The organism is Sorangium aterium, assembly GCF_028368935.1.
Lineage (GTDB): Bacteria > Myxococcota_A > Polyangia > Polyangiales > Polyangiaceae > Sorangium > Sorangium atrum.
This window is the reverse complement of the sequence record NZ_JAQNDK010000006.1, coordinates 842,844-1,072,799: the sequence shown is the minus strand read 5'-3', so window position 1 is coordinate 1,072,799 and position 229,956 is coordinate 842,844. Positions and strand designations below refer to the sequence as shown.

The window sequence follows — 229,956 nt, the reverse complement described above, 5'->3', positions numbered from 1 at the left end:
ACCGCGCGGCCATCAAGGACGACCCGGGCGACGACGCGGCGTACGAGGCGCTGCTCGAGACGTACGCGGCGGGCGGCGCGTGGGGCGCGCTCTACGGCGCGCTGGCCGAGCGGCTCCCGGGCGTGGCGCCCGACGCGCGCGTCGCGCACGAGCTGCGCATGGCGGACGCTGCGGCGAGGGGCGGGGAGGTCCCGAGCGCTGTCGCGCACTACCGCGCGATCCTCGCGAGCGGCGCGGCGATCGAGGGCGCCGCGCTCTCCGCGATGGAGGCGCTCGCGCTGTCCGCCGGCGACGCGGCGCTGCTCCGCGAGGTGCTCGAGCGGCGCGTCGCCGCCGCGGGCGATCCGCAGGACGAGGCGCTCTGGCTGGAGCGCCTCGGCGAGCTCGCGGCGTTCGGCATCCGCGCGCCCGACGCGCCCGACGCGCCCGATACCCGGGCGGCGCAGGCCGCTCCGGGCGACCTCGACGCCTCGGTGACGGCCTGGCAGCGCGCCGCCGGGCTCGCGGAGGGGCCGCTCGCGGATCCGGAGCGGGCGCAGAAGCTCTACGAGCGCGTGCTCTCCGTCGCGCCGAAGCACCGCGACGCCGCCGCTCGCCTCGCGGCGCTCTACCGCGGTCAGGGAGCCTGGGCACGGCTCGCGGCCGTCTGCGAGGTCCTGATCGAGACGGCGGCGTCCGACGACGAGGCGCTCGCAGCGCTCGCCGCGCTCGAGGACGCGGCGATCCGGGCGCGCGCGACGTCGCGCTTCGTCGACGCCGCGCTCGATCTCCGTGATCGCATGAGGGCCGAGGGGGAGGGGAGCGCGCCCGCCGGCAAGGCGGCGGCGCGGGTCCGGGCGATCGAGGCGGCGCTCGCGCGCGTGCTCGCCGCCGATCCCGAGCGGCAGGACGACGCCGCGTCCGTCTACCGGCGCCTGCTCTCGCCGCAGGACGACGGCGACGCCGCGCCGGGCGCGCTCGACGCCGCCGCGCTCGAGGCGTTCCGCGCGTTCCTCGCGCAGAGCCCCGACACGCTCGCGCGCCGCGTGGACCGGCGCTGGCTCTTCACGCTCCTCGTGGAGCGCGGGCGCGAGGGCGAGCGCCCGCGGGCGCTCTCCGCGTGGGCCGCGTGGGAAGAGGAGATCGGCAACCGCGCGGCGGCCGCGGCGCTCTACGCCCGGCTGCTCGAGGCGGATCCCGAGAACGACGACGCGCTGGCGGCGCGGGGGCGCCTCCTCGCCGAGGTGGGCGATCACGAGGGCGCGGCGGAGGTGCTCGCGGTGCGCCGCGACCGGAGCCAGGGCGGCGCGCGGGTCGCGCTCGACGTCGAGCTCGCGACGCTCCTCTTCGATCGGCTGGATCGGCCGGCGGACGCGCTCGACGCGGTCGCGCCCGCGATCGAGGCCGGGACGATCGAGCCCGCGGTGCTCGAGATCGTGCAGCGCGCGCTCGGGCGCCCCGAGACGCAGGCGCGTGCGGCGCTCCTCCTCGAGCGCGCGTGCGACGCGGTCGACGACCCCGAGGCGCGCGTGGCGCTGCTGGAGGCGCTCCTCGCGAGCTCGCCGGCGGACGCCGCGCCGGGCGCCGCGCTCGACGCGGGCAGCCTCGCGGCCGCGCAGCGCGCCGCCGTCCGCCGCGGCTGGTTCGAGCGCCTGCTCGAGCACCACGACCACGACGCGCCGCGCGGCCTCGACGTCGCCCTGCGCGCGGTCTCCGAGCTGCCGGGCGAGCTCGACCTCTGGGATCGGCTCGAGGAGCTCGGCCGCAGGGCGAAGCAGCCCGAGCGCGTCGCGGCCGCGCACGCCGCGGCGCTCGACGCGGGCGCCGCGCTCCCGCCCGACATCGTCGAGGAGATCGGCCGGCGGGCCGTCGAGCACCACGAGGAGTGGTTCGACGCGCCGGAGGCCGCCCTCGCGCTGCTCCGCCGGCTCGTCGAGCTCGTGCCTGGCTCGCTCTGGGGCTTCGAGCGGCTGAAGCTCGCCTACAACGCGGCCGAGCGCTGGGAGGACCTGTTCGCGCTCTACGACGCGATGCTCGAGCGCACCTCGGCGGCCGACGAGCGCGTCTTCCTCCTGGAGGACGCCGCGGCCGTCGCGCGCGACCTCGCCGGCGACGGCGAGCGCACGATGCGCTACCTCGAGCAGCTCCTCCCGCTCCAGGACGACGCGCGCACCCGCGCCGCGCTCGAGCGGCTCTACGAGCGGCACGGCAGGCACCGCCCGCTCATCGATCTCCTGTCGGCCGAGCTGCCGAGGCTCTCCGGCGACGCCGCGGATCGGCTCCGCGAGCGCGTCGCGCTCCTCTGGATCGAGGGGGTCGGCGACGCCGCGTCGGCGCTCCCCGTGGTCGAGGAGCTCCTCGACGCGCCCCCGGAGCCGCGCGCCGTCCGCGCGGCGCCGCGCTCCGTCGGCGCCTTCGCGCTGCTCGAGCGGATCCTCGGGGCGCTGCCGCCTGAGCAGGCGCCCGCCGGCGAGGCCGGCGCGCTCGATACCCGCGCGGCGAGGCAGCGGTCGGCCGCGCTGCTCGCGAAGCACTACCGCGAGGAGAAGAGGCCAACGGACCTCGTGCGCGTGCTCGAGATCCAGCTCGAGGGCGCCGACGTCGGCGATCGCCCGGCGCTGCTGCGCGAGATCGTGCGGCTCCGCCGCGACGCCCTCGGCGACGAGCCGGGCGCGTTCGCGCGGCTCGCCGAGCTCGTCGAGCTCAGGCCGTCGGAGGCCGGCGATCGCGCGGAGCTCGCCGAGCTCGCCGAGCGCCTCGGCCGGCACGACCGCCTCGCCGAGGTCCTCGCCGCGGCCGAGCCGCGCGCCGGCGACGCGCGGCAGGCGCTCTCGCTCGTGCGCGACGCCGCGCTCCTGCGCCGCGACCGGCTCGGCGACGCCGACGGGGCGATCGCGCTCTTCCGCCGGCTCTTCTCGCTCGCCGAGGCGAGCGGCGACGCGGAGGCCGCGCGGGACGCCGCCCGCGCGCTCGATCGGCTCTTCGCGGAGGGCGACCGCGTCGCCGAGCGGTGCGACGTGCTCGACACGCTCGCCGCGATCGAGACGGACCCGGCGGCGCGGCGCGAGGCCCTCGGGGAGCTCGCGCGGCTCGCCTCCTCGCGGCTCGGCGACGAGGCGCGGGCGATCGCGGCGTACTCGGCGCGCCTCGTCGACGACCGCCAGGATCTCGCGGCGCTCGACGGCCTGGCGGCGCTCCTCGAGGAGGGCGGGAGGTACCGCGAGCTCGCGGCCGTGCTGGAGCGCCGCGCGGCCGTGCGCGGCGGCGCGGGCGGCCGGCGCGATCTCGGGCGCGTCGCGCGGCTCTTCGAGCGCGAGCTCGGCGACGCCGACGAGGCCATCGCCACCTGGCGCCGCATCCGCGAGGAGCTCGCGCCCGACCCGGAGAGCGGGGACGCGCTGGCCGCGCTCTACACGCGCGCGGAGCGCTGGGGCGACCTCGTCGCGCTGCTCGAGGTCGAGGCGTCCGCGGCCGGCGCGCTCCCCGGCGGGGCGGGCGCGGCGCGCAGCGTGGAGCTCTTCCAGCGCCTCGGCGACACGCACCGCGATCGCACGCTCGCGTGGGAGCTCGCGGTGAAGGGCTACCGCCGCGCGCACGAGGCCGAGCGGGACGCGCGCCGCGCGGGCGGCGAGGGCGGCGGCGGTGCGGCCGACGGCGTGGGCGAGCGCGCCGCGCGCCCGCCCGCGCCGCGCGCGGGGCTCGAGGAGCTGCTCCGCCGCATCGACCCGGCGTCGGCCGAGCACCGCGGCGCGCTGGTCGCCGCCGTCGGCGCGTTGCTCGAGATCTGCGCCGACGCGGACGACTGGCGCGGCCAGATCGCGCTGCTCGAACCGCGGCTCGCCGCGGCCGGGACGGACGCCGAGCGGGTCGCCATCCTGAAGGCCTCCGCGGCGCTCCTCGAGGAGCGAGGCGACGACCGGGAGGGCGCCTTCGATCTCGCCTTCCGCGCGTTCCTCCTGTCGCCCGGCGCCGAGCCGCCCGAGGGCCTCCTGCGGCTCACGGACCTCGCGGGCCGCTGGCACACGATCGCCGACGCGCTGCCCGAGCTCGAGCGCCGCGGCGACGTCCCTGCCGCCACGCTCCGCGACCTCACGGCCCGCGTGGGCCGCTGGCACCGCGACGCGCGCGCCGACGAGGACGCCGCCGAGCGCGCCTTCGAGCGCGCGCTCCTCCACGACCCGGCGAACCGCGCGATCCTGCTCGATCTCGCGGAGCTCCTGCGGCGGCGGCGCGGGCCATCGCTCGTCCCGACGCTGCTCCGGCTCGCCGCGGCGACCGGGCACGATCTCGCCCTCTACCGCGAGGCCGTGGAGGCGGCGCGCGACGCGGGCGACGCTGTGCGGGCCCGCGAGATCGCGGCGGAGCTCCTCGAGATCGCCGTGCAGCGCCTCGGCGACGAGGCGGGGCAGCCCCCTGGGCCCGGCGCGTGGCCGGCCTCGCGCGCCGCCCTCTGGGCGATCGACGCGCTCGTCGGCATGCTCGCGGGCGCGGGCGACGGGCCGCAGATCGTCGCGCTGTGCCGGCGCGGCGCCGCGCTCCCGTTCGCGCCGAGCGAGCGGCGCCGGCTGCTGCGCGTCGCGGCCGAGGCGGCGGAGCCCGGCGAGGCGATCGCCCTCTACGGCGGGCTGTTCGCGGACGATCCGACGGACGAGCCGATCGGCGAGAGCCTCGCCGCGCTGCTCCGTGCGGCCGGTCGTCGCGAGGAGCTCGTGCGCCTGCGCGAGTTGCAGATCGAGGTCTCTGGTGATCTCGAGCGCCGCGTCGCCCTCCGCTACGACGCCGCGGAGCTCCTCGCGGACGCCACGCGCGCGTCCGAGGCGATCGCGCTGCTCCGCCTGAACCTCGCCGAGAGCCCGGGGCACGGCCCGTCGGTCGACAGGCTCGCCTCGCTCCTCGAGGCGGGCGGGCTGCACCGCGAGCTCATGCTGCTCCGCGAGGAGCAGGCGGCCGCGCGCGGGTCGGCGGACGCCGGCGGGGCGGCCGCCGAGCTCTGGCTCCAGGCGGCGTCCCTCGCCGAGCACGAGCTCAACGAGCCCGAGCGCGCGATCGCGAGCTACCGCCGCGCCGCGGACATCGGGTCCGTCGAGGCGCTCGACGCGCTCGCCCGGCTGCTCGCGCGCCGCGGTGAGCACGCGGCCGCCGCCGAGGCGCTCGAGCGGCTCTGCGCCGGCGCAGGGCCCGAGGAGCTGCACCAGGCGGCGCTCCGCCTCGCGGACGCGTACCTCGCCGCCGGCGAGCCCGATCGCGCCCGCGCCGCCCTCGAGCGAGCGCTGCCCCGCGCCGCGCAGCCCGCGCCGCTGCGCGAGCGGCTCGCATACCTCTACCGCGCGTCGGGCGCGTGGAGCGCCCTGGCCGCGCTCATCGCGGGCGACGCCGCGCGCGCCGACGAGGCGCCGGCCCGGCTCTCGCTCCTCCGCGAGGCCGCGGACCTCTACCTCACGCGCGGCGGCTCGCCCGCCGCCGCGATCCCGCTGTTCGACGAGGCCATCGCGCTCGCGCCGGACGACCTCTCGCTGCGCCTCGCGCGGAGCCGCGCCCTCTCCGCCGCCGGCCGGACCGACGACGCGACCGCGGCCCTGCGCGGGATCATCGCCGACTTCGGCGCCCGCCGCCCCAAGGAGCGCGCGCTCGTCCACTACGAGCTCGCCCGGGTCGCGCTCGCCACGGGCGATCGCGCCCGCGCGATGGCGGAGTTCGACCTCGCGCTGCGCGTCGACCCCGCGCACCCCGACGCGCTCCACGGCCTCGCCGGCCTCGCCCTCGAGGACGGCCAGCTCGAGCGCGCGCACCGCGCCTACCGCGCGCTGCTGCTCGTCGCGCGCCGGCCCCGCGACGAGGGCGAGGGGCTCGTCGGCGCGCGGCGCAGCACGATGCCGCCGACGCGCTCCAGCGTGGGCCTCCCGTCGGCCACCTCGTTCAGCCGGGCCGAGGTCCTGCTCGCGCTCGGGGAGATCGCGCGCCGGCAGGGGGCGCCCGACCGCGAGGCGGAGTACGTCGAGTCCGCCTTCGAGGCGGCGCGCGAGAGCGACGCCGAGCACGAGAAGCTCCTCGCCGCGCTGCGCTCCCGCGGGCGCCACGACCTGCTCGCGCGCGCCCTCGAGGCGCGGCTCGCCGGCCCTGCGCTCGAGCCCACCGAGGACGCCGCCGCGGCGCTCGGCGAGCTCGCGTCGCTCTACGAAGGCCCGCTCGATCGCCCGGAGCTCGCGCTCTCGGCCCGCTTGCGCGTCCTCGATCTCACGCCGGGCGCGGGCGCCGCGCACGACGCCGCCCTCGATCTCGCGCGCCGCTCGGGCCAGGCGCAGCGGTACGTCGACGTCGTCGAGCGGCTCGTCGCCCGGGCGGCCTCCGAGCCGTACGAGGTCGCGCTCCTGCTCCGCTTCGGCCGCGCCCTCGAGCTCTCGCCGGCCGATCAGGAGCGCGCCGCGGCCGTCTACCGCCGCGCGGAGGCGAAGATCGCGGCCGGCGCGCCCTTCCACGACCGCGCGGGCCGCGACGCCGGCGCCGACATCGAGCAGCTGTGGCGCTCGCTGGAGGCCATCTACGAGCGCCTCGGCGACCGCGCCGCGCAGGCGGACGTCCTCCGCAAGCGCATCGGCCTCGCCGACGCGCCGGCCGCCCCCGCGGGCGGCGCGGATCGCGCCGGGCCGCGGTACCGCCTGGCCGCGCTGCTCGCGGCGGACGCGGCGGACGTCGATCAGGCGATCTCGCTCCTCGAAGAGGCGCTCGAGCTCCACGCCGATCCGGACCGGGCCGAGGCGATCCTGCGCGACGCGCTCCGCACCGATCCGAGGAACCCGCGGGCGATCCGCCTCTTCGAGCGCCTCGCCCGGCAGAGCGGGCGGCCGCGCGCACTCGTGGACGCGCTGCTGCTCCTCGCCGAGGTCGAGGGCCCCGGGGTCCTCGAGGAGGCCGTCCGCACCGCGCGCGCGCTCGGCGATCGCGAGCTGGCCGAGTCGATCCTGCAGCGCATCGTCGGCTCGGGCGCGCGGTCTTCGTCCGATTCGTCGGATCCGTCCGGCTCCGCGTGGGCGCTCGTCGCGCTGGCGGAGCTCCGCGAGGAGGCCGGCGATCTCGCGGCCGCCGCGTGGCTCTCCGAGCGCGCCGCGCGCGCCTCGGCGCCCGAGGAGGAGCGCGCGCTGCTCCTGCACGCCGCGGAGCTGGCCGCCGGCCCGCTCGCCGACCTCGTCCGCGCGGCGCGCCTCTACGAGGAGCTCCGCGCCCGCGAGCCCGCCGAGCGCGAGATCTGGACGCCCCTCGCCGGCGTGTACCGGCGGAGCGGCGACGCCGCGCGCCTCTCCGCGCTGCTCGAGGAGACGGCGCCCCTCGTCGACGATCTCTCCGAGCGCTGCGCGCTGCGCCTCGAGCGCGCGCGCCTCCTCGCGCAGGGGTCGCCGGAGAAGGCGGCGGCCCTGCTCCGCGACATCCTCGACGAGGATCCGACCCAGGTGGAGGCCGCCATCCTCCTCGCCACGATGCTCGAGGAGGCCGGCCGCACCGACGAGCTCGGCGAGCTCTTCGCGCTGCAGCTCGACGCCGCCAAGGATCGCGCGGACGTCGCCTCGATCGCGTCGCTCTCGATGCGCCTCGGCGCCCTCCTCGAGCAGCGCGGCGACGATCGCGGCGCGCGTGACGTCTACCTCGGGGCCGCGGACTGGGACGGCGCGAACCGCGACGTGCTCCGCGCGCTCGTGCGCCTCAGCCGGAAGCGCGACAACGCGGACGACCTCACCGACGCGCTCGAGAAGCTCCTGCGCACCGAGCAGGGCGGCGAGGCGGCCCAGCTCGCCCTGGAGCTCTCCGAGCTGCACGGCGCGCGCGGCGACGACGCCGCGGCGGAGGCCGCCCTCAAGGCCGGGTACGCCGTCTGCCCCACGAACGACCGGCTCCGCGAGGAGCTCGCGTCGCGCTACGCGGCCCGCGAGGCCTGGCACGCCCTCGCCGAGCTCCACGTGCTCACGGCGCACGTCGCCGACGCCGACGAGGCGCGCGTCGAGTCGCTCTGCCGCGCCGCCGAGATCCTCCGCGATCGCGCGGGCGACGCCGCGGCGGCGGCCGAGCTCCTCGAGCGCGCCCTCCGCGTCGCGCCCGGGGATCGCGACGTCTTGATCGCGCTCATCGACGCGTGCGGCGCGGTCTCCGACCACGCCCGCGCGGCCCGCGCGCTCACGGCGACGCTCGAGGCGAGCCCGGACGACCCGTGGCTCCACCGCGCGCGGGCCGAGGTCCACGGCGCGCTCGGCCAGGGCGATCGCGCCCTCGCCGATCTCGAGCGCGCCTACGCGCTCGGCGGCGCCGAGTACGCCGCCGAGCTCGTCGCCGAGCTCGAGCGGGCGCTCGCGCGCGCGGCGGCGCGGTCCGCCGAGGCCGAGGCCGCGGGCGCGCCCAGCGAGGCCGCGGCGGAGGGGGCGGGCGCCGCCTCGCCGCGCGCGCTCCGGCTGCGCCTCGCCGAGATCCTCGCGCGCTCGGGCGACGTCGAGCGCGCGCGCGCCCACCTCGGCGATCTGCTCCACGCCGACTCCAAGGACCGCGCTGCGCTCAAGGCGCTCGCCGGCCTCGAGGAGTCCGCCGCGCGGTGGGACGCCGCGAGCGCCGTCTACCGCAGGCTCATCGCGCTCGAGGAGGGCGACGCCCTCGTCGCGACGGCGCTCCTCCTGGCCGGCGCGTGCGCGCGCGCGGGCCACCTGGGCGACGCCCGCGGCGGGCTCGAGCGCGCGCTCCGCGCCGCGCCGGGCAACGCCGAGATCCGCGACCGCCTGCGCGCGCTCTACGCCGAGATCGGCGCGAACCGCGAGCTCGCCGCCATCACGCTCGAGGACGCCGCCGCGGCCTCCGACGTGGCCGGCCGCTTCACGCTCCTCGTCGCCTCCGGCCGCCTGCTGCTCGACGTCGGCGACGCCGCGCAGGCGGCCGCGGCGCTCCGGGAGGCGCGCTCCCTGCGCCCGGAAGATAACGAGGTCGCCCTGCTGCTCGTCGACGCGCTGATCGCCGCGGGCGACTCGAGGGAGGCGCGCGCGGTCACCGCCGAGCTCATCGTGGCTGCCAAGGGGCGCCGCTCGCGGCACCTCGGCGCCGTCTACCACCGCGTCGCGCGCATCGAGGACGCCGAGGGGAATCTGCACGAGTCGCTCACGGCGCTCACGAGGGCGCTCGAAAACGATCCTCAGAACGGCGAGCTCGCCATGGAGCTCGGCGAGAGCGCGCTCGGGCTGGGGGAAGAGGACATCGCCGCGCGCGCTTACCGCGCGGTCACCCTGATGAAGATTTCCCCCGAGCCCGGCGAGGGAGGCACGACGCCCGCCGCGCGGGCGCTCGCCTATTACCACCTCGGGGCGATGGCGCTCGCGGCCGGTGACCGCCGGAAAGCGCGCTTGATGCTCGACAAGTCCGTCTCGGAGGACGGCTCGCTCGAGGCAGCCCGGGCGCTCCTCGACGAGCTGCGCGCCGGCTGAGGGCTTGTCCCGCGCGTCTCCGCGGGTATGCCCAGGTCGCGGCGGCCGCCTGCGCGGCCGCCCCAGGCGGCGCGCGCATGACGTGGAGCGTGCAAAACCGCGCCACTCCAGGCGTTTTTTGACGCTCTCCGGCCCGCGATGGCGCCGCGCCGCCGCCCTTCCCGGCGGCTGGTTCCCCCTCTGGCGCACCGCTCCGGCGCGGTCTTTCAGGGGTCCGCGCGATGCCCCGTCTCAGAAATCGCTATTTCTCCCCGCATTTTTGTCTTTTTTTGTCCTGTGTCGTGTGTAAGGTTCACTGAGGCTGTGCGCGGCGAGGTGTCGCGCGCGAGCTCATGTCCGAGGAGAGTGCCATGGCAAGTAAGAAGACGGCCGGGGGCGGCGCGAAGAAGACGTTGAGCAAGAGCGGCCTGATCCAGGCCATCACCGAAGCTGCCGGTGATGAGCTGAGCCGCAAGCAGGTGAAGAACGTTCTCGAGTCCCTCATCACGATCGGTCATCGCGAGCTCAAGAAGTCGGGCGTGTTCACGCTGCCCGGCTTCGCGAAGTTCCGGGTGGTCAAGCGCCCTGCGACGAAGGCGCGCCAGGGGATCAACCCGTTTACCAAGCAGCCGATGACCTTTGCCGCGAAGCCGGCGAGCAAGTCGGTCCGCGCTCGGCCGATCAAGGCCATCAAGGACGCGCTCCTGTAGTCTTACGGGATCTCCCAGCGGAGCGCAGGGCGGCCACGGCGACGTGGCCGTTCTTGCTCCATGGCCTCGGCGCACCATCGCCGGGGCGGCGGAAGGGCGTCCAGCGCGCAGCGGGGCGGCCCGCGTCGCGTGCCGGCAACGCGCGCCGCCGCCGGGGGGCCGGGCGGATTGATGCCGCCGCCGCCCCCGCGGCGAGGTCAGCTCACTTCTTGCGGCTGTAGGCCTGCGCCGCCACCGGTCCCGAGCCGGTGCGCGCCTTGACAACCAGCTTGGCCGTCGCCGCGATGGGGAACGGCCATTGGTAGCAGCTCTGCTTGGCTCCGATGGCGGCTGTCGGGCCGGTGTCCGAGTCGACGGCGAGCACCGGTTTCAGGTTGAACGCAGCGAGCCCTGGCTGCCCTCCGGCGTTCAGATCGAGCTCCAGCTGGATGTCCACCTCGGTGACGGTGGGGAGCGCCTGCGCCAGGAACGTATAGCAATAGCCGGGCTGGAGCATGAAGGTCTGCCCCGAGGCCGTCTGTCCCTCGGGCACCACGCTGCAGACGGGCGCCCCTTCCGGCTGCATCTTCGGCGCCTCGCCGGCGGCGCGGCCCTGGAACATGGTGGTCATCGCGAGCGACTGGACTCCATCGCAGGGTGCCACCGTGGGCGCCGCGACCGGGGGCAGGCCGGCGTCCGGGGGCGGCACGGACGCTGTCGGCTGCGGGGGCGGCGGCGTCCCCGCGTCCGGGGCGTCGTCCGCGAACTCCGACTCCTTGCTGCTGCCGCCGCAGCCCAGCGCTGCCGCCCAGAGAGCCAGGAGCACTGCTGAACCCAACGACCTACCCGTCACCGTCATCTGCGGCCTCCTCGCGCACAGCCCTGCCGCACGCCGCGGACCCCTCGTTGGGACAGCTGTGCTCGCGGCGCTCATACACCCGCCAGAGGGCGGGGGCTATGTGCGAGGCGTCTTGCGCGGCTGCGCCGGCGGCGCAAGCCCGCAGGCAAGCCGGCGCGGGCGTTCGCCCCCTCGCGCCGCCGCGCCGCTCAGCCGCCGGGCTCGCCCACGAACTCCCGCAGGATGCACATGCGCGCAATGAGCAGCGCCTCGGGTCGGATCGCCTGATCGAGGTACGCGGCCGAGTTCGCCTCCACCAGCGACTCGCGCAGCATCCCCTGCTCCAGGAACGTGACCGCGCGTCCGAGGTGCAGCCGCGCCCTGTCGGCCGCGATCCCCATGCCGGCGCTCGCCAGCATCTCTCGTTCCAGGAACCACTGAGCAAACTCTCCGGGACGATCGAGCTTCGCTCGGGAGCCGTGGTCGGTCATGCCGTAGGCTACCTCACTTTTTGGCCCCGGCCAGCCGCGCCTGGCCGCAATAACCCGGGAAATCATGGCAGAAACAGCATCAATCCGTCGGATGGGCGCGATGAAAGCGAGGGCGTGCCACGTCCAAAGCGACATCCGGCGGACGGACCTGGAGCTCGGTTGAGCGGGCTTCGGGGGGCGCGCCGGGGAGCTCCCCGCGAGCCACCCGTTGCGTCGCGAGCCCGTCAGTGAGATTGAACGCGGCGTTCTGCCGGAAATTCGAGGAGGTTCTTTTGCTCCGTACGATTGGCGTCCTGCCCGCCCTGGTCCTCACCGTCGCCCTCGCTGCTGGTTGTCAACAGCGGGAGGCGTCCACGCCGCCGAGCTACGCGAACCAGCCCCCGCCCGGCTACTACCAGCAGCCCGGGTATCAGCAGCCCGGGTATCAGCAGCCCGGGTACCAGCAGCCTGGATATCAGCAGCCCGGGTACCAGCAGCCGGGGTATCAGCAGCCCGGGTACCAGCAGCCGGGGTATCAGCAGCCCGGGTACCAGCAGCCCGCCCCGACGCAGCCTGCCCCCACGCAGCCCGCCCCGACGCAGCCTGCCCCGACGACGACGCAGCCCGCTCCGACGGCGCAGCCTGGCGGCTTTCCCTGGCCGTTCCCGATCCCTGGCCAGCAGACCGGCGGGCAGCAGCCGGCCCCGAGCGGCGGGAGCAGCTCCGGCAGCGCGTCGGCGATCGATCCCAACCTCGCCTCCGCCGCGACGATCCCGCTGAACAACCTCGCTGCGACCGAGGCGCCCGGCATGACGAAGGAGGGAGGGCCGATCGCGGGGCAGTTCAGCGCCGGACAGACCCTCGAGCAGCAGATCCAGCTGATGCCCGGCAAGTGCTACACGATCGTCGGCGTCGGCGCGGGGATCACCGAGCTCGACATCAGCCTCGTCGCGCTGACCCCGATCCCGATGGGCTCCTCGGTGCTGGCGCAGGACAACTCGAGCGGCTCGAACGCCGTGCTCGGCGGTCGAGGCAACTGCTACCGCTGGTCGCTCCCCGTCGGCATCAACGCCAAGTACATCGTGAAGGCCACCGCCGGTTCGGGCGTCGCCGCCGCGCAGCTCTACGTGAAGTGACGCTGGCAGGGCGCCGAGGACGCCGGGAGATCGCTCTCCGTGGCGTCCTCGGGATCGGCCACAAAAACGCCGAGGACGCCAGGAGATCGCTCTCCATGGCGTCCTCGGTGGCGGCGCCGTGGCTCGCCGCAGCGCCGGCCAGCTAAAGCCGGATGCCGGGCGCCGGGAAGCCGCGGCAGAGCTCCGCGACCTCGGCGGCGATGCGCGCGATGCGCGCCTCGTCGTTCACGTTCTGCGCCACCTCATCCATCCATGCCGCGAGGCGCTCCATCTCGGCGACGCCCATCCCGCGCGACGTCACCGCCGGCGTGCCGATGCGGAGCCCCGACGGGTCGAACGGCTTGCGCGGATCGAACGGGATCGAGTTGTAGTTCGCCACGATGCCCGCGCGATCGAGCGCCTGCGCGTACGGCTTGCCCGCGATCCCCTTCGGCGTCATGTCGATGAGGAGCAGGTGGTTGTCGGTCCCGCCGGTGATGAGCCGGAAGCCCCGCGACTCCAGCGCGCGCCCGAGCGCCTGCGCGTTCGCCACGATCTGCTTCGCGTAGGCCCGGAAACCTTCCTCCGAGGCCTCCTTCGCCGCGACCGCGATGGCCGCGGTCGTGTGGTTGTGCGGACCGCCCTGGAGGCCGGGGAACACCGCCTTGTCGATCGCGCTCGCGTGCTCCTTCTTGCAGAGGATCATCGCGCCGCGCGGGCCCCGGAAGGTCTTGTGCGTCGTCGACGTCACCACGTCGGCGATGCCCACCGGCGACGGGTGCACCCCCGCGGCCACGAGCCCCGCGATGTGCGCGATGTCCGCCGCCAGGATCGCCCCCACCTCGTCGGCGATCGACCGGAACGCGGCGAAGTCGAGCGTGCGCGGGTACGCCGTCGTCCCGCACCAGATGAGCTTCGGCCGGTTGGCGCGCGCCAGGTCGCGGACCTGATCCAGGTCGATGCGGTGATCGCTCTCGCGAACGCCGTACGGGACGCTCTTGAAGTACTTCCCGGTGATGCTCACCGACCAGCCGTGGGTCAGGTGCCCGCCCGCGGGCAGGCCGAGGCCCATGATCGTGTCGTTCGCCTGGGCGAACGCGAGGTAGACGGCCAGGTTGGCCGGGCTGCCGGAGTAGGGCTGCACGTTCACGTGGTCGGCCCCGAACAGCTTGGCCACCCGCGTCCGCGCGAGCTCCTCGACCACGTCGACCTGCTGCTGACCCTCGTAATACCGCTTCTGCGGGTACCCCTCGGAGTACTTGTTCGTCAGCACCGAGCCCGTCGCCTCGAGCACCGCCCGAGACACGTAGTTCTCGCTCGCGATGAGCCGGAGCGTGTCCGCCTCCCGCCGCTCTTCCAGGCGGATCAGCTCGGCGATCTCCGGATCGACCTCGCCGAGCGGCCGCAGGCCCTGAATTTCGCTTGTCGCGCTCATACCTCGAACTCCCCGCGTGTGAGGATGTCGGTGACGCGCCAGAGGAACGAGTTCGCCAGCACGCCGTCGATGATGCGGTGGTCGTACGAGAGCGCGAGGAACATGACCGGATGGATCGCGATCGAGTCCTCCTTGTCCTTCGTGACCACCACGACGCGCTTCTTGATCTCCCCCATCCGGAGGATGCCCACGTTCGGCTGCGAGATGATCGCGCCGCCGAAGAGGTTCCCCTTGAGGCCGGGGTTCGAGACCGTGAAGGTCGTGTTCGCGAGGTCGTCGGCCGTGATCTTGCCGGACTTCGCGCGCCCGGCCAGCTCGTCGATGCTCCTCGCGATGCCGCGCAGCGACAGCTCGTCCGCGTGCTTGATGCTCGGGACGATGAGGCCGCCGGGCGTGTCCACCGCCACGCCGAGGTTGACGTCGCGCAGCACCACGTACGAGTTCTCGAGCACTCGAGCGTTGAACTCCGGGTGCTCGCGCAGCGCGCGGACGGCCGCGGCGCAGATGAAGGACAGGAACGTGAGCGACACGCCCGCCTTCTTGAACTCGTCCTTGTGGAGGTCGCGCAGCTTCGACGTCTCGTGCAGGTCGACCTCGGCGACCGTCACCACGTGCGGCGACGTCACCTTGGAATAGACCATGTGGTCGGCGGTGATGCGGCGGCGCCGGCTGAAGGGCACCACCTTGTCGCCGGGCTTCGGGGAGTAGGGCGGCACCTTGTACGCGCCGTACCCGACGCCGGGCACCGGCGGCACGAACCCGCCGCTCGCCTGGATGAGCTGCGACAGCTCCGCGGCCGCGCTCGCCGGCTGGGCCGCCGCGCTCGGCTGAGGCGCCGGCTCGGCCGACGCGCCGTGCGCCGCGCGCATCACGTCGTCGCGCGTGATCCGGCCGTGATCGCCCGTCCCGTGCACGTCGCGCAGATCGACGCCCGACTCGCGCGCGAGCTTCTTCGTCGACGGGCTCGTCAGGGGGCGGGCGCTCTCGTCGTGCCCGTTGCTGCCGGGCGCCGGCGCGGCGGCCCGCGCTTCGGACGGCGCCGGCGCCGGCGGCGCGCTCGCGCGCTGGGCCGTCGCCTGGGCCTCGCCCTGCGCCGTCTCGTCGATCCGACAGAGCAGACCTTCCTTGGCGACGACGGTCCCCTCGGCCACCGCGATCTGCGAGACACGACCCGCGATAGGCGCCGGGATCTCCGTGTCTGCCTTGTCGGTCGCAACCTCGAGCAGCGGCTGCTCGCGCTTGACGAAATCGCCCTCGCGCACGAGCCACCGCGAGACGGTTCCTTCGACCACGCTCTCGCCGAGCTGTGGCATGCGAACTTCGACCATCGCTTCCCGCGCCTCCAACGCGCGCCGCCGTGAGCGCCCGTTTTCTCCTCTCCGGGCAAGGCGGCAGGGTCGTATACGCCGCCCGCCCTTCGAGAGCAACGACACAGTGTTCGTCCGGTGTGTATCCTTTGTGAAGGTCGCGTGCGCGTGGGCCATGGGGGGGGCGCGCCGGTCGCGCCGGTTGCGCCGGTTGCGTCGGTCTCGCCCACGGCGAGCCGCCTCCACCGAGGCGCGCCTCCACCCAGGCGCCCGGCGCAGGGCGGCTGGAATCGGATGTCGACGCACGTAGACGCTGGCGGGCCCCAGCCGGTACAAGGGCCCCGTGCGTGACGCCGCGCCGGATGCGACCGCAGCCCCCGTCCCCCTGGCCCCCTCGAGCGAGAGCGCGCGCGAGCGCCTCGCCGCCGGGCCGCCGCGCGTCGCGGGGGCGCGGGCGATCCGGGCGGCGTCGCTCGGCGTCATCGCGTTCCTGCTGCTGCAGGTGCTGACCTACGGCTACGGCCGCGATCAGGGCATCTACGCCATGGTCGCGCGCGCGGTGCTCGACGGCGGCATGCCTTACCGGGACGCGTTCGACTTCAAGCCGCCCGGCATCTTCCTCATCTACGCGCTCGCCCGCGCCCTCTTCGGGCCCGCGCAGTGGGGCATCCGCGTCCTCGAGGTCCTCGGCCTCGCCGGCATGTGCCTCGCGATGGCGTCGCTCGCCGCTCGCCTCTTCGGCGACCGGAGGATCGGGGTCGTCGCCGCCGCGCTCGCCGTGCTGGTGCACGCCCAGCTCGATTTCTGGCACACGGCGCAGCCCGAGTCGTTCGGGGGCATGCTCACCATCGCCGCGCTGCTCGTCGCCACGCCGCGCGGCCGCGACGGCGCGTCACGAGCCGCGCCGCGCGGCGCCGCGCTGGTCGTGTCGGGCGCGCTCTTCGGCGCCGCCGGCCTCCTCAAGCCGCCCCTCGCCGGGGGCGGCGTCGTGCTCGCCGTCGCGCTGGCCGCGCCCGCCCTCGCCGAGCTCGCGCGGCGCGGCTCGGAGCGGGCCGCCGTCCAGCGCCGGAGCGACGCGGGTCCGACCGCGATCCAGGGCGAGCCGGCGCGCTCTGCGACGCCTGCGTCCGGGCCGGTCCGATCGACGGCGGCCGCGCTCCTCTGGGCGGCGCTCCGGCCCGCCTTGCTCATCGCGCTGGGCGGCGTGCTCCCGGTGCTCGCCTGCGCCGCCTGGTTCGCCCTGAGGGGCGCGCTCGGCGATCTGCGGGAGGTCCTCTTCGTCTTCACGCCGCACTACACCGCGCTCGGGTGGCGCGGAGCGAGCGTGCTCGGCATGGCGTGGTACGGCGTCTGCGAGTGGCTCGTCCACTACTCCGGCCCGCTCGCGTTCGGCCTCGCCTGCCTGGTCGCGCTGCACCCCGAACGCCACGAGCGGGCGGGCGTGGCGCTGCTCGCGGGCGTGATCGCCATGCACCTCGTCGGCGTCGTGATGCAGGCGAAGTTCTTCCCCTACCATTACGGCGCGACGTGGCCGCTCACCGCGATGCTCGCCGCGCTCGGCCTCTGGAAGGCGTGGCAGCGGTGCACGCGGTCCGGCGTGAAGGTGGCCGCGGCGGCGCTCCTCGCGGCGCTCGTCGCGACCGCCTTCGCTCGCTCCGCGACCAAGGACGTCGCCGACGACTACATCGAGCGCTGCGCCAAGCGGCTCGCGGTGCTCGCCACGGGCGCGAGGGACCAGGCGCGCCTCGACCGCCTCGCGTCGGTCGCCGACGTCAACGCCGCGGCGAACCGGGAGGTCGCCGCGTGGCTGCGCGAGCGCGTCGCGCCGGGGCGCCCCGTGTTCGTGTGGGGCTTCGAGCCGGTGATCTACGATCTCGCCGATCGCCCGCCGGCGACGCGCTACCTCTACAACGTCCCGCAGCGCGCGGCGTGGGCCCGGCAGGAGGCGCGCGACGCGCTGATGCGCGACCTCGCCGCGAGCCCGCCGGCCGCGATCGTGGTCGAGCGCCACGACGTCTTCCCCTCGGTGACCGGCGACGCGATCGACTCGCGCGACACGCTGAACGGGTTCCCCGAGCTCGCGGGGCTCATCGAGGAGCGCTACGAGCTCGCCGTGAGCATCGAGGATTTCGACGTCCACCTCGAGCGCTGAGCTCCGGAGCCAGCGCCGGGCGGCGGCGCGGCGCGGCACGCCGGTGGCGCCGCGCCTTCAGGGGCAGGGGAGGGTGTTGGGCCTGCGAGGGGTCGGCGCCGCCGCCCCGAAGCGGCGGCCGTCGCGGAGGCCGTCGGCGCAGCGCTGGATCGACTGCGTCTGCGACAGCGCGGAGGTCGCGCCCTCGCTGACCTGAACGCGCCCCGGAGCGCTGGAGATCAGCGCGTTCAAGAGCTGCGTGTCCTCCTCGGCCGCCGGTCCGTAGACCACCGCGTCGATGAGGCGCGCCGCCGTGGCCGGCGTGGACGTGGGGAACTCCGCGGGCAGCGCCTGGTACAAGGCGACCGCGTCCGGGCCGTTCTGCAGGGTGTTGGTCGGGAAGACGAGGGCGGGCGCCGGTACGACGCCGCTGTTGCCGACGAGCAGGAGGCCGCCCACGTCCGTCGTCGCGTTGAGCTCGATCGCGCGGTAGGAGCCGTCCGTGGCCCCGTTGTAGAGCACGAGCGTGTAGCCGGCGAGGTTCACGTACCGCCAGCCCGCGCTGATCTCGATGAACTCGAGCACGTCGCTGCTGTCCGCCGTGTCGGCGTCGATCTCGTTGATCTGGAGCTGGATCACCGTCACCGGGAACGACGTCCACCGCGCCCCCGGCCGGTTCACGACGATGTCCCCCGGGCCGATCGGCGTCTCGTTCGAGAGCGCGGGGATCGTGATCTGCGTGTCGGAGTCGACCGTGAAGGGCTGCGGCGTGAAGCCAACGGTCACCCCCGTCGCCCCGGTGAAGCCGGAGCCGGTGAGCACGAGCGCGCCGCCGACCGCGATGACCGGATAGTCGACGGACGTCACCCTGGCCGGCGCTCCGCACGGAGGGCAGGAGCTGCCGCCGCAGTCGATGCCGCCCTCGTCGCCGTTGCGCAGGCCATCCTCGCACGAGGCGACCTGGCAGACGTAGTTGATGCACACCTCGGTCGGGCAGTCCGTGTCGACGAGGCACTGCACGCAGACCCCGGCGGGGTTGCACAGCCCGCCGTCGGCCCGGGAGCACCAGGTGCCGGTCTCGACCGGGGCGTTGATCGGCGAGCCGCCGCGGCAGGAGTCCACCGTGCACTCGCTGTGGTCGTCGCGCACGTCGCCGTCGTCGTCGACCTCCGTGACCGCGCCGTCACCGTCGCAGACGCGTTCGCGGCAGTCGCCGGCCACCTGCACCTTCACGGACGTCCCCGAGGCCACGGGCTCGGTCGTGCATCCACCGCCGGCGCACCTCGCGATCGCGCACTCGCTGTCGGGCGCGGGGCAATCGGTGTCGCCGGTGCACGGGACGCCGCCCCCGCCGCTGCCGCCGGAGCCGTCGCTGCCGCCCGCTCCGCCGCCCCCGCCGGGTCCCTCGCTGCCGCCTGCTCCGCCGCCGCCGCCTGCTCCTGCGTCGCCGCCGTTGCCACCGTTGCCATCGACTCCGCCGGCGCCACCGTCGCTTCCGCCGTTGCCACCCCCGGAGCCACCATCGCCACCGCCGGAGCCACCGTCGCCACCGCCGGAGCCACCGCCGCCGTCGCTGCTCCCCCCGCCGTCATTGCCGCCGGAGCCACCGATGCCGCCCCCTCCGCCCGTGCCTCCCTGTCCGCCGCCCCCTCCCGTGTCCTCATTGATGAGGCCGCGATCGGGCATCGTCGCCATCTGGCAGCCCGCGGTGGCCACCAGCGAAATGCTCAACGCGAGCGCGGATCCGTAACGATTCGATCTCGAAGTCATTGACCACCTGTGTGCAGATTGGCTGGGGCGCTCGGGCTCTCGACGGTCCCCGCGCTGCCCCGCGCGCAGGAGCGAGCGGGAGGGCGCATCCTAGACGCACGGGACGCCTGAAGAAAGCGCCGCACCGCCGCTCGTTGGTTCGGATCGCGCTGGCCTGGCGGGCGCCGCGCCGCGCTGCGCTGCGTCTGCTGCGCAGCAGCTGTCCTCGCGCGCTCCCTCGGCCGGGCAGGTGGAGAGCAGCCCGCTGGCATGCTCGTTGATGGGTCCCGGTTGCGGGTATGCGCTCCGCTGCGAGCGGGGGCGAGCGGCACGCACGCCATGTCGCCGGCGGCGTAGAGCCCGGGCACCGTGGTCTCGCCCTTCTCGTTGACCCAGACGCCCGACGCGCTGTGCCCGCTGCACAGGCCGATCTCGGAGATGTGCATCTCGACGAGATCGCTCGCGTAGCTGTGCCCCCTGCCCTCGTGGAAGCGCCCGCGGCTCGGGCGCTCCGTCTGGTGCAGGACCCGCTCGACCTCGGTGATCGTCTCCGGGGCGAGGTGGGTGAGCTTCAGGTACACGGGGCCGTTCGCGGAGTGGAGCTCCCGGTAGAACTCGAGCATCATCTGCCCGCTCCAGTAATCGCTCTCGATGAAGCGGTGCCCCTTCGCGTTGACCGTGTGCCCGCCGAGCGGGCCTGTCACGTACGCGCACGCCGGACCGTTGTAGTCCTTGATGAGCGGGTTCACCTGGAAGCACTCGATGCCCGAGAGCTCGGCGCCCGCGTGGTACGCCATCGAGTAGCCGTCTCCCGCGTTCGACGGGTTCTCGTACGTCCCGTGGAGGTAGCCAGACGCCGGCAGCCCGAGCCGCCCCGAGGCGCCGCAGCACAGGATGACCGCCCTCGCCTTGATGATCTCGATATGCCCTTCCCGGGTGTCGAAGCCGATCACCCCGGCGACGTGCCCGTCGGTCACGAGGATCCGCGTCGCCATCACGCGGTTGACGACCTTCACGCCGGCGCGCTTGACCATGCGCGTCAGGATCTTCTTGAGGTCGTAGCCCTCGGGCATCGGGAGCACGTAGCTCCCGTTGTGGTGGACCTTCTTGACGTCGAAATCGCCCGATCGTGTCTTCTGGAACTTCACGCCCCAGGAGTCGAGCTCCTGGATCATCGCGAAGCTGTTCCGCGCGTATTCATAGACGGCGCGCTGGTTCACGATGCCATCGTTGGCCACCGTGATCTCCTTCACGTACTGCTCCGGCGTCGCGTGCCCTGGTATGATGGCGTTGTTGAGACCATCCATGCCTATCGCGATGGCGCCGCTCCGCTTGATATGCGCCTTCTCGAGGAGGACCACCCTCCCCCGGGGCAACCGCTGTTGCGCCTCCACCGCTGCAGTGGAGCCTGCGCTGCCGCCGCCCACGACGACGACGTCCGCCTCTGTCACGCGAATGTCCATTACAAGCCCTCAAGGTTTCAGGCGCGCGCACACGACGACCCCACCGCCTCTCGGCCCAGTGGCCAACGGCCAGCGGCCGGGGTCGGACGCCCGGCGTCTCTCATCACAGACGCGGCATCCGTTTTAACAGACGGCCTATGCTTCGGCAACAGCTTTGTTGTTGCTGGCGCAGCAGCCGCCGGGTGTCGGGCGCCGTGGGAGGGTGCCTTGCACGAGACGTCAGGGCCGGGGTCGGGCGGCGCCGCTATCGCGGATGTGCGGCGCGCGGGCGGGCTCGCTCCCGGCGGGGATCCCCGAGCCACCCAGAAAGATTCGTCTTTCCACCCTGGTTGTCTCCCCGGAGACGCGGGCGGGACGCTACCATGCGGGTCAACCCGTCGTCCTTCCATGGATCGGGGGAACCGAGCGCGGACCTTGTTCATCACCGGTCACCCGATTCACCGCGCCCGGCGCCTCCCAGCCAGGGCGCCCGCGCGCCGCTTCGCTGCATGGCCAAGCACCCGTCCCAGCTCGCCGACCTAGAGATCCAGCGCCGCCTGGGCGCTGGCGGCATGGCGGAGGTCTTCCTCGCCAAGAAGCGGGGCGCCGAGGGGACGTACAAGCTCCTCGTCGTCAAGCGCATCCTCCCCGCGCACGGGGCCTCGCGGCGCTTCCGCGCGATGTTCGTGGAGGAGGCCCACCTCGCCACGCGCCTGAACCACCCGAACATCGTCCAGGTCTACGAGTTCTCCGACCACGGCGAGGACGGGCTGCTCCTCTCGATGGAGTACGTCGAGGGCTTCGACCTCGGCAAGCTGATGCGGGCCGCCCAGCAGAAGGAGTCGCGGATCCCGCCGCTCGTGTCGGCGTTCATCGTCTCCGAGGCGGCGAAGGGGCTGCACTACGCCCACGAGCGCAAGGACGAGGGCGGCATGCCGCTCGCCATCGTCCACCGCGACGTCTCGCCGCAGAACATCCTGCTCTCGCTCGAGGGCGTCGTGAAGATCGCCGACTTCGGCATCGCCAGCGCCAACCTCTTCCGCGAGGAGACCGGCGTGCTGAAGGGCAAGTTCGGGTACATGTCGCCCGAGCAGGCGCGCGGCGAGCGCGTCGACCGGCGCAGCGACATCTACGCCCTCGGCGTCGTGCTCTACGAGATGCTCGCCATGCGCTCGCCGTACGGCAAGCTCGACGACGAGGCGCTCCTCCAGGCCGTGAAGGAGGGCCGGTTCGACCCCCCTTCGGCGCACGCGCGCGACATCCCCGCGGAGCTCGAGGCGATCGTGATGCGCGCCATGGAGCGCGAGCCCGAGGCCCGCTTCCAGACCGCGCGCGACCTGGCCGGGGCGGTCGCGCGCGCGCTGCTCGCGAGGCAGGAGCTCGTCGACAACGCCTCGGTCGAGCAGACCGTGGCCCACCTGCTCGGCCGCGACCGCGTGGAGGAGGCGCGCGAGGGCGCCGCGCGCCGCGCGGAGGGCGCGGAGGAGCAGCCCGCGGACGACGGCTCCGTGGCGCAGCCGCAGACGCTCGCGGCGGTGCCGGCCGCGCGCACGGGCGGCGACGCCGAGGGCACCGGCGCGCCGCGCGCCGTGCGCGAGGTGCGCCACGTCGCCGTGGTCACGCTGCGCATCGAGGGCGTCGACGCGCTGCTCGGGGCGCAGGGCCGGCTCGCCGGCAAGCGCAGCGGGCGCTCGATCCGGACGACCCTCGACGCGATCGCCTTCAAGCACGGGGCGATCTGGTCGTGGGAGTCGCACGCGAGCGCGCGCGCGGTGGTCGGGCTGCTCGCGAACCCCTCGCGCGCCGCGGCCGACGCCGCCTCGCTCGCGGTCGACGTGCACGAGGCGCTCGCGGGCGCGTCGGAGGACCTGCCCGTCGAGCTCCGCGCCGCGATCGGCATCGTCCGCGGCATCGCGTACGGCGAGCGCGACGAGCAGGGGCACCTCATCAACCACGCGCTCAAGGAGCCCGCGAACTTCCTCGCCGAGCGCATCGGCATCCGCACCCCGTTCGGCAAGACGTGGGTCGCGGGCGGCGTCTACCGCCTCGTCCGCCGCGACTTCCGCTGGGGCGACGCGCCCTCGCTCGACCTCGACGACGCCCGCGGCTACCCGGTCCCGCACCAGATGCGGCTCTACGCGCTGCAGCGCCCGCTCACCCGCGAGGAGCGGATGGCGGAGATCGCGCTCTCGCCGAACGACCTCGTGGGGCGCGACGCGGAGCGGGCCGATCTGCACGCGGCCTACCACCGGGCGATCTCGCCGCCCGTGAAGGGCAACGTCGAGCCGCCCGCGCGCTTCGGCGAGAGCGAGCCGCCGGGGAGCCGGCAGAGCAAGCCCCCGAGCCGGCCGAGCAGGCCCTCGAGCCCGCCGGCCGGCGCGCTCCGCGGCCAGTCCGTGGCGCGCGTCATCGTCGGCGAGATGGGCATCGGCAAGAGCGCGCTCATCTCCACGTTCCTCTCGGAGCTCCCGGGCGACGCGCGCGTGCTCCACGTCGAGTGCTCGCCCGTGAAGAGCGAGCTGCCCCTCGCCACGGTCTGCGACGTGCTCCGCGACGTCACCGGGATGGGGCTCGACCACGCGATCGACGACGCGTCCCACGTGATCCGGGCCCTGCTCGGGCCCATCGCGCGCTCGCCGCTCGGCGCGCGCATCGTCACGCGGCTCGCCGAGCTCGTCACGGGCAAGCAGCTCGAGCACCCCGAGGAGGACGCGGCCGCCTACGGCCGCGACGTGGTGGTGCGGGGCGTGAAGTACCTGCTCGGCTCGCTGGCGCGGCACCAGCCGCTCGTCGTCGTCATCGACGGCCTCCAGTGGGCCGACCGGCCGAGCCTGGAGCTCCTCTCGGAGCTCCTGAAGCAGCGCGCGGAGCGGCTCCCGGTGCTCGTGCTGCTCCTCACGCGCCCTGAGGAGCGCGTGACCCCGTTCATCGAGGGGCTCGTGCGGATCGAGCTCCGCGGCCTCAGCGCCGAGGAGCAGATGCGCCTCGTGGAGGCGCGCCTCGGCGTGCGCGACGGGGTGGCGACCGTCTGCGGCGAGCTCGTGCCGCGCGTCGCCGGCAACCCGTTCTTCCTGCTCGAGATGATCGACGCGCTCCTCGAGCGGGGCACGCTGGAGATCGTCGAGCACCCGGGCGGGCGGCACGAGCTCGTGCGCCACGACCGGACGGGGGATCGCGGCGAGCCGCTGCCCTCGACGCTGGAGCAGCTCATCGGCGACCGCCTGCGCGAGCTGCCGCCGGCGGAGCACGACGTCGTGAACTGGCTGGCGGTCGCGGGGGGGCCGCTGCTCAAGGACGACATCCTGAACCTGACGCGGCTCGCCGACGACGAGGCGGTGACGCGCCTCTGCGCCCGCGGCCTGTGCGATCGCCGCGCCGGGGCGGTCGACTTCCGGCACCCGCTCGTGCGCGACGTGGCCTACCTCGCGCTCGACGGCGCGAGCCGCGTGCGCATGCACCGGCGGCTCGGCGAGCACCTCTCGACGACGCCGCTCGCGCAGGGGCTCTCGGCAGCGATCGTGGCGCAGCACCTCGCGCGGGGCGAGGCGCCCGTGCAGGCGGCGGAGCTCTACCTGGACGCGGCGCGGGCCGCGCGCGCGGGGCACCAGGCGCAGCTGTCGCGGCGGTACTACGAGCGGGCGCTGTCGCTCCTGCCGGCCGGCGACGCCCGCGTGATGATCGCGCACGAGGCGCTGGAGGCGATCTTCCGCCACCTCGGCCGCCGCCGCGATCGGCGGCGGCACCTCGCGGCGCTGCGCCAGCTCGCGAAGGAGAGCGGCCAGGCGCGCTGGGCGGCGCTCGCGCTCGTGCGCACCGCACGGTTCGACCTCGACGACGGCTACCTCGCCCGCGGCCTGCCGGTCGCGCAGCGCGCGGCCGAGATCGCGCGCATCGCGCGCCGCCCCGCGCTCGAGGTCGAGGCGCTCACGATCCTGTCGGAGGTGCTGCGCGAGCTCGGCGACATCCAGGGCGCGATCAACGCGGCGGATCGCGCGCTCCGGGTGACGCAGGCGGGCGGGCTGACGCCGCGGGCGCGCGCGGAGGTGCTGCGCACGAAGGGGGTGCTCCTGCGCCGGGTCGGCCGCGTGCAGGAGGCGGTGGAGGCCTACGCCGAGGCGATCGCGGTGTTCCGCGCGGTGGGGGCGCGCCGCAGCGAGGCGCGCGCGAAGAACTCGCTCGCGGTGGCGATGTTCGTGCTCGAGCGGTTCGAGGACGCGATCGCGGTCGGGCTCTCGTCGATCTCCATCGATCTCGCGATTGGCGGCCGGTTCCAGATCGCGAAGACGCTGAGCAACATCGGCCACGCGTACGCGAAGCTCGGGGACGTACCGCGGAGCCTGGCGTACATGAAGCGGGCGCGCGAGGCCCACGAGCGCTATGACGATCAGGACGCGCGGGCCGACACGCTCCTCTGCTCGGCGGGGATCCTCCTCGAGGCGGGCGACGTCGACGCCGCGCACACGCTCTGCGCCGATGCGGGCGCGCTCATCGCGGTGACCGGCAGCGTCTACGACATGATCCACGAGCGCAACGTCCGCGGCCTCCTGGCGAGGGCGCGAGGCGACATCCAGGGCGCGATCGCGAACGCCTCCGAGGCGCGGCAGCTCGCCGAGTCGCAGGGGCTGATGAGCTACCACGCCCACGCGACGGCGATCGAGGCGGCGTCTCGGGTGGACGCGGGCGAGGTCCACTCCGGGGTGCTGCTCGCGCGGACGGCGCTCGGCGCGGTCGAGGCGGGCAGCTCGGAGTACGGCATCGAGGTGCGCGACCTCTGCTGCGAGGCGCTGCAGAAGGGCGCGCCGGCGAGCTCGACGGACGCGTACTGCCGCGCGGCGGCGCACGTGCGGAGGGTGGCGGGCTACATCCGCGACGCGCGGCTCAGGGCGCTGTTCCTGGAGCGCACCGTGGTGCGGCGGGTCCTCGCCGCGGAGGCGGACGGTCCGGCGGCGGGGCACGACCCGCTCCGCCGCGGGGAGATGGCATGACGGGAACGGGCGCGAGGACCGGGGCGAAGCAGCGGCGCAAGGTGGCGGTGATCCTCTCGGGCGGCGGCGCTCGGGGGGCCTACGAGGTCGGGGTCCTGTCGTACGTGCTCGACGCGTTCGCCCGCCTGCGCGGGGCGCCGCCGCGCATCGACATCCTGTGCGGGACGTCGGTGGGCGCGGTGAACGCGTGTTACCTGGCGGCGCACCTCGACGATCCGACGCTGGGGGTGCGGCGCCTGGTCAACCTGTGGACGCAGCTGAAGCTGGAGACGGTGCTCGGCTTCGGGGTCCGGCAGGCGATCTCGATGCCGAAGCTGCTGTTCGGGGGCGGGGCGGAGGGGGTGGGCCTGTTCGACGTGTCGCCGATGCAGCGGCTCGTCGAGCGGGAGATCCCGTGGCGCGCGATCGCGCGGACGCTGCGCCACGGCTACCTCTCGGCGGTGAGCGTGTCGGCGACGGAGATCGGGACGGGCCGGACGGTGATCTTCATGCAGACGGGCCCGGACGGGGCGCTGCCGACGACGGCGCCGCCGCGGACGATCATCCGGGGGGCGCTGGTAGGCCCGCAGCACGCGCTCGCGTCGGCGGCGATCCCGATCCTGTTCCCGCCGGTGCGGATCGGCCGCGATCTGTACATGGACGGGGGCGTGCGGCAGAACACGCCGATCGCGCCTGCGCTGCGGCTGGGGGCGACGCACGTCCTGGCGATCGGGTTGTCGCGCGAGGTGCGGAGCATCGACGCGGGCGACAGCGGCAAGCCGCCGGGGATGGCGCTCGTGCTCGGCAAGGTGCTGAACGCGTTCCTGCTCGACCACATCCAGACCGATTTCGAGGTGCTGACGCGGGTGAACCACATGATCGAGGACGGGGAGCAGGCGTTCGGCCCGGATTTCCTGCAATCGATCAACGGGGCCGCGGCGCTGCGCGGGGCGCTTCCGTACCGGCGGGTGGAGACGCTGGTGGTGCGGCCGAGCGCGGATCTCGGGCGCCTGGCGGCGGAGCACGTGCGGGCGGGCAAGCTGCAAGGGGGGCCGGCGATGATGCGACGGCTGCTCTCGCTGGTGGACGTGGGCGCGGAGAACGACGCGGATCTCGCGAGCTACCTCCTCTTCGACGGCTCGTTCACGCGGAAGCTGATCGAGCTGGGGCGCGCGGACGCGGAGGCGAGGCGGCACGACGTCGCGGACTTCTTCGGGAGCGCGGCGGAGGAGGCGGAGCCCAGGCTGTCGGACAGCGCGGAGTGGTCGATCCCGCCGCCGGTGGGGCCGGGGAGATCCGTGTAGCGGGGCGAGAGGTGGTCGAATCGATGAACCTCGCAGAACTCCTCCGGAACCGCCTACGTGCCCAGGCGGATCTCTTCGCCGCGCTCACGAACCACCCCACGGTCGTCGGTTCCGGCAGGGAGCACGCGCTTGCCGAGCTGCTCCGCGAGGTCGTTCCGCGCCGCCTGGAGGTCCTCACCGGCGCGATCGCGCGCGTGGACGATCAGGGACAGCCCCAAATCGCGACTGCGCAGGCGGACATCATGCTCGTGGACACGATCGACTATCCGATGCTCCTCCGTGTCGGGACGACGGTCGTCGCGATCCCGCAGGCGGTGCGCGCAGTGGTGGAGGTGAAAAGCGGCCTCGCGCGCGGGGCGAAGTTCATCGATGCCGTGGATCAGCTTGGACGGCTCCAGCTCGACGCCGGAGCCGACAACCCGTTCGTGACCGCCCTCTTCTCCTTCGGAGCGCCGACGAAATCGGCCACGTTCCGCGGCTGGCTCGAAGACGTCCTCAAGGCGCGCGCCGAGCGCGGAAACGCCGTAACCGCTGCGTCCGACGCCGAGACGAAGCGGACCGCACGCGAGGCGCAGGCCGCGCTCGCCCCGCCCTTCCTTCCGGACCTCCTCTTCTCGGACGAGGGTGCCATCGCCATGAAGATCGACGATGCCGGCAAGCCGGCATACCGCTTCTACGAGTGCGAGGCCGGCGCCCCCACCGCCGTCGCGTTTCTCGACCAGATGATGATGTTGACCGCGCCGCGTGTGATCGAGACGGTCCCCGCGGACCCGGCGGTCGCCGGCCGCGTAACCAAGGCGTTCCGCCTTGTTTCGTCGTTCCTGAGGGCGCCGCTCGCGGAGGCCAAGAAATGTGCGATCCTACAGGTGGCGTAGCGAGAAAGAGCCGGGCGAGCCCATGTTCGTGACCCAGATCTACGATCGGAAGACATTCCTCGAAAAGGCGCGCGAGATGGGCGTCGAGGTACGGATCGTACGGTCGCCCACGGTCGTCCCGGTGACGGAAGGCAGCGCCGTGCTCATGCACCCGGCCATCCGAGTGCAGTACGCGATCGAGTTCCCGTTGGAGGACGGACCCGCGACCTGGATCTACCGAGAGACCCATCTCGCCGACGATCGCGGGAACATCAAGCTGGGCAGCGCGCTCCTCGCGGACGTTGAGGCGCAGAAACTGCCCCACGTCATCCTGAGCCGCAGCGGGTCGATCTAGCCGGTGCTCGCCAGACGGAGTGTGGCCGGGCGCAGCGCTTCGTGACGGCGCGCTCAGGCACCGGTTCGGCCACGGTCGCGTGAGCTGGAGCGCCCGCTCGGCTGCGAACCAGTCGTCGCCGTCGCGCTGCCCGCGCCCTTCCCCAGATCGAGCGCGCCGGGGCCTCGATCCGTGGCGACCCCCTGGCGACGCCCCTTCCCAACGGATCCGATCCGTTGCGACCCCCCCTCGCGAGGCCCCTCCGAGCAGACTCGATCCGTTGCGACCCCCCTCGCGAGGCCCCTCCGAGCAGACTCGATCCGTTGCGACCCCCCTCGCGAGGCCCCTCCGAGCAGACTCGATCCGTTGCGACCCCCCTCGCGAGGCCTCTCCGAGCAGACTCGATCCGTTGCGACCCCCCCTCGCGAGGCCCCTCCGAGCAGACTCGATCCGTTGCGACCCCCTGGCGGCGCCCCCTCGTCACGGATCCGATCCGTCACGAGCCGCCGGCCGATTCTCGGCCGAGCGCCCCTCAGTGCTCCTTGTCCTTCTTGCCGCTCCCCTTCTCGCTCTTCTTCTTGGCGCCGTCGGCCTTCTTCTTCTCGTGCTTCTCGTTCTTCTCGGGCTTCGACTTCGACGCCACCTTCTTCGACTCGCCGCGGCCGAGCGAGATCTCCAGGCGATCGCCGCGCGCCTTCGCCTTGTAGGCGGGCACGCCGTCCTTGAACTGCAGGGTGACCTCCGCGCCGTGCGCCGTGTTGACCACGCGCACCGACGCGATGCGCTTGTCCTTGCGGGCGAGGCCGCTGCCCGACGACAGCGCGCGCCGATCGGGCAGCGATACAGTGAAGCCCATCGCGCCGGCCGCGCCGTTCAGCTCCTCGATCGGGCCGTCCATCTTCAGCTTCAGCACGATGGGGTTCCTCACCGACCCCTGCCCCCACTCCCGCGACCCCTCCTTGTCGCCGTCGTCCGCCGATTCCGCCTCGTCTTCCTCGCCCGGGCCGCCCGGGACCGCCACGCCCGGCGCGAGCGCGTCGCCGGCGAGCGCGCTCGGCTCCGCCGGCGGCGTCGGCGGCACGGGCTCCGTCGTCGACAGCGGCGTCGCGCCGAACAGCGGGACGTTCGCGGTGAGCGCGCCGCCGGGCGCCGCAGCGCCGCCCGGCGCCGCAGCCGGCCCCGCGGCCGCCGCGAGGGCAGGCGCGCCGGAGGACGCCGACGCCGGCAGCGCCGGCACACCCGCGGCCGACTCGGCCCCGGCCGCGGGCGCGTCGCCGCCCCGCAGGCCGAAGAAGCGCGCCGCCCCGAACACCACGAGCACCGCCGCCAGCCCAAGGAAGCTGCCGACCGCGGCCGCCTTCTTGTTGAAGCGCGGCGGCTCGCTCCCCTCGCCCGCCGCCTCCTCGGGCTCCTCGCGCACCAGCCGGCGACCGCCGGACTTCAGCGCGCCAGCCGGCGGCGGCGCCGTCTTGCGGCGCGGACCGCCGTCCTTGCCCGACCCGTCGGCGTCGCCCGCGCGCTCGGCGCGCCGCGCCTTGATCCTCGCCACGATGCCCACCATCGCCGTGGCGGCGCGCGCCCCGGCGCCGGCGAGCGCGGGCGCGATCTTGCCCGCCACCGCCTTGCCCGCCATCGCGGCCTTCTCGCCGACCTCGCGCAGCCGGCCCGGCTGCGCGTCGGCGGCCGCCTCGGCGCCCTCCTCCTCGGCCTCGCTCCGCGCGGAGGACGGCGCCCCGCCGTCCACGGAGGGCGGGGCCGCCTCGGCCCCCGCGCGCGCCTCCCGGGCCGAGAGCGCCGGCGACACGTCGCTGTCGTGATCGTCGTCCGCGTGGGCGGCCGCGCCGCCGTTCGCGCCCGAGGAGGCGCGCTCGCCCCGTGGCTCGGCCGCCGGCGCCGAGGAAGGCCGCGCAGCCGCGCGCTCGCTTTGATGATCGCGCGCCGGAACCGTCGGCGCCGAGGAAGGCCGCGCAGCCGCGCGCTCGCTTTGATGATCGCGCACCGGAACGGTCGGCGCCGACGACGCCCGCGCAGCCGGGCGCTCGCCCTGCGGCGGCAACGACGGTGCCCGCGCCGGCGCGCCGGCGTCGTGGGAAGATCGCCCCGGGGGGAGCGCCTCGGGCGACGAGGGCCGCGGCCGCGGCGCCTTGGCCGCGCGAGGCGCCTCGTAGCACAGCGTGACCACGAGCTGCGGCACGCTCGTCGCGGGATCGACCTCGACCTTCACGTGGTCGATGTACGCCTCGCGGCGCGTTCCCTGATCGACCTCCTCTAGCTCGAGGGAGCGGCCCACCTTGAGGAACTCCAGGTTGGAGCCGACCTCCAGGTCGTCGAGCCCGCCGCCGCGCACGCGCGCCTTCATGGGCGAGCCCAGCCCGTCGATGTGGAGCCGCACGCGGGCGCCCCGCTGCGCCGCCCCGGGCGACGCGGCGCCGGCCTGTACGGCGAGCGCCGGCGCGGGGCCCGCTGCGCCTGCGTCGATCGACGAGCACATCGCGCGCACCGCCTCCTCCGACTCGGCGTCGAGGCCGGTGAAGCGCAGGCCGAACTCGCCGCCGCGCGCCTGCTCGGCGCGCCAGCAGACCTCGCCCTCGACGACCAGCTCCTTGCCGAGCCCGTCGAACCGGCAGATCAGGGCGTCGCCGACCCGCGGCAGGTACGCCGTGCGCAGGCGCATCCCGTCGGGGGACATGTCGATCGACTCGGCCTCGAAGCCGCCGCCCGACGTCTCGCCGACCGCGACGAGCGCCTCGATGCGGACCCGCTGCCCGGCGCCAGCGCGCCGCTCGCCGCCGCCCTCGCGCTCTCTGTCCAAGGATTCCGGCGCCTTGCGAACGCCCTCTCCCTCTGCGCCTCGACCGTTCATACGCCCATTCCTCCGCCGCGAAGCCGCGTCCGCCATCGCGAGCCCTCCGCGGTTGCAGAGGGCCCATTGGCCGGCAGTACGGCGTAAGCCCCGCGCTGGCCAAGTTTTGGAGGCTCCGGCCACGCGCCACGTGCGCCATGTCAAAGCGCGCCGCCGTGATGCGCAGCGTTGCGGCGCGGGAGGCGGGAGGCGGGAGGGCGGGAGGGCGGGAGGCGGGGACCGTGGGCGGAGGCGGTGTGCGATGGGCAGCAGGCGGCGATTGACCGCTCGCTCCACCTGGCGCTCCGGGGGGCAAACGTGGGAAACTCTCGCGATGGGCAAGGACGAGCCCCCGCAGAACCAGGACACGCCCGCGCCCGCGGCGAATCAGGATGTCGTCTTCATCCATAGCCCCGTAGAGCAGGGGGAGGGCTTCCGGGTGATCCGCAGCCGGGAGGACCGGCTCGAGATCGGCGAGCTGCGACCCACCGAGCACGGGCGCCCGCTGAACGGGGAGCTCGTGAAGCTGACGCAGCGGTCCGAGCACGCGCGGCTCTTCGACGTGGAGGTGCTCCTCCCGGGGCCGCGCGAGTCGTCCCGGTCCGGCCCCGCGCAGGTCGCGACCGACGCCTACCGCTCGAACTGGGAGGCGATCTTCGGCCCGCGAGAGCCGAACAAGCTCGCCAACTGAGCGCCTGCCTCGGTCCGCCCTGCCGGGGCAGGCTCCAGCGCTCATCGGTATCCTATCCTCCCCGCGCCACCGGCGGTTCCCGGCGCGGGACCGGCGCCCCGCACGAGCGTCGCGGCGACGCGGCTGTCCACGCCCTTCACGTCCGTGATGTCCAGGACGACGACCTGCGCCGACGTATCCGCCACGCCGCTCATCGCCGTCTCGATCGCCTCGCCCACCCCCTCCGCGTCCATGGGCCCGAGGTAGCGCCGCCCACCACGCGCCCCTCGTACCGAATCTTGAGCCGCGGAGGCCTCCCGGGGAACACTGCTGGGCGTGGTCCAACCCCGCCGGTCGACCGTCCCGCCCTTGACAGCGGTCGCGCCCTTCGCGCAAAGGCGGGGGGTGCAGGCGCTACCGCTGGCGGCGACCGACGACGAGGCGCTCGCGCGCGCCGCCGCGCAGGGGCACCCGGGCGCCGCGCCGATCCTGTGGCAGCGGTTCGCGCCGCTCGTGCGCCGGATCCTGACGCGCACCCTCGGGCCGGGCGACGAGGTCGACGATCATGTGCAGGACACGTTCCTGCGCTTCTTCCGCGTGGCCAAGGACCTCAGAGATCCTTCGCTGCTCTCGAGCTTCATCGTCGGCATCGCGGTGCGCGTGGCGCGCGCCGAGCTGCGGCGCAGGCGCGTACGGCGCTGGCTCCAGCTGTCGCCCTCGGGCGAGCTCCCGGACATGGGCGGCGCGCAGCAGGATCCGCAGGGGCGCGCGGCGCTCACGCGGCTCTACCGCATCCTCGACCAGGTCGACGACAGGTCGCGGACGCTCTTCGTGCTGCGGTTCATCGAGGGGCTCGAGCTCACCGAGATCGCCGCCGCGCTGGGCTGCTCCCTGGCCACGACGAAGCGCCACCTCGCGCGCGCGTCCCACCGGATCCTCACCGCCGCGGAGCGCGATCCCGCGCTCTCGGCCTACCTCACCAAGGCCCCGCAGGACCTCGATCGGCCCGGGACCCTCCCCGCCGACGGAGGAGAGCGCGATGAATGAAGCGGAGAAGCTGAGCCGGCTCGCGGATCTCGTGCGGAGCGGCGTCCCCGCGGACGTCGACGCGGCGCACGACGCCGCCGAGCGTGCCCGCTTCGTGGAGGCCGTGAGCCGGGGTACGGGCCGCGCAGGAGCCCTGGGCCGCGTGGGCGCGTGGCTGCGCGCCTCGCCCCTGTGGAGCGCGCTCTCGGGGCGGCCGCGGTGGAGCTTCGCGCTCGCCGGCGCGGCGGCGCTCGCGCTCGCGCTCGTCGCGCTCTGGCCGGCGCGGCCGCTCGACTACGCCGTCGAGGGCGCGCCTTCGACCGCAGGCCGGTACATCGCCGCGACGGCCGGCGGAGAGGCGCGGCTCCGCTTCACGGACGGCACCTCCGTCGCGCTCTCGCCGGGCAGCGCGATGCGCGTGGTGGACGTCGACGCGGCCGGGGCGCGCATGCTGCTCGAGGACGGCCGCGCGTCGCTGCGCGTCACGCGGCGGCCGAAGGCGCGCTGGTCGGTCGAGGCGGGGCCGTTCGCGGTGCTTGTCACAGGCACGGTGTTCGACGTGTCCTGGAGCCGCAGCGACGGCACCCTGCGCGTCGATCTGCACGAGGGGAGCGTGACCGTGCGTGGGCCGCTCGCTCCCGACGGGCTGCCGCTCCGCGCCGGCCAGCGGCTCGTGGCGCGGATGCGCGAGGGCGACGTGCAGATCTCGAGCAGCGACGCCGCGAGCGCGGCGGACCCGGCGCCGAAGGGGCTGCCGCCCGCGGGCACGGCGGCGCAGCCCCGGGAGGAGAAGATCATCGGACCTGGCGACGCCGCGGTCGGCGACGCCGGGGCCGTACGGCCGGAGGGCTCGCGGGCAGAGGGGGCGCCCGCGAGCCCTCCGACGGACGGTGCGGGGCCGGCGGCGCCGGCCGGCGCGGCGGCGGCGCCGAGCTGGGCCCAGCGCGTGGCGGCGGGGGATTTCCGGGCGGTCCTGGCCGAAGCCGAGCAGCGCGGCCTCGGGGGGGTGCTGGAGCGCGGCTCGCTGGACGACCTGGTCGCCCTCGGGGACGCGGCGCGGTACGCGCGGCGCGGCGACGTGGCGCAGCGCGCGCTCTCGGCGACGCGCAAGCGGTTCCCGGGGACGAGCCAGGGCAAGGCGGCGGCCTTCCTGCTCGGCCGCCTGATCGACGATGGCGGCTCGCCCGAGGCGGCCGTCGCCTGGTACGACACGTACGTCGCCGAGTCGCCGGGCGGCCCGTTCGCGGCCGAGGCGCTCGGCCGCAAGATGGTGGCGGTCGAGCGCACGGCCGGCCGGGCGGCGGCGCGCCCCATCGCGGAGCTCTACCTGAAGCGCCACCCGCGCGGCGCGCACGAGCCCGTGGCGCGCGATCTCCTCACGCCGTGAAGCCCGGCGGAAGACGAACGCCGGTCTGGCAGCCATCGTCTGATCTGATCGGGAGAACGTTCGCTGGTGGGAGCTTACCCCCATAAGCGTTACCCAGGCTTCGCGCCGCGTTCTCCTACATCCGAACGTTTACGTGGTCGTGGTCGTGGTCGTTTACGTGGTCGTGGTCGTTTACGTGGTCGTGGTCGTTTACGTGGTCGTGGTCGTGGTCGTTCACGGCATACCGTTGACGACCACGACCACGACCACGACCACGTAAACGTTCACGTTCACGTTCACGTTCACGTTGGTGACCAATGGTGTGGTGGAAGGCGGAGGCCCGAGGGAGGCACTTCGGCGCGCCCTCTCGCGCGCCGCGCTGCCCACCTCGGGCCGGTCAGCTCGCCGCGCCCTCTCGCGCGGCGAGCACCGATGAGCTCAGGAGTGGAGGCGCTAGCTAGTTCGAGCGGCTCAGCGGGTACTTGTAGAAGTTCTGCGCCCACTCGATGGTCCAGATCGTCGGCTCCACGTACACGTTCTTGTCCGCGCCGAGGGCCATCCCCCGCTTGATCTTCCCCATCGCCGTCAGGAAGACCTTGCGATCGTCCTCCATGCGCGGCCGCATCACGGTCGACGGCGGATAGAGCTCTTTGACCTGAGCCACCGTCGCCGCGTCGTTGATCCACCCGTCGACCCCGTGCTCGCCCTTCGGGAGGCGGGAGCCGCCGGCGTCGAGCCAGTCGCGCAGATCGTTGTTGCCTCGGTTCATGCCGTCGGCATGGCAACCGATGCAGGAGCTGCCGGTGTTCAGGCGGCGGTCCTGGGTGGCGAAGCCCACGTTGCTGTTGATCTGCGCGTCCGATGCAGTCTTCTGGAGGCGCGGATCACGCACGATGTTGACGAAGGCGTCGACGCGGCGCTGGTTGATGCCGCCCCAGAGGGAGTACCCCTGCAGGCCGTTCGGCAGATCCCAGATCACCTCCTCCGCCGACTGCTGGAGACCGTCGGTCCCGGTGTAGTAGCGGCAGTTCAGGTAACTGCCGCCGGCGTAGCTCGGCTGCCCTTCGCACCCCGCCGGCTCCGTGCCGTTCGGCTGAGCCAGCGTCGCGATGAAGCTGAAGTTGTTCGCCGAGCCGCCGGCGCCGCTGATGAACTTGGGGATCGGGTGCGCCCAGAAGGGGAACCGGATCTGGCCCACCTCGTACGCCTGCTCGATGGTGTTCACGCCGGCGTCGAGCTGCCCGCTGAAGACGTCCCACGTCTTCCAGTAGTACCCGCCGCTCTTCGTCTTGGCCCTGAAGTACATGCGGGAATCGACGGTGATGGCCTGCTTCGTGAGCATGTACTCGTACGACTTCACCCCCGCGTCGTGGTTGACGCCGAGCTCGGCCTCGAGATCCTGCGCGTACCAGGGGATCGCCATGATGGAGTTGTAGACGTCCGGGCGCGTCAGCGTGTAGACGAGCTGACTCGCCTCGATGTAATCGGTCTTGAAGCCGTTGACGTTGGGCGGGAGCACCTGGCTGTCCGTGGCGCCCTCCACATTGCCGGCGAGCACGCGCCCCCAGACGAGCCTGGCGAAGCTCGGATCCACCTGGACCGTCGAGGTGTACCTGTAGCGCTCCCTGAACGTGACGTCGGAGCCGACGGGCTCACCCAGGTAGTTGACGGAGGTCCTCCCGAAGAAGACGTCGTCGTCCGATCCGCCGAAGTGGAGCTTCGTGACCCCCTTGTTGTAGCCCCAGTAGTTGCGGGTATCGAAGCGGTAGACCATGCCCTTGCCGTTGATGTCCACCGGATTGACGATCGTGGGGGCCCAGCGCGCGGTCGAGTTCAGGGCCTTCGACAGACCCACGCGGGCCACGTTGAGCTCCTCTGCGCTGACTCCCGCGTTGTGGAGCTCGTGCAGCGAGGCGTACTTGATGAACTCCGCGTCCGCCGCGGCGACGGTGGCCTTGTCCGTCGCGATCCACGCCTTGACCTGGTCCTCGGTGACCTTCTCGCCGGCCGCGACGGGGCGCGGGGTGGCCGGCAGGGTCGGCGCGACGGCGTTCGCCCACGCCGTGACGGCGTTGAGCATCTGCGTGTTTGCGTCCTTGCAGCTCGTTCCGAAGCAGTTGTGCCGATCGATGCCCATCCGGACGACGAGCTTGGAGTCCGCCGGCTTCTTGAAGTTGACGCGCGTGAGCGCGTACTCGTGGGCCAGCGCCGGATCGACGTCGGAGTGCATGGGCGCCTGGGCCTTGCCGGTCGAGCTGTGGCAGCCGGAGCAGTTGGCGGTCAAGAGCGGGTAGACCGTCGTCTTGAAGGCCTCCAGCGACGCGGCCATGTTGAAGTTCATCTCCTTCGGAAGACAGACGGCCTCGACGTTCTTGCCGCCCTTCCCGTCCGGGATCTGGCTATAGCCGAGCGTGCAGCCCGACGCCGGGTTGACCCCCGTGTCGGCGTCGCCGCCGCCAGCGCCACCGGAGCCGCCCGAGCCGCCAGCACCGCCGGAGCCGCCCGCACCGCCCGAGCCACCGACGCCGGTGCTCGCGCTGCTTGAGCTGGTCGAGCTGCTTGAGCTGGTCGAGCTGCTTGAGCTGGTCGAGCCGCCAGCGCCACCAGCGCCGCCCGCGCCGCCCGAACCACGGACGCCGGTGCTCGCGCTGCTCGAGCTGCTGCTCGTGGTGCTGCTCGAGCTGCTTGAGCTGCCCCCCACGACCTTGAACGTGAACTTCTGGTTGTCGCCGTTCGCCCAGCTGTACTGCTGGAGGCCGGCGCCATCTGCGGTCGACCGCCCGACGACGTCGAGCGCCTTGTTGCTGTTTCGGGCCGTGATCCGCTGGGCGTTGTTGCCGACATCCACGAACGAGAATTGCTGGCTCGTGGCGTTGCCGCAGCTGGATTGGACGACGGTGGCACCGTTCGCCGTCGATCCACCGTTGATCCCGAGGCAGAGACCGCTGTTCACGTTCTTCAGCCGGAAGTATCCGCCCCCCGCGGACTCCGCCCGGAACTGCTGTCGCGTGGAGCCATTGCACGTCGCGATCTGCGCAGCTGCCGAGCTCGCCGTGCTGCCCCCGCGTATCTCGACGCACTTGTTGCTCTGCACGCCGACGAGCGTGTAGACCGCGTTCGGATCGATCGTAAGGCTCTCCCCGAGCGCGTCGCCTTCCTCGCTGCCGGTGTCGTCCAGACCAGCGATGCATGAGACGGCGAGAAGGCTCGTCGCGGAGGCAAGCAAGGCGCTCCTTGATGCGAATCTCATGTTGTTCTCCTCTGTCAAGTAAGAATACGGTCTATCTACAGCTCGACGCTGCCCTTGCGCTGGTCAGGGGCTCTCGACACGCGATGCGCGATGGAGGCTCCGGAGGGACGGCCGCGGTGGTCATCGGTCATCGTCCCGCCACGGGATCTCGATCACGAGGTGCGGAGCTGGAGGACTCGTTCGACAGGCGGTCAGGCACCGCTAAGAGGATTACTCTTGTCGCGTATCGGGTTGCGAGTCAAGCCAATCATGCGTCCCGCCGCGTCATTTGCACGTTCGTTTGCATGGTAGTTCGCGTGAACGTTCACATGATCGCTTGCGTGGTCGCTCGCATGAGCGTTCACACGATCGTTTGCGTGGTCGTTCACAAGTCCGCGCAAACACACACAAATCTGCGCCTCTCTGCGCCGGTCTCCCGCCGCCGACTCTCTTCACTTTGCCGCGCATCTGTCCATCTCGTCCAATTTGCCGGCATTTATGAACGACTATTTACGAAGCCACGACAACGGCAGTTGCTGGCCAATAGCCTGTGCCGCGATGTCCTACATCGACCGAGACATTTGGCTTCTCGCGCCCTTTTCGCCCGTGTCACTGAACGGGTCGAGTCTCGCCTGAACGAGAGTCGCCGCGGCTCCCTTGGATCAGCGGATGACCAGGGCTTCGCCGTGCGTCGATTCCTGCACAAATCCAGGCAGGCCGCTCCCCCGAGGCGGTACCCGGGAGGGGCACGGGGCGAATCGCCGCGGGGCCAGGGCGAGGAGAAGGTCTCGGGCGATGGTCAACATTGACAAGTTAAGAACAATTTGTCAAGTTCAGGCCTTGACGGTCTGCACGCCGATCGCAAAGCTCGTCCGGTGCGTGAGCGAGCCACCCTGGCCGAGCGCGCGCGCTGCCAGGCGGAGCCCACGCCTCCTCCGGCGACCGGGCCGCAGGATGGTCGCCTTCAAGGTCGTGTTCTGTCTCGCCAGGCACCGCGCCTGGCAGGAGGTCGTCCTCTCATGAACGATTCACGGCGTCGCAAAGGGCTGCGGCTCGAGCGGGCGCGCGCTTCAGCTCAGTTCAAGGACGGCAAGTTCGAGAACCCTTCGGGCGCCGGCCCCACCATGACCAAGGGCTCGACGCTTCCCGTGCTCGGCGAGTTCTTCTTCCGCCGCGGCCGGCGGGAGCCGCCCGCGCCGCTGCCCGTCGTGAGACCCCACGAGACCTGGGCCCGGCAGAGCGACACCGGCCTGCGGGTCACCTGGCTCGGCCACAGCACCGTCCTCCTCGAGCTCGATGGCCGCCGGGTCCTCACCGATCCGGTGTTCGGCGAGCGCGCCTCGCCGGTCTCCTTTGCCGGCCCGCTGCGCTTCCACCCGGTCCCGGCCGCGCTCGACGAGCTGCCGCCGCTCGACGCGGTCCTGCTCTCCCACGACCACTTCGATCACCTCTGCGCTCCGACGATCGAGGCGCTGGCCCGCACGCGCGTCCCCATCGTCACGCCCCTCGGCGTGGGCGCGCTCCTCGAGGCGCTCGGCGTCGACCCGGCGCGGATCACCGAGCTCGACTGGCACGAGCGCGCGGAGATCGGCGGCGTCCGCTTCACCGCGACGCCCTCTCAGCACTTCTCGGGCCGCGGGCCGACCAGCCGCAACGCGACGCTCTGGGCTTCATGGGTCATCGAGACGGAGCGGCGCAAGGTCTTCTTCTCCGGCGACACCGGGCTGTTCCCCGGGTTCGAGGACATCGGCAAGCAACACGGCCCCTTCGACCTGGTGATGCTCGAGGTCGGCGCGTATCACCCTGCGTGGGGGACCATCCACCTCGGCCCCGAGAACGCGCTGACCGCGCTCGAGATGCTCGGCGGCGGCACGCTCCTGCCCGTCCACTGGGGCACCTTCAACCTCGCCCTCCACGACTGGGACGAGCCGGCGGAGACGCTGCTCTCCCTGGCCACCGAGCGCGGCGCGCGCGTCGTGACCCCCCAGATCGGCGCGGCGTTCGAGCCCGAGCGCGTCGGCGCGCCGACCCCGTGGTGGCGATCGGTCGCCAGCCCGCGGTGACGGACGGCGGCCAACCCCGTTCACCCGGAAGGCCGCGTCGCGCCACGTCACGCGCAGTCACGCCGCCCGGGGCCTCGCCTCGAGCGAGGGCGGAGTGAGCTGCTCGACGGTGTACGCGTATTCGTAGGTCTTGCGGAACTCGCGCCAGCTCCGGAGCTGCGGCATCCACTCGTCGTCCCGCAGCGCGCTCAGCAGGAGCAGGATGCGCGACTCGGAGGACAGCCGTACCACGGCGTCGCGCGTCTCCTTCACGGCCATGCAGAGCTCGAGATCGGTCGCCGTGCGGATGCCATGCGCCTTGAGCCTCAAGAGGATGCTCGACGGCGCGTTCCGGGCCGGCTCGGCCTCGTCTCGCGCGTGGAGATACAGGATCGCCTGGTCCACGAGGTCGACAAGGCGCGGGGCCGGGATGCGCGTGCGCAGGATCAGCTCGATGAGGTTGTGGTGCGCGAGGTTCTCGATGTTCTCGATGCCCTCCTCGAGCAGGCGCGCCTTGTCGTAGAGCGTGATGCCCTCGAGGTGGGTCAGCGGGTCGCGGTCCTTCAGGGTAGGGACGAAGAAGGTGACCATGCGCGTCTTGAGCAGGTCATGGAGCACGGCGAGCCCCGTGTCCGGGACGATGCCAATGAAGAAGGCGAGCACGAGCAGATGCCAGGGCGCGTTGTCGATGGGCGCCGCGCCGCCCGAGGGCGAGGCGCCCTCGAACGTCTTGCTCATGACCCAGGCCAGGATCGTCGCGATGATGATGCGCACGGAGATGTGGCTGTACGCCTTGGGCCCGAGATCCGCCCGCACATAGCGGCGAAATACCATGTTGAGCGCGAAGAAATACGTACCGAGGAACGCGAATGTGAACGCGGTCCGGTTGGGGATGAACAGGGTATGGAGCTCGACCGGCTTGTCGCCCAGCGTCTCGGCCACGGACGCCACCGTCGGCAGCGCCGAGATCACCCAGCCGACCGAGAGGAGGAACGTGCTGAGGATGATCGGGACGAAGAACAGCGGACCGCGCCGGGTGTCCAGCGCGTCCTTCATCAGCGGCGAGTAGGCCCGCTCCGCCTCGTCGATCGTGCGGAGCGCGGGGTCGAGCCGCAGCACGTCGCGGTGGAACTGCTCCTTCACCACGTTCCGGCGCTGCTCGGCGAACAGGAAGAACAGGAGCGCGGGCAACGTCGCCGCGGTGCCGATGAACAGCGCGAAGAGGAGCAGCAATGCCATGCTGCGCATCGATTGCTTGAAGATCTCGTGAAGCTGCTTCTCGGCCTGCAAGAGGACCGTGGCGGCGGGGATGCCGAGCCCCATCAGGCACACCGCCAGCATGCCGATCGCGCGCCAGAACTGGTCGCGCAACATCAGCGCGGTGCTGCGGTGGCGATGCTGGGCCCAGCGCTCCAGCGACGGGAACACGGTGAACGCGATCATCCCGACGCCGACCGCGCCGAAGGTCAAGCGGGCCCAGCCGTCCAGGGTGACCATGAACAGCAACGTGAGCCCCCCGAGGAGCAGCACCCCCGCGATGGCCGCGGCGTCGAGGCTCGGCTCCTCGACATGGAGCGGGGCGCGCTTCTCCACATAACCACGCTCGAGCCAGACGCTGAGATCCAGCCCCTGCGCCGCCGCCTCGGTCGTGCGCACCACGTCGAAAGGCGCCACGACGAGGTCGCTGCCATCGCGCCTGATGCAGATCCGGCGGGCCGTCTTGTTGACGAGCTCGATCTCCTCGGCGGGCGGCGACCGCCGTAGGTCCCCTCGCCCGCAGGGCGGCGGCCGTGCCTTCTCTCGCCTGGAGGGCGGCTGCCCTGCCTCCGGCGAGGCCTCCGTGGGGCCTGACCGCGCCTGCCGCCCGCCGGCCGTCGGACTCACGAGCACCGGCGGAGCGTCGTCGCGCTTCGACTCCGAGCCGCTGTGTTGGCGCGACGGCAGCTGCTGCAGATCCTCGAGTTCCCCATCCGCCATGGCGTTTCCCCCTCGGTCCGCGCGGTCGCCCCTGATCCCTGCGGCGGCGTCTCGCCGGCAGGTTCGGGCCTATTCGAGCTCATCCACATGGAAGCCCATCTGCCATCGCGCGTCCAGGATCGCTGGCGTCGAGGCGAGCGCGCCGGAGCGAGCGCGAAGGCGCGCCGGCAGGGGTGCGCCGGCGCAGCCTCAGGGTGCCGCGCAGCCGCGCAGCCGCGGGGTCGTGGGGGCGGGGTGGATCGATCGGATCGGTCAGAAGGCGGCCGCCGCGCTCTGCCGGCGGCGGCCGCGAGGAGCGATCTCCGCTACGGCTTGTGCCAGATGGAGACGAACATCGTTCCGTTGTCGTAGCCCTGGACGCGGTGGAGACGCCAGCCATCCTCGCTGCGCGTCAGCTGCTCGGCCTTGAACGTCGACTCCGACTGAGCGAACTCGACCTCATACTCGCCGGGGAGCCAGCGCCAGACGCCGGAGAACCGGACGCCGCTCCCCGAGGTGCCCTCCTGGGCGCTGATCGAGTAGGGCTTCCACCCGAGGTCCTGGAGATCATCGTCCGTGTCGCGCAGCTGCGTGCCGGTCATGTCGTAATAGTCAACCATGTACGAGACGGCGCTCGTGAGCACGACGTTGTGGCGCCGCCCGCTCGACGAGGTGTGGGTGGAATGGTCCAGGACGTACAGGTTGCCGGGGACGACCTCGTCGTTCCAGAGCTGGGTGTACTGGGCGTCCGTGATGTCGAGATGAACCTCGGAGGTCTCGCCGGGCGCCTTCTTCTCCCAGATGGCGGTGTACCGGGGGGCGCCCGACTCGAGCCGCACCGAGATCTGCCGGACCTTCCACCCCAGGGGGTCGAGCTCGGCGATCTTGTTGTTCATGGAGGTCTTGCTGAGGTTGAACCACCGCGTCGACTGCGACGGCGCGTCGGGGCTGTACCCGAGCGCCACGAAGCGCGCACCATCCTTGTTGTAGATATTGAACGTCTGCGGATACCACCCGGCGTCCGGGTAGTACTTGTCGTGGTTGTTCGCGTACGCGACGGTATCCGGGAGATTGACCGTCTCGGGGTAGTGCGGCGCCATGATGCGCCGGAACGTGCTCGTGTTCGCGGGGTCGTAGCAGCCCTTGCCGTTGAGGGTTCCGCCCAGCTTGGAGTAGACGCCGAACGGATCGACGGCGACGATGTCGTGTCCCTGGGCACCATCCTGATCGGGGACACCGTCGTTGTTGCCGTCCGGGCGCTCCACCCAGGTCGCGAAGTGCAGGTGCGTGTTGCCGGTCGGATCATCCGGAATACCGTTGACGTCGATGTTGTCGCGAATGGTGCCCGTGTTGCCGGCATAGCCGAACGCCTCGCCGCGGGCCAGCACGGTCCCCACCGCCGGAAGCGAGTAGCCGGTGAGCCCCCAGAGGTGGTCGTATGTCGGGTTCGCCGCGTACTTGCAGATGGGCTCATTCTGCTGCTCCGTTGTGCAGCCGGCCAGCCGGTCCGCCGCCGTCGCGACGGCGGGATCGATGCAACTGCAGGCAGCCTTCTTGTCGTGGGCGACCCCGCCCCTCACGTGGCGGTACTCGGTGAAGTAGTTCTCTCCGTTCGGCGCCGTGTGGCGCAGCATGATCAGGTTGCCTCCGGTCGCTCCCCACCAGCCCGCAAACACGACCACGCTGGCGGCGGGAGCGACGAGCTGGAAGCTGGGCGACTCCCCGGGAGCGAGGTTCGACTTGTAGAAGTCGATAGCGCCGGCGTGATCTGCGTTGTTGTTTTTGTAGTACGCCGTGGAGATTTTGATCCTCTCGGCCTGGGTGATGTAGAACGGCAGCACGAGCGGCGTCCTGACGCGGAGATCGTTCAGAAAGGCCCTTGCGCTGTCGTCCTGGGCCGACTTGCAGTTCGAGTAGGGCGTCGTCCCTTGGTTGCTGGGGCAGCAGCTGGCATTGAAGAAGCCCGCCGTGGAGATCTGGCATGTGGGACCGGTGACACCGATGCTGAACAGGTCCATGCCATTGGGATACTCGGTCGAGCTATAGCGGGTCTTCTTCGTCGCGACGGTCCTGTCGACCAGGGCGTACGAGGGGACCGCGGTGCACACGTTGTCGATGGGCGTGGACAGGGCCGATCCGGCCTCGGCGATCGGCTCGTCCACGTCGATCGATCCACGCGTGTCGCCAGGATCTCCCGGCAGGTCATCGGGGACGCTGCAGCCTCCTGCGACATGGAGGAGCGCGGCGCCGGCGAAGAGAGGAACCAAGAAAGGTGTCTTCATCATAGGCTGTTGTCTCGGGGGCGTTCCCGTGGGTGATGCGGCGGTGAACAGGCACGCAGCGCGCGCGGCGAGCCTCGGGGCGCAGGTCACGCGCCGAGGACGAGCCGGAGCGGACGTCGAACCAGGCGACGGCAATGCAGCGCGCACGACCTCATGAGCCGCCGGCTCCCAGAGACGACCGATCCATGGCTAGGTGTGTCGATGCACGTCCACGACGATTGATAAGCAGGTCGCGTACCAGCCGACGCGGGCGCCAGCCCCGCCGTCGTTCCACGTCGCGGAGGGGTCTCGGCGGCGCACGCTCCGTGGGCCCAGCGGGGAAAAGGGCCCATTCTCAGCGCGTGGGCCCCATCCCGCCGTGGGCTCGTCGGCGGCGCGCGTCGCGCCTTTCACGCCAGGGCCGTGACATGTCGCGTGACATCGCGCTGCGAGGCCGTGACATGTCACATGACAACGCGCGGCGAGCGCGATCCGCCGTCATAGGGCCCTGCATCCGCGGAGAGCGCACAGGCTCGCGCCGGAGGACAGAGGTCCTCCGGAACGCGGCCAGCCCGGACGGTCGCCCCCGGCTCCGCAGGGTTCAGCGGCTCGGGCACGTCGCCGGGCCCCCTGCCTTCTCTCCCCTGCCCGCTCTCCGCTCGCTGGGATACGGCTCCACGCCCGCCCGCGATCTGATAGACCCCTGGCGCGTGCGCTCCCCCACTCTCCTGCTCTGGGTCCTCCTCGCGTCGGCGCCCGCCGCGGCGCGGGCCGACGCGGCGCCGCCTGGCGCGCCTTCGCAGAAGGCGGAGGCGGCCGCGTCGCGGGTGGTGATCGTCGAGGCCGGCGTGGACGATGCGCTCGTGCTCGAAGCAGCCACGCGGCTGCGGGCCGAGCTCGGCGCGGCGGGGTTCGAGGTGGTGCGCGTCGTGCGAGCGCCCGAGGGCGATCCGCGCGCAGGGCTGGAGCGCGCCGCGAAGGAGGCCGGCGCGTTCGCGGCCGCGACGATCGTCCGCTCGCGGACGGGCGCGACCGCCGACCTCTGGATCGTCGACCGGGTGACGCAGAAGACGGTGGTGCGCGCCGTGGAGGCGGCCGGCGCGTCGGCGCCCTCGGTGATGGCCGTGCGCGCGGTCGAGCTCCTGCAGGCGAGCCTGCTGGAGGCGAGCCTTCAGGAGCCGCCCCGGCGCGCCGCGGAGGGCGGCAGCGCCGCCGTTCCGGACGACGTGCAGCGGTGGATGGCGCCGGTCCGGAGGCGGGCCGCCGGGATGACCCCTGCGCCTGGGCGGGCCGGGGTGCTCGCGGGCGTCGGCGTCGAGGCCGGCTTCGCGGCGCTCCTGAGCGTGGATGGCATCGGGCCGGCGCTGGGGCCCGCGCTGCGGCTGTCGTACGGTGCCGGCGCGGACGGCCACGGCGGCGCGCTGCCCGCGGGGCTCGCGGCGCGGCTGACGTTCGCTGGGCCGACGCTGGGGCCCACGCTCGAGGGCGAGCTCGGCACGGTGTCCGTCCGTCAGGAGATGGCCTTTCTGGAGGCGGTATGGGCGCTGGACACGGGGGGCGCGCTCTCGCCTGTGCTCTCGGCCGGCGTGGGCGGAATTCACCTGTTCGTCAGCGGTGATCCCCTGCCGCCGCTGCGGAGCGCGACGGGCGATGTCTGGTCGGTCGCCGCGGCCCTGGGCGGGGGCGCCGGTCTGCGCCTGACCGACCGCGCGACCCTCCTGGTGGATGTACACGCGATCTTCGCCGAGCCCCGCGCCGTCGTGACGCTCGGCGGCGAGCGGCTCGGCACCGCGGGGAGACCGACATTCGCCGGGTTTCTTGGGCTGCTCGTGCGGCTCTGAGGCGGGGCCGCGCCCGGCTGGCCCGGCGCGGGAGGACGGCGGACGCCGGCACAAGGCGGTTTGCCGATGTTGGAGAGGCGCCGATTCCGGTACCGTCTGTGAATCAGTCGATGGCGCGCCCGATGGGGGCGCGGCCTCCTGGTTCGGGTGACAGCGATGAGAGTGCGAAGAATTGCGGCGGCTTTGCTCACCACGGTCGCCGTCTCGACGGGATTTCTCGGCTGCTCTGACGACTCCGACGCAGGCGCGGGAGGAACATCGACGAGCGACGGCGCGGGCGCGGGGAGCGACGGCGCGGGCTCGGCGGGCAATGGCGGCTCCGGCGACGGCGGCTCCGGCGACGGGGGCCCTGGCGACGGGGGCTCCGGCAGCGGCGACGGCGGCTCCAGCGCCCACAGCGGCGCCGGGGGCGGCGACGGCGGCTCCGGCGACGGCGGCTCCGGCGACGGCGGCTCCGGTGAAGCGCGCGGGCTCGGCGCCCGGTGCGCGAAGGACGCGGACTGCGGCCCGCGCGGCCACTGCTTCACGGAATCAGGCGACGACCTCTTCGGCGGAGGCCCGGCGGGCGGGTACTGCACGACCGCGTGCGAGCAAGACAGCGACTGCGAGGGCGAAGGCAGCGCGTGCTTCGGCGGCCTCTGCTTTCTGGGCTGCGCCGCGGGCGAGCCCCCGCTCATGAGCATCGTCGACAAGCTCGATCCGGCGAAGTGCCGCGGCCGCGAGGAGCTGCGCTGCGAGGACATCGATGACGTGTACGTGTGCCTGCCGAACTGCGGCTCCGACAGCCAGTGCGGCGGCGACCGGGTGTGCGACCCCCGGATGAACGTTTGCGTCGACGAGCCCACGCGAGGGCTGCCCACAGGGGCCCAGTGCGCGATCAAGGCCGACGGCACGGATCCCTGCGCGGGGTGGTGCATCGAAGTCGGCACCAACCTGGGCGTGTGCGCCGGCCTGTGCGGGCTCGGCGGGGACATCGCCAACGAGGACTGCGGAGGCCTGGAGAAGGGCCTCTGTGCGTATCCTTTCGCGGACGAGCCCGGGGTCGGCGACGTCGGTATGTGCACCAACGCGTGCACGAGCCACAGCGACTGCTTGCTGCCGACCTCCTCGTGCGTGTTCCTTGGCGTGGAGACCAATGGATTCTGTCTCTTCGGCGTGACGAAGTGCCCGAGAGGCCAGTCGTCCTGCGCGGACGGCGAGGTCTGCACCCTGACGCCCAAGGGCCGTCTGTGCCTCGACGAGAATTACCCCCTGGAGGACCCGGGCACAGGCGGTGCGGGTGGCGGCGGCGGCGCCGGTGGAATGGGCGGCGCGGATGCCGCGAGCAGCACGAGCGGCGCGGGCGGCGCGGGCGGCGCGGGTGCCGCGAGCGGCGCGGGCGGCGCGGATGCCGCGAGCAGCACGAGCGGCGCGGGCGGCGCGGATGCCGCGAGCAGCACGAGCGGCGCGGGCGGCGCGGATGCCGCGAGCAGCACGAGCGGCGCGGGCGGCGCGGATGCCGCGAGCAGCACGAGCGGCGCGGGCGGCACGGATGCCGCGAGCAGCACGAGCGGCGCGGGCGGCACGGATGCCGCGAGCAGTACGAGCGGCGCGGGTGGCGCAGGCGGCACGGATGCCGCGGGCGGCGCAGGCGGCACCCATGGCGCAGGCGGCACGGATGGCATCGGCGGCACGGATGCCTCGGGTGGCGCAGGCGGCTCCCTCGATGGGTCGTCGGTGTCTGCCGGGGGCGCCGAGTAGCCTCGGGTTGGGCACCTTTCTCGTGGAGCCTTCCCGCTAGGCCGCCCGGCGAACGCTCGGCCAGCGTACGTGCGCTGCGCGCAGGCGTTTGTAATTGCTAATTACTTTCATTTGATGCCAGGACCCGGCAGAGAGACGCTCCGTCCTCACGCAGCAGGCGGCGTGGCCCTCGCCAGGGATTTCCCGGGGGAAGCGCGATCAGGGCGCTGGCCGCTCCTGTCCAAGGAGCAGCGTCGTCGCTTCGGGCGCACGCCAGTCCCTCGCGCCCGTGAAGCGGAGGGACATCCGGCCGTCCGCCTCCACCAGGAAGGTGTCGGGCAACATCGAGACCCCGAACCGCCGCTGCACCGCAGCAGATCCGGCCCGCACGACGCCGGGAGGGACCTCGCCCCCGAAGAAGGCGCGCACGACGTCCCAGTTCTCGTCGACGCTCACGGCCACGAGCTGGAGCCTCCCGGCCTTCTCCAGCTGCCGGCCGAGCTCCAGCAAGCGCGGGAGCTCGGCGCGGCAGGGGGCGCACCACGTGGCCCAGAAGTGGAGCAGCACCGGCCGGCCGCGCAAGGCGGCCGCGTCGAGCAAGGTCCCGTCCGGCTGCTCGAAGGTGGCGTCCGGCATGCGCTGGCCGTCGTGGAGCCGCTCGTGCGCGAAAGGGCGACCCGGCCGCTCGGCGCCGCGGCGACGCTCCACGGCCCAGTAGAGCCCCGCCGCAAGCGCCTGGACGAGGACCAGGACGCCCGCGGCGGCGGCGATCGCGCGGAGGCGGGAGCGCGCGCGCATCGGCTACTCCGCCGCAGGCGATAGGGCCGGGCCAGCGGGCCGCGGAGACTCGGAGGCGCCCGTCTCGCCGGCGGCGTCCGCGCGGAGCCTCCCGCCGACCACGCTGTAGAGCGCCGGCAGGACGAGCAGCGTGAGCAGCGTGGAGGAGATCACGCCGCCGATCACGACGGTCGCGAGCGGGCGCTGGACCTCGGCGCCGACGCCCGTGTTCAGCGCCATCGGCACGAAGCCCAGGGAGGCGACCAGCGCCGTCATGAGGACCGGGCGGAGGCGCCGCTCGGCCGCGAGCTCGATGGCATCCCGCACCGGCATCCCGGCCGCCGTGAGCTGCCGGATGGTCGAGACGAGCACCATGTCCCCGAGCACCGCGACGCCTGAGAGCGCCACGAACCCGACGCCCGCGGAGATGCTGAACGGCAGGTCGCGAAGCCAGAGCGCGACGACGCCGCCGATCGCGGCGAACGGGACGCCTGTGAAGACGCGGACCGCATCCAGGAGCCGCCCGTACGTGAAGTAGAGCAGCAGCAGGATCAGCCCGAGCGCGATGGGCACGACGACGAGCAGGCGCGCCTGCGCCCGCTCGAGGTGCTCGAACTGCCCGCCGAAGCGGACGTAGTAGCCGGGCGGGAGCTCGACCTCATCGAGCCTCGCCCTCGCCTCCTCGACGAAGGTGCCCACGTCGCGGCCCCGGACGTTCGCCTGCACGACGATCCGGCGCTTGGCCCACTCGCGGTTGATCGCGGCCGGCCCCTCGGTCGTGCGGATCTTCGCGAGCCGTGCGAGCGGGATGCGCTCACCGCCGGCCGCGGTGACCAGGATGCGGCCGATGGAGGCCGGGTCCTCCCGGTAGCGATCGTCGATGCGCAGCACCACGGGGAAGCGGCGCTCGCCCTCTTGGAGCTGCCCCACCTCCCGCGCGCCGAGGGCCTCGACGACATCCAGGACGTCGGCGGCCGCGATGCCGTGGCGGGCGATGGCGGCGCGGTCGACCTCGATCTCGAGCACGGGCTGGCCTGTCACCTGCTCGGTCACCACGTCCGCGGCGCCGGGGATCTTCTTGAGGGCCGCCTCGATCTCGCGCGCCTTCTGCTTGAGCGTGTCGAAGTCGTCGCCGAACAGCTTCACCCCCAGATCGGCCCGGATCCCCGCGACCATCTCGTTGACCCGCATCTCGATCGGCTGCGTGTAGATGACGCGCATGCCCGGCATCCCCGAGAGCTCCGACTCCATCGCCTGGACGAGCTCGTCCTGCGTGGCGGCGCGCTTCCATGCCTCTCGCGGCTTGAGCGTGATGAACATGTCGGACAGCTCGAGCCCCATCGGGTCCGTCGCCACCTCCGCCGTGCCCGTGCGCGTCCAGACGCGCTCGATCTCGTCCGGAAACCTGTCGAGGAGGACCCGCTCGAGCTGGGTGCCGTAGCGGATCGACTCGCCCGCCGAGACCCCCGAGAGCCGCACGGTGTTGGCGACGATCGTCCCCTCACGGAGCCGCGGCACGAACTCGGCGCCGAGCCGCGTCGCGAGGAAGGCCGCATTGCCGAGGAGCAGCGCGGCCCCGGCGAGCACCGCCCAGCGCCACCGCAGCGCGAGCTGCAGCGCGGGCCGGTAGGCCCGCTTGAGGAGGCGGACGAGCACGTTCTCGCGCTCCTTCATGCGCCGCGGCAAGAGCAGGCTCGCGAGCGCCGGCATGAGCGTGAGCGACAGGATCATCGAGCCGATGAGCGCGAAGATGACGGTGAGCGCCATCGGCCGGAACAGCTTCCCCTCCGCCCCCTCGAGCGCGAGGATCGGCAGGTAGACGATCATGATGATCAGCTCGCCGAACATCGTCGGCTTGCGCACCTCGATCGAGGCGTCGCGCACGACGTCGGTCGTGCTCCGGTCGCTCGTATCCTCCGAGAGCCGCCGGACCGAGTTCTCGACCATGATCACCGAGCTGTCGACGACGAGGCCGAAGTCGATCGCGCCGAGGCTCATGAGGCTGCCCGCGACGCCCGCGCGCAGCATCAGATCGAAGGCGAAGAGCATCGACAGCGGGATGGCCGAGGCCACGATGAGCCCGGCGCGGAGGTTGCCGAGGAAGGCGAAGAGCACCGCGACGACGAGGAGCGCGCCCTCGAGCAGGTTCTTCTCGACGGTGCCGAGCACCTTGTCGATGAGCTCGGTGCGGTCGTAGACGACGGCGACGTCGACGCCTCTCGGGAGGCTCTTCTTGACCTCCTCCAGGCGCGCCTTGAGCCGCGTCGTGACCTCGTGGCTGTTCTCGCCCATCAGCATGAAGCCGAGGCCGAGCACGACCTCGCCCTGGCCGTCGGCGGTGACCGCGCCCCGCCGGATCTCGCGCCCCTCGACCACCCGGGCGACGTCGCGCACGCGGATGGGCGCCCCGCCCTTGGCGGCGACCACGATGTCCTCGATGTCGCTCACGCGCGTGGCGATGCCGATGCCCTGGATCAGGCTGGATTCGCCGGCCTGGTCCAGGTTGCCCCCGCCCACGTTGGCGTTGTTGCGCTCCAGGGCGTCGGAGAGGTCGTGGAGCGAGAGCCCCCGCGCTGTGAGCTCCGCCGGGTCGACGAGCACCTGGATCTGCCGCTCATCGCCGCCCCACGCATTGACCTCGGCCACGCCTCGCACCGAGCGGAGCTGCGGCGCGATGACCCAGTCGTGGACCGTCCGCAGCTCGCTCAGCGACTTGCCCTTGCCCGTGACCACGTAGTGGAACACCTCGCCGAGCCCTGTGGCGACCGGGCCGAGCTCAGGGCGATGGATCCCCGGCGGCAGCGTCACGGTCTGGAGCCGCTCCATGACGACCTGGCGGGCCAGGTAGATGTCCGTGTCGTCCTCGAAGCGGGCGGTGACCTGGGAGAGGCCGAAGCGGGAGAGCGAGCGGACCTCCTCGAGCCTGGGCAGGCCCGAGATCGCCTGCTCGACGGGGGCGGTGATCTGGCGCTCGATCTCGACGGGGGAGAGGGCAGGCGCGACGGTGTTGATCTGCACCTGCACAGGCGTCGTGTCCGGGAAGGCGTCGATCGGCAGGCGGCGGAAGGCGAGGATGCCCGCCAGGGAGAGGCCGATCGAGGCAAGGATCACGAGGAACCGGTGGCGGAGCGACCAGGTGATGACGGCGTTCAGCATGGCCCGCGCCTCAGTCCTCGCCGCAGCAGCCTGCGCCGATGCTCTCCTTGAGCGTCTCGGTCTTGAGCAGGAAGCTCCCCTCGGTCGCGACCTCCTCGCCCGGGCGCACGCCCTTGGTCACCTCGACCAGGTCGCCCTCGGTCGCCCCGATCTCGACCCGCCGCGCCTCGAACTGGTCCTCCGCGAGCCGCACGAACACGAGCTTCACGGTCTTCGCGCGCTGCACCGCGGCGCGGGGCACCACGACCGCCGCGCGGGATGGGGCGAGGATGCGCGCCCGGCCGAACATGTTGGCCCGCAGCGCGCCGCCCGGGTTCGCGAGCGGGACGCGCGCCTTGGCCGTGCGCGTGGCCGGATCGATGGCCGGCGCGACGTACGTGATCTCCCCTCTGAGCTCGCGCCCCTCGATGCCGTCGACCTCGATGACCACCGGCTGCTTCAGCGAGACGGCCGGTAGATCGGTCTCGGGGACGTCGAGCTCGGCCCACATGCTCGAGACGTCGACCACCTCGAACAGGGTCTCCTCGACGCCGACGAGCCTGCCCACCGTCGCCTTCCGCTGCGTCACGACGCCGGCGAGCGGGGTCGTGAGCGTGTAGCCCCCGCCCCCGCCCGCGCTCGCGCCCACGACGGCCAGCGAGGCCGCGAAGGAGGCGCGCTCGGCGCGGGCGGCGTCGAGCTCCTGCTGCGCGGCGAGCACGCTCCGGCGCGACGAGATCCCCTCCTTTTCGAGCTGCTCCTCGCGCTTCAGGTTCTCCTCGGCGATCGTGAGGCGCGACTGCGCGCTGGCCAGCCGCGAGCGATCGGCGCCCACGTCGGCGCTGTCGATGATCGCGAGCGGCGCGCCCTTCTTGATCTCCGCGCCCACGTCCACGTGAAGCTGCCGGACGACCCCCGGGGCGCGGGCGTTGATCTCCGCCACCTTGAGCGCGTCGTAGACGATCCTGGCGGTCACGGGGATGCCGCCGCCGCCCTGACGCTCGACGGCCTTCGCGGTGAGGATCCCGGCGAGCCGGGCCGTGTCCTTGGTCTTGAACTTGACCTTCGTCCCGTCCGCCGGCGCGCCGTCGCTCGCCACGTCGGCCGCCGGCTTGCCTCCGCGCTCGGGGTGGCAGATGGGACAGATGGACTCCGGGAACTGGTGCTCCTTGCACCAGTCTCCCTTGGCCTGGAAGACGGGGACGAGCTTCGGATTGCACTTCGTGCAGAGGGCTTCCAGCACGCCGTGCTCCTTGCACATGGCGCCCTCGACGGCCGACGCCGCGCTCCGCTTCGCCCCGGCCTTCTCCGCCGCGGCGTTGTCGGTCGCCTTGCCTCCGCAGCCCGGGAGCGCGGCGAGGAGCAGGAGCACCGCGATGCCAACGCGGCCTGGCACGTCAGCTCTCCTTCGGCGGCCGGACGATCTTCAGATCGGGATTGCACTTGAGGCACTGCGACTCGGGCAGGCCGTGCTCGGCGCACCAGTCCCCCGTGGCCTTGAAGGCCGGGATCAGATCCGGGTTGCAGCGGGTGCACTGCGACTCGGGCACCTGGTGCTCTCCGCACCAGTCCTCGTGGGAGCCGGGCTTCACGTCCGCGGGGGCGTGCGCCGCGTTCGCCTGCGTCTGCTCAGGCGCGGCCTTGCCGGCGCTCGGCGCCTCCTTCGAGCACGACGCGGCGCCGAGGGCGAAGACGCAGATCAGGACCGAGATGGAACGAAGCTTCATGGGCCTTTTCTCTTGGTTGTTCGCGACGTCACGCGACGGAAGCGCCTCGGGCGCGCGCCGGCGCACCGCCACCACCGTTACCGCCGCTGACCCTGGCCGCAAGCGTAGAGCGCGGGGTGGGGACGAGGTCCGGCCATCCCTGGCCGGATCACTGGCGGGCAGAGCCATCGCCGGAGGGCGGCTCCCCACCGCCCGCCGTCTTCACACCCCTGCAGCCTTGTCCGAGAGCGATTGGATGCACATCCGCAGCCCCTCGCGGAGGTTCCGCAGCGTGGTCACGGCGGACAGCTCCAGGCCGAGCGACGTGATCAGCGCGGCCACGGCGGGGCGCACGCCGGTGATGACCCCCTTGGCGCCGAGCAGCTCGACCGCGCGGATGATCCGGATCACGTGATCGGCGGTCTCGCCGTCGATGCTGTCCACGCCGGTCATGTCGAGGATCGCATAGCGGGAGCCTGTCCTGACGATGGCGTCGAGCAGCTCCTCGGTGATCACCCCGGCCCTCACGCCGTCGAGCGTGCCGATCAACGGGAGCGTCAGCACGCCGTCCCACACCTGGATGATCGGGGTGGCGAGCGCGCGGAGCTCGTGCTGCTGCCGCTCGATCAACGACAGCTTGTCGCGGAGCTCCTGCTCGGTCCTCTGGAGCTCCTCGGCGATGCGGGCGCGCTCCTCGACCTCGCGCTTCAGCTTGTGCAGCGCGATGGCCAGATCCGTCTTCGTCGCCCGCTCCTCGTCGAGCAGGCTCTGCAGCCGGTCCTCCAGGCTTGTCGTGGAGGGGCGCACCGTGAACTCGTCGTGGGCGTCGCCCCGCGCGGCGAACGACGTCTGCTCGACGTCGCACTCCTCCCCGAAGAGCCGGGTGCAGAACCCGGCCAGCTTGCCCGCGATCATGCTGCTGCCCCAGCAGACATCGAGCTCCTTCTGGTAGACCGACTCCCACCCGTTCACCACGCGGAAGCGGGCCTCCTTCCGCTCCCGGTCCAGGGAGAGCACGTGCCACACGCCCCAGCCCGCCGTGGCCGCGCCGAGCCCGAGCGCCTTGAAGCCCTCCTCGAACGTCGGATAACCCGAGATGTATTTCCAGTCGTCATCGATGCTGAGCCGCCCCCCGCTCTCCACGGCGAGGTTGAAGCGCTCGGTCCCCGCCATCCGCTGGAAGCCCGACATCAGGCCAACCACGCTGCTCGGCAGGAACATCGACACCGAAGGGACGCCGGCCCAGGTGCACTGCCCGTTCTCGAGATCCCACTCGATCGCCATCCCCTCGACGACGACGCGGATCCTCTTGTCCAGAAGCTCAGAGCTTGTGCTCATAAATTCTCCGAGTCCACGAGCGCGCCCGCGCGCCCGCCGCAGTGTACCGGCTCGACCCGGCGCGCGTCGCCCTCGACGGGCGAGCCACGGCTGGCCTCGATCCGGCCAAGACGGCGCTCTGGGGCCCGGGACGCGCTGCCGCCGCCCCCACGTGCTCGTCCCGCAGAACCCGCCGCTCGTGGCCGAGAACCTGGCGCTCGTCGATTCGCCCCTGATCGTCGCGAGCTCGGCTGGCAGTCTGGCGCGGCATGAAACCAATCTCGCAGTGGCTGACGGCAGCCGGCCTGGTCACGCTGGCTGTCCCACAAACTGGGTGCAGCGGGGAGTCGCCCGCACTTCCCGAGCGGGACGAGCTCCGCGAGGAGCTCGAGCGTCGCCTCTCGGACGCGGCCGCGGCCGGGTTCTCCGGGTCGGTGCTGGTCACGGTCGACGGGGCCGAGGTGCTCGCGCGCGGCTACGGCTTGGCGGATCGAGACCACGACATCCCCAATGTCGCCGGCACGGCGTACGACTTCGGCTCCGTGATGAAGGACCTGACCGCAACGGCCATCTTCAAGCTCGAAGGCGACCACAAGCTCGCCGTCACCGACTCGCTCGCGACCCTCTTCGATGACGTGCCGGCCGACAAGGCCGAGATCACGCTCGTTCAGATCCTCCAGCACCGCGCCGGGTTCGACGAGTACCACGACACGGAGGGTGACTTCGAGCCGATGACGCGGCTCGAAGCGCGCCAGCGGATCTTCGCGCAGGAGCTGCTGTTCGAGCCGGGGAGCGACGAGGAATACTCCAACTCCGGCTACACGCTGCTCGCCGACGTCGTGGAGACCGTCTCGGGGCGAGCGTTCACGGACTACGTGCGCGACGAGCTCTTCGCTCCCGCCCACATGCAACAGAGCGGGTTCTTCGGTGACCCGCTCTGGGAGCGGGTCGACACCGCGATCGGATACGACGCCTCGACCTTCGGGGAGAACGACCCCGCCGGATGGCCGTACACCTGGTCGCTCGTCGGCAATGGCGGGCTGGTGACGACCGTCTCCGACCTCGAGCGCTGGCTGGTCGCCGTCTGGAAGGGGGAGGTGCTCGGTCCGGCCGCGTTCGAGTCGTACGAGGCGCATTACCTCTCGGGCGGCGCCCACGACCTCGAGGGCAAGACGGTCTACGCCGCGGCCGGAGCCGGCGACTATGGCCTTGGAGGGGTCGCGATCGACTGCCCGGCGGCGAACACGCGCGTGATCCTCGGGACGAACACGTACGACGTGTTCGACATCGAGGGCTTCGGGCTCGAGCTGGGGAAGCTGGTCCTCTCGGCCGAGAGAGGCGAGCTCAGTCGGGCAGAGTGATGCCGACGGTGTTCTCCAGGAGCCGCTGCCGGACCTCTCGCGCGCGATCGCGCGAGACGGGCACGCGGAGCCGTGGACCGACCTCGAGGACCAGCTCCCCGTCGAGCCGGCCGAGCCCGTGCACGTGCGCCGGGGCGACGAGCCAGTTGCGGTGCACGCGAAGCACACGATCGCCCAGCGTGGCCCCGAGCGCGTTGAGCGAGAGGTCCACCGAGAACACGCCATCGACGTGGTGGAGAGAGGTGAGCCGCTCCGCCGCCTGAAACGCCAGCATGCCGTCGAGGTCCAGGAAGACCAGGCGGTTGTCGTGTCGCGCGACCAGGCGCGGCTCTCCCGCGCTCGGGGACGGCGCCCGGCGTCGCTCGAGGAGCCGCGCCACACACGTGGTGACGCGGTCGAGCGTGAACGGCTTGAGCAGATAGTCGACAGCGCCCATCTCGAACCCATCGAGCGCGTGATGCGCCAGCGCGGTGGCGAGCACCACCGCCGGCGGGCTCGCGAGATCCGAGAGGGAGCGGGCGAAGTCGAGGCCCGACGTGTCTCCAGGGCGATCGACGAGCCGGACATCGACGAAGACGGCGTCGATGCCGAGCTCGACGCGATCGAGCGCCTCTCGAGCAGCCTCGACGTTCGTCACCGCGGCGATCGTTCCGAATCTCCCGGTATCGCGCAGCAGCTCCACGAGGAAGTTGCGCGCCGGCCACTCGTCCTCGACGACGAGAGCAGAGAGCGGTTTCATGCGGTCCTCCTGGGCAGCGTGACCTCCAGGCGCGTCCGGCCGGGCTTCGAGTCGATGCGCAGCGACGCGTCGGCCGATTCCAGGGCGACGCGGCGCCGCACCAGCGCGAGCCCTCGCCCCTCCGGCGGGACAGCGGCCAGGTCGAAGCCGGGACCCTCGTCCTCGACGGCGCAGCGCAGGTGTCCTGCCTCCCCGGTGATCTGCAGGACGACACGGCCGCGCTCCCGTCGGCGCAGCGCGCCGTGGTGCACCGCGTTCTCCAGCAGGGGCTGAAGAAGCATCACCGGGAGCACGCAGTCCTCCACCGAAGCGTCCACGTCCCATTCGAACGCGAGCCGCCCGAAGTGCCGAGACTCCAGGATGCGCGCGAAGCCCCGCAGCCAGCTCACTTCCTCGCGGACCGTGTGATGGGATCGCCGCGATCCCTGCATGATGTCCCGCAGCAGGTCCCCGAGCGTCGCGATCAGGGTGCGCGCCTCGGCCGGCTCTTCGGTCACCAGGCCGGCGATCGTGTTGAGCGTGTTCAACACGAAGTGAGGCTCGAGCGCGGCGCGGATGTGCGCGAGCTCGACCTCCTGGCGCAGCGCGCGCCGCTCGTGCTCGAGCCGCCGCTCGGCGCCGATCTGTCGAGGCAGCTCGATCAGGAGGGCCCAGAAGCCGAACAAGGCGTCGCCGTCGAAGAAGCCCACGACGGCGGTGGCCACGAGCGGCCGTCGCGGTCCCTCTGGAAACACCTCGGGAAGCGCCGTGGCGACGAGGAAGAAGAAGGTGTTGGCGATGGAGCTGGCGATCCCGGCGGTGAACGCGAGCACGACGAGCTGACGCCAGATCGGCGCGCGCTGCGGTCCGATGCGGCGCGCCACCAGCGTGAGCGCGCCGAGGACCGCCGCCACCCACACCGCGATGCCCAGCCCGTGCCAGGGTTCGAAGCTTCCCTGGTCGATCCAGCCGAGGAGCCAGAGCACGGCCGTGGTGATCACCACGGCCTTGCCGACGTGGGCCTTTCCCTCGCTTGCGGGCTCCTGCGCCACCCGTTCGACACTAGCAGCGCCGGGCCCCCCCGTGTCGCGGACCGAGCGGTCGCGCGCCGCTCGCCGCGATCTCGCTCCATCACCGGTCCCCGGGCGGCGACAGATTCCCTGTCTGCCGCGCTCGGGAGCGGCGCTCGCCGCGCGGCGGGCGCACAGCGGCCGCGATTGTGGCGAGTCGCTCCGCTCACGTAGACTGCGGCCCCCGATGCTCCTCACGCTCACCACCACGCACAGGCCGGCGACCGATCTTGGCTACCTGCTCGTCAAGAACCCTGCGTACACGCAGTCGTTCCCGCTGTCGTTCGGCAAGGCGCACGTGTTCTATCCCGAGGCGACCGAGGAGCGGTGCACCGCGGCGCTGCTGCTCGACGTCGACCCCGTGGACCTCGTGCGCGGGCGCGGCGCGGGCGAGCCCGGGACGCTCGCGCAGTACGTGAACGACCGGCCCTACGTCGCCTCGTCGTTCCTCTCGGTGGCGATCGCGCAGGTCTTCGGCTCGGCGCTCGGCGGCAAGTGCCGCGACCGCCCGGAGCTCGCCGACGCGCCGATCCCGCTCTCCGCCACGATCGAGGCGCTGCCGTGCCGCGGCGGAGAGGCGCTGCTCCGGCGGCTCTTCGAGCCGCTGGGCTACGAGATCGCGGCCGAGCGCCTCCCGCTCGACGAGACGTTCCCGGAGTGGGGCCAGAGCGCGTACCTGCGCGTCTCGCTCGCGAGGACGTGCCGGCTCAGGGAGCTGCTCGCGCACCTCTACGTGCTCGTGCCCGTGCTCGACGACAAGAAGCACTACTACGTGGGCGACGCCGAGGTCGACAACCTCCTCGCCAAGGGCAAGGGGTGGCTCGCCGAGCACCCGGAGCGCGAGGCGATCGCGCTCCGCTACCTCAAGCACAGCCGGCCGCTCTTCCGGGCCGCGCTCGCGCGGCTCGTGGCCGACGACGAGGCGAGCCCCGAGGAGGCCGAGGACGAGAAGGCCGCGCCCGAGGACCGCGGCGAGGCGCGGATGAGCCTCGACGAGGCGCGGCGCGAGGCCGTGGTCGCGGCGCTCCGCCGGGCCGAGGCGAGGAGCGTGCTCGACCTCGGCTGCGGCGAGGGCAAGCTGCTGAAGCGCCTCGTCGACGAGCGCGTCTTCGAGCGCGTGGCGGGCGCCGACGTCTCGATGCGCAGCCTCGAGATCGCCAGGAACCGGCTGCGCCTCGACGACCTGCCCGACAAGCAGCGGCGGCGCATCCAGCTCTTCCAGGCGTCGGTCACCTACCGCGACGCGCGCTTCTCGGGCTACGACGCCGCGACCCTCGTCGAGGTCATCGAGCACGTGGACCTCTCGCGGCTCGGCGCGCTCACGCGCAGCGTCTTCGAGCACGCGCGGCCGCGCGTCGTCCTCGTGACCACCCCGAACGCCGAGTACAACGCGCTGTTCGAGGGGCTCCCGCGCGGCGCGCTCCGCCACGGCGACCACCGCTTCGAGTGGACGCGCGCCGAGTTCCACGCCTTCTGCGAGGGGGTCGCGGCCGCGCACGGCTACGCCGTCGAGCACCTGCCCATCGGCCCGATGGATCCCTCGCTCGGCGCGCCGACGCAGATGGCGATCTTCACGCGCGAGGGCGGCGGGGGCAGCGCGGGCGGCGCCGGCAGCACCAACGGCGCGGGCGGCGGAGAGGCCCAGGGCGGCGGCGCGGGCGGCGCGGGCGGCGCCCTCGCGCAGGCGACGGAGGTGGCGTCGTGAGCGAGCAGGCCCCCCTCATCGTCCCTTCCCTCTCGCTGGTCGTGCTCGTCGGCGCGTCCGGCTCCGGCAAGAGCACGTTCGCGAGGGCGCACTTCAAGCCGACCGAGATCCTCTCGTCGGACCACTACCGCGGCGTCGTGTCCGACGACGAGAACGACCAGGCCGCCAGCGCGGCCGCCTTCGAGGTGCTGCACTTCATCGCGGGCAAGCGGCTCGCGTCGGGGCGGCTCGCCGTTGTCGACGCGACCAACGTGCAGGCGGACGCGCGCAGGCCGCTCGTCGCGCTCGCGCGCGAGCACCACGTGCTGCCGGTGGCCATCGTGCTCGACATGCCGGAGAAGCTCTGCCACGCGCGCAACGCCGGCCGGCCGGACCGGCAGTTCGGCCCCCACGTCGTGCGGGGCCAGAGCCGCGAGCTGCGCCGCTCGCTCAAGGAGCTCCGGCGCGAGGGCTTCCGCTACGTGCACGTGCTCTCCTCGCCCGAGGAGGTGGCGGCGGCCACGATCGAGCGGCAGCGCCTGTGGACCGACCGCCGCGACGAGCGCGGGCCGTTCGACATCATCGGCGACGTCCACGGCTGCTTCGACGAGCTGGTCGAGCTGCTCGAGGCGCTCGGCTACAAGCTGGAGGGGCTGCCGGACGCGCCGCGCGCGTCGCACCCCGAGGGCCGGCGCGCGATCTTCCTCGGCGACCTCGTGGACCGCGGGCCGCGCTCGCCCGACGTGCTGCGCCTCGCGATGGCGATGGTCGAGTCGGGCGCCGCGCTCTGCGTGCCCGGCAACCACGACGTGAAGCTGCTGAAGAAGCTGCGCGGGCGCGACGTGAAGCCGACGCACGGGCTCGAGCGGACGCTCGAGCAGCTCGAGGCGGAGACGGACGCGTTCAAGGCGAAGGCGGCGGACTTCATCGACGGGCTCGTCAGCCACTACGTGCTCGACGACGGCAACCTCGCGGTCGCGCACGCGGGGGTGAAGGAGGCGTTCCAGGGCCGTGGCTCGGGCGCGGTGCGCGAGTTCTGCCTGTACGGCGAGACCACGGGCGAGACCGACGAGTACGGCCTGCCCGTGCGGTACAACTGGGCCTCGGAGTACCGCGGCAAGGCGATGGTGGTCTACGGCCACACGCCGACGACGGTGGCCGAGTGGGAGAACCGCACGATCTGCATCGACACGGGGTGCGTGTTCGGCGGCGCGCTCACGGCGCTCCGCTACCCGGAGCGCGAGCTCGTCGAGGTCAAGGCGCGCCGCGTGTACTACGAGCCCGCGAAGCCGCTCGCGCCGCTCGCGGGCGAGCCGAAGGCCGGATCGCGCGGGCAGGCCTACGACGTGCTCGACATCGACGACGTGCGCGGCCGGCGCGCGATCCGGACGCGGGTGCACGGCATGGTGACGATCCGCGAGGAGAACGCGGCGGCGGCGCTCGAGGCGATGAGCCGCTTCGCCGTGGATCCTCGGTGGCTCATCTACCTGCCGCCGACGATGTCGCCGAGCGAGACGTCGAAGGACGGGGGCCTGCTCGAGCACCCGCGCGAGGCGTTCGCGTACTTCCGGCAGAACGGCGTGGGCCGCGTGGTCTGCGAGGAGAAGCACATGGGGTCGCGCGCGGTGCTCGTCGTGTGCCGCGACGAGACCGCGCGGCGGCGGCGGTTCCGCCTCGACGAGGGGCCGCTCGGCGTGTGCACGACGCGCACGGGCAGGCCGTTCTTCTCGGACGAGGCGCGGAGCCGGGAGCTCATCGACCGGGTGCGGGCGGCGATGGATCGGGCGGATCTGTGGGCCGAGCTGCGCACGGACTGGGTCTGCCTCGACGCGGAGCTCCTGCCCTGGTCGGCGAAGGCCCAGGATCTCCTGCGCGGCCAGTACGCCGCCGTCGGCTCGTCGGGCCGCGCGTCGCTCGACGCGACGGTGCGCGCGCTGGAGAAGGCCGCCGCGCGCGACGAGAGCGCGCGGGTGCTGCTCGAGCGCCACGCGGCCCGGAAGGCGGCGATGGACGGGTACGTGGCGGCCTACCGGCGCTACTGCTGGCCGGTGCGGTCGCTGGCGGACCTCCGCCTGGCGCCGTTCCACCTGCTCGCGAGCGAGGGCGCGGTGCACGCGGCGCGGGACCACGGCTTCCACCTGCGGCAGCTCGCGCGGCTCGCCGAGGTCGATCCGGCGTTCTTCGTGGAGACCCCGCACCGCGTGGTCGACCTCTCGGACCCGCAGAGCGAGGCGCAGGCGGTGGCCTTCTGGACGGAGATGGTCGAGCGCGGCGGCGAGGGCATGGTGGTGAAGTCGTGGGAGTGGGTGGTCCGCGGCCCGCGCGGGCTCGTCCAGCCGGCGATCAAGTGCCGCGGGCCGGAGTACCTGCGCATCATCTACGGGCCGGAGTACCTGATGCCGCAGCACCTCGCGCGGCTGCGGAGCCGCAGCGTGTCAGGGAAGCGCGCGCTCGCGCTGCGGGAGTACGCGCTCGGCCTGGAGGCGCTCCACCGCTTCGTGGAGGGCGAGCCGCTCCACCGCGTGCACGAGTGTGTGTTCGGGGTGCTGGCGCTGGAGAGCGAGCCGATCGATCCGCGGCTGTGACGGGGGTCGGCCAGACGCCTGGCTATCCATCGCCAGACGTCTGGCTGTCCATGGCCAGACGCCCGGCCGTCCCCTTTACGCCGGGACAGATATCGCCTCCTCAGGCGGGACTACCTGGATGAGGAGGCGAAATCCTCCTTGACGTGTAGGGTAAGAACCACCTCTGGACCGCCCTACCCCCGAAATATTGTCCCCTCGGCATGCTGGCTGGCACGCTTGTACCTGCGCCCCCGCCCCGGCCAGCATGGCATCGCTCCGTCCAGGTCCGCCGGCGAACAACCGGCGGATCGGCTCGCTCCTTCCATGTCCCGCTCCGATGACGGCACCATCACCGCTCAGCCACCCGCAGACCGGCTGATGCTGCGCTCCAACAAGATCCGCGTGGAGATCGTCCACGGGCCCGACGCCGGGTCTGTCATCGAGCTCCCCGGTCCCGAGGCGAGGGTCGGAAGCGATGCCGGTTGCGATCTTCAGCTCAAGGACCGGAAGGTCAGCCGGCAGCACCTTGTTTTGCGCATCGAGCGGGACCGGATCCGCGTCATCGATCCCGGCAGCCGCAACGGGACGACCGTGGATGGCGTCCAGGTACGCGACGCCTACGCGCGGCCCGACTCGTCGATCACGATCGGGAGCTCGGCTCTACGGCTCCGGATGCTGAGCACGATCGTGGAGCTGCCGATATCCACGCGGGATCGATTCGGCGGCCTGCTCGGCAGGAGCGTCGCCATGCGCCGGCTCTTCGCGGTTCTGGAGCGCGTGGCGCCCACGGACACCACGCTGCTCATCGAAGGGGAGAGCGGCACCGGCAAAGAGCTCGCCGCGCGCGGAGTCCACGAGGCGAGCACGCGGGCGGACGGGCCGTTCGTCGTCTTCGATTGCTCGACGGCATCGTCGACGCTGCTCGAAAGCGAACTCTTCGGGCACAAGAAGGGCGCGTTCACCGGCGCCCTGGACGACCGCGTGGGGATGTTCGAGGAAGCCGACGGTGGCACGCTCTTCCTGGACGAGCTCGGGGAGCTCCCTCCAGATTTACAGCCCAAGCTGCTTCGAGTGCTGGAGAGCGGTGAGGTGCGGCGCGTCGGTTCGAACAAGCCGCGCCGCGTGGACGTGCGGGTGATCGCCGCAACAAACCGTTCGCTGGCCCGCGCGGTCGACCTGGGTGCATTCCGGGAGGATCTCTACTACCGCCTCGCCGTGGTGCCGATCCGCCTCCCCCCACTCCGCGAGCGGCTCGAAGACATCCCGCTCCTGGTGCGGCACCTGGAGCAGCAACTGGCCAGCCGTATCCCCGGCGCTGCGCCGCTCTCTGAGCACGTCGTCAGCCTGTTCGGCGAGCAGTCGTGGCATGGCAACGTAAGGGAGCTACGCAATGCGGTGGCGCGTGCTCTGGCGCTTGGCGCGCCGGCACCTGCCGGCTCGGAGGCGCAGCCGCCTTCGGGTTCCGGTGATTCTGGTGGGCTCGACGTGCGGCTCGACGAGCCGCTGCTCGCCGGCCGGAGCCGCGTCGCAAGGGAGTACGAGAAGGCCTATATGGAACTCGCGCTCAAGCAGACCGGGGGCAACGTGTCGCAGGCCGCGGAGCTGGCGGGGATCGGGAGGAAGTTCGCCTATACGCTGATCCAGCGGTTCGGGTTGCGCGAAAGCGTCGAAGGGTCGTCGGAGCCGATTTGATGGTTGAAGACCAGGGCATCACCGTACACGTTTGCAGGGTCATGGGACCATCTCGGGACGCCGCGGACAGGTTCTGAGACGGAGTACCGCTTCCGACGACATGGGTCACCGTTGGAAGGACGGCCCGTTCGGTCAGGAGTCGAGCGCAGCCGCCAGCCGCGGCGCGATATGACCCCTCTTCCAGCGCTTCAGGCTGTGCGCGACGTCCCATTCCGGACGCGGGACGGAAGGAGCTACGTTGCGGGGATCGCCGCAGCGGAATTCCGGGTGGACGGAACGGGTGATTTGAAGAAGCGCACCGTCGCAATGCGAGGGCCGCTCGCCCCCGGCTGGCCGGGCCAGAAAAGAAAGGACATCGCGCATGGGAACCGGCCCGGACATGACGGCTGTGCGCCAGACGGATCGGCCAGAGGAGCCTCGATCGCCAACTCCCAGACCGCTGGACCGGTCGCGTCGCGTACTCCTTTAGTGGTACGCACGAGGTTGGAGAGCCGCGCTTTCGGGTATTCTCCACCCCCGATGCGAGCCTCCATTCACCTGACGGCGCGGGAGCAGCGGATCACGTGGGAACTCCTCGAAATCCTGCACAGCTCCTTGGATCTCCACGAAGTCCTGCGCGGGGCGTACGGCGCGCTCTGCCAGTTGGTGCCGGCGGATCACGGCGCGCTCTGCGTCTCGCTCCCCGGGGATCCTACGGCGTACGACTGGGCCGTCGCCGATCTGCCTCCGGAGCTCTTCGCGGGATACGCCGAGCTCGCGCGGCACGACTTCGTCCGGAGCGCGGTCATCGCGCGGCCGAACGTGGTGCTGCGCGACAGCGAGATGCTACCCCGCAGGTCCATCGAGGGCAGCGTGATGTACCGGCGCAGCCGGGAGCTCGGGATGCGATTGGAGCAGGCCATGGCGGTCCTGCTCGCGGTCGAGCCGGGCTGGCACGGCGGGATCACCCTCTACCGCGATCGACGTCGCCCGTTCTCGGACCGTGACCGGGCCCTCCTGCACCGCCTTGCCCCTTCTATCGCGGCCGCGACGCGAAGCTGCCGGCGCTTTGGAGATTCGGTGCGGCGCGGCGACGCGCTGGAGGCGGCGCTTCGCCGCGAGGGCATCGAGGTCCTGGTGGTCGCCCCGCCTGCGTCCGTGCTCGCGCGCAGCGCGGAGGCCGAGGCGCTGCTCGAGCGCTGGTTCACGGCTGTGGAGCGGAGCGCCGGTGCTCTCCCGGTACCGCTTGCTGGCGCGCTCGGTGCCGCCGCGGCAGAACCTGCTGCGGGCGCCTGGGCTGCCCCCTGGGTGCGACGCACATCGCGCGGCGAGCTGCGCGCCGACTTTGTGCCGTTCGTCGATCGGGGGCGGACGTTCTGGGTGGTCGAGCTGCGCGAGGCAGCGGTTGCAGCGGCTCCTGCTGCGTGGAGAGGACGCCTGACAGACCGGCAGGTCGAGGTGGCGGAGCGCGTGATGCGCGGCTGGGACAACGCGCTGATCGCCGAGGATCTCGGGTGCGCGCAAGCGACCGTCAAGAAGCACCTGCAGCGGGTCTACGACGCGCTGGGGGTGCCGAGCCGGACAGCGCTCATGGCTTATGCGGCGCAGCGGTGCTGAGTCGGCCCGGCGCCGCCCGCTTCGCCACCGCCATGATGGGTGAGGCCGCGGTCAGCAAGGCCGCGCCGGCCAGCGCGCCGGCAATCATGTCCGGATAGACCGTCCGCGTGACCCGCGCCGACAGGAGGATGGCCTCCCGCGCCTCCGGCCCGGGGATCGTCGCGAGCAGCTCCGCGAGCTCACGCACATGTCCCTCGTCGGCGTCGGCGTGCCCCCGCAGGAACCGCACCGCGCCCTCGATGCCCAGGATCCCGGCGCGTGCCACAAGACGCGCGGCGGCGTCTCCAGCGCGGTGGGCCGATAGCGCCTCCAGCACATACGCCGTGCCCAGGAATGCCTCGGGCGCGCCCGCCTCGGCGGTGTAGCGGCTCCAGGCGATATAGGCCTGTGTCGCCGGCGCGGGCTCGGCGCGCATCACCACCTCCGGGTCGCGCCCGAGGGCGGCGAGATCATCGAGGGCCCATTGCTCGTGCCCGGACTCCTCCTCCGCCTTGCGGAGCAGGAGGGCCGCGAGAACGGCTCGTCCGTCCGCACCACGCGCCTCGCCCGGGCCTCCGATGCACGTGGCCGCGAGCCGCGCGCCGGCGTAGGCACACAAAGGGCGGGTCCAGCGCACGTAGTGATAGATCTGCTCGAGGAAGGCTATGTACTCCGTGGCTGTCGTGGTGCCGTCATACAGCCGGCGGGCTGCAGGATCTGCGTCCAGGCGGATGACCAGGGCCGCGACCTCTTGATCGAGGGTGGTGATCCAGTCCGTTGTTTCGGTTGCCATCGTGTTCCTCCGTTCGAAATGGATGGGTCGCATTCGCTCACGCGGCATTGCGCGTCACGGGTGTGGTCCTCACGGGTCGCGGCGCCCTCGCCTGCTCCTCCACCGAGGCGAACAGGGGCATGGCGAACCGGCGGAAGCGGCCGTCGTAGCGCGCTGGACCGATGAAACGCGCGGCCATCCGGCGAGTGAACGCACCGAGCGGCCGGGGAAGCTGCAACGCGGCGAGATCGCCGGCGCGGGCCCACGCGCGCTCCTCCTCACCATAGAAGGGGAAGCCCGGTGAGGTCGGCGGGAGGTCGCCGCCGAGCGGGGAGACCCGGACCCGGGGGCTCACGAGCCCGAGCGCGGCGGCCAGCTGGAGCATGATCGCGGCGTCCCCGGCATGGTCGGTCTCTGCGTTCACCGCGGCGATCCAGTGCGTGATGCCGCGACGGTGGCTCTCCTCGACCATGGCCGCATGGAGCGCCTCCAAGGCGCCGCTGCTCCGATGCTGCGAAAGGATGCAGAAGCGGGTGACCTCCGCGAGCGAGAGCCCCGGGAGCTTGAGGGCACCGAGATCGAACCTGGATTCGAGGTCCACCCCGAGACGGACGCCGCGGGCGCACGCAACCTCCGGATTGGGCAGCAGCAGCCGGGTGGTCGCGATGGGCTGACTCTCCGCGTAGGCGACGAAATGGAGCGTGGTGTCCAGGGTGTCGTACGGGTCCACCTCACGCGGTGCAGCGGGGGCGGCCGCGAGGAGATCGAGCTCCCGGCCAAAGACGGCCCAGCGGACGCGAAGCGCGTCGTCGAGATCCTTGCGTGTATGCGCAATACGGCATTGAATCGAGGTCATGTTCGGCTCCTCCGGCCCGGTGCGCAGGCATTCTGGGAAGGGTTGCGGGCTCGCAGCGCCATCGAAGGCTCGCTCCGGCGGGAGCTCGCAGCGTGTGCAGCGGGTCATCGCAATGGGCGTGCCGTAGGATCCGTCGGGGACTGGGCGCAATCTTTAGGCGAGGGCGTCCAGAAATGGCTCCAGCTGGAAACACGAGGGACTGCGGGAGGGCCGCACGTGGCTCCGGCAGGAAACAGCGCTGGGTGAGGTGATCCAGGTGGCCGGTGACCGTGGCCAGTCGGCGCTGCCGGTGCTCACTTCCTCACGTTTCGACGCCGCGACGGCCTGCGCTCCTGGCGAGGTGGCGCGCGACGGTGGGGTGTGCGAGCCCTCGCCGAGCGGCCCGGCCGAGGTCGCCCTGGAGACGGGCGTGGGCCAGCCGGTGGGGGTGCCGCCGGACGCGCCCTTGCCCGCCCGGACAGCTTGCGGTGGAGGCCGGCCGATACCTGCCGGCCGGGGTTGACGCCGGAGGCGTGCACAGAGGGCGTCACCGCCGATGGGGACCGCGGACAACGTCCTGCTCCGGGGTCCGAGCGGCGTCGGCTAGACGATGCTCGCCCAGAGCCTCGGCACGCTCGCGCTCCAGCGCGGCTACACCGTGCGGTTCACAACACTATCGGCCGCGCTCGTGGATCTTCTCAAGTAGGAGCCGCTGCCGGCCCTCAAGCGACAGCTGCGGACGAGACGTGTCTCTGTGCTGCGATGGAGGTGATACGATCCCACCAGGCGCGAGCTCTGCAAGCTTGACCTAGGGGCCAGAGGCTTGTCCCTCCGCTCCAAGCATAAGCGTCCAGTAGTTCCGGCCCCTCGCGCTGACTGCGCGCCCAGCACCCCCGAGCCGGTACCTGTCGGATGCCATCGCTTCGCAATGTTCCGGGCTCGCGAGCCATGCGGAGATGACGTCGGCTACCGTGGCCTGTCCCCACGCTAGGTTCTCGCCGACGATACCGCGAAAACCTGCTTGACCTGCTCGCTCGAGCGGACCATCCCCGTCGGGGTTCCGGTGGGAGAAGAAGCCGCGGATCGACATGTCCTCGGCCTGACGCCGCGCAGTACAACCCAGACTTGGTGACGCCTCAATCGGGAATTTTGGCTCGAATGTTGAGGTGGGGCACGACATCCCGCTTTTACGCAAACGGTTGACCTCGGCAAGCAACTCACCTTCGATCGCGGTCTGGTGATTATCTGACGCGCAGAAATCGGCATCGGGCTCGCCGCCAACAGACGATGATTCTTCCGCGTGACACGACCCGAGCACGATCACAGTCGCTGCCAAGCTTGCTTGGCAAGCCAGACGAGCTCCTCCGTGCAAAAGACGCGCAGAAAGCGCCCGAAACACAGATCGCTCCGCTGCCGCAATGTAGCATTCACGTCGCATATACTATCACCTAGCGCCGCTCATTCACCATCCTGAGCACGACGCGCGCCCAGTCACCTCTCTCGTCAGTATTTTCCACTTTAAAGTCGGAGGTGACCGGCACGCAGCTTCCATCACACGGCGCCACGACGAAGCTGCGGTTCTGATTGCCATCCTCGTCATCGGAGCCACAGCTCACTCCTTCATACAATCTAGCATGCACATCGGCATTCACACCCACATTGTCGTACATAAGCTCACAATCAATGTCGATCTCGAGGCGCACTTCGCCGGCAACGCACCGGGACCAAGAAACCGTGTCCTCACGATGGTACGGATCGACAAGACACTCCTCACCGAGCACGAAACGGTCGCTCTCCAGATCGAAGACATCGTCGTCCTCGATCTCTATGTCACCCGAAAGCGTCACACGACGCATGTTTTCCGGCCTCACATTCGGGAGCGTAATTTCTTGCGCGCCTGAAACGTTCCGAAACGCGAGCTGAATGTCTGCAGTATCGCCGCCGAATCGTTCGCCGTTGTAGAGATGGATCGAGACGGTGCCGCCGCAACCCGCTGGCGCCGCGCACGCGGCGATGGGACCGACTGCCTTCCGGTCAGCGACGTCGTTTGTGCCACAATTTCTCCCCTCCCTCATCACAGTCTCAATGGTGACGTCAACAGTCTCGTTATCATCTCGAATATCGCAATGGGCAATAATTTCGACAACCAGCTCGCCTCCCACGCACATGCGGGTGCCCGGGATTGCCGTGGTGGCACTTCGCTGGAGCGGACTCACCTCACATGCTCCCAGAAGCGCAAAATCTCCCACTTCATTGGCACGAACCGCCTCGTGATCGACGAGGTGAGCAGTCCCCGAGAACTCGACGCGTCGACTGTGCAGCTTGAGCGTCGGTGGAGGGATAGCGCGCTCGACTTCGAGAACAAACTCCACGGATGTATCTGCGTCCGCCGCAACCGTGATTCGCTCGACGTCGATGAGGTGATCGCAAAGGTCGGAACCGTCCGGAGGACATGGCTGCGAATGGTCCGCGCGCAGCACAGATTTCTCTGCACGTACCTCGAAAATCCCTGCAGGTACTGCTCGAATGTCGAACTCACCCAGAGCGCTCGAGCCATCGTCTTTGCCCGCCACCGTGATTGTCGCTCCCTGGACCGGAGTACCGTCAGCGAACTTCACCGTTCCGCTCACGGATCCAGTACCGCCGGACGGGGCCCATCGATAGATTCGTCGATAATCGGCCGATCGATAGATGAGGAGCTCCTCATCACCGAAGACCCCCCCAGTGTCGGGCCCATCCCAGAACCGAAAGTCGTCGGGACTCACCGCGACACCGGCACCGGGACTTTCATAGTCGCGGCTTTGGGCTCCATCTTCACCACATTGGTCGCTCCCGAAGCAGTTCGTAAACTGCGAAGCGATATCGTCCGCCTGATCCGTAAATACGTTAAATACACCAAATCCCCCCTGCGCGGCTTTGACACTATTGTAGGTCGACGAATATATCTGCATGGCGCCTTCTCGGCGGTCCGATTCAGAGTAGAGATAGAGGCCATCAACGATACCTCCATCCGTCGGAGGGGCCGCCGCCCCGCGCCTCACGTCAGCGTCTTCGAGTTGATTCGTCCCCTCCAGATTGACGCCGACCGACTTGAGCGCGTGCCAGATAAAGCTAGTGGACACCTGAGCAATCTCGCCGTCCGTCGGGCCGACATAGTTCCCTCCGTCGAAGTTGCCATCCGGTCCAAAAGCGATGTTTGCCTGGGTGTAGGCGAAGAATCGATAATGTGACTGTACGCCCGCAGCAAAATCCGCGGCAGCATGAAGCTGGCTGCGGATCGAAGAGTCCGCTCCTGGCGGCGGACGAATAACGATCGGAGGATTGAGAGCCGCGTCGCCTTGACACTGGGTTCCAGAAGCGCGAAATCCGCTAACTTTCCACACCTTCCCGTCTGGATCGATCTCCGGGCGCCCGTTGAACGCAGCGTTTACGGAGGCGTGAACAGCGCCGGGCCATCCATAGCGAAGTATGTTTTCATCCATGTTTTTCCTAAGGCCATGCCCGACGGAGTCGATTATGCGTCCGGGTTCAACTGTCGTGTGACTGAGCGCGTAGTAATTACGAGTCATGATCCCTTCGTGCGTATATGTCTGACGCGGAAGGAGTACGCGAAACAGCTGACCGATCGGACCGCAGCCCGCCACGATAAAGATGTCGCCCTTGAGTGCATTGCGAATGAGCGGCGGCGTAACCGTCCAGTCTTCCGTGGCCTGACATGATATCCCGGCCTCTGGGGGCGCCTGCTCCGGGTCGCATCGTGCGCCAAGCGTGCCGCCCGCCTGCAGTGCGCCGGCATCGATGTCGCCGATGCCAGGCGGTTCACCGATGTAGTCCTGCTGCCACAGTCGCTCCAGGTCGCGCTCGTTCAGGTGGTCGCGATCGGAGACGAGCCCCGAAGAAGCAACGTAGTTCAGGACGTTCCGAAGCCCTGGATTATTGACCTGTGCTGTAAATAGCCCAGGCTCTGGGGTCTCGAAGTGCACTGCTACGCGGGCTGCGACACCACTGCCGGTCGAGCCCTCGAATAGCAATGTCACTGCACAGACGTTGCTTCCGAACTGCGTATTATCGAGCACCAACTCCTGCGAAGTCGTTCCGTTCGAGGCGACAGTGAGCGCCTCCCCCGTGGAAAACGTGCCAATACGCCATGCGCTGGGATCCTCTCCGATAGTGACAGGATCCAGATCAGGATCACAGAAGTGTCGCTGAAGCCGTCTAGTTCGAAGCGTGAGTGGCGTGGGCTCAAGATTGGAGATCGTGAACGAACCCCGTAGCGCTCGGCCATCTCTCACCATGCGTTCGTTTGCGACGACCGGCGGCCGGACAAACCCGCGCACACGGGTTTCGGCGTAGAAGTTCGACATAGTTACTGTCTTTGGGGTTACGATGTCTTCATGACCATCACGTCTAATCTTGAGCACGGCGTCGAATGAAAGGGTTTCGGTCGTTGCATCCAGCGAGCTCAGGTAGGAATGCTCGATGTACGGCACGTTAGTCTCTTCGGTTGTGCCGTCGCCAAAGTCCCAGAGAAAGCGCCGGCTCGGGCCGGGAAAGTCCGCCGCGTTCAGAACACGAAAATTTGTCAGATACGGCGAATATGGGCTCACGTCCACTGAAAGCCGAGCGTGTGTGGCAGCTTCCGCGCACTCGCGCACATCGATTCGGACGGTCTGTCCGGAAGCCATGCCGTTGAAAAATGCGCTGGCGCGAATGAGGTACTCGCCTGGAGAAGGGAACTGAAACACGCGTTTGGCGCCGGGAATGCCGTTGAGCGAGACCCACGGCGCGCTCTCTGCGAGCCCATCGACGTGGGCCATCGCCGCCTCAACGGTAAAAGGCTCGTTGACGCAAGGTGTCGCATTTGTGACGTGGACGTCCTCAATGAACGACGGCGGAGAACTATCCTGTCCTGATGACTCCGGGGGGGGTGTACTACATGCGCCAACGACGAACGATACGGCAGTTGACGCGAGCGCGACCAGTCGATCTGAGTGGGGCCGACCGAAGTGCGCCTGCCTTGGTCGAATCTTGCTAATGCCGGGAGTTGGGATCCGGCTGCTCGGTGTCCGGTGGCTCGCAGACTGATCGACAATTGCGAGGCAGATGCGACGCAGCAAGAGAGCGACGTAGCCATGTGCAGTACTTTGGGTGTCGACGTGTATGAGAGTCATATCATCTCGTTCTCCTTCCCTTGTGACATTGTACGGCTGAGATGCAGCGCGACGAGCATGGCTCGTGCGGCGCCACGCCCAGGGAGTGCCAGCAAAGCCATCGACAAGTCTTCTTAATTCTACTTAGAACCCATTCCAGCAGGCCGGCCGCGCGCCAGGTGATGACCCGCAGACGACGCCCGCGGGGACGCCCGACGCCTCCGTCAGCACGCTACGCTTGGCACCCCTCTTGGGCCGATCGGTGGGGTTGGGGCCAGTTATCTTTCCCCGAGCGGGGACCTTGGTCATTGCCCCGTCCATCGCCGTTCCAGTCGATACCGATGAGCTCATCGTATTCCAGCAACCCGCTCGCGTCCGCACCGCCATCGGACGGAGGCAGCGCCAGTTGCGCGCGGCGGACATCCGAGGCGCACCCTGGCGCACAGCCCGGGATGAGCGCGCTCAGCAGAACTCCCCTCGTTCGTGGCCATCCTGGCGTCACTACGGCGTGATTTTCTCTGGGATCCGGTGCTCCGCCCGCCTCCAGCACGCGCCGTTCGGAAGCAGGAGAGCCTTGCACGAGCCCCCTCCGATGCGGCATAGACGATTCGGTTATGCTGAGGACGGGCAAACCAGCTCGCGCATTAGGCGTGCGGCAATCCGTGCTCGATGGCCCAGCATGGATCCGCGAACGGGCAACGTGAATACCACTTTTGTGGTAGTGCGCCGTGGCGTGCCGGCAGGTTAGCGTTTTCGGCGTGGTTATCAGGCACACCGTCCGCCTTCTTGCCATGACAACAGCGCAACGCAAGGGACGACTTCTGGATATGAATCGAGTTACGAAGAACTGGTCACGTGAATCGGTCAACCGGTGCGGCTGGACGAGCTCGGCTCCTCGCGAACTCGCAGTTCAGTGGCGGTTGGGAGCAGCTCGGCGTCGTGAGTTAAGGTGTAGGGTGTGGTGCAGCAGCTACACCGTGTTCGGGCGTGTCAGCATGTTGCCCCTTGGATCCGTGGTTTCACAGGCCCCATCAACGTCTCCGAGATTTCAGCGGCAACGGCTGCGTGAACCCAGAGGACGAGCGCCTCCTCGTCGCGTCGTTCGGACAGGCTATCCCACCGGCGTCGCCGGCGTTGGACCTGACGCGGGACAGCGTCATCAACATCGGGGATCGCTTCGTCATCCTTCAGAATTATGGACAAGGCTGTCCATAGCACCAACGATTTGTGTTCTTTACAACAATCTCTTAGAGTCAGAGCGTGGTCGAGGCGCGGTGCCCCTCCGCGATCACTGGAAGCCGGCGGAGGAAGGAGGCTGCTTCATATGGTGATGGTGAGATTTCGGAAACGAATCGCCCGATGGACCCTCGTAATGGCCTGGACGTGGGCGCTCGTGACCACGCTGGTGGTGATGGGCTGTGGTGACCAGGCGGACGCGGCCGCGAAAGAGTGCGCGCCCGGCGAGGTGGCGCGGGAGGATGGGGCCTGCGAGCGGAAGCCGTGCGGCCCTGAGGAGATCACCCCGGAAACGGGCGCGTGTCAGCCGGTCGGGCTTCCGCCAGACATGCCGTGCCCACCGGGCGAGCTTGCGCTGGAGACCGGGGAATGCCAGCCGGCGGGGCTTCCGCCGGACATGCCGTGCCCACCGGGCGAGCTTGCGCTGGAGACCGGGGAATGCCAGCCGGCAGGGGTGCCACCTGAGGCGTGCGGAACGGCGTTCGCCAGCGATGGGAACAGCGGTTGCAAGGCGATCCTTCCGGAAGACGAGTGTCCCGAGGGGCAGATGGCCATCCCCGGAGAAACGAGCTGTCGTGAAGTCGCCCCCTGCGGCGATGGCCCGTGGGCCACAATTCCGATCGAGACGAACACCAAGTTCGTTGACCAGGCCTATGCGGGCGGGGACAGCGACGGGACGATGACGAAACCGTGGACGACGATCCAAGAGGCGATCGACGACGCGGTGGACGGTGCCATCGTCGCGGTGACGGACGGCTCCTATGCCGAAAACGTGAAGATCCAGAGCAAGGCGGTGCGCCTGCGGGGACGATGTCCTGGGTTGGTGGAGATCCGAGGGACGGACCCGAGTGCCGACGCCATTCTGGTGGACGGAGACGCCGCGACGGGGACCGAGATCCGAAGCCTTGCCGTGACCGGTGAAGGCGCCGGACTGCGCGTGTCGGGTGCGCGCGACGTCACGATCGAGCAGGTATGGGTGCACGATACGGGGGACCTTGGGATCGCTGCCAAAAAGGGGACACATGGCCAGACGAGCATGGCGCTGCGGGGCTCCCTCGTTGAGCAGAGCCGTGTCGCAGGCGTGCTTGTCTCTGGCTCGGACGCGACGATCGAATCCACCGTCGTCCGCGCCACCCAGCCGAGCGCAGATGGGGAGTTCGGATGGGGCATCGCCGTTCAGGACGCCCGTGGCAGAGGCGCGCGCGCGAGCGCGGTCGTCCGCGCCTGCCTCGTCGAGCACAACCACGAGATGGGTGTGTTCGTCGGCGGCTCGGACGCGACGATCGAATCCACCGTGGTTCGCGCCACCCAGCCGCGCGCAGATGGGCCGGTAGACTGCGGTATCGGCGTCCAGGATGACGTCGACACAGGCGAGCGCGCGAGCGTGACCGTCCGCGCCAGCCTCGTTGAGCAGAACCACGACGTGGGCGTGTTTGTCGTTGGCTCGGACGCGACGATCGAGGCCACCGTGGTCCGCGCCACCCAGCCGCGCGCAGATGGGGCGGGAGGATGGGGTATCGGCGTCCAAGTTGCCGCTGACACAGGCGAGCGCGCGAGCGTGACCGTCCGCGCCAGCCTTGTTGAGCAGAACCACGACGTGGGCGTGTTAGTCGGTGGCTCGGACGCGACGATCGAGGCCACCGTGGTCCGCGCTACCCAGCCGAGCGCAGATGGGATGGGGGGAAGGGGTATCCGCGTCCAGGTTGACGCTGACACACGCGAGCGCGCGAACGTGACCGTCCGCGCCAGCCTCGTTGAGCAAAACCACGAGGTGGGCGTGTTCATCAGGGGCTCAGAAGCGACGATCGAGGCCACCGTGGTCCGCGCCACCCATCCGCGCACAGATGGGACGGGAGGATGGGGTATCGAGGTCCAGGTTGACGCTAACAGACGCGAACGCGCGAGCGTGATTGTCCGCGCCAGCCTCGTTGAGCAAAACCATGAAATGGGCGTGTTTGTCGAAGGCTCGGATGCAACGTTCGAGGCCATCGTGGTCCGCGCCACCCAGCTGAACGCGGATGGGATGGCAGGAAGGGGTATCGGCGTCCAGGATGACGTCAATACAGGCGAGCGCGCGCGTGTGACCGTCCGCGCCAGCCTCGTTGAGCAGAACCATGAGGGGGGCGTGTATGTCGAAGGCTCGGATGCGACGATCGAGGCCACCGTGGTCCGCGCCACTCAGCCGAACGTAGACGGGACGCACGGGTGGGGCATCAGCGTCCTGGCTGACGGTGACACAGGCGAGCGCGCGCGTGTAACCGTCCGCGCCAGCCTCGTTGAGAAGAACCATGAGGGGGGCGTGGTCGTAATTGACTCGGACGCGACGATCGAGGCCACCGTGGTCCGCGCCACCCAGCCGAGCGCAGATGGGGAGTTCGGATTGGGTATCGGCGTCCAGGATGACGTCGATACAGGCGAGCGCGCGAGCGTGACCGTCCGCGCCAGCCTCGTTGAGCAGAACCACGACGTGGGCGTGTTTGTCGTTGGCTCGGACGCGACGATCGAGGCCACCGTGGTCCGCGCCACCCAACCGAGCGCAGATGGGACGGGAGGAAGGGGTATTAACGTCCAGGATGACGTCGATACAGGCGAGCGCGCCGTTGTGATCGTCCGCGCCAGTCTCATTGAGCAGAACCATGAGATGGGTGTGTTCGTCGGCGGCTCGGACGCGACGATCGACGCCACCGTGGTCCGCGCCACCCAACCGAGCGCAGATGGGGAGTTCGGACGGGGCATCGACGTCCAGCTTCACCCTGACACAGGCGAGCGCGCGCGCGTGACCGTCCGCGCCAGCCTCGTTGAGCAGAACCATGAGGGGGGCGTGGTTGTCTTTGGCTCGGACGCGACGATCGAGACCACGATCGTGCGCACCACGAAGGCACGCGACGATAACACCTTTGGGGACGGGATTGCGATAGCGAACGGCACGGCCACGATCCAAAACGCCACGATTACCGACAACGCTCGCGCCGGCGTCGCAAATTTCGGCTCCGAGGTCACGATTCTCGCCACGACCCTCGCCTGCAACGGCATCGATCTCAACGGCGAGACCATTGACGGATCCCGCGCCTCCTTCGATGGCAGCAGCGGCTGGCAGTGCACCCGCCACAGCGCCGAGGACTGCACCGAGACCGACGACCACTGCAATGCGGTGTCTGGCAACCTGGAGCCCCCGCCCAAGGTGGAGCCGCTCCCGCCGCTCCCGCCGTCTTGACGCCATGGCGCGGCTCGTCAGGGAGCGGGCAGCATGCAGCCCGGGCTGCTCTCGGTGCTCCCTCGCCTGCTATGCGGCGCCGGGGTCCGCCGAGAGCGCCGCCGCGCTCATGCGGCGGCTACGACCGCAGCCGAGGCACACTTCCGCGAGGGGAAGCTCCGCCAGAAAGCCGAGGCGTGCCACGCACTCCTCGCCGATGCCACGAGCCATGACGCGGAACGGTAAGCTGCTTCGGGAGCGGTCCACGCGCGGGAATGCCTGTGGGGATGTTCGGGGCTGCGCTCGCGCCGCACACCGACACGCTCGGCTGGCTGCTCTCCTCGATAGCGGACGTAAGAGCTGGCTAAGTCGTCGACTGGGAGGGCCCGCTCCCTGAAGCGACCTCAATACCATGCTGGCATCCCTGGCCGGCCGGCGGCCGGCCGTGGCCGCCTCCGGTTGTCGGTGAACCGAGGTGGAATCGCGGCGGCGCGCGAGGTTTTCACGATGTTTTAAGGAGATGGTGGCCCCGTGGGCTTGGTCCCCTCCGTGCTTGAGCGCGGTCTGCCGGCGCCCATCGCTCGCGGGGAGCATCAGCGCGTGGCGAGCACGTGCGTGTGTTCGTGATCGCCAGCAGCCGCCTTGTGGCTGGCGAATCGAAAGGAGCGTGCTTCGTATGGTGAATTTTCGAGAATGCATCGTCCGATGGCCCCTCGCAGTGGCCTGGACGTGGGCGCTCGTCACCGCGCTCGTGGTGATGGGCTGTGGTGATCAGGTGGACGCGGATGGGAAGGCGTGCGCGGCCCGCGAGGTGGCGCGGGAGGATGGGACCTGCGAGCGGCAACGGTGCGGCCCGGAGGAGATCGCCTTGGAGACGGGCGCGTGTCAGCCGGCGGGGCTTCCGCCGGACATGCCGTGCCCGCCTGGTGAGCTAGCGCTGGAGAGCGGCGAATGCCAGCCGGCAGGGGTGCCGCCTGAGGCGTGCGGAACGGGGTTCGCCGGCGATGGCAACGGCGGTTGCGAGGCGATCCTCCCGGAAGACGAGTGTCCCGAGGGGCAGATGGCCATCCCCGAGGAAACGCGCTGCCATGAGGTCGCCCCCTGCGGCGATGGGCCTTGGGGCGACATTCCGGTCGAGCCGAACACCCAGTTTGTCGACCAGGCCTATGCGGGCGGCGATAGCGACGGGACGATGACGAAACCGTGGACGACGATCCAGAGGGGGATCGACGAAGCGGTGGACGGTGCCATCGTCGCGGTGACGGACGGGTCCTATGCCGAAGACGTGGAGATCGCGGGCAAGGCGGTGCGCCTGAGGGGACGATGTCCTGGGTTGGTGGAGATCCGAGGGCTGGCGCCGAGTGCCCAGGCCATTCTGGTGGACGGAACCGCCGCGACGGGGACCGAGATCCGAAGCCTTGCCGTGACCGGTGAGGGCGTCGGATTGTTCATGGCGGGTGTGCGCGACGTCACGATCGAGCAGGTGTGGGTGCACGGCACAGGGTCTTTGGGGATCGCTGCCGTAAAAGCGCTGCGTGGCCACACGAGCATGGTGCTGAAGGGCTCCCTCGTTGAGCAGAACCGTGACATAGGCGTGATTGTCTCTGGTTCGGACGCGACCATCGAATCCACCGTGGTTCGCGCCACCCAGCCGAGCGCAGATGGTGCGTTCGGATGGGGCATCGGCATCCAGGATGACCGTGGCAGAGGCGCGCGCACGGGCGTGACCGTTCGCGCCAGCCTCGTCGAGCAAAACCATGAGGTGGGCGTGTATGTCTTTGGCTCGGACGCGACCATCGAATCCACCGTCGTCCGCGCCACCCAGCCGAACGCAGATGGGACGCACGGACGGGGCATCGAGGTCCAAGCTGACCCTGACACAGGCGAGCGCGCGAGCGTGACCGTCCGAGCTTGCGTCATCGAGCAGAACCATGAGGTGAGCGTGTATATCTCTGGCTCGGACGCGACGATCGAATCCACCGTGGTCCGCGCCACCCAGCCGAGCGCAGATGGAACGGGAGGATGGGGTATCTCCGTCCAGGATGACCCTGACACAGGCGAGCGCGCGGGCATGACCGTCCGAGCTTGCGTCGTTGAGCAGAACCACGACGTGGGCGTGATTGTCTTTGGCGCGGATGCGACGATCGAATCCACCGTGGTCCGCGCCACCCAGCCGAGCGCAGCAGATGGGCTTGAAGGGCGGGGCATCGATGTCCACTCTGGCGTTGGCACAGACAAGCGCGCGAGCGTGACCGTCCGCGCCTGCCTCGTTGAGCAGAACCATGTGGTGGGCGTATTGGTCAGTGGCTCAGATGCGACGATCGAGTCCACCGTGGTCCGCGCCACCCAGCCGCGCGCAGATGGGACGAGAGGGGGAGGCATTGGCGTCCAGGATAGCCGTGGCGCAGGCGAGCGCGCGCGCGTGAGCGTCCGCGCCTGCCTGATTGAGCAGAACCGTGAGGTGGGCGTGTTCGTCTATGGCTCGGACGTGACGATCGATGCCACCATCGTGCGCACTACGAAGGCACGCGACAACAACACCTTTGGGGATGGGATTATGATTGAGAACGGCACAGCCTCGATCCAGAACTCCACGATCGCCAACAACGCCCGCGCCGGGGTGGCGAATTTCGGCTCCGAGGTCACGATTCTCGGCACGATCCTCGCCTGCAACGCCGTCGATCTCAACGGCGAGACCGATGACGGATCCGGCGCCTCCTTTGATGGCAGCAGCGGCTGGCAGTGCACCCGTCCCGGCACCGAGGACTGCGCTGAAACCGACGACCGCTGCGATGTGGAAACTGCCAACCTGGAACCCCCGCCCCGGGTGGAGCCGCTCCCGCCGCTCCCGCAGCCTTGATCCCACGGCGCCTCGCCGTGCCTGGCCTGGCGGCGCGCACAGCGGCCTGGCGCGGCTCGCTAGTGCCGCCGCTCAGTTTTGACGATCCGTTTCGCCCGGCTCGTGCGTCTAGGCGGGCGTGAGCGACGAACGAACGCAGCCGAGGCCCAGGTCCAAGGGGCTCCAGCTCAGCCAGGAGGACCAGCGGGCATTGCGCCAACGCGAGCGGGAGGGCCCCCTGGGCATGCTCGTCGCACGGCGAATCCAGGCGCTACGCCTGCTTGACAAAGGCTGGACGATCACGCAGGCAGCGGAAGCGACGGGTACATACCGCCGTGGAGTGCGGCGTGTAGCCAACCGCTTCCTGGAAGGCGGCGTCGAGCACGCGCTGAGCGAGGAGCCCCGGCGGCGCCGCTCCAAGCAGCTCGACAGCGCGCAGACTGCTGCGCTCATAGCGATGGTCTGCGGTCCGCCGCCTGAGGGGCGGGCGCGATGGACCATCGCCTTGATTGCCGACGAAGTTGAGCGCAGAAAAATCGTTCGCTCGGTCAGCCGGGAGACCATCCGCAGAGCCCTCGCCGACCAGGACATCAAGCCCTGGCGGGAAAAAAATGTGGTGCGTTCCGAAGATCGACGAGCCGTTCGTCGAGCGGATGAAGGACGTGCTGGAGCTGTACGCCCGGCCCCACGACCCGAGCGAGCCGGTCGTAGCGCTCGATGAGCGCCCAGTCGTCCTGCACGACAACGCAAGGCCCGACAGGCCGATGCGCCCGGGAAAGCCACGTCGCATCGACTACGAGTACGTGCGTCGGGGAACGGCCAACATCTTCTGCATTGTCGAGCCGAAGACCGGGCGCCATCTCACCCATGCGACGGAGGACCGGACGCGTCCGTCCTTCGCCCTCGCCGTCGAGCGTATTGCCCGTGCCTACCCGCGGGCGTGTCGGATTCATCTGGTCCTGGACAACCTCAACACTCACACCCTTGCATCGCTCATCAAGGCCTTCGGGCCAAGCGGGGCCACGCACTTGCCTCCCGTTTCGCGTTTCATCATACGCCAAAGCACGCGAGCTGGCTGAACGCTGCGGAGCTCGAGGCCAGCCTCGTGTCCAGGGAGTGCCTCGGCCGCAACCGCATCCCAACGCTCGCGGCGCTCCGGGCTCGCGTACGGCAGTGGAACGCAGCTGCGGATCGAGCTCGCCGCAAGATCAACTGGACGTTCACCGTTCGCGACGCCGAGCGAATCTTCGGGTCCGACCGGTTCAACAGAATCGTGTCAGCGCACTAGGGAGGGTGGAGTGCGCAGCCCGGACCGTTATCGGTGCTCCGGCGCCTGGCATGCAGCGCCGGGATCCGCCGAGAGCGCCGCCGCGCTCACTCGGATGCGACAACCGCAGCCAGGGCGCACTTCTGCGAGGGGGACTTTCGCCGGAAAGCCGAGGCGAGCCGTGCGCTCCTCGCCGATGCCGCGAGCCATGACTCGGAGCGGTGAGCTGCTTCGGGAACGGTCCACGCAGGAATGCCCGTGGGACGTTCGGGCTCGCGCTCGCGCCGCAGGCCGACAAGCACGGCCGGCTACTCTCCTCGATGGCGGAGGTGAGAGCTGGCTCAACTCGTCGCCTGGGAGGGCTGGCTCGTCGAGGCGATCTCGATATCACGCTGGCATCCCCTGGCCGGCCGGGGGCCGGCCGTGGCCGCCTCCGGCCCTCGGCGGATCGAGGCGGAATTGCGGCGGCGCGCGAGTTTTAGGGAGATGGTGGCCCCGTGGGCTTGGTACCCTCCGTGCTTGAGCGCAGTCAGCCGGCGCCCGCCGCTCGCGGGGAGAATCAGCGCGTGGTCAGCACGTGCGCGTGCTCGAGATCGCCAGCGGCCGCGATGTGGCTCGCGAATCGAAAGGAGCGTGCTTCGTATGGTGAACTTTCGAGACTGGATCGTCCGATGGCCCCTCGCGGTGGCCTGGACGTGGGCGCTCGTCACCGCGCTCGTGGTGATGGGCTGTGGTGATCAGGTGGACGCAGCGGCGAAGGCGTGCGCGCCCGGCGAGGCGGCGCGGGAGGATGGGACCTGCGAGCCGAGGCCGTGCAGCCCAGGGGAGAACACGCTGGAGACGGGTGTATGTCAGCCGGCGGGGCTTCCGCCGGATATGTCGTGCCCGCCGGGCGAGCTTGCGCTGGAGAGCAGCGAATGCCACCCGGCTGGGGTTCCGCCGGACATGCCGTGCCCGCCTGGTGAGCTTGCGCTGGAGAGCGGCGAATGCCAGCCGGCGGGGGTGCCGCCTGAGGCGTGTGGAACGGGGTTCGCCGGCGATGGCAACGGCGGCTGTAAGGCGATCCTCCCGGAAAACGGGTGTCCCGAGGGACAAATGGCTATCCCTGGGGAAACGAGCTGCCGTGAGGTCGCCCCCTGCGGCAATGAGCCGTGGGGCGACATTCCGGTCGAGGCGAACACCCAGTTCGTCGACCAGGCCTATGCGGGCGGCGACAGCGACGGGACGAGGACGAAGCCGTGGACGAAGATCCAGAGGGGGATCGACGAAGCGGTGGACGGGGCCATCGTCGCGGTGGCGGACGGCTCCTACCCCGAAGACGTGGAGATCCGGGGCAAGGCGGTGCGCCTGTGGGGACGATGTCCTGCGTTGGTGGAGATCCGAGGGACGGACCCGAGTGCCCAGGCCATTGAGGTGGACGGAAACGCCGCGACTGGGACCGAGATCCGACGCCTTGCCGTGACCGGTGAGGGCGCCGGACTGTTCATGGCGGGTGCGCATGACGTCACGATCGAGCAGGTGTGGGTGCACAACACAGGGTCTCAGGCGATATTTGCCCAAACAGCGACGCGTCACCGGACGAGCATGGTGCTGAAGGGCTCCCTCGTTGAGCAGAACCGTGAGATAGGCGTGATCGTAAATGGCTCGGACGCGACGATCGAATCCACCGTGGTCCGCACCACCCAGCCGAGAGCAGATGGGGAGTTCGGATGGGGCATCGGCGTCCAAGATGACTCTGACACAGGCGAGCGCGCGAGCGTGACAGTCCGCGCAAGCCTCGTCGAGCAGAACCATGACGTGGGCGTGATCGTAATTGGCTCGGACGCGACGATCGAATCCACCGTGGTCCGCACCACCCAGCCGAGTCCAGATGGAACGGTAGGGCGGGGCATCGGCGTCCAGGATGACCCTGACACAGGCGAGCTCGCGAGCGTGACCATCCGCGCCTGCCTCGTCGAGCAGAACCATGACGAGGGCGTGTTCGTAATTGGCTCGGACGCGATGATCGAGGCCACCGTGGTCCGCGCAACCCAGCCGCGCGCAGATGGAACGGCAGGGCGGGGCATCAACATCGAGAATGCCCCTGACACAGGCGAGCGCGCGCGCGTGACCATCCGCGCCTGCGTCGTCGAGCAGAACCATGACTTGGGCGTGATCGTAATTGGCTCAGACGCGACGATCGAAGCCACCGTGGTCCGCGCCACCCAGCCGAGCGCAGATGGGACGGCAGGGCGGGGCATCAACGTCGAGGATGACCCTGACAGAGGCGGGCGCGCGAGCGTGACCATCCGCGCCTGCGTCGTCGAGCAGAACCATGAGCTGGGCGTGTTGGTCGCTGGCTCGAACGCGGCGATCGAATCCACCGTGGTTCGCGCCACCCAGCCCCAAGCAGATGGGACAGCGGGGCGGGGCATCGGTGTCCAGGCTGGCCATGACATCAACGAGCGCGCGAGCGTGACCATCCGCGCCTGCGTCGTCGAGCAGAACCATGATCTGGGCGTGATCGTCTCTGGATCGGACGCGAAGATCGAAGCCACCGTGGTCCGCGCCACCCAGCCCCAAGCAGATGGGACGGGAGGATGGGGTATCGGCGTCCAGAAAAACCCTCGCACAGGCGAGCGCGCGGGCGTGACCGTTCGCGCCTGCGTCGTCGAGCGGAACCATGACGAGGGCGTGTTCGTCTATGGCTCGGACGCGGCGATTGAGGCCACCGTGGTTCGCGCCACCCAGCCGAACGCAGATCGGGAGTTCGGAAGGGGCATCGTGGTCCAGAATGATGCTGACACAGACGAGCGCGCGAGCGTGACCGTTCACGCCTGCGTCGTCGAGCAGAACCATGACGTGGGCGTGTTGGTCGTTGGCTCGGACGCGACGATCGAGGCCACCGTGGTCCGCGCCACCCAGCTGAACGCAGATGGGGAATGGGGAAGCGGCATCGTGGTCCAGGCTGGCCGTAACACAAGCGGGCGCGCGGGCGTGACCGTTCGCGCCTGCGTCGTCGAGCAGAACCATGACGTGGGCGTGTTGGTCGTTGGCTCGGAGGCGACGATCGAGGCCACCGTGGTCCGTGCCACCCAGCCGAGCGCGGATGGAACGGGAGGGAAGGGCATCGGCGTCGAGGGTATCCTTGACAGAGGTGAGCGCGGGAGCGTGACCATTCGCGCCAGCCTCGTTGAGCAGAACCATGAGGTCGGCGTGGTCGTAATTGACTCGGATGCGACGATCGAGGCCACCATCGTGCGCACCACGACGGCACGCCACAACAACACCTTTGGGGATGGGATTGTGACAATTCTCGGTACGGCCACAATCCAAAATGCGACGATCACCAACAACCCCCGCGCCGGGATCGCAAATTTTGGCTCCGAGGTCACAATTCTCGCCACGACCCTCGCCTGCAACGCCTTCGATCTCAACGGCGAGAACGTTGGCGGATCCCGCGCCTCCTTCGATGGCAGCAGCGGCTGGCGGTGTACCCGCCGCGGCGCCGAGGACTGTGTCGAGACCGACGACCGCTGCCATGTGGAGACTGCCAATCTGGAACCCCCGCCGCCGGTAGAGCAGCTCCCGCCGTTCCCGCCGCTCCCACCGCCTTGACGCCACGGCGTGCCGCCGTCCGCGCTCGCGGTATTATACACGCCCACTGAATGCGTGCGCTTCCGCACTGCTATAGCCCGACACACTCCGGCCGTTACCTTGCCCGCGCTCCCGCATTTGGGGAGGACGCGGTCGCCTTCTCGCCCGGCCGCCCTCCTGTACGTTGACGATCGGGCGTCGCCAGCCCCTTCGGGCTGGGCCGGCTCGGGCCTCGACGGCCGGCTCGGCGGCGAGGCGTTCGTCGAGAAACGCACCTGCGGAGTCGGCACGTCGAGCTCGCCCTCGCCGAGGGGAGTTCGCGCATGACCGATGAATTGCGCTATCTGCTTGTGGAGGTCGGCGCGAGCGAGGCGCGGGAGAACGAGGTATAGGTGCGGCGCGAAGGAGCTGATGGAGGCGCTGCATCTGCCCACGGCAGTTCGGGGATGGTGCATACATAGCGTGAACCGCTCGTGCCGAATCTCCGTGAAGTGCATCGTCACGGAGCCGTCGTCGCGCGGACGTTCTGGCTGGTGCCGTCGGCCAGCTGCTGCAGCACAACGCGCTGGGATCGCGAGTTCCAGCCCTGAGGCAACGATAGTCGCTACGATCTCAATGTAACGCCTCCGCTCTCCACGGCGAGCCTTGCATCCATGGTCCGCTGCGCTGCACCCGTTCGCGCTGCTCTCGCCGCGCTCACTCCGCCGGCAGGCCTCCAGTCGGCTGAGGGATCGAGAGCCCGCGTTCAGGGTTGGTTGTCAGCGTGATGCCGTCGGTTACTGGCCTATCTCCCGTCGTGAAGTTCTGCTGCACGGGAGACTTGTCCGCGTCACCCGTGAAATCGAGGTCTGTAATGACCCCGCTCGCAGGACCGTCGATCAGCAGGCTTTGCCGCTCATTTCCGCGCAGGGTCAGTTCTTCGATCGTCACCTCCGAGCCGTCGAGCCAGTCGACGCCGTCGCCCACGTCGTCGACCGACGGCTCATTCCCCCCGTCAAAGACAGGCAGCCGCTCGAGCGCAGTCGCCGTGATCGCCGACTTGCACAGAATGATCCCTCGTGACTGCCCGGTGACGCCAATGCCGACGCCGAAGTTGCCGTCGAGCTTCCCGTTGTGCAGCATGACGCAGCCCGGCCCGTGGTCCCCGTGGTCATGGCAGCCGTTCTGGAGCGCCACATTCTGGATCCATAGCCCCCGTGTATTCCCGCTGATCTCCACGGAGTCTGCCTCCTCCTCGTCCCCCAGCGCGGCCGTCGACCGGTCGACAAGGATGCCAAACGACCTGCTGTCGAGCACCCGCACCTTGATCGCGCCGGTGACGCTCGAGCACTCTGCGGCCGAGATGCCGCCTCCGAAGTAGCCCGTCTCGATGGCGTCGCCATGCTCTGTGTCAATCACGTCCACGCCCTCCAGGCTGGCGATGGCGCCGCGTAGCGAGATGCCAATGATGTGGTTCCGGTGGATGACGCTGCTCTTCACGACGAGCGCAGGGCGGCTCACGCAGGTGCAGTCCGAATCGCAATCGTTCTCCGGGATCCCCTGGATCACGATCCCGCCGCGCTGGGCGCCCGAAATGACGCTCCGCTCAAGGGTCACATCGGCGTTCTCTGCGAAGATGCCAACGTGTCCCGAATCGATGATCTCGGAGTCTACGATCGCGGCGCTGGAGCCCGGGTGGAGTTCGACGCCAGCGCGCTCAAATCCCCTCTCCCCGACGATCCGGACTGACTCAATACGCACGCCAATCGCCCCCTGTACGCTCACACCCTCTCGTCCGACCTTGAGCCCGCGCACCACGGCGCCCTCGCCCGCGGCGAGCACGATCCCCTCAACCTGCACCGCGGCCGCCGAGCGCCCGAGGAGGCTCACGCCGCCGGGGACGCTGACCACGCTTCCGTACCGGCCCTCTCGGAGCGCGATGCAGGCGCCTGCCGAGGCGGCCGCAGCGGCAGACGCAAGCGCCTCATCGCTCTCGACATCGACCACCGAGGTGCACTCGACCCCCTTGGTGCAGGTCCCGCCGTCGCAGACGTCCCCGGCCGGCACGCCCGCGCAGACACCCCGGACCAGGTGGTCTTCCGGGCATGTCGCTGACACGGGCTCGTCACTACCGCATCCAGCGACGGTTGCACACATGGCACCGCCCATCGTCGCCGCCGACAACGCGGCCCAGAACCGACTCGTCATGATTTTCCCTCCATAATTCGCCGCGGACCGTAGCTCGTCGGCGCGCAGCACGGATATGCAAAAACGAGCGCACCCACAGCCGCCGCGTGTCCCTGCGGAGCGGCGTCATGGCAAACGGCCGTCCCTCCGCTCTCCGCAGCCCTCAGCGCGTCGGAACCGCGCGCTCGACGCTTCCTGCCTTGAGCGCAGCCCGGGTCGCTGGCGTGCTGTTGCCGGCCGATGGCCGGCCAGGGCCAGGCCTGGGGCAACATCCCGATCGAGGTGACGCCAGCCTCGCCGCACCGCCCCATGCGGGCCGCAACCGCGACGCGACGGAGGCAAGTCCGCGGAAAGACGCCCCCTTCTCACGGCATCCGATCGCCGGTACCCTCGCCCGCCATGACCTTGATGGACCCCTTCGGCTGGGTGGGCGCCACGCTTGACGGCCAGTTCACCGTCGAGGCGGTCGTCGGCGAGGGGGGGTTCGGCGTCGTCTACCGCGGCCGCCACCTCGGGCTCGACGTCCCTGTCGCCGTCAAGTGCCTCCAGGTGCCGCTCGACATGCCCCCCGCCGGACGGAACGGCTTCCTCGCCAAGCTCCGGGGGGAAGGCCAGCTCCTCCACCAGCTCTCGCGGCAGACTGCCAGCATCGTGCAGGCCCTCGATATCGGTGCCACCACCTCTCCGAGCGGCGTGTGGACACCCTACCTGGTCATGGAATGGCTCGAGGGAGAGACGCTCTCCGCCGCGCTGGCAGCGCGCCGCGGCTCAGGGCTCGAGCCCATGGGCCTCGACGAGGCAATAGCGCTCCTCTCCCCGGCTGCCGAGGCGCTCGCCGTCGCCCACGAAAACCACGTATCGCACCGGGACCTCAAGCCCGCCAACCTGTTCTGTGCGCGTCTACGCGGCAGCAACGTCGGGATCAAGGTGCTCGATTTCGGGATTGCCAAGGTCTTTGAGGAGACAACCCCGTTCGAAGCGGCTCGCACCGCGACGAACGAGGGGCAACGCGCGTTCACCCCCGTCTACGCGGCCCCGGAGCAATTCGTCCGGGAGTACGGCGCCACAGGGCCATGGACCGACGTCTTCGCCATGGCGCTCGTCCTGATCGAGGTGGCAACGGGCCAGCGCGTGCTGCAGGGCGAGTCCCTCGTCGATCTTCTCATGTCCGCGAGCACCGCGTGGTGCCGTCCGGATCTGCTCTCCGGCATCGCCTCCGTGCACCCCGGCGTGGCCTCCGTCCTCCGCCGCGCGCTTGCGGTCGAGCCTGGCGCCCGCTTTCGCAGCATGCGAGAGCTCTGGTCGAGCCTGCTGAAGGCGCGCTCCACCCCGGCGGAGGAGGCGCTCGCTGCGACGGGCCGTGCGGCGGATCAGGGACAGGGTTTTGCGCCGACGCTCCCGACGGATCCAGCGCGGCGCTCCGCTCAAACCGTGGACGACCGGCTGCGCCGGTCTCCTGCCCCGCCCTCCGCGCTGGCGGGTGCATTTCTCCGTGCATCGGGAGAGAACCGCATCTGCACGGTCCTGTGTATCGACCTCTCTAGCGCTGCCGCGCGCTCTTCGCACCTCGATGACGAGGAAATCGCCGAGCTCACCGAGCGCAGCCGCGAAATTGCCGTCGCGGAGGTCGAGCGCATGGGGGGCGTGATCACGCGCTCCGGCGACGCAAGCGTGGTCGCAGTCTTCGGCGTTCCGCGCGCGACCGACAACGACGCGGAGCGTGCCGTCGTCGCCGCGCTCCGCATCACCGCCGCGCGCGTGAGCCCCACGCCTCGGCATTCGGCGGCCCCTGCGCTCCTCGCCGCGTCGTTCGGGATCGCCACCGGGCGTGTCTTCGCGCGGGCGAGCGGCGAGCCGCAGCGCCCGGGGCTACTCGTGGTGGCCGGAGAGGCCGTGCGGCTCGCCACCGTGCTGCAGGCGGCCGCGGCCGCCGGGGTCATCGCCGTCACGCGGGACACGTACCGGCAGGTCGCGGGCAGATTCAACGTGATGCCGCTCGCCCCCGTCGCTGTCGCCGGCCGAACCGAGCCACTCTTTTGCTACCAGGTCAAGGGCGCGATCCACGGTCACGTCGCGTTCAGCCGGACCGATTTCCTCGGCCTCGTGACGAAGCTCGTGGGACGCGGCGCCGAGACCCAGCGCACGCTCGACGCGCTCGAGACCGTGCTCTCCGAGAGGCGGGCCCAGCTGCTGACGCTCGTCGGGCCGCCTGGCGCCGGGCGGAGCCGCCTCCTCGCGGAGCTCTTCGCGAGCCTCGCCGCCCGGCCCGGCGAGGTCTTGGGGCTGACCGCGCAGTGCTCGCCGCTCACCGCCGACATCAGCTACAGCCTCGCCTCGGCACTGCTCCGTCAACGCTTCCGGATCCGCCCGCGCGACAGCCAGCGCGCGATCCGCCGGAAGCTGCGCTTCGGCCTGCGCTGGCTCCGGGAACGCCACGAAAATCAGGCGCCGCCGCCGGATGACGACCGCTGGATGGGCCACGCGACCGGAGAGGAGATCGACGTCGCGGACATCGACGCCGCGCTCGCTCAGGTCGAGGGGATCCTCGGAGAGGCAGCCGGGCTGAACGCCACCGTCGCCTCGCTCGGACCCGAGGAATCTGGGGCGCTCATGAAGCAGCGGATCACCGCCGCCTTCACGCGCCTCGCCCGCCTCGCCGCGCGGCAGCTGCCGCTCGTGGTGATCTGCGACGACCTCCAGTGGGCCGACGACGCCAGCCTCGACCTCCTGGAGAGCCTCGTCCAGGGCATGGCGGACCTGCCGCTCCTGTTCGTGTGCAGCGCGCGCACCGAGCTGCTCGAGCGCCGCCCCGGCTTCGGTGCTGACGTCGAGGCGCACCACCGCCAGGAGATCACGCCGCTCGCGCGCCGTCACATCGAGGACATGATCAGGGACTGGCTCCGCCGCGTGCCGGGCCTGTCCGCGGACGTCGTGAGGGCGCTCGCCGAGCGCGCCGAGGGGAGCCCGCTCATCGTCGAGGAGCTGCTCCACCTGCTCGTGGACGCCGGCGCAATCGAGGCGCGAGGGGCGGAGGCGTGGGTGCTGCACGAGGAGCGGCTCGGGGCGCTGCGATTGCCCGCGACGATCCAGGGAATCGTTCAGGCGCGGCTCGACCGGCTCGAGCCCGAGGTCCGCGAGGTGCTCATGCACGCAGCCGTCGTCGGTCGTACGTTCTGGCAAGGGGCCGTCGACCACCTACGGCAGGCGAGCGCGACGTCCGGCACAGGCGCCTCGGTGGAGGCACTGCTCGGAAAGCTCCGGCAGCGGCGGCTCGTCCGCCCGCGCGAGCCGTCCACGCTGCGGGGCGAGCGCGAGATGGTTTTCGCCGACGCAGCCACCCACGAGGTGGCGTACGAGATGCTGAGCGCGAAGCTCCGCCGCGCGCTGCACCTCGAGGCGGCCGCATGGATCGAGCGACGGGCGGAGCCAGGGATCTCCATGGCGCTCCTGGCCGTGCAGTACGACCGCGCAGGGGACGCAGCGCGCGCGGCATCGTCCTATGCGCTGGCGGCGGCGCGAGCCTTGTCCTTCGGCGAAAACGCCGAGGCGATCCGCCACCTCGAGCGGGCGCGCGCCCTGCAGGACCTGGACGCCGAGACCAGCGACGGCGAGCGCAGCGGCGACGACGCAGAGGAGCGGCAGAGCGCCGCCGCTGGGGAGCGCCTTCGCGTGCGCTTCGACCTCGGGGACGCGCTGCGCCGAGTCGGTCGGCTCGACGACGCCGAGCGCGTGTACGAGGAGGCGCGAGCGCTGATTCGCGGGGTGGAGCGCCGCGCGGGAGCGAGGGGAGATCGGACCGAAGCGATCAGCTGGGACGCGCGCATCGACGCGCGGCTCGCGCTGATAGCGAAGGTCCGCGGCGCGCTCCCCGAGGCGCGGACGCTCGCCGAGCGGGCGATCACCCGCGCTACGGAGACGGGGGAGCTCCGCGAGACGCCGGCGATGTACGCGCTGCTCACGTACCTACACCGCCGCGAAGGGCGGCGCGACGAGAGCTGGCGGGCCGCCCGGATGGGGCTCCGGATCTGCCGGACGATACGCCAGCGCGACGAGCGCTGGCAGGAGGACGTCGCGTCGATCCTGCTCGGCGTCGCGCTCGCGCTCGCCGCGCGTGGCCGGACGATCAGCGCGGAGCGGACGTACCGCCAGGTTACGCGCCTGGTCTCGGACGCCTCCCACCCTCACCTCGTCAGCCTGGCCGTGAACGGCGTGGCGGCGATGCGCCTCCGCGCGGGCGATCTGGCGGGGGCGCGCGAGACGTTCCTCCGGGCGATCCGGCTCAAGGAGCGCTCGGGCGATCTGCATCAGATCGCGATCGGATACAGCAATCTGGCCGAGACCGAGCGCGCCATGAAGGAGATGAACGCGGCGCGTGATCATGCGCGGCGCGCGGTGCGAATCGGGGAGCAGAGCCGCGCCGGCTCGGATCTGGCGGAGATGTACCGGAACCTGGCCGAGGCAGAGCTCGGGACCCGCGATCTCCGCGCGGCGCTCGCGGCGGGCCAGAGGGCGCTCGTCATCGCAGAGACGCGCGGGCAAATCTATCTAGGCGATGTCGCGAAGACGCTGACGCGGGTGATCGTGCAGGCGGCATCGTCGGCGGACGCGGCGCTGCGCGCATCAGCGCTGGATGCATCGGCGCCCCTCGAGGCGTCGTTCGAAGCGCACTTCCGCGAGGGCGAACACCGTCAGATCGCCGAAGAGTGCCGTGCGCTGCTCGCCAGTGCTTTCGGCCAGCATTCGGAGCGGTGAACGGCTGAGCGAGCGTCCTCCCTTGGCTGTGATCCCGAGATAGGCGCCGCGCCGGCGAGCCTCAGGGCACGGCCATCTCGAACGCCACCGCGTAGTTCGGCTGTGCGGTCCCCGTCATCGATCCGACGAAGGGATCGGAGTCGCGCAGCTGGCCCGAGCGCCACGTCCGGCCGGAGAACGCCGTGCCGTCGCTGGTCATGGCGTAGCCGACCCAGACGCCCGTCGCGGGGAGATCGTTGCCGACCGTGATGCGCACGGTGTCGCCCGAGATCGCGACGGAGCTGATCGGGATCCTTGTGCTCGCCGTGCGGACCTCGAAGCCGCGCCCCTGCGCCCACTCGGTGAGCGCGCTCTGGTGCGGCGCGGGGAGCGAGCTGTCCCAGGCGAGCGGCGGCACGGGCACGTGGAAGTGCACCGTGATGACGCGACCGCTGCGCTCGACCCGCGTCGGCTGCAGGGGCTGCCAGTCACGGCCCTGCACGACCTTCTCGCTATAGATCTGCCCGAGCTTCTCGCCGAGCCGCTCGTAGCCGATCGCGGTCATGTGGATGTTGTCGCTCGCGTACGGGTACTGGTACTTCGGCCCGGAGCAGATGATGTCGCCCGGGCGGTCGATCCCGGCCTGCCACTGCGCGAGCGTGGCCGCCGACCGCTGGTTCGAGCCGCTCGGATAGGCGTGCTGCTGCGACACGAACATCGGGATCGACCGGGTCTGCCCGGTCAGCGGCTTGATATCGGCGTTGTAGTCCGACCAGAGCTTGATGAGGTCGTTCTTGTAGCTGGAGCTGCCGGCGTCCGACTCGCCGTGGGTGATCACGATCGCGCCGACGCCGTACGTCTTGCCCGCCGCGCCGGCGAGGCGGGCGATCGCCGCGGCCTCGAACAGCGACGCCGCGTAGGCCCGACCCGTCGAGCCGGTGTCGGTGGCGCCCTTCCGGATGACCGACATGGCCTGTCCGCTCTCGCCGACGACCGTGTGAACGCTGATGTAATCGCCGCCCGTCGCCGCCTGCACGAGCGCCGTGATCTGGTCCCCCATGGCCGTATGCGGCGACTCGCCATAGATGTTGCGCGGATACGCGCTCGGGTAGCCCGTGGCCAGCGCGCGGATCGGCTCGACCAGCGGCACCATCGAGAGCGAGCTGTTTTTCGGATCGAAGGGAGGCACCGAGGCGTTGCCCAGCGAGAGCTTGAGGTTGTGACGGCGCTGGGTGGTCGCCCTGGCCGGCGAGGCCTGTGCCCCGACCGACAGGCTCTGACCGGTCCCGATGATACCGGCCCAGTCCCAGCCAGGGCCCGCGCCGCCGCTGCCGCCCGCGCCGCCGCTGCCACCTGCGCCGCCGCTACCGCCCGCGCCGCCGCTGCCGCCTGCGCCGCCTCCGCCAGAGCTGGCCGAGGTGCTGCTGCTGGAGCTACTCGAAGCGCTGCTGCTGGAGCTGCTCGAAGCGCTGCTCGAGCTGCTCGAAGCGCTGCTGGAGCTCGCCGACGTCGAGCCTCCGTTCCCGTTGCCGTTGACCGACGTGATCGAGGGCTTCCCCGTGCCGTTCGCGCAGAACCCCCAGGTCGTCGACGCTCCCGCTCCCAGCGAGCCGTTGTAGCTCTCGTTGGTCGCGTTCAGCGTCCCGTTCGACTGCGTGATCCGCGCGTTCCACGAGTTGGCCAGCGTCGCGCCGTTGAGCCCGATCGCCAGTCCCCAGGCGGTGCTCGCCTTGGAGCTCGCGTTCTTCACGGTCACGTTGGCGCAGTACCCCGTCGGCCACTGCGACTGGTACGACAGCTCCGCCGACATCGTCCCATCCGAGCTGAGCAGCTCGCCCTCCAGCGACAGGATCTCTTCGTCGTCGGAAGACGCGCCGATGCAGGCGGCCAGGCAGCAAGCGATCGAGACGGAGCCCCAGCTCAGCAAGCTAGCAAAGCGCATAATTCTTCTCCTGAAAGCGGCCGAGCGGGCCGCAAGCAAACTCCATAAGATGCCACGTTGGACCCGCGGAGGACACAGAGCTCCTTCGCGGGGAGGCGGGGGAACTCCCCTGCCATGCCGGAACGATGAAACCGCCAAGGCGCCAAAAGACGCCAAGAGTTCTAAGATTTTTCTTGGCGTCTTTTGGCGTCTTGGCGGTTCAACATCCCCACCTTCGGCCAAAGCCCCCACCACCCCTGCGCGCTCTCGTCCGTGCCCTCTGTGCCTCGTCGATTCCTGCTCTCACGAGGCCAGAAGCGAGCTCCAGCCGCTCGGCGACAGAGCGCTCCGCGGCTGACTCGGGTCCGGGTTGCTCGGGCCGCGTCGCGGCGGGAGGGGGCCCGCCGGGCGCGGGCCCGCTTCGTCACGGCGACAGCGTCACGGACTTCGCGTCGAGCGCCACTTCGTAGTAGCCGTGCGGATCCCAGCTCAGCGGAACGCCGTTCTGCTTGAGCGTGCCGCCGTTGACCGTCACGCGCAGGTACCTACCCGGCGGGAAGTGGTCGGGCAGCTGCCACGTGTAGGTCGTTGCGCCGCCGGACGTCGAGGTGCTGGCGGAGGAGACCGCCTTCTGGCCGCGCCAGTAAGCGCCGACGTTGACCACGCTGTCGAGCCACATGTCGCCGAGCGCCTTGGAGTGCTTGACGTGGTCGACGAAGGCCTGGAGCTGTACGGGCTGATAGGCGCCATCGGAGCCGCCGGTGAAGCCGTGCACCAGGACGGTGCGCCACTTCTTGGCGTCCCGCGCGCTCGTGACCTGCTGATCCAGCGTCGCCGTGGAGGCGCCGGTCGGCGGGATGTAGCAGGGCAGCGTGAACGGATCGGTCGAGTCGTTCGGGCCGATGAGGTTGTTGGACACTCCGCGGTTGATGAGGAAGCGCGTCCTGGCGATGCTCGAGTACACGGACGCGCCGTTCGGAGCCGCCATCGTCCACACCTTGGTGCCGAACCTGCTCTCGATGAACTGCGTCGCGGCGTCCGTATCGGCGCCGCTGTCGTTGCTCGAATGGCTCTTCGTGTGGTTGCCGAGCTCGTGCCCGTCGTTCAGCGCCCTTTGCCACACCGAATTCGTCGATTCGGTCTTGCCGGTCTGGAGGTAGAAGGTGAACGGAACGTCGAGCGCGTTCAGCGTGTCGTAGTTCTGGATCTGGCTCGAGTTCGAGTCGTCGAACGTATACGACACGGCGCCCGTGAAGCCGGCCCAGTTGATGACCCTGAACCCACCGGCCGCGCCCGACGGCTTCGCCACGTTGCTGGGGCCTGGGGGCGTCGGAAGGCCGGAGTTGACCACCGGGCCTCCACCGCTGCCGCCCGAGCCGCCGCTCCCGCCCGAGCCGCCGCTGCCCCCTGCGCCAGAGCTGGCCGAGGTGCTGCTGCTGGAGCTGCTAGAAGCGCTGCTGGAGCTGCTCGAAGCGCTGCTGCTCGAGCTCACCGACGTCGAGCCTCCGTTCCCGTTGCCGTTGACCGACGTGATCGAGGGCTTCCCCGTGCCGTTCGCGCAGAACCCCCAGGTCGTCGACGCTCCTGCTCCCAGCGAGCCGTTGTAGCTCTCGTTGGCCGCGTTCAGCGTCCCGTTCGATTGTGTGATCCGCGCGTTCCACGAGTTGGCCAGCGTCGCGCCGTTGAGCCCGATCGCCACTCCCCACGACGTGCTCGCCTTCGAGCTCGCGTTCTTCACGGTCACGTTGGCGCAGTACCCCGTCGGCCACTGCGACTGGTACGACAGCTCCGCCGACATCGTCCCGTCCGAGCTGAGCAGCTCGCCCTCCAGCGACAGGATCTCCTCGTCGTCTGGAGACGCAGCGATGCAGGCAGCCAGGCAGCAAGCGATCGAAACCAAGCCGAAGCTCAGCGAGCTAGCAAAGCGCATAAATTTTCTCCTAGGAGCGGCCGGACGGCCGCAAGCAAGTGCCGTAAGATGCCACGCCGACGCGCCGCGCGCAAAGCAGATGACACGGCGCGCTCAACCTATCTTTGTTTCGCAGCCCCCGATTTCCAGATTCCCGACGAGAGACCCTTCGATCACACCACGTACCGAGTCAAGCACAATTGCTCTCTCAAGCAGGCGATGCGTCAATACCATGCTGTGGTTCGATGTAACGAAGAAGCACAGTGCACATCGGAGGCCTTGAAGCCCATCAGTAGCAACAAAACTATTCATCGACGCGATTCACCAACATCGCGTCTCCCATGACCATCCAGGTTCCTTCGAGAGAAACTATTTGAACCATGGGTGCACAGAGCACACGGGTGCACCTCTCTGTGCCCTCGCGGCCGCTGTGGCTCGTGCTCGAAATCAGGGCCGCGCTCGAGCGACGCGGTAACAGAGCGCCTCTCAGCTGAATCGCCTCATCGCCCAGGCTCACCCCATGCCGTCCCACATCCCGTAGGCCCCCGTGGCGTGTGGTCGTCGCGCGCGGCACGGACGGGCTGATGTTTGAGCCCCAATGACGTCCTGTGTCCGGCGTGCGCAGCACGTCGGGCACAGGACGTCCCAGGCGAGTTCAGCCCGTCCGTGCCGCGCGCGACGACCACACGCCACGGGGGCCGGGCGGTTCGCCGAGGCCTCCCGCGCCACCGGGGCCGAGCCCCTACCAGCTCTGCGTGGACGATGCGCGGCGCCTAGGAGCTGAAATGGCAGGTATATGACGGAGACAAGGTGAGCGCGGGAATTCGAGGAGGAGCCTCAGCTCTACAGGCTCATCCGCGTCGTTCGGCTCGCGGCGGCGTACCTTCGTATGCCTCGCTCCGGAGCCTGGCGGCTGAGCCCGTATCTCACGGATCTGCAAGGAGCGGGAGGCGGCGGACGGTGCGCGAGCGGCGCTCCGTCCGCCGGGAGATCGCGGTCAAGCCGCGCGATCGAGCTCGTCCCAGAGGCGCACGTCGCTGCGCTCTTTCAGGAAGATCCCGCCGACGACCACGGTGATGAGCGCCACCGCGATCGGATAGAGGAGCCCCGCGTAGATGTTGCCCGTCGCGACCGTCACCGACGAGGCGATGAGCGGCAAGAGCCCGCCGAACACGCCGTTGCCGACGTGGTACGGGATCGAGAGCGACGTGTAACGCACCTTCGCGGGGAAGGCCTCGACAAGGTAGGCCGCGATCGGGCCGTAGACCATCGTGACGAACAGCACGAGCACGAACACGAGCGCGGTGAGCACGACCGGGTTGTCCGCGTTCTGCTTCATCGCCCAGAACACGGGGAAGAAGCCGATCGCGCCGCACAGGTTGCCCGCGAGCATGATCTTCTTGCGGCCGATGCGGTCCGAGAGCGCGCCGAAGAACACGAAGAACGGCATGCCGAGGGCAAGCGCGGAGGCGATCACGATGGTGGCCGTGATGAACGGGACCTTCAGCGTGTTCTGCAGGAAGTAGAGGGCATAGAACTGCCCCGTGTACCAGACCACACCCTGGCCGGCCGTGGCGCCGAAGAGGGCGACCAGGATGACCTTCCAGTTGCGCTTGTTGCCGAGGCTGTCCTTGATGGGAGCGGTCGACGTCTTCCCCTCGGCCTTGAGCTTGCTGAAGATCGGCGACTCCTTGAGGCGGGAACGCACGTAGAAGGACACGCCGACGAGGAGGACCGACAGGAGGAACGGGATGCGCCAGCCCCATTCCTTGAAGGCCTCCTCGCCCACGAGGAGGCGGGTGCTGAGGATCACCGCCAGCGAGATGAACAGACCGAGCGTCGCCGTGATCTGGATGAACGAGGTGTAGAAGCCGCGCTTCTCGTCGGGCGCGTGCTCGGCGACGTACACCGCCGCGCCGCCGTACTCGCCGCCGAGCGCGAGGCCCTGAACGAGGCGTATCAGGACGAGCGCGATCGGGGCGAGGAGCCCGATCTTGTCGTACGTCGGCAAGAAGCCGATGAGCGCCGTCGCGCCGCCCATGAGCAGCAGCGTCACGAGGAACGCGTACTTCCGACCGACGATATCGCCGATGCGCCCGAACACGAGCGCGCCGAACGGGCGGACGACGAAGCCCGTTGCGAACGTGCCGAGCGTCAAGAGGAAGCTCGCGGTCGGGTTGTCCTTCGGGAAGAAGTGGGTCGAGATGATCGCGGCGAGACTCCCGAAGATATAGAAGTCGTACCACTCGATCATCGTGCCGCCAGCGGACGCGAAGATGACCTTCCAGAGCGTGGAGCTGCTGACAACCTCACGCCCGGCCGCGGGGGCATTGCTCGTGGGGGTCACGGCGAAGGTTTGGGGAGACGTCTGTGCCATGAGAACGGTTCCTCGGAGGAGTTCCAGCGCTTGTCGAGAGGGCCGGAGACGGGCTTACAGGCGCGCCGAGCGGAAAGAGGCAGCCAGAGTGTTGTTCATGACCCGTCCTCCCTCGCACACGAAGGAGGAGGAGGGGCCGGGCAGCGCGTGGGGCGATGCCCCTGTCACCCCCGGCTCGCGGAATGCTGCTCTCTTTGATCTGAATACCACGCAAGCAGCCTTGAGAATACCTGTTCGTCCACGGGGCAAGCACGTTGGCGGGCTCGTTCGGCCACGTCTCGTTACGATCGGTAACACCCGACGTCCCGCGCCGACCGCTTCACCCCGCGCCCGCGAGCGGCAGCCGGACGACGACCGTCGTCCCCCGCCCCACCGCGCTCCGCAGCGCGAGGGTCCCGCCGTGATCCTCGACGATCGAGCGCGAGAGCGGCAGGCCGAGCCCCGTGCCGCTCGGGTCGCGCTTCGTCGTCACGAACGGCTCCAGCACCGCGGCGAGGAGCTCCTCGGGGATGCCGCTGCCGTGGTCCTCGACCTCGACAACGATCTGGCCGGCCTCGATCCACCCTCGGACGGCGATGAGCGCGCCGGCCTCGGACGCGTCGCGGGCGTTCGCGAGCAGGTTGACGAAGACCTGGACGAGCTCGCGCCGGTCGCCGATGACGACGAGCGAGTCGGGACAGGCCTGGTCCACCCGGACGTGGGGCGCCGCGCGGTCGAGCCGGATGAGCCGCACGGCCTCGGCGACCACCTCGGAGAGCGCCACGCGCCCGACCCGCGCGCGCGCGCCCTCGCCGGGCTTCGGCACGGCGCCAGTGCGGCTGTGGTCGAGCAGGGAGCGCAGGATGGCCTCGATGCGCGCCGCCTCGCCGAGGATGAGGCCCGCCCGCGCGCGGATCTCGTCGCTGTCGGACTCGGCGCGGAGGTTCTGCGCGAGGCAGGCGATGCCGGTGAGCGGGTTGCCGACCTCGTGGGCCACGCCGGCGGCGAGGCGGCCGAGCTGGGCGAGGCGGTCGCGGTGGGCGAGCTGCGCCTCGAGCGCGCGCTGCTCGGTGCGGTCCTCCACGAGGAGGACCACGCCCCCCGAGGCGGCGCGCGCGTCGAGCGGGTCGAGCGCGGCGCGGTGGACGCGCAGCGAGCGCGCGCGGCCGGCCACGTGCGCCTCGATCTCGTCCGCGCCGCCCTCGCCCGCGGAGGCGGCGCGGGCGGCGCGCGCGAACAGCTCCGCGAACGGGGCCGGCAGCCGGTCGAGCGGCGCCCCGACGAGGTCGCGCTCCTCGGCGCCGACGAGCGCCTCCAGGCGGCGGTTCACGAGGCTGATCGCGCCGTCGGAGCCGACGGCGCAGACGCCGAGGGGGAGCTGCGCGAGCACCGAGCGGAGCCAGCGCCGCAGGAGGTCGAGCTCCTTCGCGGCGCCGACGAACGTCGTCGTGGCCTCCCCGCGCGCGAGGCGCCGCTCCAGCCACCGGAGCTCCTCGGTGAGCGCGCCGCTCGCCGCTCGACTGCCGAACGCCGCGGGGGCGGCCTGCGCGTCCGCCTCCGCGACGGTCCTCGCGAGCACCGGGCCGACGAGCGGCGACAGGTTGCGGTGCAGACGCTCCTGGAGCGCGTGGAGCTCGGTGGACCGCGTCTCGTCGCGCGGGATGTCGAGCTCGATCCGTGCGCGCGTGACCTCGAGGGCGGCCGCCTCGCGGCCGAGCAGCCGCGCGAGCCGCTCCTCCAGCGCGCCAACGCTCGAGGCCACGGTCGCGCGCTCGACCGACGGGCCGATCTCGCGGCGCGTGCACAGGCGCGCCGCCTCGCGCTCCTCCTCGGCCGGGGGGCGCAGGAGCGAGACGAGCCCGAGCGTGGCGCCGTTGACGGCGAGCGACACGAACGTGGGCAGCGACCAGGTGTCCGTGACCGTCACGTACACGGCGGGGTCGGCCCGGCCCGCGCCCTCGCGCAGGAGATCGAGCCACCCCGGGTCGAGCCCGGACAGCTCGGGCAGGAAGGGCGCGAGGCAGGTGGCGGTCCAGGTGCCGATGCCGGCCACGAGCCCGGCGAGGAACCCGGCGCGCGTCGCGCGCTCCCAGAAGAGCGCGGCGAAGAGCCCCGGCAGGAACTGCGCGAAGGCGACGAACGACACGATGCCGCTCTCGACGAGCAGCCCTCGGTGCGGCTGCGCGCGGTGGAAGAGCCACCCGCCGGCGAGGATGACGATCAGGAGCCCGCGGCGGAGCCACAGCACGCGCGCGTAGACGTTGCGGCGCAGCGTCCTCCGGGCGAGCGGCAGGAGCAGGTGCGTGGCGCTGGCGCTCGCGAGGGCGACGGCCGTGACCATGACCATGGCGCTCGCCGCGGAGATGCCGCCGATGAACGCGGCGAGGGCGAGCCAGCCCTGGCCGAGCAGCTGCGGCACGAGCAGCACGTAGCTGTCGGCGGGCTCGGCCGGCGCGAGGCGGGTCCCGGCCCAGAGGACGGGCAGGACGGGCAGGTTGAGGGCGAGCAGGAAGAGCGGGAAGGCCCAGGCCGCCTTGGCGAGCGCGCGGTCGCCGGCGCCGCTGGCGAACGCCATGTGCCACTGCCTCGGCAGCAGGAAGGCGGCGGCGAAGCTGATGACGAGCATCGACGTCCAGCCGCTGTCCTCGCGCACGGGGCGGCCGAGCGCCTCGACCTCGGCGGCGTGCTCGCCGAGCCAGCCCGCGAGCCCGCCCGCCCCGCCGAACACCCCGAGCACGGCGACGAGGCCCACCGCCGCGAGCACGGCGAGCTTCGCCGCCGACTCGAACGCGACCGCCGCCGCGAGGCCGTCCTCCCGCCCCTGCTCGGCGGCCGGGCGGGCGCCGAAGAACGCCGTGAAGAGCGTGAGCAGCGCCCAGAAGACGGCGCCCACGGCCTCCTCGTGCCCGGGCCCGGAGAGCACGCGGACCGACTGCTCGGTCGCGCGGAACTGCTGCGCGATGTAGGGCACGCTGGCGACGAGAGAGAAGGCGGCGACGACCGCCCCCGCCGCGGGGCTCTGGAAGCGGAAGGCGAAGAGGTCGGCGAGCGAGGAGAGGCGCTGCTCGCGCGTGATGCGCAGGACGCGCGACCAGAGGAGCGGGGTGGCGACGCACGCGAGCGTCGGGCCGAGGTAGACCGCGAGGAAGACGAGGCCGTGGCGCTGCGCGAAGCCGACGCCGCCGTAGTAGGTCCACGACGAGGCGTAGACGCCGAGCGAGAGGGCGAGGACGAGCGGGTGACGCGCGAGCGCGCGGGGGATCCGCTCGCGCTGCGCGGCGAGCGCGATCGCGGCGAGCACGGCGAGCCAGGCCACCGTGGCGAACAGGAGGACGCCGACGTCGATCACGGCGGCCCTCGATCACGGTCACCGGGCGCGGAGCCGCCGCGCTCGCGCTCGTCGCGGGGGGGCTCGCCGCGATCGCGGTCAGCGCGATCGGCGCGCGTCGCGAGCACGGCGAGCGCGATCAGCGCGGCCCACACCGCGAAGACGGCGGCGACCGCGAGCAGGCCGCGGGCCCAGAGCAGCCGCGCCGGCGATACGAGGAGCACCGTGCCCAGCAGCATGAGCACGAGCGCGCGATCCGCCGCACCGGCATCCGCGCCGTGTCCTCCGCTCATGCGGAGAGGCTACCCAGGGCCGGAGCGGCTGAACATGCGCGGGCTCACAACGCAGCGCATTATTTCAGTGGCTGATGGGGCGCGTCGCGCGCGCCGGGGTTCACCCGCTCTCGGCCGCGATCCCTGCGAGCAGGTTGCGCGCGTGGGCGATCACGCCCTCATCGCCGGACTCGACTCCCCACTTCGCCGCGATCGCGGGGAACGCCGCCCAGCGCTCGCCGGCGTGGGCCGCGAGTCCCGGCCACGTCTCGCCGCCGGCCGCCTCGAAGCGCGCGATGCACGCGTCGAGCGCGGCCATGCCGAAGGCGCCGACGAAGAGCGCGAAGTCGACCGAGGGATCGCCGAGGTGGGCCTCGGTCCAGTCCAGGATCCCCGTGAGACGGCCGCCCTCGTCGAGGAGCATGTGGCCGGGGTGGAGATCGCCGTGCACGAGGGCGAGGTGGCGCGGCCAGATCGCGTCGTCCTCGAGCCAGCGCTGCCACCGGGCCCACAGCGCCTCCGGCGGCGCCAGCGCGGCGCGCGTCTCGTCCATGGCCCGCGCGTGGAGCTGGCGCGCGTCGTCGATGGACTTCACGGGGACGCCCGCCGAACGGACCTCTGCCGCGTCCACGCGCTGGAGCGCCGCGAGCGCCTCGGCCACCGACGCGACGAACACCTCGGACGGCGCCGCTGGATCGACGCGGCTCCAGCGCGGGCCCGCCTCCGGATCGAAGGAGACGGCGGGCACGTCGCCGAGGCGCGGATAGGCGATCACGTGGTCGGTGTGCACGCGCCAGTCCGGCACGGCCACCGGCAGGTGCCTGCGCACGAGGGCCAGCACGCGGGCCTCCACGCAGGCAGACGCGACCACCGCGAGGCGGCGCGGCGTGCGCACGACCCACGGAACGCCGTCCTCGTCGTGGGCGTGCACGACGAGGAAGTCGAGCCCGCTCCGGTCGAAGTCGGCGTGGGACGTGACGAGACGGAGCCCCTCGCGGCGCGCCGCATCGAGGAGCGCAGCGACGGAGTCGATGGGAGCAAAGGACGAAGGAGACGTGGACGGGGTGCTTGTACGTTCGGTCATGAGAGCGAGCCTCTTCGCGCGCCACCTTTCCAGGGCGGCGCGCGTGGATGGGGAAGACTCGCGGCGCGAGCTCACGACCGGCCAGGCGTGCGTGGCATGCTCCTTCCGGGCTGCCGGGCGTGAGGCTCCGCGCCCCGGTCTTCCGCGTCATGGGGGAAGACAGGGCACGGACGGGCACCCGCGCGCTCGCCACGCCGACCCGGCCGCGCCGGGGCTACGGGGAGGACGAGGATGCCGGGCTCAGCGCAGCCGGATGAATGCCACGGCCGGAGCATCTCACGCGGCGCCCCGGGCCGCAACGGCGTTCAGGGCGCTTGGCTCGACGCTGGCCCAGCGGCACGGCGGCGCCGCGAGATCCCGGCTCGGCCTCAAGCCAGGCGGCGAGGGTCCGCCTCCGCCTGCTTTACCCCCTCGCCTCTCTCCCCGAGAGCTTCGTCTTCACCAGGAAGTGCGAGAACGCCCCGAGGAACTCGCTCACCGACACACTGCCGTTCCTGTCGAGGTCGCAGACCTGCAAAAACTCGTCAACTTCGCTGTCGTGGAAGCCCTTCTCGCGAAACTTCGCCATGATCTCGGCCACGTCCAGGGCGCCGTCCCGATTCGTGTCGATCTCCTCGAAGGCCTGGAGCATCGAGTCCCGCATCATCGCTTTGAAGATCGCATCGCGAAGCTCGAGCTCCAGCACATCCAGGATGCTCCCCTCAGGCGACTCCAGGAGCCAGGGCGCCATCATCGTGGACCTCAGCACCGTCACCGTCGAGCCCACCGACGCCGAGACCCCGAGGCGCCGCTTGTAGTCCTCGATGAAGACGTTGCCGTAGTGCTCCTCGCTGAAGTCCGTCGTGCTCACGATCATCCGGTAGTGATAGATGTCGTCCCCGGGGGCGATGCTCAAGAGATCATAGATCGCCTTGTTCAATCGGTTCATCATTTCGAGGCTGGTGTTGATCGAACCGTCTGGGTGCTTGAAGTTGACGGCGTAGGTGAGGATGTTCTGATCGGGACCGAGCTCCGGCAGCACCGCCATCGCCTCGGGGTCGGCCAGGAGCTCCTCGAGGCTCGGTCGGTCGATGCGCTCGCGGATGAACTGCAGCTCGCTCTCCACGTCGCCGCCCCCGATCTCGGCTGGAAGCCGCGGGACCGGGACGATGATGAACCGATCTTCCCGGCGAGCCAAGCAGAGGAGCCGCGCGTAGAACCTCTTGCAGTTGAAGAGGGCCTTCCGGTGGAGCTGCCCGTACCCGCTCCGGGTCGGCCGGATGACCTTGTGGCTCAGGTAGACCGCCGCCACCGCGGCTCCTGGCTTCGACCCTTCGAGCCCATAGATGCCCACGGTCGGCTCCGCGTCCCCGTGGACGATGTAGGGGGCCTTGAACGTCACCATGTCGCGCATCGCCGAGTTCCGGTAGCAGAGCGCCCCGGCCGGGTACGGGACATAGCCCGACTTGTGCGGATCCACCGTGATCGAATCCGCCCGGCCGAGCGCCGAGAGCTGCGCCGTCACGTACCTGCTCATCCCGATCTCGGCCGCAGGCCCCGAGGGCGCGTCCTTCGCGCGCGGCCCCTCGTCAGGGCGGAGGATCGAGGCGAAATAGCCGCCCCATGCGGCGTCTGCGTGGACCGTGAACGAGAGCCCCTCCTTCTGGAATCGATGGCGCAGGTCGAGGATCGCCTTCAGCGGATCGACCGCGCTCTCCTCCGTGCTCCCGACGACGCTCACCACCGTGTAGACCGGCCGCCGCTCGTCGAGGCAACGCTTCAGCGTCGCCTCCAGCGCGGAGAGGCTCATCCGCGCGTCGCAGTCCACGGGGATATCGAGCACGTTCGCCGAGCCGATGCCCAGCACGGCCGCTGCCTTGGGGAACGAGTAGTGCTTCGTGGCGGGGACGAGAAACACAGGCGAGCACGGCAGGTCTGCCCCACATCGCCGGTAGAGCTCCTGGATCCCCAGGTGCTGGAGGGAGTGGCCCGCCATCGCCGCCGTGATCGTGTCGCTCGAGATGCCGTACTCCTGCGTGAGGCGCGCGGGCAGCGCGAGAATCTCGTCCACCTTGAGGTTCAGGAGCGACCAGGCGTCGAGGGCGCCGAGCTGCGCGCGCCTGCCGTCGCACGTGGTCACGACGAGCTCACGCGCCGCCGAGAGGCTCGGCTCGGATCTCAGCGCGTCCCGGAGCGACAACGGGTAGAATTTCAAGTTCCTTGAAGACCAGATCGCCTCGATGTTCGCGACCGTGCCGCCGCAAGTGATGTGTCCCCAGGGTCGAATGGCCTTCTCGCCGGCGCCCTCGTCCGGCAGCGAATAGCCGAGCATCCGGCAGAGATCGTCGCCCACGAGCATCTCCAGGATCGTGGTCGCCGTGGACCCTTCGAACGCGACGTTGTTGGGGTTGTAGAGCATCGCGGCGAAGTAGCCGAGCACGCTGGGGATCGAGGTGTCCCAGTTCATGTGCCCCTGGTACCGATCGCTGAAGAAGGGCACCGATTTCTTGAGGAACGACATGAGCGACCGAAAGCTGTCCTTCAGCGAATCCATCGCGTGGAGGTAGGACGGGTGCCGCTTGGACTGCTCGGTGATGTGCGTGGGATCCTGAGGGTGGAAGTTCCGTCGCCAGAACGAGTGATCCCGGACGGCCTCCACGATGAGCCTCTCGAACTCGTCAGCGTTCTCGGCCTTCGGGCCCAAGAACCACGCCTCCGGCGACCTCGTCCCGGCCCCTTTGAGGAACGGCCCGTCGCCGAATTGGAAGTATTGTTTCATCCTGGATCTGTCGTTCGACGCCCGCCCGTCCATAAGGATTTCGCTCCTCTTCGCTCGCCGTCTCGAGGGAATCTCGCAACGAAGGTGGCCAGACGGTACAGGTCACCTTGGCCACGGTCAAGCCGGCGCGATCCGCGTTTGCAGGCGGTTTCGACCCGTTTGTCTCTCTAGCTGTCTGGTGCCGAGTCCTCCCCCGCGAGGTCGAGCAGGCGCGCGAGGACGACCTCGAGCCACCCCACCGCGCGCCCGCACCGACCGGCGCCCCACGGCGCCGGCTCCCCGGCCCGGAGCGCCCGCGCCCCGTTGGCGATGCCGCCGGGGCGCCGCCCGAGGTGCCGCGCGCAGAGGTCGCGCAGGTCGAGGAAAGGCGGGCGCCGGACGCCCTCCTGCGCGAGCACGTCCACCGTGAAAGAGCCCCAGGTGCCCAGCACGCCGTCGCCGACGAAGGCGCGGAAGCGCGTCAGGGCAGCGCCCGCGTCCTCGCCGTCGAGGAGGCGCGCCTCGGGCACCTCGAGCTGGTGCGCGACGCTCGGGCCCAGCGGCCGCCGCGGGCGCAGGAACGCCTCGAAGCGCTCGCCCGACGCGCGGCAGGCCACGAGGTGGACGAGCTCGGATGTCGGCTCGCCCGCGCCCGCGCCCGCCGGCCCCCCGGAGCTGGCCCCGCCGTCGACGAGCACCAGCCTCTCCGGCTCGGCGAGGTAGGGGCGCAGCGGCGCGAGCGGCGAGGCCGCCTGCGCGCGCCGCCGCCGCGGGGCCTTGCTCCTCGCCTGGTGCTCGATCTGCCGGTCGACCATGAACGTGAAGGCCCGCAGCATCTCGTCGAAGCGCGCGGGCTCGCCCTCGAGCGCGCCGAGCGCGCTGGCCACCGCCTCGACCGTGGCGAGGCACTCGGGCCGCGGCTCCTTGCGGATGCGGTAGTTGCCCGGCGCGCGGGGCGTCACGCCGATGCGCCGCACCGCGGCCAGGCGCGGGTTCAACGCGAGCATCTTCCTCGCCTGCCACCACGTGCCGTCGACCACGATGAGCGAGCGCACCGGCGCCCCGCCCGCCGCGGGCGCGTCGCCCCCGGGATAGAGCACGGCCGTGGTCGGATCGCTCGCGAGCGCGGCGATCCGGGCGTCCTCCTCGAAGACCACCCCCTCGTGCAGCTCGGAGTTGGGCAGCGCCAGGTGGGTCATGAGCGCCGTGCCGATGCCGACCTTCCGCTCGCGCGGGTGCTGGAGGAGCACGACCCGGGTCCTCGTCGGCAACGAGGGCAGGAGCGCGCAATAGCAGACCGGACGGGGGCGCCGGCAGCGCCAGCAGACGTCGCGCATGGGAGGGCCCCCTTATAGGCCGCGCTGGCCCCAGGTCTCCAGCAGCTGCCGCGCGGCGCGCAGCGGGCTGAGCGATCCCGCCTCGACGAGCGCTTCCACGCCGGACAGGCGCTCGCGCACGCCAGCGCTGCGCAGGAACGCCTCCCGCAGGCGCCCCTCGATGACCTCGAACAGCCAGCGGCGCGCCTGCGCGGCGCGGCGGCGCAGGAGCCAGCCGCCGGCCTGCATGTGCGCGCGATGGCGCAGCACGTTCTCCCACGCCTCGCTGACGCCTCGGCCCTCCTGGGCCGAGCAGACGCCGACGACGGGCGCCCAGCCGTGAGGCGCCGGAGGGAACAGGTGCAAGGCGCTCTCATAGTCGCGGCGCGCTCGCGCGGCCCTGTCGACGTTCCCGCCGTCGGCCTTGTTGATGATCACGAGATCGACAAGCTCCATGATGCCCCGCTTCACGCCTTGAAGCTCGTCGCCGGCCCCAGGCAACATGAGGAGCAGGAAGCAATCCGTCATGTCGGCGACGGCGACCTCGGATTGCCCGACACCGACCGTCTCGACAAGGATGTTGCTGTATCCCGCCGCCTCGCAGAGCACGATGGCCTGGCGCGTGGCCCGCGCCACGCCGCCGAGCGAGCCGCCCGACGGCGAGGGGCGGATGTAGGCCCGCGGGTCGCTCGCCAGCCGCGGCATCCGCGTCTTGTCGCCGAGGATGCTCCCGCCGTGGACAGGGCTGCTCGGGTCGACAGCGAGCACGGCCACCGTCTCCTCCCGATCGCGCACGAGGTGAACGCCGAGGGCATCGACGAACGTGCTCTTGCCGACCCCGGGCACGCCGGTGATGCCGAGGCGCGTGGCGCCGCCGGCGTGAGGCAGGCAGCGCTCCAGGACCTCCTCGGCGAGCTCCTGGTGGCGGGGGAGCGAGCTCTCGGCCAGCGTGATCGCGCGCGCGAGCGCCGCCCGGTCGCCCGCGAGGAGACCGTCGACGAGCTGCCTCGGGCTCGCCTTCAACCTAGCGCGCCTCCTGCGACGAGAGGCTCTCAAGGAGCGTCCGGACGATCCGCGCCGCGGCCTCGGGGATGACCGTCCCGGGCCCGAAGATCCCCGCGACGCCGCGCTCCTCCAGATACCGGTAGTCCTGCGGCGGGATCACGCCGCCCGCCACAACGAGGATGTCCCCGCGGCCCGCCTGCCCGAGCGCGTCGATGAGCTGCGGCACCAGGGTCTTGTGGCCGCCGGCGAGCGAGGAGACCCCGACCACGTGCACGTCGTTCTCGACGGCGTGGCGGGCCACCTCGTCCGGGGTCTGGAAGAGCGGACCGATATCGACGTCGAACCCGAGATCCGCAAAAGCGGTGGCGATGACCTTCATCCCCCGGTCGTGCCCGTCTTGACCCATCTTGGCGACGAGGATGCGCGGGCGCCGGCCCTCGAGGGCCGCGAACTGCTGGACGAGCGCCTCCACCTCGTGGCCGGCGGCCGCATCGCGGATCTCCGCGCCGTACACGCCGCTCACCGTGCGCACCGGGGCCTCGTAGCGGCCGAAGACGCGCTCGAGCGCGTCGGAGATCTCGCCGAGCGTCGCGCGGCGGCGCGCGGCGTCGACGGCGAGCGAAAGCAGGTTCCCCTCGCCCGTCTCGGCAGCGCGGGTGAGCGCGGCGAGCGACTCGCCCACGACGGCCTCCGCGCGGGCGGCCTTCACCTCGCGCAGCCGCGCGAGCTGTTTCTCGCGAACCGCGGTGTTGTCCACCTCGCGGAGCGAGAGTGGCGCCTCTCTCTCCAGCCTGTACGCGTTGACCCCGACGATGATGTCGCGGCCCGCGTCGATCCGGGCCTGCTTGCGGGCCGCCGCCTCCTCGATGCGCAGCTTGGGAAGGCCGTTCTCGATGGCCTTGACCATGCCGCCCAGGGACTCCACCTCCTGGATGAACTGCCACGCTCTCCGCGCGAGCCGGTCTGTCAGGCGCTCGACGTGGTAGGAGCCGCCCCACGGGTCGATGACCCGGCAGATATCGGTCTCCCGCTGCAAGAGGAGCTGGGTGTCGCGCGCGATCTTCGCCGAGAAGTCCGAGGGGAGCGCCAGCGCCTCGTCCAGCGCGTTCGTGTGAAGCGACTGCGTGCCGCCGAGCACGGCCGCGAGCGCCTCGATGGCCGTCCGCGTGACGTTGTTGAACGGGTCCTGCTCGGTGAGGCTCCAGCCCGACGTCTGGCAGTGGGTCCGCAGCGCCATGGTCTTCGGGTTCTTCGGGTGGAACCCCTTCACGATCTTCGCCCACAGGAGCCGCGCGGCCCGCAGCTTGGCGATCTCGGTGAAATGGTCCATGCCGATGCCGAAGAAGAACGAGAACCGCCCGGCGAAATCGTCGATATCCATGCCCGACGCGATCCCGGTGCGCAGGTACTCGAGGCCGTCGGCCAGCGTGTACGCGAGCTCCAGCTCGGCGGTCGCGCCGGCCTCCTGCATGTGATAGCCGCTGATGCTGATCGAGTTGAACCTGGGTGTCTTTTCGGCGGTGTAACGGAAGATATCGGCGACGATCCTCATCGACGGCGCCGGAGGGTAGATATACGTGTTCCGGACCATGAACTCCTTGAGGATGTCGTTCTGGATGGTCCCGGAGAGCAGCTCGGGGCGCACGCCCTGCTCCTCGGCGGCGACGATGTAGAAGGCCATGATGGGGAGCACGGCGCCGTTCATGGTCATCGACACGCTCATCGTATCGAGCGGGATCTGGTCGAAGAGGATCTTCATGTCCTCGACGGTGTCGATGGCCACACCGGCCTTCCCCACATCGCCGACCACGCGCGGGTGATCCGAGTCGTAGCCGCGGTGGGTCGCGAGGTCGAAGGCCACCGACAGCCCGGTCTGCCCTGCGGCCAGGTTGCGGCGGTAGAACGCGTTCGACTCCTCGGCCGTCGAGTAGCCGGCGTACTGGCGGACGGTCCACGGGCGGACCACGTACATGCTGGTATACGGCCCGCGCAGGAACGGCGGCGCGCCGGCGGAGAAGCCGAGGTGATCGAGCGACGCGACGTCTGACGGGGCCGCGCCCGGCTCCGGGATCTCCCTCGTGTCGCCGAGCTGCCGCATCGCCGCGCGCGCGAGGCTCCGCGCGAGCTGCTCGACGTACCAGGAGCCGGCCGCAGGGCTGTCGCCGGCGTCGAAGCGGGCCTCCTCGCGGAGGATGACCCGGGCGTTGCCGAGCAGGCGCTCGGGCGGCGTGACCACGATGTCGTCCGCGCCGCCCGCGATGGCCGCCATCATCCCGACGATGCCGCGGAGGAGGTTCTTGTGCTCCTCGTCGCCAGGGACCGCGGCCGACGGGATGACGGCGGTGATCGTGGCGCCCGGCCGCAGGAGCTCGGCCAGGAGGCGCGCCGCGCAGAGGCGGGCGATCTCCAGGAAATAGCTGCATCCCATCGTGAAGCGCAGCTCCGGCGCGCCGCTCCCGAGCTCGGCGACCAGCGACGCCACGAGCGGGCCACCCGTGGCCGGCGGGAGCGAGGGGCTGTCCGGCGCGAAGATCGGCGGCACGAGGAGCCCCTCGGCGCTCGCCCAGGAGAGGTCGTCCGCGGTCTTGCCCTTGAGATCCCGGTGGAGCGCCTGCTTCCACGTCGCGAGCGCGACCGGCGCGAACTCGGCGAAGAGCCTGTCATCCATGGGACTGCACGACCTCGATGAGGTGACCGAACGGCGCGTCCTCGCGCGATCGGGGGTGCACGAAGAAGATCGTCGTGCCCCGGGAGCCCGGCCGCGGCGCAGCGTCGATGATGCGGAAGCCGCGCGCCTTGAGCTCGTCGAAGGCGGCCTGGACGTCGCTGACCCGGTAGGCGACGTGGGCGAAGCCCCCGCGACCGCCGTTCTTGTCGATGAGCTTCTGGACGGGAGACTCGGCGGAGAGCGGCTCGAGGAGCTGGACGTGGTTGTCGCTGTCGCCGATGCGGAGCATCACCTCGCGGACCTGATCCGTGCCCCGCACCTCCTCCCGGTGCACTTCGCGGAAGCCGAGCATCTCGTACGCCTTCACCTGCGCGTCGAGCTGCCCGGCGGGCACCGCCATGGCGATGTGGTCGATGAACAGAAACCCGGGAATCTGGTCTTTCATGGGCTCTCGTTGGGTCGGGAGGCCGGTCGGGGCTGCAGGGGCCGCCCGTGTCGAGGGGCGCGCCGTGCGCGCAGCTTGAGCCGCGAAGCGGGGCGGCGGCAAGAGCCGCGCGACGGGCTGCGGGCGTGGGCCGGGGTCGCTATAGACTCGCGACGACGCGCGAGAGCGCGAGCGCGCCCTGGGCAACAGAGGGGGGAGCGTGCGACATGAAGGGACGGGATCACGACGAGCTCGTCGCGGAAATCGAGCGGCTGCGCCGGCGCGTGAGCGAGCTCGAGAAGGACAGGGGCCGTCGCGACGCGGGGGTGGAACGGCTCGCAGACTACGTGCGGCTCCTGACGAGTTACATGCCGGCGGCGGTCGCGCTGTTCGACCGCGACATGCGTTACCTGCTGACGAGCAAGCGCTGGCTCGAAGACTATGGCCTCGCGCCGCGCGAGATCACCGGCCTCTCGCACTACGAGGTCTTCCCCGAGATCCCGCAGCGATGGAAGGACATCCATCAGCGCTGCCTCGCAGGGGCGAGCGAGCGCCACGAGGAGGACTCGTTCCAGCGGCCCGACGGGCGCATCGAGTGGGTGCGCTGGCAGGTCTTCCCGTGGCATGACGAGCGCGGGGGGATCGGCGGCATCATGATGTTCACCGAGGTCATCACCAAGCAGAAGGAGCTCCAGGATCGGCTGCGTGCGCAGTCTGCCGCCCTCCGCGAGCTGTCGACGCCGATCATCCCGATCTGCGATGAGGTGCTTGTCCTGCCGCTCATCGGCACGATCGACGAGCGCCGCTCGCAGCAGCTGACAGAGGCGCTCCTCAACAAGATCTCCGACAAGGGAGCGCAGATATGCATCGTCGACCTCACGGGCGTCTCCGCCTTCGATACGCGTGCAGCGAGCGCGCTCGCGCGGATCGCGCAGGCGGTGCGGCTGCTCGGCGTCGAGGTGGTGTTGACGGGCATCCGGCCCGAGGTCGCTCAGGCGTTGATCGCCCTGGAGGTGGAGCTCAGCAGCATCGTCACGCGCCGCGACCTCTCGCACGGGATCGCGTTCGCGATGGCGGCCAAGAAGCCCTGACCTCCCGACCCATCCGGGCTCACCGTACCCGCCACGCCGGGTGCTCGTCCCCGATGGCGGGCGCCTCCACCAGGCCGTTCTCGACCGCCCCGTCGTCGCTCTCCGGCTCGCACAGGTACACGGCGATGGCGCCGAGCGGCTGCTCGGTGTCGACCCGGGACCAGCCCTCGGGGGCCCGCCGGGCCTCCTCGCGCCACCGCACCGACACCTCGCCGACCCGGGCCGCCTCCAGGATCGCCCGTCCGCCCTCGGCGCCGAGCGACGCCACCCGGGCGACCTCGACGTCGTAGATGCCCCCGGCCGGCTCGACGCGGAGGCCGTGCCGGCGCAGGGCCTCGGCGATCGCCGGCGGCACGAGGTACGCCCGCGGCCGATCCACCACGGTGGTCCCGACGAACCGCGCGTGGTGCGGGATCCGCAGGGTGACAGGCTCGCCGTCGAACGCCCGCGGGCTGCGCGTCAGGATGTCGATCGGGGCCCCGGTCGGCTCGAGGCGGTACCGGACCGCGACGCGCTCCGGCGGCCGGGCGCTCGCGGCCACGACCTCGCGGACCGCGTCGGCGTGGGTGGCGACCCAGGAGAGGGCCTCGATCTGCCACGCCGAGGCGGTCTGGACGCGCTCCTCGAACGGGAGATAGCTGTAGCACTCGAGGAGCAGGTCGAGCCGCCCCGTGAGCCCGCGGTAGTTCGAGCCGAACCGCGGGTGGTGCGGGTAGGTCATCCAGCCGAGGCCGACGGGCGAGGCCGGGTCGACCTCGCCGTCCGCGTCGAGCACCCGCTCGTCCTCGACGAAGTTGCCGTACCAGCCGCTCTCGAAGCCGCGCCGCCGGACCGCGGCGATCACGTCGGGGACCAGGCGGTCGCGCACCATCGCGATCGGCTCGGGGCGGCCGGACTCGATGGTGTGCGGCACGTCGACCGTCATCTGGAACCGGTGCACAGACCCGTTGGTCGCGTGGTTGTCGATCGTGAGATCGGGCGCCCAGGGGATGCACACGCGCCGCTGGAGCAGGCGCATCTCGGGCGCGGCCTGGCGGAGGTAGTCGCGGTTCAGGTTGATGCCCTGGCTCTGGGTGCGGGTGCCCACGACGGGACCTGGCTGGCCGGTGAGCTTCTTGAGGTCGAGGCGGCGGTTCCGCGGGTCGAGCGCGTCGTTGCCATCGGCGTTGAACAGAGGAACGACGAGGAGCACGAGGGCATCGAGCCAGTCCGGGTGGCGGCCGTCGAGCAGATCGCGGACGAGCGCGAGGCTGGCCTCCTTGCCCTCCACCTCGCCGGGGTGGATCCCGTCGAGCATCAGCACCACGGGGCGCCCGGCGCGGCGGGCCTCGTCCGGGGATCGCACGCCGTCCTTGGACAGCACGAGGAGCGGCAGCTCCCTCCCGCCCGGGCTGGTCCCGAAGGTGGTCACGTGCAAGCGCGGGTCGTTGCGGCCTTCGAGCGCGCGGACGAACCGCATCACGTCGGCGTGCAGGGAGGTCTCCCGGAATCCGGTGGCTTCGGCGCGGGTGAGCAGCATGGGCCCGATCTCTACCCCGCCGCCCGCAGGAGGGGGGCAGCCATCGACGACGACGGCGCGATGACGGCGCGACGACGGCGCGCCCGCCGGAAGAGCCCGCACGTGGGGTGGTGTGGCGGGTGTGGTGGACGAAGCGACGAAGTCCTCGTCCAGGCTGGTCAGATCGACAGGACAGGATGCGACCCGAAAGCGTGGAAGGCTCGGCAGGCGCGTCAGAGACGCATGTCTTCCCTTCTCCACGGTCACGGGCGTCACGGGCGCGGCCGGTCCGCACGCGGCGCACGCGGTGTCAAAACGCTCAAAGAACGGATTGTCATTTTGGCAGGATGAGCCATTGTACAGGTAGCGGAAGTGTCAGCTTTGGCAGAGCGGCGCAAGAAGCCCCTCGATCCATGCGCTGGTTCCAGCGGATCACTGCTGGCACGACGCTCGCATTCGCAGGAGTCGTCACAGGGACGCTGGCAGCGAGCGGGCGCTCGCGAACGAGGCAGGTAGCACGATGTTGAAGATCCTCCGGAAGTTGAATGAAGGGAGCCTCCTCCAGCGCACAATGATGCATATCGCGGTGCTCGTCGCTGGATCTGCGAGCGTCGTCGCGCTGACCAGCGTGCTGCTCGTGTCGACCGCGAGGACCGTGCTGCCGCGCCACGACGCGACCGAGGGCGGCGCCGACAAGGCAGATGAGGAGCAGAGCGCGGACTCGGATGCTGATCCGAGCTCGTCGGAGGCGGCGGCGAGCCCCGCCGGCGCGAGAGGCGCGCCGAAGGCGCTGGCGCAGGCGCGCATGGCGAGTCGACGCGAGAGCGCGGTCGCGCGGTGATGACCGCAGACAGGGCGCGCAGTTGCTCCTTGACACGCCCGAGCGCTGTTCTGTCTCCTTCTCTCCTCCGTGAGCCCCGTCATCACCCGCCGACGCCTGAAGCGTTGGGAGACCCCTGAGCCGCTGCTCACGTCGCGCTCGAAGCGACCGGCGCGGAACACGGCGCGCGCGCCGTGACCGCCGTGCGCCGGACAGGCTGGTTCACGCCGGAGCGGCGCGCCGCCGCGGCGCTGGTCGCGCTGGGCGCCGCCTTGCGGGCCGCCCTGTTCGCGGCGCAGCCGGAGCCGAGGGTCTGGTTCGACACCGGGACCTATCTCTTCTGCTCCCTGCCGGGCGCGGCTCCGGCGTTGGACCGGCAGCAGGGTTACTCGTGGTTCCTGCGCGGGCTCCGGGCGATCTCCGCGGATCTCCGGCTCATCCAGGCGACGCAGCTCGCCCTCGGCCTGATCACGGCGCTGCTGTTCTACGGGATCGCCCGGCGGCTCGCGCCGCGCCCGGGCTGGGCGCCGCTCGCGGCGCTCGGGCTGTGCCTGTTCTGGCCCACGAACCTGCTGCTCGAGACCCATGTGCTCTCGGAGGCGCTGTTCCTGTTCCTCGTCGCCCTCGCCGGCTACGCCGCGGCCGAAGGAGCACGCCGCGGCTCCCCGTGGCTGCTCGGCGCGGCGGGCCTCGCGGCCGGCGCGAGCGCCTCGGTCAGGGTGGTGGGTCTCGCGGTCTGTGGGCTGCTCGCCGCGATGACCCTCGCCGCCGCCCTCCGCGGCCCGGCCTCCGGCGCCGGCGAGCGCGCGCGCCGCCTGCTCGCCCCCTGCGCCTTGGTCGTGGCGGCCAGCCTGATCGTGGTGGCTTACATGAGCCATTACCGGAGTCATCGCGGCGCGTGGGCGATGGAGAGCTGGGCCGGAATCAACCGCTATTGCATGCTCGCTGCCCTCATCCGACCCGAGCACGCCGCCCCGGACGAGCGCTCCGTCGCGTTCCTCCAGGAGCACGGCGACGGCAACCTGCGCGGCTTCGATTTCGTGATGTGGGACGATGAATCCCCCCTGGCCATCGCCGCCCGCGAGCTCCACCTCCCGCCGCCGGCGCTCGATCGCTGGGCGAGCCGCGTCGCGCTCAGCGCGGCGCTCGACAGGCCTGCCGACGCTGGACGGGTCCTGCTGGACCACCTCCAGGAGGCAACCCTGTCGGTGGGCACACTGGACCGGCACGTCAAGCTGACCCCGGCGTCCACTGCGCACCAGGCGGTGAAGCAGATCTACGGCATCGACGTGTCGACCTGGCACGAGACGCGCTCATTCACCCTCCCCTATCGCTGGCCGCTCGCCGTGCTCAAGCCGATCCTCGCGGCAGCCGCGCTCGGGGCGCTCGCGCTCCAGCTGTCGAGACGGCATCGTCGCGGGTATCAGCTCGCGTTCGCGGGGAGCGCGCTGCTGTTCACGGCGGCGGTGTCGATATCCATCCTGCCAGAGCAGCGGCACGTGCAGCTGGCGGAGAACCTGATGCTGCTCAACGCCGCTCTCCTTGCGGGGCAGGTGCTCGAGGGGCGGCGGGCGCACGAGGGCACAGCGCGATGAACGCCCAGGCCACGGGGACGCCGCGCCGGGACGCCTGCGGCTGGATCCGCTCGGCGCGCCCGTGGTAGCACCTCTGCCGATGACCCAGCCCCCGAGCCCCCTCGCCACCCCCGTCGCGTGGAACCTGGTCGCCGACGATTACGCATCCGACATCGTCCCTCACTTCGAGAAATACGCCGCCGACGCGCTCCGGCTCGCCGGCGTCGGCCCGGGCGCCCGCGTGCTCGATGTGGCCGCCGGGCCGGGCACCCTGTCCCTCCTCGCCGCCGGCGAGGCGCGCGTGACCGCGGTCGATTTCGCCCCCGCGATGGTCGAGCGGCTGCGCGAGCGTGCCGCGGCCGCGGGGCTCGCGGTGGACGCCCGCGTCGGCGACGGCATGGCGCTGCCCTTCGAGGATGGCTCGTTCGACGCTGCTTTCTCGATGTTCGGGCTGATCTTCTTCCCCGACCGCGACCGCGGCTTCCGCGAGCTCCTCCGGGTGCTGCGCCCCGGCGGCCGCGCGGTCGTCGCGAGCTGGGTGCCGATGGACAGGACGCCCATCCTGGGCGAGCTCTTCTCGGCGATCGGCGCCGAGCTTCCCGGGCTGCCCTTCGGCGAGGGCAAAGCGCCGCTCGGAGACCCAGGCGAGTTCCGCGCCGAGATGGAGGCCGCCGGGTTCCGGGGCGTCTCGGTGCACGAGGCGGAGCACTCCCGCGAGTCGCCCTCGACCGAGGAGTTCTGGCGTTCCGTGAGCCGGAGCAACGCGCCGCTGGTGCTCCTGCGGGACAAGCTGGGCGACGAGCGCTGGGAAGCGCTCAGCAAGGCGATCCTCGGCAGGCTGCAGGCGCGGTTCGGCGACGGTCCTCAGCAGTTCTCGATGACCGCCCTCCTGGGCGTCGGCTCACGCTAGCGCCATCGCAGCGCCGCGCCCCGAACGGCGCGGCGCGTGAGCCCGGCAAGGGCCCACGACGAGCGCCCCTCGCAGCGCAGCCGCACCGGCTACGGAGCGACGCGCAGCGTCCGCGACGCCACGAGCGCCCGGCAGAGCGCGATCCGGTCGTCCAGGTCGAGCCCGGGCAGCTCGCGCACATAGAAGATGCCGTGCCGGGCGATGAAGCGCAGCGCGGCCTCGCCCCATGCGTCGACGCGCACGAGCACCGCGTCGCCGTCGACGAGCTCCGCCTTGCCGTCGCTCAGCCGGACCGACACCTCGCGATCGCGGATCACGCGGCGCGGGCCACAGACGGACGAAGCGTCGCTCCACAGCTCGGGCGGCGGCTCGCCGTACAGGGCGCTGTACGCGTCCGCGAACTCGTCCCACGTCGCCTCGCGGCAGGCGTGCGTGACGGGCGCATTGCTCGGCGCGTGGTGCAGGAAGCGCCCGAAGAAGCGCCGGCAGAAGTCGGCATATTCGATTGTAAAGAGAGCAAACTGGTGCCAGGCCTCGTCGACGCGCAGCGAGAACATCGGGTAAGCCCGGGAGCGGTCGGAGTCGACGAGCCAGAGATAGCGCACGAGCTCCCGGAACAGCGCCTCTGCCTCGCGCTCGGTGGTCACGGTCTTGTTCATGAGCAGCTTGCTGATGACGAACGGCGCCCGGTAGGCAAGGAGATCAGGCCGCCTGTGCGCGCTCGGCGTCACGACGTCTGTCTGCGTGGATTGCGTGGGCTGCATGGGCTGCGTGGTTTGCGTGGATTGCATGGCTCAGTTCTCCTGGGCTTCGAAGGGCTGAAAGGTCCCCCAGTCGACGAGGGCGCGGGCGAGCGCGAGCTGCTCCGCCTCCGCGAGGCCGGGGAGGTCGCTGGGGCGGAGCTCCCGGGCGGCCGACACCGCGCGGAGGGCGGGCCCGGCCCACGCGTCGACGCGGAGAAGGACCTGGACGCGCCCGCCGGAGTGGGCGACGAGCTCGGCGCGGCCCGCGCGGGGCGCCACGTCGAGCTCCACGCCCGGCCAGCGGCGCGAGAGGACGGCGTGCGCGCCGAGGGCCTCGGTCCGGCCGAGCGCCCGGGCGGCGCGCCGCCGGGTCCCCGCGTCGCCGCGGGCGTGGAGGCGCGCGAGGAGCGGGGCGGCCTGCGGGCCCCGCCGCTCGAGGGCGTCGATCTGCGCCCGGCGCACGCACTCCCGCTCGTGCGCGAGGAGCGCCGCCGAGAGCGCGTCGTCCGGCGCCGCCCAGGGCGCCGCGGGGGTCAGGCCGTCGATGGGGCCCACCTGCGCCTCGATGACCGGGCCGTCGTGAGGGCCGAACAGGTGCAGCGAGATGGACCAGCTCCCCGTCGGGTTCCGCGGATCGTGGATGCACGGCCCGTAGATGTGGCCGACCCGCCCGGCCTCCGCGGAGAACAGCCGCTTCGGCACGAGCCGCCGCGCGCGGGCCGTCGCGTCCCAGTCGAAGGTCGCGACGTCGAGCGTGTTGTGGACGACCGCCGTGACCGTCCAGTCCGAGTGCTCGTGGGCGCCGGCCGCGCGCCCGGGCCGCCAGTACGCGAACGCGAGGCGCACGCCGAGCTCGGGGATGACGTGGAACGGCGCGAGATCCGGCGCGCCGTCGCGACGCTCGATCTCGAGCGCGAAGAGGTCGAGCAGGAGCTCGTCGTCCGAGAGCCCGTCGCGGACCGCGCCCTCGACCGCGCGCACATCATCGCGCGCCGGATGGCCGCGGTCTTCTGGGCCCGGGAAATCGAGCCGCCCGAAGAGGGCGGTGAGCTCGGCGAGCCTCATGGCGCGACCCGGAGGAAGTCGCCCTTCACGAGCGGACGGCAGAGCGCCACGCGCTCGCCGTCCTCGAGGCCGGGGAGCTCGCGGACATAGAAGTGATCGCAGTCGACGATGAACTGCAGCGCGTCCTTCGCCCACGCGTCGATGCGCAGGAGCACGCGCGGCGGCTCCAGCGACCACACGAGATCTGCCTTCCCCTCCTCTACCCGAACGAAGATGGGCCGGCCGAACGTGACGCGGATGAGCCGCGTGTCGGGCGTCACGGCGAGCTCGTCGCTCCACGCCGCGGAGACGGGCCCGAAGAGCGCCTCGTAGTCGGCGCGAAACTCGGCGCGGGTCATCTCGGGGCGCGATCCGGGGCCGCGAGGAGCCGTGTTGGCGGTGTGGTGGACGAACTCGCCGAAGAAGCGGTGCCCGAAGGCCGCATACTCCTCGGTGAAGAGGACGAACTGGTGCCAGACCTCGTCGATCCTCCGGGAGAACATGGGGACTTGCCGGGTCCGGTTCGCCTCGCAGAGGAAGAGGTATTTCTTTACCTCGTCGAGGAGCCGCGCCGCCTCCTCGCAGGAAGGGACCACCCGGTCCTTGACGAGCTTCTCTTCGAGCCACGGCGCACGGAAGGAGAGCAGTTCGGGGATGATTGACGTGTCCATCACCCCGGGCTCGTTGCGAGCTCCGTGCCGAGCGGCGCTCGCCCGCTTCGGAGACGGGCCCATCTCGACGTTTTCGGTGCTCGGCGCACCGGAGTGCGCCTGCGCGCCGAAAACGCCGATCTGAGCCCGTCTCCTGTGCGGGCGAGCGCCGCTCGGGGACCCCACCGCGTGTACCGGAGCTGGTTGGAAGGGAACGGCGATGCCAGACCGATTTCCCCAACTGGGAAAGGGGTTGCTCAAGCGCGGGCGATACCGCGCCAAAGCGGCCGATATCGCGGCAAAACGGCGTGGCACGGCGACTGCAATAGCCCTCCTCGCGGGACGTCGAGTCCCCGGATGGAAATAACCAACCCACTACGGAGCAATCGCCATGAACGAGCAGATCAAGGTCGAGGTCGAGGTCGAGTCGAAGCAGGAGACCGTCGAGGAGCGCCCTGCGCGCCTGACGGTGGAGGTCCCCACGGAGCTCCAGGCGGGCCTTGCCCCGCAGGTTTGCACCTGCCCGCCCGGCTGTTGCGGCTGCTGAGCCGACCTCGAGGCGCGGGGGACCGCGGCCCGCGGCGACCGGCTCCTCGAACCTGACGACACGACCGCGGAGGCCCGCGCTGCGATGAGCAGCGTCGGGCCTTTCGCGTTCAAGGCGCACGACGCGCCGGCGAGGCCGGCCGTTCGCGCCGAAGGCTCACAGATCGAAGCGACCCGACGCCTCGGGCTGATAGACGATGCGCTCGATCCGGAGCCGCCGGGTGCGGCTCGGCGTGGGCCACTCCACCTCGTCGGCCTCTCGACAGCCGAGCAGCGCGAGCCCCATCGGCGCGAGCACCGAGATGCGGCCGCTCTTCACGTCGGCGATCCCGGGAAACACCACGGTCACGCAGAGCCGCTCCTCTGTGTCGAGATCGAGGAGCTCGACCCTGGAGTTCATGGTGACCACGTTCGGCGGGATATCCGCTGGCTTCACGACGTCGGCGCGCTCGATCTCGATCTCGAGCGCCTCCAGGTTCGGGGAGTCGCCCCCGGGCCGCGCGCGCAGCGCCTCGAGCAGGCGCGCGAGGCGATCGCGGTCAAATTCGGTGAGGACGATCGGGTTCGAGTGAGGTGCCATGAGCTGAGATCTCCTTGTGTCGTCGGTGCGATCCGGGCTCGGCCGAAGGTCCGCGCCGGCGAGCTGGACGGCGTGAGTGCTCGCCCAGGTCGCCCGCTCGGGCGCCCTCGATGCCAGGCCCGCTTCCTTCCGGGAGCGGCCAGCGAAAAACGCCGGGAGGCCGCTCCCCTACGAGCGTGCGGGCGACCTCCGGCAGAGGAGCCGGGATCGCAGGGGGATGAGCGCGCTACGCGCGCCGCGGCAAGGCCACGAACGCGACGCGACGGGGTGCAGGCACACGCTCATTCCATGGGCATGGTAACACGACGGTCCCCCCCAGGGCCATGACAAGGGGCGGCGCGTCCGGGAAGCGGTCCTCATTTGCCGTTGTCGTCCGCCCGACCTTTCATCACTCCCAGGCGGGTCCCCCTCTCCCGCCGATTCATCGCAGAGCCCGCTGCTTCCGGCGATCGCTCGTCATCGACCGGTGCGTCTGGCGGCACTGTTCCGCGGGGACGAACCGTCACAATCCGTCGGATTCTCCGGGATTTTGGGAGAGCCTCGTGCCGAGCCCCCCACCTCGCTGCTCGCGCTCGATTCCTCCGCGAAACAGTCAGTCGCCAATCGTATTCGCGCCGTTCAGGAGCGGTACGCCGAAGTTCGGCGTTCCGTCTGCATTCCACTCGAGCCGCTGGACGCGCGTGTGACGGTTCGGGTCGTAGAGCGGGTCCCCCGTGATCTTCTCGTAGTTCCGCGCGTGGTACACGAGCACGTCGATCGATCCATCCGCCGAGGTCGTGAACGAGTTGTGGCCCGGGCCATACAGCCCGTTTGCGCTGACGAACACTGGATTCTCGTTCTTCGTCCATGAGCTGGCGCTCAGCAGGTCGTCCGTCGCGCTCGCCGTGAGCAGGCCGAGGCAGTAGCGATCGTCCGTCGCGCTCGCTGAGTAGCTGATGAAGATCCGCCCATTCCGCTCGAGCACGGCAGCACCTTCGTTGACCGCGAACCCCGCCGTCTCCCAGGCGTGCTCGGGTCTGGCGATCCGCACGTTGGGCCTGGCCAGCGTCCACGGGTTCATCATGGCCGCGATGAACAAGCTGCTGTTGTCGCCCTCGACGCTGGGGTCCTCCTGCGCCCACACGAGATAGCGCTTGCCGTCGTGCTCGAACGTCGTCGCGTCGAGCGCGAACGTGTCCGAGTCCGTCACGATCTGCCCTCGCTCGATCCACGTGCCATCCATCGGGTTGGCCGATGAGTTCTCGAGCACATACATGCGAATGGCCCAGATGTTGGTCGAGCTTCCGGCGGCGAAATAGATGTACCACTTGCCGTCGATGAAATGTAGCTCGGGCGCCCAGATGTGCGCCGCCATCGGGCCGGTCGCGTGCTTCGTCCAGACGACCTTCGGGGTCGCGCTGGCCAGGCCTCGTATCGTGGTCGCGCGCCCGATCTCGATGCGATCGTACGTCGGCACGCTCGCGGTGAAGTAGTAGTACCCGTCCGTGTGCCGCTTGATGTGGGGATCGGCGCGCTGCGAGATCAAATAGCCGAGCGGCTCGAGCGCGAACGACGCCTCCGAGTTCTTGACCGCCGTGCCGTCGAGCACGTGCGCATAGATCTGGTAGTTCAGGCGCCGGAGATAACGTGTCGGATCTGAGTACCACTGCAGCGAGACCATCGTCGGATCCCCGTTCAGCGCGGGCACGATCCGGAACGTGGCGTCGCTCCGGAACGTGGTGGTATCCGTGAACACGTCGATCCACAGAAGGTGACTCCTCTCTTCGGGTGGAGTCTGCCAGAGCCCGCTAGCCCGGTTGGCCGTCTCGCTCTGCAGCGGGTACCGGGTCGAATTCATCCTGTCGACGTGCAGGTAGCGACCGCCGAAACCCACAGGCTCGAACGACACCAGCGTCGGATCATCCGGGTTCGCCAGGCCGGGCACCACTCTCCACTGGAAGTCGGCAGGAAGCTGGTTGTTTGCCCTATCGTCGAGGTTGGTGATCATCGCGTGATAATAGGAGTGCGCGACGTAGAGCGGCGCGTCCTCCTTGTGCGTCGTGCGAATCTGGTACCCCCCTCCGACGTCGTCGTCGAGATTGGATAGCTCGAGAACAGCGGGGGCGGCGAGGGCCGCATACTCGGGGTCCTCGCTGGCCGGTGAGCCGAAGACGACACGTACGGGCTGAGCTCCGTCGGCCTGCCAGTCATCGACGCTGCTCAAGGTAACGGTCTGCGCCGTGTTCCAGTTCGCCTCCGTGAACGTCAGGTCCGCATGGCTCAGCGTCGCCTCGGTCGCGTCGCTGACGCTGAGGGCGATCGTCACGGGCGCGCTCGGCTGCGACGCGAGGAGCACGGTGAACGTCACGGGAGCGCCGCGCTCGGCGAGGGTCCCCGACGGGTCGCTGACGACGATCGCTGCCGTCCCTGGACCGTCGTCGTCCGTGTTCGTGATGTCAGCGGACTCCGCGACGAGGCCGTCGCAGGCTGGGTCTGCAGAGACCGAAGGCCCGAAGCGGACGCGGAAGATCTGATCCCCGTCGCTGTCCGCGTCGTCCACGCCCGTGACCGTGATCTCTCGAGGGACGCTCCAATCCTCCACCGTGAAGGAGATGGTCGCCGGTGAGACGGAGCCTTCGGTCGCATCCGAGCTCGAGACCGGCACCATGACAGGCCCGCTCGGCGCGCGGTCGAGCGCCACGCTCACGGTCACCCGCCCGCCGGACTCCGAGGTGCTGAGCGCCGTGACCGCCGGCATGATCCGCAATGAATTGGTCGACGCGTCCGGCGCATCGGTCGAGGGCCCATCCGAGCACCCGACCGCCACGAGCAGCGCGGCGAAGGCGCCAGCTGCCGCCGTGAGCGCAACGCGTGGCGCAGAGAGGGAAGTGCGCTCTGGATGGGAAGAACTCGGTGCGCGCATGATGAGGGAACCTCTACCCATCAGTGGGTCCGCTAGGATGTTCAGTAGTGGGCGATGATCGCGTCGAGCTCCGCCTGCGTGACCCGGACCGCGTTCGCGTGGCGCACGCCGGACGGAAAGCGGTACTGCGCGCTCGGGAGCTCCGTCCAAGAGCCCGGATCCGTGTCGAGATCCGTCGTGCTCCAGCACCCGAACACACCGCCGTTCAGGTAGTAGTCGGCGAAGAGGTACCATCGACTCTCCCGCGGATCCTTGATGACGAACGGTCCCTCGGTCGCTCGTCTCCTGCTCTGGGTCGACCCGCGCGTGATGTAGTCCGGACTCCATCGCGTGAACGTCGCCGGATCGAGCGCGAGCGTCGAGGAGCGCGCGATCTGGATGTCCTTGCCCGATCCGGTGAGCGCGCTCCCGCTGCTGTCCGTCTCGTCCTTGAAGAAGAGGTAGTTGCGGTCATTCCATTGCGTGATCGTCGCGTCGATGACGCTGTAGCCCGGGTCGAAGAGCACGTCGGGCGTCGGGTTGACGATGGTGACGAAGTCCTCGGTGTAGCTGACGTAGATGCGGTTCGCGCCCGTGGTGTCGTTCCCCGACCAGATGATCGCATAGAGCTTGCGATCGGGATCGTAGTAAGCCTCCGGGGCCCAGGCGTGCATCGGGGTGGCGCTGGGGCCCGAGAGGTTCGTGAGCGTGATCAACCGGGGATTCGTGAAGGTGATGAGATCGGTCGAGTCGGCCACGAAGATCTTGGAGCTCGGATGGTTCCAGTAGTTCGAGTCGTTTTCCGAGAGCGTCCAGTCCGTGGCGATATAGACATACGTTCCATCGTTCTTGCGGAACAGGAACGGATCTCGGATGTGATTCGTGCCCATCCCGGTGAGCTGGTACGTCGGTTGTCCATTGGCGAGGGCCGACCAGTGAAGCCCGTCGGTGCTGTAGGCGAGATGCAGCGAATCGCTCGCCACGTCCTGATTCGGCCCGAAGTAGCTCATCACCCAGGCACCCGGGGAGCAGCTGGTTGCATTCATCGTGGCCGTGTGCTCGCCGTTCGTACACTTGAGGCAGCTGCGGTCCGTGGTGCTGCTCCCCTCCGTGCCGACGAGCTCCCCTGGCACGCAGTCGGTCCACGCGACGCATGTCGTCGTGGGATCGGCGTCGTCGTCCCAGGTGCCGTCCGCGCAATCGACAGGCGCGGCGGTCCCGCCTGCGCAGTACGTGCCCGGCGAGCAGCCGTCACACTGCGCGGGCGTGGTGCTCGTCCCAGGCGCGCTCTGCCTCGTCCCAGGCGCGCAGGGCGTGTGCATCCTGCAGCTCGGCGCGTTCATCGTGTCGCTGAAGGTGTCCTCCGGGCACGCCGTGCACCGCCGGTCCGCCGTAGGCGAGCCCTCGGCGCTCGCGAAGGTGCCTGCGGAGCAGCCTGTCCATGCGACGCAGCTCGTCGCGCTGTCGCCATCGTGATCCCAGGTGCCCTCGGAGCACGCGGGGGGCTCGGCATCGTGCCCTGCGTCTCCGCCGGTCGTCGTCACCGGGTCGCTGCACCCGGAAGTCCATAAGAGCGCCACCAGGAATCGTGCTCTCGATCTGCTTCCCAAACGTGCCATCTCGCTCCTCGGTTTCGCGCGTAGTTGCTGCGCCGATGGGCGCCGACGCCCACCCGGTCCGATGTGCGTGGGGCACCTTTGTCCGCGATGACCGAGCGGAGCCGTGCCGGGATCGATCCCGAGGACGGGCGCCCTGCGCGCACGACGGCCTGTTCTGGACAAAGCGAAAGGGTGGTTCTCGAGCGACTGTGAGCGCTCACATCGGCGACGTCAACCGAAATGGCCCGACGACGAGCTCACGGCCGCCGTTCCCCTGGAGCCCATCCGCCTCGACGCAGGTCCGAGGACCGCTTCTCGTGACGCCGCGCTCCAGAGGCGCCCCGCCCGCCCCCCTCCGGCTGGACGACACCGCGGGCCGGTCGATTGGAATTGACGTTGCCAATGTGAGCGTTCACAATCGACCCGATCGGTATCCTTTTGCTTCGCCATGGATGGGTCGTCGTGAACGCGGAGACCTTCGTCATCCGATCGATCTCGGCGCCGCCTCCGTCCGGAGGGTCTGCTTCGCCATCCTCAGCAAGAGGAAGGCGGATCGCGTAAAGAACCTTCTGTCACCTGAGCTGAGCGTGGCGATTCGCCATCGACATCGCCGGCGTCATGTCGTCGCAGCCTTGCTTGGTTCGACAGAGCCAGTTTACACACAGGAGAGAACTCCATCATGAGCCGAAATTGGACTGCCTGGGGCGCCTTGCTGGCAGCCATGCTGGGGTCGGTACCCTCCGCGGGAGCGGCGACGTTGCGTCAGGTCAACGACTGGGCGGTGAGCGGTCTGCCTCGTGACGTGAGCATGTACGTCTATGTCCCGGACCACGTGGCGCCGAATCCTCCGATTCTGACGCTGGTGCACTACTGCGGCGGGACCGCCAGTACAGTGTTTGGTCAGGCGCGGGGCGGGGGCATCGTCGACGCGGCGGACGACCATGGCTTCATCATGGTCGTCCCCAGCAGCGGAAGATGCTGGGACGTCGTGTCGGACAAGACGCGCACGCGCGAAGCCGGTGGCGACAGTCACGCCATCAGGCAGATGGTGAAGTACGCGCTCGACACGTACGGAGGCAACGCGGATCGCGTCTATGCGACGGGAGATTCGTCCGGCGGCATGATGACCGAGCTCCTGCTTGCCCTCTACCCGGACGTCTTCAAAGCAGGCGCCGCGTTGGCGGGCATGCCGGCCGGGTGCCGCGCAGCCAACGAATCAGGCAACAACGGCGGATACAGCGGAGCGTGCGCGGGCGGCTCGGTGACCCACACAGCGCAAGAATGGGGCGACATCGCCCGTACGCTGGCCCCGGGGTATGCGGGACATCGCCCGCGGCTGCAGCTTTTCCACGGCGACGCGGACACCCTCATCAGGTACCCGAACCACACGGAGGCCATCAAGCAATGGACCAACGTTCTGGGCGTGGGCGCGAGCCCGACGTCGACCGATACGGGAGTTCGTCTCGGCAACCACGATGCGACGCGGCAGCGCTGGGAGAATGAGTGCGGCTACGTGGTCCTCGACGCGTTCACCTCGATTGGCGGCGATCACGGCCCATCCGACGCGTTGTTCCCCGCTGAGTACGTCATCCCCTTTCTGGGTCTCGACAAGACCGGGCCGGTCGATCCCGAGATAGAGCAGTGCAGCGGTGGGGCGGGCGGAAGCGGCGGCGCAGGCGGAACCGGTGGAGATGGTGCGGGTGGTGGACAGGGGCAGGGCGGCATGAGCGGCGGGACCGCTGGGAGCACGGGGTCGAGCGGCACCGCAGGCGGAAGCGGCACCGCAGGCGGAAGTGCCACCGCAGGCGGAAGCGGCACCGCAGTCGGAAGCGGCGGGAGCAGTGGAACGGGTGGAGCCGTCACGGGTGGTGGCCCGGCCGGTGGCGCTGATTCTGGATCGTGCGCGGTCGGCAGGGCCGATTCGGGGGAGTCTGTCGGGACTTCCCTGGTTGCTCTGGCAATTGCACTTTCGACCTTGATCCGTCGTCGTCGGAGGACGGCGGTGGGGTCCACCTGAACCGGGACCACCGAGGGGAGATCCGCGAACGGCCCGCGCCGATCACCGCGGGCGACGCGGCAGCACTCACGCTGGCGACGACACCCCCATGTCGGGGCCGTACTCCGCTCCCTCACGCTCACGGGTGCGCAATGACGATCAGCGCCGGCGCCCGCTCCAGCACGGCGCCCACGCACTCGCGGGCCGTCAGCGGATCCAGCGCGCCAAAGCTCTCGTCGAGGATCACGGCGTCCGAGCGCTGGAGCAGCGCGCGCGCCAGGAACAGCCGGCTCCGCTCGCCGTGCGAGAGCTGCCACCCCGTCTCGCCCACGACCTGATCGAGCCCCGAGGGCATCCTGTCCAGCAGCGGCCCGAGGCCCAGCTTGCGGCAGACGACCTCCGCCTCCCGCCGGTCCTCGGGCGACGCGGGCCACGCGCGGCCCATCAGCAGGTTGAACGCGAGCGTCCCGGAGAGCACGTGGTTGTCGTGGAACTGCGGCGCGCTCGCGACGCGGCTGCGCCACGCGGCCCCGCCCAGCGTCCGCCGGTCGAGGCCGCGCAGCAGCACGAGCCCCGACGACGGCGCGTGAAGGCCGCTGAGCACGGCCGCGAGCGTCGACTTGCCGCCGCCGGAGCGCCCCTCGAGCAGCAGCCGGTCGCCCTTCGAGAGCACCAGCTCGCAGCCGCGGAGGACCGGCTCGCCGCGCTCCCCGTCGTAGCGGAACGAGACGCCCCGCGCCTCGATCACGACGTCCGACGTCGCGGGGCGCCCGAGCACGGCCTGCGGGATCCCGGCGGGCTCGCGGCCCTCGGCCGCCGTGAAGAGACGGGCGATCGAGCGCCACGAGACGGCGGCGGAGAGGAGCGCGCCGAGGCTCGTCGCCAGCGTCGCGAACGCGGCCTGCGCCTGGAGGATGCCGCCGGTCGCGACGACGAGCGGGCCCGCGCCCACCCCGCCCAGGACCGCGGGGACCAGGCCGAGCAGCCCGAGCGCGAGCCACCCGCGCGCCGGGAGCGACGCGAGGAGATCACCCACGCCATCCATCCCCCGCGCGGCGCGGTGGTAGCGCTCCAGCGCCGCGTCCTCCTCCAGGTGGTGGAGGTGCGAGGCCTGCTGGGCGACGCGCGTCCGGTGCCCGACGACGTGCTCGACGAAGCCGCTCGTGATCGCGAACCGCTCGCCCGTCCACGCCGCCCGCTCCCGGGCGAAGCGGCGCCCGAGCAGCGCCACGGCGAGCGTCCACCCGAGGAGCAGCGCGACGTGGAGGCCGCCGCCGGCGCCGGCGGCGAGGACCGCCGCGGCGCTCGCGAGCTGCACGAGCGCGACGATCGCCCCGAGCGCGCCGCCGAGCCCGGCCGTCTCGACCGCCTCGGACTCGGAGACCATGGCCAGCAGCTCGCCCGAGCCGCGCGCCCGGATCGCGGCAGGATCCAGGCGGAGCGCGCCGCACAGCAGGCGCTGCTTGAGGAGCGCGGCGACGTCGATCGTGAGCATGCCCCCCGTGAACGAGGCGAACAGCTGCACGAAGAGCGCCGAGAGCGACAGGAGCACCCACGCGAACAGCCACCCCGGCTGCACGTCGCCCTCGAGCGCGCCCGCGCCGATCAGCCACCAGGCGAAGACGCCGAGCGCGATCTGCGACGCGGCGGCCGCGAGGAAGATCGCGCCCCGGCGGAGCACCCCGCGCCTCGAGAGCAGGCGCCGGAAGCTCGACCCAGGATCGGGGCGGAGCAGCCACACGCCGTCGATGGGGCGATCCGCGACGAGCTGGGCGAGCAGCTCGTCGCGCGCCCGCGCGGCGCGCCGCGGCGGGACCTGCGCCGCGGCGAGCCACTTGTCGACGTGCGACGCGGGGCGGTCCTCGAGGTGGGCGGTGAGCGCCCGGCGCACGGTCTCCAGCGGGATCCGCGCCGGCGTGAGCGCCGGCGTCAGCACCGAGAGCCCCCGCCGTCCCGCGGACATCACCGCGAGGTAGCCCTGCTCGACGCGGACGATCGAGGGGCCGAGGGACGCGAGCGCGCCCCCGAGCTCGGCGAAGCTGCACTGGACCGCCTCCGCCTCGACGCCCATGCAGCCCGCGTACGCCTCGATCCACGCGGTGGGGTCGCCCTCCGGCGGCGCGCCGGGCGACGGGACCGCGCCGGTCGCGAGCCCGCACGCGGCCGTGAGCGCGCTCATCGCGTGGGCGAGCGCGGACGGCTGCCAGACGAGCCCGCCCAACGTTGCCGCCTGTCCGGCCTCGCCCGCCTTCACGCCGCCCCCTGGATGAGCCGGCCGCCCTCCATCGTCGCGCTCCTGAAGCGCTCCTTCGACCAGACCTCGTCGCGCGCCCGCGCGTCCGCCTCGGCGAGCGCGCGGTAGCGGCTCCGCGGGTCGTCCATGAGCTCGCGCGGCGCGCCGTCCTCGACGACCCTGCCCCCCTCGACGACCAGCACGCGATCGAAGCCGAGCGTGTCCATGACGTCGTGGCTGACGAGGACGAGCGTCGAGCGCCCCCAGTGCTCCCGCGCGCGCGCGAGCAGCTCCCGGCGCCGCTCGCGCTCGAGGCCGCGGAACGGCTCGTCGAGGAGCACGAGGCGCGCGTCGCCCTTCATGAGCGCCCGCGCGAGGCGGACGCGCTGCCCCTGCCCGCCCGACAGGCGCGCGCCCCCCTCGCCGATCGCCGCCTGCAAGCCGTCGGGCAGGCTCTCCAGGACGCCTGTGAGCTCGGCCTGGCTCATGGACAGGGGCACGCGCGCGAGGGCGTCGCCGGCGTGGCCGAAGGTGATGTTCTCGAGGAGCGTGCGGTTCCAGAGCTGGATCGCTGGGTCCACCCACGCGGTCGCGCGGCGGAGGCGCTCGACCGCCGCGTCGTCGAAGGGGCGCCCGTCGACGAGGACCTCCCCCCCGGACGCCCGCAGCCACCCGAGGAGCAGCGAGAGCAGCGACGACTTCCCCGCGCCCGACGCCCCCACGATCGCGACGTGCGCCCCCGCCGGGACGCTCAGCGAGACGTCGGACAGGAGCGTGTGCCCGCCGGCCTTCACGCTGACGCCCCGGAGGTCGATCGACGCGGCGCACGCGGCGCCCTGCGCGGCGCGCGCTGCGTCGACAACGTCTTCGGCGGGCGCGCGGGGCAGGTCCATCTCCGGCGCCGCGAGCGGCGCGAAGAGGCGCACGGAGGCGTTGCGCACGTTCTTCCAGCCGAGCAGCGCCGCGACGAGCTCCTGCGCCGCCGCGGGGAGGCGCAGCGACCAGAACACGAGCAGGAGCAGCGCCGCGGCCGGGCCGCCGGAGGCGACGTAGCCGCCGACGATCGCGACCGCCACGGCCGTGCTCGCGATCCCCTGGGCGGCCTGCATGGCGGTGGACTGCGCGTGCACGAGCCGGCCGGTCCGCGCCCACTCGACGAGCAGCGCCTCGTGCTCGCGCCGCACCGCACGCTCCGCGCCGTGGACGCGGATGGGCACGACGCCGAGCAGGGCGTCGAGGTAGAACCGCTCGAGCGACGCCGCGTGCGTGCGCAGGCGCATGAGGCTCTCCACGAGCGGCCGCCGCGCGAGGTACGGGGCGGCGAGCGCGACCGCCGCGGCCACCAGCGACAACCACGCGCCGCCCGGGTAGAGCCAGACGACGCCGAGGAGCGTCGCCGCGAACGACAGCGCCGCGCGCGCGATGCGGGCGAAGAGCGCCGGGGCCTCGCGCATCAGGTGCATCGCGTGGCCGCGCGCGGTCATGTCCGAGGTCGGCCGGCTGCGCAGGTAGCGATCCTCGAGCCGCGGCAGCTTCTCCAGGAACGCGGCGCGGAAGCGCACCTCGAGGGCGCGCCCGAGGCGCGACACGGCGTGGGCCACGAAGATCTCGAGCGCCAGGCCCCCGGCGGCGAACGCGACGAGGGCCAGGAGCCCGAGCGCGCGCTGGTACGCGACGGTGACGCTCCTCACCGCGTCGAACAGCCCGCGGAGGACGACCACGTCGATCGCCGCGATGGCCGCGCTCGCCGCGAGCGCCACCCCGACGAGCGCGAGCGCCCCGCCCGCGTCGGCGCGCAGCATCCAGAAGAACAGGCGCGAGGGGGATGGCGTCGGCAGCTCGAGCTCCCGGCGAACCGGCGCCGGCAGCGCCGCGGTCGCGGTCGCGCGCGGCGCAGTCCGGTCCGGCGCAACCCCGCGCGCGGCCTCGGGCGCTGCGCTCCCGCGGTAGCTCGGCGGCGGCGCCGCTGTAGGGGACGCAGGCGCGCGCGCGGCCTCGCTGCTGGCCTCGCCCGCGCCGCGCCGACGCGGGCCGACGTGGACGATGACGGCGCCGTGCACGAGGAGCTTCCCCGGCGCCTTGCCCTCCGTGGCCCAGAAGAACCCCTTCGGGATGGCGCCCGCCTCCCCGGCGAGCGCGCGCTCGAAGACGCCGTGGAGCACGCGCTGGGCCTCGCCCCCGCGCGCGATCGCGCCGCCCCGGACGAGGCGCGCCACCATCCGCACGGCGGCGTCGAGCGCCGCGAACGGCCGCCACCCCGGGTCCGCGTCGGCCCGGGCGATCAGCGCCTCCCCGTCCGCGCGCAGCGCGCGCAGCTTCGCGCGGAGCGGGCCGAGCGAGTCCGCGGACGACGCCCACCGCCGCCACCGCTCGATCGAGATCGGGATCGGGAAGTGCGGCATGTCCTCCATGAAGCGCGCTGAGCGCACCCAGCGGCGCCCGCTCCCGGGGTCGAGGATCTGCACGAACGGCCCGAGCCGGCGCCAGACGACCACGAAGTGGAGCGCGCCGCCCGCGCCGCGCTTGACCACGATCGCGGGCAAGCAGTCGGCCTCTGGCAGGAGGAAGCTGTCGTGGGGGACCACCACCTCGGCGGTGGCGAGCCCGAGCTCCTGCCCGAGCGCGGCGAGCGCGTCGATGGAGGTCCCGTCCACGTCCGTCTGGCAGCGGTCGCGGAGCCACTCGTAGTGCACGTCGACGCCGAACCCCTGCAGCACCGCCTTGAGCGCGGCGGGGCCGCAGTCCATGAGCGACGCCTGCAGCACCTCGGGGACGAGGAACGCGCGCTTCATCGCGCGCCTCCCGGCGCCACGGCGCGCAGGAGGAGCGCCCACGGAGAGACGCGCTCCACCTCGACCTCGGTGGTCCCCGGCATCCCGTGCTGCACAGGGATCGACGCCGCGCTCTCCGGCCGCACGAGCAGCTCGACGCGGATCGCGCCGTCGTACGGCTCGCTCGCCACGTGGGAGACCTCCCCCTCGATCATGCCGAACTGCGTCCACGCGAACCCGTCGAGGCGCATCCGCGCCCTCTGCCCGGGGACGATGCGCCCCACCGCGTCGGACGGCGCGAAGAGCGCGACCGCGTGGAGGTCGTCGCCCGGGACGACCGTCGCCACGAGGTCGCCCGGCTTGAGCACGTCCCCCACCTGGAGCGCCGCGATGTTCCCGAGCTTCCCCGCGATGGGCGCGCGGACCTTGCGCCGCTCGATCTGCGCGAGCGCCGTGGCCACGGCCGCCTCGGCCTCCTGCTGCTCGGCCACCAGATCCCCGAGCGCGCGCCCGAGCTCCGCGAGGCGGGCCGCCGTCTGCCGCTCGTCGTGGTGCCCCGCGACCGAGAGCCGCCGGAGATCGGCGCGCGCCCCCTCCGCCTTGAGCCGCTCGTCGGCGGCGCGGCTCTTCGCCTCGAGGTGGTCGGCCGTCGACGCGAGCCGCTCGTCGTGCAGGCGCTCGGAGATCGCGCGGAGCTCCTCGCCGTGCGCTGCGGAGAGATCCCGCTGGCGCAGGTCGATCCTGGCGCGCGCGACCGAGGCGTCGGACAGCTTCACCTGCCACGCGCGCACCTCCTCCTCGACCGCCATCTGGCGCTGCAGCGCCTCGATCTTCGGCGCGAGCGCGGCCGCCCTCGTCCGCTCCTCCTCCAGGCGCCTCTCCTCGACGGAGGCGTCCAGCTCGACGAGCACCTCCCCTTGCTCGACGTGGCGCCCGAGCGAGACCTGCAACGCCGACACGCGCCCGGGCTCGGCGGCGGCCACGCGGTGGGCCATCCGGCTGACCTCCAGGCGCGCCTTCCCGGTCGTCGCGTAGACCGAGACGCGCGCCGCGTGCATCCAGCCCGCCCACGCGCCGAGCACCGCGAGGATCACGGCGAGGCGGATCCAGGTCCTCGGCCCGCGCTCGATCTCGAGCGACCGCATCGTGCGGAAGAACGGCGAGGCCACGTCAGCACTCCTCCAGCGCGACCTTCTTGCGGGGCCGCGCGATGCCGTACGCGTTGAGCTTGTTGGTGAGGGTGCGCCGCGAGACGCCGAGCAGCTCGGCGGCGCGCGTCTGGTTCTGGCGGGCCTGCTCGAGCGCGGCGACGATGCGGTCCCGCTCGAAGGAGCGCAGATCGCCCTTGATCCCGGCCTCGACCGGCGCGCGCGGCGCCTCCAGCATCAGGTGGTCGGCGCCGATCGGCCCGCCCTTCGACATCACGACCGCGCGCTCGACCACGTGGCGCAGCTCCCGGACGTTCCCCGGCCAGGCGTGCGAGAGGAGCGCGGCGGTCGCCTCCTTCGCGAGCGGCGGCGCCGGGCGCGCGAGCCGCTGCGAGAGGCGCGCCGCGAAGAGCGCCGCGAGCGGCAGGATCTCGGAGGTGCGGGCCCGGAGCGGCGGGATCCGCAGGGTGATCGCGTTGAGGCGGAAGTAGAGGTCCTGGCGGAAGCTCCCCTCCCGCACCATCTGCTCGAGATCGCGGTGCGTCGCCGCGATCACCCGGACGTCCACGCGCCGCGGGCGCGTGCTCCCGACGCGGACGATCTCGCCGTACTCCAGCGTGCGGAGCAGCTTCGCCTGCGTGCGCGGGGACAGCTCCCCCACCTCGTCGAGGAAGAGCGTGCCCTCGTGGGCGGCCTCGAACAGCCCTTCGCGCGGCGCCACCGCCCCGGTGAACGCGCCGCGCTCGTGGCCGAAGAGCTCGCTCTCGACGAGCGACTCCGACAGGCTCGCGCAGTTGACCTTCACGAAGCGCTCGCGCGGGTGCCGCGACATGCCGGCGATCCACTCCGCCACCACCTCTTTTCCCGTCCCGGTCTCGCCGAGGATCAGGACCGGCAGCGGCGTGGGCGCCACGGTCTCGAGGGCCTCGCGCAGGCGCCTCATCTCCGGATCGAGCGCGAGAAAACCGCTGGAACAGTCATCCACCATGAAGGCTCCCCCTCGCGCCGAAGGCGCGGGACGCGCGTGTCGCAAGTGCGACCGAGTTCAGGAGCGAGCCGAAGCAAGTCGGTGGCCAACGCGCCGCTCCGTCCATGAACGACCTGGCCAGGATGCCCCCCACGCTCCTCGGCGGCGCGAGGCATCGCCGAGGAGAGCGCGTGTGAGGCGCAGGCTGTCCTGCGCGGAGGCTGCGCGACGAGGCTCGCCGCGCCGCCTGGAGGCCGGAGCCTCCACCTGGTGGCGGGAGCCGCCACCAGGAACGAGGGAGACGCTCGCGGCGCGAGCGCGCTGCTGTCATGACCTGTTATTGCATCGAGCGTCGCGCTGGCCGGCCGGCCGGCCAGCGCGGGCGCCGACGTCGAGGGCGGCCGCGCCAGGTCGGCGCGACTTGCGCAACATCGGCACGTAGTGCGCCAGCGTGGTGGACACCTCGGTGCATGGTCCTCGCCGGAGGCCGAGCGTGTGTCCGTCCGCCCGGGGGCGCCTTGCGTCCGTCCGCCCGGAGGCGCCGTGTGGGCCGCTGGCGTGCAGCCAGCAGGCTCCGGGCGCGGCGGGTGTTATCGCAGGATGCCGAGGGCGGTCTCGATCTGGTTGCGGGCGACGACGCCGTGATCGTCGACCGAGTAATCGTCGGCCTCGAGCCGGAAGGTGCGCGTCGCGGTGACGTCCGCCCTGCCGCTGAAGCGGTACGGGATGACGGGCGACGTGAGCGTCTCCCGGAGCAGCTGGAGGCCGAGATCGACGGGGACGCTGACGGGGACGCGGACCTGCGTCGTGCGGTCGGAAGGGAGCCATACGCCGTCGCCGTCGGCCCGGAAGTCGACCGGCAGCGGATAGCGGCCGGCGAGCACAACCTGGCCGCGGACCGCGCGCACCGCCACGTCGTACGAGTTCGGGTTGTGGACGTTGACGACGATGGTCATGAGGATGCCGAGGCTCGGCGGGAAGGCGATGCGGATCCCTGTGATCTCGGCGTGGTCGAGCTGCATCGTCGGCTTGCTCACGCAGGCGGCGCCGGCGATCGCCGTCAGCGCTGCGAGCGCGAGCGCGAGCGCGAGCGCGGGCAGGCGGCGCAGGGGGGTGGTCTTCCGGGAAAACGGCACGAGCGCGAGCTTAGCCGCGCAGGGCCACGCCGTCACCTCGCGGCGTGGCGGGGCGAGCGCGTCGAACGGCGGCGCGCGATCAGCAGGCCGGGGGCGCTCCGCTCGCGCCGGCGATGCCCGTCGGCGCGCCGGATCCACGTTCGCCGGGGTCGTCGGCCGCCGGTCAGGACGAGCGCCCGGAGGAGCTGGCGGAGACGCTGTCGTGGAGCACCTCGCGTGTCCCGGCGCCGGCGACGAGCAGCCATGTCTGGAGCATCTTCAGGTCGTGCGTGGCCTCCACGGCGGACCTCAGCGCCGGCGGCATGAGGCCGAACCGCTCTTCATAGAGCTCGATCGTCGCCTGCGCCATCGCCTGCGCCATCCCCTCGGCGCGCCCCTGCTCGATGAATTGCCCGACGAGTTCCTTCCTGGCCATCACGGACTCCCCTTCCTCCCGCGTCGCCGGCCCGCGCTCGGCGACCTCCGCCCGCGAGCGTAGCAGCGGACCGAACGCGATGTCGCGCCCGGACGCCGCGTGCAGCGGCCGCCGGGGGTCGTCGATCGCCTGTCGGAGCGCGCGTCCGCTCATTGGCCGGACCAACGATCCCTGACGTATCAGGGCCCTCGCTTGAGCGGTGGTGCGTGCCGGACGCAGGCGCCCCGAGACGGTCGCCGGCTTACCGCGTGGCGGGTCTCACGGCCGCTGCGCCCTCCGGGACGATCATGTCGCCAGCCAGGTGGGCTTGAACAGCAGGAGGAGACCGAGGAGCACCATGATCGCTCCGCTCAGCAGCTTGAGCCATCGTCCCTCCTTTTCCTGCAGCCTGCGGCGGCTCAACGTCACCACCGCGACGCCGACCATGACCATGTCGTCCGCCATATAGGCCACGTTGTAGAGCCCGAGATAGGCATAGTGCTTCCACGCGGGGAGGCGCTTCTCGACGAGGAGCTGGGTGTAGAGCGCCGGCAGGCCCGCGGTGCAGAGGAGCTCGACGACGTTGACCATGACGGCGAGGAGGCACGCGGCGGCGAGCGCCGCGGGCAGGCTCTCCGCCCTGACGACGGCCCGCATCCTCGCGTAGATCCCTGGCTTCACCGACTCAGGGATGCTGAGCGACACGCCCCGCTTCCATGCGAAGAAGTCTTTGACGTGGACCGAACCGGCAAGCACGGCGATGGCTCCCAGCGCGATCTGCGCGGCGCGCGAGGCGCCGACCAGGAGAAAGAAGTTCAGCCAGGCAGCCATGAAGGCGAAATAAGCGAGACCGCTCACGAGCACGAATACGCCGGCAATCAGCAGCATCTTCGCCCGGCTCCGCAGCGTGGCGAGGAAGGAGAGGAGAAAGAGGAGCACCCACGTGGCGCACGGGTTGAAGCCGTCCACGAGCCCCAGCAGGACGGTGAACGCCGGCAGGCCAAGATCGCGGACGTCCAGCCGCCCGAAGACGGGAACGTCGACGACCCCCGCGCTCGGCCCGGCGCCGTCTACCGGGCACGGTGGCTGCTCTGACGTGGAAGGCGTGGGAGGCGTGAGAGGGCATGACGCAGCAGGCTCGCCGGCCGCGGTGGGCGGCGGCGGCGCGTTGTCGAGCAACGCCTCGATATGCCGGCCCGTCGCGTCGCGCCCCGCGTACCCAACGACGAGCACCCCGCGCACATAGAACGCGGGGACGCTCACGGCAGCGGTCGACTGCCCCTCGGCGATCGCCCTCAGCCGGTCGAGCGCCGTGCGGTCCTCGACGACATCCGAGACGATCGCGCGCAGGCCGGGTCGACGGCCCTCGAGCTCGGCCACGAAGCGCTTGGCCTCGTCGCAGCGAGGGCACCCCTCGCGCGCGAACAGCTCCACATCGGCGCGCGGCTCGATCGGCGCAGCTCGCCCGGAGTCGCTCCAGAGAAGCGAGAAGGCGAGCGCGCACATCACCAGCGCTCGCACGACGACGGCAGGTCGCATGCAGAGCGGCTGTCGCACGATGCATGCTCGGCGGATCACGTGATCAGTCCACAGTCACAGCGCGACGCACCTCGACTCGAGCGGCCGTCTCCGAGGAGCCGCGCGCTCGTCGTGTCGACGCTCTCCGGCCTGGTGGGCGGAGCCGCGGCGCACGCCGAGGGACACGCGCGCCTGGGAGACATGCTCTGGGCGGCCGGCGCGCTCATCGCCCTCGCCCTCGTGGGTTCGCGCATCCTGGCCGACGTGCTGAAGAAGCGCGCCGGCGTCGACGTCATCGCGCTCCTCGCCATCGGCGGCGCGCTCCTGCTCCGGGAGTACCTGGCGGGCGCGCTGATCGGCGCGATGATGGCGACGGGCAGCGCCCTGGAAGGGTACGCCGCCGCGCGCGCCCGGCGCGAGCTCTCCGCCCTCCTCGCGCGCGCCCCCCGCGTCGCGCACCGCCGCGAGGGGGCCGACGTCACGACCCTCCCGATCGGCGCTGTCACCCGCGGCGACCTTCTGCTGGTCAAGGCGGGCGAGATCGTGCCAGTCGACGGCGTCGTCGTGGGTCCTGAGGCGCTCCTCGATGAATCGGCGCTGACCGGCGAGCCGCGGCCGATGGGAAAGGCACCCGGCGACCGCGTGGGCAGCGGGACCACGAACGCCGGCGCGGCCTTCGAGCTCCGCGCCGTCGCGAGCGCGGACGAGAGCACGTACGCCGGCATCGTCCGCCTCATAGAGCAGGCGTCCGCCTCGAAGGCCCCGCTCGCCCGCCTCGCGGACCGCCATGCCCTGGCGTTCGCTGCGCTCTCGCTCGCCATGGCGGCCGCGGCGTGGGGCCTCACAGGCGACGCCGGCCGCGGGCTCGCCGTGCTCGTCGTCGCGACGCCCTGCCCGCTGCTCCTCGCGGTGCCCATCGCGATCGTCGGCGGCGTCTCGCGCTCGGCCCGGCGCGGCATCGTGGTGAAGGGCGGCGCCGCGCTCGAGGCCCTCGCTCGGGCGGAGATCCTGCTCCTCGACAAGACAGGCACGCTCACGTTCGGCGGGCCGCGCGTGACGGGAGTGACGTGCTTCCGGTCGATCGAGGACGACACGGAGGTGCTCCGCCTGGCGGCGTCCCTCGAGCAGATCTCGTCACACCCGCTCTCCGCGGCCCTTGTGCACGCTGCCCGCGAGCGTCGCCTCGAGCTGTCCTTCCCGGAGGGCGCTCGGGAGGCGGCCGGCGCCGGCATGACGGGCCGGGTGGACGGGCGCGCCGTCCGCGTGGGGAGCGCCGAATGGGCAGCGCAGGGCGCGCCGCTTCCGGAGGACGCCCGCGCCTTCCGGCGTCGCGCGTCCCGCGCCGGTGCGATGACCGTCTTCGTGGCCGTGGACAGCAGCGTCATCGGCGCGCTGACGCTCGACGACCCGATACGCCCTGATGCGCCGCGGACCTTGAGGGCATTGCGGCGGGTCGGCATTCGCCGTGTCGTGATGGTGACGGGCGACCACCCCCTCGTCGCCGAGACGGTCGGCGCCACGCTCGGCGTGGATCGCGTGCTCGCCCAGCGCTCGCCGGAGGAGAAGGTCGCCGCCGTGCGCGAGGCGCGCGCCGAGGGGCTCACCGTGATGATCGGCGACGGCATCAACGACGCTCCGGCGCTCGCCGCCGCCGACGTCGGCGTCGCGATGGGCGCGCGCGGGGCCACTTCGTCGGCCGAGGCGGCCGACGTGGTGCTGGTGGTGGACAGGCTCGATCGCTTCGCCGAGGCCGTGACCATTGCGCGCCGCGCCCGCGCGATCGCCGCGCAAAGCGCGATCCTCGGCATGGGGCTGTCGCTCTTCGCGATGGGCGCGGCGGCGTTCGGCTTCTTGCCGGCCGCCGCCGGCGCGCTCCTGCAGGAGGCGATCGACGTCGCCGCGATCCTGAGCGCGCTGCGGGCGCAGGGCGGCGGGCGCGGCGCGAGGAGGCCAGCCCTCGGGGAGGCCATGAGCCGCCGGCTGGAGCTGGAGCACGACCAGCTCATTCCGATGCTCGATCGGGTGCGGGTCGTCGCCGAGCGCATCGACCACCTGGCGAGGGAGGCGGCGCGCGCAGAGCTCGATGCGCTCGACCGCTTCCTCCGCGAGCGGCTCCTCCCGCACGAGCGCGCCGACGACGCCGAGGTCTATCCGGTCATCTCCCGGCTGCTCGGCGGCGAGGATCCTCTGGCGCCCATGAGCGCGACGCACCGGGAGATCTTCCGCCTGATCCGGCTGTACGAGCAGCTGCTCGGAGAGCTCGACCCGCGCGGGCCCACGGCCGCGGATGTGCAGGACTTTCAGCGGATCCTCTATGGGCTCCACGCGGTGCTGCGGCTCCATTTCGCGCAAGAGGAGGAGCTCTATGCGTCGCTGAGCGAGCGTTACCACGCGGAAGCCCCCGGCCAGCCGGCAATGAGCTCCGAGAAGGCTCCCCTCCAGCCAGCTCCGGCGCCAGAGACCGCACCCCGCGCGCTCCGCGTGCTGGATCCGCTCCGGCAAGGGCGCTCGCCCAGCCCCCGTAGGCAGGGGTGAACCCGCGCCGCTCGAAGGCGATATCCATCAGATCCCGCGGGACGGTCCGCACGTCGGCGCCGAACGCCTTCATCATCTTGTAGCGCTCCTTGGAGAGGCCCTCGGCGATGAAGATCGTCACCTTGTAGCCTTTCACGGCGCCGACCATGGAGACGGCAGCTCCCGTGTTTCCGGACGATGCCACCACGATCGTGGCGCCCTTCGTCAGGAGCCCTTCCTTCTCCGCCTTCTCGATGATGTACCTGGCGAGCCTGTCTTTGATGGAGCCAGAGGGGTTGAGATGCTCGCACTTTACGTGAATGCCGTCGAACTCCAGCAGAGGAGTATCGCCTATCGCGTCGAGTATCGTCTTCATGTCCACGGCCCCACGTTGTCCAGCGCGTGTACCGGCGCGACGGCCTCGCGCCGTGCTCCCCCGGCGCTGCCATCCTGGCTCGTCGTGCACGACCTGGTCCGCTCGGCTGAGTCACCGCCGTAATCGTTGGCGAGGTCGTCACCGGGTGCAGGCCCACGCGACGGCGACGCCTTCATCCGCGTCCGCCGAAGAGCGGCGCTCCATCGGTAGCTCATCCACGCGCTGAGGGGGGCTGCCTTCACGCCCACAGCCAGCCGCGGGCGTCGAGGGGCCGTCTCCGGGCGCAGGGGGCGCTCGGCGCGGCAGGCTCGGCTCGTCCGGCGGCGCTGGGGGGCGCTCCTGGTTCGACGGGCCTCGGGCTTGACGTGCCGGGGGCCGGGCCGCAGAGCCAGCAGACCGAAGGCCATGGGGAGCCGGCTGCTCGTCCGCAAACCGCTGTCGGTCATGAGAGAAGAGCTGCACGGGGAGCACCGCCTCCGGCGCGTCCTCGGGCCGCTGCAGCTCACGAGCCTGGGGATCGGGGCCATCATCGGGACAGGCATCTTCGTGCTCACCGGCCAGGCCGCGCACGACAAGGCAGGTCCTTCGCTGATGCTCTCCTTCGTGGTCGCGGGGATGGCCTGCGTGTTCGCGGCCCTCTGCTACGCGGAGTTCGCGGCGATGGTGCCGGTCGCGGGCTCGGCCTACGCGTACTCGTACGCGACGCTCGGCGAGCTGCCGGCGTGGATCATCGGGTGGGATCTCGTCCTCGAGTACGCGGTCGGCGCCGCCACCGTGGCGCACGGGTGGTCCCATTATTTCCAGGACTTCATCGGGATCTTCGGGGTAGAGCTGCCAAGAGAGCTCAGGAGCGCGCCGTTCGACTACAAACCGGCGCTCGGCGAGCTCGTGTCCACGGGGGCGATCCTCGATCTCCCCGCCATCCTCGTGACGATCGCGGTCACGGTGATCCTGCTCAAGGGCATCCGCGAGAGCGCGACGCTCAACGCCGTCATGGTCGCGCTCAAGCTCGCCGTCGTGCTCTTCGTCATCGTGGTGGGCGCGTTCCACGTCGACCCGGACAACTGGCGGCCGTTCGCGCCGTTCGGGCTCGCGGGGCTCAGCTTCTTCGGTCACACGATCTTGGGCGAGACCGGGAAAGGCGGAGAGCCGCTCGGGATGCTCGCCGGCGCCGCGACCATCTTCTTCGCGTACATCGGGTTCGATTCGGTGTCGACCCACGCCGAGGAGGCGAAGCACCCGCAGCGCGATCTGCCCACTGGCATCGTCGCCTCGCTCGTGATCTGCACCCTCCTTTACGTTTCCGTCGCGGCTATCCTGACGGGCATGGTGCCCTACACCGAGCTGAGCATCGATGCGCCGGTCTCCGATGCCTTCGCGCGCGTCGGCCTCCCTTGGGCGCAGTTCATCATCTCCCTCGGGGCGGTCGCCGGGATCACCTCCGTGCTGCTCGTGCTCATGCTCAGCCAGCCGCGCGTGCTGCTCGCGATGGCCCGTGACGGGCTCCTGCCCAGACGCTTCTTCGGATCGGTGCACCCGGTCTTCAAGACACCGTGGAAGTCCACCTTGCTCACCGGGTTCGTGGTCGCCACCCTCTCGGCGCTCCTCCCGCTGCGGATCCTTGCGGAGCTCGTCAATATCGGGACGCTCCTTGCGTTCCTGTTCGTCTGCGCGGCGGTCCTGATCATGCGCCGGACGGCGCCGGACGCGGCGCGCCCGTTCCGGGTGCCGCTCTACCCGCTCACCCCGATCCTCGGGATCGTGATCTGTCTCCTCCTCATGTTCTCGCTGCCCACCGAGAACTGGCTGCGCCTCGCCGCCTGGCTCCTCCTCGGGTTCGCGATCTACTTCGGCTACAGCCGCAAGCACAGCGCGATGGCGGCGAGCCCGTCACGCTGATCCCTGAGTCCCCGCGCTACCTCGGGACAAGCGGCGTGCGCCCGAGGCGCTCGTCGTGCGACGTACGTCAGCCAGACGTGGGCACGTCCGCCTCCAGCCGGTCGAAGCAGCGGAACGGGTCCTCCAGCATCTCGCGCACGGTGCGCGCCAGCACGCTCGCGTGGAGGCCGTCGATGAAGCGGTGATCGAACGTGGCGCTCACGCGCATCACCTTGCCGGGCACCACCTTGCCGTCCTCCACCACCGGCTCGTCCCTCACCGCGCCCAGGACCACGAGGATCGGCGTGCGCGTGTAGGGCGCGAGCGGCACATAGGCGTTCTCCAGCCCGAGCGAGCCGATGTTGGTCACCGTGACCGCGCCGAACGGGTCGCGGGGCAGCCCCAGCTTCGACAGGTCCAGGTTGAGCGTGTACATCACGAACGAGAGCAGGCGCAGAAAGGCGTTCATGAAGAGAAACGGGATGTGCCGGATCGCGCGCTTCGTCTCTTCCACCGCCCTGTCGCCCCGATGGCGCGCGCGCTCGATCGTCCGGTCCAGCTCGTCGACGATCTGCACCAAGTTCTTCTCGTGGGCCCGTTCGATCGTCGTCACGGTGAGATCCACCTCGCCGTCGCCGCCGACCGTCTGCACGACCAGCACCGAGACGGTGACGCTGCGCCGGAGGTAGATCTTGTTCCAGCGCAAGATCGCATTGGCGTCGGGGCAGCGGCGCAGCGCCTCGGCGCAGGCCTTGGCCACCAGGTGAGTCACCGTGAGCCGGCGGCCGGTGCTGTGACGGAACGCCTTGATGTAGTCGAGCGCGCGATCCATGCGCAGCGTGAGCGTGCCATACACCGATGGATCGTACGCGGTGTGCCAGGTGCCGATCGCCAGCTTGCGGAAGCTGGAGATCTCCTGTTTGGGCACGAGATCGAGGTTGGGCATGATCCACCCTGCCATGGCCCCACCGGCTGCATGGTTCGGGCCACCGAGGCGCGCAGCGCGTCCAGGCTCCTTGTCGAGGAAGTCGCGCGGTTCTTCGGCGGCCTGGTCGAGCAGGAGCCCGGCGAGCTCGCTGAGATCGGCCGCTCGCGCCACACGGAGCGCCGCGCGCGCCGCGAGCTCGCCCGGCGCCGGGCGGGGCCCGCCGCGCCCGCATTCGCAGGGGGAGGCCATGCAGGCAACCTCCTCGTCTCGGCCGCTCGACGCCTCGATCTCTTCCGTCGCTACCATGGCCTTCGCGTTGATCGGCCGATCGTTGCACGAGCGCCACTCCGCCTGAAAGGTCCATGCGGTCAGGCCCACAGGGACGACCTCCCCGGACGTTGATGTGTCCATGCTCGCCGGCGACAGGGCTCGGTGCCGCGCTGTGAGCAGCTCGCCCCGGCCGCTCTCGTCAGCCCGTGTCCAGCGTGCGCGCAGGTGGCTATCCCACCATCGATCAGAGGACTCGGGGCTTGCTACTTGCTACTCCGTTGCCGAGGTCCGCGGAAGTGAGTCGATCGTCCTCTCCTGTCGCCGCGGCCGGACAGGCAAAGCCGTCTAACGCCACCGGCGCTCAGCCGCGCATCCATCCCTCGGAGCTCGCCGCCCTCTCCGTCGAGGAGCGAATCCGGGCATTGCTATCCAATCCGACTGGATTGACGGACATCGACGCGGCGAGGAGGCGGCTCGCTTGCGGCGACAATGAGCCCGCGCCGCCCAGGAGGTCACGTCCGCTCCGGACGCTGGTCGCGCAGTTCACGCACACGCTCGCGCTGCTCCTCTGGTTCGGCGCCGGGCTGGCCTTCGCCGCGCGCGCCCCGGAGCTCGGGTTCGCCATCGTCGCCGTCGTCGTGCTCAACGGCGCGTTCGCGTTCATCCAGGAGCACCGCGCCGAGCAGGTCGTGAGCAGCCTGATGCGCCGCGTGGCCGTGCGCGCCCGCGTCGTCCGGGCGGGCGTCGAGCGGCGAGTGCCCGCGCGCGAGCTCGTCCCGGGCGACGTGGTCCGGCTCGCGGCAGGTGAGATCGTCCCGGCCGACTGCATCTTGCTCGGCGCAGACAGCCTCTCGCTCGACCTCTCGATGCTCACGGGCGAGACGGCGCCGGTCGATCGCGACGCCGCGCCGATCGCCTCGCCGGGCCGAGGCGCGGAGGAGCTCACGCTCCCGAGCCTGCTCCCGAGCGGCGCGTCCGTGGTGACCGGCGCGGGCGAGGCGCTCGTGTTCGCGACAGGCGCGGAGAGCGCCGCAGGCAAGATCGCCCTGCTCCTCGAGCAGGGAGGGCGCGAGGGCTCGCTGCTCGAGCGCCAGGTCGCCCAGCTCTCGCACGTCACCGCGGCCATCGCGGTGATCGCCGGCGCGGCCACGCTGGTGCTCGCGCAGGCGTTCCACCGCGTCGGCCCGCTCGGCGCGCTCACGTTCGCGATCGGCGTGATCGTGGCGCTCGTCCCCGAGGGGCTGCTCCCGACGCTGAGCGTATCGCTCGCGATCGGCGCGCAGCGGATGGCGGCGCGCGGGGCCCCGGTGCGGCGCCTCTCCGCGGTCGAGGTGGTCGGTTCGGTGACGACGATCTGCACGGACAAGACGGGGACCCTCACGCAGAACGCGCTCTCGGTGCGCTGCTTCATCCCCGCGCGCGGCGCGCCCCCGGACGCGGAGCAGGCGGCGCGGCTCGCGGCCGCGCTGTGCAACAACGCGCGCCCGGCGCCGGCGGGCGGCGATTACGAGGGCGATCCCGTGGACGTGGCCCTCGCGCGCTGGGCCGCGGCCGGCGGGGTGGACCTGGCCGAGGCGCGCGCCCGGTGGCCGCGGAGCGCCGACACCGCGTTCGACGCGCGCCGGCGCTACATGGCGGTGACGTGCGCGGAAGGCGGCGCCACGCGGGAGTTCGTGAAGGGGGCGCCCGAGGCGGTCGTCGCGCTGACCGGCGCGCCGGCGCCCGCGGGCCTCGACGAGGCGGTGGTGAGCGCGGCCGAGCGCGGCGAGCGCGTCCTCCTGCTCGCCGTGAGGGAGGCCGGCGGCCCGCTCACGTGCCTGGGCCTCGCCTGCCTGCACGACCCGACCCGGCCGGAGGTCCCCGCGGCGATCGCCGCGTGCAGGCGCGCGGGCGTGCGGGTCGTGATCCTGACAGGCGATCACCCCGCGACCGCGCGCTCCGTGGCCGCCACCATCGGACTGGATGCGGCGGCTCGCATGGTCGAGGGGCCCGAGATCGACGCGATGGACGATCGGACGCTGCTCGATCTGCTCCAGGCCGGCGCGAGCCTCGCGCGCACGACGCCGGAGCAGAAGCTGCGGGTCGTGCAGGTGCTCCGGCGGTCCGGCGAGGTGGTCGTGGCGACCGGCGACGGCGTGAACGACGCCCCCGCGCTCCGCGCCGCCGACGTCGGCGTGGCCATGGGCCTGCGCGGCACGGAGGTGGCCAAGCAGGCGTCGGACATCATCCTGTCCGACGACAACTTCGCCACGATCGTCGCGGCCATCGAGGAAGGCCGGGCCATCAAGCAGAACATCCGTCGCTTCGTGAGCTATGTGTTCACGAGCAACGTCGCGGAGCTCGTCCCGTTCCTTCTCTACATCTTCTTTCCGATCCCTCTCCCGCTCGCGATCGTGCAGGTGCTCGCGATCGACCTGGGGACCGACGTGCTCCCCGCGCTGGCGCTCGGCGTGGAGCCGCCGTCGCCCGCGACCTTGCTCGTCCCTCCGGAGCCGCCCCGCAAGCCGATCCTCACCCGGGCGCTCGCGCTGCGGACTTTCTTCCTTTATGGGACCGTGGAGGCGCTGCTCGGCGTTCTGGCGTATTTCAGCTTCTATTGGGCGCATGGCTGGAGGCCGTTCGACTCGCTCGATCCGCTTCGCGCGCTGGAGCGAGAGGCTGCCACCCTGACCTTCATCGGAATCGTCTCGGGTCAGATAGGGTGTCTGTTCGCTCAGCGCGACGGGCCTCTCCGGAAGCGCCTCGCGTTCTGGTCGAACCCATGGGTAGCCGCCGGGCTGTCGATCGAGGTCGCGCTGGCCATCGCTCTCATCTACGTGCCGGGGCTGAACGGGCTGTTCGCGATGACGTCCGTGGGGCCTGCGTGGCTCCTCGTGCTGCCCGGAGGCGCGTCGGTGATGATGCTCATCGATGGCCTGCGGCGCGTCAGGACGGAGCCGCCTTCGACGGGCTCGTAGGCCTGGAGCTCGCAGCGCGCTGCGCAGCGGGAGTCCTCCCGGTGCCGCGCGAGGTCCGGTTGCCCCCGTTTCTTGGCTGACGGTGCCGGCGAGGAGAGCCCGCTCCCCCCGGCACCAGGGGCTCGCCGAGGAGGTCCTGGACGGCCGTGCGGGGCTCGCGTTGCGCCGGAGCGCGGCCTCTGCGCTGCGCGTCGCCGCGCGCTCGGGCCTTTTCTGCGGGGCTCCGCCGGCTCGCAGCCGCACTCGACGCAGTGACGCGCACCGCTCACCGGTCCTCGAAGGCGAGGCCAGGGCCGCCCGCTCCTTGAGGGCGCCGGCGCTGCCCGTCCGGACCGCGCCGCTTCAGGTTCGGTGAGCGCGAGCGTGCGCCGCCGGATGTTCCGACCCCAGAGATCGGCGACGCCGTACTCCGTCACCATGAAAAATTCACCCTCCTGCGATGACGGGACCCGCGCCATCTTGACCGCTCCCGTACGCTCCAGCCAGCGCTCCGATCGACGCGCCGGACAGCGAGGACAACGCGAGTCCGTCGCCGTGGTCCTCGCACGGCCTCGGAGACGCCGGGGCGGCGCTGGCATCTCATGCTGCCGGGTGCGCGAGGCCGGGCGAGCGCGCGAGGATCACGGATCTCGGGCCCAAACGCCGAGACCTGCGGCGCGGCCCCCCCGATGTCCCGGAGGCGAGCCCCGATGCAAAAAGAACCAGATTACCTCACCCGCGTGCCGCTGGCCTACTTCGTCACTTCTGGATACGGAGACACCGACTACGGTGGTGGGCTCGATCCATGGCATACAGGGTCGTTCGATCTCGCCCTGTCGATGGGCGGGATCGAGAACTTCAATATCGTCCTCTGCAGCTCGGTGATCCCGCCGGAGGCATACGAGATCCCCATCGAGGTCGCAAAGCCCCACTTCCGCCACGGCGCGGTGATGGAGGTGATCATGGCCTCCGTGAACGGGAGGGCCGGCGAGACCGTCACGGCGGGGCTGGGCCGCGTCCGCGTCCGCGATCGGTCGACGGGCGCCTGTCTCGGCGGGTTCGCCGCCGAGTACGAGGGGCACGACGATGCCGCCACGGCCGCAAGCACGCTCCGTCGCGAGCTGGAGGGAATAGCGCTGCGCCGCTATGGCGCCGCACAGGTCGACCTTGAGTACGACGAGCCGGCGATCGCATCACGCCAGGTACAGAGCAGGTATGGCACCGCGATCGCCGCGCTGTGCTGGCTCACCTATTCGTTTCCGCAGCTGACCGAGCCGCAGGGCGAGGCCCTGCGCGCCGCGGCGAAGGCGAGGTGTCGAGGGGGTGGGTAGCGATCAGGGCTCGTCGCCGCCCTCACGGCCGCCGCGCAGCGTCGAGCAAGAGCCGCCGCTCGGCCGCCGCGATGACCTGGCGCGCCGCGGGCTCGGCGTCCGGGTTCACCGAGATGGAGGTGATGCCGAGCCGCACGAGGTGCTCGGCGAACTCGGGGCGGTTCGACGGCGCCTGGCCGCAGAGCGACGAGGTGATCCCCGCCGCCCTGCACGCCTGGATGATCCGCCCGATGGCGTCGAGCACCGCCGCGTCGGACTCGTCGAACAGCTCGGCGCACACGGCGGAGTCGCGGTCCACCCCGAGCATGAGCTGGGTCAGATCGTTCGAGCCGATCGAGACGCCGTCGATGCCCATGCGCGCGTACTCCGGGATCCAGAACGCGACGGAGGGCACTTCCGCCATGACCCACCGGTGCAGCCCGCGCTGGCGGCCGAGCGGACTCCGATCGATGAGCTCCAGGCAAGCGGCGAGCTCCCAGCGCGTGCGGACGAACGGGATCATGACATGCAGGTTCGGCGTCTCCTGGCGGACGCGGGCGAGCACGTCGAGCTCGAGCGCGAACAGCTCTGGCTCGCGGACATACCTGTAGCAGCCGCGGTATCCGATCATCGGGTTGTCCTCGGCGGGCTCGAATTGCTCACCCCCCTTGAGCCCGCGGAACTCGTTCGTACGGAAATCGTAGGTCCGGTAGATGACCGGACGGGGCTGGAAGGCGCGGGTGATGCGGAGGAGCGCGGCCGACATCCTCTGCAGGAACTCATCGCGGCCGCCGGACGCGATCAGGGCCTTCGGGTGCACGCCGCCGAGCGCGTCGAGCAGCATGAACTCGGCCCGGAGCAGCCCCACGCCGTCGACGGGCAACGCGGCCACCTCCTCGGCGCGCTCGGCGATCGCCAGGTTCACGTAGAGCCGCGTGCCGAGCACCGCCGGCGAAGCCACGCGCGAGCCGGCGGCGGTCGGCGTGCGCTCGGCCTTCGCGGCGGGCCCGGCTGCCGCATCCGCGGGCGCCCCGTCCGGAGCGGCCCCGGGCGCCTCCGCGGCGGCTCGGCGCCCTTCGAGGATCTTGCCGTGCGCGCCGTCGACGGTGACGGTCTCGCCGTCCCGCAGGGTCCGCGTGGCGGAGCGCGTGCCCACGACACAGGGGATGCGGAGCTCGCGGCTGACGATCGCGGCGTGGCAGGTCATCCCGCCGCTGTCCGTGACGAGGGCCGCCGCGCGGCGGATGGCGGGCACCCAGTCGGGCGACGTCATGGGCGCCACGAGGACCTCGCCGGCCTTCAGCCGTTGCCCCTCCTCCGGCGAGCGGAGCACGCGCACCGTCCCGGAGGCCGTGCCCGGGGACGCGCCGAGCCCCGAGACAAGGAGCTCTCCGGGGGCGGGGTGCGGCGCGCCCAGCGTGGTGATCGGGCGGGTTTGCACCAGGTACGTCGCCCCGCCCTCGACGGCCCACTCGATGTCCTGGGGGGCGTCGTAGTGCTTTTCGACCTGCAGCGCGAGGCGCGCGAGCTCGATCACCTCGTCGTCATCGAGCACGCGCCGCGCGCCCTCGTCCTCCGGCAGATCCACGCGCTGCTCTCCGCCGTCCGGCGCACGCACCAGCTTGAACGCCTTGTGGCCGACGCGCGCCTCCAGGAGCCGCGGCCCGCGCTTCGCGACCGTGTACGTGTCCGGCTCGACCTGCCCGCCGACCACGACCTCGCCGAGCCCGAACGCCGCCTCGATGACGAGGCGTGACGTGTCCTTCGTGGCGGGATCCGCGGTGAAGACGACGCCGGAGCGCTCGGAGCTCACCATGCGCTGCACGACGACCGCCAGGGCGGGCTCCTCCGTCAGGCGCTGCGATTTCCGGTAGCTGACCACGCGCTCGCCGAAGGCGGAGGCCCAGCAGTCGCGCACGCGATCCAGCAGCGCTTGCTCGCCGGTCACGTCGGTGTACGTCTCGTGCATGCCGGCGAACGAGGTCGATGCCGAGTCCTCCGAGGTGGCGGACGACCGGACGGCCACGATGGTGTCGAGCCCCAGCCTCCGGTAAGCATCGACGATCTCCGCCTGGATCTCTGCCGGGAGCGGCGCGGCCCGGACGAGGCGCCGCAGCGCGGCGCAGGTCGCGCGCAGCCCGGCCGGGTCGCCCGTATCGGCCTCGGTGAAGAGCGCGACGAGCTGCTTTCGCACGCCCGCGGCGTCCATCGCCGCGAGGTACGCGTCCGCTGTGATGACGAAGCCCGGTGGCACGGGCAGGCCGGCGCGCGTGAGCTCCCCGAGGTTGCTGCCTTTTCCACCGGCGGACGCGACATCCGCGCGAGACAACGAATCGAACCAGAGGACGTGCGCGGTCACCGTGTCTCCTCACCGAGATCTGGATGCCTCCGCTCGGCGCTACTGCGCCGGCGGTTCGCGCGGCATCGGAGCAACAACCGGACCCAGCGCCGCCATCCCCGGCTGGCTCACGGGCTCCTTATCCGCGCCGGCACACGTCGTGCTCAAACGGCTCGGAGGATGCGCGAGCTGCCAGAGGACCGTCCATCCAGTGCACATCGGGCGCTGTCGCGCCTGGGCGCTGGGCGGTCGCGGATCGCTCGCACTGGCGGTGCGGGGTGGATGTGATTGAAGCGCGAGACGGCGGTCGCTCTTACCGGTGCGAGGCACCGCCGCGCTCGCCACGGCCTGGGGGGCCGACATGAGCTGTGAACCGGTCTGCTTCCGCCCTGGCGATCGCGCGGTGCTCGGCCGGCCGGACATCGCGGCGCTCCTCCAGGGCCTGCGGGAGGAGGGATACCGCCTCATCGGTCCCACGCTCCGCGACGGGGCCATCGTGTACGACGAGATCCAGGGCGCGGAGGAGCTCCCAGCCGGCTGGACCGAGCAGCAGGAGGCCGGCCGCTACCGGCTCGCCAGGCGCGCGGACGAGGCGCTGTTCGGCTACGCGGTCGGGCCGCGGTCGCTCAAGCACCTCCTGTTCGTCCCCCGGCTTCGCCTGGTGCAGCTCAGGCGGCGAGGCGGATCCATCTCGCGGACCGACGAGGCCGAGGCCCCTCCGCGCCTCGCCGTCCTCGGCGCGCGGGCGTGTGATCTCGCCGCGATCGACGTGCAGGACCGCGTCTTCGTCGACGGCCCGCGTCCGGATCCCGACTATGTGGCGCGCCGCAGGCGCCTCTTCGTGATCGCGGTGCAGTGCGGACAGGCCGGCGGGACGTGCTTCTGTGTGTCGATGCGTACGGGGCCGCGCGCAGAGCGTGGCTTCGACCTCGCGCTGACCGAGCTGCTCGACGATGGCCACCGTTTCTTCGTCGAGGTGGGCAGCGACGCCGGCGCTTCCTTGCTCGCTCGCGCTGGCGCTTCCACCGCGGGCGAGGGCGACGCCCGCGCAGCCTTCGAGGTCTCACGCCGCACGGCGACCCAGATGGGCAGGAAGCTCGATACGGACGGCATCAAGGAGCTCTTCTATCGAAACCTCGAGCACCCCCGCTGGGATGACGTGGCCGAGCGCTGCCTCGGATGCACGAACTGCACGCTCGCGTGCCCGACGTGCTTCTGCAGCACGATCGAGGACGCGACAGACCTCCCGGTCGACGAGGGCGGGGACCTGGGTCCCTCCGGCGAGACGGCCGAGCGCTTCCGGCGCTGGGACTCGTGCTTCTCCCTCGACCACTCGTACCTGCATGGCGGCAGCGTCCGCGCCTCGCTCCGGGCCCGCTACCGGCAATGGCTCACGCACAAGCTGGCCACGTGGATCGATCAGTTCGGCACGTCCGGCTGCGTCGGCTGCGGCCGGTGCATCACGTGGTGCCCCGTCGGGATCGACATCACCGAAGAGGCGGCCGCCATCCGGGCCGGAGATGGCGCCGTCGCCGCCGGGAAGGGGTAGGCGCCGATGAAGGCGGAGGAGGTCCTCCCCATCCTCGGGGCCCACCCGTTCCTGGACGGGCTCCCGGCCGCGCACCTCGCGTGCCTGGCCGAGGGCGCGTTTGCGCGGAGCTTCCCGGAGGGGGCGTTCCTCCTCCGGGAGGGAGGCGAGGCGGACACGCTCTACCTGCTCGCGCAGGGGCGCGTGACGCTCGAGATCCACCGCCCCGGCCGCGCCCCTGTGCAGGTCGAGAGCCTCGCGGGCGGGGACATCCTGGGCCTGCACTGGCTCTTCCCGCCGCGGCGATGGGTGCTCGACGCGCGGGCGGTCACGCCGGTCCGCTCGATCGGGCTCGACGCAGCGCACCTGCGGGCGTGCTCGGACGCCGATCCCGCGCTCGGATACGCCGTGTCCCTGCGCCTCCTCCGGCAGCTCTACGCGCGGCTGGAGCGCGTGCGGCTGCAGCGGCTCGACGTCTACAGGGCCGAGCCATGACCTTCGTGCCGCGGGACATCCCGCTGCCCGTCGCTCCGGACCCAGCGATCCCCAGGGGCACCGGTTCGCCGCCTGGGGCTGCGGATCGCCAGCCAGCGCCAAACCCCTGGGCGCCGGAGCCGGCGCGCGTGCGGCGCGTCCACCGCGAGACGGCGACCACCTTCACGGCGACGATCGACCTGCCGGGCCGCCCGGGCGGCCTCGCCTTCGCGCCCGGCCAGTTCAACATGCTCTACGCCTTCGGGGTCGGCGAGGTCGCGATCTCGATCAGCGGGGATCCCGCGCGGCCCGATCGGCTCCTGCACACGATCCGCGAGGTCGGCCCGGTCACCCGCGCGCTCGGGCGCCTCCGCGCGGGCATGGCGCTCGGGCTGCGCGGTCCGTTCGGGAGCTCGTGGCCCGTCGACGAGGCGCGCGGCGAGGACGTGCTGCTCCTCGCCGGAGGGCTCGGGATGGCGCCGCTGCGGCCGGCGCTCTGCCACATCCTCCGGCACCGGGCCGCCTATGGCCGCGTCGCGCTGCTCTACGGCGCCCGCGGGCCCGAGGACCTGCTCTACAGCAGGGAGCTCGATCGCTGGAGCCGTCGCGCCGACCTGCAGGTGCTCGTGACCGTGGATCGCGCAGGGCCCGGGTGGCGCGGGCACGTCGGCGTCGTGCCGGCCCTCCTGCGCCTCGCCGACTTCGAGCCGGGCCGCGCGGTCGCCTTCGTCTGCGGGCCGGAGGTGATGATGCGCTTCACGGCGCGCGAGCTCGAGCGCCGCGGCGTCCCCGGCGAGCGCGTCCACGCCTCGCTGGAGCGGAACATGAAGTGCGCGGTGGGGATCTGCGGCCGCTGCCAGCTCGGGCCGAGCTTCATCTGCAAGGACGGCCCCGTGCTCCGTTACGACCGCGTGGGACCGCTGCTCGCGGTCCGGGAGCTGTGAGCGCCATGGCGCGCCGCGTGAAGCCGAAGCTCGCCGTGTGGAAGTTCGCCTCGTGCGACGGCTGTCAGCTCAGCGTCCTCGACCTCGAGGACGAGCTCCTGTCGCTCGCCGCCGCGATCGACATCGCCTACTTCAAGGAGGCCACGAGCCTCGAGCGCGAGGGGCCGTTCGACCTGTCGCTGGTCGAGGGGTCGATCACGACGCCCGCCGACGCGGAGCGGATCCGCGAGGTCCGGCGGCTGTCGAAGTCGCTCGTCACGATCGGCGCCTGCGCCACGGCCGGGGGCATCCAGGCGCTGCGCAACTTCGCGGATGTACGTGAGTTTCTGTCGGTCGTGTACGCCTCGCCCGCGTACATCGAGACCCTCGCCACCTCCACGGCGATCGCCGACCACGTCCCCGTCGACTTCGAGCTGCGCGGCTGCCCGGTGGACAAGCGCCAGCTCCTGGAGGTGATCAGCGCCTTTCTCCACGAGCGCCGGCCCAATGTCGCGAGCCACAGCGTCTGCGTCGAGTGCAAGAGCCGCGGCAACGTGTGCGTGATGGTGACCGGGACGCCTTGCCTCGGCCCGGTGACGCACGCGGGCTGCGGCGCGCTCTGCCCGACCTACCAGCGCGGCTGCTACGGCTGCTTCGGGCCCATGGAGGCGCCGAACATGGAGTCGCTCTCGCGCGCGTTCCGGGCGGCGGGCGTGCCGGAGCGCGACCTCGTGCGGCTCCACCGCACCTTCAACGCGAACGCCCCGGCGTTCCGCGCGGAGAGCGAGCGGCATGAGCGCTGAGACGCGCACGATCGCGGTCGACTACCTCGCCCGCGTCGAGGGCGAGGGCTCGCTGACGCTCGTGATCGAGGACGGGCGGGCGAAGGAGGCGCGCCTCTCGATCTTCGAGCCCCCGCGGTTCTTCGAGGCGTTCCTCCGCGGCCGGGGCTACGCGGAGGCGCCCGACATCACGTCCCGCATCTGCGGCATCTGCCCGGTCGCGTACATCACGAGCGCGTGCCGCGCGATGGAGGACGCGCTCGGCATCGAGCTCGGCCCGGAGCTCCGCGCGCTCAGGCGCCTCCTCTACTGCGGCGAGTGGATCGAGAGCCACGCCCTGCACGTCTTCCTGCTGCACGCGCCCGACTTCCTCGGCTACCCAGACGCGGTCGCCATGGCGCGCGATCACCGCGACTGGGTCGCGAAGGGGCTCGCCATCAAGAAGGCGGGGAACGCCATCGTCGCGCTCCTCGGGGGCCGCGAGATCCACCCGGTCAACACCCGCGTCGGCGGCTTCTACAGCGCGCCGTCCCGCGCGGACCTCGAGGGCCTGCTCCCCGAGCTGCGCGCCGGGAGTGAGCGCACGCGCGCGTGCCTCTCCTGGATGGCGACGCTGCCGTGCCCGGAGCTCGATCGGCCCTACGAGTTCGTCGCGCTCCGCAGCGACGACGTGTACGCGATCACCGAGGGGCGCCTCGTCTCCTCGGGCGGGCTCGGCATCGAGGTGCGCGACTACGACGCACATTTCATCGAGGAGCACGTCTCCTGGTCGACCGCGCTGAGATCGAGGATCCACGGCAGCGGCAGCTACCTGTGCGGGCCGCTCGCGCGCTTCAACCTGAGCTTCGATCGCCTGCTCCCCGAGGTCCAGGACGCAGCGCGCGCCGCCGGCCTCGCCGTCCCGTGCCGCAACCCGTTCCGGAGCCTGCTCGTGCGCCTCGTGGAGATCCTTCAAGCGTTCGAGGAGTCGATCCGGATCATCGAGGCGTACGCGCCCCCGCCGGCGCCGTTCGTCGCGCCTCCTGCGCTCCGCGCGGGCACGGGCTACGGCGGCTCCGAGGCGCCGCGCGGCTTCCTGTACCACCGCTACACGCTCGACGCCGAGGGGACGATCCTGGACGCCAAGATCGTCCCGCCCACGTCGCAGAACCAGCTCTCGATCGAGGAGGACCTCTGCGCGATGTCGCCGTCCTTGGCGTCGCTGCCGCTCCGCGAGGCGACCGCGCGCGCCGAGCAGGCCGTGCGCAACCACGACCCCTGCATCTCCTGCGCGACGCACTTCCTCACCCTGCGCGTCGAGGAGGCGCCGCGATGACCACGCGGATCATCGGCCTCGGGCAACGCGCCGCCGGGGACGACGCTGCCGGCCTCGCCGTGCTCGAGGCGCTGCGCCGCCAGGGTCTGCCGGACGACGCGGAGGTCGTCGAGGCGAGGGACACGACCGCGCTCGTCTCGCTCCTTCAGACGCCCTCGACGGTCGTGGTCGTCGACGCCGTGCTCGCGTCGCCGCCCGGAGAGGTGCTCGAGCTCTCCCCCTCGGATCTCGCCGCCGGTGCGCCTGTCCCGGTCTCGACGCACGGCCTCGGCGTGGGGCAGGCCATCGAGCTTGCTCGCATCACGGCGCCGGACCGGCTCTCACCCGACATCCGCATCGTCGGCGTGAGCATCGGCGGGCGCAGGGCGCCGTCAGGCGACCCGGAGCCCCGCGCGTCGGACGAGCCCGGCCTCTCGCCCCAGGTGGCCGCGGCGGTCCCCCGGGCTGCCGCCCGCGTCCTCTCGTTCCTCGGAGGGTGAGCCCGTGCACGAGTCGTCCATCGCTCGACAGCTGCTCTCCGCCGCGCTGGACCGCGCCGCGGCCGAGGGGGCGACGCGGGTCGTCTCGGTGCGCGGCTGGGTGGCCGAGGCCGAGGCGCTCTCGCCGGAGAGCCTCTCGCTCCACTTCGCGGCGCACGCGCGCGGCACGCCGGCCGAGGGGGCGCGCCTCGATCTGCGGCTCCACCGCGTCGAGGCGCGCTGCCTCTCCTGCGGCGGCACGTACGCGCCCGACCATCACGTGCTGCTCTGCCCGCGCTGCGGCGGCGACCAGGCGACGCTCCTCGGGCGTTTGGGGCTCGGCCTGGATGCCCTGGAGGTGGAGTAGCCGTGCCGCGCCTCGCGCTCCGCGTGGACGGCATCGTCCAGGGGGTCGGCTTCCGGCCGTTCGTGTACCGGCGCGCGTCCGCGCTCGGCCTGGGCGGCTGGGTGCGGAACGGCCCCGGCGGGGTCGAGATCGAGGTGCAGGGGCCGGAGCGCAGCCTGCACGCCTTCATCGCCGGCCTGACCCGCGAGCCCAGCGCGCCCGCGCGCGTCGAGCGCATCGAGATCGAGCGGCGGGCCGAGGAAGATGCCGGCCCGTTCCAGATCCTCGCCAGCGAGGCGGGGAGCGGGGCGCGCCCGTCGGTGCCCGCGGATCTCGCCGTCTGCGAGGAGTGCGCCCGCGAGGTGGACAGCGAGACCGGCCGCCGCCGCGGCTACCCCTTCACGAGCTGCGCGCAGTGCGGCCCCCGCTACACGATCCTCTCGGGGATCCCGTACGACCGGGCCAGGACCACGATGGATCGCTTCCCGATGTGCCCCGCGTGCGCCGCGGAGTACGCGGACCCCTCGGACCGGCGCTTCCACGCGGAGCCCATCGCCTGCCCTGCATGCGGCCCGCGCGTCCAGCTCGTCGCCGCAGCCGGAGACCCGCTGGAGCCCGGCATTCGGGGCTCCGGGTCGCCTGATGGCGCGCTCCGCGAGGCCGCGGCCGCGGTGCTGGCGGGGAAGGTGGTCGCCGTGAAGGGGCTCAGTGGTTTCCACCTGCTCGTCGACGCGACATCGCCGGACGCTGTCGCGCTCCTGCGCCGGCGGAAGCGCCGCGACGCCAAGCCGTTCGCGGTGATGTTCGGCTCGCTCGACGCCGTGCGCGGCGCCTGCCGCGTGTCTCCCGCGGAGGCGGACGCGCTGCGCGGTCCCGAGGCGCCGATCGTGCTGCTGCGGCGCCTCTCGCCCGCCGCCGCGCGGGTCGCCGTCGCCGACGCTGTCGCGCCGGGGACGCCGCGCCTGGGTGCGCTGCTGCCCTACACGCCGCTCCACCGGCTGGTGCTCCAGCTCGTCGGTCGGCCCGTGGTCTGCACGAGCGGCAACCTCTCGGACGAGCCTATCTGCACCGACACATCGGACGCGCTGGAGCGCCTGAGCGGCATCGCCGACCTGTTCCTCGTGCACGACCGGCCGATCGTGCGCCCCCTCGACGACTCCGTGGCCCGCGTCGGGCCGGCCGGCGTCGAGCTCCTCCGCCGCGCGCGCGGCTTCACCCCGCTGCCTCTCCCGCTGCGGGTCGACGCCCCGCCGATCCTCGCCCTCGGCGGCCACCTGAAGAGCACGACGGCGCTCTTCTTCGACGGCCAGGTGGTCGTCAGCCAGCACCTCGGCGACGCGCACACCGCGGAGGGCGCCGCCCTCATAGAGCGCACGGCCCTCGACCTCGCGCGCCTGTTCCGGGTGCGGCCGGAGCGCGTCGCCTGCGATCTCCACCCCGACTACGCGTCCAGCCGCATCGCCGAGCAGCTCGCGGCGGCCTTCCGCGCGCCGCTCGTCCGGGTGCAGCACCACCACGCGCACGTCGCCGCCTGCGTGGCCGAGCACGGCCTCGACGGACCTGTCCTCGGCCTCGCGTGGGACGGAGCCGGCTACGGGCTCGACGGCGCCCTCTGGGGCGGCGAGGCGCTGGTCGTGGACGGGGCGTCGTTCCGCCGCACGGCGCACCTCCGCTCCTTCCCGCTGCCGGGCGGCGAGCGCGCCATGAGGGAGCCGCGCCGCTCCGCGCTCGGCCTGCTCTGGGAGCTCCGCGGCGAGGGCGCCCGGGACCACGCGCGCTCCTGGTTCCGCGAGGCCGAGCTCGGCCCGCTGCTCTCCATGCTCGCGCGCGGGACGAGCTCGCCGCGCACGACGAGCGTGGGGCGCCTGTTCGACGGGGTAGCGGCGCTCGCGGGCCTGCGCGGGGCGGCGAGCTTCGAGGGGCAGGCCGCCATGGAGCTGGAGTGCCTGGCCGAGGCGGCCGGCGCGCAGGCGGGCTATCCGCTGCCGCTGCGCGCCGGCGCGCCCGGTGTGCCGGCGGTGCTCGACTTCGGACCGCTGATCGACGCGGTGCTCGACGATCGGCGTGACGGCGTGCCGCCGGGCGTCATCGCGGCCCGCTTTCACGCGGCGCTCGCGGACGTCGCCGAGGCGCTCGCTGCCGCGAGCGGCCTCGGGCGCATCGTGCTCGCGGGCGGGTGCTTCCAGAACGCGCTCCTCGCCGCGTCGATCCGCGAGCGCCTCGCGGCGCGAGGCGTGGAGGTCTACGCGCCGAGGCTCTACCCGCCGGGCGACGGCGGCCTGTCGCTCGGCCAGGTCCTCGTGGCCGCGCGGCGCGGCGCGGACGCGGAATCGGACGTGGAATCGGACGTGGAATCGCACGCGGAATCGCACGCGATGGAGAGGTGACGATGTGCCTCGGCATCCCCGGCAAGGTCCTCGGCGTCGCGGGTGGCGATCTCCGGCTCGGCCGCGTCGCTTTCGGCGGGATCGTCAAGGAGATCTGCCTCGCCTACGTGCCGGAGGCGGAGGCCGGCGATTACGTGATCGTGCACGCGGGCTTCGCCATCAGCCGCATCGACGAGGCGTCGGCGCGACGGACGCTCTCCTACCTCGACGAGCTCGGCGCGGCGCGCGAGGGGGAGGAGCCGCGATGAAGTTCATCGACGAGTACCGCGACGCGCAGCGCGTCGGGCCGTACGTGGAGGCGATCCGGCGGGTGGTCTCTCGCCCCTGGTCGATCATGGAAGTCTGCGGCGGTCAGACGCACGCCATCGTCCGCTTCGGCCTGGACGAGCTCCTGCCCCCGGAGATCTCGCTCCTCCACGGCCCGGGCTGCCCGGTGTGCGTCACGCCGGTCGAGCTCATCGATCGTGCGCTCGAGATCGCCTCGCGGCGCGAGGTCACGTTCTGCTCCTTCGGCGACATGCTGCGCGTCCCCGGCTCCAGCGACGACCTGTTCGCGGTGAAGTCGAGGGGCGGCGACGTGCGCGTCGTCTACTCGCCGCTCGACGCGCTCGCGCTCGCCGAGCGCCTGCCGGATCGTGAGGTCGTCTTCTTCGCGGTCGGCTTCGAGACCACGGCGCCCGCGAACGCGATGGCGGTGTTCCAGGCGCGGCGCCGCGGCATCCGGAACTTCTCGCTCCTCGTGTCGCACGTGCTCGTGCCGCCTGCGATGGAGGTGATCCTCCGGGCGCCGGATCGGCGCGTCGACGGGTTCCTCGCCGCGGGCCACGTGTGCACGGTGATGGGCATCGACGCCTACCGTCCGCTCGCCGCCGAGCACCGCGTCCCCATCGTGGTCACGGGCTTCGAGCCGATGGATATCCTCCAGGGCATTTTCATGTGCGTCCGGCAGCTCGAGGAGGGCCGCACCGACGTGGAGAACCAGTACGCCCGCTCGGTGCGCGAGGCCGGCAACGAGGCCGCGCAGCGCATGATCCGGGAGGTCTTCGAGATCGTGCCCCGGACCTGGCGAGGCATCGGTCCCATCGCCGGGAGCGGGCTCGGCCTCCGGGCGCCGTACGCGGACCACGATGCAGAGCGGCGGTGGGCACCGGCAGGCGAACCGGAGCCCCGATCGAAGACCGACTGCAAGAGCGGCCTCGTGCTCCAGGGGGTGATCAAGCCGCCGGACTGCCCCGCGTTCGGCGCACGCTGCACGCCGGAGACCCCGCTGGGCGCCACGATGGTCTCCTCGGAAGGCGCGTGCGCGGCCTACTACCGTTACCGGAGGGCGGACCCGCCGTGCGGTTCGAGATGACCTGCCCCGCGCCGCTGCGCGAAAGGACGATCCAGCTCGCTCACGGCGGCGGCGGGCGGCTCATGCGTGAGCTCATCGAGCATGTCTTCCTGCCCGCGTTCGACAGCGCTCCTCTCTCGACACGCCATGACGGCGCCGTGGTGCGGCTCGGCGGCGCGTCCCTGGCGTTCACCACGGACACCTACGTCGTGCATCCGCGCTTCTTCCCCGGCGGCGACATCGGCAAGCTGTCCGTCTACGGCACGGTGAACGATCTCGCCATGACGGGCGCCCGGCCCGCTTACCTGAGCGCCGGCTTCATCGTGGAGGAGGGGCTGCCCATCGGCGAGCTCCAGCAGATCGCGCTGTCGATGCGCGCTGCTGCGGACGCGTGCGGGGTCGAGCTCGTGACGGGCGACACCAAGGTGGTCGACCGGGGCAAGGGAGATGGGCTGTTCATCAACACCGCCGGCATCGGCGTGGTGCCCGAGGGCGTGGTCATCGCGCCGCGCCGGGTCCGACCGGGCGATGCCGTGCTCGTGTCCGGCGATGTGGGGCGGCACGGGATCGCGGTGCTGTCCGTGCGTGAGGCGCTGGCGTTCGAGGAGCCCGTGGAGAGCGACTGCGCGCCGGTCCAAGGCCTCGCCGCGGCGCTCATCGACGCGGGGTTCGACGTCCACTGCCTGCGGGATCCGACCCGCGGCGGGCTCGCAGCCGTATTGAACGAGATCGCGCTCGACGCGGGCGTCCACGTCGAGGTGGAGGAAGCGCAGATCCCCGTGGAACCTGCGGTACTCGGTGCGTGCGAGCTCCTCGGGCTCGACCCGCTTTACGTGGCGTGCGAGGGCCGGCTCGTCGCGTTCCTGCCGGAAGCCCAGACGGAGCGCGCCCTGGCGAGCCTGCGCGACCACCCGCTCGGCCGGGGGGCCGCGCGCATCGGCCGGATCGTCGGGGACGGGAAAGGGAGCGTTGTCCTGAGGACCCGGCTCGGGACCCGGCGCACACTCGACCTGCTCTCCGGCGAGCAGCTCCCGCGGATCTGCTGAGGCCGCGGATCGGAGCGCGCGAAGCATTCGTGTCGGGCGAGCCGTGCAGGGCTGAGCGACACGGCACCGTGGGCGTCGAGATCGTTGTCCGTCGAGCTGGTCACGACCTCATCACCCCATGTCGTGCGCGCCTCTTACCTATCTTGCTCTATGTCCACCGAAGGAGCGTGTCCCCGCCATGGCGAGCGGCGATGTCGGCGGTCGCCTCGTAGTCGAGCCGCCGGAGTGGTGGTACCGTCGGCCCACCTATGGATGTCGTCTCCGAGGGGCCGCTCCCCGTCGCCTCGCTCCTCTGGCAGGTGCGCTCCTTGACCTGGGTGCTCACCGTCGTCTGCAAGGCGACCTTCACGCTCGCGCCGGGCGAGTCGCCGCTCGCGCCCGCGCAGGAGCCGATCCGCGAGCGCGACGCGCACCTGGACGACGACCCCGCGCGCAGCCTGATCGAGGCGAGCGATCTCGCGCCGCTCAAGCAGGGCGCCGATGTCGTCCTCGTCGGCCACGCCCACGCGCCCGGCGGCAGCCCCGCGCGGTCGCTGATCGCGCGGATGGCGGTGGGCGAGATCGATAAACCCATTCAGGTGTTCTGCGATCGCCTGTTCACCCAGGAGGGCGAGCTCCTGGAAGGAGCGCACTTCACGACGATGCCGCTCGCCTACGAGCGCGCCGCGGGCGGGCCGGACACGGACAACCCTGCGGGCATCCATCGCGCGGCGCGCGACGCCCGCGGCAGGGCCGCCGTCCCGAACCTCCTCCCCGTGGATCGGGTCGTGACCAGCCTGGACGACCCCATCGCGGCGGTGGGCTTCGGGCCCATCGGCCCCACGTGGCCTTTGCGGCACCGCAGGCTCGGCAAACACGCGGCGGCCTGGTCGTCGGGAGCGCTCCTCTCGAGCCCGCTGCCGGAGGATTTCGACCGCACCTTCTTCAACGTCGCTCCGCTCGATCAGCGCCTGCTGCAGCTCCGCGAGGACGAGCAGATCGTGCTCGAGAACCTCCATCCCCGCCACCCGCGCCTCGTCACCAGCCTTCCTGGCGTCCGCCCGCGGGCGACCGTCACCGGCCGCGCCGGCGGGCCGCGCGATCTCTCCATGCGCTGCGACACGCTCGTGATCGACGCCGATCGCCTCCTCTGCACGCTGACCTGGCGAGGCCAGCTCCCGCTCGCGAGCCCCAAGGAGTCAGGGCAGATCCGCGTCTCGCTGGAGCGGCCCGCGAGGCAGGCGCCCGCCGAGGCAGCCACCCCCTCGGCGCCGGGGCCCCAGCCGCCGCCGCGCGTGGGCCCGGCCGGGCCCACGGTGAAGCCTCCCTCCCTCGGCCCGTCGACGTTGACCCTCGACATCCACGCGAAGTCGCCCGACGCGCCGCAGGCGACGATCATGCCCTTTCGCGCGGGACCGCCTGCGCCGCCTCCCCCCGAGGCGCCCGCTCCGCGGCCGGCCGAGCCGCCCCGTTTCCGGTCGAAGCGGAGCTCGATCGAGGGCGAGACCGGCGACATCACCGAGGAGGCGACGAAGGTGCCTCTCCCCTTCGTCGCCCCGTCCTCGGCGCCGCCCCCCGCCGCCGCATCCAACACCCCTCCTTCGAACAACCCTCCTCCGAACACCCCCTCTCCGATCCCTGCCCCGCCGATCGCCAAGGCCTCGCCCGGCGAGCCGGTGAGCCCCTGGGCGGCCGGCGCTCCGCAGCCCGGGTCGGGCGCCGCAGGCATGATCCCGCACGCGCCGGCGGCGCCGCAGACCATCGGCGCGATGTTCGCGGGTGCGGGCGCGGCGGCGGACTCGAGCGCCGCGTTCGCGCCGGCGGCGGCGCAGCGGGACGCGCTGACGCTCGTCTGGTTCGATCGGAAGAGCGTGCCGCGCATCGTCCGCAAGCCGGCCTGGCAGCGCCTGCTCGACGCGATGGAGGACGAGCCCCTCGATCCGGAGGCCGACGATCCGGCCCTCTCCGACGAGCCCGCCGAGATCGAGGATCGGGCGCAGGTCTTCGAGATCCTCGATCGCGGCGCGGCCACCGACGTCGCGGGCGTGCACGGGGCGCTCGCGCGCGCCGCCGGCAAGCGCGGCATGCCGATGCCGCCGCTCGAGCTGGTCGAGGGCGAGCTCTCGCTGTCCTTCGACGAGGTCGAGACGCTGAAGGCCCTGGTCTCCACCGCGACGCCGCTCGCGACCGGCGACGACGCGCTCGCGGCGGCGCTCGAGACCGCCGAGAGATTCCTCGCCACGCCGGGCGTCTCGACCGCGCCCGCCGTGGCCGCAGCGCTGTGCGGGAGGATCCGCGAGGCGCTCGCCCACGGAAAGAGAGGCCGGGTGGAGCTCGCGAGCGAGCAGGTGGAGCGCGCGCTGCTGGAGCAGCGGCACTACCAGAAGCGCAAGGTGCTGGGCGGGCCGCACCTGCGCGCCCTCTTGCGCGTGGCGGGAGAGACGCAGCCGCTCGTGATCTACCTGCCGGCCTCGATCGCCGAGGCGCTGCCGCTCTCGGCGCGCTTCCGGGCGCGGGCGATCGCGGCGGTGCACCCGGCGATGGACGAGCGGGAGGCGGAGCCGGTGGCGCTCCAGGCGGTCGCGCTCGGGCGGGTGGTGCAGGTCCGGCAGGGCCGCGCATCATGAGGGTACGACAGCGGGAGAGGCGCTCACGCCCCCTGCCCGTTCGCGGCCCGCGATGGCGGAGGTCCTCGGCGCTCGGCGCCCAGCGCCGTCAGCCGCACCCGAGCCGCAGCACCTCGCCCGCCTCGCCCTCGACGAGGAATCCGCCGATCTCCGTCCCCACGATCTCGCTCCGCTGCCTCACAGAGCACGACGGCAGGAACGACCGCAGCACCCGCGGATCGTAGAAGCGGAAATAGAGCCTCTTCCCCGTCTCTTCATCCCTCACGATCAGCGACCGCCGCAATCTCTGCCGCACTTCTCGGAGCGGCCTCCGCCCGGTCAGGTAGACTCCCCAGCTCTCGCCCCACCCCTCGTTCACCAGCACCGGCAAGAGCGCCGACCCCTTCTCGATCCGCACGAGGTGCGGCGCCGCCCGGGCCATCGCCTCGCCCGCGACCCCATCGAAGAGCGAGCGATTCTCCTCCTCGCAGGCGCGCAGCAGCGTGAGGATGCGCCGGTCGCGGGCGGCGTCGAGGAGGGCGAAGAGCGGCTCCGGCTCGCTCTGCAGCGCCGCGAGCGCGGCGGCCCGCGCGGCGAGCAGCTCACGTGACGGCGGCGGGCGCGGCGGCGCGGGCGGGAGATCGGCGCCCTGATCGTCGGGCACGAGCCGCAGCAGGAAGTGGGTTTGCCCCGCGACGACGAGGGCGCCGTCGCCGATCGCGGCCTCGGCGACCGCCTTGCCGTCGACCAGCGTCCCCCGGCGGCTCCGATCGAGGAGCCGACAGACGGCGCCGTCCCACGCCGCCTCGAAGTGCACAGGCGCCATCTGCTCGTCCTGCGAGATCACGAGCTCGGCCCGCCCGAGGCGCCCCACGCGCAGCGCCTCGCCGGCCTGGAGGCGCACGCGCCGCCCGGCGAGCAGCCCTGATGTCACGTGGAGCAGCGCCTTCACCCGGCGCCGCCCATCCGGCAGCTCTCGCAATCGAGGAATGGAGTCCCCGACGCGGACGCGGCGAGCAATGCGTCGATCTCGGGGGTCGAGCCGATGTTCACCGTCGGACACCCGGTCACGATCGCGCCCTTCGGCGCCGTCTCGTCGCCGAGCCGCGCGGCCATGGCGCCCTCGATGAACACGGTCGCCGAGCCCTCGACGATCGCGGCGCTGGCCGGGCACGCGGCGCGATCGCCGACCCGCGCCGCGGGCTGGAAGCCGATGTTCACCGTCCTGGCCGACGTGACGATCGGCGTGGGCCCAGGGTGCGTCTGGCAGGTGTGCAGATCGGTGAGGCGCGCGGCGGCGGGCATGATCTCGCTCCTCCTCGTCTCAGGGAGACGGCGTGTCCTTGGGGTGCGCCTCTTCGGCCTGGAGCGGCGCCGCCGGGTTCGCGCCCTGGCCGGCGCCCGGCGCGCCGCCGCTGTTGATGTTGACGACAGTTCCCACGATGTCGACGCCCCCCGGGTGGATGTCGATGAAGCCTCCAGGCCCCTTGATGGTGAGCCGCTGGCCCGCCTCGAGCACCAGGGTCGCGCCCGCCTTGATGTGGAGCTGCCCGCCGGCCTCGAGCGCGTGGTTCGCGCCCACGTGCTCGTCCCGGTTCACGGCGACCGTGAGCGACACGGAGCCGTCGACGGCCTGTCGCTGATCCAGCTTCACGTGCACGTGGTCGCCCCCGTGGACGAGCTGTTTCCGTGTGCCCTTCACGACCACGTGCTCGTCGCCTCCCACGGTGCTCCGCTTGTGGCGCCCGGTGCGCTCGACCTCATCGCGCTTGACGAGCTGGTTCCTGTCGCGCTGCGCCTGCATGTAGACGAGCTCCTGGCCCGCCTGGTCCTCGAACTTGATCTCGTTGTAGCCCGCGCCGCCGGGCGACGAGCTGCTCTTCCAGGTGCTCACCGTCTTGTGATCAGGCAGCTTGTACGGCACGAGCTCACGGCCGTTGAAGGCGCGCCCGGCCACGATGGGGAGATCGGGATCGCCGTCGAGGAAGGCCACGAGCACCTCCTGGCCGACGCGGGGGAGCATGAACATCCCGAAGCCGGCGCCCGCCCAGCCCTGGCTCACGCGCATCCAGCACGAGCTGTTGTCGTCGAGCTTGCCCTCGCGATCCCACGGAAACTGCACGCGCACCCGCCCGAGCTCGTCGGTGTGGATCTCGGCGCCCGGCGGCCCCACCACGGTCGCGCTCTGCAGCCCGGGCGCGACCGGCCTGGGCGTCTTGCGCGCCGGCCGGTACGGGACCTTGGAATCGGCGAAGAGCGCGCGCCCGTGCACGCTCCACGGCTCGTCGAGCGAGGCCGCGATCTCGAGCTCGGCCACCATCAGCGGCCCTTTTCCCACCTCCGGGTGCGGGTGCTGATCGACGGAGAAGACCCGGCCCGGGTAGAGGTCGATCACGTTGGCTTCGAAGAGCACGCCGCGCTTGTCGGCGCGCATCGCCGCGAGGACCCGTGTCGACAGATCGGCTCCGTGCTTCGGGTCGTGGCGGTAAACGCCCTTGGCGTCGCCGACGGGCGCGCCGCCCCCGGCGCTCGCGGCGAGGAACGCGCCGGGCTCGTAGCTGTACTGCTCGTACTTCGCCTCGGGCGCGGGCGCCGGGGGCGCCTCGCCGGTGAGCGCGAACGAGGGTTTGCGGAAGTCGTGGCCGCGGATCGTGCTCGCGCCGGGCCGGACCTCGTGGCTGAACCGCACCCTGGTGACGAACTCGCGCTCCGAGGTCTCGAGGGGGTTGTCGATGTAAGGCAGCGGCGGCCCCGGCCGCAGCGGCTCCGACTCGAGCTTGTCGCTCAGGGTGAGCTTGGCGTCCTTCCCGCTGTCCGGGAAGGTGTAGGCGATGCCTGCCTCTTCGAGGAGGCGGCATAGAAAGGCGTGGTCGCTCTCGCCGTGCTGGACCTTGTACTCGAGCCTTGGATACGCGCCGCGATCGATCTTCCACGCCGGCTCGATCGCCCACTCGCCGAGGAGCGCGTCGACGATGTCGGGGATGGAGAGGTGCTGGTAGATGCGGTGTCCGCGGCGCTGGGTGAGCAGCCAGAGGCGCGGCACGATGCGGAGGTAGTATGTCGAGAGCCCCGTCGGCTCGGCCTGCACCTGCTCCACGTGGCTGCACACGCCCTGCCAGAGCCTGCTGCTCAGCCAGTGGAGGTGCTCGGGGTCGGGCTGGATCTGGAGCGACGCGCTCTGGCCGACGAGCGGCTCCAGCTCGAGATCCGAGAGCCTGGACCGGGCCCACACCGAGACGGTGAAGAGCTCGGAGACGGCCTCCTGGATCACGACACGGCGCACGGAGAGCGAGGCCTCCCCGGACTGAAACGAGAGCTCGAAGATCGACATTCGGATCGGTCCTGGCTGCGAGCGCCGCCGCGGGAGGCTGCGGGGAGCGGATGGTAGCCCACCTCAGGAAAGAACGGGGACGTGGCAACGGGGTCAAGCGAATCGGGCCGCACCGGAGCGCCGCGCTCGTCGAACACGGGGCCCGGTCAGCCGCCGCGTCCCCACGAGTGCGCCGGGGCGAGCCGCGCCTCGAACCAGCAGAACGTCTCGCGCACCCGGAACGCGCCGCCGTCGCCGTGCTGCTCGGCGAACCGCGAGAGCGCCGCGGGCTCGACGGTCCGCGGGTCGAACCGGTCGTGGGTCGTCGCCTGCCACCACCTCAGCAGCGCGTCGAGCGTCGGATACACGTGAGTTCCATGCTGCTCCTCCAGGCGGAGCAGCTGCAGCCCGGCGCCCTCGACGTGGTGCGCGAGCGCCGCGGCCTCCTCGAAGGCGAAGTCCCGCAGGATCCGCTCCCCCGAAGGGTCGGCGAGCCGCGAGAGCTCCCCGACGAGCGCAGGGAGCGACGAGACGCACTGGACGAGGATGCGCCCCGCGGGGCGGAGCAGGTCGCGCATGAGGCGGAGGACCGCTCGCTTGTCGCGGATCCAGTGGAACACGAAGTTCGAGAAGACGAGATCGAAGGGGCGGTTCCGGGCGACCTCGCCGAGGGTCTCGGCCGCCGCCACCTGGAACTCCAGGTTGGGCGCCCCTGCGGTGCGCCGGGCGAGCTCGATCCGCGCCTCGTCCGGATCGATCCCCAGGACGCGCCCGTCGGGGCCCACGAGCTCGGCGAGCTGCCGCGTGAGGCCGCCGGTGCCGCAGCCGAGGTCGAGCACGAGCTCGCCCGGCCTCACGCCGGCGAACGCGATGAGGCGCTGGCCGCGCCCCCTCTGCCAGAGGCTCGCATTCCGGTAGGCCTGCGCGGGGCTCGACGCGGCCACGGCGGGCCCCCTCACGCCGGCGTCCCTGTCGAGGTTCCGAGGAAGGTCACGTCTCATCTCGCACCCCCGTCATCGAAGCGCACGGCGATGAGGTAGCCAGAGCCCCGGACCACGTTCGCGGAGTGCGGGACGCCCGGCGGGATCCAGATGCTCGTGCTCTCGGTGACGTGGTGGACGCGGGAACCGAGCTCGATGCGGTACTCGAGGCCCGTGGGATCAGGGAGGATCACGTTGATCTCCGGGCCGTCGTGGGTGTGCAGCGCCGTGTAGTCCCGGCGCGCCGCCTCGGCGCTGTCCACCCGGTGGATCGCCAGGTGAACCGGGAACCCCGCGGCGAACGACCTGCGGATGCACTCGACGTCCTCATGAAACGCGACAGAGGACAGCGGGCTCGGCACGTTGGCGCGGAGGAGCGCCCCGTCGATCGGCTCTTCGACAGAGAGGTACCTCGTGAGGAGATTCATTGTCGTCATCGGTATCGGCGCAGACATCATGACGCTCCGCTCCGTGTGATGGCGCGGCGGTGCCGCGCGCCCCTGGACGGGTGTTGCGAGCCATCGAGTCATCGAGCCATCGAGTCATCGAGTGACTTTGCAACGCGCATGCCGCCAGGCGCGCCCTCGCCAGCGTGACGTTGATCGGGGCAGCGAAAGCGTACCGATGCGGCAAATCCGGCCGAACTGGGCGAGCCGCGGCGCGCGCCAGGCCAGCGGGTCGACGTCTCCGCCCGGCGAGCCGCCGTGACATGTCACACCCCCGACCGCGACAGCGGCGTGACATGTCACGGCCGGGGGCGTGACATGTCACACCCGACGTCACGCTCTCACCGTGACATCGCGCGCTGCCTGGAACGGTCTGCGCCTCGGCGACGGCTCCCCTGCGGCGTGTACCGCCCCCCCCGTCGTCAGTCGGTGATCGTCTCGTATTGCAGCATCGTCCCGCACGCCGCGGCGAAATACCCGAGGAGCAACATCATGTCCACGCCCGGCCCGAACGCCGTCATATTCGCCGAGGAGAAGAACGCGAACAGGATGTCTCCCGCGGCCATGAGCGCGCAGCCCGCGAGCAGCGATCCCCAGATGGCCCACACCTTGCCGCCGCGGAAGGCCCGGGTGATCCGCAGCATCACCAGCGCGGGGACGAGCGCGATCAGATCGAGGATGGGATAGGCGATGTTGATGAGCCGCTCGCCGAGCGGCACCGGCGCGCGCGCGATCGGGGCGAGCACGGGATAACCGACGATCGCCATCGCCGCCGCCGCGCCCGCGGCGATGCCGAGGTGCTCGCGCGCGCTGCCGACGGGGAAGCCGGCGGCGCGGTACACGAAGACGAAGCGCACCGACGCGGCGATCAACAGCGCATATCCGAGGAGGAACGCGGCGTCCGCGATCGACGGCAGCGGCGTGGGCGCGCGCGCGACGAGCGGGTAGTACACGAGCCCGACCTGGCCCAGGGTGAAGAGCGCGAGCCAGGCGCCGAGGAGGAACCACGGGCCGCGCGCCGGGTTGTCGCGCTCGAGGCGCGCGGCGCTGCGCAGGCCGAACACGGCGGCGACCGCGAGGCACGCGAGCCGCACGAGCGGACCCACGGTATCGACGACCGGCGTGGGGAGGAGCCGCTCCGAGAGCGCCGCGGCCTGCGGCAGGAGGCGCGGGACGTACACCGCGCACACGATCGTCACCACCACCGGCGCCACGCGGCGAACGGGGACTCGCGTCATGGATCTCCTCCCGGCGCGCCGATGGCGGCGCGCGCATCGTCGAGGATCCGCTGCGCCTTGTCCCGCCCGACGAACACGCCGAGCCCCGGCGCGACCGCGGCGAGCAGGCGCTCCACGTCGGCCGGGGACAGGCGCCCGTGCTTGAACGCCAGCTTGTCCGCCTGGCTGCGCACGGCCGCGCGCGCCATGTTCTCGCCGAGGTACGGCGCGAGCACGTGCACGAGCTTCTTGATGACCTCGTCCGCCGGAAGCATCGCCTCGCTCAGCAGCGACGCGCCATGGCAGCCGGGTGCTCGCCTTGGCGGACGACGTGGAGGTTCATGGGGGGCGGTCGCACGGTAGATCGCGTCGCGCGAGAGGGTCAACGAGCGAGAAGATGCGCCCGCGGGCCGCCCGACATGCTCCGTGACGATCGCCGAGAGCTCATCGAGCAGCCCACTCGCGCGCCGGCGCCCGAGAGCCGCGGCGCTCGCGCCGCAGGGTGAACGCGATACCCTCCTTCAGGGTTCGAGGCGTCACGAGGTCGCCGAGGCGCGTCCAGGGAGCCGACCAGCGGCATCGCGATGACCTGGTCCGTCACCGGCCTGAGCGGGTCGATAGCTCATGACGACGATCAGCCATCGGTACAGCTTCACTTTTCCAGGCGGAAGCCGGATGGCGCAACGCGCCTTTCATCACCTGGGGTGAGCGGCGAATCACCCTTGACTTATTAAAAACTCTTTACTTTCCCTTCCCCCACGCCTCATCCAAAGACGGCGACGATCGTTTCGCAGCAAATTTACACCCGCTTCTCCGCTCGAAAACCTCGTGCTACGCAAATGCTACCGGCGGTTGGCCGATGCTCCATCTGGCGTCTGGCTCAGCGGCCGCGCGGAAGCATGCGCCCGGCACCCAGCGGTCCGGCATCCAGCGGTAACGAGGAGCACCATGCGAATCAACGATCAGGCAGGTCCGTCCACCGTGTCATTGGGCAAGATCTCGCAACGCACATTCGGATTACTCTCGTGCATTACCGCCTTGGTGCTGGGAGCCTGTAGCGGCGACGATCCCGACGCCGGGGGCACCGGTGGAGCAGGCGGCGGCGACGTGCCCACCTCCACCTCGACTTCCTCGTTGACCGGCACCGGCACCAGCACCGGTCCCGGCGCAAGCACCAGCGGCGCCGGCGCCGGCGTCCCCTCGACCTCCACCGCGACGACGGGCTCCTCCTCGTCCACCGGAGATCCCGCCGGCGGCACCGGCGGATCGAGCGGAACGGGCGACACGCACCCGAAGGATCATTGCGTGGACGGTTACGATCCCCATCCCACCGACGCGACGATGAAGGACGGTTCGGCGGAGTTCACGAAGAACGGTCAGATCGATCTCACGGTTCAGCCGGAGGTCATCTCCTGGATGGAGGAGAACGAATGGCAAGCCGCCCACTTCGAGTGGCATAGCATCCGGCGCTGCACCGGCGGCATGGGCATGAGCAGGGTCAATATCTGCAAATCGGCGGTCCCAGTCCCGTCGGACCAGGAGTGCAAGAGCACGGGCGACGGCTTCCAGTTCCTCGCCATGCACCGGCACATGATCCAGTCGCTGAAGCAGCTCTGGCCGAAGCACTCGGAGCAGTTCGAGGGCTTCAAGAAGTTCCCCACGACGGCGGAGGAGGTGCCTCAGCAGTGGAGATCGGACTTCAGGCCCTGGAGCGCCACGACGCTCGCCAACGCGAAGATCGGCGACGAGATCGACAAGCCGGAGAACCTGAGCCGCTTCCCGGACGAGGGCGCGCTCGGCATGTGGCTCCAGTGCTTCGCCGGCCAGGCCATCCCGGGCACCAACCAGCAGGCCAGCGGCCTGCACGGCGATCTCCACTTCAAGTGGGTGCGCTCCCAGAACACCGACCACGGCCTCGGCAACCAGTTCACGAACATCGACAACTACATGTTCTGGAAGCTGCACGGCTGGATCGACAATGTCTGGGAGAAGTACCGTGTCGCCAAGGGCATGTCGCCCACCGATCAGAAGCTGAAGGACGCGGTCGCTGCCCAGTGTTACGAGATGGACGCGATCGCTCAGGTCATCAATCCCGACCTGACGCCGGATCCGGATCCCGGAAATCCCCTGCCCGAGGAGTCCGGCGTCTTCCACGAGACCATCCGTCCGATCTTCGAGAGCGCGATCCACAAGTGCAGCGGCTGCCACGCTGCGCCGTCGACCGGTCCCCAAGCCGGTCTGTCGCTCGGCGGCGACATCAGCTCGGCGGACATCGTCGCGGGCCTCGTCAACAAGACGGCCAGGGGCGGTGGGCAGTTCAAGCTCGTGGTCCCGGGGAACCCGGACCAGAGCTGGCTCTACCTCAAGGTCGCAGGGACGGCCGGGAACGCCGGATGCAGGCCTTCCGCAGGCGGCACCTGCCAGACGGGCGTCATGCCGCAGGCCGCGGACGGCAAGCCGAGCCTGACGAGCGCCGAGCTTTCGGCCCTCCGCAGCTGGATCCAGAGCGGCGCGCCCGCGCCGACGAAGAAGTAGGCTCGCCCCGCTCCGCCCTCCCCGCGGCCCGCTGCATGAGCGGCTCCTGGGGGGCAATCCCCCGCCAACACGCGCCTCTCCATCGCCATCGATGAACGCCGCCGGGTCGACGCCGCCCCACACGGCGCACGACCCGGCGAGCGCCCCAACGCGCCCTCGAGCGCGCCCGTGGGGCTCTCGCTCTCGGTCACGCCGATGACCATGCGGGCGGTCGGCTCGCATCTTACGGCTTGGTTACCTCGAAGGAAGCGACCTTCACCGAGCCGCCCAGCGACTGCGTGGCGTAGTTGAAGATGCCGAACCGGTAGCCGAGGAAGTACTGCCAGTTCTTGTTCATGCTGAGCGTGTTGCCCAGGTTGGTGAATCGGGTGCCGTCCGTGCTGTAGGAGAAGCGCGCCTGCGCGCCGCCGCCATCCGAGCGGACGTTGGCCTCCACGCGCAGCCAGATCTTGCCGCCGGACACGTCCGCGCCAGCCGCCTCGGTGCCCTTGCCCGTCGTGGCCCAGGAGGTGTTCATGTTGACGCCGTTGGTCATCACGACGCGCGCTCCCCCGCTGGCCTTCTTGACCCCGATCCACGCCGATACGTCGCGCAGGGCGGCCAGGCCGGCGACGTCGCCGTTCTGCATCTTGCTGTAGTCGAGCTCGATCGTCCCGATCGAGACGGGTCCTTCGATACGGCGCGTCAGCGTGTTTCGAGCGGCGTACAGATCGTCGGTCACCGTCGCCGTCTGCAGCGTCAGCCCAGCCCCTGAGGACCACTTGGTGCTGTCGGGGTTGTGGTTCCACTCCCACTCTGGACGCAGGGTCGCCTCCGCGAAGGTGTCCTTGGTCACAGGCGGCTTCACTCGATTCGATCCGCAAGGCAGGTCCGGGAAGGGATACGTACCTCCCCACTTGCCGTCCACCAGCGTGAGCGAGGGCCAGCCGTCGTTCCAGGTCATCGGGGCCATCACCGGGATGCGGCCGGCCGGGTACGAGTCGTTGAACCCGAGGTAGTACCAGTCGCCGTTCTGCGTCTGGACGATGCCGCCCTGGTGCGGGGAGCCGCCGGAGCCCGGAGCGCCGGCGTAGGGCACCCTCACCGCGAAGGGCCGCATTTCGTAGGGACCAAAGGGCCCCTTCGTCGAGCGCAGCACATACTCACCGTTCGCGTATTGCGTGGTGAAGATGTAGTAGACTCCGTCCTTCTTGATGAAGCGAGAGCCCTCCAGCGGTCCGGAGAGGTCGCCCGGCGTCTGGAACACCGTCTGACTCTTGACCTGGCTGAAGCCGTCCGCGCTCAGCTGCGCCACGCTGATCGTGTTGTTTCCGGAGGCCACGTACATGGTGTCGTCGTCGTCGATCAACAACCCCATGTCGTAGTAACAGCCACCCTTGTGCTTTTCCCACGGACCTTCCGGGGACTTGGATGTGAAGACCCAGCCGCCGCCCTTGTTGTGCATGCAGCCCATCCAGTAGAAGGTCTTGTTGCTCTCCCGGTACTGGAGCGTCGACGCCCAGATGCCGTTGACATAGGATCGGCCCCCGCTCAGGTCGTACGACGGGTCGACGTCCAGCAGGGGAACGGAGTGTGAAACGTACTCCCAGTGGACCAGATCGTAGGAGCGGAGCAGGGGCGCTCCCGGCGCATGGTGGAACGTGGACGCCGTGTAGTAGTAGGTGTCGTCGACGCGAATGACCTCGAGGTCGGGGAGGTCCTGCCAGAGGAGAGGATTGGAGTAGGTCTCGGGGCAGACAGCCGGGGCGCCGCCGCCGTCGCCGCCGTCACCGCCGCCGCCGGTACCGGGGTCACCGCCTCCGGTCGCGTCCGAGCCTCCGCTGGCGCTCGTCGAACCGACGCTCGTCGTCTGGCCATTGCTCCCGCCCGAGCCGCTGCTGCTCGAAACGCCCATCCCGGGGCCGGTCGTCGCGCCCGTGGTGCCGCCGCCGCCGCTGCCGCCATCGCCGTCGCCCACCTGCGACTCCCCGCTACACCCTGCAAGGAGAGCGAGAAGACAGACAGCAGACGCCGTACCGCCTGCGCGTCGGTTGAGAGAGCGGGTGCTGGGAGGTTGGGAAGAGAAGTGCATGGTCATGGCCCGATTAAGAGGTGTCAGCGTGAGCGCGCGGCGCGCGGCTTTCAGAAAAATGAAAAATGGACGCGTCCAGGCGACGCCGCTCCTTGGCCGGGACGACCCGCCGTGGTCGCGCGACGGCCGCCCTGAAGCATCGCCACAAGTTTTTCGGGGGAACTCACAGGGAGGTGAGAAGACGGGGAATCAACTCCCACCAATCTCCCCGGCTCCCCGGCTCCCTGTTCAATTTTCCGCCAAGAATGCCGACCCCAGGAGGGGCCTGGTCAGGTAACCGCCCTGCCCGAGCGCACCTGAGTCAATTGTGAACGTTCACATCGAGCCAGTCAACCCAAATTGACACGCGCGTCGCCGTCGATGGCGGCTCAGGATCGCGGCCGGGGGATCCCGAGCCGCTGCCGCCGCTCCCACAGCGCCTTGCGGCTGATGCCGAGCCGGCGGGCGATCTCGGTCTCCGTCAGCTCGTGCTGGTGCTCGAGGACGAAGCGGCGGAAATAGCCCTCGAGGGAGTCGGACGGGGGCTCTCCCTCGTGCGCGTCCGCGGCAGGCGCGGGCGGAGTCGGTTGAGGGGGCGCGTCGAGCCCGAGCAGATCCAGCCCGATCTCGCTCGCGTCGGCGAGGACCATCGCGCGGTGAACGGCGTTCTCCAGCTCCCGGATGTTGCCAGGCCAGGGGGCCGCCGCGATGGCGGCGCGCGCCTCCGGCGTCAGCGTCAGCGGCGCGCGGCCCATCGCCCACGCGCGCCGCCTCAGCAGCGACTCCGCGAGGCGCACCGCATCGCCCGGCCGCTCGCGCAGCGGCGGGAGGCGGATCTCGAGGACCCGCAGCCGGAAGTAGAGGTCGCTCATGAACGATCCGTCGCGCACCATCGCCACGAGATCTCGGCGCGTCGCCGCGATGAGGCGCACGTCGACGCGCCGGGCGCGGGTCGCGCCCACGCGCCGCACCTCGCCCGTCTGGAGGAAGCGGAGGAGCCGCGCCTGGACCTTCGGCGGCAGCTCGCCGATCTCGTCGAGCAGCAGCGTCCCGCCCTCCGCGGCCTCGCAGAGCCCGGCGCGCGCCGAGATCGCGCCGGGGACGGCGCCGCGCTCGTATCCGAAGAGCTCCCCCTCGATCTGCCCCTCGGGGATGGCCGCGCAGTGGACCGGAACGAACGCCATCTGCCGGCGCGGGCTCAACCGGTGCACGGCGCGGGCGAGCGTCTCCTTGCCCGTGCCGCTCTCGCCGAGGACGAGCAGCGTCGCCTCGCTCGGCGCGACCTTGCGCACCCGCGCGAACACCTCCCGCATGGCCGCAGAGCCGCCGACCATGCCCTCGAGCTCGTCGTCTTCCGATGTGGGCGGCGCGGACGGCGCGGGCACCGAGTCGCGCGGCGCGGCGTCGGACGGCGCGCCCCGCGCAGGCCGCGCGCCGGGCAGATGGTGGTCGACGAGGGCGACCAGCTCGGCGTGGTCGAACGGCTTCGACAGGTAATCCGCGGCGCCGCGCTTCACGGCGTCCACGGCCGCCTTCACCGTGGCGTAGCTCGTCATGAGCACGACAGGCGCGCCGCCGCACTGCCCGACGAGCGCTGTGCCCGGCGCCCCCGGCAGGCGCACGTCGGCCAGCACCAGATCGAACGTGCGCAGATCGTGATCCGCCGAGGCATCCTCGACCGACCCCGCCTCGATGACGTCGTGACCATGACGAGCGAGCAGCCGCCGGAGCTCCGTGCGGATGACGACCTCGTCCTCGACCAGAAGGATCCGGCTCACGGCGCCACCTCGATCCAGCGCCTCGCCCCGATCGCGGCCGCCGCCACGAGCACGGGCGCGCCATCCGTCGCGCTGGCCTCCGTGTCGTCTCCTCCGCGCATGGGACAAGGCTACTCAGGACCGTTGCGGCTGAATACGCGAGGACGCATAGCGCAACGCGTCAACGTTATCGGCTCAGTTGTCCAGGTTACCGGTCATGGCGCCCTACGAGGACCGAGGCGCTTTCTCCACCGGGGGAGCGGGTGGCCTTCGCCGGGCGCGCGGGAGCTCGGAGCTCCGCGCGCCCGATCGGGCGCCCCCCACGCCCCCCAGAGCGGCCTCCGCTCTACTTGGGCTGGGGGACGAACAGCAAGAGGTCGACGACGTTCGCCAGCGCCTCCAGGCCGGTCGGGTTGAAGTGCAGCCCGTCATCCTGGAAGTCGAGGTCAGCCTTCAGCTTGGTCGCATCGCTGGGGTCGACGACGGCCGGCTCGAAATCGATGACCTTGTCGAACTTGTTGCTCGTGCGGATCCAGGTGTTGACCGTCTGGCGGGTGGCCTCGTGCGCGGCGGAGTAGTACCCGTTGCCACCGAACGGCGTGATGGGCGCTCCGTAAACGAGCATCCCTTTGTCGTGCGCCTTGGTGATGAACTCGCCATAGGCCGCGATCAGGTTGTCGGCGACGGGCGGCTGGCTGTCGTTGCCGATGTCGTTCACGCCGATGAACGTGATCAGCCATTTCGCGCCGCGCTGGTCCAGGACGTCGCGCTGGAAGCGGGCCTTGGCCGTCGGCCCGAGCCCGCCGGCGAGCACGGTGCCCCCGCCGATGCCCAGGTTCAGCACGGCGACCTGCTGGGTCCCCTGATTGGACCGCAGCCGGCGAGACAGGAAGTCCGGCCAGCGGGTGTTCCCGTCCGTGTCCGAGCCGCGACCATCGGTGATCGAGTCACCCAGGATGACGACCGCCGCCGCCTCGGGAGCCGCGTCGACGTCGAGGCCCGTGATGTAGTACCAGTGAGCCGTGGACACAGGGGAGGTCAGGCTCGCCGCCGAGACCCCGTTGCCGGTCTGGATGTACGAGTTGGTCCGCGAGCCCGGGTGCCCGGTGATCCCGGCCGGCACGGCGCCGAACTTGATGGTCACCGCCATCTTGGTGTTGGGCTTGATGGTGTACTCGATCGGATCGGAGAAGACCGTCTTGCCCACCGCGATGGACACCGAATCGGCGCCCGCGAACTTCAGGGCATGGTCGGTGGCCACGTTGATGCCGTCGGCGGTCGTCGACTCCGCGATGTGGACCGACTCCATGGTCACCGGCCCGTCGCCGTACTCGTTCGAGAGCAGCAGCCGCACGCCCTTGCCGCCGATCGAGGTATAGATCACCTGGCGAAGCGTGTTGTTGGTCAGGCCCGGCTCGGGCGGGTTGTTGTTGGTCTCGGTCAGCTGCGGACCGGTCGTCCACGTCCCGACCCAGTGCGCCTCCGCCGCGCCGCCGGCGCCACCGCCGCCGCCGGCGCCGCCCCCGCCGCCCGTGGCCTCGCCGCCGCCGCCGGTGGCGCCAGCGCCGCCCCCGCCGGTGTCGCCGCCGCCACCGCCGCCGCCGCCGCCAGAGGCATCACCCCCGCCGGAGCTCGCCGCCGCGCTGCTCGAGCTGGACGTCGAGCTGGACGTGCTGCTCGACGTCGTGGTGTCCGTGTCATCGCCGCAGCCGGCGACAGCCAAAAACAGAAGAGCACAAAGTATTCTTCGCATGGTCCTCGACGCTCGAAAGATTGCCGTGTTCGCGATCGTTCGAATTGCCCCTCGGCGCACCGCCCCCGATCAGCAGCTCCTTCAGCGCATTCGAACTTTCGAATTTCCTTGATTTCAGCCGAGAGCGCGCCGGTTCGCTCGTGCGCGCAGCGTCGCCTGGATCGAGCTCGGATCCATCGAAGAGCTCGTCTGGATGGCTGCGCTGTCCACCGTCGATGTCCGGAGGCGCGCGGGAGAGCGCGGGCCGATGCCATGCCCCTCACACGCGCGTCGACTGTGTCACATGAGGACTCGAACTACTACTCGGTTCATCGCCGGGAGAACGCCCGGGTGGCGTCGTCCGGACACGCGACGTTACGTTCGGTAACGCTTCGATGGGCGCGCGTTACGTTTGGTAACACCCGGCACGACGCGTCGTCTAGGCGCTTCGGCCCATGGCCCGAGGCCGCCGTGGGTCGCGCGGGCGGCGCTCCGGCCAGCCAGGCGCCGGCGGCGCTCCGGCCAGCCCGGCGCTGGCGGCGCGCCGGTCGGATCGAGGAATGACCTGGCGGTGGGGGTCAGGACGAGCGCTCGGAGGGACCGGCGGCGAGGGCCTCGTGCACGTCCTCGCGCGTCCCGGTGCCGGCGAGGAGGTGCCACGCTCGGAGCGTCGGCAGGTCGCGCATGGCCTCCACGACCAACCGGAGAGGCGGCGGCATGGGGCCGAACCGAGCTTCGTAGAGCTCGATCGTCGCCTGCGCCATCCCCTGCGCCATCCCCTGCGCGACCCCCTGCGTGCGTCCCTGCTCGATGAATTGCTCGACGAGTTCCTGCGTGGTCATCACGAACTCCTCTTCTTCCGGTGTCGCTGGCCCGCGCTGGGCGACCTCCGCTCGGAAGCGTAGCAGAGGACCGAGCGCGATGTCGCGCTCGGGCGCGTCCTCCGGCAGCCGCCGGAAATCTTCGATCGCCTCGCGCAGCACGCGCCCTCCGCCCATCAGCCGCATCAGGAGGGTCGAGCGCACGCGTGGCAGCTCGCCGAGGACGATCAGCGCGGTTCGTAGCAGTCCAGGGCCTTCGTACACCCCCGCGGGCCACCCGGCCATCGGATCCATTCGCAGGCCGGCGATCACGGCCGTTGGGCGGCCGGTCGACGACATCCACAGAAACGGGGGTTCGGACGCGCGGTTGCGGACCACATAGCTTCGCCACACGGCGAGGTGCTTGTGCACGCATGCACGCACCTCGTCCGCGCTCGGCGTGTCGCTGTAGGCCTCGATGGTGCACGCCGTCGCCGCGAGGCGCCCGAGGAGCCCGAGCCGCTCTCGCCCCGACGCGCGCGCCGGGTCGGGTTCGTACCATAGGTCCGCATGCTGCGCCTCTCCGGGGACCTCGGCGTCGGTCACGACCTTGCCGATCGGTGTCATCCCCTCTTGAGCGATGTCCTTCGCCAGCCGATCGAATCGGTTCCGCATGGCGGGCGCAGGCTGGCACGCCGTGTTGACGAGATGAAGAAAAATGCTGGTCCGCCCGAGCAGCGGGCATCGCAAACCGCTTACGCGCGATCGGCCCGACGCATTTTCCTTTCGACACACGAACGGACATCAACGGCCTGATCACACGGTGCGATCGCAGCGCCGCGGCGGGCTTGGAGGCCTTACCTCGACGGATCGGCCACGCGGCCCGCAAACAGGATCGTTCGCTCCGCCTTCTTCTGGATGAAGAACACGGATGGTCGGTATTCGCGCCGGCTGGGTCGACGGGTCAGCGGCGCTCCGTGCACTCGCTCACCCGGGCAAGTGTTGTTCCGTGATTGAGCTCGTCGAACTTTCGGCTCTGGCAGACGCCCAGGTCGCTGCTGCATCGCGTGGCCACCCGAACGCCGCTACTGAGGTCGCTCACGTCGTAGCACGCCGCGACGTCCTGCGATGCGCACGAGTCGTGGCAGTCGAGTGGCAGGGATTCGCACCGCTCGCGGAGGCGCAGCTGGCACCCGTCGCTCGAAGAGAAGCACTCCTGAGACTGCCGGCCGCAGAACCAGGGAGGGTCAACGGGTCGCGCGACCGGCTCCCGACCGCACCGGAAGCGGAGCCGGAATACGATGCCGCGCTCCGTCCTCATGCCCATTCCCTCGTTCGAGGACAGCACGGTGTAGCCCTCCGGACAGGCCTCGCGGGCTCTCTCGTGCGCCTTGGCGATCGTGTCCTTCTCCGTGGCGAAGAAGATCCCTTTGGCCTCCACGACGAGGCCGGCGTCGGTCGACTCGATGACGTACGCGTATGTCTGCCCGCTCGACGCACAGCCGGCCATCGACATCGCCGCCACGACACGCATCCACATGCGTGCCAGCCTATCGACGCGCGATCTTCGCTGCAAGGCGGCCGTACGCCACCCAACATGGCAGCCCGTCGGCTCCTTGATCGCGACCGGCGTGCCGGTGCCGGCGGTGACCGCGGAGGCGGTGTCGAGCTTGGCGGCGCAGGTGGGGGCTCGACCGAAAGCGCGCCGGCGCCGTGGAGGTGTGCCCGGACGCGGTCGTGAGGGGCCGATCCCCGTGTCCGAGAAACTCGGCCGCACCCGAGGAGCGCCGCGCCGATGTTAGGATGCGGCGCATGTCCCTGCCGCACCTCGATCCCGGAGCCCTCGAGGCCATCGTCGAATCGACCGGCGGGCCGCACCCGATCGAAGCGGTCCGCGCGCACCGGCGCTCCTTGCGCCTCCACGGGTGATGAGCGCTCCCATGGACCGAGAGTGGCCGCTCGACGCGGACGACTTCTCCGCCTACTACGCCTTCGCGCCCGCGGCGCTCGCCATCCGCGAGTGCGTGCGGCTGCGCGCCGTGCGCGAGCTCGATCTGCCGGAGCCGCTGCTCGACGTCGGCTGCGGCGACGGCCTGTTCGCGCGCCTCGCCTACCCGGACAAGCAGGCGTGGGGCATCGACATCAACCCGACCGAGGTGCAGCGCGCGCAGCGGACCGCGTCGTACCGCACGCTCATCTGCGGCAACATCGTCAACGTCCACCTGCCCGAGGGGTTCTTCGGCAGCGCCATCGCCAACTGCAGCCTCGAGCACGTGCCCGATCTCCACGGCGCCCTCGTGAACATCCGGCGCGCGCTCAGGCCCGGGGCGCGGTTCGTGCTCATCGTGCCCACGCCCGACTGGACGTACCAGCTCGCCCTGCCCGAGGCGCTCCGCTCCGTGGGCCTTGTCGGCCTCTCGCGGGCGTACGGCGACGCGCTCGATCGCGTCTTCTCGCACGTCCACCTCTACGACGAGGCGGGCTGGCGCGATCACCTCGCGCGCGCGGGCTTCGACCTCGTGGAGACGCGGCCCATCGCGGGCCGGCCGACCTCGTGGGCGTTCGACTTCATGCTGTACCCGAGCCTGCTCGGCTACGTGATGCGCAAGCTCACCGGCCGCTGGATCGCGATGCCAGCGCTCCGCCCGCTCACCGTCGACGTGGCGCGCGCCGTGGTCAACGCGCTCGGGCGCCTCGCCCCGGGCGGCGACGCGGCCGCCGAGTACCTGCTCGTGGCGCAGGCAGGGCCCGATGGCTGACCCGGCGGCGCCGCCCGGCGACTACTTCTCGAACCACCGCCGCCGCGAGCGGTTCCCGTGGTCGCTCTACCACGGCGCGCTCACCCGCCCCCTCGCGCGCGCCATCGCCGCCCGCGGCCCGCGCCCGCGCGTGCTCGTCGTCGGCTGCGGCCTCGAAGGGGAGATCCCCGGCGCCCCGCCCGCGACCGAGCTGTACGGCTGTGATCTCGACGCGCGCGCCATCGAGGCGTGCCGGCGCCTCTACCCGGCGCGCGCGGAGCGCTTCGCCGTCTGTCCGGGGCCGTACGAGCTCCCGACGGGCGGCGGGTTCGAGGGCCCGTTCGACGTCGTGCTCGCGAAGGAGGTCGTCGAGCACACCCTCGATCCGTCGCGCTGGGCGCGCGGGCTCTCGGCGCGCCTCGCGCCGGGCGGCGCGCTGCTGCTCACGACCCCGAACTACGGCCGGCTGTCCACGCTGCCGCTCCTCGAGGCCACGGTGCTCGAGTGGATCGCGCGCCGCGACGGCTTCTCGCGCAAGCACATCCACCCGAGCAAGTTCGACGAGCGCAGCCTCGCGGCGCTCGACGTCGGGGAGCGGATGCGGCTCGTGTCGGTGCGGCGGACGCTCACCGGCTGGTCGCTCCTCGGCACCTGGCAGCGCGCCCCGGGCTGACCCGGGCGCCGGCGAGCTCTGTTGATGCTCTACCTCCTGCTCGCGCTCGGCGTCCTCGTCCTCCGGCTGGCCGAGCTCCGCGCCGGCGCGGCCACCGGCCCTGCCGCGCCCGCGCCCGCACCGGCCGTACCCGTCGCGCACGGGCCGACAGCCCCCGTCGGGCCCGCGCCGGCCGCCTCCGTCGCGCACGGGCCCGCGCCGTGCTTCGCCTGGCTCGCCGCCGCCGCGGCGGTGGCGGTCGCGCTCCTGCCCGCGCTGCGCGACGCGCCCGCGCTCGCCGGGCCCGGCGCCGCGCTGTCGAAGGACACGATCTCGCACCTCGCCATCGCCTACGACATCGCGACGAGCGGCCTGCCGCACGGGTGGATCGCCACGAACAACGGCGGCTTCCCGATCGCGCTGCACTACCCGCCGGTCGGCTGGCTGCTCGTCGCGGCGCTGATCCGCCTCGGCGTCGCGCCGGTGGTCGCGGTGAAGGGGCTCGGCTTCGCGGCCTTCGTCGGGGCCCCGCTGGTCGTCCTCGCCGCGGCCCGCGCGGTCGGCGCGCGGCCCGCGTCGGCCGCCGCCGGCGCGGTGGCGCTCGCGTGGGTCGCGCCGTATGTGCAGTTCGCGGGCGGGTGGCCGTCGTTCTTCCTCCTCGGGCTGCTCTCGCAGATCCTGGTCATTCCCCTCGTCATCGCCTGGGCCGCCGCGGTGATCCGCCCCGCCCGCTTCGAGCTCGGGCCGGCGCTCGCCGCCGCCTGCGCGGCGACGCACCCGCAGGTCTTCACGGTGAGCGCCGCCGTCCTGGGCGCGGCCGCGATCGCCGCGTGGGATCGGCGGCTGTGCGCGCGCGTGCTCCGCTCGCTCGCCGGCGGCGGCCTGGTCGCGGTCGCGCTCTACGGCCCCGGCATCGCGTCGATGGCCGCGCCCTTCGGCTGGCCTGCCGGCCTCGGCTGGCGGCACATCGGCTTCGGGCCCGAGCGCGTGCTGCCGTGGATGCTGGATGGCGACCTGCTGGACTACGAGCACGCCCCGGTGATCGGCTCCGCATGGATCGCCTCCTGCTTCCTGCACGCGACGCGCCTCCGCGCCCCGGCGTCGCGGGCCGTCCTCGCGGCGTCGGCGGTCGCGCTGCTCCTGTCGATGAGCGGCGGCTGGATCGTCGGCGCAGGCCCGCTCGGCCGCGCGCTGCTCTCGCTGTTCCAGCCGATGCGCGCCCTCGCCCTCCTGCCGCTCGTCGCGGCCGCGGCCATCCTCAGCGCGCTCGACCTCGCGGCCGCGGCGCTCGCGCACATCGGCGCCGCGCTGGCGGCGCGGGGCGCGCGCCGCTCGCGCCCCGCGGTCGCCGGGCTCCTGCCAGCCGCGCTCGCCGGGCTCCTGCCAGCCGCGCTCGCGCTCGTCGCGGCCGTCGAGATCCCCGCCCGCGCGGCCGATCTCCACGTCATGGCAGAGAAGCAGGCCGCGCTCGTCGCGTCGCGCGGCTGCCCGCCGCCCGCCGAGGGCTTCGACCCCGATCTCATCGCCCGCTGGCTCGCCGAGGCGCCGCCCGGCCGCGCGAGCTACGCCGTCGAGGACGAGTTCGCGACCTGCTCCATGATGCACGCCGCCGATCTCCGCCGCGCGGTCCCGATGGCCGCCTCGACCGGCGCGGGCGCGCATGTGGGCGTTCACGCCGCGGCTTTCCTCAAGGTGGCGCCCGAGCGCCCCGGGAGCGCCGCGCGCGCGGAGGCGCTCGGCATTCGCACGCTCATCCACCTGACCGCGCAGCGGCCGGGGCCACCCGAGGCGTGGGCGCTCGTGGACAGGCGCGGCGAGGTCGAGCTGTCGCGGCGCGTGGGCGGCACGGACTACGTGGGGCTCGGGTGCGTGCGCGAGGTATGGCGCGGGCGGGAGGCGGATCTGCTCGCGGCGCTCTTCGAGCACCTGGAGCAGCCGCGCACCGTGCTCGACACGCCCGGCGAGCTCGTGGCGCTGGAGGCCACCCGCGGCCCGCTCGAGCGCGTGGCCGTGGCCGACGATGGCTGCGACGCGGCCCGCGCCAGCGTGCGCGAGGTGCCGCGCGAGCCGGGCGCGTACGAGGCGACCGTCGACGCGGAGGCGCCTGTCGACGTGGTCTTCCGCGCAACGGCGTACAGCGGCTGGCGCGTGCGCGACGGCGGCGTCGAGCTGGCATCGAGGCGCGTCGCCCCGGGCTTCTTCGCGGTGCGGATCGGCCCTGGCCAGCACCACCTGGAGGCGGTGGTGGCACTGCCGCGGTTTTACCTGCAGGGGCTCGCGCTCGCGTGTGGGGCTGCGATCGCGCTGGGGGCGCCGTGGCTCCGGCGGCCGATCTTTCGCCGTGGCCGGCTCCCAGTCACCGAGCGCCGGTGACGGGATGGCTCCGTCGGCGCCGGAGCAATGGTAAAAGCGGACGCGCCGGGCAGCGGGGAGCGAGCGAGTGCAGAAGGCGGCGGAGGGGTCGACGTACACGCGGGTTGCTGTCGTGCAGCTCGTGTTCCGTGGCATCGACAAGCAGTCGATCTGCGGCTTCGATCGCTCGCTCATAGTTCTCAGATGTGACTGCCGCATCTAGGAGCTGTCGCCAGTCCGACGTGCCCGGGTCGATTGCGGCTCCTCGCTTGTACAGCTCTTCAGCCATGTCTGGATCTCCGGGCGCAAGGAAGCTGCCGGCGTTCCTAATGATAGCGAGGTCGTTGGGGCTGTTGAATACCGCGCTCAGCCAGAGGCGTTTCCCTTCGTTGTATGCATCCGCGTGATATTCCGGGTGGGTGCGCGCAAAGGCAGCGCCGCGGCGTTGTGACTTGGACGTTCCTCCGGGCGTCTGGCTGTCCTGATCCGTGGTGGCGCTGCCTCGGCCGAGCCGGCGAGCTCGCCGCTGCAAGCTTCACTCCGGCTATTCGGGAAACCGCAGCGTTTCGGCGGAGTTGCCGCCCTCCGCCATCGTCGTGCTGCCATCGAGGTTCCAGCTGATGCCGCCATGGCCCGCTGGTCCGATCTCGAAGGTGACGCCCTCGAGCGTGAGCCGGTCCTCGTCGAGGTAGGCGACGCCGATCGAGTCGCCGCCGCGCCCTGGACCGCCGTAGCCGCCGGGCCCTCCCTGGCCGCCGCCGCCGCCCCTGCAGCCATAAATGATGTCCTCCTGGGCAGCGCCCGGTGCGCCTCGACCGCCTCGGGCGCCTTCCTGGGGTGGCCCGCCGTCGCCGCCCTTGCCGCCGGAGACCGTCGTGATCACGCTATCGCGCACGGTCACCCGGGCGTGAAGCGCGAGGACGCCGATGGCCGGATGTCCGTTCGCTCCGCCGCGACCCCCTCGACCTCCGCAACCTCCGGCCCCGCCCGAGCCTCCTCCTCCGCCTCCCTTGGAAGCCGCGCCGCACACGGCGAGCCCGCCCCGGCGACCGCCGCCGCCGCCGCCACCCTGGCCCGGCGTGCCCCACGTCCCCTCGCCCCCCGTGTCGCCCTCCCACCCGCTCTCGGTGAGGCGCCCGACGCCCGTGCCGGGCGCCCCCCGCGTCCCCGGAACCCCAGCGGCCCCGTCGGATCCGGCATGGCATAGGGCGTTGTCCTGCTCCGCGGCGCCACCGACCCCGGAGGGCGAAGAGTCCCGCCCTGAAGCGGGCTCACCGTCACCTCCATCCTCGGCGCTGTCGGGCAACCCATCCCCTCCCTTGCCGCCGATGCTCGTGTGGCCGCTCTCGCACCGGTTCACGGCCGCAGGCCCGCCGGCGACGACGGCCGCCGAACATGCCTTTGCAGCGAACATGCCATCCGGTCCGTCCGGTGGGCTGTAACGAGGCCACTCCTCGCCGTCGATGCCTGCCACTCCGCCGTCCGCGCCGATCTCGCTCCGCAGGATCTCCACTGCCGTGTTGGACTGAGCGAGCACGCCGATCGGACCCTGCGCCATGAAGTGGAGGTCGGCGAGCGTCGACACCCCGTCCACGGCGCCGCTGTCCTCTGGGCCCGCGGGCTCGACGATCACCATGGGGCCGTCGACCGGCAGTCGATTGAACAGGGTCCACGGGAGCAGGGGGTCGCGCGCCCATTTCCGGCAGTGGAACCCCCCGAGAAGATCCACGCCGGAGGGCACCCTGAACTGACCCACGATGAATCCATCATTGCAGAGGAACACGCGCCCTCGTCCGGCGCGCGCGAGCTCGATGGCGCGCTCGACGGTGAACACCGGCTTCGCCTTCGTGCCGGGGTTCCTGTCGTCGCCAAAACCGTAGTTTCCCGCGAGGAACACGCCGCAGCCGTCGTCGAGGATACCGGCGGCAACGTGCTCCACGCAGACCGACTCCGGGGGCGGTTCGTTCTCGCATGAGGTGCCTTCACAAGGCGTCACGCCAGGGTCGTTCACGCCGGGAGCAGCTCCGCAGCCGGTGGCCCACGGCGACAGCAGAAGGACGAAGGTAGCAGCGGTGGTCTTTCTCATGCGCGTGTCCTGCCGTGCGCCCCACAACGGTTCATCGAGGTGGCTCCGGATCCTGCTCATCGAACCTGTACCAGAACTGCTGAATCCCATTTCCCCCCGTGCCGTACGTGCTTTCCGCGGATGCATTGCCGCCGGGCCCCCCCTTACCGGCTTGTCCGGGCGAGACCGTCGCTCGCTCCAAGATGGCCACGGAGGCGCCCACGGAGCCGATGCCGAGCGAGTGGCCACCGAGACCGCCGCCGGCGTCGCCCCCGCGACCGCCGTCGCCGCCAAAGCCTCCGTCGCACCCTCGCGACGTTTCGGTCGCTGCACCGCGTCCACGTCGGCCGCCGTCGGCGCCAAGGCCTCCCCACTGGCCCGTTCCGCCGACCCCGCCATTGCCGCCCTTGGCCCCGAGCACCGTGCTGGCATCGACCGTGAGGTCGCTCCCCTTCAACGCCACGACGGCGATGCTCGCGCCGCCGTAGTCGCCGCCCTTGCCCCCCTTGCCCCCGCACCCACCGCTGCCGCCGCTCCCGCCGGACGCACCGCCCTGGGGCCGACCTGCCGCACACGCGTTCATGGGGTCGCGCATAGGGTCGTGCCCTTTGCCGCCGCCACCCCCGCCGCCGCCCTGGCCGACGCCACCCGGCTTCCCGTCCTCGCCGCGAACGCCGATCCATCCGTCCATGTCCAAGAGGCCAGCGCCAGCCGCTCCGGCAGCGCGCTCAGCAGAGGTGCCCGCTGCTCCGCGGCCTCCATCCGTGCACGGCATGCTGGACGCGCTGGTGCCAGCCGAGCCGCGGTCGTTCGGAGTGCCGATCGGTTGCGGAAGTCCTGACGTCCCGTCGCTACCCGTCCCGAGACCTCCATCGCCCCCCTGGCCCCCCGTCGACTCGATCCCATCGTCGCACACGGTCACGACCGGAAGGGCGCCCGGCGTCACGTTCGCCGTGCAGGCGTCCACGCCGTCGTTCCCCACCTCGCCGGCGCTCGCGCGGAAGCGCGGCGCGTCCTCGCCCGGCTCTCCATCCTTGCCGTCGCCTGCGAGGATCTCACTCCCCCGCACGATCGCCCGGGCCCCATGCTCCAGGATCATCGCGATCGACGACTTGCCATCGTTCGCGGAGGCGTCGGCCGCCACGGCGCGCACGCCGAAGATCACCGACGTCGCGTCGTCCCCCGCGACCACCGCGTCGTCCCCCCCGAGGACCCGCACCGGGATCCCCACGGGCGGCGCGATGACGGTCAACGGGTTCGGCCCGTCGAGCGGCCCTCCGTAGGACCAGTCGCCGCCGACACACAGACGGCCACCCCAGAGGTCGACCCCCTGGGGGAGCGAGATGGCCTCCTCGAACAACCCGCCGCACGCGTAGACGCGCCGGGTCGGCGCTTGGCCGTTCCGTCGAACGTGCGCGGCGAGGCCGATCGCGCGTTGCAACGTCCTCACCGGCGCGTCCTTCGTGCCGGGGCCGTTGTCGTCGCCCTGCTCGCTGACGAACACGCCGCACATGTCGAGCGCCGTCGCCGTCGTCGGATCCCCATCACAAGGAGACGGCTCCGGCTCGCACAGGTAGGACTCTGCGCAGCTGTCCGAGTAGCACCCCGTGTTGCCGGCCGCTCCGGCCAGACCGAGCACGACGGACGCCAGCGCACGCAGGACGCCTGGCCCGCGACCCACGGATCTGGAATGCATGACCTCGCCCCGCCTCACCATGCTCCCTCGAGGAGCACCCCCGCCCGTTCGCTCGTCGCCATGGGCACGACGCGGACGCCAGCCGCTTTCGGCCGCGCACCGAAGACGGCGATCTCCGTGAAAAAAGAGGCCGCCGTCACCACGCCGAACACGGCGCTCGTCGCCAGCGACACCTTGCCGAGGGTGGCGAACAGGTCCCGCTCGTTCACCTGGTCGTGAATCTCAGCGCACGACGCCGGAGCGCTCGCTTCGCGGCAGGTGTGTGACGTCCATCCCTGCGCGCGGCGCACGACGTCTCCCTCGCGCAGGTCGCCATGGACGACATGAGCGCGAAGGAGAAAGACCGCACCGGCCGCCGCAGTCGCCGTCGTCAGCGCGATACCGCCGATCCGCGCCGTCCCCGGCCAGGAAGCCCATGGGTTGGGAGGCGCCGTGCGCGGAGTCGCCGGAGAGCGCACGGCTCGCGGCGCTTCGTTCGGTGGCCCCGGCGCGCCCTCCTCGGCGTCGCTCGTCGACGTGTGCGGCAAATGCATCACGATCTCATGCTCCGCGCCGGTCACGGCGCCGACGACATGGACCGCGTCTTCGTGGCCGGGCGCTCGGGCCCGCACCGTGTGTCGGCCCGGCTCCACGAAGAGCTGGTAGGCCCCCTCGGGCCGGACGATGACCTTGCCGTCGACGAACACCTCCGCGTCCGGCGGATCCACGGCCAGGCGGAGCTCTGCCACGTCGAACGCTGCCTTCCGTAGCCCGACCTCGAACCTTCGCTGCAGCGGCAAAGGGAGCGCCTCGCCCTGCGAGAGGCTCCAGGCCAGGTGCTCGGCCGCGTCACGGTGTCTGTTCAGCGCGAGCTCGCACAACCCGAGCTCCCCGGCGATCTGCACGCGCTCTGACACGGTGCTGGATGTCGGGTCCGCCGCCTCGAAGGCCGCCTTGTAGGCAGCATAGGCCGCCATCCACTGTCCAGCATCGCGCGCTCTCTGACCACGGTGGACATGGGCCTTCACCGTCAATCTGTCACCCGCTCCCGCCTTCGGATCAGCACCGCCTGCGCTGGCCGAGCTCGCGAAGCCTGTCGCTGCCCCGAGCGTGAGAAGCACCGAGCACAGATGCGCCACGAAACGCATGGGCTCACCGTACTCACGCTCATCGCGCCGCGTCAATCCGCAGGAATCCTCACGCCCTTGCCCTCTTCACGAGAAAAATATCACGCGAAATTACAATGACGTTGTGGGTTGCCAGGGTTCAGCGGGTCTTCCAGCGCCGCGGTTGCCGCGCCTGGTACGGACCGGTGGCCTGGGTAACGGTTCAGACCGGGAGCCTGGGTAGCACCCGGACGGACCGGGAGCTTAGGTGACACATGTCGTAGAGGACCGGCGACGGAGGAGCGCCGGTGCCCTGGAAAGAGACATGTTCAGTGGACGAGAGGCTTCGATTCATCGCGCAGGTCAACGAGTCGGACGAGACGTTCGCGGAGCTGTGCCGGCGGTTCGGCATCAGCCGGAAGACGGGGTACAAGTGGGTGGAGCGCTACGAGCAGGCCGGACCGAGCGGGCTGGAGGAGCGGCGGCCCGTGGCGCGCTCGTTCCCGCATGCGACGCCAGCGGCGCTCATCGACGCGCTGATCGAGCTGCGGAAGGAGCGCCCCACGTGGGGGCCGAAGAAGCTGCGTGCGCGGCTGGAGAGCCTGGGCGCCGAGGGGCTGCCAGCAACGAGCACCATCGGCGAGTTGCTCAAGAAGCACGGGCTGATCCGGCCCCGTCGGCGCCGCGTAGTGACGCCGACGACCGCGATGCCGTCGCCGCTGGCTCCAGCCGAGCAGCCGAATGACACGTGGTGCGCCGATTTCAAAGGGCACTTCGCGCTCGGCGACAGGACGCGCTGCCACCCGCTGACGTTGACGGACCAGGCGTCGCGGTACCTGTTCAAGTGCGAGGGCGTGGCGAAGCCGGACGAGGCCTCGGTGCGGCCGCACTTCGAGCGCGCGTTCCGCGAGTTCGGGCTGCCGCACCGCATCCGCTCCGATAACGGGCCGCTGTTCGCCACGATTGGCATCGGTGGGCTCTCGGCGCTCTCGGTCAGCTGGATCAAGCTCGGCATTCATCCCGAGCGGATCGAGCCCGGTAAGCCGCAGCAGAACGGCCGCCACGAGCGAATGCACAAGACGTTGAAGGCGGAGGCGACATCGCCGCCAGAAGCCAACTTGGCAGCGCAGCAGCGCGTCTTCGATCGGTTTCGGCACGAGTACAATGATCAGCGTCCGCACGAGGCGCTCGGCCAGAGGACGCCGGCTTCGCGCTACACGCCCTCGCGCCGCTCGATGCCGAGCAAGCCCTCGTCGCCGGAGTACCCGGACACGATGGCCATTCGACGCCTTGACGACCAAGGACGGATGCTGTTCGGGGGCGCGCAGACCACCGTCTCCTCACTGCTCGCCGGCGAGCCCGTGGGGCTGATTCCGAGCGCCGATGACGTCTGGGAGCTGTACTACGGCCCGGTTCTGCTCGCGCAGGTCACCCTGAAGAACAAGGAGCTGAAGCTGGCCAGGGCGCGGTGACCTGCGCGAACTCACGCCGGATCGTGAGAAGAGGCTCGTGTGTACCGCGACCACGGGGAGCGGTTCGTGTATAGATCCAGGCGGTCCGAGAAAGCGCGGCGAGCGTGTCGCGCCGACGAGGATCCGGTCCCTGTTTCCAGTCCTCCCGGAGCATGGGCCTGTAGCTCAAGGAAGTGTCACCGCAGCTCCCGGTCAGAAGTGTTACCAGGGCTCCGCTCGTACATCCTGCGCGGCTGCGGCGGCCTCCTACGCGATCCCAGCACCCCTCCTGCGTGGCCCTGGCGGTCCTGCTGCGCGGCCCCGACAGGCTCCTGCGCGGCCTCGGCGCCCTTCCTGCGCGGTCTCAGCCCCCTCCTGCGCACCCAATTTGGTGTCCTAACGTACAACCAAGCGGCTCCTGCGCGGTCCCAGCGCCCCTCCTGCGCACCCAATTTGGTGTCGCATCACACGTCCCCGTGGCTCCTACGCAGCCCCGGCGCGCTCCTGCGCAGCCCCGGCGCGCTCCTGCGCAGCCCCGGCCCCTCCTGTGCGCCCCATTTGGTGTCCTGCGTTACCGTAGATCAACTCCCGTGTCTGGAGGATGCGCTCGTGTTGCCTCCGTCGGTGGTGTGGTTCCAATCCGGGCTGCTCGGATCGGCGCGCACCCGGTCACCCGCGCCGAATACAACGTCTTCGTCGAGGCGACGGGCGCCTCGGCGCCGCCCTCCGCGGGCCGCACTGCCCGGTGCACTGCCCCTCGACGCCGATCGCGATGGCTGACCAGCAGGCGCCCTGACCGCGCACCGCGTGCCGTGATGGCCACGGCGCGGACATCCATCGGAAACACACGCTCGACAACCCATTTGCCGTCGGACATCGACCGGAAACATACGTTCGACAGCCCATCCAGGGTCCGACATCGACCGGAAACATACCATCTGCAGCCCATTTGTGCTCCGACACCGATCGGAAACATACGATTTACGACCCATTTACGGTCCTTGTTTTATGGATCCGTCCTGAGGCCTCGAGCTGCGCACCGCGAGGTCCTTCAGAACCGCACCTTACGAGGACCCATGACCCAGGCTACCAAGGCGACCAAGATCGAGCTATTTTCGCTGTCGACTCCAGCGATGCGCGCATTCCACTTGACCTGGCTGGCGTTCTTCGCCTGCTTCTTTGCGTGGTTCGCGGTTGCGCCGCTGATGCCGGTCATCAAGGGGGAATTCGGGCTGACCAAGGAGCAGATCGCCAACATCAACATCGCCGCCGTGGGAATCACGGTCGCGGGTCGTCTGGTGATCGGGCCGCTCTGCGACAAGTACGGTCCGAGAGCGACCTACACGTGCTTGCTGGCGCTCGGCGCCATCCCCGTGCTCGGGATCGCGCTGGCGCGGAGCTATGAGGTCTTCCTGTTCTTCAGGCTGCTGATCGGCATGATCGGCGCGAGCTTCGTCATCACGCAGTACCACACGTCCGTCATGTTCGCTCCCAACGTGGTCGGCACCGCGAACGCCACGAGCGCGGGCTGGGGCAACGCCGGAGGGGGGGTCACGCAGTCGACCATGCCCTGGGTGCTCGCGGCGGTGCTGAGCGGGTGTCAGCTCCTCGATGGGCTGGCGCCTCGCGATGGTGGTGCCGGGCGCGCTCATGCTCGTCGTGGCGGTCCTCTACTGGAAGTTCACCCAGGACTGCCCGCAAGGGAACTACAAGGACCTTCGCGCGGCGGGCGTCGAGATCGAGGGCGGGAAGAAGGGCGGATGGGCGGTCTTCAAGGCGGCGATGGGCAACTACCGGTCCTGGATGTTGTTCGTCACGTACGGAGCCTGCTTCGGGATCGAGCTCTTCGTGCACAACGTGGCCGCCAGCTACTTCGTGGACCGCTTCAAGCTGGATCTCCAGACCGCGGGCATGGCTGCGGGCAGCTTCGGGCTCCTGGCGCTCTTCGCGCGCGCCGTGGGCGGCATCCTCTCCGATCGGCTGGCCCATCGGAAGGGCCTGGACGCGCGCACGACCCTCCTGTTCGCGCTGATGGTCGGCGAGGGGCTCGGCCTGCTCTGGTTCTCCCGGACGCAGACGGCGGGGATGGCGGTGGTCGCGATGATCTGCTTCGGGCTCTTCACGCACATGGCGTGCGGCGCCACCTACGCGCTCGTGCCCTTCATCGATCGCAAGGCGCTCGGCGGCGTCGCGGGCATCGTGGGCGCGGGCGGCAATGTCGGCGCTGTCGCGGCGGGCTTTCTGCTCAAGGCGGTCGGCGACACCCAGGACTGCTTTGCGGTGCTGGGCTTCGCCGCGCTCGTCTCGTCGGTGTGCGCGATCCTGGTGCGCTTCACGGCCGCCCACAAGGCCAGCGAGCAGGCCCTCTACGACAAGGCCCTCGCCGAGCGCCTCGCCCAGAGCGGCGCCCCGGCCCCGGTCGGCCTCGCGCGCGCGAGCTGACACGCTCGAGGTGACCGCCGCGACCTGGAGCCACGAGGTCGACGACCCCCGAAGATTCAGTCCCCGTGCGGTTTATGCGTGGTGCGGCTGGAGCTCCGGCTCCGGAGCTCCTTTGACCAGACGATCCCTGTCTCGACCCTCTTCGAGAGCCCGACCGTCGAGGGGCTCGCCCCGGCGACGCGCGCCGGATGGCGGCTTCATCGACATGGAAGCTCTCAGCGAAGACTCACCATGCATGCCAGAAGGGCGGCGCGTGAACTTTTATAGGTTCATCCGCTTCACCGGCCGCATGAGGCCCCGCAGGGGGAAGGCATCATGGGAACGTGGGTGCGCCGTGAACAACCGGCACGGAGACGGGGTTGCAAGAGACCTACGTCGAAAGGCCCCTCAGTCGATCGCGAAGGTCGACAGGCGGGCGGCTCCACGGAACACGAGGTAGACGTCGTGTCGCCCGTAAGCGCCGTCGAGCTCGGCGGCCGCGGTGGTGTATGCGTACACGTCGCCCGTGCTCGGCACGACGGCGGTCCCAACCACCTTGCCGCGGACCGGATCGTCGAGCCGGATCTCGACGAGCGCGTCGCCGGCCTCGGCGCGGGCGAACCCGCCGCTGAAGTGGCTGGCACCGCTGCCCAGCTCCACATCGGAGAAGCGGAGCCAGCCGCCCGCGGTGGCGCCCACGGCGTCGCCCCACTCCATGCTCTCGTCGACCAGCTCGATGCCGGCGTAGTCGTCGAAGTCGAGCGCTCGCGTCTCGCGGGCGAGGTCGCGCGCCGGGATGCGCTCGCCGCGCACGCGCACGACCGCGCTCCGGCGGATGTCGGCCGAGGAGGAGCCGACCATCAGCTCGACGCCAGCCGCCTCAAGGACCCAGCGGCCCCGCGTCACGTCCCAGTGGGCCAGGTCGGAGGCGGCGAAAGCGAGCTCGACCGTCCGCTTCTCGCCCGGCGCGAGGTGGATCCGCCGAAACGCCCGCAGCTGCTTGACGGGCTGCGGATCGCGCGACGATGGCTGGCGGCTGTAGAGCTGAACGACCTCGTCGCCGGCCCGCAGGCTCGTGTTCGTGACGTCGACGCGCACCGAGATCGGGTCGCCGGCCTGGACCGACCGGGCGCTCAGCTGGAGGTTGTCGTACCCAAAGGTCGAGTACGACAGCCCGTATCCGAACGGATAGAGCGGATCACCGTCGAAGTAGAGATAGGTCCGCCGGGCCTTGATGATGTCGTATTCGAGGACATCCGGCAGGTCGCCCGCCGAGCGGTACCAGGTCTGGGTCAGTCGCCCGGCAGGATTGTGGTCGCCGAAAAGGACGTCGGAGATGGCATGGCCGGTCTCCTGGCCCGCATGGTTGGTCCACAGGATGGCGGGGACGCGGAGCTTCTCCCACGGGATGGTCAGCGGATAGCTGGCCTCGAGCACGAGGATGGTGCGCGGATTGGCGGCGAGCACCGCCCGTACCAGGGCGGACTGCCACTCGGCCAGCGCCATCGACGTGCGGTCGTGGTCCTCCCGCCCGTTGATGAACGGCATACTGCCGACGACGACCACGGCGGCGTCGGCGCCTGTCGCCGCGCGCACCGCCTCGTCGACGCCGCTCCGGACCACGTCGACCGCGAAGTGCGCCGCGTGGGCCGCGTCGGTCGCGGTCAGGGCGAGCGCGCCGTCCTCGGCGATGGTCAGGTAGACCTCGGGGCCGGCCCAGTCGAACGCCTTCTCGTAGCCGGCGTAGCGGATGACGTGCGTGCCGTCGCCCTGCGGCTCGAGGGCGAACTGCTGCTGGACGAACCAGCCGTACGGCTGGGCGGCTTGGTTCGCGAAGTTGGGGCCGAAGTTGAAGCGGTCGACCACCTTGCCATTGGCCGCGCTGCGCAACGTGACGATGCCCTGCCCCCAGTCGAACACGTCGAACTCCTCGGTGGGACCCGCGCTGGCCGCGCTGACGCGCAGGATGTCCCCGTCCTCGTCCGCGCCGGCGGTCACGTAGCGGCCGCTCGCGACATCCCGCAGCACGATCCGGTCCACGCCCTCGCTGGAGAGGACGGTGGCGTCGGGGAGCCGCTCGCGGATGCCGTCCAGGGGCGTGACCCGGTACGGGAGCGCCCCGGAGTACCAGTCCGTGTAGAGCGTGTCCGAGAGAGGCCCGACGACCGCGATCCGCCGCGTGGCCGCCGGGTTCAGCGGCAGGAGGCGACGCCTGTTCTCGAGCAGCACCATGGCCTCGTCGGCGGCCCGGCGGGCCAGCTGGCGGTGCTCCGGGCTGTCGATGACCTCGGGCCCGATGTCGGCGTAGGGGCCCCCATCCAGGTCGAAATCGCCGAGCCGGAGGCGGACGGAAAGGACGTGCTCGACGGAGGCGTCGATGTCCTCCTCGGTGAGGAGCCCTTGCGCGAGCGCCGAGTGGAGAATCTCGATGGTGCGCGCGCTGTTGGCGTCGTCGACGGTGAAGCTGTCCACTCCGGCCAGGAGCGTGGCCGCGAAGGCCTCCTCGCTCGTGGCGAAGTACTTCTGCGAGGCGGTCAAGTTGTTGGGGGCCCAGGCGTCGGACACGTTGTAGAGCGTCTTCTCCGTCCAGCTCCGCACGACCTCGCCGACATCCGGGTTGACGGTCGCCGGCCTGCCGTTGACCAGGTTGTAAGATGTCATGACGCCGGTCACGGCGTCGGCGGCGATGGGCAGCTTGAAGGCCAGCTCGTCATACTCGTGCTTCACGCGGGGGCGCAGATTCGACGACGTGGTGTCACGACGGATCTCGTTGTTGTTGGCGAGATAGTGCTTGATGACCGGCGCGGTCTTCAGGTAGAGCGGGTCGTCCCCTTCGAGGCCGCGCCCGTAGGCGGTGGCGATCGCGCCGGAGAGGAGCGGGTCCTCGGAGTAGCCCTCCTCGTTGCGCCCCCAGCGCGGGTCGCGCAGCAGGTTGACCACGGGCGCCCATACCTGCAGACCCCAGACGCGAGGGGCGAGCGCGTGGTAGCCGCGGACTTCGTCTCCGACAGCCTCGCCGACCTGCCGGATGAGATCCGGGTTCCAGGTCGTCGCCAGGCCGATCGCCTGCGGGAACACCGTGCCGGTCGCCGTCACGACGGCGCCGCCGTTGTCGCGATCGGTCGACCAGGCCACTCCGTGCAGTGCCTCGGTGCCGGCCTTGAAGTCCGGAATGCCGAGCCGCGGAATGGCAGGCTGGAACTGATGCAGGAGCGAGATCTTCTCGTCCAGCGTGAGCCGGCCGAGGAGATCGCTGACGCGGACCTCGATCGGCAGACCGGGATCCTGGAAAGGCAGCGTCTCACCCGCGCTCGACCCCGAGGGTTGGAACGTCAGCGCGAGGACGAGCGGAGCGGAAGCCGCGATCCGTTGAAACCTAGACGAAGTGGACATGAGCCCAGGGTAAAGCGCGTTCCGCTCAGCCGTCGAGCAGGATCGTACTGCGCGTGACGTCATTCTATCTCGTCGATCACGGCAGGCAAACAACCATTTTGCGGTACGACCGATCACCGACTCGCGACGAGGATGCGCCGTGCGGCCGGCGCTCCGTCGCGCAGAGTCCGGACCTCGCGGCCACAGCGCTGCTCGGCGCGCTGCCGCGCATCCTCGTGGGCAGTGTAGAGCGGCTCTACAGCGAGAGCGCCGTGCGCCGCGGCGCGTCCATCAGTCCTTCATCGGTCGTCTCCTCTGGCGCCGGATCCCGCGGTCGAGCCCTTCCCCTCCAGCGTGATGACCAGCTTGCCGCCGGCCGCCCTGACCAGCGCTCCCCGCGGGTGCTCCGCGCTCTCCCCGCCTTCGACGGACACGACGCGGCGGTTGACGAGGAGAACGCTCCAGGCACCCGGGGCGCCCGCGGCCTCCACCCGCACCACCGAGCCCTCCCGGGACGTGGTGAACGTCGTGCCCGCGTCCCCGTCGGCGCCCGGGATCAAGGTTGTAACGCGGGCGCCGTCCGCCGGCTCGTACACGCGCAGCGTCACGCCATTCGCGTGGTCGTAGTCGGGGCGGTCCTCCACCGCGCCCTCGGGGATCACCGCCCCCGGCCGAGCGAGCAGCGGCACGCTGTCGAACCCGTGGCGCTCGCGCACCCAGCGGCCGCCCTCGACGCGCTCCCCGGTGAGATAGTGCGTCCACACGCCGCGCGGCACATAATACGAGACCTCCCCGTCGGCGGAGAAGACAGGCGCCACGAGCAGGTCGTCGCCCAGCATGTACTGCCGCTCCAGATGCGTGCAGGCCGGGTCGTCCGGGAACTCGACGACCATCGCGCGCACCATCGGCAGGCCCTCGCCGTACGCCTGCCGCGCGGCCCCGGCCAGGTAGGGCATCAGCCGCATCTTCAGCCGGGTGAAGCGCCGCAGCACCTCCACACACTCCTCGTCGAACAGCCATGGCACCCGGTAGGAGCCGCTTCCGTGCAGCCGGCTGTGCGACGATAGCAGCCCGAACGCGATCCATCGTTTGAACACCGCCGGGTCGGGGGTGCCCTCGAACCCGCCGATGTCGTGGCTCCAGTAGCCGAAGCCCGTCATGCCCAGCGACAGGCCGCCCCGCAGGCTCTCCCCCATCCCCTCGAACGTCGACTCGCAGTCTCCGCCCCAGTGCACCGGGAACTGCTGCCCGCCCGCCGTGGCCGAGCGGGCGAACAAGACCGCCTCGCCCTCGCCGCGCCGCTTGCGCAAGAGCTCGAACACCGTCCGGTTGTAGAGGTGGGTATAGTAGTTGTGCCCGCGTTCCGGGTCGGACCCGTCGTGGTAGACGACGTCGGTGGGGATGCGCTCGCCGAAGTCGGTCTTGAAGCAGTCCACGCCCATGTCGAGCAGCGCGTCGAGCTTGGCGGCGTACCAAGCGCGGGCCTCGGGGTTGGTGAAGTCGACGATGCCCATGCCCGGCTGCCACAGGTCCCACTGCCACACGTCGCCGTTCGGGCGCCGCAGCAGGTAGCCGCGCGCCCTGCCCTCCTCGAACAGCGGCGAGCGCTGCCCGATGTAGGGGTTGATCCAGACACAGATGCGCAAGCCGCGCTCCTTGAGCCGGCGCAGCATCCCGGGCGGGTCGGGGAACACGCGCGGGTCCCACTCGAAATCGCACCACCGGAACTCGCGCATCCAGAAGCAGTCGAAGTGGAACACGCTGAGCGGCAGGCCCCGCTCCGCCATCCCGTCGATGAACGAGGTGACGGTCGCCTCGTCGTAATTGGTGATGAACGAGGTGGACAGCCACAGCCCGTACGACCAGCCCGGCACTCGCGCGGGCCGCCCGGTGAGCGCGGTGTACTTGCGCAGGATCTCCCTCGGCGTCGGCCCGTAGATGAGGAAGTAGCGCATCGACTGGCCCTCGACGCTGAACTGCGTCCGCGACACCGCCTCGGAGGCCACCTCGAACGACACGCGCCCGGGATGGTCGACGAACACGCCGTAGCCCGCGTTGGTGAGGAAGAACGGCGAGTTCTTGTACGCGTGCTCGCTGGACGTGCCGCCGTCGTTGTTCCAGATCTCCACGACTTGGCCGTTCTTGACCAGCGACCCGAACCGCTCGCCGAGGCCGTACACGAAGTGGTCCACGCCGAGGTCGAGCTGCTCGCGCACGTAGTGGCGGCCGTCGTCGGTGTCGATGATCGCCATCGCCTTCCGCGCGCTGCCGGTGAGGCGGCGGCCCCCGGCCAGGAAGTCCAGCCTCCACCCCTCGCGGCGCCCGACCCGCACCGACAGCGCGCCGGAGGTCAGCGTGGCCGCTTCCTCGTCCACCGTCACCTCCCCGGTCGGGTCGGTGGCCAGCTCGAACGCCGGGCCGCGGGGCCGCTCGCCCGCGAAGTGCGTGATGGTGACGCCGATGACGTCCGGCATCGGGGACTCGCAGGTGACGGTCACCACCGGTCCCTTGAGCAGGTCGCCGCGGTGCCGGATCCGCTGGACGGGCGCGTGCACGACGAACGACGCCGGCCCGGCGTCGACGTCGAGGACCTCCATGGGGTAGACCGCGTGCACACCCTTGCACATCTCCCAATAACCGTCAGTGAACTTCATTCTTTGATCGCTCCTGCCGTGAGTCCGCGCGATAGCGTGCGCTGGAAGATGAGGTAGAAGACGACGGTCGGCAGCAGGCCGAGCAGCGCGGCGGCGCTGGACATGGTGGCGTCCATCAGCCGCTGCCCCTGCAGCACGCCGAGCGCGACCGAGACCGTCTGGTTGTCGTTGGAGATGAGGAAGATGAGGGGGATCAGGAACTCGTTCCAGGTCCAGATGAAGAAGAAGACGAGCATCACCACCAGCGTGGGCCGCACGACCGGCACGACCACCCGCCACAGGATCTGCCACCGATTGGCGCCGTCTATCCGCGCCGCATCCAGCAGCGGCCGGGGGAACGCCGACATCACCGACGACAGCAGGTAGGTGCCGAACGCGCTCTGGATGACGGTGAACACGATGATGACGCTGACCCGGGTATCGTAGAGCCCGAGCTGGTTGGCCAGGTAGTACAGCGGGTAGACCAGCGACTCCTGCGGCAGGGTGTTGGCCATCAGCAGCAGGACCAGCACCCACATCCGGCCCTTGATCCGGCCGATGCCCAGCGCGTAGGCGTTCAGCACCGACAAGAGGACCGCCAGCACGGCCACCGAGCCGCTGATGAGCAGGCTGTTGAGCAGGACGTGGCCGAAGCCGACGCGCTCCCAGAAATCCCTGATCCCCTCGAGATGAAGGCCCTCCGGCGGGGCGAGCGGGCCGTTGGCGGTGTACTCCGCCGGCGTCTTCAGCGCGTTGAAGACCACCACGGCGAAGGGGATCAGCATGATCCCGGCCAGCGCGGCCAGCGCCACCAGCACCGCGTAGGCCGACGGACCCCGGCGGCGCCGCCGCGGCCGGCTCCGCGCGGGTGCGCTCACCGGGCTTTGGGCCAGCGTCGTGGTCATCGCTCCTCCCCCAGCTCACGGCCCTGCAGCCGCAGGAAGACGATGGTGAGCGCGATGACGGTCAGCGTCAGCACGGTGGCGATCGCCGAGCCGTAGCCGACGTCGGTCTTCTCGAAGAAATGGACGTAGGAGTAGTAGGACGGCACGTTGGTCGCGCCTCCCGGGCCGCCCCTGGTGAGCACGAAGATGTGCGGGAATGCCTTGAGCGCCGCGATCGTCGTCCACAGCAGCACCACGAAGATCTCGGGCCTGATCTGCGGGATCGTGACGTACCAGAAGCGCTGCGCCCACGAGGCCCCGTCGATCTCGGCCGCCTCGTACAGCGAGGGGTCCACGCGCTGCAGCCCGGACATGAAGATCACGAGGGGGAATCCGATCTGGATCCAGACCATGACCCCCATGACGCTCCACAGCGCGGTGGCGGGATCGCCGAGCCAGTCGTGCGCGAGCGAGCCGAGCCCGATCGCGCCCAGCAGGACGTTCACCGCGCCGTTCTCGGGGGCCAGCAGCCAGCTCCACACGATGCCCGCGATGACGATCGGCAGGACCTGCGGCAGGTAGATGCAGGCGCGCAGGGCGCTGGCGGCGCGCGGGCCGAAGTGCCGGTCGATCAGGTCGGTCAGGACGGAGGCCAGCACGAGCCCGATCATCGTCGGGAGGATCGCCATCCCGACGATGACCAGCGCGTTGTGCCGGAACGACGCCCAGAACTCGCCGTCCGTCGCCAGCTCCCGGTAGTTGTCCAGCCCCACCCACGTCGGGGTGCCGACGCCGGCCCACTCGGTGAAGCTGGTCCCGGTGTTCATCAGGAACGGCACCCCGATGACCCCGGTGAACAGCAGCAGCCCGGGGATCAGGTAGGGCAGGTAGGCGAGCCGGTGACGCCCTGTCGAGCTGCCTGTCGTCACTTGGGCAGGCCGCTGTCGTAGGTCTTCTGGAGGCCGCTGAGCACCGACTGCGGCGAATCGCCGTTCATGAGCTTCTGGGTCTGCGAGACCCACTGATCGTAGAAGCCCGGGGCCGGCCAGTCCGGGTAGTACGCCAGGCCGTTCGACTGGGCGAAGGTATTGAAGCCGTCGACGAGCTTCTTGGCCCTGGGCTCGGTGATGGCCGAGCTGTCGGCCGCCACCGGGACGCCGCCCGCGTTGCCGAGGATGTTCTGGATCTTCTTCTGCAGCGTGATGTCGATGAAGTCGTAGGCGAGCTGCTTGTTCTTCGATCCCTTCGGGACGACCCACAGGTTGCCGCCCGATCCGAGGGTCATCTTGGCGCCGGGCCACACGAAGGTATCCCAGTCGAATTTGGCCTCCTTGGCCACGCGCCCGAACCACCAGTTCCCGGAGAACATCATCGGGAACTTGCCGCTCATGAACGCCACGCCGGCGTCCTCGCCCTTGGTGCTGACCGAGCTCTTGGCGATGTAACCCTTCGTCACCCAGTCGGCGAACGTGGTCGCCGCGTACGTCCATGCCGGGTCGGTGAAGTCGGTCTTGCCGGTGTAGCGCTGGAACGCGTTCACCCACGGCTCGTCGGCCTTGTCCAGCGCGAGCTGGTAGACGTACTGCTGCGCCATGTACTCGGCGCCGCCGTTGGCGAGCGGCGTGATGCCCTTGGCGACGAACGCGTCCAACACCTTGGTGAACTCGTCGAACGTGGTCGGGACCTGGACATCGTGCTTCTTGAACAGGTCCTTGTTGTAGTAGACCTGCAGGTACTCGGCGTAGGTGGGCACCCCGTACCACTTGTCGCCGCCCATGATGCCCTTGTCGTCGTACTTGGCGACGACCTGCACGCTCGGGCTGAGCAGCTTGTCCCAGCCGCGCTTCTTGACCTCGGGGGTGATCTCCTCGAGCAGGCCCTGCTTGGACAGCAGCCCGGCGGTCGCGTTACCCTTGTTGTACTCCATGACGTCGGGGGCGCTGTTGGAGTTCACGATCATGGGCGCGGTCTTCTGGATCTGCTCGAAGCCCTTCAACTCGAGCTTGACCTTCACGCCCGGATGGGTGGCCTCGAACTCCTTGATGGCCTCGTTCCAGGCCACGCCCATGCCGCTCTCGGGAGCCTCGTAGTGCCAGACCCGCAGCTCCTTGCCGCCGGGCTCGCCGTTGTCGCTGCGACCGCACGCGACCAGCGTCTGGGACCCTGCGGCCAGCACGGCGAGCAGCGCCGCGCCCGTGACTCTCTTGATCATAAATTTCCTCCGAGGTGAGAAACGGACATCGGCCCTCCTTTTCGAAGCGCCCGAGTGCAGGTGATGATAAACCACGTGTGAACGTTCACACAACAAGGAAACCAGACAAAAAGCTCGTCGCATGTTCACCTGGAAGAATGTGGGTGACCGTCGCCGCCAGGCGCACCGGGAGGCAGCACCCATGCAGATCGTGGGAAGAGTGAAGCCGCCGAGGCACCGAGATAGCACAGGGAGTTCGCTTCTCGCGGCGTCCTCGGCGCCTCGGCGGTCTGTATATCTCTCGTCCTCGTCGGAGCGCCGACTGGCCGCCTGTAGCTCTCCCGTCCGAGCGCCGCACCGGTGCGGCGCTGGTAGGACGCCGCGCGGTCCAGTAGATCCAGGAGAGCGATGCGACGCAAGCCATCGATCGTGCTCGCCTCGGCGGCGCTCCTCCTCGCGGCCGCCGGGACCGGCGGCGCCTTCGCCAGCCCGCGCCCGGTCGCGAGCGGACCGGCGAGGACGCCATCGTTCATGGACGGCGGGCGCCGCGGCGCCGCGGCGCCGTCGAGCGGCTCGGGCCGGCACAGCGCTGGGCGCGTCGGGCGGCGCGCTCTCGCCGGTGCGGCTCCACGACCCCGGCGGCCGCGCAGTCCAGGCGAGCGTGGGCGCGACCGCGATCGTGAGGGTCGAGCCGGGCGCCGAGGGCGAGCTCGCCCCCGCGGGCGTCCGGGTGTTGCCGGCGAGGTCGACGAGGTAGACGTCGAAGCGGCCGTCGCCGCCGTTGTCGGGGAGGGCCTCGTCGCTCCTCGGCGGGCGGAAGCCGAGGACGTCGCGGTGGTGGACGATCACCTCGCCGTGGATGGCGGCGACCTCCTCGACGTATCTCTTGGATACTGTAGCAAAAAACTCATAACCTCACGACAGGATAATATGCATCTGGGATTAGAGAACAAAGTCGTCATGGTCACCGGGGGCGCTAGAGGTATCGGAGAAGGTATCGTACGAGCGCTTGCAGAGGAGAAAGCCATCCCGGTGATCATTGGACGTGATGAAATCGATAATTTGAGGCTATGTCAATCGATCGTTTCACAAGGGTCTAAATGCGGACACGTGACTGCCGAGCTTACGTCAAATGACGCATGCAGGCGGGCCGTTGAAGAAACGATCTCGAAATTCGAGAGAATTGACGCGCTTGTCAACAATGCAGGTGTAAATGATGGCGTGGGCCTGGCTTCGGGGAACTATGACAAATTCGTCGCCTCGCTTCATAGAAATTTGATTCATTATTATCTGATGACGCACTATTCATTGTCGGAATTGATTCGCAACAAAGGTTCAATCGTCAACATCTCATCGAAGACAGCCGAAACGGGTCAAGGCAACACCTCCGCATATGCGGCCTCCAACGGAGGGCGGAACGCGCTCACGCGCGAATGGGCGGTGGAGCTTCTGCCCTACCAGGTTCGGGCAAACGCTGTGATTGTTGCGGAATGTTATACCCCGGCATATGACGCCTGGATCAAGACCTTTCCTGACCCGGAGGAAAAATTGAATCTGATAAATGAAAAAATTCCATTAGGAAAACGGATGACTACAAAGGAAGAAATTGCCGCGATGGCAGTTTTTTTGCTTTCACAAAAGTCCTCGCACATCACCGGGCAGCTCATTCATGTGGATGGAGGATATGTGCACCTCGATCGTGCGCTGCTTTGATTTGATGCGTCATTGCAATTGTCGCTGCAATAGTCATTGCACCAACGGTGGTCGGCTTCACCGGGAGGCTCTGCGCCACGACCGTCGACGGCAAGTTCTTCTGGCGGCAGCTCGATCAGGAGCTGGTGACGTGCGCGGGGGCACGACCAGCTGGCGCCGGGATTCGGCACGCGGCCAGCGTCAGGGGCCCCGCGGCGAGCACGGCGAGCAGCGCTGCGCCCGTGACTCTTTTGATCATAAATTTCCTTCGGGGTGAGAAACGGATATCGGCCTCCCTTCTCGATGCGCTCCGAGCGACGGCATGTTAAATGAAATGTGAGCGCTCACATATAGGTAAAACCAAATAAAGTTCTGGTCACGCGTTCACCTGGAAGAGTGTGGGTGACCGTCGCCAGGAGGCGCACCTGGAGGCAGCGCCCATGAAGATCAGGGCCCTCATGCGACGGCGCACGGGGCCACGCGCCTGGCCGCTCGACTCGGATCCCGCTCCTGCGTTCGCCCAGGGATTCGCGGCAGGCTTTTCGGATACGAGCTTCCTGATCGACACGAGCTATCCCAGGAGGTCACCGCCGCCGGCGGTGGAGCCCTCCGTGCCAATGTGCCTGAGACAACGACCCTCATGGGTGTATTGTCGGAGGGCGAGCCCGAGACGTTGGATGAAGGAAAAGCAGCCCTCCCCGCAGACGATCCGGGCGCATTGTGTGCTCCGCGCGCGGATTCTCCCGGCGATGCGCAGCCCCGGCTGGGTCCGGCGACCGCCTGCCCCGGCGCGCGCCGGGGCAGGCGCCCCCCATGAAAGGGGGGTTGGCAGGCGGAGCGGTGGCGCCGAAGATGGCATCACGCTGCGCCGTGGGGTGAGGCACACCTCGCGTCACGACAACTCTCTCATGCGTTGGAGCAGGTGGATGAACGTACGACTCGTTGCAGGTCTTTTCGTGCTGGCGCTGTCGGCAGCCGCGGGATGCGGAGACGATGACGGCCAGGGCGGCGCCGGCGGCAATGGCGGCTCCGGGGGCGCTGGTGGCGCCGGCGGCGTCGACGCCACGAGCACCGGAACTGGCACCGGCGGGGGCGGGGGCGGCGGCGCCGAGCCCACCGGCACCGGCGGCGGCGGCGGCGCCGAGCCCACCGGCGGCGGCGGCGGCGCCGAGCCCACCGGCGGCGGCGGCGGCGCCGAGCCCACCGGCGGCGGCGGCGGCGCCGAGCCCACCGGCGGCGGCGGCGCCGAGCCCACCGGCGGCGGCGGCGGCGCCGAGCCCACCGGCGGCGGCGGCGGCGCCGAGCCCACCGGCGGAGGCGGTGGCGCCGAGCCGACCGGCGGCGGCGGTGGCGCCGAGCCGACCGGCACGGGCGGGAGCGGCGGCGCCGAGCCCACCGGCACGGGCGGGGGCGGCGGCGCCGAGCCGACCGGCACCGGCACCGGCGGCGGCGGGCCGGCGGGCGCGCTGTACGAGGCCTGCGCGACGGACGATGAGTGCACCGGGGACATCTGCCTCTCCGAGGAGGAACTTGGATACCCGTCCGGGCTCTGCTCGAACCTGTGTGAGCCCGCGGCCGAGCCAACGCCGGGCGGAGAGTGCGACGGCGGGGTCTGTGTTGATCTCTTCGATGGCGTGGGCGCGTGCCTGGCGCTCTGCAGCGCATCGTCGGAGTGCCGCGACGGTTATGCCTGCGAGGACATCGGCGGCGGCATCCGGGCCTGCGTCCCGAGGTGCACCTCGAACGCGCAGTGCCCCTCGCTCGGCGTGTGCGACACCCTGAGCGGCGGCTGCACGCTAGGCGAGACGGACTGCGCGAACTACGAGGACGACGACCGGGACGGGTCCTACGACTGCGCGGACACCGACTGCGCCGCGACCTGCGCCCCGATCGCCGAGGCCGCCTGCGCGAGCGCCACACCCATCGTCTCGACGACGATCCACGGCGACACGTCGGGGGGCACGAGCGGGCTGGAAGGGACCTGCTTCCTCGGCAACGCGGGGCACGGACCGGAAGAGATCCACCTGTTCACGCCGCCCGCCGGGCAGTCGGGCACGCTCGTGGTCGAGCTCGAGTCGCCGACCGATCATAGCGTCTACGCCCGTAGCTCGTGCGCAGACATGCTCTCCGAGATCGACTGCTCCGACGAGAACTACCCCGACGATGGCTCGCCCGACGAAGAGCGGATCGAGATCTACGTGAGCGACGGCCAGACCGTGCCGATCGTCGTCGACTCCCATGAGCCGGGGGAGGCCGGTCCCTACACGCTGAACGTCAGCTTCACGCCGATCGTCTGCGGCGACGGGGCCGTCGGCTCGGCCGAGCAGTGCGACGACGGCAACACCACGAGCGGCGATGGCTGCTCCGCCACGTGCACCTACGAGCGCGACGTGCTGTGCGAGAACGCGGCCGATCTCGTGATCGGCGAGAACACGGGCAACACGGCGACCGGCACCTCGGAGTTCGAGGGCAGCTGCCTCGGATGGGACGCGCCGGAGACGATCCACAGGTTCACGCCGCCGAGCGACGGCACGCTCACGCTGACGCTGTCCGCCGCGACCGACCTGGGCCTCTACCTGCGCGAGAGCTGCGCGGACGTCGGCTCCGAGCTCGCGTGCGTCGACGACGAAGGCCGCGGTCATGACGAGACGCTCGTGATCGATGTCACCGGCGGCGAGCCCCTGTTCATCATCGTCGACACCTACACGTCGATCAACAGCGGCCCCTACACGCTCACCGTCGCCTTCACCCCAGCTGCCTGAGGTCGACGCTGCCCTCGCGGGCGCTCACCGTGGGACCCGATTGGCAGGAGTTCAGGCTGCCTTTCGACGCTCGCCGCCAAGTCCGCGCGCGTGAGGGTGTACTTGCCGCGCACGGAGGACTCTCCCACCGCTTCGAGCGTGGCGCCCGTCCCGGGTCGGCCGTGATGATGACGCTCACATCGGTCGAGAGCCCGCTCCCCCCACCGACGCCGGCGATCTCGCCGGGCTCGTTCCCGCCATCGCCCCCCCGCGCCCGCGCCCCCGCCGCCGGAGCCGGCCTGGGCGCCGCCGGGGCCGCCGGTGCCAGCGTCCGAACACCCAAAACCATGGAGCGCAACAGCGAGGGCCAGAGCAGGAGCGAGACGAAGGTGCATTGCACGAGGATCGGCGACGTCGCGGCGCGCGTAAAGCCCCCACCGCGGGCGCCCGATCGAGGTATCCCGGCGTCGCGCGCGCCCGCCGCGCCGGCCTCGGACCGCGGGCCCGGCCAGCGCCGCTGCGGCTGCCCTGGAGCTACCACGGATCCATCTGAAAGTGATCGCGCACGATCCACTGAGGCGTTCCGCAGTCGTGAACGCTGCCCAACGTGAACCGCTGGCCAAAACCGCGCAGCTCCGCCATCTGCTCGGGTGTCGCAGAGGTGATGTTCGCCAACAGCCGCAAGCTCGGCAGCCCCTCGGCGCGCAGAAGCGACAACGCCGCGTCCGCGCCGAGCGGCGTGAAGAATGACATGAGCAGCTCGAGCGATCGATCTCGAGCGTGGCTCAACGCGTATGCGGCCGCGTCGTCGAAGTCGCTCTCCTCCACGTTCAGCCGCTGCAGCGAGGCCCAGCTCGCGCTCTCCGCCATCTCACGCCAGAACGCCGGGCCCGCCGGAGTTCCCCACAAGCTCAGCGAGCGCAGCCGTGCCGTCAGCGGCAGTCCCGACAGACGCGGCATCACGCTGGCATCCACCTCGCTGCAGCCGAGCGCCAACCGCTCCAACCGAGGCCAGCATCCCCCCTCGAACAGCGTGCACAGCGACCCGCTCAACACCCGCTCGTTGAAGCCCAGCGACAGGTGCCGCAATTGCAGCCAGGCACCCGCGCCGTGCAACGCCTCCAGCCCGGCGTCCCCGATCCGCAGGTTCCACAACCCCAGCTGCTCGAGCTCCTCCTTCGGCAGCACGCGAGCAAACTCCGCCATCACGGCGTCCCCCTCGAAGCTCGCGTCGCTCGCTTCCAGTACCAGCTGCCGCAGCATCGTCGCCGCGGGAGCCCGCGCCAGCGTCAACGCATCCCCTGCGTCGAGCAAGGCATCGGACAACAGCAGCCGTCGCGGCTTCAACGACTCCAGCGCAGCCAGGCACTCCTCCAGCTCAGCGCGCGGCACTTGCTCGAGCTCCAGCGAGCTCGCGTCCAGCAACCGTACTCGAGTCAGACGCCACAAGCACGCCGCATGATGTTTCCTCACCCGGCGCACCTTGAACAGCCCCCACTCGAACTCGCCGTCGACCCCATCCTTGTCGCTCAGCTCCCACTCCCCGCGAAGCTCTTCTCGCGCCCTCCGCCGCGCTTGCCACGCTCCCGCCTCGTCAGCTCTCACCCGCCGCTCCCATTCGATCAACTCAGCCAGCGGATCACCCGCCGCGCGCAACGTCTCGGCGTACGCGAGCCAGGTTTGCGCATCGGTCGGATCACGCCGCAGCGCGGCCTCGAGCTCCCTGTCGTTCATCGTTCGCCCTCAGCGTCGCTTTGCCTGCCATGGTGGGGTTGCCCCTTGGACCATCGCGCAAAGATACACCCGTCGTGCCCGCCTGCGACAGGTAATGGTGGAATTTGCTCTTGTCGCGCAAAGATGAACATGCTGAGGGGTGTCGCTTGAAGTGGATTGCGCCTCTTGGTGGGTACGCGCCGTGTCGCGGACGCAAACCAGTCGCCATTCGACGTGGCGGCGATCCCTCTCCACGCGCTCTCGCGTCTTTGCGTTGGATTCCATCGACGTGATAGCCTCGCGCCGTGCAGCGCCCGCAGCAGCTCCGCGAGATCTTCTCCGCGTTCGCCCCACACGTGATCTCCGGCCCGATATCCCATTACGGCGGCCTGCGGCAGAGCGCGGAGAGCTTCTGTGAAATCGCCCCCGCCTCCTCTGCCGAGCTCTCCGACGCCCTCGGGACGGCCCATCGGCACGGCGTCCCGGTGCGGATCCGCGGCCAGGGGCACGGCCTGAACGGCGCCTCGCTGCCCGGCGTGCACGAGCTCCTCCTCCGCACGGAGCGGCTCGGCGACGTCCGCTTCGAGGCGGAAGGCACCGTGACCGCGGGCGGGGGCGCCGTCCTCTGGGACGTGCGCGACGTCGTGGAGCGCAACGGCTTCACGGTGCCCGTCGTGAACGACGGCCACGCAGGGCCCTCCGTCGCCGGCTTCGTCGCCGCGGGCGGCTTCGGGCCGGGCTCCAGCCTGCACGGGGGCTTCTGGGAGAACGTCGCGGCCGTGACGCTCGTCGACGGCACAGGCCGGCTCCGCCGCGTCGGCAGGGACGACGAGCTCTTCCCATGGCTGTTCGGCGCCATGGGGCAGCTCGGCGTCGTCGCCGATGCGGCGCTCAAACTCGTCCCGCGCGACAGCGCGAATCCCCCGCCCTACCCGACCGGCGCCGGCGCCACCCGGGAGCTCATCGCCGCCTCGCGAGAGCTGAAAAGGCCCGGGCTGGAGGTCGTTGCCGTTCGCGATGATGATGTCCTTGAACCCGTCGCCGTCGATGTCGGCCAGCCCCATCCCCATCGAGTCCGCGCCCTCGTCGGCGGACCGCCAGCCCGGCTCCGTCCGGTACGGCAAGCGCCTCGGGGCGACAGCCGCCGCCTGCGCCTGCGATTGCGTCGGCTCGGGCGGCGTCGCGCGGCCTGCCCCCGTGGCGCAGCCCGACGGCGAAAGGAGCGCGAGACACAGGGCCACGGTCGAGGTCGCCCCCGCGCGAGCGGCGCGCCGGACGCGCCATTCATCCAGGTCGGTCGCAACATGCATTGCGCGCGAGACACGCAATGCGTGCGAGGCGCGCGCTACGCGCCGGCGCCGATCGAGGATGGAGCCGTCGCGGTCCCTGGGCAGGTGTTCAAAGCTCGGGCTCTTCCGCGCCACAGACCGGAGGATAGTTCAACAGCGTCGGATCCATCACGCCATCGTGGCGCCGGTGACGCGTCTGCAGGCGCCACGCGCGCCCTGTGTCCCGCGTACAGCGTACACGCGCGTGGAATGACGCACACAGCTCATGTCGCTGTGCTCGGGGTGCGGCGCGGGGCCGCAGGTCAGCGCGAGAGCGGGCTCGCCGCGCTGCACAGCTCGCGGCGCCCCGCCGACAGGGCCTCCATCAGCGCGGTGTCCTCGGCTGGCTTGACGAGGTGCTTGTCGAAGCCCGCCTCTCGCGATCTCCGCCGGTCCTCGTCCTGACCGTAGCCGCTCAGGGCGACGAGGCGCGTCGCGGCGAGGGACGGCTCGGCGCGGATGGCGCGGGCCACGTCGTAGCCGTCCATTCCGCCCGGCAAACCGAGGTCGCACAGGACCACATCCGGAGGGCGCGTCCGGGCCGCCGTCAGGCCGGTCGGGCCGTCGAACGCCGTCTCCACGTCGTAGCCGCTCAGGGTCAAGAGCATCTCCAGGCTCTCGGCCGCGTCGTGGTTGTCCTCGATCACGAGGACGCGAACCCCCTGGCGGCTGGCCTCCTCCCCGTCGGAGGCGGCCGACAGGTCCCGGGCGACCGGCGCCGCCAGCGGCAGCCGCAGCGTGAACATCGAGCCGCGGCCGGGCCCCTCGCTGTGAGCCGCCACCGTCCCCCCGTGGAGCTCGACGAGCCCCTTCACCAGCGCAAGGCCGAGCCCGAGCCCCCCCTTGCTCCGGGCCAGCCCCTGATCCGCCTGGCTGAACGGATCGAAGATGCGCGATAGCAGCCCCGAATCCATCCCGACGCCGTTGTCCTCGACCGTGATGACGGCCTGTCCAAACACGCCCCCGTCGCGCCCGGGTTCCGGAGGGCCCGCCTCGACGCGCACCCGCACGCGCCCGCTCGCGCCCGTGTCGGTGAACTTGCCGGCGTTCTGCAGCAGATTGCCCAGCATCTGCGCCAGCCGGGTGTCGTCACCCTCCACCCAGAGCGGCTCGTCCGGCGCGCTCACGCGGAGCTCCACGCCGTCGGCCTCGAGGTTCGCCCGGTAATCCTCGGCGGTCTGGCGGACGATGCCGACGAGATCGCAGCGCGCCTTGCGGAGCTGGATCCGGCCGCGCGCGATGCGAGAGATGTCGAGCAGGTCGTCGATCAGCCGGACCATGTGCGTGACCTGGCGATCGATCACGTCCCGGGCTCGCCGCTGCACGGGATCCGCCGTTCCGACCCTCCGGAGCATCGCGACGGCCGTGCGGACGGGCGCGAGGGGGTTGCGCAGCTCGTGGGCGAGCATGGCCAGGAACTCGTCCTTCCGCCGGTCCGCGTCCCGCAGCGCCTGCTCCGCCAGCTTGAGATCGTGGATGTTGATGGCGATCCCGAACCAGCGGACGATCCGGCCCGAGGCGTCGCGGATGGGCCGCCCGCGCACCTTGAACCACTGGTATCCGCCGTCGCGCCACCGGATACGGTACTCCAGGTCATACGGGGCGAGCCCCCCGACCGCGGCGCGCCAGGAGGCGAAGACCCGCTCCCGATCGTCCGGGTGCAGGACCTCGAGCCACCGGTCGCCGAACTGCCGCTCGGCGGGCACGCCGGTGAACTCGACCCATTGCTCGCTGAAGAACTCGCAATAGCCGTCGGGCCGGGTCGCCCACACCATGCCCGGGATCGATTCGAGGGTCTGACGGTGAAAGAGCTCGCTCTCGCGCAGGGCGGCCTCGGCCCGGTGGCGCTCGGTCAGATCCAGCATCGAGCCGATCATGCGGGTGGGCGCGCCGCTCGCGCTCCGGCCGATGTAGCCGCGGTCGAGGAAGGGCGCGTACGAGCCGTCGCTCTTGCGAAAGCGGTACTCGTCGGTCCAGCTCTCCCCGTTGCCTTCGATCGCCGCGCGGATCCCCTCGGATACCCGCGCCCTGTCCTTGGGGTGGATGCGGTCGTACCAGCCCTCGGGGCCGTCGCCGAGCTCCTCCGGCGTGCAGCCGAAATGCTGGACGACCGCTCCGTTCCAGTAGACCCGGTTCGTCTCCAGATCCCAGTCCCAGATCACGTCGTTCGTGGCGCGGTTCAGGAGGCGATACTGCTCCTCGCTCCGCCGGACGGCCGCCTCGGCCTCCAGCCGGGCGGCTTCTGCGCTGGCCGCGCGCTCGCGGGCCTCGCTCTCCCGCAACGCCACCTCGGCCTCCCCGGCCGCGGCGGCGCCCTCGGCGCGCTGGCGGCTAGCCCCGTCCACCCGTGTGCTCCGCATCGTCGTCCTCGCCCGGAGGTTTGCGTAGTGGCGCGCGCGGCGTTTCGCCACCCGCCGGCGCGCTCCTCGCGCCGAGAAACGACGCCCTGCTGCGGACGAGCATCTACGAGCACATCGCGCCGGAGACGCGCGAGGCGGCCCGCTCCTGCGTCGAGCGCGTCGTGCGGTCGGGGGCGCCCGACAGCTTCGAGTGCACGATCCCCAGCGAGTACGGCCAGGCGGCGCGCTATGAGGCGAGGGTCAGCCCCATCCTGCGCGGCGGCCGCGTCACCACCCTGCTCATGATCTGCGCCGACGTCACGGAGCGGAGGGCGACGGAAGCATCACGAGCGGATCTTCCGCTGCTTTCAGCGGGCGACGACGTCGCGCCATGACAGCGGGTTCGGGCTGGGGCTCTGGATCGTGCGCGAGGCGGCGGAGGCGATGGGCGGCGCGGTCCGCGTGGAGAGCCGCCTGGGCGAGGGCGCGACGTTCACGGTCGAGCTGCCGCGCGCGCGGCGGCACGCCGGCAACTGATCAGCTCGCGTCAGGGGGCATGATCCCGCGCACGAGCTTCTGCGCGCTCGCCATGCTGGAGACCAGGCTGTGATGCTGGACGGCCTTCTCGACCGCCGCCATGAGCCCTGACACGTCGCCATTCTTGTCGAAATAGCCGAACGCCTTGTGGGTCGAGAGCAGGTCTTGCTTCTCCAGGATGTCCTGGAACGCGGTGTAGAAGATGATGGGCACCTTCGGGAACAGCGCCTTGATCTTCAGGTAGGCAGTGAGCCCGTCGATGCCCGGCATGCGGATATCCAGGATGACCAGGCTGACCATCTCCGTCATCGCGGCGATGCCCTCCTGCGCGCTCGCGTACAGTCGGACGTCGTAGTCATGCCGCATCGTGAACGCGAGCGCGGACCGCATCCGCGGGTCGTCGTCGATCACGACCACGATCGGCCGCTCCTTGCCAGGCTCCTCCGGCGCCTCGTCCGAAGCTTCGCGGAAGCGCCTGGTGAATTTCGCCGATGTCATCTTGGCGCCTCCTTTCAATTCCCGGAGAGGTTGAGATCGTTCCAGCCGACGGGCCCGCCGGCCGGCTGCGGTCGCTCGTGGGGCGCCGCGCGCGGAAGCCGGACGACGAACGTCGTCCCGCGCTCGGCGGCGCTCTCGACGTCGATCGTCCCGCGGTACATCGCGACGAGGCGGGAGACGAAGCTGAGCCCCAGGCCCACGCCGGTCGTCGGCTTCGTCGAGAAGAACGGCTGGAAGATCTTCGAGAGATCCTCGGACGAGATCCCGTCCGCGTTATCGCTGATGGTGATGACCTGGAGCTCCCCCTCGTCAATCGTCTCGACCCGCATCCGCCGGCCGCGGCCGTCGCCGACAAGGAGCAGCGCGTCGCGCGCGTTCAGGACGATGTTGCTCACGATGGAGTCGAAGTGGGACTCGTACCCGACGACCACCGAGCCGCCCCGGAGATCGAGCTCGACCGAAACGCCCTGGCGCGCGAACTCGTCGCGGTGCCGCGCCGCAACCGACTCGATGACGCGGCGGAGGCTCACGACCTCGTCGCCGGCGAGCGCGACGCCGAGCTTCGAGTACTCCAGGATCCTGTTCGTGACGCTCAGCGCGCGCTCCGTGCAGTCGCCCACCATGCGGAGCACGCTGTCGAGCGTCTCCTCGGCCTCCTCGAGCTCGCCCAGATAGGCGATGGCCGCCTTGATCTTTCCCTCCGGGATGTCGCCCTTGAGCAAGTCGAAGAGCTCGCCGAGCCGGGCTGCGTTCTTCGCGCACAGCGTCTCGCCGCCCTGGGTCACGGACTCGAGCACCATGGCGGCCCCCGAGAGGGCGTTGCGCATCTCGTGCGCGAAGCCGCCCGCCATCTGGTTCTCGACCGCCTCCCGCTCCAGCCGGACGATCGTCGCGTGGGCCTGCTGGAGCTCCGCCGTGCGCTCGCGGACCTTCTGCTCCACGCCCGTGTAGAGCTTCGCGTTCTCGATGGAGATCGCCATCTGCGAGGACAGCATCGAGAGGAGCTCCAGCCGATCCTGGGTGAACGTCCCGGTCGCCGTGTTGTTCTCGAGGTAGATGGCGCCGTAAAGGTCGTTATGGTGGACGATGGGCGTGCACAGGACCGACCTCGGACAGCGCTGCGCGACGTAGTCGTCGCGCTGGAACTGCCGGTCTATCGAGGCGTCGGAGAGGACGACGCACTGGCCCGTCCGCGCGACGTACTGCACGACAGCGGCCCAGACGAGCGGGCGATCGTGCGCCGCGGCCTTGTCGAGGGGCAACCCCGGGAAGCGTGTGTCGTCGCGGCCGTCCGTCCAGTCGACCTCGGCCTCGATCCGCAGGCCGTCGCTGTCCCGGAGGACGAGGCAGCCGCGCTGGGCGCCGGCGTTCTCCATGGCGACCGACAGGAGCTTGGCGAGGAGCCTGTCGAGCACGATCTCCCCGGAGATCGCCTGCGCCGCCTTCAGGACCGTCCGTAGATCGAGGCGCGATGCGCCGAGCGAGGTCGTCGTGACGAACGTCCGCGAGGGCGCGATCTCGGAGGATGGCGGAGGGTGCGCCTCGCGCGCGACGAGCTGCGGATACCGCTCCTCCAGGTCCTCCGCCTTGCGGACGGCGCCCCAGCGTTTGTAGTGGTAACTCGCGTCAGCGAGGTACACGCGCGCGAGCTTCTCTCTCCCCTGCGCGAGCCAGAACCGCCCCGCCAGCTCGCAGGCCACCGCGGCCTCGTTCACGTAGTCGTGCTCCGAGGCGGACGCGATCGCGCGGTCGTACAGGTCGAGGGCCTCGGCCGCGCGGCCGTCGAGCCGCGCGAGCTCGGCCTCCACGAGCAGGTACCGGTGCAGGAAGTTGCTGGCGCACGTCGCGGACAGCGCCTTGAGCTTCGCCTGGTTCTCCGACAGCTTCGCGCGGTAGCGCGCCTTGTCCTCCGGCGAGGCCGCCGGGTAGAGCGCGGTCATGGCAAGCGAGTAATAGAAGGTGTGCAGCGGCGTGAACACCTTGCCCGTGCTCGCGCCGAGGGTCGGCTCCGTCTCGGCAGCGTGCTTGTAGGCGAGCTCGTATTCGCCAAACACGAAATAGAGCATGGCCTGCGCCGTATGAATGTAATTGACGGTGTTGAAGTTCTTTGTCGCGTAGAGACCCGGCAGCGCCTGCTCGGCGTCGAAGAACTCTCCCTCGATCTTCGCCGCGCGCTCGGACCTGCCGGTGAGGTTCCGGATGACCTGCCGCCACACGCTGAGCTGGTTGATGACCTGCTCTTGCTTGAACCTGAACACCTCCTCGATGTACCTGTCGAACATCGACTCGAGGTCCATGAGGTTCTGCCCGGAGACGGCGCCGCAGACGAAGGCGTTGATCAGGCAGTACGCGGCGCTCTCGGCGTCGCCGTTCTCCGCGTAGCTCAGGTATCCTTCGATGAGCGGCGCCTGGCTCTCGCGGGCCGGACGGTAGAAGTGCCGCGAGAGCCCGTAGTAGAAGTTGTAGACGCTCGCCTTGTAGAACGGCTCGTCCCGGCGCCGGTGCACCGCGATGGCCAGCTCACCGAACTGGGATCCCGTCGCGATGTCGCCAACGCCGGCGTTGACGAGCACGCTGAACGCCGCGAACGCATAGGACGAGAGCGGCGACTCGCCGTGATCCATCGTCAGGTCGAGCGCGCGGCATATGAAGAGCCCGAGCATCTCCGGCGCGGCGAAGTAGGACGCATGGATCGCGCGCCGGAGGATCACGAGCGCGGCTTGCTTCGGCGCCTCCGTCATCGGGGCGAGCTGGCCGAGGCGCTCGAGGCCGATCTCGGCGACCTGCTTCGTCGTCTTCGTGTAGGCGTCGAGGAACTCCTGCATGCCGGGGCTCGCCGGGAACGTCTCTCCGAGCTGCGCGAGCGCCTCCACGGCGATGTCCACGGCCTTCCGGAACTCCGCCTGGGTGTGGTGATAGAGGATCAGGAGCTCGTAGAGCTTGCTCCTGTGGATGACGTCGTGGATCTCGCACAGGGCGGCGTCGACGAGCTCCTTCATCGCGCCCCAGTCGGCGTTCATGCACGCCGCCTCGGCCGCGCCGACGTGGAGCGCGCTCATCAGCACAGGATCGTCCTGCCATGCGCTCGCGGGCAGGAGCGAGAGGCCTCGGGCGAAGTAGCCGCGCGCCGCGTCGAAGGCGGCGGAGAGCAGCGCGCGCCGGCCCGCGAGGAGGTTCAGCTCCGCGAGGCGCCGCTGCTCCGCGGCGTCGCTCAGCAGGTCGGCGCCGCGGTTCAGGTGGTAGACGACGTCGAAGACCTTCTCCTCGGGGGCGCGCCCGGCCAGGCTCCGCAGGAGGAGCCGGCCGATGTCGGCGTGGAGGCCGCTGCGCTCGTGGTCCTCGATCATGGCGTACGCGGCCTGCTGGACGCGATCGTGGAGGAACCTGTAGTCCGGGAAGACGAGCGGCGCGGCGAGATCGTCGGGAGCCGCGGACTCCATCGGGGAGAGCGGGACGATGAGGCCCTCCTGCAGCGCGGGCACGAGGTGCCGGTAGGCATCGCCGCGCGTCTCCTCTCGGATGACGGCGAGCCTGCCCAGGTCGAAGCGGTTGCCGAGGCAGGACGCCGACATGAGCGCTCGCTGCGTGGCCTCGGGGAGCTCCCGGAGCTTGCCGATCATCAGGTCGACGACGTTGTCCGTGATGTTCCTGGACTCGATGTGCTCGACGTCCCACGTCCACGCCGCGAGCCCGGCGTCGTACCGCAGGCACCCGGTGTGGCGCAGCGTGCGGAGGAACTCGTTGACGAAGAACGGATTGCCGCCCGTCTTCCGCGCGACCAGCGCCGCGAGCGGCATGACCGCCGCGGCGTCCGCGCGCAGCGCGTCCGCGAGCATCCGGCAGACCATCTCGGTGCCGAGCGGCCCCGGAGAGATCTCGCGCACCCGACCGACCGCCCCTTCCCGTCGAAGCGCGGCGATCGCGGCCGAGAGCGGGTGCGCGGCCCCGACCTCGTTGTCGCGGTAGGCGCCGATCACGAGCAGGCCGCGCAGCTTCGCGTCCGTCATCAGGAGCTCGATGACCCTGAGGGACGCCGCGTCGGCCCACTGCAGGTCGTCGAGGAAGATGGCCAGCGGGCGCTCGGCGTCGCAGAACACGCGGACGAAGTTCTGGAGGACACGCACGAAGCGGTTCTGGGACTCGGCGGGCCCCAGCGCCGGGACGGCCGGCTGGTCGCCCACGATGCGCTCGATCTCGGGGATCACGTCGACGAGGACCTGCCCGTTCACCCCGAGCGCGGCCTTGATCTTCGAGCGCCACAGCGCGAACTGCGCCTCGGGCTCGGCGACGATCTGCCGCACCAGGTCGCGGAACGCGCTGGTGATCGCGGTGTACGGGGTGCTTCGCTGGAGCTGGTCGTACTTGCCCGCGACGAAATACCCGCGCGCCTCGGTGATGGGCTTGTACAGCTCGTGCGCCAGCGCGGACTTGCCGATCCCCGAGTATCCTGCGATGAGCATCAGCTCGGCGCTGCCCCGCGCTGCGCGATCGAACGCCTCGAGCAGCGCCTGCACCTCGCGCTCGCGCCCGTAGAGCTGCTGCGGGATGCGAAGCTCGCCGGAGGCGTCGGCGCGGCCCAGCGGGAACGGGGCGATCTCGCCCGTGGCCGCGAGGCGCCGCTCGCACTCCTCCAGGTCGTGAAGGAGGCCCGCCGCGCTCTGGTAACGGCCCTCGGCCGCCTTCGCCATGAGCTTCATCACGAGGTCCGACAGGACCTCCGGCACGCCTGGACAGCGCGCGCGCGGCGGGGCGGGCTCGCGCGCGACGTGGCAGTGGACGAGCTCCATGGCGTCCGTCGCGCTGAAGGGCGGCGCGCCCGTGAGCAGCTCGTAAAAGGTGGCTCCGAGCGAGTAGAAATCGGTGCGATGGTCGAGCGACCGGTTCATGCGACCGGTCTGCTCGGGAGAGATGTAGGCGAGGGTCCCCTCGAGCACCGCGGGGCTCTTGATCGAGAGCTCTTCCCGTGAGAGCCGCGTCGAGATGCCGAAGTCGATGATCTTGGCGGCGCCCGTCTCGCGGTTGAATACGATATTGGACGGATTGATATCCTTGTGTATGATTCCGCTTCTGTGCACTTCGTGAAGGGCGCGCGTGATCTGGATCGCAAGCCGGACGAAGTCCGCGGCGTCGAACGGGCGGCGCTGGAGGTGGTGGAGGTGGTGCGCCAGCGAGCGGCCGCCGAAATCCTCGAGGACGAGGAGGAGCCCGTTCTCGTGTCTGCACAGGTCGAGCGCCCGGACGACGCCCGGCACATCCAGGTCGCGGAGCACCGCGTATTCATGCCGGTAGCGCGTGAGCTCCGTCTGGCTGGGATAGTCCGAGCGCAGCAGCTTGAGGATCACGGCGCGCCCGTCTCCGGCGCGCTGGCCCCGGTAGACGCGCGAGCTGCCGCTCTCGTAGATCTTGTCGGTCGCTTGATAACCCGAGATCGTCAGCATCACTCCCCTTGACGTCAGACGTGCTCTGGCGCGGTCAGGCCCGGTCAACAGCCCACGGCGTGGCATGCCCCCGCCACGAATGTGTCCTGGATAGTAACACGAAGACGCTTCGAGGCTGGACGAATCTCGCGGCACGATGTGCGCGGATGTCTGTCGTTGATGCCTGTTCTGGTTCAAGGTGCCACCTTGGGACCAGGCCTACGAGGTCTCCAGACAGGCAGCAGGGAACAGAGGGCGATAGCCCACATGGAGCCGAGACTCTGCCCAACCGCTCGCTCGCCCGGGTGTGAAGTCCGGAGAAGCGAAAGGGGGCACGATCTGCGTCAGGACATCAGGCCGAGCCTGAGGAGCGCATCGGCCCAGAGCGGCCAGAGCGTGCGGTAGGGGTGGGTCGCCAGCACCACGCCGCCGCTCGGCAAGCGACGGACGTGGAACCGGGCGTGATCGACCAGGAACTCGAAGTGGTCGAGGGTGATCTCGACCTGCGAGAGCGGCGAGCCGTTGCCTGTCTCCGTGCCCTGTCCGTCGCGCCTTCTGAACGGGAGCGTCCGCTCGTAGATCTCGCGCGCGCGCGGCTCTGCGGCGCGCCACGCGCCATCGGGCACCTCCGCCGCCGCTTCGAGCGCCTCGAGCAGGGCGGAGGGCGGCGTCGCCAGCGCCTTGAGAACGGTTTCACGGGAGAGCGAGCTCGAGTGCCCGCTGCTATGTCTCAGCGCGACGCACGCTCCAGGCGGCGCGGCTTCCACCCGCGCGCGGAGCGCTTCTAACGGCAGGCCCGCGATGCGCGACACCCTCTCCGTGTCATGGAGGCACAGCCACGACAGGGCGAGATCGCGCGCGATGTCGCGGGCGTCTGCGTTGTACGTCGCGCACAGGGCGACCGGGGCGAGCCAGGTTCGCGCCGTCGTGCAGCCGCCGGTCGGGACGCGCCCGCTCGCATCCGGCGCGCAGAGGCGGAGCAGGACGTCGTCGATGTCTTCCAGCGCCATGTGCCACGCGAGCACGGCCTCGGCCTGCACGGAGCGCGGGCCCCTCCCCAAGGCGAGGTCCATGTGCATGGGGCAAAAGTCCTCGATCTCGCGGGCGTGCATGTGGATGGGGCCCATCGGCTTGAGGCGTTCGCTCCTGTCGGTGAAGCAGCGAAGAATGCAATGGACGAAGTGTTCGTAGCTCAGCGACGCGACGAAGTAGGCTTCGGCGTCGGTGCGCCCGAAGTGAGCGCGGAGCATGCTGACCACCTCGTCCACGGAGGTCGTGTTGCATTCCGTGTCGCGGTCCATGATCGCGCGGATGCCGTACTGGGGCTCCTTGATGAGGGCCGACAGCGCCGCGCCGAACGCGTCGACCCGCTGTGCCTCGTCACACCAGGCGAAGAAAAACGGCCCTTCTCTCATCGCTCGATCATCCTCATGGTGTAGCCTACGTCAGGAGATGAGGCCGAGCGCGAAGAGCGCGTCGGCCCAGAGCGGCCAGAGCGTGCGGTACGGGTGCGTGGCCAGCACCACGCCGCCCCTCGGCAGGCGGCGCACGTGGAAGGGGGCGTGATGCTCGATGAATCGAGTGTGTGCGCCCGTATTCACGATCACGTTCTCGGTGGGCGCCCCCTCCTTCGCTGCCTGAATGGTCTCGAGCGCGATCGGCTCGATCGCGCGCCACGCGTCGTCCGGCACAGCGGAGGCTTCGAGCGCTTCAAGCAGCGTGGCCGGCCGCGTGGAGAGCGCTGCAAGGACTTGCTCGCGCGTCAGCTCGGCGTCGCCCGCGAGCGCGACGCGCGTGCCGAGCGGCAGAACCTCGCCGCGCGCGCGCAGCGCGTCCTCCCTCTCTGTGACCTCGATGGACTTCCTCCAGCGCGCGCGTGGATCGGGTTCATCGCGCACGAGCAGCCCCATCCTCTCCCTCTCTGCGGAATCCTCCAGTTCGGCGTGCTTGCGCGCGCGCGCGACGGTGCCCGCGACCGCGATCCGCGTCCCGCGCGGCGCGGCCTCGACACGCGCTCGGAGCGCATCGAGCGAGTTGCCTGCGGCGCGCCCCACCTTGTAGCCCTCGTGGACGTGCACCCATGACAGGGCGAGATCGCGCGCGACGAAGGAGTCCGCGTGGTATGTTGCGGCGAGCTCGATCGGTGGACCCCAGGCATTGAGGTCTGAGCACCCGCCGGTCGTCACGTGTTCGCTCGAGCAGACACGGATCAAGAAATCGTTGATGTCCTGCTGAACAAGCACCGACATCACCGCGGCTTCGACCTCGACGGAGCGGGCGCCGACAGCCACGTCGATGCTGTTTGGGAGCAGATCGTGATAATCGCCGCTGGATGCGCTCAGAGGACCGTCCGGGGACCGGCGCTCGTGCTTCTCGTCGGCGCAGCCGATGGTGAGCGGGATGCCGTGGCCGAAGCTCGTCATGGTCCAGAAGCTCGCTCCGATGCGCACATCCGTGCCGAAGGCCGAGCGAGCCACTGCCACGGCTTTCTCGACGGAAAGCGCGGCGTAAGACCTATCGGGACCGGCGAGCGGATGGATCGCGAGCCTGACGAACCACCCCGGCATGACGAGGGCGGACAGAGCAGCCGCAAACGTGTCGACCCTGTGTTCCTCGGCGCACGCCGCATACAGGCGAAGGGGCTCCTCCCTCGGCGTACGATAGCTGCTTGCGCGACTCACGACGCGGTGCCCTCCGACTTGAGCTGAATGGCTGCATCATTTACACATTGCTGACGGACCATTGGTTTCCCTTCGTCACGGAAGCAGGTCGGCCACCATCGCGATCCTCTTGCCGGCCGGCCCCAGCCGTCATTCGCTGGGCTTGATCCTGGTCCATGGCGTCACGGCCTCCCGAGCGTGTTGCTTGGCTTGACGTCACGACATCAGGCCGAGCACGAAGAGCGCATCGGCCCAGAGCGGCCAGAGCGTGCGGTACGGGTGCGTGGCCAGCAGCACGCCGCCGCTCGGGAGCCGCCGGACGTGGAAGGGGGCGTGCTCTTCGAGGAAGCGGGTGTGCTCGCGCGTCGTGATGTCTACCCAGAAGGCGGGTGGGACCTCCCCCGCGGCTTCGTCGTCGAGCTGGCGGCGTAGCTCCATGAGCTCGCGTGCCTTCGGCTCGACCGCGCGCCACGCGTCGTCGGGCACCGCCGCGGCCTCGAGCGCTTCGAGCAGCGTGGCCGGCGGCGTCGCGAGAACCTTCAGCACGGTCTCGCGCGAGAGCGAGTCCGTGAGCTCGCTCGTGCCTTTCATGGGCACCCGCGCGCCGCGCGGCGCGGCGTCGACACGCGCGCGGAGCGCCTCCAGCGACGTGCCTGCGATGCGCGAGACGCTCTCCTTGTGATGGAGGCTTACCCACGAGAGCGCCAGATCGCGCGCGAGCTCCGCGGCGTTCGCGTTGTACGTCGCGCACATCTCGACCGGGGCGATCCAGTCCTCCTCGCCCGTGCAGGCGCCGGTCGGCACGCGCCCGCTCGCATCCGGCGCGCAGAGGCGGAGCAGGAGATCCTCAACGTCACCTTGGACCATGTGGTAGGCGGCCGCGGCCTCGGCCTCCACGGAGCGGGGGCGCCTGCCCACGGGGATCTCGTACGGGTAGAAATCCCACTTGCGTTCGCCCGCCTTGGCCTCAAGAGGGCCGAAAGGATGGTCATCTTCGCTGTCTTCGGGGTAGCAAGCGAGGCTGAACACCATGACGCGCTCTGATTCCCGCAGCATCACGCCGGATCCTAGGTGAGCGCTCTTCTGTCCTCCGAAGTTGGCGCGAACCGTGGCAAGAACGTCGTCAATGGATCGTGTCCTGCACGTTATAGTCGCGCTCATCATCAGGTCGATGAGATCCCCCGGAATCATCAGCGCGGACAGCGCCGCCGCGAACGCATCGACCCGTTCTGGCTCATCACACCAGGCGAGGAAGTGAGGTCCTGAATAGCTCATAGCCGGATCACCATGATGAATTCGTTGAAGCCCTCCAGCGTGACGTTCTTGCGCGCGTCCGAATCGAATAGGTAGCCGTCCTTGACGGTGAATTTCTTCGGGTCGAACTTCGCTCCTTGCTCCATGATGAGCTCGACCCGCTGTACGTCTCCAGCGAGCCCCCACTTGTCCCTCAGCGCCGCCATCGCGTTCGAGAGCTGAGCGCGCACCTCGCGAGCGTTGATCGTTCCGCCTTTCGCCTCGCTCAGGATGAGCTTGTGCCCGCTGGACACCGACAGGAAGTCGGGCGCCTTCCCCTCGATGGTACCCGTCCGTGACTCCCTCGGAATGTCGAGCACCGTGCGCACCCGTCGTCGCCGACCCCGACGAGCGACCTGCCGTCGTCCACCAGGAACTTGGCCGCTTTCTTCTCGAAAATGTCTATTTTTTCTGCTTGGTGATCGCGCCGCGGAGGTTCTTGTACCCCCGGACGCGTTTCGTTTTCACGATCTTGGCGAAAACCTCCTCGATCTCGGCGATCTCCCCGGCCACCCGGATCGCGGCCGGCCGCAGCCCGCTGCTGGTCTTGACCGCGCGCCACATCGGCCCGACCGCCCCGAGCCCGAAACCCAGCCCCGAGAAGATCCGCTCCTCGTCGCTGAGCTCCTCCCCCGACGGCAAGCACCACGCCTTGCCCGTCACCGCCTCGCACAGGTCGAGCGTCGGCCCCACCACCGGCACGAACCCCACCCCGATGCGCGTCGTCGCGTGCACCAGCGTCTGCATCACCTCCGCATACGCCTCGAACCCCTCGCCGACGATCGACATCGCCCCCGCGAACGCGCTGATCGTCTGGTAGAGCTGCGTCTGCTCCAGGTCGAGCCCGTCGCCAGTCCACTGGTTGAGGCTGTCCTTCATCTGGTCGGCGAGCGCATCGAACCGCGGCTTCAGCACCGTGTCCACCTGCGCCCGCAGGTCGGCCGGGATGGGCGTGTCGATGAACCAGTCCGACGCATCCATGTACCGCCGCACGACCGCCGTGATCCGATTCTGCGCCTTCAGGAACGCGTTTGTCTCCGCCAGCGACACCCCCATCCGGTCGCGCAGCGCGATCTCCAGCGCCGCGCTGTTCGCTCGCCACGCCCTCACGTTCGCCACGAAGTCCGCCCGCGCGACCACTACGTCGCCGCTCACGTCGGCCTCCAGCGCCGCGATCACGCCGCCCGCATACGCAGCGTACGGGTCTCTCCCCTCCTCGAACGCTCCCTCTACCTCCGAAATGTCCGGCACTTCGACCCCCGGCACCTCGCTCTCCCCGAGCGCGTACGCCTGCGGATCATCGGGATTCCACCCTTCGGCGCGCGCGTCCTGCGTCGCGAGGTCCGCCACCTCGTCGGCCTGCGCACCGAACTCGTCGATGAGCCGCCCGAGCTCGTCCTCCAGGTCGCTGACGCTCTTCTTCAGGTCGTCGACGAGCTGCTCCATCGCCGCCCGCGTCGCCGGGTCGACCACGTCCTCGTAGCGGTCGAGGATCGCGTCGAGATCGGTCCGCGAGATCTCGTCCAGCGGCCGGCTCACCAGGTCGTGCAGCTCGGTATCGAGCTGCCGCAGCAGATCCATCCGCGCCCGGAGGTCCGCGACCCTGGCGGCATTCCGGAGGATCGCCTCCATCAGCTTGCCGATCGCGACCTCCAGGTCCGCGATGTCGCGCGCGAGCGCGGGGTTGATCTCCGCGAGGCTGAGGTCGGCGACGGTGCTGCCATTGAAGCCGGTCCCATCGCGGCGGATGTCGAAGAGCGGCTTGTTCAGCCCGAGCGGCTCCGAGACGAGGTGCACCACGTCGTGCGCGTGGGTACACCAGTTGCCCCCGTTGACGGTGTGGACCCCGAAGTCGAACTGGTTGGCCCCCGTGAGGAGCAGCACCGAGTCGAACCCCGCCTCGAGCGTGTTGCTCCGAGAGCCGTCGCCTTCGACCTGCAGCGCGCCCGGGATCCCGTAGGTGGACAGGGGCGTCTGGTTCACCTCGAAGAGGGCGTCACCCTCCGTCTCCAGCTCGCCGCTCGCGCACGAGTCGACGTCCTGGCGGTTGCTCCAGAGGATGGTGTACGGCGTGCCGGCCCACGCGAACGACGGCGCCAGCACCGCCAGCGCCGTGACAAGCGCGACGAGCTTCTGGACCACCACGAAGCTCCGGCCGCGCCGCGCGACCTCCTTCGAGCTTCTCATGTCCCCTCCGCGCCGCGCACGGCGGCGTCATACGCGATCGCGGCGCCCTTCACGTCACCCGCGTCGAGCCTCGCCTGAGCCGCATCGAGCTCCGCCGCGCCCATCCCCCTCTCCCGCAGCGCCGCGAGGCCCGCCGCGATCGTCTGCGGCAAGCCCGTCCTGAGCTCGGCCTCCGCGGCGTCGAACCGCCCTCGGAGCGCCGCGCACCCCGCCTCTCGCCACGAGGACGACGCCGCCTCGCAGAGCGGCCGCATCTGCACCAGCGCCAAGAGCTCCCCGCACCGCTCGGCCAAGAGCGGCAGCCCGACCTTCTCGCTCATCGGCGGCGCCGCCGACAGCGCCGCCGCCCGCGCGCGCGCTCCCTCGCTGAACACCTCCGAGGCCCGGCGGATCCGCGACCGCGCGCTCGCCTCGCGCGCCCCCTCATCCATCTGCAGCGCGCGGAGCGCCTGCCGGCGCAGCGCGATCCCGCCGAGCAGCGCCGTCGCGGTCGCGTCGCTCCGGGCGACCCGCCGCTGCACATACCCCAGCATCGCGCTCAGCGACCGCAGCGCCCCCGATGTCATGTCCGGCACCACCGAGCCGTGTGTCGCAAGGACTTCCTTATGCGGCGCGATTGCCTCGTCGAACGAGACCGCAAGCGCCTGGAGCTCCGCCGACAGCCTCATCACCTCCGCGGCGAGCTCGCTGGGCGCGCGGCTCGCCTCGCGCGCCGCCGCGAGCACCGCCTGCTCCACGCCGTCGAGCTCGTCGATCATCGATCGCGATGCCTGCGCCGAGAGCGCCGCGTACGCCGCCGTCTCCGCCGCCTCGGTCGCGCGGTAGGCGGCGAAGCGCGCCGCCGCGCCCGCGTACCTGGATTGCAGCGGCGCGCCCTCGTCCCTGGCTCGATCGAGGACGGCCTGCACGGCGGCCATCGCCAGCTTGTCCGCCACGATCGCTGCGGCGAGGGGCTCCCGCTCGGCGCTCGCCTTGCCGGTCATCGCCTCGTTGAAGTTGTCGGCCGCATGGATCGGCTCTGCCTGGAGGGCCTCCTCCTGGCTATCCCTGATCAGCCGGAGCAGCTTACCGAGCTCGCCATGGAGCGTCGCCCGGAGCGACTCGGCGTGCTTCCTCTCGTCGCGCACATAGGACACGACCCGATCGATGGTGTCGAACCAGGCTCCGAGCTCCGCCTCGTTCGCGATGAGCTCCTCGGGCGTCACCCGACCCGACCACCATGCCCACATGAATATCGGCAGCTCGCCGTCCGCTTCGGCCTTGTTCCACGCGCTGGCCGGGCCCTCGCTCGCGTCGACGCAGTGCGCGACAACACCGGTATTCGGTATCGCGCAGATCCTCCCGCTCAGGGGCTCCTCGCGATCCCACAGGCACCCGGGCGCCGTCGCACCAAGCACCAGGGCGGCAAGGGCCGCCCCAACGATCGTCGCCAATCGCACCGTCCTCATCTCATTGCCTCCACCCCGAGATTTTTCTCGCCCGCGCACGCTCGCCCGCACGTTCTCTAGCTGCAAGCATCCTCACGAAAGCGGTAGGACATTGCTCGGCCGAGGAGCACGTGGGCTGGCCACGCAGATCCAGGGGAATCCACGGGAAATGGATGCGAGCTGGCCGCCGGCGAGGGGCCGCCCGTAAAGTCACCGGCAAGGGGGTGACAAAAGGGAAGAGGGCCCAGGTTGCAGCCTGAGCCCTCGGTCGATGCTCGGATCCGATCAGGGCGCTCTGGGCTCAGACCGGCGCGTCGTCGCCTTCGACCAGATCCTCTTCGTCCGGCGGCGCGCCGCCGGCCTACGAAAGTACGCCGCGGCGAGCCGAACGATGCAACTGAGCCCGTAGCGCACGAAGATGCGCCCAGCTATCACCCCGTGAGCGCGTCGAGGGCCGACAGGAGCGGCGCGGCCCGCTCGCGGTCGATCATCTGCACATAGGCGATCCTGCCGCGCAGGTGCGCCTCGAAGTCCGGCACGCCCTGGCGGTTCTGGGCGGCGAGGCCGGTCTTCTTCGCCGCGTGGAGGATCGCGCGCAGGCGGCGCACCTCCTCGCGCGGCGCAGAGGGCTTGTCGTTGACCACGACGCCCGTCACCACCTGCCGACCGCCGGCGCGCTGGATACGGCCCTTCGCCGGATTGATGGCGAAGCCCTCCTCCTCGACGATGTGGCGGACGCGGGCCAGCAGCATCGCCATATCGCCGCGCTTGCCCGGTGGCGCAGAGAAGGTGAGGTCGTCCGCATACCGCGTGTACGTGAAGCCCGCGCGGGCGCACATGCCGGCGAGGCGGCGATCGAGCTTCCGCGCGACCTGGTTCGAGATCGCCGGGCTCGTGCAGGCGCCCTGCGGCAGGGCGCGATCGCCGACCGCGACCCAGTAGCGCTGCCCGTCGTACTCGACCGGCCGCCGCGGCGGCTCGGTGCAGAGCAGGGCGAGGAGCGTGGCCACCGCCGGGGAGTAGCCGAGCCGATGGAAGACGCCGCGTACCCGCGGGAACGTGATGGTCGGGAAGAAATCGGACAGGTCGAGGTTCACGACCACATCGCGGCGCGTGTGCGGGCGCGCGTTGGTGACCGTGGAGCGGCCCTTCACGAAGCCGTGCGCGGGCTCCTCGACGGGCAGCTTCTCCAGGATCTCGCGCAGGACCCACGCCTGCGCCGCGGCCAGCGAGGCGTGGGGCGCCGCGAGCTGCCTCATCCCGCCCGAGCGCTTCGGGACGTCGAAGTACACGTAGTGCGGACGCTCGACGGCCTCGCCATGAAAGCAGAGCCAGCGCAGCCGCGGGACGGGGACGCCGAGGGCAGCGGCCAGGTCGGCCGGAGTGGACAGCACGGGCAACCCGCGCTGGGCGAGCGACTCGACGTGCGAGCGCCGGTCCGCGAGGCCCGCCGAGACATCGGTGCCAAGGAAAATGATGTCCTCGGCCCGGCGGCGGGCCACCGCCTCGGCGCGCTGCCGCTTGCGCTCGGCGCTCTGGCGCCGCTTCTCCTCCTTGCGGGCGAGCTTCTCGCGCTTGAGCCGCTCGATCGCCTCGTCGGCCGAGCGCGCCGCGGCGGCGCCGGCGAGCGACGCGGCGTCCTTGTGCCTGAGCCAGAGATCGCCGATGCGGTGGATCTCGGCGATCTGCGCCTCGGTGAGCAGGCCGCGCAGGATGAGGCCCCGATCGATGAGGGCGGTGCGCTCGTCGCTCTGCGGCGGGATCGTGTCCACGCGGCCGATCCAGGCCGTCATGCGCGGGTTGATCTTGAGCGCGCGCTTGCGCAGCTCGTCCGCGGAGAGGCCGAGGATCCCGCCAGCGGCGTAGGGGTCCGCAGGGCGCGGCTTCGCGCCCGCCGCCGCGGCGCGGGGCTGCCCGGCGCGGGCGGCCGGCTGCGCGGCGGCCGCGGGCCCGGCCTGCGCCCCCTGGGCCTGCTCGGCCTCGGTCCCACCCGGCGCTCGCTCGCCCTGCTCGGCCCCGCCCAGGCCGAGCATCGACTTCAGCTTGTCCCAGAAGCCCATTCGACCGTTCCTCTGGGCAGCACCCGGTTCAGGGTGGTGGGGTACCTACCCCACCCTGCCAGAATGATGGAACCGCCAAGACGCCATAAGACGCCAAGATTTTTGTGGTTTTCTTGGCGTCTTATGGCGCCTTGGCGGTTCAAAAGACCCCACCTTCGGCCAAAGTACCCCATCACCCAGTCCAGCCCTCCAAGGAGGCCCGCCCGCCCGACTACTTGCTCGTGACCACGCCCGATCACCCAGGCGCCTGGCAGCTGTGCGGTTCCAGGACCGTCAGGTCCCTCTGAGTGGAACCGCACAGCTGCTAAAGGCGCCCAAAGAACATCGGGTGTGGGGATGCATGGAAGAGCACTCTCCACCGCGGCGGAGCGCCGCAGCATGTTGGGCTCGAGCGGACGGATCTCCTTGCAGGGCTGGGCTCTCGGATCCTGGGTGAACCTCACTTCGTCGATCGCCTGGCGACGAGCCACGCGAGGCCCACCACCGCGGCGGGGCTCGCCTTGAACTGGTCAGCGACGCGCCGGATCTCGACGAGCACGTCCGCGTGGACCGGGAGCGTCCTGATGACCGGCGCGCGGAGCTCGCGCGCGCGGAGCGCCCGCTCCGCCTCCGGACCGCCCAGCGCCAGGGCCTCGACCCAGGAGCGGCAGCCCTGGATGCGCTCGAACGCGAGATCCCACGACGCCTCGACGACCTCCGCGAGCCCCACCCGCTGGGCGGCCGCGGCGCGCTCGATCTCGACGAGGAGCTCCGCGGGGAACGGAACGGCCTCGCCTCGCGGGGCGGCCGTCGCCGCCCTCGTGCCGCGCGGGGCGGCCGCCGCCTGCCCCGGCGGCTCCGGAGGCTGCTGCGAGGGCGCCGCGTCGCCGCGGCCGGACAGGTGGAGCTTGACCGCGAGCAGGTGCCGGCACGGGCCCGCGCGCAGCCGGTTCTTGTAGAAGTACGAGCAGCTGCACTTCGCCTTCTTGATCGCGCCGTCGGTGTCGAGGAGCAGCTCGCAGCTCGTCGCCTTGGCCCTGGCCATGACGACGCGGCGGCCGCCGGAGAGCGTCTCTTCCCGCGCGATCTCCACGCCGCCCCGGGCGATGCGCCGGCCCTCCGCGAGCTCCGGGGGCTCGGGGCCGAGCAGCGCGTCGGAGAGGGCGACCGGCATCACCGGGCGGCAGCGATAACACTCCGCGGCGTGGTCGTAAACCACCTGCCCCTGCTTCGCGGCGAGGTGCAGCGCGCTGCGAAGCGCGCCGTCCGGCGCGCCCATCGACACGGCGAGCTCGCCGTAGGACGCGCGACGGACCATCTCGAGGTGGCGCGCGACCCGGTCCGCCAGCTGCGCGTCCGGGGTGAAGGCGTCCGCCATGACGTCGAGGTGAGAGCCCGAGGTCCAGTCGTTCGCCGTCCAGCCCGAGAGCGCGAGCGTGAAGCGCATCTCGCCCATGAAGACGATCCACAGGCTCGGCAGCCCGGAGCCGAGCAGCCGCACCTCGATCCGATCGGCGAGCGGCAAGAGCCGCGCGAGCACTTCGATGCGGCGCCTCCCCCACACCTTGATCTCCTCGGTCGCCTCCGCCGCCGGCGCGCCCCTCGGCGCCCCGGAGCGGTACGGGCCGAGCCCTCCCCCGCCCGCCGCGGGCCCCACGGCCACGGGGACATCGTCGCAGGTGACGCCGCGGCACGGGATGGAGACGCCCCACGGGTCGAGCACGAGGATCGGCGCCTTGCCCGGCGTGAGCTGGAAGCGCAGGCTGCGCGGGCCCGTGCGCTCGCGGTGCCGGTCGAGGTGCGCGAGCAGCGAGTAGACCGCCTCCACGGGGACCTCGACCCTCCGGCACGGCAGGCACATCGCCGCCTGGAGCTGGCCGAAGCCGCGCAGCCACGAGGGCGGGAGATCGATCTTCTCCTCGCGGTAGTCGCCGCGGCCCTCCACGGCGACCTCGAAGCCTGTCGGATCGACGAGGAGCCGCGTCGGCCGGTAGCTGCGGAGCGTCTGGAAGTGCTCGTAGAGCGCGAGCGAGTAGTCGACGTTCGTCGTGCCGAGGCCGGCGTCCTGCGCGCCACGGAAGGCGTCGCGATCGACCGAGAGGCAGCCGTAGCTCGACTCGTCCTTGGAGAAGCACTCGAAGAAGACGACATCGGGCGCGACCGTCACGACCGGATCGCAGGGGACGAGGTGGCGGAAGAGCTGCGGATCACTCTTCGCAAGCTCGTTCGCCCAGCGGACGCGCGCGCCCCAGTAGAGCTTGTGCATCTTCCGGAAGTCGGCCTCGAGGTTCCGCGGCAGCGGCGCGTTCCCGAGGCGCGCGAGCTCGGCCTTCATGGCCTCGCCGTGGATCTCCCGGCGGAGCCGGGCCTCGCGCTCGGCCTCCTGCTGCTTCCACGCCTCGTGGGCGGAGCGATCCTTCGGCAGGCGCCGCAGGTCGCCCACGACGACGTCGTGGAGCGCGCTGATCGCCTCGCGGAAGCGCACCGGCCGCGCGAGCTCGCCGTCGAAGAAGACCCTGGGGCGCGCGAGGTTGGGCGCGAAGCTGAGGGCGGCACCGCCGCCGAGCTCCTTCATGCCGCTCTTGCCGAGGTAGCGGAGATCGAAGCTCACGCCGCGTCCTCCCCCTCGAACAGCCGGAGCTCCGGGAGCCTGCGCGCGATGGCGTCGCGCAGCGCGGGGGCGCGGAACGCGGCGCGGGCGAGCGCGCCGAGGGCGGCGCGCCGCTCGGGCGCGCGCACGCTGCGGAGCGCGACGCCGAGCAGCGGCAGGAGCGCGTCCGCCTCGCCGGGCCGGGCGACCACGCGGTCCGCGATCTGCCGGACGACCGCGCGCTTGTCGCGCGCGCCGCCGTGGACGGCGAGCAGCGCCGCCGCCCAGACGTGCCGCAGCGCCTCGGGCGAGAAGGCCGCCTTGCGGGCGGCGAGGTGCCGGATCAGGAACGCGCGGGCGTCCGCGTGGGGCGTCTCGGCCAGCGCGGCCCACAGGCCGGTGTCGTCGCGGAAGCGGGCGTCGGCCTCGAAGAGCTCGAGCGCGCGGGCGCGGACGTCCTCGTGGCGGGAGTCCAGGAGATCGCGCACGTGCTCGGCCCGGCCGTGGGGCGAGCGCCCGAGCACCTCGATGAGCCACGCGACCGCCTCCTCTCGCACGCGAGGGGCGACCGCCGTCGCGAGGCGCGCGATCGTGTCGAGATCCGCTGCAGTCTCGACGGGCTTCGTCCTCGCCCAGCGGAGGCCGAGCTCCGCGACCGGCGCGGCGCGCGCGCGAGCGAGGTCCACGCACTCGGCGAGCGAGAGCCGCGCCGGCGACACATGCTCGACGACCGCCTCGCAGAGGAAGGCGAGCGCCGCGGCGTTCTCGGTCTGGAGCAGCGAGAGCCAGTCCGCGATCGGCAGGCTCCCGAGGCCCGGGACCTGGCGGAGCAGGCCGGCGGCGAAGGTCTGCACCTCGTCGTGCGGGCTCTCGAGGAGCGCTCGCACGCGGGCGAGCGGCAGGCCGCGGAGCTCGGCGGCGTGGTCGCGCTCGAGGAGCCCGACGGCGAACGCCCGGACAGTGCGGCTCCTCGCGGCCGTGACCAGGTCGAGCACCTCGTCGAAGGCGCCCTGCCACGCCTCGGGGTAGATCGGCGCGGGCTCGAGCTCGGCGAGGGCGGCGCCCTCCGCGAGGCGGACGCCGCGCGGGAGCCGATCGAGGGCGGGCGAGCCCCAGTAGAGCGCGTGGAGCAGCCCCCAGGCGTCGAGCAGGCGCTCGGGCCTGTCGAGGTGCTCGTCGCGGTAGAGCGCAAGCGCGGCGCGGATCGCGCGGCCGTAGCGGGCGGCGTCGCGCCGGCCGAGCCGCCGGAAGTAGCGGAACGCGCGGCGTCGCAGGTAGTGGCGCGTCCGCATCGAGAAGCGCGGCGACTCGACGTCGCCCTTCGGGAGGCTGACCGGCACGCCGGTGTCGCTGACGAGGCAGGGCTCGTCGCTGGAGGTCCTGGTCACCCAGTCGTAGCGGGTCACCTTGACGAGCTTGCGGCGGACGAGGCGATCGAAGGCGACCATGAAGCGGCCGACGATCTCGTCGTCTCCCGCCTGCTCGGCGAGCTTGTAAAGGACCTTGACGAGGCCGCGGTGGTGCGGCCGGTCGCAGCCGTCGTCGATGTAGCGGAGCAGCGCGCGGCGCGCGAACGGGCGCCGGTCCGCGTACCAGCGCGGGGCGAGCGCCTTCAGCTTCCGGCCCGCCTCCGACGCGAGCACCTCGTCCACGAACCGGTCGTCGCCGGCCTCGAAGTGCTCGTCGAGGAGGAGCGTGGACGCTGTCTGGGATCGAGCGGCGCTCATGCGCGGCAGGATGCTACGGAACCGGCGCGGAGCCGGTCAAGGGCGGCGCCGCCGCGCCGCGCGTCGCGCGAGGGGGGTGTCGCGCGACGCGCGGCGCGGCCGGCGCCTACGATGCCGCCTTACCGGCGCTCGGCGCACTCGCCGCGCGACACGACCGACACGCCCGCCGCGTGCGCGAAGCACTCGTTGCCGTACGTGGTG

The 229,956-nt window shown here is 71.0% G+C and carries 144 protein-coding genes and 3 pseudogenes (1 of these 147 cut by a window edge); 60 read left to right on the top strand and 87 right to left on the bottom strand.

Going from position 1 to position 229,956, the window contains the following annotated elements:
- Both POL72_RS47930 and POL72_RS47925 read left to right on the top strand, forming a co-directional pair.
- A partial coding sequence (locus POL72_RS47930) for a tetratricopeptide repeat protein (protein WP_272103853.1) occupies nt 1-9,428 on the top strand: 9,428 nt, incomplete at its 5' end.
- A 350-nt stretch (nt 9,429-9,778) separates the two neighbouring features.
- Nucleotides 9,779-10,117, top strand: a complete 339-nt coding sequence (locus tag POL72_RS47925) for an HU family DNA-binding protein (RefSeq protein ID WP_012239209.1) — start codon at nt 9,779-9,781, stop codon at nt 10,115-10,117.
- A gap of 202 nt (nt 10,118-10,319) precedes the next feature.
- Here the strand turns inward: POL72_RS47925 and POL72_RS47920 are convergent, their stop codons facing one another.
- Together POL72_RS47920 and POL72_RS47915 are read right to left on the bottom strand one after the other, a co-directional pair.
- The gene (locus tag POL72_RS47920; RefSeq protein WP_272095543.1) at nt 10,320-10,922 is read right to left on the bottom strand and encodes a hypothetical protein; all 603 of its coding nucleotides are present in this window, start codon (nt 10,920-10,922) and stop codon (nt 10,320-10,322) included.
- Between the two features lie 221 nt (nt 10,923-11,143).
- Nucleotides 11,144-11,425: a hypothetical protein gene (locus POL72_RS47915; RefSeq protein WP_272095542.1), complete on the bottom strand. Its 282-nt coding sequence runs from the start codon at nt 11,423-11,425 to the stop codon at nt 11,144-11,146.
- Nucleotides 11,426-11,697: 272 nt separating this feature from the next.
- Here POL72_RS47915 and POL72_RS47910 point away from each other — a divergent pair, with 272 nt between their 5' ends.
- Nucleotides 11,698-12,540: a hypothetical protein gene (locus tag POL72_RS47910; RefSeq protein ID WP_272103851.1), complete on the top strand. Its 843-nt coding sequence runs from the start codon at nt 11,698-11,700 to the stop codon at nt 12,538-12,540.
- 142 nt (nt 12,541-12,682) lie between these two features.
- Here the strand turns inward: POL72_RS47910 and glyA are convergent, their stop codons facing one another.
- Together glyA and POL72_RS47900 are read right to left on the bottom strand one after the other, a co-directional pair.
- Nucleotides 12,683-13,954: a serine hydroxymethyltransferase gene (glyA, locus tag POL72_RS47905; protein ID WP_276596436.1), complete on the bottom strand. Its 1,272-nt coding sequence runs from the start codon at nt 13,952-13,954 to the stop codon at nt 12,683-12,685.
- Nucleotides 13,951-15,282 (bottom strand): dihydrolipoamide acetyltransferase family protein, encoded by a 1,332-nt coding sequence (locus POL72_RS47900; RefSeq protein WP_272095540.1) that lies wholly within the window; start codon nt 15,280-15,282, stop codon nt 13,951-13,953. The genes glyA and POL72_RS47900 overlap by 4 nt, the downstream gene beginning before the upstream one ends.
- 322 nt (nt 15,283-15,604) lie before the next feature.
- On the opposite strand from POL72_RS47900, the gene POL72_RS47895 reads away from it, so the two are divergent.
- On the top strand, nt 15,605-17,413 hold the full coding sequence (locus POL72_RS47895; RefSeq protein WP_272095539.1) for a glycosyltransferase family 39 protein: 1,809 nt from the start codon (nt 15,605-15,607) through the stop codon (nt 17,411-17,413).
- Between the two features lie 57 nt (nt 17,414-17,470).
- Here the strand turns inward: POL72_RS47895 and POL72_RS47890 are convergent, their stop codons facing one another.
- The gene (locus POL72_RS47890) at nt 17,471-19,123 is read right to left on the bottom strand and encodes a lamin tail domain-containing protein (protein WP_272095538.1); all 1,653 of its coding nucleotides are present in this window, start codon (nt 19,121-19,123) and stop codon (nt 17,471-17,473) included.
- A gap of 35 nt (nt 19,124-19,158) precedes the next feature.
- Nucleotides 19,159-20,592: a fumarate reductase/succinate dehydrogenase flavoprotein subunit gene (locus POL72_RS47885; protein WP_272103849.1), complete on the bottom strand. Its 1,434-nt coding sequence runs from the start codon at nt 20,590-20,592 to the stop codon at nt 19,159-19,161.
- Between the two features lie 500 nt (nt 20,593-21,092).
- Between POL72_RS47885 and POL72_RS47880 the strand changes: the two genes are divergently transcribed.
- The 4 genes from POL72_RS47880 to POL72_RS47865 are packed head-to-tail and all read left to right on the top strand — an operon-like array spanning nt 21,093 to nt 28,060.
- Nucleotides 21,093-25,568: a serine/threonine-protein kinase gene (locus POL72_RS47880; RefSeq protein WP_272103847.1), complete on the top strand. Its 4,476-nt coding sequence runs from the start codon at nt 21,093-21,095 to the stop codon at nt 25,566-25,568.
- A complete protein-coding gene (locus tag POL72_RS47875; RefSeq protein ID WP_272103846.1) occupies nt 25,565-26,851 on the top strand; it encodes a patatin-like phospholipase family protein in 1,287 nt (428 codons plus the stop codon). The genes POL72_RS47880 and POL72_RS47875 overlap by 4 nt, the downstream gene beginning before the upstream one ends.
- 23 nt (nt 26,852-26,874) lie before the next feature.
- Complete coding sequence (locus POL72_RS47870; RefSeq protein WP_272103844.1) at nt 26,875-27,726, top strand: DUF6602 domain-containing protein; 852 nt, start codon at nt 26,875-26,877, stop codon at nt 27,724-27,726.
- 22 nt (nt 27,727-27,748) lie between these two features.
- Nucleotides 27,749-28,060 (top strand): hypothetical protein, encoded by a 312-nt coding sequence (locus POL72_RS47865; protein WP_272103843.1) that lies wholly within the window; start codon nt 27,749-27,751, stop codon nt 28,058-28,060.
- Between the two features lie 511 nt (nt 28,061-28,571).
- Here POL72_RS47865 and POL72_RS47860 read toward each other — a convergent pair.
- A complete protein-coding gene (locus POL72_RS47860; protein WP_272103841.1) occupies nt 28,572-30,851 on the bottom strand; it encodes a PilZ domain-containing protein in 2,280 nt (759 codons plus the stop codon).
- A gap of 364 nt (nt 30,852-31,215) precedes the next feature.
- Between POL72_RS47860 and POL72_RS47855 the strand changes: the two genes are divergently transcribed.
- Complete coding sequence (locus POL72_RS47855) at nt 31,216-31,572, top strand: hypothetical protein (protein WP_272103839.1); 357 nt, start codon at nt 31,216-31,218, stop codon at nt 31,570-31,572.
- A gap of 41 nt (nt 31,573-31,613) precedes the next feature.
- Here the strand turns inward: POL72_RS47855 and POL72_RS47850 are convergent, their stop codons facing one another.
- A complete protein-coding gene (locus POL72_RS47850; protein ID WP_272103838.1) occupies nt 31,614-31,805 on the bottom strand; it encodes an STAS domain-containing protein in 192 nt (63 codons plus the stop codon).
- 151 nt (nt 31,806-31,956) lie between these two features.
- On the opposite strand from POL72_RS47850, the gene POL72_RS47845 reads away from it, so the two are divergent.
- The 3 genes from POL72_RS47845 (at nt 31,957) to POL72_RS47835 (ending at nt 34,223) form a co-directional block, all read left to right on the top strand.
- Entirely contained in the window at nt 31,957-32,598 is a 642-nt protein-coding gene (locus POL72_RS47845) for an RNA polymerase sigma factor (RefSeq protein ID WP_272103835.1), read from the top strand.
- A complete protein-coding gene (locus POL72_RS47840) occupies nt 32,591-33,964 on the top strand; it encodes a FecR domain-containing protein (RefSeq protein ID WP_272103833.1) in 1,374 nt (457 codons plus the stop codon). The genes POL72_RS47845 and POL72_RS47840 overlap by 8 nt, the downstream gene beginning before the upstream one ends.
- 133 nt (nt 33,965-34,097) lie before the next feature.
- Nucleotides 34,098-34,223, top strand: coding sequence for a hypothetical protein (locus tag POL72_RS47835; RefSeq protein ID WP_272103831.1), 126 nt, complete (start codon nt 34,098-34,100; stop codon nt 34,221-34,223).
- A 177-nt stretch (nt 34,224-34,400) separates the two neighbouring features.
- Here the strand turns inward: POL72_RS47835 and POL72_RS47830 are convergent, their stop codons facing one another.
- Entirely contained in the window at nt 34,401-37,193 is a 2,793-nt protein-coding gene (locus tag POL72_RS47830) for an RICIN domain-containing protein (RefSeq protein ID WP_272103830.1), read from the bottom strand.
- Nucleotides 37,194-38,191: 998 nt separating this feature from the next.
- On the opposite strand from POL72_RS47830, the gene POL72_RS47825 reads away from it, so the two are divergent.
- On the top strand, nt 38,192-39,235 hold the full coding sequence (locus POL72_RS47825; protein ID WP_272103828.1) for an MBL fold metallo-hydrolase: 1,044 nt from the start codon (nt 38,192-38,194) through the stop codon (nt 39,233-39,235).
- 57 nt (nt 39,236-39,292) lie between these two features.
- On the opposite strand, the gene POL72_RS47820 is transcribed toward POL72_RS47825, so the two are convergent.
- Nucleotides 39,293-41,191, bottom strand: coding sequence for a hypothetical protein (locus POL72_RS47820; RefSeq protein WP_272103826.1), 1,899 nt, complete (start codon nt 41,189-41,191; stop codon nt 39,293-39,295).
- 305 nt (nt 41,192-41,496) lie between these two features.
- Nucleotides 41,497-43,455 (bottom strand): M23 family metallopeptidase, encoded by a 1,959-nt coding sequence (locus tag POL72_RS47815; RefSeq protein ID WP_272103825.1) that lies wholly within the window; start codon nt 43,453-43,455, stop codon nt 41,497-41,499.
- A 686-nt stretch (nt 43,456-44,141) separates the two neighbouring features.
- On the opposite strand from POL72_RS47815, the gene POL72_RS47810 reads away from it, so the two are divergent.
- Nucleotides 44,142-45,272, top strand: coding sequence for a hypothetical protein (locus POL72_RS47810; protein WP_272103824.1), 1,131 nt, complete (start codon nt 44,142-44,144; stop codon nt 45,270-45,272).
- A 162-nt stretch (nt 45,273-45,434) separates the two neighbouring features.
- A complete protein-coding gene (locus POL72_RS47805; protein ID WP_272103822.1) occupies nt 45,435-47,012 on the top strand; it encodes a hypothetical protein in 1,578 nt (525 codons plus the stop codon).
- Between the two features lie 198 nt (nt 47,013-47,210).
- On the opposite strand, the gene POL72_RS47800 is transcribed toward POL72_RS47805, so the two are convergent.
- The 5 genes from POL72_RS47800 to POL72_RS47780 all read right to left on the bottom strand — a co-directional run bounded on the left by POL72_RS47800 (nt 47,211) and on the right by POL72_RS47780 (nt 53,947).
- Entirely contained in the window at nt 47,211-47,789 is a 579-nt protein-coding gene (locus POL72_RS47800) for a TlpA disulfide reductase family protein (protein WP_272103820.1), read from the bottom strand.
- Nucleotides 47,790-47,792: 3 nt separating this feature from the next.
- A complete protein-coding gene (locus POL72_RS47795) occupies nt 47,793-50,924 on the bottom strand; it encodes an efflux RND transporter permease subunit (RefSeq protein ID WP_272103818.1) in 3,132 nt (1,043 codons plus the stop codon).
- A 10-nt stretch (nt 50,925-50,934) separates the two neighbouring features.
- Nucleotides 50,935-52,299 carry an efflux RND transporter periplasmic adaptor subunit gene (locus POL72_RS47790; protein ID WP_272103816.1) on the bottom strand — a complete coding sequence of 455 codons (1,365 nt, stop codon included), beginning with the start codon at nt 52,297-52,299 and terminating at the stop codon, nt 50,935-50,937.
- Between the two features lies 1 nt (nt 52,300).
- Nucleotides 52,301-52,630, bottom strand: a complete 330-nt coding sequence (locus POL72_RS47785) for a hypothetical protein (RefSeq protein ID WP_272103815.1) — start codon at nt 52,628-52,630, stop codon at nt 52,301-52,303.
- Between the two features lie 201 nt (nt 52,631-52,831).
- Nucleotides 52,832-53,947, bottom strand: coding sequence for an STAS domain-containing protein (locus tag POL72_RS47780; RefSeq protein WP_272103814.1), 1,116 nt, complete (start codon nt 53,945-53,947; stop codon nt 52,832-52,834).
- A gap of 248 nt (nt 53,948-54,195) precedes the next feature.
- On the opposite strand from POL72_RS47780, the gene POL72_RS47775 reads away from it, so the two are divergent.
- Nucleotides 54,196-55,287, top strand: a complete 1,092-nt coding sequence (locus tag POL72_RS47775) for a serine hydrolase domain-containing protein (RefSeq protein WP_272103812.1) — start codon at nt 54,196-54,198, stop codon at nt 55,285-55,287.
- On the opposite strand, the gene POL72_RS47770 is transcribed toward POL72_RS47775, so the two are convergent.
- Nucleotides 55,271-56,026 (bottom strand): LytR/AlgR family response regulator transcription factor, encoded by a 756-nt coding sequence (locus tag POL72_RS47770; RefSeq protein WP_272103811.1) that lies wholly within the window; start codon nt 56,024-56,026, stop codon nt 55,271-55,273. The two genes, POL72_RS47775 and POL72_RS47770, sit on opposite strands and share 17 nt — an antisense overlap.
- The gene (locus POL72_RS51480; RefSeq protein ID WP_272103809.1) at nt 56,023-57,057 is read right to left on the bottom strand and encodes a sensor histidine kinase; all 1,035 of its coding nucleotides are present in this window, start codon (nt 57,055-57,057) and stop codon (nt 56,023-56,025) included. Before POL72_RS51480 ends, POL72_RS47770 begins: the two co-directional genes overlap by 4 nt.
- A gap of 205 nt (nt 57,058-57,262) precedes the next feature.
- Here POL72_RS51480 and POL72_RS47760 point away from each other — a divergent pair, with 205 nt between their 5' ends.
- The 4 genes from POL72_RS47760 (at nt 57,263) to POL72_RS47745 (ending at nt 64,611) form a co-directional block, all read left to right on the top strand.
- Nucleotides 57,263-58,780, top strand: a complete 1,518-nt coding sequence (locus tag POL72_RS47760; RefSeq protein ID WP_272103807.1) for a 3' terminal RNA ribose 2'-O-methyltransferase Hen1 — start codon at nt 57,263-57,265, stop codon at nt 58,778-58,780.
- Nucleotides 58,777-61,344 carry a polynucleotide kinase-phosphatase gene (locus POL72_RS47755; RefSeq protein WP_272103806.1) on the top strand — a complete coding sequence of 856 codons (2,568 nt, stop codon included), beginning with the start codon at nt 58,777-58,779 and terminating at the stop codon, nt 61,342-61,344. The genes POL72_RS47760 and POL72_RS47755 overlap by 4 nt, the downstream gene beginning before the upstream one ends.
- Before the next feature lie 138 nt (nt 61,345-61,482).
- On the top strand, nt 61,483-63,015 hold the full coding sequence (locus tag POL72_RS47750; RefSeq protein ID WP_272103805.1) for a sigma 54-interacting transcriptional regulator: 1,533 nt from the start codon (nt 61,483-61,485) through the stop codon (nt 63,013-63,015).
- Nucleotides 63,016-63,534: 519 nt separating this feature from the next.
- Nucleotides 63,535-64,611, top strand: coding sequence for a helix-turn-helix transcriptional regulator (locus POL72_RS47745; RefSeq protein ID WP_272103804.1), 1,077 nt, complete (start codon nt 63,535-63,537; stop codon nt 64,609-64,611).
- Here POL72_RS47745 and POL72_RS47740 read toward each other — a convergent pair.
- From POL72_RS47740 to POL72_RS47730, 4 genes are all read right to left on the bottom strand, one after another.
- Nucleotides 64,583-65,383 (bottom strand): iron-containing redox enzyme family protein, encoded by an 801-nt coding sequence (locus POL72_RS47740; RefSeq protein ID WP_272103803.1) that lies wholly within the window; start codon nt 65,381-65,383, stop codon nt 64,583-64,585. The genes POL72_RS47745 and POL72_RS47740 overlap by 29 nt on opposite strands.
- A gap of 37 nt (nt 65,384-65,420) precedes the next feature.
- A complete protein-coding gene (locus POL72_RS47735; protein ID WP_272103802.1) occupies nt 65,421-66,218 on the bottom strand; it encodes a GNAT family N-acetyltransferase in 798 nt (265 codons plus the stop codon).
- Between the two features lie 787 nt (nt 66,219-67,005).
- The gene (locus tag POL72_RS52115) at nt 67,006-67,377 is read right to left on the bottom strand and encodes a CAP domain-containing protein (RefSeq protein ID WP_373372336.1); all 372 of its coding nucleotides are present in this window, start codon (nt 67,375-67,377) and stop codon (nt 67,006-67,008) included.
- Nucleotides 67,378-67,645: 268 nt separating this feature from the next.
- Nucleotides 67,646-71,014 carry a carboxypeptidase-like regulatory domain-containing protein gene (locus tag POL72_RS47730; RefSeq protein ID WP_272103801.1) on the bottom strand — a complete coding sequence of 1,123 codons (3,369 nt, stop codon included), beginning with the start codon at nt 71,012-71,014 and terminating at the stop codon, nt 67,646-67,648.
- 1,726 nt (nt 71,015-72,740) lie between these two features.
- Between POL72_RS47730 and POL72_RS47720 the strand changes: the two genes are divergently transcribed.
- From POL72_RS47720 to POL72_RS47705, 5 genes are all read left to right on the top strand, one after another.
- Nucleotides 72,741-75,797, top strand: coding sequence for a right-handed parallel beta-helix repeat-containing protein (locus POL72_RS47720; protein WP_272103800.1), 3,057 nt, complete (start codon nt 72,741-72,743; stop codon nt 75,795-75,797).
- Nucleotides 75,798-76,452: 655 nt separating this feature from the next.
- Nucleotides 76,453-78,636 (top strand): right-handed parallel beta-helix repeat-containing protein, encoded by a 2,184-nt coding sequence (locus POL72_RS47715; protein ID WP_272103799.1) that lies wholly within the window; start codon nt 76,453-76,455, stop codon nt 78,634-78,636.
- A gap of 223 nt (nt 78,637-78,859) precedes the next feature.
- Nucleotides 78,860-79,336 (top strand): helix-turn-helix domain-containing protein, encoded by a 477-nt coding sequence (locus POL72_RS52110; RefSeq protein ID WP_373372335.1) that lies wholly within the window; start codon nt 78,860-78,862, stop codon nt 79,334-79,336.
- Nucleotides 79,227-79,694, top strand: a complete 468-nt coding sequence (locus POL72_RS47710) for a transposase (protein WP_272103798.1) — start codon at nt 79,227-79,229, stop codon at nt 79,692-79,694. The genes POL72_RS52110 and POL72_RS47710 overlap by 110 nt, the downstream gene beginning before the upstream one ends.
- Nucleotides 79,695-80,524: 830 nt before the next feature.
- Nucleotides 80,525-83,479 carry a right-handed parallel beta-helix repeat-containing protein gene (locus tag POL72_RS47705; RefSeq protein ID WP_272103796.1) on the top strand — a complete coding sequence of 985 codons (2,955 nt, stop codon included), beginning with the start codon at nt 80,525-80,527 and terminating at the stop codon, nt 83,477-83,479.
- 675 nt (nt 83,480-84,154) lie between these two features.
- Here POL72_RS47705 and POL72_RS47700 read toward each other — a convergent pair.
- On the bottom strand, nt 84,155-85,645 hold the full coding sequence (locus POL72_RS47700; RefSeq protein ID WP_272103793.1) for a right-handed parallel beta-helix repeat-containing protein: 1,491 nt from the start codon (nt 85,643-85,645) through the stop codon (nt 84,155-84,157).
- A gap of 378 nt (nt 85,646-86,023) precedes the next feature.
- Here POL72_RS47700 and POL72_RS47695 point away from each other — a divergent pair, with 378 nt between their 5' ends.
- Complete coding sequence (locus POL72_RS47695) at nt 86,024-90,376, top strand: protein kinase domain-containing protein (protein ID WP_272103792.1); 4,353 nt, start codon at nt 86,024-86,026, stop codon at nt 90,374-90,376.
- 61 nt (nt 90,377-90,437) lie between these two features.
- Here POL72_RS47695 and POL72_RS47690 read toward each other — a convergent pair whose 3' ends face one another.
- The 11 genes from POL72_RS47690 to POL72_RS47640 all read right to left on the bottom strand — a co-directional run bounded on the left by POL72_RS47690 (nt 90,438) and on the right by POL72_RS47640 (nt 109,396).
- Nucleotides 90,438-92,297 carry a cellulose binding domain-containing protein gene (locus tag POL72_RS47690; protein ID WP_272103790.1) on the bottom strand — a complete coding sequence of 620 codons (1,860 nt, stop codon included), beginning with the start codon at nt 92,295-92,297 and terminating at the stop codon, nt 90,438-90,440.
- A gap of 403 nt (nt 92,298-92,700) precedes the next feature.
- Nucleotides 92,701-94,206 (bottom strand): cellulose binding domain-containing protein, encoded by a 1,506-nt coding sequence (locus tag POL72_RS47685; protein WP_272103788.1) that lies wholly within the window; start codon nt 94,204-94,206, stop codon nt 92,701-92,703.
- 976 nt (nt 94,207-95,182) lie between these two features.
- Entirely contained in the window at nt 95,183-96,562 is a 1,380-nt protein-coding gene (locus POL72_RS47680; RefSeq protein WP_272103787.1) for an MFS transporter, read from the bottom strand.
- A 319-nt stretch (nt 96,563-96,881) separates the two neighbouring features.
- The gene (locus tag POL72_RS47675) at nt 96,882-99,890 is read right to left on the bottom strand and encodes an ATP-binding protein (RefSeq protein ID WP_272103785.1); all 3,009 of its coding nucleotides are present in this window, start codon (nt 99,888-99,890) and stop codon (nt 96,882-96,884) included.
- A complete protein-coding gene (locus POL72_RS47670; RefSeq protein ID WP_272103784.1) occupies nt 99,887-100,162 on the bottom strand; it encodes a hypothetical protein in 276 nt (91 codons plus the stop codon). The genes POL72_RS47675 and POL72_RS47670 overlap by 4 nt, the downstream gene beginning before the upstream one ends.
- 100 nt (nt 100,163-100,262) lie before the next feature.
- Nucleotides 100,263-101,225, bottom strand: a complete 963-nt coding sequence (locus tag POL72_RS47665; RefSeq protein WP_272103782.1) for a macrolide 2'-phosphotransferase — start codon at nt 101,223-101,225, stop codon at nt 100,263-100,265.
- A gap of 403 nt (nt 101,226-101,628) precedes the next feature.
- On the bottom strand, nt 101,629-103,983 hold the full coding sequence (locus tag POL72_RS47660) for a pyridoxal-dependent decarboxylase (protein WP_272103781.1): 2,355 nt from the start codon (nt 103,981-103,983) through the stop codon (nt 101,629-101,631).
- A gap of 167 nt (nt 103,984-104,150) precedes the next feature.
- Complete coding sequence (locus POL72_RS47655; RefSeq protein WP_272103779.1) at nt 104,151-105,299, bottom strand: tRNA-uridine aminocarboxypropyltransferase; 1,149 nt, start codon at nt 105,297-105,299, stop codon at nt 104,151-104,153.
- A gap of 12 nt (nt 105,300-105,311) precedes the next feature.
- Nucleotides 105,312-106,301: a methylmalonyl Co-A mutase-associated GTPase MeaB gene (gene meaB, locus POL72_RS47650; protein WP_272103777.1), complete on the bottom strand. Its 990-nt coding sequence runs from the start codon at nt 106,299-106,301 to the stop codon at nt 105,312-105,314.
- Between the two features lies 1 nt (nt 106,302).
- Nucleotides 106,303-108,951 carry a methylmalonyl-CoA mutase gene (gene scpA, locus POL72_RS47645; RefSeq protein WP_272103775.1) on the bottom strand — a complete coding sequence of 883 codons (2,649 nt, stop codon included), beginning with the start codon at nt 108,949-108,951 and terminating at the stop codon, nt 106,303-106,305.
- On the bottom strand, nt 108,944-109,396 hold the full coding sequence (locus tag POL72_RS47640; protein ID WP_272103774.1) for a VOC family protein: 453 nt from the start codon (nt 109,394-109,396) through the stop codon (nt 108,944-108,946). Before POL72_RS47640 ends, scpA begins: the two co-directional genes overlap by 8 nt.
- A 206-nt stretch (nt 109,397-109,602) precedes the next feature.
- On the opposite strand from POL72_RS47640, the gene POL72_RS47635 reads away from it, so the two are divergent.
- On the top strand, nt 109,603-110,466 hold the full coding sequence (locus tag POL72_RS47635) for a PAS domain-containing protein (protein ID WP_272103772.1): 864 nt from the start codon (nt 109,603-109,605) through the stop codon (nt 110,464-110,466).
- A 19-nt stretch (nt 110,467-110,485) separates the two neighbouring features.
- Here POL72_RS47635 and POL72_RS47630 read toward each other — a convergent pair whose 3' ends face one another.
- Nucleotides 110,486-111,985 (bottom strand): M14 family metallopeptidase, encoded by a 1,500-nt coding sequence (locus POL72_RS47630; protein ID WP_272103771.1) that lies wholly within the window; start codon nt 111,983-111,985, stop codon nt 110,486-110,488.
- Nucleotides 111,986-112,484: 499 nt separating this feature from the next.
- Here POL72_RS47630 and POL72_RS47625 point away from each other — a divergent pair, with 499 nt between their 5' ends.
- The 3 genes from POL72_RS47625 (at nt 112,485) to POL72_RS47615 (ending at nt 115,268) form a co-directional block, all read left to right on the top strand.
- The gene (locus POL72_RS47625) at nt 112,485-112,805 is read left to right on the top strand and encodes a hypothetical protein (RefSeq protein WP_272103769.1); all 321 of its coding nucleotides are present in this window, start codon (nt 112,485-112,487) and stop codon (nt 112,803-112,805) included.
- 173 nt (nt 112,806-112,978) lie between these two features.
- Nucleotides 112,979-114,379, top strand: a complete 1,401-nt coding sequence (locus POL72_RS47620) for a hypothetical protein (protein WP_272103767.1) — start codon at nt 112,979-112,981, stop codon at nt 114,377-114,379.
- Between the two features lie 79 nt (nt 114,380-114,458).
- Nucleotides 114,459-115,268 carry a class I SAM-dependent methyltransferase gene (locus tag POL72_RS47615; protein ID WP_272103766.1) on the top strand — a complete coding sequence of 270 codons (810 nt, stop codon included), beginning with the start codon at nt 114,459-114,461 and terminating at the stop codon, nt 115,266-115,268.
- Nucleotides 115,269-115,357: 89 nt separating this feature from the next.
- Here the strand turns inward: POL72_RS47615 and POL72_RS47610 are convergent, their stop codons facing one another.
- From POL72_RS47610 to POL72_RS47600, 3 genes are read right to left on the bottom strand one after another with little or no spacing between them, the layout of a single operon-like run.
- Complete coding sequence (locus tag POL72_RS47610; RefSeq protein WP_272103764.1) at nt 115,358-116,059, bottom strand: glycine-rich domain-containing protein; 702 nt, start codon at nt 116,057-116,059, stop codon at nt 115,358-115,360.
- Between the two features lie 3 nt (nt 116,060-116,062).
- On the bottom strand, nt 116,063-117,076 hold the full coding sequence (locus tag POL72_RS47605; protein WP_272103763.1) for a cupin domain-containing protein: 1,014 nt from the start codon (nt 117,074-117,076) through the stop codon (nt 116,063-116,065).
- Entirely contained in the window at nt 117,073-117,726 is a 654-nt protein-coding gene (locus POL72_RS47600; RefSeq protein ID WP_272103761.1) for a UCP032817 domain-containing protein, read from the bottom strand. The genes POL72_RS47605 and POL72_RS47600 overlap by 4 nt, the downstream gene beginning before the upstream one ends.
- A 370-nt stretch (nt 117,727-118,096) precedes the next feature.
- Between POL72_RS47600 and POL72_RS47595 the strand changes: the two genes are divergently transcribed.
- Nucleotides 118,097-118,252: a hypothetical protein gene (locus tag POL72_RS47595; protein WP_272103759.1), complete on the top strand. Its 156-nt coding sequence runs from the start codon at nt 118,097-118,099 to the stop codon at nt 118,250-118,252.
- A gap of 156 nt (nt 118,253-118,408) precedes the next feature.
- Here POL72_RS47595 and rnk read toward each other — a convergent pair whose 3' ends face one another.
- The 3 genes from rnk to POL72_RS47580 form a co-directional block, all read right to left on the bottom strand.
- Complete coding sequence (gene rnk, locus POL72_RS47590; RefSeq protein ID WP_272103758.1) at nt 118,409-118,831, bottom strand: nucleoside diphosphate kinase regulator; 423 nt, start codon at nt 118,829-118,831, stop codon at nt 118,409-118,411.
- 592 nt (nt 118,832-119,423) lie between these two features.
- Nucleotides 119,424-121,733, bottom strand: a complete 2,310-nt coding sequence (locus POL72_RS47585; protein ID WP_272103757.1) for a family 43 glycosylhydrolase — start codon at nt 121,731-121,733, stop codon at nt 119,424-119,426.
- Nucleotides 121,734-121,774: 41 nt separating this feature from the next.
- A complete protein-coding gene (locus POL72_RS47580) occupies nt 121,775-123,256 on the bottom strand; it encodes a hypothetical protein (RefSeq protein ID WP_272103755.1) in 1,482 nt (493 codons plus the stop codon).
- A gap of 733 nt (nt 123,257-123,989) precedes the next feature.
- Between POL72_RS47580 and POL72_RS47575 the strand changes: the two genes are divergently transcribed.
- On the top strand, nt 123,990-125,327 hold the full coding sequence (locus tag POL72_RS47575; RefSeq protein WP_272103754.1) for an extracellular catalytic domain type 1 short-chain-length polyhydroxyalkanoate depolymerase: 1,338 nt from the start codon (nt 123,990-123,992) through the stop codon (nt 125,325-125,327).
- A gap of 118 nt (nt 125,328-125,445) precedes the next feature.
- Here the strand turns inward: POL72_RS47575 and POL72_RS47570 are convergent, their stop codons facing one another.
- The 7 genes from POL72_RS47570 to POL72_RS47540 all read right to left on the bottom strand — a co-directional run bounded on the left by POL72_RS47570 (nt 125,446) and on the right by POL72_RS47540 (nt 135,512).
- Nucleotides 125,446-127,527, bottom strand: coding sequence for an ATP-binding cassette domain-containing protein (locus tag POL72_RS47570; protein ID WP_272103752.1), 2,082 nt, complete (start codon nt 127,525-127,527; stop codon nt 125,446-125,448).
- Between the two features lie 29 nt (nt 127,528-127,556).
- The gene (locus tag POL72_RS47565) at nt 127,557-130,331 is read right to left on the bottom strand and encodes an ATP-binding cassette domain-containing protein (RefSeq protein ID WP_272103751.1); all 2,775 of its coding nucleotides are present in this window, start codon (nt 130,329-130,331) and stop codon (nt 127,557-127,559) included.
- Complete coding sequence (locus tag POL72_RS47560; protein WP_272103750.1) at nt 130,328-131,479, bottom strand: HlyD family secretion protein; 1,152 nt, start codon at nt 131,477-131,479, stop codon at nt 130,328-130,330. The genes POL72_RS47565 and POL72_RS47560 overlap by 4 nt, the downstream gene beginning before the upstream one ends.
- Nucleotide 131,480: 1 nt before the next feature.
- On the bottom strand, nt 131,481-132,446 hold the full coding sequence (locus POL72_RS47555) for a sigma-54 interaction domain-containing protein (RefSeq protein ID WP_272103749.1): 966 nt from the start codon (nt 132,444-132,446) through the stop codon (nt 131,481-131,483).
- Between the two features lie 569 nt (nt 132,447-133,015).
- A complete protein-coding gene (locus POL72_RS47550) occupies nt 133,016-133,561 on the bottom strand; it encodes an LEA/WHy family protein (protein WP_272103747.1) in 546 nt (181 codons plus the stop codon).
- Between the two features lie 163 nt (nt 133,562-133,724).
- Nucleotides 133,725-134,129: a hypothetical protein gene (locus tag POL72_RS47545; RefSeq protein ID WP_272103745.1), complete on the bottom strand. Its 405-nt coding sequence runs from the start codon at nt 134,127-134,129 to the stop codon at nt 133,725-133,727.
- A 132-nt stretch (nt 134,130-134,261) separates the two neighbouring features.
- Nucleotides 134,262-135,512 carry an NrdH-redoxin gene (locus POL72_RS47540; protein WP_272103743.1) on the bottom strand — a complete coding sequence of 417 codons (1,251 nt, stop codon included), beginning with the start codon at nt 135,510-135,512 and terminating at the stop codon, nt 134,262-134,264.
- Between the two features lie 162 nt (nt 135,513-135,674).
- On the opposite strand from POL72_RS47540, the gene POL72_RS47535 reads away from it, so the two are divergent.
- Entirely contained in the window at nt 135,675-138,008 is a 2,334-nt protein-coding gene (locus tag POL72_RS47535; RefSeq protein WP_276598173.1) for a heavy metal translocating P-type ATPase, read from the top strand.
- Here the strand turns inward: POL72_RS47535 and POL72_RS52105 are convergent.
- A pseudogene (locus POL72_RS52105) lies at nt 137,932-138,363 on the bottom strand (pyridoxal-phosphate dependent enzyme); the annotation flags it as partial. The gene POL72_RS47535 and the pseudogene POL72_RS52105 overlap by 77 nt on opposite strands.
- Nucleotides 138,364-138,807: 444 nt before the next feature.
- Here POL72_RS52105 and POL72_RS47530 point away from each other — a divergent pair.
- Nucleotides 138,808-140,262: an amino acid permease gene (locus POL72_RS47530; protein ID WP_272103740.1), complete on the top strand. Its 1,455-nt coding sequence runs from the start codon at nt 138,808-138,810 to the stop codon at nt 140,260-140,262.
- 67 nt (nt 140,263-140,329) lie between these two features.
- Here the strand turns inward: POL72_RS47530 and POL72_RS47525 are convergent, their stop codons facing one another.
- A complete protein-coding gene (locus POL72_RS47525) occupies nt 140,330-141,580 on the bottom strand; it encodes a 2-oxo acid dehydrogenase subunit E2 (protein WP_276598086.1) in 1,251 nt (416 codons plus the stop codon).
- A 155-nt stretch (nt 141,581-141,735) separates the two neighbouring features.
- On the opposite strand from POL72_RS47525, the gene POL72_RS47520 reads away from it, so the two are divergent.
- Entirely contained in the window at nt 141,736-144,396 is a 2,661-nt protein-coding gene (locus POL72_RS47520) for a cation-translocating P-type ATPase (protein WP_373372327.1), read from the top strand.
- 689 nt (nt 144,397-145,085) lie between these two features.
- A complete protein-coding gene (locus tag POL72_RS47515) occupies nt 145,086-145,706 on the top strand; it encodes a pyruvoyl-dependent arginine decarboxylase (protein ID WP_272103737.1) in 621 nt (206 codons plus the stop codon).
- 22 nt (nt 145,707-145,728) lie between these two features.
- On the opposite strand, the gene ppsA is transcribed toward POL72_RS47515, so the two are convergent.
- On the bottom strand, nt 145,729-148,044 hold the full coding sequence (gene ppsA / locus POL72_RS47510) for a phosphoenolpyruvate synthase (RefSeq protein WP_272103736.1): 2,316 nt from the start codon (nt 148,042-148,044) through the stop codon (nt 145,729-145,731).
- A 340-nt stretch (nt 148,045-148,384) separates the two neighbouring features.
- Here ppsA and POL72_RS47505 point away from each other — a divergent pair, with 340 nt between their 5' ends.
- The 12 genes from POL72_RS47505 to POL72_RS47450 all read left to right on the top strand — a co-directional run bounded on the left by POL72_RS47505 (nt 148,385) and on the right by POL72_RS47450 (nt 161,221).
- Entirely contained in the window at nt 148,385-149,572 is a 1,188-nt protein-coding gene (locus POL72_RS47505; protein WP_272103734.1) for a 4Fe-4S dicluster domain-containing protein, read from the top strand.
- Between the two features lie 6 nt (nt 149,573-149,578).
- Nucleotides 149,579-150,046: a cyclic nucleotide-binding domain-containing protein gene (locus POL72_RS47500; protein ID WP_272103732.1), complete on the top strand. Its 468-nt coding sequence runs from the start codon at nt 149,579-149,581 to the stop codon at nt 150,044-150,046.
- Nucleotides 150,043-150,969 (top strand): FAD/NAD(P)-binding protein, encoded by a 927-nt coding sequence (locus POL72_RS47495; RefSeq protein ID WP_272103730.1) that lies wholly within the window; start codon nt 150,043-150,045, stop codon nt 150,967-150,969. The genes POL72_RS47500 and POL72_RS47495 overlap by 4 nt, the downstream gene beginning before the upstream one ends.
- A gap of 17 nt (nt 150,970-150,986) precedes the next feature.
- Entirely contained in the window at nt 150,987-151,751 is a 765-nt protein-coding gene (locus tag POL72_RS47490) for an NADH-quinone oxidoreductase subunit B family protein (RefSeq protein WP_272103729.1), read from the top strand.
- Nucleotides 151,741-153,045: a Ni/Fe hydrogenase subunit alpha gene (locus POL72_RS47485; RefSeq protein WP_272103728.1), complete on the top strand. Its 1,305-nt coding sequence runs from the start codon at nt 151,741-151,743 to the stop codon at nt 153,043-153,045. The genes POL72_RS47490 and POL72_RS47485 overlap by 11 nt, the downstream gene beginning before the upstream one ends.
- Nucleotides 153,042-153,524: a hydrogenase maturation protease gene (locus tag POL72_RS47480; protein WP_272103726.1), complete on the top strand. Its 483-nt coding sequence runs from the start codon at nt 153,042-153,044 to the stop codon at nt 153,522-153,524. Before POL72_RS47485 ends, POL72_RS47480 begins: the two co-directional genes overlap by 4 nt.
- 4 nt (nt 153,525-153,528) lie before the next feature.
- Nucleotides 153,529-153,870: a hydrogenase maturation nickel metallochaperone HypA/HybF gene (locus tag POL72_RS47475; protein WP_272103724.1), complete on the top strand. Its 342-nt coding sequence runs from the start codon at nt 153,529-153,531 to the stop codon at nt 153,868-153,870.
- Between the two features lie 2 nt (nt 153,871-153,872).
- Complete coding sequence (hypF, locus tag POL72_RS47470) at nt 153,873-156,236, top strand: carbamoyltransferase HypF (protein ID WP_272103722.1); 2,364 nt, start codon at nt 153,873-153,875, stop codon at nt 156,234-156,236.
- A gap of 2 nt (nt 156,237-156,238) precedes the next feature.
- Nucleotides 156,239-156,484 (top strand): HypC/HybG/HupF family hydrogenase formation chaperone, encoded by a 246-nt coding sequence (locus tag POL72_RS47465; RefSeq protein ID WP_272103886.1) that lies wholly within the window; start codon nt 156,239-156,241, stop codon nt 156,482-156,484.
- Complete coding sequence (gene hypD / locus POL72_RS47460) at nt 156,481-157,590, top strand: hydrogenase formation protein HypD (RefSeq protein WP_272103720.1); 1,110 nt, start codon at nt 156,481-156,483, stop codon at nt 157,588-157,590. Before POL72_RS47465 ends, hypD begins: the two co-directional genes overlap by 4 nt.
- The gene (gene hypE / locus POL72_RS47455; protein ID WP_272103719.1) at nt 157,575-158,615 is read left to right on the top strand and encodes a hydrogenase expression/formation protein HypE; all 1,041 of its coding nucleotides are present in this window, start codon (nt 157,575-157,577) and stop codon (nt 158,613-158,615) included. Before hypD ends, hypE begins: the two co-directional genes overlap by 16 nt.
- Before the next feature lie 248 nt (nt 158,616-158,863).
- Nucleotides 158,864-161,221 carry a DUF2169 family type VI secretion system accessory protein gene (locus tag POL72_RS47450; RefSeq protein ID WP_272103718.1) on the top strand — a complete coding sequence of 786 codons (2,358 nt, stop codon included), beginning with the start codon at nt 158,864-158,866 and terminating at the stop codon, nt 161,219-161,221.
- 88 nt (nt 161,222-161,309) lie between these two features.
- On the opposite strand, the gene POL72_RS47445 is transcribed toward POL72_RS47450, so the two are convergent.
- The 8 genes from POL72_RS47445 to POL72_RS47410 all read right to left on the bottom strand — a co-directional run bounded on the left by POL72_RS47445 (nt 161,310) and on the right by POL72_RS47410 (nt 168,391).
- Complete coding sequence (locus POL72_RS47445; RefSeq protein ID WP_272103717.1) at nt 161,310-162,134, bottom strand: DUF4123 domain-containing protein; 825 nt, start codon at nt 162,132-162,134, stop codon at nt 161,310-161,312.
- Between the two features lie 14 nt (nt 162,135-162,148).
- A complete protein-coding gene (locus POL72_RS47440; RefSeq protein ID WP_272103715.1) occupies nt 162,149-162,505 on the bottom strand; it encodes a PAAR domain-containing protein in 357 nt (118 codons plus the stop codon).
- A 19-nt stretch (nt 162,506-162,524) separates the two neighbouring features.
- The gene (locus POL72_RS47435; RefSeq protein WP_272103714.1) at nt 162,525-164,531 is read right to left on the bottom strand and encodes a type VI secretion system Vgr family protein; all 2,007 of its coding nucleotides are present in this window, start codon (nt 164,529-164,531) and stop codon (nt 162,525-162,527) included.
- Nucleotides 164,532-164,677: 146 nt separating this feature from the next.
- Complete coding sequence (locus POL72_RS47430) at nt 164,678-165,511, bottom strand: class I SAM-dependent methyltransferase (protein ID WP_272103712.1); 834 nt, start codon at nt 165,509-165,511, stop codon at nt 164,678-164,680.
- Nucleotides 165,508-165,927, bottom strand: coding sequence for a cupin domain-containing protein (locus POL72_RS47425; protein WP_272103710.1), 420 nt, complete (start codon nt 165,925-165,927; stop codon nt 165,508-165,510). Before POL72_RS47425 ends, POL72_RS47430 begins: the two co-directional genes overlap by 4 nt.
- A 431-nt stretch (nt 165,928-166,358) precedes the next feature.
- Nucleotides 166,359-167,174, bottom strand: a complete 816-nt coding sequence (locus tag POL72_RS47420) for a hypothetical protein (protein ID WP_272103708.1) — start codon at nt 167,172-167,174, stop codon at nt 166,359-166,361.
- Nucleotides 167,171-167,428 carry a hypothetical protein gene (locus tag POL72_RS47415; protein WP_272103707.1) on the bottom strand — a complete coding sequence of 86 codons (258 nt, stop codon included), beginning with the start codon at nt 167,426-167,428 and terminating at the stop codon, nt 167,171-167,173. The genes POL72_RS47420 and POL72_RS47415 overlap by 4 nt, the downstream gene beginning before the upstream one ends.
- 687 nt (nt 167,429-168,115) lie before the next feature.
- Complete coding sequence (locus POL72_RS47410) at nt 168,116-168,391, bottom strand: hypothetical protein (RefSeq protein WP_272103706.1); 276 nt, start codon at nt 168,389-168,391, stop codon at nt 168,116-168,118.
- Nucleotides 168,392-168,458: 67 nt separating this feature from the next.
- On the opposite strand from POL72_RS47410, the gene POL72_RS47405 reads away from it, so the two are divergent.
- Nucleotides 168,459-169,688: a hypothetical protein gene (locus tag POL72_RS47405; protein WP_272103704.1), complete on the top strand. Its 1,230-nt coding sequence runs from the start codon at nt 168,459-168,461 to the stop codon at nt 169,686-169,688.
- Nucleotides 169,689-169,911: 223 nt separating this feature from the next.
- Here POL72_RS47405 and POL72_RS47400 read toward each other — a convergent pair whose 3' ends face one another.
- The 5 genes from POL72_RS47400 to POL72_RS47380 form a co-directional block, all read right to left on the bottom strand.
- Entirely contained in the window at nt 169,912-171,645 is a 1,734-nt protein-coding gene (locus POL72_RS47400; protein WP_272103702.1) for a glycoside hydrolase family 43 protein, read from the bottom strand.
- Nucleotides 171,646-172,127: 482 nt separating this feature from the next.
- On the bottom strand, nt 172,128-173,516 hold the full coding sequence (locus POL72_RS47395) for a sigma-54-dependent transcriptional regulator (RefSeq protein ID WP_272103700.1): 1,389 nt from the start codon (nt 173,514-173,516) through the stop codon (nt 172,128-172,130).
- Between the two features lie 325 nt (nt 173,517-173,841).
- Nucleotides 173,842-175,248 (bottom strand): SGNH/GDSL hydrolase family protein, encoded by a 1,407-nt coding sequence (locus POL72_RS47390; protein ID WP_272103698.1) that lies wholly within the window; start codon nt 175,246-175,248, stop codon nt 173,842-173,844.
- Between the two features lie 557 nt (nt 175,249-175,805).
- A complete protein-coding gene (locus tag POL72_RS47385; protein ID WP_272103697.1) occupies nt 175,806-176,702 on the bottom strand; it encodes a hypothetical protein in 897 nt (298 codons plus the stop codon).
- Nucleotides 176,703-176,991: 289 nt separating this feature from the next.
- Nucleotides 176,992-177,567 carry a hypothetical protein gene (locus POL72_RS47380; RefSeq protein WP_272103695.1) on the bottom strand — a complete coding sequence of 192 codons (576 nt, stop codon included), beginning with the start codon at nt 177,565-177,567 and terminating at the stop codon, nt 176,992-176,994.
- Nucleotides 177,568-177,967: 400 nt separating this feature from the next.
- On the opposite strand from POL72_RS47380, the gene POL72_RS47375 reads away from it, so the two are divergent.
- Genes POL72_RS47375 through POL72_RS47365 form a run of 3 tightly spaced genes read left to right on the top strand, consistent with a single transcriptional unit; the run spans nt 177,968 to nt 181,790 of the window.
- Entirely contained in the window at nt 177,968-178,786 is an 819-nt protein-coding gene (locus tag POL72_RS47375; protein ID WP_272103694.1) for a class I SAM-dependent methyltransferase, read from the top strand.
- Nucleotides 178,779-179,438, top strand: a complete 660-nt coding sequence (locus POL72_RS47370) for a class I SAM-dependent methyltransferase (protein ID WP_272103692.1) — start codon at nt 178,779-178,781, stop codon at nt 179,436-179,438. Before POL72_RS47375 ends, POL72_RS47370 begins: the two co-directional genes overlap by 8 nt.
- Before the next feature lie 24 nt (nt 179,439-179,462).
- Entirely contained in the window at nt 179,463-181,790 is a 2,328-nt protein-coding gene (locus POL72_RS47365; protein ID WP_272103690.1) for a hypothetical protein, read from the top strand.
- A gap of 523 nt (nt 181,791-182,313) precedes the next feature.
- Here the strand turns inward: POL72_RS47365 and POL72_RS47360 are convergent.
- Genes POL72_RS47360 through POL72_RS47350 form a run of 3 tightly spaced genes read right to left on the bottom strand, consistent with a single transcriptional unit; the run spans nt 182,314 to nt 186,486 of the window.
- Nucleotides 182,314-183,855, bottom strand: a complete 1,542-nt coding sequence (locus POL72_RS47360) for a hypothetical protein (protein ID WP_272103688.1) — start codon at nt 183,853-183,855, stop codon at nt 182,314-182,316.
- 31 nt (nt 183,856-183,886) lie between these two features.
- A complete protein-coding gene (locus tag POL72_RS47355; RefSeq protein ID WP_272103687.1) occupies nt 183,887-185,530 on the bottom strand; it encodes a hypothetical protein in 1,644 nt (547 codons plus the stop codon).
- Between the two features lie 14 nt (nt 185,531-185,544).
- Nucleotides 185,545-186,486, bottom strand: a complete 942-nt coding sequence (locus POL72_RS47350) for a hypothetical protein (RefSeq protein ID WP_272103685.1) — start codon at nt 186,484-186,486, stop codon at nt 185,545-185,547.
- Nucleotides 186,487-186,923: 437 nt separating this feature from the next.
- Here POL72_RS47350 and POL72_RS47345 point away from each other — a divergent pair, with 437 nt between their 5' ends.
- Complete coding sequence (locus POL72_RS47345; protein WP_373372326.1) at nt 186,924-188,087, top strand: IS481 family transposase; 1,164 nt, start codon at nt 186,924-186,926, stop codon at nt 188,085-188,087.
- A 1,030-nt stretch (nt 188,088-189,117) separates the two neighbouring features.
- On the opposite strand, the gene POL72_RS52410 is transcribed toward POL72_RS47345, so the two are convergent.
- Nucleotides 189,118-189,348, bottom strand: a complete 231-nt coding sequence (locus POL72_RS52410; RefSeq protein WP_272103681.1) for a hypothetical protein — start codon at nt 189,346-189,348, stop codon at nt 189,118-189,120.
- On the opposite strand from POL72_RS52410, the pseudogene POL72_RS52405 reads away from it, so the two are divergent.
- Nucleotides 189,272-189,586 (top strand): annotated as a pseudogene (locus POL72_RS52405) (MFS transporter); the annotation flags it as partial. The gene POL72_RS52410 and the pseudogene POL72_RS52405 overlap by 77 nt on opposite strands.
- 91 nt (nt 189,587-189,677) lie before the next feature.
- Nucleotides 189,678-190,508: an MFS transporter gene (locus POL72_RS52400; protein ID WP_272103678.1), complete on the top strand. Its 831-nt coding sequence runs from the start codon at nt 189,678-189,680 to the stop codon at nt 190,506-190,508.
- 387 nt (nt 190,509-190,895) lie between these two features.
- On the opposite strand, the gene POL72_RS47325 is transcribed toward POL72_RS52400, so the two are convergent.
- The 5 genes from POL72_RS47325 to POL72_RS47305 form a co-directional block, all read right to left on the bottom strand.
- On the bottom strand, nt 190,896-193,880 hold the full coding sequence (locus POL72_RS47325) for a glycoside hydrolase family 3 C-terminal domain-containing protein (protein ID WP_272103676.1): 2,985 nt from the start codon (nt 193,878-193,880) through the stop codon (nt 190,896-190,898).
- 278 nt (nt 193,881-194,158) lie between these two features.
- A complete protein-coding gene (yicI, locus tag POL72_RS47320; RefSeq protein ID WP_272103674.1) occupies nt 194,159-196,513 on the bottom strand; it encodes an alpha-xylosidase in 2,355 nt (784 codons plus the stop codon).
- Entirely contained in the window at nt 196,510-197,397 is an 888-nt protein-coding gene (locus POL72_RS47315) for a carbohydrate ABC transporter permease (protein WP_272103672.1), read from the bottom strand. Before POL72_RS47315 ends, yicI begins: the two co-directional genes overlap by 4 nt.
- Nucleotides 197,394-198,305, bottom strand: a complete 912-nt coding sequence (locus POL72_RS47310) for a carbohydrate ABC transporter permease (RefSeq protein WP_272103670.1) — start codon at nt 198,303-198,305, stop codon at nt 197,394-197,396. Before POL72_RS47310 ends, POL72_RS47315 begins: the two co-directional genes overlap by 4 nt.
- Nucleotides 198,302-199,588, bottom strand: coding sequence for an ABC transporter substrate-binding protein (locus POL72_RS47305; RefSeq protein WP_272103668.1), 1,287 nt, complete (start codon nt 199,586-199,588; stop codon nt 198,302-198,304). The genes POL72_RS47310 and POL72_RS47305 overlap by 4 nt, the downstream gene beginning before the upstream one ends.
- Nucleotides 199,589-200,401: 813 nt before the next feature.
- On the opposite strand from POL72_RS47305, the gene POL72_RS51080 reads away from it, so the two are divergent.
- The gene (locus POL72_RS51080) at nt 200,402-201,280 is read left to right on the top strand and encodes an L-fucose dehydrogenase (RefSeq protein ID WP_272103666.1); all 879 of its coding nucleotides are present in this window, start codon (nt 200,402-200,404) and stop codon (nt 201,278-201,280) included.
- Between the two features lie 905 nt (nt 201,281-202,185).
- Entirely contained in the window at nt 202,186-204,021 is a 1,836-nt protein-coding gene (locus tag POL72_RS47295) for a DUF4215 domain-containing protein (protein WP_272103664.1), read from the top strand.
- 513 nt (nt 204,022-204,534) lie between these two features.
- On the opposite strand, the gene POL72_RS47290 is transcribed toward POL72_RS47295, so the two are convergent.
- Nucleotides 204,535-205,734, bottom strand: coding sequence for a leucine-rich repeat domain-containing protein (locus POL72_RS47290; RefSeq protein ID WP_272103662.1), 1,200 nt, complete (start codon nt 205,732-205,734; stop codon nt 204,535-204,537).
- Nucleotides 205,735-206,018: 284 nt separating this feature from the next.
- On the opposite strand from POL72_RS47290, the pseudogene POL72_RS47285 reads away from it, so the two are divergent.
- Nucleotides 206,019-206,519, top strand: a pseudogene (locus POL72_RS47285) (FAD-binding oxidoreductase); the annotation flags it as partial.
- 785 nt (nt 206,520-207,304) lie between these two features.
- On the opposite strand, the gene POL72_RS47280 reads toward POL72_RS47285, so the two are convergent.
- Nucleotides 207,305-209,386 (bottom strand): hybrid sensor histidine kinase/response regulator, encoded by a 2,082-nt coding sequence (locus POL72_RS47280; RefSeq protein ID WP_272103660.1) that lies wholly within the window; start codon nt 209,384-209,386, stop codon nt 207,305-207,307.
- Between the two features lie 35 nt (nt 209,387-209,421).
- Here POL72_RS47280 and POL72_RS47275 point away from each other — a divergent pair, with 35 nt between their 5' ends.
- On the top strand, nt 209,422-209,775 hold the full coding sequence (locus POL72_RS47275; RefSeq protein WP_272103659.1) for a PAS domain S-box protein: 354 nt from the start codon (nt 209,422-209,424) through the stop codon (nt 209,773-209,775).
- Nucleotides 209,735-209,917, top strand: coding sequence for a sensor histidine kinase (locus tag POL72_RS47270; RefSeq protein WP_272103884.1), 183 nt, complete (start codon nt 209,735-209,737; stop codon nt 209,915-209,917). Before POL72_RS47275 ends, POL72_RS47270 begins: the two co-directional genes overlap by 41 nt.
- Here POL72_RS47270 and POL72_RS47265 read toward each other — a convergent pair whose 3' ends face one another.
- The 12 genes from POL72_RS47265 to POL72_RS47210 form a co-directional block, all read right to left on the bottom strand.
- A complete protein-coding gene (locus POL72_RS47265; RefSeq protein ID WP_272103658.1) occupies nt 209,918-210,415 on the bottom strand; it encodes a response regulator in 498 nt (165 codons plus the stop codon). It abuts the gene before it with no gap.
- A gap of 14 nt (nt 210,416-210,429) precedes the next feature.
- Nucleotides 210,430-215,853: a trifunctional serine/threonine-protein kinase/ATP-binding protein/sensor histidine kinase gene (locus POL72_RS47260; RefSeq protein ID WP_272103657.1), complete on the bottom strand. Its 5,424-nt coding sequence runs from the start codon at nt 215,851-215,853 to the stop codon at nt 210,430-210,432.
- A 323-nt stretch (nt 215,854-216,176) separates the two neighbouring features.
- Nucleotides 216,177-217,247, bottom strand: coding sequence for a hypothetical protein (locus POL72_RS47255; protein WP_272103656.1), 1,071 nt, complete (start codon nt 217,245-217,247; stop codon nt 216,177-216,179).
- A 30-nt stretch (nt 217,248-217,277) separates the two neighbouring features.
- Nucleotides 217,278-218,399, bottom strand: a complete 1,122-nt coding sequence (locus tag POL72_RS47250) for a hypothetical protein (RefSeq protein ID WP_272103883.1) — start codon at nt 218,397-218,399, stop codon at nt 217,278-217,280.
- 309 nt (nt 218,400-218,708) lie between these two features.
- Nucleotides 218,709-219,767: a hypothetical protein gene (locus POL72_RS47245; protein ID WP_272103654.1), complete on the bottom strand. Its 1,059-nt coding sequence runs from the start codon at nt 219,765-219,767 to the stop codon at nt 218,709-218,711.
- Nucleotides 219,764-220,105, bottom strand: a complete 342-nt coding sequence (locus POL72_RS47240) for a hypothetical protein (RefSeq protein WP_272103652.1) — start codon at nt 220,103-220,105, stop codon at nt 219,764-219,766. The genes POL72_RS47245 and POL72_RS47240 overlap by 4 nt, the downstream gene beginning before the upstream one ends.
- 82 nt (nt 220,106-220,187) lie before the next feature.
- Nucleotides 220,188-221,972 carry a hypothetical protein gene (locus POL72_RS47235; protein ID WP_272103651.1) on the bottom strand — a complete coding sequence of 595 codons (1,785 nt, stop codon included), beginning with the start codon at nt 221,970-221,972 and terminating at the stop codon, nt 220,188-220,190.
- The gene (locus POL72_RS47230) at nt 221,969-223,411 is read right to left on the bottom strand and encodes a hypothetical protein (protein WP_272103881.1); all 1,443 of its coding nucleotides are present in this window, start codon (nt 223,409-223,411) and stop codon (nt 221,969-221,971) included. The genes POL72_RS47235 and POL72_RS47230 overlap by 4 nt, the downstream gene beginning before the upstream one ends.
- 419 nt (nt 223,412-223,830) lie before the next feature.
- Nucleotides 223,831-225,459 (bottom strand): reverse transcriptase family protein, encoded by a 1,629-nt coding sequence (locus POL72_RS47225; RefSeq protein WP_272103649.1) that lies wholly within the window; start codon nt 225,457-225,459, stop codon nt 223,831-223,833.
- A gap of 439 nt (nt 225,460-225,898) precedes the next feature.
- On the bottom strand, nt 225,899-228,049 hold the full coding sequence (locus POL72_RS47220; RefSeq protein WP_272103648.1) for an SWIM zinc finger family protein: 2,151 nt from the start codon (nt 228,047-228,049) through the stop codon (nt 225,899-225,901).
- Nucleotides 228,046-229,755 (bottom strand): hypothetical protein, encoded by a 1,710-nt coding sequence (locus POL72_RS47215; RefSeq protein ID WP_272103646.1) that lies wholly within the window; start codon nt 229,753-229,755, stop codon nt 228,046-228,048. Before POL72_RS47215 ends, POL72_RS47220 begins: the two co-directional genes overlap by 4 nt.
- A 119-nt stretch (nt 229,756-229,874) precedes the next feature.
- On the bottom strand, nt 229,875-229,956 hold the 3' end of the coding sequence (locus tag POL72_RS47210) for a Kazal-type serine protease inhibitor family protein (RefSeq protein WP_272103644.1). Its footprint extends 1,040 nt past the window's final position; the window shows 82 of its 1,122 coding nt (coding positions 1,041-1,122); its start codon lies off the right edge, out of view; its stop codon occupies nt 229,875-229,877.

Bases quoted from the DNA above. Each gene is read 5' to 3' on its own strand.
- POL72_RS47415 (WP_272103707.1), bottom strand. From the start codon at position 167,428: ATGCTTCCGGCGGACGAGGTCATCAAGAAGCTCGTGCACGTGCTCGCG.
- POL72_RS47760 (WP_272103807.1), top strand. From the start codon at position 57,263: ATGCTCCTCACGCTCACCACCACGCACAGGCCGGCGACCGATCTTGGC.
- POL72_RS47780 (WP_272103814.1), bottom strand. From the start codon at position 53,947: ATGAGCACAAGCTCTGAGCTTCTGGACAAGAGGATCCGCGTCGTCGTC.
- POL72_RS47700 (WP_272103793.1), bottom strand. From the start codon at position 85,645: ATGACGAGTCGGTTCTGGGCCGCGTTGTCGGCGGCGACGATGGGCGGT.
- POL72_RS47505 (WP_272103734.1), top strand. From the start codon at position 148,385: ATGAGCTGTGAACCGGTCTGCTTCCGCCCTGGCGATCGCGCGGTGCTC.
- POL72_RS47260 (WP_272103657.1), bottom strand. From the start codon at position 215,853: ATGCTGACGATCTCGGGTTATCAAGCGACCGACAAGATCTACGAGAGC.
- POL72_RS47355 (WP_272103687.1), bottom strand. From the start codon at position 185,530: ATGCATTCCAGATCCGTGGGTCGCGGGCCAGGCGTCCTGCGTGCGCTG.
- POL72_RS47900 (WP_272095540.1), bottom strand. From the start codon at position 15,282: ATGGTCGAAGTTCGCATGCCACAGCTCGGCGAGAGCGTGGTCGAAGGA.
- POL72_RS47630 (WP_272103771.1), bottom strand. From the start codon at position 111,985: ATGCTGCTCACCCGCGCCGAAGCCACCGGATTCCGGGAGACCTCCCTG.
- POL72_RS47370 (WP_272103692.1), top strand. From the start codon at position 178,779: ATGGCTGACCCGGCGGCGCCGCCCGGCGACTACTTCTCGAACCACCGC.
- POL72_RS47435 (WP_272103714.1), bottom strand. From the start codon at position 164,531: ATGTCGATCTTCGAGCTCTCGTTTCAGTCCGGGGAGGCCTCGCTCTCC.
- POL72_RS47690 (WP_272103790.1), bottom strand. From the start codon at position 92,297: ATGCGCTTTGCTAGCTTGCTGAGCTGGGGCTCCGTCTCGATCGCTTGC.
- POL72_RS47390 (WP_272103698.1), bottom strand. From the start codon at position 175,248: ATGCGAAGAATACTTTGTGCTCTTCTGTTTTTGGCTGTCGCCGGCTGC.
- POL72_RS47610 (WP_272103764.1), bottom strand. From the start codon at position 116,059: ATGCAATCCACGCAAACCACGCAGCCCATGCAGCCCACGCAATCCACG.
- POL72_RS47430 (WP_272103712.1), bottom strand. From the start codon at position 165,511: ATGAGACGTGACCTTCCTCGGAACCTCGACAGGGACGCCGGCGTGAGG.
- POL72_RS47255 (WP_272103656.1), bottom strand. From the start codon at position 217,247: ATGAGAGAAGGGCCGTTTTTCTTCGCCTGGTGTGACGAGGCACAGCGG.
- POL72_RS47820 (WP_272103826.1), bottom strand. From the start codon at position 41,191: ATGGCGGATGGGGAACTCGAGGATCTGCAGCAGCTGCCGTCGCGCCAA.
- POL72_RS47380 (WP_272103695.1), bottom strand. From the start codon at position 177,567: ATGTGGATGCGTGTCGTGGCGGCGATGTCGATGGCCGGCTGTGCGTCG.
- POL72_RS47830 (WP_272103830.1), bottom strand. From the start codon at position 37,193: ATGAGATTCGCATCAAGGAGCGCCTTGCTTGCCTCCGCGACGAGCCTT.
- POL72_RS47740 (WP_272103803.1), bottom strand. From the start codon at position 65,383: ATGGCAACCGAAACAACGGACTGGATCACCACCCTCGATCAAGAGGTC.
- POL72_RS47420 (WP_272103708.1), bottom strand. From the start codon at position 167,174: ATGACGCGAGTCCCCGTTCGCCGCGTGGCGCCGGTGGTGGTGACGATC.
- POL72_RS47535 (WP_276598173.1), top strand. From the start codon at position 135,675: ATGCTCTGGGCGGCCGGCGCGCTCATCGCCCTCGCCCTCGTGGGTTCG.
- POL72_RS47635 (WP_272103772.1), top strand. From the start codon at position 109,603: ATGAAGGGACGGGATCACGACGAGCTCGTCGCGGAAATCGAGCGGCTG.
- POL72_RS47480 (WP_272103726.1), top strand. From the start codon at position 153,042: ATGACCACGCGGATCATCGGCCTCGGGCAACGCGCCGCCGGGGACGAC.
- POL72_RS47865 (WP_272103843.1), top strand. From the start codon at position 27,749: ATGTTCGTGACCCAGATCTACGATCGGAAGACATTCCTCGAAAAGGCG.
- POL72_RS47305 (WP_272103668.1), bottom strand. From the start codon at position 199,588: ATGATCAAGAGAGTCACGGGCGCGGCGCTGCTCGCCGTGCTGGCCGCA.
- POL72_RS47225 (WP_272103649.1), bottom strand. From the start codon at position 225,459: ATGGGCTTCTGGGACAAGCTGAAGTCGATGCTCGGCCTGGGCGGGGCC.
- POL72_RS47715 (WP_272103799.1), top strand. From the start codon at position 76,453: ATGGTGAATTTTCGAGAATGCATCGTCCGATGGCCCCTCGCAGTGGCC.
- POL72_RS47850 (WP_272103838.1), bottom strand. From the start codon at position 31,805: ATGGACGCGGAGGGGGTGGGCGAGGCGATCGAGACGGCGATGAGCGGC.
- POL72_RS47495 (WP_272103730.1), top strand. From the start codon at position 150,043: ATGACCTTCGTGCCGCGGGACATCCCGCTGCCCGTCGCTCCGGACCCA.
- POL72_RS47605 (WP_272103763.1), bottom strand. From the start codon at position 117,076: ATGAGGCTCGCCGAGCTCACCGCCCTCTTCGGGCGGCTCGATTTCCCG.
- POL72_RS47665 (WP_272103782.1), bottom strand. From the start codon at position 101,225: ATGACCGAACGTACAAGCACCCCGTCCACGTCTCCTTCGTCCTTTGCT.
- POL72_RS47615 (WP_272103766.1), top strand. From the start codon at position 114,459: ATGACCCAGCCCCCGAGCCCCCTCGCCACCCCCGTCGCGTGGAACCTG.
- POL72_RS47775 (WP_272103812.1), top strand. From the start codon at position 54,196: ATGAAACCAATCTCGCAGTGGCTGACGGCAGCCGGCCTGGTCACGCTG.
- POL72_RS47710 (WP_272103798.1), top strand. From the start codon at position 79,227: ATGTGGTGCGTTCCGAAGATCGACGAGCCGTTCGTCGAGCGGATGAAG.
- rnk (WP_272103758.1), bottom strand. From the start codon at position 118,831: ATGGCACCTCACTCGAACCCGATCGTCCTCACCGAATTTGACCGCGAT.
- POL72_RS47545 (WP_272103745.1), bottom strand. From the start codon at position 134,129: ATGAGCGGACGCGCGCTCCGACAGGCGATCGACGACCCCCGGCGGCCG.
- POL72_RS47875 (WP_272103846.1), top strand. From the start codon at position 25,565: ATGACGGGAACGGGCGCGAGGACCGGGGCGAAGCAGCGGCGCAAGGTG.
- POL72_RS52115 (WP_373372336.1), bottom strand. From the start codon at position 67,377: ATGTCGTGCCCCACCTCAACATTCGAGCCAAAATTCCCGATTGAGGCG.
- POL72_RS47880 (WP_272103847.1), top strand. From the start codon at position 21,093: ATGGCCAAGCACCCGTCCCAGCTCGCCGACCTAGAGATCCAGCGCCGC.
- POL72_RS47365 (WP_272103690.1), top strand. From the start codon at position 179,463: ATGCTCTACCTCCTGCTCGCGCTCGGCGTCCTCGTCCTCCGGCTGGCC.
- POL72_RS47625 (WP_272103769.1), top strand. From the start codon at position 112,485: ATGTTGAAGATCCTCCGGAAGTTGAATGAAGGGAGCCTCCTCCAGCGC.
- POL72_RS47600 (WP_272103761.1), bottom strand. From the start codon at position 117,726: ATGGACACGTCAATCATCCCCGAACTGCTCTCCTTCCGTGCGCCGTGG.
- POL72_RS47265 (WP_272103658.1), bottom strand. From the start codon at position 210,415: ATGACATCGGCGAAATTCACCAGGCGCTTCCGCGAAGCTTCGGACGAG.
- yicI (WP_272103674.1), bottom strand. From the start codon at position 196,513: ATGAAGTTCACTGACGGTTATTGGGAGATGTGCAAGGGTGTGCACGCG.
- POL72_RS47670 (WP_272103784.1), bottom strand. From the start codon at position 100,162: ATGAGCGGAGGACACGGCGCGGATGCCGGTGCGGCGGATCGCGCGCTC.
- POL72_RS47915 (WP_272095542.1), bottom strand. From the start codon at position 11,425: ATGACCGACCACGGCTCCCGAGCGAAGCTCGATCGTCCCGGAGAGTTT.
- POL72_RS47245 (WP_272103654.1), bottom strand. From the start codon at position 219,767: ATGAGCTATTCAGGACCTCACTTCCTCGCCTGGTGTGATGAGCCAGAA.
- POL72_RS47375 (WP_272103694.1), top strand. From the start codon at position 177,968: ATGGACCGAGAGTGGCCGCTCGACGCGGACGACTTCTCCGCCTACTAC.
- POL72_RS47235 (WP_272103651.1), bottom strand. From the start codon at position 221,972: ATGAGAAGCTCGAAGGAGGTCGCGCGGCGCGGCCGGAGCTTCGTGGTG.
- POL72_RS47215 (WP_272103646.1), bottom strand. From the start codon at position 229,755: ATGAGCGCCGCTCGATCCCAGACAGCGTCCACGCTCCTCCTCGACGAG.
- POL72_RS47585 (WP_272103757.1), bottom strand. From the start codon at position 121,733: ATGCGCGCACCGAGTTCTTCCCATCCAGAGCGCACTTCCCTCTCTGCG.
- POL72_RS47925 (WP_012239209.1), top strand. From the start codon at position 9,779: ATGGCAAGTAAGAAGACGGCCGGGGGCGGCGCGAAGAAGACGTTGAGC.
- POL72_RS47485 (WP_272103728.1), top strand. From the start codon at position 151,741: ATGAGCGCTGAGACGCGCACGATCGCGGTCGACTACCTCGCCCGCGTC.
- POL72_RS47565 (WP_272103751.1), bottom strand. From the start codon at position 130,331: ATGAAGCGCGCGTTCCTCGTCCCCGAGGTGCTGCAGGCGTCGCTCATG.
- POL72_RS47350 (WP_272103685.1), bottom strand. From the start codon at position 186,486: ATGGCGGCCTATGCTGCCTACAAGGCGGCCTTCGAGGCGGCGGACCCG.
- POL72_RS47795 (WP_272103818.1), bottom strand. From the start codon at position 50,924: ATGCTGAACGCCGTCATCACCTGGTCGCTCCGCCACCGGTTCCTCGTG.
- POL72_RS47385 (WP_272103697.1), bottom strand. From the start codon at position 176,702: ATGCGGAACCGATTCGATCGGCTGGCGAAGGACATCGCTCAAGAGGGG.
- POL72_RS47705 (WP_272103796.1), top strand. From the start codon at position 80,525: ATGGTGAACTTTCGAGACTGGATCGTCCGATGGCCCCTCGCGGTGGCC.
- POL72_RS47870 (WP_272103844.1), top strand. From the start codon at position 26,875: ATGAACCTCGCAGAACTCCTCCGGAACCGCCTACGTGCCCAGGCGGAT.
- POL72_RS47695 (WP_272103792.1), top strand. From the start codon at position 86,024: ATGACCTTGATGGACCCCTTCGGCTGGGTGGGCGCCACGCTTGACGGC.
- POL72_RS47825 (WP_272103828.1), top strand. From the start codon at position 38,192: ATGAACGATTCACGGCGTCGCAAAGGGCTGCGGCTCGAGCGGGCGCGC.
- POL72_RS47530 (WP_272103740.1), top strand. From the start codon at position 138,808: ATGAGAGAAGAGCTGCACGGGGAGCACCGCCTCCGGCGCGTCCTCGGG.
- POL72_RS47360 (WP_272103688.1), bottom strand. From the start codon at position 183,855: ATGAGAAAGACCACCGCTGCTACCTTCGTCCTTCTGCTGTCGCCGTGG.
- POL72_RS47745 (WP_272103804.1), top strand. From the start codon at position 63,535: ATGCGAGCCTCCATTCACCTGACGGCGCGGGAGCAGCGGATCACGTGG.
- POL72_RS47465 (WP_272103886.1), top strand. From the start codon at position 156,239: ATGTGCCTCGGCATCCCCGGCAAGGTCCTCGGCGTCGCGGGTGGCGAT.
- POL72_RS47785 (WP_272103815.1), bottom strand. From the start codon at position 52,630: ATGAAGCTTCGTTCCATCTCGGTCCTGATCTGCGTCTTCGCCCTCGGC.
- POL72_RS47425 (WP_272103710.1), bottom strand. From the start codon at position 165,927: ATGACGACAATGAATCTCCTCACGAGGTACCTCTCTGTCGAAGAGCCG.
- POL72_RS47290 (WP_272103662.1), bottom strand. From the start codon at position 205,734: ATGAACGACAGGGAGCTCGAGGCCGCGCTGCGGCGTGATCCGACCGAT.
- POL72_RS47295 (WP_272103664.1), top strand. From the start codon at position 202,186: ATGAACGTACGACTCGTTGCAGGTCTTTTCGTGCTGGCGCTGTCGGCA.
- POL72_RS47815 (WP_272103825.1), bottom strand. From the start codon at position 43,455: ATGATGAAGACACCTTTCTTGGTTCCTCTCTTCGCCGGCGCCGCGCTC.
- POL72_RS47840 (WP_272103833.1), top strand. From the start codon at position 32,591: ATGAATGAAGCGGAGAAGCTGAGCCGGCTCGCGGATCTCGTGCGGAGC.
- POL72_RS47525 (WP_276598086.1), bottom strand. From the start codon at position 141,580: ATGGACACATCAACGTCCGGGGAGGTCGTCCCTGTGGGCCTGACCGCA.
- POL72_RS47685 (WP_272103788.1), bottom strand. From the start codon at position 94,206: ATGCGCTTTGCTAGCTCGCTGAGCTTCGGCTTGGTTTCGATCGCTTGC.
- POL72_RS47770 (WP_272103811.1), bottom strand. From the start codon at position 56,026: ATGAAACCGCTCTCTGCTCTCGTCGTCGAGGACGAGTGGCCGGCGCGC.
- POL72_RS47555 (WP_272103749.1), bottom strand. From the start codon at position 132,446: ATGGTGGATGACTGTTCCAGCGGTTTTCTCGCGCTCGATCCGGAGATG.
- POL72_RS47515 (WP_272103737.1), top strand. From the start codon at position 145,086: ATGCAAAAAGAACCAGATTACCTCACCCGCGTGCCGCTGGCCTACTTC.
- POL72_RS47680 (WP_272103787.1), bottom strand. From the start codon at position 96,562: ATGGCACAGACGTCTCCCCAAACCTTCGCCGTGACCCCCACGAGCAAT.
- POL72_RS47735 (WP_272103802.1), bottom strand. From the start codon at position 66,218: ATGACCTCGATTCAATGCCGTATTGCGCATACACGCAAGGATCTCGAC.
- POL72_RS52400 (WP_272103678.1), top strand. From the start codon at position 189,678: ATGGGCTGGCGCCTCGCGATGGTGGTGCCGGGCGCGCTCATGCTCGTC.
- POL72_RS47640 (WP_272103774.1), bottom strand. From the start codon at position 109,396: ATGAAAGACCAGATTCCCGGGTTTCTGTTCATCGACCACATCGCCATG.
- POL72_RS47315 (WP_272103672.1), bottom strand. From the start codon at position 197,397: ATGACCACGACGCTGGCCCAAAGCCCGGTGAGCGCACCCGCGCGGAGC.
- POL72_RS47250 (WP_272103883.1), bottom strand. From the start codon at position 218,399: ATGCCGGGGTGGTTCGTCAGGCTCGCGATCCATCCGCTCGCCGGTCCC.
- hypD (WP_272103720.1), top strand. From the start codon at position 156,481: ATGAAGTTCATCGACGAGTACCGCGACGCGCAGCGCGTCGGGCCGTAC.
- POL72_RS47595 (WP_272103759.1), top strand. From the start codon at position 118,097: ATGAACGAGCAGATCAAGGTCGAGGTCGAGGTCGAGTCGAAGCAGGAG.
- POL72_RS47440 (WP_272103715.1), bottom strand. From the start codon at position 162,505: ATGCCCGCCGCCGCGCGCCTCACCGATCTGCACACCTGCCAGACGCAC.
- POL72_RS47660 (WP_272103781.1), bottom strand. From the start codon at position 103,983: ATGAAACAATACTTCCAATTCGGCGACGGGCCGTTCCTCAAAGGGGCC.
- glyA (WP_276596436.1), bottom strand. From the start codon at position 13,954: ATGAGCGCGACAAGCGAAATTCAGGGCCTGCGGCCGCTCGGCGAGGTC.
- POL72_RS47500 (WP_272103732.1), top strand. From the start codon at position 149,579: ATGAAGGCGGAGGAGGTCCTCCCCATCCTCGGGGCCCACCCGTTCCTG.
- POL72_RS47655 (WP_272103779.1), bottom strand. From the start codon at position 105,299: ATGCGCGACGTCTGCTGGCGCTGCCGGCGCCCCCGTCCGGTCTGCTAT.
- POL72_RS47575 (WP_272103754.1), top strand. From the start codon at position 123,990: ATGAGCCGAAATTGGACTGCCTGGGGCGCCTTGCTGGCAGCCATGCTG.
- scpA (WP_272103775.1), bottom strand. From the start codon at position 108,951: ATGGATGACAGGCTCTTCGCCGAGTTCGCGCCGGTCGCGCTCGCGACG.
- POL72_RS47730 (WP_272103801.1), bottom strand. From the start codon at position 71,014: ATGGCCCACGTCGATGGGCTCGCAGAGAGCGCGCCGTGGGTCTCGCTC.
- POL72_RS47855 (WP_272103839.1), top strand. From the start codon at position 31,216: ATGGGCAAGGACGAGCCCCCGCAGAACCAGGACACGCCCGCGCCCGCG.
- POL72_RS47325 (WP_272103676.1), bottom strand. From the start codon at position 193,880: ATGTCCACTTCGTCTAGGTTTCAACGGATCGCGGCTTCCGCTCCGCTC.
- POL72_RS47800 (WP_272103820.1), bottom strand. From the start codon at position 47,789: ATGCGCGCGCGCTCCCGCCTCCGCGCGATCGCCGCCGCCGCGGGCGTC.
- POL72_RS52110 (WP_373372335.1), top strand. From the start codon at position 78,860: ATGCTCGTCGCACGGCGAATCCAGGCGCTACGCCTGCTTGACAAAGGC.
- POL72_RS47450 (WP_272103718.1), top strand. From the start codon at position 158,864: ATGGATGTCGTCTCCGAGGGGCCGCTCCCCGTCGCCTCGCTCCTCTGG.